A 222615-nucleotide genomic window follows, 5' to 3' on the forward strand; every position below is an offset into this window, starting at 1 on the left:
TTCGGCGAAGCCTTGTAGTCTAGCACGATTTTTTCAAATCAACCAAACTATTTTGGCTTTCACATCCACCAACTTCTTTCGCAACCCGCAACTCTCATCGCAAGCCACTGAAGCAGTTCGTTTCAGCGAAGCCTTCGATTATGCACCGTTTTTTAAGAACCGGTCAACTTTCGAAGACTTTTTCTTCACCACCACAACCAGAACCCCAAAGAGACCGGCCGCTTCAACAACCAAACGGCTGTCAGTAGCGAAGCCCACGAGTATATGACAGATTTTGAAGCGCTGGCAACTGGCTGAAGATTTTTTCACTGCACGCCCCCGCACACAAGGAAGGCAAGCAGGGCAGCCATGAAAAAAGCCGCCCTCAGGCGGCTTCCTCGTATCCAGTGCTTCGCTACTTAGTAATAGCGCGAGCTGTTCATGCGGCGCATCGCTTCGTACAGCGTGGGCATGCGCACTTCCTGCGAACGGGCGCTCATGCGGGCCAGTGCATCGATCTTTGCGGCTTCGGCTGCGGGCACGGTGCCTTCCGATTGCTGACGCCACATGGCAGCCTGCAGTTCTTGCATCACGCGCGGGTCGCTCTGTGCGGTAGCAAGGAAACGAGCATCCGCACGCGCTGCTGCGCGGCGTTCAGCAGCGGCGCGCCAAGCGGCGGCAAGGCCGCTCTGACGGACCGAGCCGGCGAACAGTGCGAACAAGGCAATGGCTGCAACGCAGAACACCGTCCAGGCTGCGAGCAAACCACCTTCGTTCCAGTTGGAAACGAGCGATTCGGTCACCACCAGCACTGCCGCGGCAATGGCGACGATCAGCAGGGCGATGAGCGGGCGGCTGCCATTGGCGCCGGCACGGGCGGCCTGGATCTGGCCGAACAGGACTTCGGCGCGACGCACGCCGGGGTGGACAGTAGGTTGGTCAACGTGAACGAAGCTGGTCATGATGCATCCCTCCTGGGACAGTGGTAATCAGTGGTGGCGAACAAGGCCGATGGGGTGATATTAGGGATTACCCCAGTGTTTATCCACTTTATCTTTCTGATGTTTATCATTCATAGAACTGATGGATGTCAACTTTCGCACGCTCGACCTCAACCTGCTCCGCGTCTTCGACGAGGTGATGGCCGAGCGCAACCTCACGCGGGCCGCCCGCAACCTGTCGATCACCCAGCCGGCGGTAAGCAACGCGCTACGTCGCCTGCGCGAGGTTCTAGGGGACGAGCTGGTGCGCCGTTCAGGCGCAGGCGTGGAACCCACCCCCCGAGCGCTCGCCTTGTGGCCAACCGTGCGCGACGCCCTGCGCCAGCTTCAGCACACGCTGGCCCCCGGCGAATTCGATGCAGGCACGGCCGACACCACCTTCCTGTTGGCGATGGCCGACGCCACCGCGGCCGAGCTCATCCCGGGCCTGGTGCAGATCGCGGAAAAGGAAGCGCCCGCCATTTCCCTGCGCGTGCTGCCGTTGACGACACGCGACCCGCGCCGCATGCTCGAACAGGAAGAAGTGGATATGGCCGTCGGCTACTTCCCGGCCGTGATCGCAAGCCTCGCGGCGCGCGGTCAATCGGGGGTGGGGGTGCCGTTCGAGACCCAGCGGCTCTATCTGGGCCAATATGTATGCGTGATGCGGCGCGGCCATCCGCTGGCGGATGCGCCGCTGACGCTCGACGACTATTGCGCGGCCCGGCACCTTCTGGTGAGTTTTTCAGGCCGGCCATACGGCTTCATCGACCAGACGCTGGGCGCCATGGGCCGCGAGCGGCGCATTGTGGTGACGGTGAACCAGTTCTTCACCGCGGGCCGGGTGGTCGCCAATTCGGATCTGCTGACGGTGCTGCCTCGTCACTTCGTGACCGTGACCGGCATCGACGACCAGCTGGTGCTGCGCGACCTGCCTTTCGACCAGCCGCCGGTGCACGTGGATGCGATCTGGCACCGGCGCGCCCAGCACGGGCACTCTCACGAATGGCTGCGGGATGCGCTGTTGCGCTCGGCAGCCGCGGCTTTCGCCGGGTCGGTCCTCGGACAGAAGGTGCCCGACTGACCTGTCTGCTAACTACTTACTAGCCAATCAGCGAACGACGCTGAGCCAGGCGCTGGCTGCGGCGCGCAGTTCCTGGGCGTGGTGGGCACCACGGCCGGCGCGCATGTCGGCGCTTTCCATCAGTGCGGCGGCGTGGCTGGCCGGAGCATTGGCGCTGGAAGAACGGAAGAATCGGGCCACTTGGGCGATGAGGCTGAACATGATGGTGCGCGGCTCGCGGCTGCGCTGGAGTGGTTGATGTTTCAAGAATAGGGGTTAACCCTAGAAAATCAAGCCAAACCTTATGCGTGTCATGCATGGGGCAATTCACCTAGACTGCCTCGACGATGAAGCTGCAACTGCTGTCCGACCTGCACCTAGAGTCCCATCCCAACTTCCGCGCCGAGCCCCTGCCCGGCGCCGACATGCTGATCCTGGCGGGCGACATCGGCTCCTACCAGCAGGGCTCCCGCCTGACCGACTCCGATTTCGGCCTGGGCCGCTTCTCCCCCCGCAATGGCTGGCCGGTGCCCGTGATCTACGTGCCGGGCAACCACGAGTACGACAACGTCGACTTCGATGAGACCCACCAGCGACTGCGCACCCTCTGCGACGAGCTCGACATCATCTGGCTGGAACGCGAAACCCGGGTGATCGAAGGCATCCGCTTTGTCGGCACCACGCTCTGGGCCGATTTCGACGCGCTCGCCGAGCCGACCGACAGCCTCGCCGATGCGCTCAAGAAGCGCGGCAAGGCCATGCGCTCCGCCGATTTCTATCTTGAAAAAGCGGCCACCATGCGTAACGGCGAACTCTTCCTCGCCCCGCAGCTGCGCGACCAGGCACTGGCCTGCCAGGACTGGCTCAAGCAGGCACTGGCCGAGCCCTTCGAAGGCACCACGGTAGCCATCACCCACTTCGCACCCAGCCTCGAGAGTGGCGATCCGCGCTACGGCCTGACACCCGGCACCGCAGGTTTCTGCAATGCCCTCGACGAGCTGCTGCCCCAGGCGAAGCTCTGGCTGCACGGCCACCTGCACTGCCCGTCCGACTACGTGAAGAACGGCTGCCGCGTGGTCGCCAATCCGCTGGGCTACGCGCGCAACGGCGAGCAGGAAGGCTACAAGCCCCAGTTGCTGATCGAGGTGCCCGGCGCCCGGTAACGGCCGGCAACGCCTTCGCCGCCACGGCTGTGTAGACTGGCCCGATTCCATCGGACCGATGGGGGAGCGCGCCATGACGCAGCAGCAGAAACAACAACGACGTCGCCACTTCCTGCAGCAGGCCGCCGGCGCAGCCGCGACCACCGGGCTGCTCTCCTTCTGGCCGCAAGCCTTCGCCCAGAAGCCGGCCGAGGCGACCGGCGGCAGGGCCATGGGCCAGCTCTCGATGGCGGAGATGTCGCGCCGCCTCGCCGCCGGCAGCCTCAGCAGCAGCCAGCTCGTGGAAGAAGCACTGGCCGCCATCCAGAACCCCGCGGGCGAAGGCGCGCGCACCTTCATCCGCGTGCATGCCGATTCAGCACGCGCCACCGCGGCCCGGCTCGACGCCGAACGCAAGAGCGGCCGCCCCGCCGCCTCGCCCATCGCCGGCATCCCGATCTCGCTGAAGGACCTGTTCGACGAGGCCGGCGTCACCACGCTCGGCGGCTCGATGGTGCTGGCCGGCCAGCCGCCGGCCGCGCGCGACGCCATCGTGGTCGAGCGGCTGCGGCGCGCGGGCGCGATCGTCATCGGGCGCTCCAACACGGTCGAGTTCGCCTACACCGGCCTGGGCATCAACCCGCACTACGGCACGCCGAAGAACGTCTACGACCGCGCGACCGGCCGCATCCCCGGCGGCTCGACCTCGGGCGGCGCGATCTCGCTGACCGACGGCATGGCGGCCGGCGCCATCGGCACCGACACCGGCGGCTCGCTGCGCATTCCGGCTGCCCTCAACGGGCTGGTGGGCTTCAAGCCGACGCAGCGGCGCATTCCGCTCGATGGCGTACTGCCGCTGTCGACCTCCTTCGACTCGGCCGGGCCGATGGCATGGACGGTGGAAGACTGCGCCCTGCTCGATTCCGTGCTCGCCGCCGAGCTGCCGCGCCCGCTGCGCGTGCTGCCGATGCGCGGCCTGCGCTTCGCGGTGCCCAGGACCTTCTTCCTGGACGAGCTCTCGCCGCCGGTGGCCGCGGCCTTCGCCTCGGCGCTGGCCAAGCTCTCCGCCGCGGGCGCGACGATCACCGAGCTGCCGATGGCCGAGTTCGCGAAGGCGCCGACCATCAACCCACGCGGCATGATCACCGCCGCCGAAGCCTTCACCTGGCACCGCGAGCTCATCAAGACGGGCGCCGCCAAGTACGACCCACGCGTGCTGGCGCGCATCAGGACCGGCGAGACCATCACCGCGCCCGACTACCTGCAGCTGCAGGCGCTGCGCCGCCAGTTCATCCGCTCGATCAACACCGCGGCCGCGAGCTACGACGCGATGCTGATGCCCACCACGCCCGACATCGCGCCGCCGATCGCCGAGGTGCTGAAGGACGACGACACCTATTACCGGATCAACGCCCGCATGCTGCGCAACCCCTCGGTGGTGAACCTGTTCGACGGCTGCGCGCTCTCGGTGCCCTGCCACGACGCGGGCACCGCGCCTGTGGGGCTGATGGTGGCGAGCATAGGCAACACCGATCACCGGCTGCTGGCGGTGGGCGCGGCGGTGGAAGCGGTGGTGACGCCGAGGCGCGCGCTCAGCAGCTGAGCGCCCCGGCTTACGCGCCGCCGCGGCCCTTCGCCACCAGCTTGATGCCGGGCATGAGCTCAGCCGCGAGTTCGGGCCGTTCCAGCGCGTAATCGAGGTTCATGCGCGCGATCTCGACGTGCTCCTCGCCCAGCGCCTGCGCCCGCGAGCCCTGGCCGCGCTCGATGGCCTGCACCATCGCATGGTGCGTGCGGTGCGCCTGGCGCATCCACTGCTGGCCCTCTTCCATCGACGACTGCATGGGCAGCATCGCGCTCGGGGCGGCGAAAGGCTGGCCGCCGAGCATGTCCATCACCCGCTTGAGCGCGAGGTTGCCGCAGCCTTCGATGATCAGCTTGTGGAAGCGGTCGTTCATCTCGACGTAGGCCGCGTAGTCGTCGATCTCCATGCTGGGCTTGTTCACGGCGCGGTCGCCGTCTTCCAGGCATTCCTTCAGGTCGCGCAGCAACTGGCGCGAGGCGCCGTCCTCGGCCAGCAGGCGCGCGGCGAAGCCTTCGATCACGCCGCGCACGCGGATGGCGTCGGCCACTTCCTGCGAGGTGAAGCGGCGCATCTGGTAGCCGCCGCTGGGCGACTGCTCGATCAGCCCTTCGTGCTCCAGGCTGGCCAGCGCCAGCCGCACCGGTGTGCGCGAGGCTTCGAGCTTCTCGGCCAGCGGGATCTCGGCCAGCCGCTCTCCGGGCCCGAATTCGCCCTTGAGGATCATGTCGCGCAGTTGCACGAGCACGCGGGATTGTTGGGAGTCCATCGCCGAATTCTAGGAGACACGCCCGCCATTGCACGCAGCATATTTATCCTGGCTCGGTTGTTGCATGCACTGCTTCACAACCAGTGTCAAAAACCGACGATACGCTCAGCGTTTACCCTGATTTTTGCCCTTCCAAGCCCCAGATTGGGGCGATTTGGCAGATGAAAGTTTGACCGCGATCGAGGATCACCAAGACAATGCATACAGTTGCATGCAATAGCTGCAAGCCTCTTTCCACAGTCCCCACGATGGAGCCCGCACGATGATCAGCGCCGAGCAAAACGATTTCATCACCCGCGTCGGACCCGGCGCGCCCGCCGGCAAGCTGCTGCGCCGCTACTGGCAGCCGGTGGCCCTGGCCGACGAACTGGCGGGCCCGCGCCCGGTCAAGCCGGTGAAGCTCATGGGGCAGGACTTCGTCCTCTTCCGCGACGAGAGCGGCCAGCTCGGCATGCTCGACCGCGACTGCCCGCACCGCGGCGCCGACCTCGCTTTCGGCCGGCTCGAGAACGGCGGCATCCGCTGCGCCTTCCACGGCTGGCTGTTCGACGCCAAGGGCAACTGCCTCGAGACCCCGGCCGAGCCCGCCACCAGCAAGCTGTGCAGCCGCATCAAGCAGTCGGCATATCCGGTCGTCGAGAAGGCCGGAACGATCTTCGCGTACATCGGCGAGGGCGAGCCGCCGGCCTTCCCCGAGTTCGACTGCTTCGTCGCGCCAGACAGCCACACCTTCGCCTTCAAGGGCCTGTTCGAGTGCAACTGGCTGCAGGCGCTCGAAGTGGGCATCGACCCCGCGCACGCCTCGTACCTGCACCGCTTCTTCGAGGACGAAGACACCTCCGGCAGCTACGGCAAGCAGTTCCGCGGGGCCTCGGCCGACTCCGACATGCCCATCACCAAGGTGCTGCGCGAATACGACCGTCCCGACATCAGCGTGGAGCCCACCGACTACGGCTTCCGCCTGAAGGCGCTGCGCAAGCTGAGTGAAGACACCACCCACGTGCGCGTGACCAACGTGGTGTTCCCGCAGGCCTTCGTGATCCCGATGAGCGCGGAGATGACCATCTCGCAATGGCATGTGCCGGTGGACGACACGCACTGCTACTGGTACGCCATCTTCACCAGCTTCACCGGCCCGGTCGACAAGCAGCAGATGCGCGACCAGCGCCTGAAGCTCTACGAGCTGCCCGACTACACCTCGCGCAAGAACAAGCGCAACAACTACGGCTACAGCATCGAGGAGCAGCTGACCGAAACCTACACCGGCATGGGCGACGACATCAACGTGCACGACCAGTGGGCGGTGGAATCGCAAGGCCCGATCCAGGACCGCACGCGCGAGCACCTGGGCAGCACCGACAAGGGGATCATTGCCTACCGCCGCGTGCTGGTGAAGGCCATCGAGGCCACGCTGGCCGGCGAAAGCGCGCCGATGCTCATCGACGCCGCGCAGGCCCGCGCCATGACCGGCCCGCCCTCCATCGACGGCATCGGCCGCAACGTCAGCGACGAAGCCGCCACCGAGGCCTACTGGCAGGACGCCGACCGCGCACGCCGCCTGAAGTCCGACTGGGCCTCCGCACGGCTCGCCGCCTGAGCAAGCACGCCATGAGCAGCAGCCACACATTCGTCGACCGCTTCGGTCTCTGGTCCGACGACCAGCACGCGCAGGCCAGGGAGCTGGTGCGCCGCATCGACAGCGGAGAAGTCGACCTCGTGCGCTTCGCCTGGCCCGACCAGCACGGCATCCTGCGCGGCAAGACGCTGGTTGCCAGCGAGGCGCGCTCGGCCCTGTTGGAAGGCGTGAACCTCACCTCAACCCTGCTGGCCAAGGACACATCCCACAAGACCGTGTTCCCGGTGTTCACGCAAGGCGGCGGCTTCGCCATCGAGGGCCTGCAGGGCGGCGCGGACTTCACCATCGTGGCCGACCCCGCCACCTTCAAGGTGCTGCCATGGTCGCCGCGCACCGGCTGGGTGATGTGCGACGCCTACATGGCCGACGGCAAGCCCTGCCCCTTCGCCACGCGGCAGATCCTGCAGCGCGCGGTGCGCCAGCTCGACGAGCTGGGTCTGGACTTCATCGCCGGCCTCGAAGTGGAGTTCCACGTCTTCAGGCTCGAAGACGCCCGCATGGGCCTGGCCGATTCGGGCCAGCCCGGCGAGCCGCCGCGCGTGTCGCTGCTGTCGCACGGCCACCAGTACCTCACCGAGTTGCGCTACGACCGCGTCGACGGACTGATGGAGTTGCTGCGCTCGAACCTCATCGCGCTCGGCCTGCCGCTGCGATCGCTCGAAATCGAATTCGGCCCGAGCCAGTTCGAGCTGACGTTCGGCCCCACCGCCGGCGTGATGCCCGCCGACACCATGGTGCTGCTGCGCAGCGCCATCAAGCAGATCTGCCAGCGCAACGGCCTGCACGCCACCTTCATGTGCCGCCCGAAGATTCCGAACGTGATGTCCAGCGGCTGGCACCTGCACCAGTCGCTGCGCCGCAAGAGCGACGGTGTCAACGCGTTCATGCCCGAGACCGAGGGCCAGACGCTCAGCGAGATCGGCATGCACTACCTGGGCGGCCTCAAGGCGCACGCCTGCGGCGCGGCCGCGCTGGCGAGCCCCACCATCAACGGCTACCGCCGCTACCGCCCCTTCTCGCTCGCGCCCGACCGCGCGATCTGGGCCAAGGACAACCGCGGCGCGATGCTGCGCGTGCTCGGCGGCATGGGCCAGAGCGCCTCGCGCATCGAGAACCGCGTGGGCGAGCCGACGGCCAACCCGTACCTGTACCTCGCGTCGCAGCTCTTCTCAGGACTGGATGGCATCCGCCACAAGACCGACCCCGGGCCCTCGGCCGACGCGCCCTACGAAACGCCGGCGGAACAACTGCCGCGTTCGCTGGGCGACGCCCTCGCCTGCCTGCGCCGCGACGAGATGCTCAACGCGCAGATGGGCAAGACCTTCGTCGACTACCTCTGCCACATCAAGGAAGCGGAAATCGCCCGCTTCAATCTCGAAGTCTCGGAGTGGGAACACCGCGAGTACTTCGACATGTTCTAAAGCATGACGCGCACCCCCAGGCTTGCCCACTCCGTGTGGCCTCCAACCCCCTTGCAGGGGGCAACACCGGCGGCCCGGCAAAGCCGGTTCCGCGGTGTTCACCATTGAAGAAAACCTCCATGCCCACGATCCACTACATCCTCAAGGACGGCACCACGCGCGACGTCGACGCCAAGGTCGGCGCCAGCGTGATGGAAACCGCCATCCGCGGCAACGTGCGCGGCATCGACGCCGAGTGCGGCGGCTGCTGCTCCTGCGCCACCTGCCACGTCTACGTGGACGACGCCTTCATCGACCTGCTGCCGCCGCCCGACGACATGGAAAGCGCGCTGCTCGATGCCGTGGCGTCCGAGCGCAGGCCCGGCTCGCGCCTGAGCTGCCAGCTCGGCATCACCGCGGCTTTCGATGGCCTCACGGTGCGCGTGCCCGATACCCAGGTCTGACGCTCCACTCGGGCATCATCGCCCGCTTCGCTTGCACCCGGTTACACGAAAGCCGCGCCCCATCGGGCGCATCCACTCCACCTGAAAGGCGTTTTCAAATGACGGCAATGACGATGACCAAGAGAACCATCCTCTCGACCCTGCTGCTGGCGAGCTTCGGCGTGCTGGGCACGACCGCCGCGCAGGCGGCCGACGAGCCCCTGCGCATCGGCCTGATCGCGACCTACTCCGGCCCCTACGCCGACTACGGCCGCCAGTTCGACGCCGGCATCGCGCTCTACCTGAAGGAGCATGGCGGCAAGGTCGGCGGCCGCACGGTCGAGATCATCAAGAAGGACACCGCCGGCCCCGCGCCCGACGCCGCCAAGCGCATCGCGCAGGAGCTCATCGTGCGCGACAAGGTGAGCGTGCTCACCGGCCTGGACTTCAGCCCCAACGCGTACGCCGTGGGCGCCATCGCCACGCAGGCGAAGATCCCGACCATCGTGATGAACGCGGCCTCCTCGGCCATCACCACCAGCTCGCCCTACGTGGCGCGCCTGTCGTTCACCGTGCAGCAGGTGACCGACCCGATGGCGCGCTACATGCTCAAGGAAGGCATCAAGGACGCCTACACCGTGGTCGCCGACTACGCCTCGGGCGTCGATGCGGAGACCGCCTTCAAGAAGACCTTCACCGCCGGCGGCGGCAAGGTGTCGGGCGAAGTGCGCACGCCGATGAACAACCCCGACTTCTCGGCCTACGTGCAGCGCATCAAGGATGCCAAGCCCCAGGCCGTGTTCTTCTTCTTTCCCTCGGGCGTGATGCCGCCTGCCTTCCTGAAGGTCTGGAAGGAACGCGGCATGGAGCAGGCCGGCATCAAGCTCTTCGCCACCGGCGAAGCCACCGACGACAGCTACCTCGACGCCACCGGCGACGTGGCGCTGGGCCTGGTCACCAGCCACCACTACTCGTTCGCACATCCCTCGCCGAAGAACCAGAAGTTCGTGAAAGACTTTGCCGCCGACAACGGCACCAAGCTGCGCCCGAGCTACTTCGCCGTGACCGCCTACGACGCGATGGCCGCCATCGACCTGGCACTCGCCAAGACCAAGGGCGACACCGGCGGCGACAAGTTCATGGACGCTCTGAAGGGCCTGAGCTTCGAAAGCCCGCGCGGCCCGATCGAGATCGACCCGGCCACCCGCGACATCGTGCAGACCGTCTACATCCGCAAGACCGAGCGGGTGAACGGCCAGCTGGTGAACGTGGAGTTCGACAAGTTCGACCGCGTGAAGGACCCGGCCAAGGAAGCCGCAGCCAAGTAAGCCAGCCAGTTCGTCAGCCAGCAGGAAATTCATGGGCATCGTGATCTTCGACGGAGTGGCCTACGGCATGCTCCTGTTCCTCATCGGCGTGGGCCTGTCCATCACGATGGGGCTCATGAATTTCGTCAACCTCGCGCACGGCAGCTTCGCGATGGTCGGCGGCTACGTGGCCGCCGTGCTGATGAACCACTTCGGGCTCGGCTTCGGCCTCTCGCTGGCTGCGGCCTTCGTGGCGGCGGCGCTGGTGGGCGCGGTGCTGGAGTTCGTGTTCTACCGCCGGCTGTACCGTGCGCATCCGCTCGACCAGGTGCTGCTGTCGATCGGCGTGGTGTTCGTGTCGATCGCCGCTTTCACCTATTTCTTCGGCCCGACGATGCAGCCCTTCACGCTGCCCGCGGCGCTCGACGGCCAGGTGTCGCTGCTGGGCCTGGAGGTGGGCCGCTACCGGCTGTTCCTGATCGCCTGCGGCGCGGCGGTGCTTGTGGCCCTGCTGCTGGGCCTGGGCAGGACCCGCTACGGCGCGATGGTGCGCGCGGCGGTGGACAACCAGCGCGTGGCCGGCGGCACCGGCATCCACGTGCAGCGCCTTTTCTTCCTGACCTTCTCGCTGGGCTGCGGCCTCGCCGGCCTGGGCGGCGCGCTGAGCCTGGGCATGCTGGGGCTGGAGCCCTCGTTCCCGCTCAAGTACCTCGTCTACTTCCTGATGGTGGTCTGCGTGGGCGGCGCGGGCACCGTCACCGGGCCCTTCATCGCGGCGCTGCTGGTCGGCATCGTCGACGTGGCGGGCAAGTACTACCTGCCCGAGGCGGGCGCATTTCTCATCTACGTCTTCATGATCGTCATGCTGCTGGTGCGGCCGAACGGCATCGTCGCGAAGAAGGGGCTCGCATGATGACGAAAGCCCTGCTGAACCTTTCCCCCGCGCAGCTGCGCATCGCCGAAGCCGCCTTCTGGCTGGCGCTGGCCTCCAGCTTCTTCCTGCTGCCCGACAAGCTCACGCTGATGAGCCAGGTGCTGATCTTCGGCCTGTTCGCCGTGTCGCTGGACATGGCGCTGGGCTACGCGGGCATCCTCACCGTGGGCCATGCGGCCTTCTTCGGCGCGGGCGCCTACGCGGCCGGGCTGCTGGCCAAGTACGGCTGGAGCGAGCCCTTCACCGGCCTCGCGTTCGCGCTGGTCGTCAGCGGCCTGCTGGGCTACGCACTGAGCTACCTCGTGGTGCGCGGCGCCGACCTCACGCGGCTGATGATCACCATCGGCGTATGCGTGCTGCTCTACGAGCTGGCCAACCGGCTCTCGGGCATCACCGGCGGCACCGACGGGCTGCAGGGCGTGGTCATCGCGCCGGTGCTCGGCCTGTTCGACTTCGACCTCTACGGCAAGACCGCCTTCTGCTACGCCTTCGGCGTGGTGCTGGCGATGTTCCTGCTGGTGCGGCTGGTGCTGCGCTCGCCCTTCGGCCTGGCGCTGCGCGGCATCCACGACAGCCGCAAGCGCATGACGGCCATCGGCTCGCCGGTGGAAGCGCGGCTGCGCATGGCCTACGCTTTCTCGGCGGCGGTGGCGGGCGTGGCCGGCGCGCTGCTGGCGCAGACCACGCAGTTCGTGGGCATCGAGTCCATCAGCTTCAACCGCTCGGCCGAGGTGCTCATCATCCTGGTGCTCGGCGGCACGGGGCGGCTGTACGGCGGGATGATCGGCGCCATCGTCTACATGCTGGTGCACGACTGGTTCGCCGACATGAACCCGCAGTACTGGATGTTCTGGCTCGGTATCTTCCTGATCGCCGCAGTCATGCTGGGACGCGGCGGGATCATGGGCGCGCTCTCGCGCTTCGTGCGCACGGGGAAGGCACGATGAGCAGCACGACGACGACAAACACCCTGCGCACGCGGGACCTCGGCGTGCGCTTCGGCGCCTTCCAGGCCGTGGCCGACGTGAACCTCTCGCTCGAACCGGGCGCTCGGCAGGCGCTGATCGGCCCCAACGGCGCGGGCAAGACCACGCTCATCAACCTGCTGACAGGCGTGCTCAAGCCCACCAGCGGCAGCATCCACATGGGCGGGGCCGACATCACGCGCCTGCCCGGCGACAGGCGCGCCCGAATGGGGCTGGCGCGCACTTTCCAGATCAACACGCTCTTCCCCAGCCTCACGCCGCTGCTGTCGGTGGTGCTGGCGATCAGCGAGCGCGAAGGGCTGGGCGCCACCTGGTGGCGGCCGCTGAAGGGCTGCACGGCCGTGTTCGACGAGGCGCATGCGCTGCTGGGCACGCTCAGGCTCGACAGCCTGGCCGACGTGCCCGTGGCCGAGCTGGCCTACGGCAAGCAGCGGCTGCTCGAGATCGCGCTCGCGCTCGCGGCCAGGCCCCGCATCCTGCTGCTGGACGAGCCCGCCGCCGGCGTGCCGGAGGACGAGAGCGGCGAGCTGTTCGAAGCCATCGCGGCGCTGCCTGCGGACATCAGCGTGCTCTTCATCGAGCACGACATGAAGCTGGTCTTCCGCTTCGCGCGCCGCATCTCGGTGCTCGTGGGCGGCCGCATCCTCACCGAGGGCACGCCCGCGGAAATCGGCGCCGACCCGCGCGTGCGCGAGGTCTACCTGGGCAGATCGCACCTCCACCACCACCCACACTCCCATGCCTGAAGCACTCGCCTTCGACAAAGTCACCGCCGGCTATGGCAACGCCGTGGTGCTCGACCGGCTCGATTTTTCGCTGCAACAGGGCGAGAGCCTCGCCATCCTCGGGCGCAACGGCGTGGGCAAGACCACGCTGCTCGAGACGCTGATGGGCAACACCCGCGTGATGCAGGGCGCGATCCGCTGGCAGGGCGCGGACATCGTGCGCTGGCCCTCGCACCAGCGCGTGCGCGCGGGGCTGGGCTGGGTGCCGCAGGAGCGCGAAGTGTTCCCCTCGCTCACCGTCGAGGAGAACCTCACCGTCATCTCGCGGCTGGGCGGCTGGAACCTCCAGCGCGTCTACGACTTCTTCCCGCGCCTGCGCGAGCGGCGCGGCAACTACGGCAACCAGCTCTCGGGCGGCGAGCAGCAGATGCTCGCCATCGGCCGCGCGCTCATGACCAACCCGAAGCTTCTGCTGCTCGACGAGCCCATGGAAGGCCTGGCGCCGATCATCGTGGAGGAGCTGGCATTGGCGATCCGCCGGCTTTGCGAATCGGAGGGGCTCGCGTCGATCGTGGTGGAACAGCACCCGGTGCTGGCGCTGGAGATGACGCACAAGGCCATCGTGCTGGAGCGCGGGACCGTGGTGCATGCCGGGCCCAGCGCGGAACTGGCAGCCGACCAGGAATTGCTGGAGGGCTTGCTGGGCGTCGGGGTCTGATTGCCAGGACACCGCGGAACCGGCTTTGCCGGGCCGCGGGTGTCGCCCCCCGGCAAGAGGGAAGGCGCGCGCCACGCGAAGTGCGCAAAGCCTGGGGGAGTGCCTAGCTCAGCATCTGGCCGCGGCTGCCGATCACGGCCACGTCCACGAAATGGCCGCCTTCGCGATTGGTGCGTCCGTAGTTGATCTTCACGCCGCCGAGGTCGAAGTTCTCGATGCTCGCGAGCCCCGACATCACCGATGCGCGCGTGAGCGAGCCGCCCGCGCGGCGCATGCCTTCGGCCAGCACTGCCGCATTGAGGTAGCCCTCCAGGCTGGTGAGCGAGAAGTCCTTGACGCCGTTGGCAACCATGTCGGCCTGGTAGCGGCGCACGATCTCGAACCTGGTCGAGTACGGCGAGGGCACCACGATCACAAAGCCCAGGCCCTTGGCCAGATCGCCCATGGCCGCCAGCGCGCTGGCGGTGATCGACAGGCCGTAGGCCGAGCTGCTGTTGCCCGCCTCGCGCAGCGCCTTCAGGAACACCGGCGCCGTGCCGGCCAGCCCGACCACCACCACCTGCGGCTTGGCCTTGGCGATGGCCGCGGCGGCGGGGCCCACTTCCATGCTGGTCGTGTTGGGCGTGGTCGCGATGACCGCGGGTTCCAGCTTGGCCTTGGCCAGCGCGCTCTTGAAGGCCGCCAGCACCGACTGCCCCAGCGGGTCTTCCGAATGCACGAGGCCGATGCGGCTCTGGCCCAGCACGGCGGCGGTGCTCACCAGCTTCTCGACCTCCTGGTCGTAGTTGGCGCGCACCCAGAAGGTGTTGGGGGCATTCTTCTTGCGCAGCGAAATCGTTCCGGTAATGGGCCCCACCACGGCCATGCCGGGCACCGCGTCCATCACCTCGGCCGTCTGGCGCGTGCCCAGCGGATGCACCAGCGCGAGCACGGAGCTGTCCTTCTCGAAGGCCAGCGCGTTGGCCTTGGCCACGTCGGGCTTGAAGGTGTCGTCGGCCATTACGAGTTCGACCTTGGTGCCGTTGATGCCGCCCGCCTTGTTCAGCGCCGCGAAGAAGGCGCTCGACCCCTGGTAGAGGCCCTGGCCGTTGGCCTTCTCGACGCTGCTATTGTCGAAGGTCGTTCCCACGCGCACCGGCCGGTTCTGCGCGAGCGCCGGAAAGCCAAGGCCGGCGGCTGCGGTGGCGGCGGCCAACCCGGTCAGCGCACGCCGACGGCTGGTGGAAAGCGGCGCAATCGACTCGCGCGGCATGGGAACGGTCATGGTCGAAGTCTCCGGAGATGAATGCGTTTGTGACAAAAGTTCACACTCTTGCGAGGAATGTAACGCACCTTCCCGTTCGGAAGATGACCTGGGCGACTACTTCTTGGCCGGCTTCGGCATCGCCGCCACATTCATACCGGTCGGAGTCGGCCGCCCGCCGCAGGCGAGCGCGCGGACGATAGGCCTGTAAGCCCGGCTACAGCAGCTCTTCGCCCACGATCGGCAGCAGCAGCCAGTTCTTGAAGCGCAGCCAGAGGAACTCGCCCGGCTCGTCCTCGTGGACGATGTCGCCGCCGGCATCGTCGTACTCCAGCCACTGCACGCGCCGGCCGTTGGGCGCGAGCCGCAGGCGGTAGCCGAGGTTGACGCGCTCGCCGCTCATGAGCCTGTCGTAGTCCTTCACCAGCTCGGGGCTGTCGATGACCAGCCCCATCTCGGTGTTGACCGCGGCCGAACGGTGATCGAGGTTCATCGAGCCGACGAAGAAGCGTTCGTCATCCACCACTGCCAGCTTGGCATGCAGCCGGCTGATCGATTTACCGAAGTCGCCGAAACGCCCCGATTTTCCGGTGAGCGTGGGCGCGATCTCGTAGATGGTGACGCCGATCTTCAGCATGTCGGCGCGGTAGCGCTCGTAGCCCGCGTAGGCCAGCGGCTCGTCGGTGGCGCCCAGCGAGTTCGTGACCACCGTGATGCGCCCTCCGCGCTCGATGGCCGCCTTCATCATCGCCATGCCGTGCGCGCCCGGAATGAAGTAGGGCGAGCCGATCTTCACCTCGCGCTTCGCCGAATTGATGACGCTTAGCGCGCCCTCGGTCACGCTGCCGGCGTAGGCGGCGTCGGGCTTGCGCGTGATCTTCTCGGGGTCGTCCACGAACAGCGTCGACGGCGCCCAGTAGCGCTCGACGTTGCCCGCGATGAGCTGCTGGCCCACGGGCGACTTGTCGAGCACGTCGCGCTGGTGCATGGCCACGTCGGGTACGGCCGTGCGCGCGATGGCGTCGAAGCGCTTCTGCGCCTCCTCCACCGGCATGCGCAGCGGCGCGATCTGCCCGATGGGGCGCACGTGCTCGCTGTTCCAGTAGCGGTCGAAGCCCTCGGACATCTGGCGCACCACCGGGCCGCTGGACAGCACGTCCATGTCGATGAAATTCGCCGCCGTGCTGCGCATGAAGTATTCGTTGGCGATGTTGCGCCCGCCCGAGACCGCGAAGCTGTTGTCGGCCACCAGGAGCTTGTTGTGCATGCGGTGGTTGATGCGGCCGAAATCGGTCAGCGAGAACAGCAGCCGCGTCGCCAGAGAATCGGCGCGCGAGGGCAGCGGGTTGAACAGCCGCACCTCGATGTTCGGGAACGCCGACAGCGTGCTGAACACCTCGTCCTCGCCCGCGGTGTACAGGTCGTCCACCAGCAGCCGCACGCGCACGCCGCGCGCCGCGGCCTCGCGCAGTTCCTTGAGGAACAGCAGGCCGACGTCGTCCTTCTGGATCAGGTAGTACTGCACGTCGAGCGATTTCTCGGCGTGCCGCGCGAGCGAGATGCGCGCGTCGAAGGCGAAGGCCGCCTCCGGCAGCAGCCGGAAGCCCGAAAGCGAGGTCGACCCGTCCGGCGTGCCCTTGGCCGCGAGCTGCCCGAGCTCGGTCTGCGACACGTCGGTGAAGGCCGTGACCACCGGGCGCGGCTGCGGCGGCGGCAGGCTCGCGCAGCCTGCCAGCCAGAGGGCGGCGGCGCCAAGGGCGAGAGCGGCGAATCGGCGGACGGTGGAGGCGCGCATGGGCCGAACTGTAGCTCGCGGCGAGCCCGGATGGCGGGCCTATCATCGAAGCGAAACAAAAGGAAAAGAAGCGTGCTTAACGGCTTGTGGCTGGGTTTCTTCGGGGTGGCGGCATTGGCGGCGCTGGTGCGCTGGCTGGTCGGGGGCGACCCGAGCGTGTTCGCGGCGCTGGTCGAAAGCCTGTTCGCGATGGCGCGGCTGGCGGTCGAGGTGATGGTGCTGCTCTTCGGCACGCTCACGCTGTGGCTGGGCTTCCTGCGCATCGCAGAGGCGGCGGGGCTGGTGGGCTGGCTCGCGCGGCTGCTGGGGCCGCTGTTCAGGCGCCTCATGCCGGGCGTGCCGGCAGGGCATCCGGCCCTCGGGCTCATCACCATGAACTTCGCGGCCAACGCGCTGGGGCTGGACAACGCCGCCACGCCCATCGGCCTGAAGGCCATGCGCGAGCTGCAGCGGCTGAACCCCGACCCGGTGACGGCCACCAACGCGCAGATCCTCTTCCTGGTGCTCAATGCCTCGTCGCTGACGCTGCTGCCCGTCACCATCTTCATGTACCGCGCGCAGCAGGGCGCGGGGGACCCGACGCTCGTGTTCCTGCCGATCCTGCTTGCCACCAGCGCCTCCACGCTGGTCGGGCTGTTGTCGGTGGCAGTGTCGCAGCGCCTGCGGCTGTGGGACCCGGTCGTGCTGGCCTACCTGGTGCCGGGCGCCCTGATGCTGGGCGGCTTCATGGCGCTCCTGGGCACGCTGTCGGCGGCGGCCATCGCTTCGCTGTCCTCACTGCTGGGCAACCTGACCCTGTTCGGTGTGATCGTCGTGTTCCTGCTGGCCGGCGCCATCCGCCGCATCAAGGTGTACGAATGCTTCATCGAGGGCGCGAAGGAAGGCTTCGACATCGCGAAGAACCTGCTGCCCTACCTGGTGGCGATGCTGTGCGCCATCGGCGTGCTGCGCGCGTCGGGTGCGCTCGACTTCGCGCTCGGCGGCCTGCGCTGGCTGGCGACGGCGGTGGGTTTCGACGCGCGCTTCGTCGACGCCATGCCCACCGCGCTGGTCAAGCCCTTCTCGGGCAGCGCGGCCCGCGCGATGCTGATCGAGACCATGAAGAGCCAGGGCGTCGACAGCTTCCCCGCGCTGGTGGCCGCCACCATCCAGGGCAGCACCGAGACCACCTTCTACGTGCTGGCCGTGTACTTCGGCGCGGTCGGCATCCAGCGCGCGCGGCACGCGGTGTCGTGCGCGCTGCTGGCCGAGCTGGCGGGCGTGGTGGCCGCCGTCGCGGTGTGCTACTGGTTCTTCGGCTGAGCCCTGGGCTCGACGACCGGGAACATCGGCTCGAAGGTGTCGAGCATCGACATCAGCTCCGCCAGCTTCGATCGGTCACCGTCGATCTTCACCTTGCCGGCGAGCACCGCCGCCGGGAAGCTGGTTTCCTTCAGCGTGATCGCGTCCAGCGTGGCGCGGCTCAGCGTCACGCTGGCGTCGGCGTCCGGCTGGCGCCCGGTGATGTGCGTGAGCGCCGAGTTTTCCAGCGTCAGCACGAACTGCTGGCTGGAATCGGTGAAGTTCCAGTTGATGGCCATCTTCTTTCCCTCGGCCTTGGCGGCGTTCAGCCGCACGCCGAGGAAGTCGAAAAACAGGTCGTTGCTCACGGCCTTGAGCGAATCCGCATTGGCGCTGTTGCCGGCCGCGATCTTCGGCACGCCGTTGCGCAGCTCCATCGCGCCCACGAGATACGCGCTGCGCCAGGTGCCGGCCTCCGACTGGTAGCCCATCTGCTCCAGCGCGTCGGCGCCCAGTTCGCGGGCCGCGCGGTTGGCCGGGTCGGCGTAGACCACCTGGCTCATCGCACTGGCCACCCAGCGGAACTCGCCCTTCCTGAAATCTTCGCGGGCGCGCGCGACCACCGCATCGGCGCCGCCCATGTACTCGACCGTCTTCTTCGCGTAGGCCACCGGCGGCAGCGGGTTCAGGTTGGCGGGGTTGGCGTCGTACCAGCCCAGGTACTTCTGGTACACGGCCTTGGCGTTGTGGCGCAGCGTGCCGTAGTAGCCGCGCGCGGACCACTCCTGCTCCAGGCTCGCGGGCATGCGCAGCGTCTCGGCGATGTCGGCCGCCGTGTAGCCCTGGTTGAGCAGGCGCAGCGACTGGTCGTTGATGAACTTGTACATGTCGCGCTGCTTCTTCAGCAGATCGACGATGCGCTCCTGCCCGAAGGTGGGCCAGTGGTGCTGCGCGATCAGCACCTCGGCCTTGCCGCCGAAGGCCACGCGCGCCTCGTCGATGTACTTCGACCACAGGTTGCCGTCGCGCACCTCCGCACCGCGGATGGTGTAGAGGTTGTGCATGTTGTGCGTCACGTCCTCCGCCATGTTCAGCACGCGGAACTGCGGCAGGTACATCAGCATTTCCGAAGGCGCCTCGGAGCCCGGCACGAGCCGGAAGACGAACTGCACGCCGTCGATGCTGCGTTCCTCCGTCGGCTTGTCGATGGTGGACGTGGGCGCGATCAGCGACATGGTGCCGCGCGCCAGCGCCTTGCCCAGGCCGGTGTCGACCTGCCCGCGCGGGCCCGGCGGCAGCAGCGTGCCGAACTGGTACTGCGAGCGCCGGCTCATCGCATTGCCCGCGAGGATGTTCTCGGCCACCGCCGTTTCCATGAAGCCCGAAGGCGCGAGCACCTGTACACGGCCCGCCTTCACGTCGGCCTCGTCGATCACGCCCTTCACGCCGCCGAAGTGGTCGGCATGGCCGTGCGTGTAGATCACCGTGCCCACCGGCTTGCGCGGGCGGTGCTGGTAGTAGAGCTCGAGCGCGGCGCGCGCGGTCTCGGCGGCCAGCAGCGGATCGATGACGATCAGCGAGCTGTCGCCTTCGACGATCGTCATGTTCGCGAGGTCGAAGCCGCGCACCTGGTAGACGCGCTCCGTCACCTTGAAGAGGCCGTGGATCGCGTTGAGCTGCGCCTGCCGCCACAGGCTCGGATTGACGGTATCGGCCGGCGCATCGGCCTTGAGGAAGTCGTAGGGCTTCATGTTCCACACCGGACGCGCGCCGGAGCCCGGCACCAGCGCGTCGGGCACGGTGCCGACGAAGCCGTGCATCGCGTCCTCGAAGTCCTGCCGGTTGGCGAAGGGCAGCGTCTTCGCCATCTCGGCGTTGGCCTGCAGTGTCGAGGGTTCGGGCGCCCTGGGCGCGATCTGCGCGAAGGAAGCCGACGGTGCGCCCAGCATGCACGCAAGGGCGACGAGCGCAACGTGGAAGGAGGAAGGAGCGGACGATGAAGATGTCATCCGGCGATTCTGCGAAGCGCCAGAACCATTGGCAAATGCAAAATATGCGCTTCCTTTTGAAGCAAAACGCAAAATGCAGCTTCGTCAGCTCCAGCATCTCGTCGCCCTCGCCGACCAGGGCAGCTTCGGCCGCGCGGCCCAGGCGGTGCATCTTTCGCAGCCCGCCCTCTCGCGCAGCATCGAGAACCTGGAAGAGAACCTGCAGGCGCGCCTGGTCGACCGCGCCTACGGCAGCGTGCGCTTCACCCAGGCCGGCGAACTGGTGCTGGCACGCGCCCGCGAGCTGCTGGCCGATGCGCAGCAGATCGCGCGCGACGTGCTCCAACTCGAAGGCCTGGCCATCGGCAGCCTCGCGGTCGGCTTCGGCCCCTTCGCGGCCGGCACGCTGGGCCGCGCGGCTCTGTCGCTCATGGTGCAGCGCCACCCGCAGCTGCAGATGCGCATGGAAGTGGCCGACACCGCCACGCTGTGCGAGCGCCTGCACCGCCGCGAGCTCGACCTGTTCGTGGCCGACACGCGCGACCTGACCAAGCAGCAGCCCGGCCTGAAGCTCGCGCGGCTGCCCAACCTGCCGGTGTCCTTCTTCGTGCGGACGAAGCATCCGCTGCTCAAGCTCAAGACCCGGCCCGTGCCACTCGAAAAGCTGATGGCCCATCCCGTCGCCGGCCCGCGTCTGCCGGCCGAGGTGGCGCTGCAGTTCGACCGGGTCGCGCCGCGCGGCGACCGCGGCGTGTTCAACGTGAGCTGCGACGACGCCGGCACGCTGCGCCACCTGGCGCTCACGGCCGACGCGGTGATCCTTGCGCCGGTCGCTCCCGTGGCGGGCCACGACACCGACACCCTCGTTCCCCTGCCGGTGGCGGGCCTGGAGCGCATGCAGACGCATTACAGCCTCGTCACGCTGGCCGCGCGCACGCCCTCTCCGGCGGCCGCCGCCTATACCCGGCTGGTGACCGAGTTGATGGACCCGCTCGGGCATGCCGGCGGGCGCTGAGCCAAAATGGCCCTCCGCCTTCAAGCCTTTGCTTCTTTTCAGTGACCACTCCCCGCCGGGCCCAGCCGCCCTCCTTTTCGTCCGACGAGTTCCGTGAAGCCCTCGGCATGTTCGCCACCGGCGTCACCGTCGTGACCGCGCGCGCGGCGGACGGCGCGCTGGTCGGCCTCACGGCCAACTCCTTCAATTCGGTGTCGCTGACGCCGCCGCTGGTGCTGTGGAGCCTGTCGCGCGCGGCCGGCTCGATGCCCGCGCTCAGCGCCGGCTCGCACTACACGGTGAACATCCTCGCAGCCAACCAGAAGGCACTGGCCGAGCGCTTCGCCACCAAGAACATCGACCGCTGGGCCGACGTGGCCTTCACCGAGGGCCTGGGCGGCGCGCCGGTGCTGGTGGGCGCCGCGGCCAGCTTCGAGTGCTTCAACCGCAGCCGCTATGACGAAGGCGATCACGTGATCTTCGTCGGCGAGGTGGAGCGCTGCTCGCACGATGCGGGCGCATCGCCGCTGCTCTTCCACGGCGGGCGCTTCTACACAGAGCATCCCTTGTGACCTGTCGCCCTGCGCTCCTGCTTGTCCTGCTGCTCGCCGCGCAGACCGGCACGGCGCAGGAAGCCGCAGCGCCGGTCAAGCAGAACTGGTTCGACGACCCGTTCTTCCAGCTTTCATCGGGCCTGCCGGCCTGCGCCGTACCCGAGGGTCCGTTCTATACGACCGAGGAACGCCGCCTGCAGACTCATTCGCGGCTGGAGCGCGGCACCACCTGCTGGCTGGCCGGCAAGTGCGCCGACAGCAACGCCTACCGCTACGACAAGCCGCTCGCGCCCAAGGTGCGCGCCGCGCTGCTGGCCGTGCCGGGGGTGAAGAAGGGCAGCGTCTGGGTCATCATCCAGCGCCGCTGGGTGTACCTGCAGGGCTGCGTGCCGGACGCGGCGCTCGCGAAGAAGCTGGAGCGCGCCGCGCGCGCGGTGGCCGACGTGGAAACCGTGGTGCCGGATCTGATGACGGGCACGCGGGGCAAACCCCCTTATCCGGTGGCCGCGACAAGGTAGAGAGCCCCGCCGTCGCGCAACGAACACGCGGGCGCGATACGATCATCGGATGAATCCGGCGACTCCTCGCCGCGAACGACGATCCGAATGATCCAGCGCAAGACCCACCTCGACAGCCTCGCCATCGGCCTGCTCATTGCCTGCTGCGCCTTCTGGGGCCTGCAGCAGATCCTCATCAAGACCACCGTGGCCGAGGTGCCGCCGATGTGGCAGGCCACGATCCGCATGGTCGGCGCGACGGCGCTGCTGTGGCTTTGGTGCGTGTGGCGGCGCGTGCCGCTGTTCGAGCGCGACGGCACGCTGTGGCCGGGCCTGCTGGCGGGCGTGCTGTTCTCGGGCGAGTTCGCCGGCATCTACCTGGGGCTGCAGCACACCAGCGCGTCGCGGCTCACCGTGTTCCTCTACACCGCGCCCTTCTGGGTCTCGCTGCTGCTGCCGCGCTGGGTGCCGGCCGAGCGGCTGCGCGGCTTCCAGTGGCTGGGGCTCTTCATCGCCTTCTCGGGCGTGGTGCTGGCCTTCAGCGAGGGCTTCGCCCACATGAGTTCGTCGCAGCTCATCGGCGACGGCATGGCGCTGGCGGCCGGCATGCTCTGGGGCCTGACCACGCTCACGCTGCGCACCACGCGCCTTGCCACGGCCAGCGCCGAGAAGACGCTGTTCTACCAGGTGGCGGTCACGGCGGCGATGTGCCCGGTGCTCTCGCTGGTGCTCGGCGAGCACTGGGGCTTCTCGTACTCGGCGTGGGCCTGGACTTCCATCGGCCTGCAGACCGCGGTGGGCGCCTTCGCCAGCTACCTCGCATGGATGTGGCTGCTGCGGCACTACCCGGCCACGCAGATGTCGTCCTTCACATTTCTCACGCCGCTGTTCGCGCTGGTGTTCGGCGTGGCGCTGCTGAAGGAGCCGCTCACGGCGCAGCTGATCGTGGCGCTGGTCGGCGTGGCGCTGGGCATCGTGCTGGTGAACCGGCGGCCTGCGGTACAACGCAGCGCATGAGCAGCAAGACCACCCGATTCCAGCCCGTCCTCGACGAGATCTTCGCCACCCTGCGCCCCCGGCTAGGCCAGGGCGGCACCGTCGCCAGCTACATACCGGCGCTCGCGCGCGTCGATGCGCGGCAGTTCGGCATCGCGCTGCGCACCTGCGAGGGCGAGGAGGCCGGCGCGGGCGACTTCGAGACGCCCTTCTCCATCCAGAGCGTGTCCAAGCTCTTCACGCTCACGCTTGCCATGCAGCGCATGGGCGACGCGCTGTGGGAGCGCATCGGCCGCGAGCCCTCGGGCAATCCGTTCAACTCGCTGGTGCAGCTGGAGAACGAACAGGGCAAGCCGCGCAACCCCTTCATCAATGCCGGCGCCATCGCGGTGGCCGACCGGCTGGTGAGCCAGGCCAGGGCCGGCGGCGGCAGCGCCAAGGCCGACATCCTCGCGCTCATGTCGAACCTGTGCGGCGAGCCCATCGCCTTCGACGACGAGGTGGCGAAGTCGGAGGCCGACACCGGCTTTCGCAACATCGCGCTGGCCAACTTCATGAAGAGCTTCGGCAAGATCGACAACGACGTCGAGACCGTGCTGGACACCTACTTCCACCAGTGCGCACTGCGCATGAGCTGTCGCCAGCTGGCGCGCGCCGCCGCCTTCCTGTGCCGCGACGGGGCGCATCCCATCGACGGCGAGCCCGAAGTCACGGGCGAGCGGCAGACGCGCCGCATCAACGCGCTGATGCTCACCTGCGGCACTTACGACGCGGCGGGTGACGTGGCCTTCTCCATCGGCCTGCCCTGCAAGAGTGGCGTGGGCGGCGGCATCGTCGCGGTGGTGCCCGACAGGCTCACGCTGTGCGTGTGGTCGCCCGCGCTCGACGCCACCGGCAATTCGCTGCTGGGCATGAAGGCGCTCGAAATGTTCGTGGCGCGCACGGGGCTCTCGGTTTTCTGAGCCGTCGCCCCAGGGCGATCAGGCGGCCGCGGCCACCGCCACGGTGGCCAGGCAGCCCATGCCGTCGAGCGCCGCCTCCACGGCCTCCTCCAGCGGCGTGTGCGGCTCGCGGCCGAGAAAGGCCACCAGCTTCGCGTTGTCCATGCCCACCGGCGTACGCCACAGGTAGCGCATCTCGCGCATTTCGCGGAAGGTGACGACGAAGGGCGAGGCCAGCGTCAGCAGCCACCACGGAAAGGCCGACACGCCGACCCTGGCGCCGGTGCGGCGCGCCACCACCTTGCGGATGGCGTCGCTCATGCGCGTGCCGTCGGCGTCCCAGTGGCCGGCCATGTGGAAGCGTGCGAAGGGCTCCAGCCTCTCGCGGCGCGCGAGCAGTTCGACCATGGTGCGCGCCACGTCGGGCAGGTACGACCACTGGTGGCCGACGCCGGGGCCGCCGGGATAGCTCACGGCCTTGACCGGCTGCCCCGCCTTCACCAGTCCTTGCGAGAACCAGTTGTTGCCGGCCCTCGGCCCGAAGAAATCGCCAGCGCGCACGATCAGCACGCGCGCGCCCTGGCGGCTGGCCTCTTCCAGGCGCCGTTCCATCTCGACGCGGATCGCGCCCTTGCGGGTGAGCGGGCGCTGCAGCGAGTCCTCGGCCAGCAGCGGGAAGGCATCGGGTCCGAAGTTGTAGACCGTGCCCGGCAGCACGATGGTCGCGCCTTCGGCCTTGGCGGCGGCGATGGTGTTGTCGAGCATCGGCAGCACCAGTTGCGACCAGCCGCGGTAGCCCGGCGGGTTGACCGCATGCACGATGACCGAGCAGCCCGTGGCGGCGCGGCGCACCGCCTGCCCGTCCATCGCGTCGCCGGCCAGCCAGGTGATGCCTTCGCGCTTTCCTTCCTGCGTATCGCGCTTCAGCGCGCGCACCTGCCAGCCCGCATCGCGCAGCTGGCGGGCCACTTCGCCGCCGATGCCGCCCGTTGCGCCGAGAACCAGGACCGTGTCCCCGCGTGCCGTGTCGTTTGCCATGGAATGCTCCAGAAGTTGTTGCCGATGGAAGAATTCTGGAACCGTGTCGGCTCTATTGGAATTGCCGAACATGAGCTATCAGCCATACATTTATGTATGACCTCGAACATCGGCTGGGAGCTCTACCGCACTTTCCTGAGCGTGCTGCGCGAGGGCTCGCTCTCGGGCGCGGCACGCGCCCTCGGCATCACCCAGCCCACGGTCGGGCGCCACGTGGCCGCGCTCGAGGAAGCACTGGGCACGGTGCTCTTCACGCGTTCGCAGACGGGGCTGCTGCCCACCGAGGTGGCGCTGGCGCTGCGCACGCACGCCGAGGCCATGGAAAGCACCGCCGCCTCGCTGGAGCGCGCCGCCAGCAGCCAGGGCGAAGGCGTGCGCGGCGTGGTGCGCGTGTCGGCCAGCGAGGTCGTCTGCGCGGAAGTGCTGCCGCCCATCGTCGGGAGGCTTCGCGAGACGCACCCGGCGCTGAAGGTCGAGCTGGTGTCGACCAACCGCGTGCAGGATCTGCTGCGGCGGGAGGCCGACATCGCCGTGCGCATGGTGCGCCCCAGGCAAGAGCAGCTGGTGGCGCGCCGCATCGGCAACATCGAGCTGGGCTTCCACGCGCATCGCGACTATCTCGAGCGCCACGGCACGCCGCGCAAATTGCACGAGCTGGCCGCCCACTCGCTGATCGGGTACGACCAGCCCACGGCCTTCGTGCGCAACGCGGGGAAGTCGCTCAAGGGCTTCACACGCGACACCTTCTCGCTGCGCACCGACAGCGACCTCACGCAGCTCGCGTTGATCCGCGCCGGTGCCGGCATCGGCATCTGCCAGGTGGCGCTGGCCGCCCGCAACCCCGCGCTGGTGCGGCTGATGCCGCGCGGCTTCTCGCTGAAGCTCGACACCTGGGTCACGATGCACGAAGACCTGCGCGGCAGCCCGCGCTGCCGCGTGGCTTTCGATGCGCTGGTCGAAGGGCTCGCGCAATACATCGGCAGCTCCGCAACGGAGGCGAAAATGCCTCGCGCCAGAACGACAGCAACCGAATGACCGAACCGACCACAGACTCCGACACCCTCCCCCTGCAGGAAGACCGCCTCTGGCGCGACGACCGCTGGACCGCACGCATCATCAAGAACGAGGAAGACGACGGCTGGGCCGTCGAGATGACCCGCCACGGCGACCCCGAGCCAGCCCTCGTCGGCCCCTGGACCATGGGCCGCGACAAGAAGAACCCCAAGCCGCTGGATGGCCCCGCCTTCTCCACGCTGGTGAAGACCGCCGCCGAAGTCATCCGCCGCCACGAGCAGCAGCTGCACGCCACGCTCAACAAGAGCGTGACCGTCACCGCGCGCAACGACCAGCGCGTGCGCGTGGCGCTGGCCATCGTGCCCGACGAGGACAACCCATCGGCCACGCTCACGGCGTACGACGATGCCGACGACTCCGAACTCGCCAGCGTGAGCGTGTCGCCCGCGTTCAGGCTCACGGCCAGCAGCGCGAGTGCGTGGATCGAGTCCGGCTACGCGCGCCCGCGCTGAGCGCGAATAACACAGGCGCCGCGTTTTCGCCAATTAGCGAAACAGCGTATGTTCATGCCGGGGTGAGTTGAGAAGAATCCGCCCCAACGAGCAATCGTTACCAGTCATACGACACCCGCTGCCAGTGCTGCCAGCGAGGCGTCGGGCAACAAAGCCCGAATCGGTCTAACCACCGGTTCGGGCTTTTTTGCTTTTTCGGCCGCAAGAGTGCTTTTTCGAAACGGATGCGCCGCATCCGGTGGCGGAGCCTTGCCCGGAGAAAACGCACTGGCAGCAGAACGCCCGTTTGCAGGGCCGCGTCGCGGGAGGAGACACCCAACGCGCGGTCCGAAGGTCGGATCTTCCTGATGACTCGCACAAACACAAAGGAATTTGACATGACGAACGCTTTCAACCGCCGCCAGATCGTGAAGACCGGCGGCTCGATGATCGTGCTGGGCGCCGCAGGCGGCGTGGCCGGCATCGCATCGGCGCAGGACGGCGGCACCGTGAAACTCGGCCTGCTGCATTCGCTCTCGGGCACCATCGCCATCGCCGAGGCCTCGCTGGTCGACGCCGAGAAGCTGGCCATCGAGGAGATCAACGCGGCGGGCGGCGTGATGGGCAAGAAGATCGAGGCCGTGGTGGAGGACGGCGCGAGCGAGAACCCGGTGTTCGCAGAGAAGGCGCGCAAGCTGCTGGAGCGCGACAAGGTCGCGGCCATCATCGGCTGCTACACATCGGCGTCGCGCAAGGCGCTGCTGCCGGTGCTCAACCAGGCCAAGGGGCTGCTGTTCTATCCGACCTATTACGAGGGCCAGGAGCAGGACAAGCGCGTGTTCTACCCCTCGCAGGAAGCCACGCAGTCGGTGATCGCGGCGGTCGAGTGGATGGCGCGTGAGAAGGGCAAGAGCTTCTTCCTGGTGGGCTCCGACTACATCTATCCGCGCACCTGCAACAAGATCGCCAAGCCCGCCATCGCCAAGGCCGGCGGCAAGGTGCTGGGCGAAGAGTACGCGCCGCTGGGCCACACCGAGTTCTCATCGATCATCAACAAGATCAAGGCCGCCAAGCCCGACTGCATCTACAGCACCGTGGTGGGCGGCTCCAACGTGGCCTTCTACAAGCAGCTGCGCGCTGCGGGCCTCGACGGCGCCAGGCAGGTGCTGCTGTCCACCGTGGTGTCGGAAAACGAGATCGACGGCATCGGCAAGGACAACGCCGCCGGCTACTACGCCTGCATGGGCTATTTCCAGAGCATCAAGTCGCCGGCCAACGAGAAGTTCGTGAAGGCCTTCAAGGCGAAGTACGGGCAGGACCGCGTGATCGGCGACCCGATGGAGGTGGCCTACAACAGCGTGTACCTGTGGAAGCTGGCGGTGGAGAAGGCCAAGTCCTTCGACGTCGACAAGGTCACGGCGGCGGCGGCGGGCGTGGAAATAGAAGCGCCCGAAGGCACGGTGCGCGTGCACGCCACCAACCACCATGTGTGGAAGAAGGTGCGCGTGGGCCGCGCCCGGCCCGACGGACAGTTCGACATCGTGTGGGAATCGCCCCAGCTCGTCGAGCCCAACCCCTTCCCGAAGGTTTGAACGCGATGAACTTCGACATCGCGGTGATGCAGGTGTTCAACGGCGTGAGCCTGTTCACCATCCTGCTGCTGATGGCGATCGGGCTGGCCATCGTGTTCGGCCTGATGGGCGTCATCAACATGGCGCACGGCGAACTCATGGCCCTCGGCGCCTACATGACCTATCTGGCCGCGCGCTTCTTCGAGCACTTCGCGCCGGGCCTCATGGACCTGTACCTGTTCGCCGCGATTCCGTTCGCGTTCGCCGTGACCTTCGCGTTCGGCTATGTGCTGGAGCGCGGCTTCATCCGCTTCTTCTACGACCGGCCGCTGGACACCCTGCTCGCTACCTGGGGCCTGAGCCTGATGCTGCAGCAGGCCTACCGCTCGATCTTCGGCGCGCAGGAGGTGAGCGTGCCGCTGGCCTCCTGGCTCGCGGGCGCGTGGGAGCCGACGGCGGGCATCCAGCTGCCGCTGAACCGCATCTTCATCGTGGGGCTCACCGCGCTGGTGGCGACCGGCGTGTATTTGCTGCTGTACCGCACGCCCTGGGGCCTCAAGGTGCGCGCGGTGACGCAGAACCGCGCCATCGCCGGCGCGGTGGGCATCGACACGCACCGAGTCGACGCCATGACCTTCGCGCTGGGCTCCGGGCTCGCGGGCATCGCGGGCTCGGTGTTCACCATGATCGGCTCGACCAACCCGGGTACGGGGCAGCTCTACATCGTGGACTCGTTCATCGTGGTGGTGTTCGGCGGCGTGCAGAGCCTGGTGGGCACCGCGCTGTCGGGCTTCTCGATCGCGCAGTCGCAGACCTGGCTCGAGTACCTGATGAGCGGCTCGATGGCCAAGGCGACGATCCTGCTGCTGGTGATCGTGGTGCTGTATTTCCGGCCCAACGGGCTGTTCGCGATCCGTTCGAGGAGCTGAGCATGCTGTCGAAGCTCTCTTCCCAACGCAGGAGCGACATCGGCTCGATGGCCGCCGTTCTCGTGCTGCTGGCGCTGGTGCTGCCGCTCGCGCTCGATGCGTTCCGCCTGAACCTCGTGGGCAAGTACCTGGCCTTCGCTTTCGTCGCCATTGGCGTGGTGCTCACCTGGGGCTACGGCGGCGTGCTGAGCCTGGGCCAGGGCATGTTCTTCGGCCTGGGCGGCTACATGATGGCCATGTTCCTCAAGCTCGAAGCCTCGGCGCCCGAGCTGCCGGACTTCATGGTGTGGAGCAGCGTGGAACAGCTGCCCGCGTGGTGGCAGCCCTTCCACTCGCTAGGCTGGACCGTGGCGGGCATTCTCGTGGTTCCGGCGGTGCTGGCCTACGTGTTCTCGTACGCGATCTTCAAGCGGCGCGTAAGCGGCGTGTACTTCGCAATCGTCACGCTGTCGCTCGCGCTCACGCTCACCGTGGTGGTGATCGGCCAGCAGGGCGACACCGGCGGCGCCAACGGCATCACCGACTTCCGCACGCTGCTGGGCCTGGACATCGCGAGCGACGAGGCAAAGCGCACGATCTACTTCGTGGAGGTGCTGGCCATCGCGCTGGTGATGGCGCTGTCGCTGCTCGTCGTGCGCAGCCGCTTCGGCAAGATCCTCATCGCCATCCGCGACCGGGAAGACCGCGTGCGCTTCAGCGGCTACAACACCGCACACATGAAGGCCTTCGTGTTCGCGGTGGCCGCAGTGCTGTCTTCCATCGGCGGGGCGTTCTACAGCCTGCAGGTGGGGCTGATCGCGCCGGGCGTGATCGGCGTGGTGGCCTCAGTGGAGATGGTGATCTACGCGGCGGTCGGAGGTCGGCTTTCGATTCCGGGTGCTGTTGTCGGCGCGCTGCTGATCGGTTTTCTCAAGTCGTACCTGTCGGAGACCTTCCCTGAAGGCTGGCTGTACTTCCTGGGTGCCGTGTTCATCCTCGTGGTGTGGGCCATGCCCGAGGGGCTCGCGGGCCTGGGCGCGAGGCTGCTGCGCCGGCGCGGCGCGGAGGCCGCGCCATGAACGCGACCATGACCATGCCCAACGGGGGCCTGCCGCGGGCCGCCTCGGCCGTGCCGCCCTCGAACGAGCAGATCCTGCGCGTCGAAGACCTCACCGTGTCCTTCGACGGCTTCAAGGCGGTGGACGGCCTGAGCCTTGCGGTCGAGCGCAACGAGCTGCGCGTGATCATCGGTCCGAACGGCGCGGGCAAGACCACGCTGCTGGACATGATCTGCGGCAAGACCCGTCCGAGCGCGGGCCGCGTGCTGTTCAACGGCCAGGACCTCGGCCGGCTGAACGAGTACGAGATCGTGCGTGCCGGCGTGGGCCGCAAGTTCCAGACGCCCTCGGTCTACGAAGACCTCACGGTGCTGGAGAACTTCGAGATCTCGCTGCCGCGCATGCACGGCCTGCTGCAGTCGCTGGCCTTTCGCCGCACCGCCGCGCTGCGCGAGCGCATCGATGCGATGGCGGCCGACGTGTTCCTGCTCGACCAGCTCGAGCGCCGCGCGGGCCAGCTCAGCCACGGCCAGAAGCAGTGGCTGGAGATCGGCATGCTGCTGATGCAGGAGCCCGAGCTTCTTCTGCTCGACGAGCCCGTGGCCGGCATGAGCCCGCGCGAGCGCGAGCAGACCGGCGACCTGCTGCGGCGCATCTCGGTGGGCAAGTCGGTGGTGGTGATCGAGCACGACATGGACTTCGTCAAGCGCATCGCCCACCGCGTGACCGTGCTGCACCAGGGCCGGCTGCTGAGCGAGGGAACGGCCGCCGAAGTGCAGTCCGACCCGCGCGTGATCGACGTGTACCTGGGCCATTGAGCACAAGGAGAAACACAGATGCTCGAAGTCTCCGAACTCGACGTCGCCTATGGCGAGTCGCACGTCATCCGCGATGTGTCCCTTCGCGTCGCACCCGGCGAGGCGGTGGCCGTCATGGGCCGCAACGGCATGGGCAAGACCACGCTGCTGAAGTCGCTCATCGGCCTGCTGCCCGCGCGCGGCGGCCACATCCGGCTGGGCGGCGCCGACATCACGAAGCTGCCGAGCCACCAGCGCGTGGCGCGGGGCCTGGCCTTCGTGCCGCAGGGGCGCATGGTGTTCCCGTTCCTCACGGTGGAGCAGAACATCCTCTCGGGCGCCGCGAAGTCCGGACACCGCACGGTGCCCGACTACCTCTACCGTTTCTTCCCGGTGCTCAAGGACATGAAGCAGCGCAAGGCCGGCAACCTCTCGGGCGGCCAGCAGCAGATGCTGGCGATTGCGCGCGCGCTCATCTCCGAGCCCAAGGTGCTGATCCTCGACGAGCCGACCGAGGGCATCCAGCCTTCGATCATCAAGGAGATCGCGCAGACGCTGAACGTGCTGCGCGCCGAGCGCGGCTTCGCCATCGTGGTGTCGGAGCAGGTGCTGAGCTTCGCGCTCGACCTGGCCGACCGCTTCCTCGTCATCGACCGCGGGCGCCTCGTGCACGACGAGGCGCGCGCCAGCCTCGATCAGGACAAGGTCAGGTCGTTCCTGACCGTGTGAGAGCCCCTCCCGTTTTCCTTCAACCCTTCTTTCAGGAGCAGCGTCATGAGACATGGTGATATTTCGAGCAGCAACGATTGCGTGGGCGTCGCGGTCGTCAACTACAAGATGCCTCGCCTGCACACCAAGGCCGAGGTGCTGGACAACGCGCGCAAGATCGGCGAGATGCTGGTCGGCATGAAGAAGGGCCTGCCGGGCATGGACCTGGTGGTGTTCCCCGAGTACTCCACGCACGGGATCATGTACGACGCCAAGGAGATGTACGACACGGCCGCCACCGTGCCCGGCGAGGAGACGGCCATCTTCGCCGACGCCTGCCGCCGCGCCAACGTGTGGGGCGTGTTCTCGCTCACCGGCGAGCGCCACGAGGAGCACCCGAACAAGGCGCCCTACAACACGCTGATCCTCATGAACAACAAGGGCGAGATCGTCCAGAAGTACCGCAAGATCATGCCGTGGGTGCCCATCGAGGGCTGGTATCCGGGCGACTGCACCTACGTCAGCGATGGCCCCAAGGGCATGAAGATCAGCCTGATCATCTGCGACGACGGCAACTACCCCGAGATCTGGCGCGACTGCGCGATGCGCGGCGCCGAACTCATCATCCGCTGCCAGGGCTACATGTACCCGGCCAAGGAGCAGCAGATCATGGTGTCGAAGGCCATGGCCTTCATGAACAACACCTACGTGGCGGTGGCCAACGCGGCGGGCTTCGACGGCGTCTACTCGTACTTCGGCCACTCCGCGCTCATCGGCTTCGACGGCCGCACGCTGGGCGAGTGCGGCGAGGAGGAGATGGGCATCAACTACGCCGAGCTCTCGATGGGCCTGATCCGCGACGCGCGCAAGAACGGCCAGTCGCAGAACCACCTTTTCAAGCTGGTGCACCGCGGCTACACCGGCACCATCAACTCCGGCGACGGCGACAAGGGCGTGGCGGCCTGCCCGTACAACTTCTACACGAAGTGGATCAACGACCCCGAGGGCACGCGCGAGATGGTGGAGTCGTTCACGCGCAGCACGGTCGGCACGCCCGAATGCCCGATCGAGGGCATTCCGAACGAGCCGGCCAAGCATCGCTGAGCCGCCGCGCCATGGACTACGAGATCTTCGAACTCGGCGACGTCGTGCTGCAGCGGGGCGCCACCCTGCGCGGCGCGAAGCTCGCCTACAAGACCTACGGCACGCTCAACGCCGACAAGAGCAACGCCATCGTCTACCCGACCTGGTACTCGGGGCAGCACTACGACAACGAGTGGCTCATCGGCCCGGGCATGGCGCTCGACCCGGCGAAGTACTTCATCATCGTGCCCAACATGCTGGGCAACGGGCTGTCGTCCTCGCCGAGCAATACGCCGGAGCCGTACAACCTGTCGCGCTTTCCGGAAGTCACTCTCTACGACAACGTGACGCTGCAGCATCGGCTGGTGGCGCAGAAGTTCGGCATCGAGCGCATCGAGCTGGTGGTGGGCTGGTCGATGGGCGCGCAGCAGACCAACCAGTGGGGCTGCCTGTACCCCGACATGGTGAAGCGCATCGCGCCCTTCTGCGGCTCGGCGAAGACGGCACCGCACAACATCGTGTTCCTCGAGGGCGTGAAGGCCGCGCTCGCAGCCGACGCGGCATGGAACGGCGGCTGGTACACGGCGCCGCCAACGAAGGGCCTGCGCGCGGTGGGCCGCGTGTACGCGGGCTGGGGCCTGTCGCAGCCCTTCTACATGCAGGAACTGTGGCGCGAGCTGGGCTTCAGCTCGCTCGAAGACTTCCTGGTCGGCTACTGGGAAGGCTTCTTCCTCAAGAAGGACGCGAACAACCTGCTCGCCATGCTGTGGTCGTGGCAGCACGGAGACATCAGCGACAACCCGGTGTTCGAGGGCGACTTCAAGAAGGCGCTGGGCGCCATCAGGGCCCGCGCCATCGTGATGCCCGCCGAGCGCGACCTGTACTTTCCCGTGGCCGACAACGAGTGGGAGGTGTCGCACATGCCGAACGCCGAGTGCCGCCCGATCCCGGGCGTGTGGGGCCACTTCGCGGGCGGCGGCAGCAGCCCCGCCGACACCCGCTTCATCGACGACGCCCTCAAGGAACTGCTCGCCACGCCATGAACGCACCTGTGCACGATCCGCTGGCCGCCTACCGCATCGAGGCCGAGCCTTTCTACCGCCCCGCGGGCAACGAGGTGGCGCTCTACCGGCAGGCTTACCGCCACCGCATGCCGCTGATCCTGAAGGGCCCGACCGGCTGCGGCAAGACGCGCTTCGTGGAGCACATGGCGTGGTCGCTCGGGCGGCCGCTGGTGACGCTGGCCTGCAACGAGGACATGACGGCCTCTGACCTCGTCGGGCGCTACCTGCTCGACGCCAACGGCACCGCCTGGCACGACGGGCCGCTGACGCTGGCGGTGCGGCACGGGGGCATCTGCTATCTCGACGAAGTGGTGGAGGCCCGGCAGGACACGACGGTGGTGATCCACCCGCTGACGGATGCGCGGCGCATATTGCCGCTCGACAAGAAGGGCGAGCTGGTGCATGCGCACCCGGACTTCCAACTCGTGGTGTCCTACAACCCCGGCTACCAGAGCAGCGCGAAGGACATGAAGCCGTCGACGCGCCAACGCTTCGCGGCGCTGGAGTTCGACTACCCCGGCAGCTCGCTGGAGGCGGAGATCGTCGCGCACGAGGCCGGCGTCGGGCTCGAGCTGGCCTCGAAGCTGGTGGCCATCGCGCACTGCTCGCGCGAGCTGAAGCATCGCGGGCTCGACGAGGGCGTGTCGACGCGCATGCTGATCTATGCGGGCGTGCTGATCCGCGACGGCGTGACGCCGCGCGAGAGCTGCGAGATGACGATGACGCGGGCGCTGACCGACGACCCCGACATGGCGAGCGCGCTGCAGGGCTTCGTCGAGGCGCAGTTCGGATGAGCGACGGGCTCGGGGCCCTGGCGCTGCTGGCGCGCGGGCTGGCCGGCATCGACGTGGAGGTACAGACGCTGCCGGGCGCACGCGCCGTGCTCACCGGCCGCAAGCTGCTGTTGCCGGAAAGCACCGGCGGGCCCGGGCTTCGCCGCGCCATGGTCGCGCATGCGATCGCGCACCTGCGCCACTCGCAGCCCGCGCGGCCGGCGCACATGCTCAGGCCCATGGGCATCGCCATCGTCTCGGCCATCGAGGATGCGCGCGTCGAGCGGCTGCTGTGCCGCGACTTTCCCGGCCTGCACGGCTGGTTCGCCGCGTCGCTGCCGCCGGCACCCGATCCGCTCGACCTGGGCTTCGCCGCGCTCGTCTCGCGCATGGACCGCCTGCTTCTGCTGCCCGCGTCGCAGGACGACAACCACTGGGTGAACAAGGCGCGCCGCCTGTTCGAGGAGACCGCCGCCAACGCAGGGCTGGAGGACTACGACACCTTCCGCGCCATCGCCTCGGTTCTTGCGAACGATCTCGGCCAGATGCGCGTGCGCTTCGAGCCCCGCGACTACACCGTGCCCGCGCCCTGGCGCGACGACAACAGCTACCTGTGGGATTTCGGCGAGGCCGACGTGCCGCCCGACGAGGCCATCGCGCTGCACCAGCCGGGCGCGCGCCCGCCACCTCCATCCGATGCGGGCGAGGCAACTCTCCTCGAAGCCGGGAGCGACATGGAACTCGGCCGCTACACCTACCCCGAGTGGGACCGCAAGCTGGAGCGCCTGCGCCCCGACTGGTGCACGGTGATCGAGAAGCTGCCGGCATGGCAGGGGCTCTCGCCTGCGCGCGAAGAGACCGCGCTCAACGGCGAACGCGTCCAGCCGCTCGCCCTGCCCCGCGCGCGCCACCTCGACCGGACGCACCGCCTTCGCCGCCAGTGGGAAGGCGACGACATCGACCTGAACGCCGCCATCGAAGTGCTGGTCGACCGGCGCCTGCGGTTGCGCCCCGACGCGCGGCTCTTCATGCGGGCGGGCAAGGGGCCTCGACCGTCGAGCGTGCTGGTGCTGCTCGACCTCTCGGCCTCGGCCAACGATCCTGGCGCGCATGCCGCCTCGCTGCTCGACATCGAGAAGCAGGCGGCGCTGCTGCTGGCCGCGTCGAACGCGCGCGGCATCGACCGGCTCGCGATCCACGGCTTTTCGTCGAACACGCGCGCCGAGGTGTACTACTACCGCCTGCTCGAATCGGGCCGGCCGCTGGACGCGCCCGCGCGCGCCATGATCGGCGCGGTGCGCGGGCGCTACTCGACCCGCATGGGCGCCGCGCTGCGCCATGCCGCCGCGCTGATGCGCGACGAGCCGCCGGGCCAGCGCGCGGTGCTGCTGGTGACCGACGGCGCGCCTTCGGACATCGACGTGCACGACCCGCGCTACCTGATCGAGGACGCCCGCCAGGCCGTGGCCGAAGCGCGCGAGGCCGGCGTGCGCGCGGCCTGCATCGCGGTGGACGGCGCGGCCGATGCCTACGTGCGGCGCATCTTCGGCTGGCGCAACTATTGCATCGCCGACGATGCGCGCAGCCTGCCCGCGCGGCTGGCGCGCATGAGCGCGCGGCTCGCCGCGGCGCACTGAGCCCACTGCAGAGCACCGAGCGAAGACTATGATGATCCGACACCCCAGGAGACTTCAGCGTGGCTGACAAGGACCCCATTCGCGTCGGCATCCTCTATTCGGAAACCGGCGTCACATCGACCATCGGACTCTCGCAGCTGCAGGGCGCGCTGCTCGGCATCGAGGAGATCAACGCGGCCGGCGGCGTGGACGGCCGCGAGATCGTGGCCGTGCGCTACGACCCGCAGTCCAACCCCGCGCGCTACGCCCAGCTGGCCGAGAAGCTGATCGTGCAGGACCGGGTGAACGTCATCTTCGGCTGCTACATGTCGAGCAGCCGCAAGGCCGTGATCCCGGTGATCGAGAAGTGGAACAAGCTGCTCTTCTACCCGACGCTCTACGAGGGCTTCGAGTACTCGGGCAACGTGATCTACACCGGCGCGGCGCCCAACCAGAACAGCGTGCAGCTGGCCGAGTTCATGACCACGAACTTCGGCGCGCGCGTGTACCTGATCGGCTCCGACTACATCTACCCCTACGAGTCGAACCGCATCATGGGCGAGCTGGTGATGCAGCGCCCCGGCAGCGAGAAGCTCGGCGAGCGCTACGTGGCGCTGGACGCGGACGAGCGCGACTACCGGGCCATCATGGACGACATCCGCGACAAGCGGCCCGACTTCATCTTCTCGACGGTGGTGGGCGATTCCACCGCGAGCCTGTACCGCGCCTACGCCGAGGCCGGCTTCGACCCGAAGACCATGCCCATCGCCAGCCTCACGACCTCGGAGGCCGAGATCTCGCAGATGGGCCATGGCGTGGCGACCGGGCACTTCACGGCGGCGCCGTATTTCCAGTCGATCGACTCGGCCGCCAACCGCCGCTGCCTGGCGATGCTGCGCGCGCGCTTCGGCGACGGCTGCGTGCCCAACCTGTGCTGGGAGGCGTCGTACTTCCAGATGCACATCTTCGCGAATGCCTACCGGCAGGCGGGCAGCGACGGCATCGCGGAGATCCTTCCACACATTTTGGGCAGCGAGTTCGATGCGCCGCAGGGGCTGGTGAAGATCGATCCGGCCAACCACCACACCTGCCTTTACCCGCGCATCGGGCGGGTCGATGCGCACGGGCAGTTCACCATCGTGCGGCAGGCCACGCGGGCGGTGTACCCGGATCCTTATCTCGTCACTCACTCGCTGGGCGACTGGACGGCCAAGCTGGATGGGCTGGAGATCTAGGATGAACTTCCGTTCTTCCATTTGTCGCTCCTGGAGGCATTCGGGGCACGATCACGTCGATGGGGTACCTTGCTCCGCGAATGTCCCCCGGCCTTCGGCCTCCTCCTTTATTTCGCTGCGCAAGGCACCCCATCGGCGTGATCGTTGGACAGAGCGCTGGTTGATCGGCTGCAGACCGGCAGCGCGTCTTGTGCACAGGGCGCCGGGTGCTCCCCGCAGCGAAATAAAGGAGGAGGGGCGCAGCCCCGGGGGACATTCGCGGAGGGGAGTACCCGGCGGCCTGTGCACACGCCCCGAACAACAGCGCCAAAAGCACAAGAAGGCCTGAAAGTGGAAGGCACAGCCCCCAAACGGCACACCCTGCGCGTCACGCCGCCGCAGCTGAAAGAGCTGCGCCTGCTGAAGATCGCGGTGATTCACCCCGACGACAGCGACGGCCGCCAGCTCACGCAGCAACTGCAACGCATCGGCTGCCAGGTGCAGGCCTTCTGGCCGCCCGTGCAAGTGCTGCCCGAGGGCATCGACGTGGCCTTCATGGCGGTGCAGCCCGACTTCATCAACCTGCGCTTCGAGTGGACCCGCAGCGAAGACGCGCCGGCCATCATCGCGGTCGTGACCTACGAGAACCCGACCATCATCGAAGCCGTGCTGGAAATCGGCGCGAAGGCGGTGCTGCCCTCGCCGGTGCGCTCGTTCGGGCTGTTCTCGGCGCTGGTGGTGGCGCGCGAGGCGCACAAGGAGGCGCGCTCGCTGGCCAGGCGGCTGCGCAAGGTCGAGGCGAAGCTGCTGGGCCAGCGCCGCATCGCCGAGGCGAAGGCGATATTGATGAAGACGCACGACGTGTCGGAGGGCCAGGCCTACGACCTGATCCGCGACCAGGCCATGAGCAAGCGCACCACCACCGAAGAGATCGCGACGGCCATCGTGAACGCCAACGAGATCCTCTCGCTGGGCATGCGCAAGCCCGACGCGGCCTGAGGCTGAACGGCGCGTTCTTTCAGGCCTGGCTGAAGGTCTTCAGCACCTCGAGCACGCTCAGCGTGGCGCCGTCGAGCAGCGCATGCTGGCGATGCGCGATGCCCACGCGGCGCGTGAGCTTCGGGCTCACCGGAAGTATCTGCATGCGGTCGTTGCCGGGCACGATGTCGGTGGACTGCTGCAGCGGCAGCAGCGCGGCGCCGTAGCCGGCGGCCACGAGGCTGCGCATGGCGGCGTCGTAGTTGAGTTCGATACGAGCGCGCGGCGCGAAGCCGGCGGCGGCGAACCATTCCATGGTGAGGCGGTACATGTGCGTGGTCGCCTCGTTGAAGATCAGCGGCTGCGCCGCCAGCCATGCCGGCGTGACGCGCTTCGGCGCCTTCCAGCGGCGCGGCACGAAGGCCATCATGGGCTGTTCGCACCAGGGCGTGACGACGATGCCGCGCAGCGGCGGCTGCGGAATGGCGACAAGGCCGATGTCGAGCGTGCCCGCGGCCAGCCGCTCCATCGCCTCGAAGGAGCCGCGGATGCTCACCTCCACGTCGATGCCCGAGTGCTCCGCGCCCAGCGCCTCCAGCACCTGCGGCAGCAGGTCGACCAGCACGCCGGTGGATGTGCCCAGCCTCACCCGCCCGACCCGACCCTCGGCCTGCCGCTTGACCGCCTCCACCGCGTCGTCGGTGTCGCGCAGCAGCTTGCGCCCGCGCTCGACCAGCGCCGCCCCGGCCGCCGTCGGCGTGATGCGCCGGTTGCCGCGCACCACCAGCGGCGCGCCCAGGCGCGATTCGAGTTCGCTGATGTGCAGGCTCACCGTGGGCTGGGCCAGGTGAAGCGCCTGGGCCGCGGCCGAGAAGGTGCCGAGGTCGACGATGGCGATGAGGGTGCGCAGTTGGTCGAGGTTGAGCTGTCGCATCGGAGGGTCCAGTATCAGGAAGCCTGATTGGCAGGCTCAGGATTCTCAACTTCCACAATATCACGCCCGGCGGGAAGATGAGCTCACCAACCAAGGAGCCCATCGTGACAGCGCACAAGCCGACGTCCTTTCATCAACGCCTGATCCAAGCCCTGCGCGGCTGGCGCCGCCGCGTGGTGAATCGCCGCCGCGCACACGCCGACTCGCGGCACCTCGCCGGCATGAGCGAACACGAGCTGCGCGACCTGGGCATCGGGCGCAGCGAAGTGCCCGGTCTGCTGGACGAGCACCGGTACTGAACGCGGGGCCGAGCCTTCTTCTCCGGCATCTTCTTCAGGTAGCGCCCCTGTTTTGAGGTTCAAATCGGGGGCGTGCCCAAGCCAGCCCCACACGCCAACCAGGTTTCCATCGAACTCACCTCGCCGCAGTCGGTGAATGGCCGGCGCGCGGCTTTCCAGTCGCTGTGGCTGCTGGTGCGCATGCAGCATGCCCACGAGGCCGGTACGGGCCTCGTACGGCTGGCCGACCTGCGCGGCGAAGTCTCCGACGCCAGCACCCTGCGCATGGTGGTGAGCCGCGCCTTCCGCGACTTCAAGACCTGGGGCATCGACGCCGGCTGGGGCGAGGACACGCAGCGCGAGCCCCGCTTCCTGAACGCCGAGCGGCGCAGCCAGGGCCCGTTCTGGCTACCGGCCGCCGAAGCGAAGCGCGTGCGCGTGCTGGTGGAAGGCCGCGCCGCCACCGCGGCCGAAGTGGCATCCTTCCTCGGCCTGCGCTCGCGCGCCTCGCGCCAGGCCGCCGGATCGCCGCCGCCCGACGCGGTGCATCTGCAGGACGCGGCGTTCTGGAAGCAGCTCGTCGCCTCGCAGCAGGCGGCGCGGCAGGGTCGGTTGATGGCGCCCGTCGCCGGCGAAAACGCAGGAGGCAATGCACTCGAATCGATCCGCCTCGCCGGCACGCTGGCCGCCACCGACTTCCAGCGCGCGCTGGTCACGCTCAACGAGGCCATGCTGTGGCGCCGGCTCGGCGACAACGAGCAGGCGCGGCGCCGGCTGCAGGCGCTGAAGAAGCAGCGGCTCGCGCACCACGTGGCGGGCAACGACTACCTGGGCGCGATGGAGTGCATCGTCTCCGCGTGGTGCGCCTACACGGCGCGCGACCTGCCGCTGGCGCAATCGCTGCTGAGCGGCATGGCCGAGGACGCGGTGCGCGCCCTGGTGCTGCGCCACCACCCCGACGTGCGCTTCGAGTGGTGCAACCTGTGGGCGCTGGCCTGCCGCTCGCGCGCGCTGGCGCTGTCGGCTGACGACAAGCCCGCCGCAGCCGCACTGGCCGAGGAGTCGCTGCAGCGCTTCGGCGAGGCGCTGGCGGCCGCCTTCGAGTCGCACTCCTTCGACGCAGCCCAGCACGTGGCCGCCAACATGGGCATGGCCGCGTGGCTGTTCGACCGCGTGGGCCTCACCGACCTGCCCGCGCTGGCGCACGACGGCAACAGCGACACCACCCGCCGCGCGGTGCAGTGGATCGCCTTCAGCGAATGGCTGTGCGGCCACACCGACGGCCAGGGCCGCTCGGCGTGGAACGCGATCTACCTGATGCGCATCGCGCGCGGCCACTGCCGGCCCGAGCGGCAGCCCACGCTCGCCCAGTTCCGCGCGCAGAAGCCGCTGGACCCGGCAGCCATCTCCAGGCTGGCCGGCCCGCTCGCCGACGCCTTCGACTCGACGAACTGGCCCGCGCGCTGGGTGCAGGTGGCGCAGGCGCGGCTGGCCGACCACCAGGCCGGGCGCCGCCGCTACCCGGGCCTGCAGCACTGCAGCCTGCTCTTCGAGCACGCGTGGTACGCGGCGCATGCCGGCGACCTGAAGGCGGCCGAGCAGTCGCTGGCGCTGCTGCGTGAGGCGCTGCCCCAGCTGGTGCCCAGCGACCGCGCCTACTTCACAGAATCGTGGAACGACACGCTGCCGGCCGAGCTGGTGCTCGAAGCGAAGCCGCCGCGCCGCCCCGCCGCGCGCAGGAAACCCGCGTCGCGCGCGGGTGTGGCACGCTAGGCTGCTTCGCAGTTCTCTACAGCGCATGTCCGACAAGCCCGACGACCCCATCGACCTGGCCGCGCACCGCGAGCGCCGCGCAAGGCTGCATCAGCAGCGCGAGAGGCAGAGGGCTGCCGGCTCGCCGCCGGAGCCCGATCCGGACGAAATCCCCTGCCCGCGCTGCAAGGAACTGATCTACGGCAAGGTGCGGCAGTGCCCCCATTGCGGCGTGCACTTCGTCGGCAGCGCGGCGGACTTCGCGCCCAGGCCGAAGATGTCGCTGCGCGCCAAGTGCATCGTCGCGCTGGTCGCGCTGGTGCTGCTCTACATGGGCCTGAGCGACGACATCGCCCGCTGGTGGTGGTAGCGGCTCAGCGCGTGGCGCCTGCCGGCGCGGCCGTCGACTGGCGCACCACCAGCTCGGGGCGCAGCACCACGGTCGATGCCGACATCGAGTGGCCGTCGATCTCCTCGAACAGCATCTCGGCCGCGCGCCAGCCCAGCTCGCGGTGCGGCAGGCGGATGGTGGTGAGCGGCGGGTCGACCATGTCGACCAAAGGCATGTCGTTGTGGCCGGTGACTGAAATGTCCCGCGGCACGCGCAGGCCCGCCTCGCGCAGCGCGTCGTAGGCGCCCAGCGCAACGAGGTCGTTGCAGCACACCACGGCCTGCGGCGCGGCGCCGGCATCGAGCATCTGCTTCATCGCGGCGGCACCGGCCTCGCGGCTGTAGCTCGCGCACTCGACCACGCGGAAGAGCTTCATGCGGTGGTCGCGCAGCGCCTGCTCCACGCCGAGACGGCGGCCCACGCCGGTGGGAATGGTCTGCGGGCCCGCCAGGTGCGCGATGCGCTTGTGGCCCAGGCTCACGAGGTGGTCGACCGCGAGCTTCATCGCGAGCCGGTCGTCGCTCACCACCGCCGGCAGGCGCCCGGTTTCGTCGGCGCGGTTGACCAGCACGGCCGTCATGCCGGCCTTGGTGACGAAGTCGACCAGCGGATCGTCGCGCGTGGCAGTGGCCATGACCACGCCATCGACGCGCTGCGCCAGCATGCGCTCCAGCACCGGCCGCGCCAGTGCCGGGTCGACCACGTTGGTGACGAACACGAAGTAGCCGCGTGCGGCCGCGCTGGCCTCTATGCCCTGCAGGATCGGCGGGAACACCGCGTTGGTGATGTCGGGCACCAGCACGCCGATGGTGTGGGTGCGCCCCGTGCGCAGCGCCGAGGCCGCGCGGTTGGGCCGGTAGCCCAGGCGCTGCGCCGCCTCCTCGACCACGCGCAGCACCTCGTCGCTGATGAGCGAGCGCTTCTCGGGGCTGAGCGCACGCGAGACGGTGGACACGTGCACGCCAGCGGCGCGGGCGACGTCGCGGATGGTCACGGTGGCTGATGTGGAAGGTTGATTGGCGCTCATTGGTGCAAACGATTGTCGCCGGGCTGCATGGCTTCGGGTGGCTTTCCATCATTCCCGAACCCCGGATTCCCTCCATTTTACTTTTCGGCGATTTGGACTAATATCATGCAAACGATTGCAGAGACCCCCCATGAACATCGCCACCTCCCCCCACTCGGTGCTGGGCCATGTGCTCGACGCCATGCGGCACACGCCCGACCCACGGCTGCGCACCGTGATGGAAGCGGTCACGCGCCACCTGCACGCCCTGGTGCAGGAAGTGAAGCTGACGGAGGAGGAGTTCGAGCAGGCGCTCGAATTCATCGTCGCCATCGGCCACGCCACCGGCGAGACCAAGAACGAGGTCGTGCTGGCTGCCGACATCCTGGGCGTGTCGACCGTGGTTGCGCTGCAGAACAACCAGGACCCGCAAGGCGAATCGCCCGCCGCCCTGCTCGGCCCCTTCTGGCGCGCGAACGCGCCGGCCTGCGCACAGGGCGAGAACATCGCGCGCTCGGGCACGCCGGGCACGCCGCTCGAGGTGACGGGCACGGTGCGCGACCACCAGGGCCGCCCGGTGGACGGCGCCACCGTCGACGTGTGGCAGGCCTCGCCCGTCGGCCTCTACGAGAACCAGGACCCGTCGCAGGAGAACATGAACCTGCGCGGGCGCTTTTCCACCGACGCCGAGGGCCGCTTCCATTTCCGCAGCGTGCGTCCCGCCGGCTACCCGGTGCCGACCGACGGCCCCTGCGGTGTGCTGCTGCGCGCGCAGCGGCGCCACCCGAACCGGCCCGCGCACCTGCACTTCATGGTGAGCAAGCCGGGCCACAAGGTGCTGATCACGCAGGTGTTCGCCGATGACGACGAGAACCTTGAAAGCGATCCGACCTTCGGTGTGACGCGCCGGCTCATCGGCCGCTTCGCGCTGGCGCCCGACGGAAAAAGCGCATCGCTGCATCACGACTTCGAGCTTGAACCCGGCGAGATGAAGTTTCCCCGCCCTCCCATTCCTTGACCACCCCCAGGCTTCGCGCACTTCGTGTCGCTGCGCCAACCCCCTTCGAGGGGGCAACACCAGCGGCCCGGCAGAGCCGGTTCCGCGGTGTTCCACGAAACGGCATCGCCCCCTTCAACCCACTCTTCTCAAATCCATGAGCTTCGACCCAGTCTCCAGACTCGACGGCAAGGTCGCCGTCATCACCGGCGGCCTCGGCGCCATCGGCTATGCCACGGCCAGACGCCTGGCCGCGCTGGGCGCCACCTGCGTGCTGCTGCACCGCAAGGGCGACGATGCGGCGGCGCGCGCCACCGCCCTGCCTTCGGCCAACGGCCAGCGCCATGCGGCGATCCGCGCCGACATCGTCGACACGCCCAGCCTCGTGGCCGCGGCCGCCGAGGTGAAGGCCACGCTCGGGCGCTGCGACATCCTCGTCAACAGCGCGGGCCACACCAGACCGGTGCCGGCCGGCGACCTCGACGCGCTGACCGACGAACTCATCGACGACATCGTGCGCGCCAATTTCCGCGGTGTGTTCGCCACCATCCGGGCCTTCGCGCCGCTGCTGAAGGCGAGCGGCGATGGCCTCGTGGTCAACATCTCGTCCATCGCGGGCTTCACGGGCGTGGGCAGCAACCTCGCCTACGTCGCGGCCAAGGCCGGACTCGACGTGGTGGGAGACGCGCTGGCCAAGGCGCTGGCACCTGCCGTGCGCGTGGTGTCGGTGTCGCCGGGCGCGGTGGAATCGGGCTTCGTGCCCGGGCGCGGCGCGGAGTTCGCCAGCAAGATGGCCAGCACCACGCCGCTGGGCCGCATCGGCCAGCCCGAGGACGTGGCGGCCACGGTCGAGGCGCTGGCCACCACCATGCGCTTCGTGACCGGCACGCGCATCGTGGTCGACGGAGGGCGCCACCTGTGAGCAGCAACGCCAAGACCCTCATCACCTGCGCCGTCACGGGCAATCTCGTGAAGCCGGAGCAGACGCCGCACCTGCCGATCACACCGGTGCAGATCGCCGACGAATGCCTGGCCGCGGCCGAGGCGGGCGCGAGCCAGGTGCACATCCACGTGCGCAACCCCGAGACCGGCAAGCCGTCGATGGAAGTCGAGCTGTACCGCGAGGTGGTGGACCGCATCCGCCGCGGCAACCGCGAGCTGATCGTGAACCTCACGACCGGCCCGGGCGGGCGCTTCATTCCCAGCGAGGACGACCCGAAGATCGCCGCGCCCGGCACCACGCTGCTGCCGCCCGAGAAGCGCGTGGAGCACATCGCGCTCATCAGGCCCGACGTGTGCTCGCTCGACCTGAACACCATGAACTCCGGCCCCGACGTGGTCATCAACACGCCGAGGAACGTGCGCCGCATGGCGAAGGTGATGCGCGAGGCGGGCGTGAAGCCCGAGCTGGAAATCTTCGATTCGGGCGACATCAACCTCGCGCTCGACCTGATCGCCGACGGCACGCTCGACGGGCCGGCCATGTGGACCTTCGTCCTCGGCGTGAAGTACGGCTTCGCGCCCACGCCCGAGACGCTGCTCTACGCACGCAACATGCTGCCGCGCGGCGCCTTCTGGAGCGCCTTCGGCATCGGCCGCATGGAGTTTCCGATCGTCGCTCAGGCCTGGCTGCTGGGCGGCCATGTGCGCGTGGGCATGGAGGACAACATCTACCTGGAGAAGGGCGTGCTCGCCGAGAGCAACGCCCAGCTCGTGGCGAAGGCGCGCGACATCCTGCAGAGCCTGGGTGGCGAGATCGCCAACCCGCGCGAGGCGCGCGCCATGCTGGGCCTGCCTGGTGCGAGGAGCGTGCGAGGAGCTGAACGATGAGCGTCGCAGCCATGCACACCGCCCACAGCTCCCGCGCGTTGCGCGTGAACGAGAAGGCCGCCGACCTCGATGCGCTGCGGCTCGAAGCCGCGCCGCAGCCGGAACCCTCGCCGCCGCCCGGCCACGCCGTGGTGCGCATCGCCGCCGCGGCCGTGAACCCCAGCGACGTGAAGGCCACGCTGGGCATCATGCCGCAGGCCGTGTGGCCTCGTACCCCGGGACGCGACTTCGCGGGCACCGTGGTGAGCGGCCCTTCGGAGTGGATCGGCCGCGAGGTCTATGGCTCCGGCGGCGACGTGGGCATCACCCGCGACGGCTCGCATGCGCGCTACCTGGTGCTGCCCGAGCAAGCGCTGCGCGCCAAGCCCCGGGGCATTTCGATGGACGAGGCCGGCGCCGTGGGCGTGCCCTTCGTCACCGCCTACGAGGGCTTTCGCCGCAGCGGCATGCCGCAGGCCGGCCAGACGGTTCTGGTGCTGGGCGCCAACGGCAAGGTCGGGCAGGCGGCGGTGCAGCTAGCCTCGCAAGCCGGCGCGCGCGTGATCGCCGTGCAGCGGCACGCGGGGCCCTTCCAGGGTTTCGCGAGCGGGCCGGTGGACACGATCGACGCGCGCCACCACGCGGACGTGGGCGCGCGGGTGCGCGAGCTGACCGACGGGCGCGGCGCGCACATCGTCTACAACACCGTGGGCAGCGCCTACTTCGAGGCCGCCAACAAGGCGATGGCCAAGGGCGCGACGCAGATCTTCATCGCCACGCACGACCGCGCGGTGCCCTTCGACATCTTCGCCTTCTACCGGGGCATGCACACCTACGTGGGCATCGACTCGCTGGCGATGGACTGCATCGCCAGCACCGCGCAGCTCGACGCGATGCGCGAAGGCTTCGAGCGCGGCACGCTCAAGCCCTTCCCGGTGGCGCGCCACTTCACGCTCGACGAGGCGCACGAGGCCTACCGGCTGGTGCTCTCGGGCAGCACCGACCGCGTCGTGCTGCGGCCCTGAACCATTTCCGGAGCACATACATGCACGTCACCCGCTTCGCCGAGGCGCCGCACTACGAGGCGCCCAACCATTTCGACATGCGCTGCCTGCGCCTGCAGGGCAAGGAGGCCGGCCCTTCGACGCAGATGTGGATGGGCATGAGCCAGATCCTGCCCGGCGGCCACACCGGCCTCGACGGCTCGCCGATGGAAAAGCTCTACCTCGTGCTCGAAGGACAGCTGCATGTGGTCGGCGAGATCGACGGCGCCCGCCAGGAAGAAGTGCTCGGCCCCTACGACAGCTGCCGCTTCGCGCCCGGCGAGAAGCGCCAGCTCGAGAACCGCAGCAACCGCCCTGTGCTGGTGGCGCTGGTGATGCCGAACGCGCCGCCGGCATAACGCTGCCCCTTCCCCTTTTTCGGTCATTCATCGCTCAACCAACTAGATCAACGGAGACAAGACGCATGAAGAAGACTTTCAACTGGAGCCGCCGGCAGACGCTGGCAGCCGCGACAGCCATCGCGGCCTGCGCGCTCACGGGTGCCCACGCGCAGGGCAACTGGCCCGGCACGCAGGCGGTGAGGCTGGTCGTGCCCTTCACGGCAGGCAGCGGCACCGACATCGTCGCGCGCCTGGTGGCCGAGAAGCTGGGGCCCGCGCTGGGCACCAGCGTGATCGTGGACAACAAGCCCGGCGCGGGCGGCACGCTGGGCGCGGCCATCGTGGCCAAGTCACCGGCCGACGGCTACACGCTGCTGGTGCACTCGGCCGGCCACCTGGTGAACCCGTGGATCTACAAGGGCCTGTCGTACGACACCATCAAGGACTTCACAGGCATCACGCCGATGGCCAGCCTGCCCAACGTGCTGGTAACCGCGCCTTCGCACTTCGCCGACGTGAAGGACCTGGTGGCCAAGGCGAAGGCCAAGCCCGGCGGCCTCAACTACGGCTCGGCCGGCAACGGATCGGCCACGCACATGAACGCCGAGGTGTTCCGCCTCGCGGCTGGCGTCGACGCGCAGCACGTGCCCTTCCGAGGTACGCCCGAGGCGATGACAGAGGTGATGGCCGGGCGCGTCGACTGGTTCTTCGCGCCGATGGTGTCTGCCCTGCCGCTGATCCAGAGCGGCAAGCTGCAGGCGCTCGCGGTGGGCACGGGCAAGCGCTCTTCCGCGCTGCCCGGCGCGCCCACCACGGTGGAAGCCGGCGTGCCGGGCTCCGAATACTTGTTCTGGGTGGGTCTGTTCGCGCCAGCGAAGACGCCGCAGCCGGTGGTCGACCGGCTGCAGGCCGAGGTCGCGAAGATCATGGTGTCGCCCGAGCTGAAGGAACGGCTGGAGAAGCTGGGTGCGGAGCCCTTCACCATGCCTTCGGCGCAGTTCAACAAGTTCATCGTCGAAGAAACGGCCAAGGCCCAGCAGGTCGTGAAAACCGCCAGCATCAAGGTCGACTGACATGGCACGCACACTCCTCATGGCGGCGGCCATTGCCGCCAGCTTTCTGCTGCCTGTTGCCGCACAGGCGCAACCGGCCGACCTCGTCGTCACCAACGCGAAGATCGCCACGCTCGATGCCGCCGGCACCATGGCGCAGGCGATCGCTGTGCGCGACGGTCGCATCGTGGCCGTGGGCAGCGCGGCGCAGATGGGCGCCTTCACGAGCCCCGCGACACGCATGGTCGATGCCGGCGGCCGCACCGTCATTCCCGGCCTCATCGACTCGCACATGCACGCGGTGCGCGCGGCGCTGAGCTATTCGACCGAGGTCAACTGGATCGGCGCCGGCACCATCGCCGAAGCGATGGCGCGCATCCGCACCGCAGCCGCCAATGCGCGCCCCGGCGGATGGCTGATCGTGGCCGGCGGCTGGACCGAGCAGCAGTTCGCCGAGCGCCGCCGCCCCACGCTGGCCGAGTTGCAGGAAGCGGCGCCGAACAACCCGGTGTACGTGCAGCTCTTCTACGAGGCCGTGGTGATGACGCCCAAGGCGCTGGAAGCGCTGGGCGTGGCGCCCGGCACGCTGCCCGCCGGCATGAAGCCCGTGGCCGACGGCGCGCCCGGCTGGATGAGCGGCGACATCGTCGGCATCTCGGCGCTCTTCGACAAGCTGCCCAAGCCGACCTACGACGACAACATCGCCGGCACGCGCGCCTTCTTCACCGAACTCAACCGCCTGGGCATCACCGGGCTGGTGGACCCGGGCGGCTTCAGCATCGCGCCCTCGCAATACGCCGCGCTCTTCGAGCTGTGGCGCGAGAAGGCGCTGACGCTGCGCGTGGCCTACAGCGTGTTCGCGCAAAAGCCAGGTGCCGAGCTGCAGGAGTTCCGCGATCTCACGCAGATGCTGCCGATGGGCTTCGGTGACGACATGCTGAAGTTCAACGGCCTTGGCGAGCGCGTGACGCTCGCCATGTACAACAACAACTTCCCCGACGAGGCCGCGAAGGCCAAGTTCTACGAGCTCATCAAATGGGCCGCCACGAAGAAGCTGGCCGTCACCATCCACTGGCAGGAGAACGGCTCGGTCGACCACCTGCTGGGGCTGTACGAGAAACTGAATGCTGAAGTGCCGATCAAGGACCTGCGCTGGTCCATCGCCCACCTCGACGACGCCTCGCCCGAGACGCTCGCGCGCATGAAGGCGCTGGGCATCGGCTGGACCATGCAGGACGCGATGTACTTCCAGGGCGACCGCGCGCTGGCCGTGCGCGGCGAGGCGGCGCGGCGCATGCCGCCCATCGGCACCGCGCTGCGCACCGGCGTGAACGTGGGCGCGGGCACCGACGCGCACCGCGTGGCCTCGTACAACCCCTTCGTCGCGCTGCAGTGGATGCTCGACGGCAAGACGGTGAGCGGCAAGACCATGCGCGGCCCCGACGAGACACCGACGCGCGAGCAGGCGCTGCGCCTCTACACGCAGGGCAGCGCCTGGTTCAGCTTCGACGAGGGCAGGCGCGGCACGCTCGAAGTGGGCAAGCTCGCCGACTTCGCCGTGCTCGACCAGGACTTCTTCAGCGTGCCGCTGGAGCGCATAGGCAAGACAACATCGCTGATGACGGTGGTGGGCGGGCGCATCGTGTATGCGGCGCGGCCCTTCAACGCCACGGGTGCTTCGGTCGCCTCGGCGCCCTGAAACCCACTCAGAGCCCGAGCGCGTGCCGCACGCGCTCGCGCAGCACCGGCAGCACGTCGCTCTCGAACCACGGGTGGTGCTTGAGCCAGCCCGTGTTGCGCGGCGACGGATGCGGCAGTGGAATGAAGCGCGGCGCGTAGCCGGCGAAGGCCTGCACGGTCTCGGTGACGCCGGCGTTCGCCTTCCTGCCGAGGAAGTGGCGCTGCGCGTACTGGCCGATGAGCAGCGTCAGCTCCACCTGCTTCATCTGCGCGAACAGCTTGTCGTGCCACAGCTCGGCACATTCCCTGCGCGGCGGCAGGTCGCCGCTTTTGCCGCGGCCGGGGTAGCAGTAGCCCATCGGCACGATCGCCACGCGCGCGGCGTCGTAGAACACCGCGCGGTCGATGCCTAGCCAGCGGCGAAGCTGGTCGCCGCTCCTGTCGTTCCACGGTACGCCCGTCTGGTGCACCGTGAGGCTGGGCGCCTGGCCGACGATCAGCAGCCTGGCGCTCGCGCTGGCCTGCACCACGGGCCGGGGGCCCAGCGGCAGGTGCACCGCGCACGCGCGGCAGGCGCGGACCTCGGCGAGCAGTGCCTCCACGGCCTCAGTCTGCGAACGGCTTGAAGAAGGCGTTGAGTTCGGCGCCCGGCGCGGCGTCGGCGAAACCGTCGAAGCGCCCGTCGGCCAGCGTGCGCGCGGCGCGGATGAAGCCGCCCCAGGCCGCGCGCGCCAGAGCGCCGCCCACGCTGACGCGGCGCACGCCGAGTTCGGCGATGTCCTTCATCGTGAGTTCGCTCGGGGCGCCCACCAGCAGGTTGACCGGCCTGCCGGCGGCAGCCGCGACCACGGCGGCGATCTGCTCGCGGGTCTTGATGCCGGGCGCGTAGAGGCAGTCGGCGCCCGCGTTCGCATACGCCTTGAGGCGCGCGACGGCATCGTCCAGGTCGGGACGGCCTGCAAAGAAGTTCTCGGCGCGGCCGACCAGCAGCACGTCGGCGCCCGATGCATCGATGGCCTTGCGCGCGGCGCGCATGCGCTCGACCGCCACGTCGACGGGAAAGAGCGGATCGGCGGCGTTGCCCGTCGAGTCCTCGATGGACAGGCCCGCCACGCCCATCTCGATGGCGAGGCTCACGCTCGCGGCCACACCCTGCGCATCGGCGGCGAAGCCGTTCTCGAAGTCGGCGTTCACCGGCAGGTCGGTCGCCTCCACGAGTTCGCGCAGGTGCGCGAGGATGTGCTCGCGCGACATCGCGCCGTCCGCCTGCCCCTGCGACCACGCGAAGCCGGAGCTGGTGGTGGCCAGCGCCTTGAAGCCCAGGCCTTCGAGAAAACGCGCGCTGCCCGTGTCCCACGGGTTCGGAATGACGAAGCAGCCTTGTTCATGCAGGGCACGGAAGTCGGCGCGTTTCTGGGCGATGGTGCGGGTCATGGGGCCTCGGCTTTGAGAGAGTTCAAGACGGTGGGCCGGCCATTCTGACGCAGCCCCGCATCTTCAGCACGCCCTCAGCACTCGACCACGTTCACCGCGAGACCGCCGAGAGAGGTTTCCTTGTAGGTGGCCTTCATGTCCTCGCCGGTCTGCTTCATGGTGCGGATCACGGCGTCGAGCGACACGTAGTGGCTGCCGTCGCCGCGCAGCGCCATGCGCGCCGCGTTGATGGCCTTCACGGCGCCCATCGCGTTGCGCTCCACGCAGGGAATCTGCACCATGCCGCCGACCGGGTCGCAGGTGAGGCCGAGGTTGTGCTCCATGCCGATCTCGGCCGCGTTCTCGACCTGCGCAGGCGTGGCGCCGAGCACCGCGGCAAGCGCGCCGGCGGCCATCGAGCAGGCCACGCCCACCTCGCCCTGGCAGCCGACCTCGGCGCCCGAGATGGAGGCGTTGGTCTTGTAGAGCATGCCGATGGCCGCGGCGGTGAGCAGGAAGTCGACGATGCCGTCATCGTTCGCCTGCGGCACGAAGCGCTGGTAGTAGTGCATCACGGCGGGCACCACGCCCGCCGCGCCGTTGGTGGGCGCGGTGACCACGCGACCGCCGGCGGCGTTTTCCTCGTTCACCGCCATCGCGAAGGCGTTGACCCAGTCCATGGCCGCGAGCGGATCGGCCGCGCCGGCCTGCGCGAGCAGCTCGCGGTGCAGTTCGGGCGCGCGGCGGCGCATGCGCAGCGGGCCGGGCAGCGCCTGAGCGGCCAGCGGGTTGTCGACGCCGAAGCCGCGCTGCACGCACTGCTGCATCACCTGCCACACGCGCAGCAGGCCGGCGCGCACCTCGGCCTCGGGCCGCCATGCGCATTCGTTGCGCATGACGAGCGCGGCGACCGAGATGCCGTGGTCCCGGCACTGCGCCATGAGCTCGTCGCCGGTGCTGAAGGGATGCGGCACGGCCGATGTCGCCGCGGCCGTCTGGGCCACGGCCTGCCCGCCCTCGACGACGAAGCCGCCGCCGACGGAGAAGTACGTGCCCTCGGCCAGCACGCCGCCATCGGCCGCGAAGGCGGTGAAGCGCATCGCGTTGGGATGCTCGGCCAGCGACTCCTCGCCCCTGAAGGCGATGTCGCGCACGCGGTCGAAGGCGATGGGCGTGGTGCCGAGCAGCTCGAGCCGGCCGGTGCGGCGCAGCGCCTCCAGCCGGGGCTGCACGGTCTCGGGCCGCACGGTGTCGGGCGCGTCGCCGAAGAGGCCGAGGATCACGCCCTGGTCGGTCGCGTGGCCGTGACCGGTGGCGCCCAGCGAGCCGAACAGGTCCACATGCAGCCGCGCGACCTGCGCGAGCACGCCACGCGCTTCGAGCGAGCGCGCGAACATGAGCGCGGCGCGCATCGGCCCCACGGTGTGCGAGCTGGAGGGCCCGATGCCGATCTTGAAGATGTCGAAGACGGAGAGCATCAGCGCATCATGCTCTCATCTCTCGATGCAGGAAGCTGCTGTTTGACCAGTGCCACCCAGTAGGCCGCGCCCAGCGGCAGGATGTTGTCGTTGAAGTCGTAGTACGGGTTGTGCACGTTGGGGTCGTTCGGGCCTTCGCCCGCGCCGATGCCGATGTAGGCGCCGGGACGCTTCTGCAGCATGAAGGCGAAGTCTTCCGAGCCCATGGCGGGCGGGATGTCGGTGTGCACCTGCGCGCGCTCGACCAGGCTGGCGGCGGCGGAAATGGCCGCATCGGTCTCGGCGGGCGTGTTGACCACGCCGGGGTAGCCGCGGCGGTAGTCCAGCGCCACCTTCGCGCCGTGAGTGGCTGCCACGCCGTCGCAGATCTGCTGCATGGCGGCCTGGGTCTGGTCCTGGATGCCGGGGTCCAGCGTGCGCACGGTGCCGCGCAGCACGACGGTCTCGGGAATCACGTTCCAGGTGTCGCCGCCGTGGATCTGCGTGACGCTGACCACCGCCGAGTCGGTGGCGCCGGTGCGGCGGCTCACGATGGTCTGCAGCGCGTTCACCAGTTGCGCCGAGACCACCACCGAGTCGATGCCGGTCTCGGGCATGGCGCCGTGGCTGCCCTTGCCGGTGACGACGATCTCGAAGGTGTCGAGAAAGGCCGTCATCGTGCCCTTGCGGATCGCGAACTGGCCGCGCGGCAGTGCCGGAAAGTTGTGCATTCCGTAGACGGCGTCGGCCGGAAATTGCTCGAACAGGCCCTCGTCGACCATCAGGCGGCCGCCGCCCTCGTTCTCTTCGGCGGGCTGGAACACGAAGTGCACCGTGCCCTTGAAGGGCCTGTGGCGCGAGAGGTGCTCGGCCGCGCCCAGCAGCATGGCCGTGTGGCCGTCATGGCCGCAGGCGTGCATCTTGCCGGCGCACTTCGAGGCGTGCGGCTGGGTGCCCAGTTCCTGCATGTTGAGGGCGTCGAGGTCGGCGCGCAGCGCGATGCTCGGGCCCTCGCCGTTCTTCAGCGTGCCCACCACGCCGGTGCCGGCCAGGCCGCGGTGCACCGGCAGGCCCATCAGCATCAGCGCGTTGGCGACGACGTTGGCGGTGCGGTGCTCCTCGAAGGCGGTCTCGGGGTTGGCGTGGATGTCGCGGCGCCAGGCCAGCATGCGGGCGCGGGTGTCTTCGGCGATTTCGGGGTCGCGGTACATGGGATCGATCTCGGTGGGTGGATGGGAACTGGACGGACTTTTCGGAGGAACACCGCGGAACCGGCTTTGCCGGGCCGCTGGTGTTGCCCCCCGGCAGGGGGTTGGCAAAGCGACACGAAGTGCGCGAAGCCTGGGGGCGAGACTTGTTCGTCAGTGGAAGAATTCGGCGATCACGGTGGCACCCAGGAAGGTGCCGGCAGTGGCGGTGAGCGACACCACCACGATGCGCCAGCCCAGCTGGCGGAACACGGGCATGTCCTTCGCGACCGAGAAGCCGGCCAGCGCGAGCACCGGCGTGGTGAAGGCCAGGAAGTTGAGCTTGGCGGTGATCGCGATCAGCGCGTCGGAGAACGGGAACAGCCCCGGGATGCCCGCCAGCGTGGCCACCACCGACAGCACCAGCACCATCGGCAGGCGCGGCACCAGGCGCTTGATGCCCTCGACGATCAGCGCGATGGCCACCACGGCGGCCAGGCCTTCGAGCGACACCAGCACCGGCACCTTGTAGGTCAGCGAATTGCCGATGAGCACGCCGCCGCCCACCACCGCCCAGGCGATGAGCGTGTCGCGCAGCGGCAGCGCGCCGCCATGCCCCACGCTGACTTGCGACACGGCACCCGTGCCCGCCGCGTCCTGCGCGCCGCGCTTCGAGAAGCGGCCCAGCACCGGCTCCAGCTTGCCGTAGAGCCACGAGCACAGCGGCAGCGACAGGAACAGCGTGAAGTAGAAGCCCACCACCGTCGTCAGCAGGTTCGACGCGGCGGCGATGGCGGTGAGCTGCGGCAGCATTTCCGCCGGCTGCTGCGCCGCGATAGCGCCCAGCGCCGCCGCCATCAGGCTGCCCGAGCCCACGCCGGCGCCCATGGCCAGCGAGCGCGGATCGAAGATGTGCAGGCTGGCGACGAAGCCCGCCAGCACCGCGATGAAGAGCGCGCCCAGCACCGTGCCGGTGATGTACTCGGCCAGCACGCCGCGGCCCTCGGGCGAGGCCATGCCGTACTTCTCTCCGATGATCACTAGGTTGCCCTCGCGCCCCACCGAGAAGGTGGCGCCCACCGCCTCGCGCTTGATGCCCAGCAGCAGCGCCAGCGGCAGGCCCAGCGCCAGGGTGCCCAGCGCGTGGCCGAACTCCTGGAACAAGAGCGCCCAGCCGGCCTGCTTCACCTGCGGCAGCGCGGCGCCCACCGTGAGGCCCAGCTTCACAACGAAGAGCAGCAGTCCCGCGTTGAGCAGGCCGCCGGCAAACGACTGCTCGGCCGTCGCCACGCGCACCACGCCCGGCAGGCGGCGATGCGCGATGCCCCATGCGGCCGCGATCAGCAGCGCCCACAGCATCGGCAGCAGCGCCACCTTGCCCGGGCCGACGCTGAACTGCACCGGACCGATCAGCTCGGCCACGGCCACGACGGCCAGGGTGACGAGCGCGAGCCGGAGCTTGCCGGAAGCCGAGGAAGAGGCGGTGGATGGGAGCGTGGAGGTGGTGGAGGCGGCGGATGTCATCGGGTGGGGCATCGTGTGGCGCAGCGGCGGCTGCGGGGTGCCGGGGAGTTTCGGATCGCCTGCCTCTTGCATCAATGACCGCGAATTGACATATTTGTTGCATTGAATGCAACACTCAGGAGACGGGGCCATGGACGACAGGCTCGACACGCGCCGCGTGCGCTACTTCATGCAGGTGCTGGACAGCGGCTCCGTGCGCGGCGCCGCCGAGGTGCTCGACATGGACCCCTCGGCCGTGAGCCGCGCCATCGGCATCCTCGAGCAGGAGTGCGGCCTGCCGCTGCTGGAGCGCCACGGACGCGGCGTGGTGCCCACCGACGCGGGCCAGATGCTGGCCGGCTACGTGCGGCGGCAGAACAGCCAGAAGCAGCACCTGATGGCGCAGCTCGACAGCATCCGCAAGATCGAGCGCGGCCACATCGACATCGTGGCCGGCGAGGGTTATGTGGACTGGCTCATGCGCCACAGCCTGCGCGACTTCATGACCTCGCATCCGAAGATCACCATCGACCTCGACGTGGCCAGCACCGACGAGATCGTGCAGCGGGTGGTGGAGGAGCGCGCCCACATCGGCATGCTGTTCCAGCCGCCCAAGGACGAGCGGCTGACCTCGCACCAGTCGCACTCGCAGCCGATCCAGGCGATGGTGCTGCGTTCGCACCCGCTCGCCCAGTTGAGCCGGCCGCTGACGCTCGGCGACCTGCAGCCCTACCCGGGCGCCACGCTGCACCGCAGCTTCGGCGTGCGCCAGCACATCGAGGCCGCCGAGATCAGCGAAGGCGTGCGCCTGCCATCGCTGCTGACCACCACATCCTTCAGCGCGCTCGGGCACTTCGTGTCGGCGGGGCTGGGCTATGCGCTGGGCACGCGCATCTCTCTCACGCCCAATGCCAGCAACCCGGAACTGGTCGAACTGCCGATGAAGAACCCGCTGCTGTCGCAGGGCCGCTCGCACATCGTGTCGCGCCACGGACGCATGCTCTCGCCGGCCGCGGCGGAGTTGCTTCGGCAGGTGGTGACGGACATGCGGCGCTTCGCGGAGACCAAGCCTTCCGAATGACGATGAAGGGCTTCGTTTGCGCGCCGTGGCCCTTCGGTGTTCTGATCGGGCCCAACATGCTCTACGTCACCGCCCTCTTCGTCCATCTGCTGTGCGCCGCCTTCTGGGTCGGCGGCATGGCGACCATGCACTTCGCCGTGCGCCCCTCGGCCGTCGCCACGCTCGAACAGCCGCCGCAGCGCCTGCGCATGATGGCCGCGACGCTGCGGCGCTTCTTCGTGGGGGTGGACGCATCGGTCACGCTGCTCTTCGTGACCGGCGTGGCGATGATCCTTGCCGGCGGCGGCTTCCGCGGCCTGCACTGGCGCATCGAGGCCATGATGAGCATCGCGATCGTGATGGCCGCCATCTACACCTACATCCGCGCCTCGGTGTTCAGGGCGATGCGCCGCGCGGTGGATGAAAGCGCCTGGCCGGTGGCTGCTGCGCGGCTGAACACGGTGCGCAAGCTGGTGACGGTGAACCTTGCGCTGGGCGTGATCGTGTTCGGCGTGGCGACCATCGGGCGCGCAAGCTGAACCGGCCCGGGGCCGTCAAGCAGCCGCGGGCCCGCATCATCGATCAGCTTCCGGTTCAGGGCCGGGATCAGACCAGGTTCAGCTCCACCTCGATGTTGCCGCGCGTGAGCTTCGAGTAGGGGCAGGTCTGGTGCGCGGTGTCGACCACGGCGCGTGCGGTCTCGCGGTCGAGGCCGGGCAGGCTCACGTTCAGGCGGGCCTGCAGGAAGTACTGGCCCTCTTCGAGCACGAGGTCGACTTCGGCGTCCACCGACAGGTCGGCCGGCAGCCTGACCTTCAGCGCGCCCGCGGCCTTGCCCATCGCGCCGATGAAGCAGGCCGACCAGCCGGCGGCGAACAGCTGCTCGGGGTTGGTGCCCGTACCGTTGCCGCCGGGAGGAGAGAGCTGGATGTCCAGGTGGCCGTCGCTGCTGCGCGATGCGCCGAGGCGGCCGCCGGTGGTGTGGGTCTTGCCGGTGTAGAGGACTTGCTTGTCGGTCATGGTGGTTCCTTGCATGGACAGTGATTCGGAATGAGGCCCGGCTGTCGAAGGCCTCGTCGCTTCGTGCGATGTGCGTCGGAAGCGATGCAGGAATTACATCGGCGGGCTGTATCCGCGATGTGTCGAACCACCGGCCGATTTGCATGCGCGTGTGTACGCTGCGCCATGCAGACACAGTGGCGTACAAATCTCCGGACGGAGGGAATCGGGAAAAAAGGAAGGCTCAGGCCGCCGGGCCCTTGAGCTCGATGGTGTTGCCGTCGGGGTCGGCGATGTAGATCGAGGGCCCGCTGCCCTCGGCGCCGAAGTTGTTCTGCACCTCGCCGTGCACCGCGACGCCATGATCGGCCATCAGCGTGCGGATGACGGCTTCGTCGAAGGGCTCGATGCGCAGGCAGACGTGATCGACGTTGCGGCCTTCCGCACCGGCGAGCGCCCCGCCCTGCCTGCCCAGCGGGCCATCGTGCGTGACGAGGTCGATCAGGCTGGTGCCCGCGCGCAGGTGCACGAGCCCCAGGTCGTCGCGACGCTTCTCGACGGCGCAGCCCAGCACGCCGCGATAGAAGGCGATGGAACGCTCGGCATCCTTCACGCGCAGCACGACGTGGTCGATGCGCAGCACCGAGAAAGCGGGCATGGGCATCGGGCTGACCATGGCCTCTTCCTTCTTTTTCTCTTTCGTCTTCAGACCACGCCGGCCGACCGCAAGGCCTCGAAGCGGGCCGCGTCGATGCCCATTTCCGCCAGCACCTCCTGCGTGTGCTGGCCCAGCGCCGGAGGCGCATGGCGCAGCACGGGCGGCGTGGCCGACAGGCGCAGCGGGCTCGCCACGCCGGTGATGCTGGCGATGCCGTCGCCCGCGTCGCGCGGCAGCGTGACCGCGAGGCCGCGCGCCTTGACCTGCGCGTCGTCGAAGGCCTGCGCGATGTCGTTGATCGGGCCGCAGGGCACGGCCTTGTCCTCGAGCAGCGTGACCCACGCGGCGGTGGTGCGGGTGCGGGTGAGCTCTTCCATCATCGGAATGAGCACGCCGCGGTGCTTCACGCGCAGGGTGTTGGTGGCGAAGCGCGCGTCGGTCGCCCACTCGGGGTGGCCACCGGCCTCGCAGAAGCGCGCGAACTGGCCGTTGTTGCCGATGGCCAGCAGCATCGCGCCGTCCTGCGTCGGAAAGTCCTGGTAGGGCGCGAGGCTGGGGTGCGTGTTGCCCTGGCGTCCGGGCGGCTTGCCGGTGTTGAGGAAGGCGCTGGCCTGGTTGGCGAGGATGGCCATGCCCACGTCGAGCAGCGCCATGTCGATGTGCTGGCCCTCGCCGGTGCGATCGCGCACCTGCAGCGCCGCGAGGATGGCGGTGCTGGCGTAGACGCCGGTGAACAGGTCGGTCAGCGCCACGCCCACGCGCAGCGGGCCGCCGCCGGGCACGTCGTCGGGACGGCCGGTGATGCTCATCATGCCGGTCATGGCCTGGATCATCAGGTCGTAGCCGGCGCGCTCGGCGTAGGGGCCGTCGTGGCCGAAGCCGGTCACGCTGCAGTAGATGAGGCGCGGGTTGGCCGCGCGCAGGCTCTCGTGGTCGAGGCCGTACTGCTTGAGGCCGCCGGTCTTGAAGTTCTCCACCACGATGTCGGCCTGCGCCGCCATCTGCCTGAGCAGCGCCTGCCCGTCGGGCGTGGCCATGTCGACCGTGACCGAGCGCTTGTTGCGGTTGCAGGCCGTGAAGTAGCTGGCCTGGTCGGTGTCGTTGCCGTCCGCATCCTTGATGAAGGGCGGGCCCCAGGTGCGCGTGTCGTCGCCGACGCCGGGGCGCTCGATCTTGACGACGTCGGCGCCCAGGTCCGCGAGGATCTGCGTGCACCACGGGCCCGCGAGCACGCGGGACAGATCGAGGACCTTGATGCCGTCGAGTGCTGCGGGCTTGGTCATGCGGCTCAGTTGGCGAAAGCTGCGATGCCGGTGATGGCGCGGCCCAGGATGAGCGCGTGGATGTCGTGCGTGCCTTCGTAGGTGTTGACCACTTCCAGGTTCACCAGGTGGCGCGCCACGCCGAACTCGTCGCTGATGCCGTTGCCGCCCATCATGTCGCGCGCCATGCGGGCGATGTCCAGCGACTTGCCGCAGTTGTTGCGCTTCATGATCGAGGTGATTTCGACCGCGGCGATGCCTTCGTCCTTCATGCGGCCCAGGCGCAGGCTGCCCTGCAGGCCGAGCGTGATCTCGGTCTGCATGTCGGCCAGCTTCTTCTGGATGAGCTGGTTGGCGGCCAGCGGGCGGCCGAACTGCTTGCGGTCCAGCGTGTACTGGCGGGCGCGGTGCCAGCAGTCTTCGGCGGCGCCGAGCGCGCCCCACGAGATGCCGTAGCGGGCGCTGTTGAGGCAGGTGAAGGGACCCTTGAGGCCCTGCACTTCGGGGAAGGCGTTCTCTTCGGGGCAGAACACGCCGTCCATCACGATCTCACCGGTGATGCTGGCGCGCAGGCCGACCTTGCCGTGGATGGCGGGGGCGGTGAGGCCCTTCATGCCCTTCTCGAGCACGAAGCCGCGGATCGGGCCGACGGCGCCGCTCTCGCTGACTTCCTTGGCCCACACCACGAATACATCGGCGATGGGCGAGTTGCTGATCCACATCTTGGAGCCGGTGAGCGAGTAGCCGCCGGGCACCTTCTTGGCGCGCGTGGCCATGCTGCCGGGGTCGGAGCCGTGGTCGGGCTCGGTCAGGCCAAAGCAGCCGATCCATTCACCGGTGGCGAGCTTGGGCAGGAATTTCTGCTTCTGGCCCTCGGAGCCGAATTCGAAGATCGGCACCATCACCAGCGAGCTCTGCACGCTGGCCATCGAGCGGTAGCCCGAGTCGACGCGCTCGACTTCGCGGGCGATCAGGCCGTAGGCCACGTAGTTGAGGCCCGGGCCGCCGTACTGCTCGGGGATGGTGGGGCCCAGCAGGCCGAGGGCGCCCATTTCACGAAAGATGGCGGGGTCGGTCTCGCCGGTGCGGAAGCCCTCGAGCACGCGAGGAGCCAGGCGCTCCTGGCAGTAGGCATTGGCCGCGTCGCGGATCATGCGTTCTTCGTCGGTCAGCTGCTGGTCGAGAAGAAGGGGGTCGTCCCAGTGGAATTGCGCTTTGGCGGCCATGTGGCTGTCTCCGGAAAAGGGGGAAAAGAGAAAAGAGAGAGAGAAAACAGGGGAATGGGGCGATGCTAGCCACGCGAGGGCCATGACGCAAACGAGGAATCCGCACCCAGATATGCGTTCGTAGAATTTCTTGCAAGATGTTCGAGCGTCTCCTTCATTGGTGAGCCTTCGATTCCATACATACACCCGAGGCATACATGCGCCGCAAGATCCCGCCCCTGCAGACCCTCGTGTGCTTCGACGCCGCCGCGCGCCACGAGAGCTACACGCGCGCCGCGCAGGAACTGGCCCTCACGCAGAGCGCCGTGTCGCGCCAGATCGGCACGCTCGAAGCCTTCCTGGGCGTGGCGCTGTTCCGCCGCACGCGGCACGGCGTGGCGCTCACGGCCAGCGGCGCGGCCTACGCGCGGCAGATCAGCAAACGGCTGGAAGCGATGGAGCGCGACACGCTCGACGCCATGGCGCACCAGGGCGAAGGCGGCTCGCTCTCGCTGGCGGCCGTGCCCACCTTCGCCACCCGCTGGCTGATGCCGCGCCTGAAGGGCTTCGCGGCGCTGCAGCCCGACGTGGTGGTGCACATCGAGACGCGCACCCGCCCCTTTCTATTCGCCGACGCGGAGTTCGACGCCGCCCTCTACGCCGGCACGCCCGCGCAGGTCGAGAACTGGGCCGGCACGCGCGCGCTGCTGCTGATGCACGAGGACGTGGTGCCGGTGTGCAGCCCCGCCCTGCTGCCGCGCGGCAAGGCCGTGACACCCGCCGCCATCGCCAAGATGCCGCTGCTGCAGCAGAGCACGCGCCCCGACGGCTGGCGCCAGTGGTTCGACGCGCAGCAGATCGACGCGCCCAACGCGCGCGGCGGACCGCGCTACGAACTGTTCTCCATCCTCGCCGCAGCCGCATCGCACGGCCTGGGCGTGGCGCTGATGCCGACGATGCTGGTGGCCGACGAGCTCGCGCGCGGCGAGCTGGTGGTGGCCTGCGCGCGGCCGCTCTCGGGCGAACGCAACTACTACCTCGTGACGCCCGAACGGGCCGACCAGCGGCCGCTGTTGAAATTCTTCAGCGACTGGCTGCTGGAGCAGGCGCGGCAGCCGGGGACCGCGCCTTCTTCGGCTGCGAGACGCGCTGCGGCCTGAACGGTCCCGCGACCTTCTCCAGCCACGGGTCGCAGACGGCGCGCAGTTCCGAATCCACGTCGAACCGCGGATCGCGCGCGTCGAACAGCACCGACTTCTTCGCCTGCGCGCGCACCAGCGAGAAGGCGTCTTTCTCCGAGCGGCTGTTGTCGAACATCAGCGTCATGTTCGCGATCTGCGCCGCGTGGCCGACCGCCGCCTGCGTGCGGGGAAAGCGCTCGATGAGCTTCCTGCGGTCCACGTCGTGGCCGCCCTGCTGCTTGCGCGTGCTCACGCGGAAGACGGACATGTCCACCGAGACCAGCCCCACGAAGAGCAGCACGACGAAGTAGCCGGCCTCCTGCATCGCGCGGATGTCGTCGGCCTTCGACTCGTGGCCGCCGCCGGGCAGCGGCTTCCAGTGCGAGAAGACGGTTTCGAAGGCGAAGGGCATGCGCTGGTCCATCACCAGGCTCTTGAAGGCGCGCACGCCTTTCTGCGAGAGCACCTGCCAGCGCTCGTCGTCGTCGCGCAGGCGCTGGGCCCACGGCGGGATGTGACCGGTGGCGGGGTCGGCGTCGGGCAGGATGGACATCATCATGCGGTCGGCGTTGACCAGCGGCAGGCGCAGCGAGGGCGCCAGGCGCGAATACCAGAGGGTGGACTTGCCGGAGCCGTTGTGGCCCGCCAGAACGAAGGCCACCGGACGCGGGCCCTTCGTCTGCTCCAGCAGTTTCTCGAGCTTCGGCGGGCGGCTGCTGCTCACGCCTTGCTCGCGCGGAACCTGCCGTCGACCATGCGGCCGATGACCTTGGTGCCGTCGGCCGCTTCCCGCACGATCCTGCTCGGATCGGGCGGATAGGCAGAGTAGGCGTACACCTTGGCCGCGTTGGGGCCGCGGAAGACCACCGACCTGTCGATGCCGGGCTTGCCCAGCGCGCGGGCCGCCTTCTTCATCAGCACCGTGGTGTTGTCCTCGGGCCGCACCTGCGGACGCGGCGCCTTGCCGACCTTCACCAGCGTCATGCCGCGCCCCAGCACGGCCACCGGGCGGCCCTGCACCAGTTGCTCCGGGGAGCTGTCGCGCGCAGCGGTTTTTTGTCTTGCCATGGGCGGATGATCGCTCAAAACCGCCACCTGCCGGCGTTCGGCCCTGCAAAGCCAGCGATGCGGGCCGATGCGGAAACCCGCGTCCGGAAACGGCGAGCCATGACGCGTGGACGCGACAACACTGCTGGCATGGCAGCAACTCCATCCTCCCTGGTCGAAGCGCTCGACTGGCCCCGCATCGAAGCCGACGTCGCCGCGCGCGGCTGCGCCACCACCGGCACCGCGCTCTTCACCCCGACGGAATGCGCCGCACTCATGGCCATGTACGACCGGCCCCGCCATTTCCGCAGCCGCGTCGTGATGCAGCGCCACGGCTTCGGCCAGGGCGAGTACCAGTACTTCGCCTATCCGCTGCCGCCCAAGCTGGCGGCATGGCGCGGCGCTCTTTATGAACGCCTCGCGCCGCTGGCCAACGCATGGGCGGCGGCGATGGGCCAGCCGGCCGACTATCCAGCGGAGCACGCCGCGTATCTCGCGCGCTGCCACGCRGCCGGCCAGGAACGCCCCACCCCGCTGCTGCTGCGCTACGACGAGGGTGATTACAACTGCCTGCATCAAGACCTGTACGGCGACCTGCAGTTTCCGCTGCAGCTCACGGTGCTGCTGAGCGAACCGGGCCGGGATTTCACCGGCGGCGAGTTCGTGCTGACCGAGCAGCGCCCGCGCATGCAGTCGCGCGCCGAGGTGGTGTCGCTCACGCAGGGCGAGGCGGTGATCTTCGCCGTCAACCAGCGGCCGGTGGCCGGCACGCGCGGCAGCTACCGCGTGACGATGCGCCACGGCGTGAGCCGCGTGCGTTCGGGGCGCCGGCATACGCTGGGAATCATCTTCCACGACGCGCGCTGACGGGTCTCTCTTCTGCGGTTTCCCGGGCTGGTCTAGACAGGTCGACGCCACGGCAGCGCCGTGCGCTGCCGCGCGGAGAGCAGAAGTCGAGCGAGAATCACGCCCGCTTGCGTGCAACCACGGACTCCGACGCCAATGATCGGGGCCGCGGGCTTGCCGGAAGCCGGCCCGCGGCTTCGGCCTTGCGGGCGCGTCGAGTGGTCGTCAGGGAGCTGTATGAACAAGAACTCGTCCGGAATTCCGGAAGTGGCTGGAAAGCCGTCGGTCAAATCTGCCGCAGGAGCGTCGCCCCCCACGGAAACGCCCGCCGCACCGCCCAGGCGCTCGCGCCGCTTCCGGGTGGACGTGGGCACCATCGTGAGCGCGGTGGCGCTGGCGCAATCGCTGCTGCTGGTGTCGCTGGGCTACTGGGGCTCGCAGAGGCTGGTGTCGCGCATCGGCGTGTCGGCGCACAAGTCGAACCACGACCGCACCGAGGACAAGGTGCTGGCCTTCCTGCACAAGGCGGAGTCGGTCATCAACGCAGTCGGCACCGCACCCAGCCTGCAGCCGGCGGGCGAGCACACCGAAAGAACGGCGGAGCTGCTGTGGACGCTGCTGCAGCAGTCGCCCGAGCTCGACAGCATCTACGTGAGCAACGAGAGGGGCCAGATGCTGATGGCCTTGCGCTACCCAATGCCGGCCATGCGCCACATCGAGCGCGGCGACGGCTTCACCACCGAAACCTGGCAGTACAAGCTGCCGCTGGACGCGGAGGCCGACGTGCAGCAACGCTACGCCACCCAGCGCCTGGGCGCATTCCGCAGCGACTACGACCCGACGAAGCGCGGCTGGTATGTGCAGGCCTGCAAGGCGGGCGGCCCGATCTGGACGCAGCCCTACGTATTCGCCGCGGCGCAGGAACTGGGGGTGACCTACGCGCTGCCCAGCCAGCGCAGCTACCCGGGCGGCTCGCAGCGGCTGGTGGTGGCGGGCGATGTATCGCTGGGCCGGCTTTCGGAATTCGTGCGCCAGTTCAACAACGGCGGCTACGGCGACAGCGCGCTCCTGAGCGCCGACTTCCGCGTGCTCGCGCGCAGCGACCTGCCCGGTGTGCTGCACAGGCTGGAGTTGCCCAGCGGCGTGCTCGGCGCACTGCACGCCCACATGCTGGCTACCGGCACGGCGGGCAGCGGCAGCGACACCGAGTTCTCCTTCACCTACGAAAACCGTCGCTACCTGGTACAGGCCTCGCTCATCCCGAGCACCGGCTGGCAGCTGGTGAGCTGTGTGCCCGAAGACGTGCTGCTGGGCGACCTGCGCCGCGCGGTGCTGTGGGGCCTGGCGCTTGCAGTGGCCTTCCTGGCGATCGCGCTGCTCATGTCGCTGAAGCTGTCGAAGCTGGTGACCGCGCCAGTGGAAAACCTCTCGCACATCGCGCGCCGCATCGGCCTGCTGGAACTCGACAACCTGCCGCGCGAGCCCAGCCGCGTGCTCGAGATACAGCACCTCGACCAGGCGCTGGACGACTCGGCGCGCAGCCTCAAGGCCTTCAGCAAGTTCGTGCCGGTGGACGTGATCAACCAGCTGATCGACGAAGGCCATGCGCTGGGCCCGTCCGGCTCGCCGCGCCGCGTGACGGTGATGTTCACCGACGTGGAGGGCTTCACCTCGATCTCGGAGTCGCTGGACACCGACGTGCTCGTGGGCATGCTCACCGAATACTTCAACCTCGCGACCGGCGTGTTCGCGCGGCATGGCGGCGTGATCGACAAGTTCATCGGCGACGGCATCATGGTGCTGTGGGGTGCGCCATCCGACCTCAAGGACGCGGAGTACAAGGCTTGCCTGGCCGCGCTGGAGCTGCACGTGGAGATGGACGAACTCAACCGCAAGTGGGCCGAACGGGGCCTGCCCGAGTTCCGCACCCGCGTGGGCATTCATACGGGCACGGTGATCGCGGGGGTGCTGGGTTCCAACGACCGGCTGTCGTACACCGCGTTCGGCGACGCAATCAACGTGGCGAGCCGCATCGAGGGCATCAACAAACAGCTGGGCACGCAGACGCTGATGTCGGAAACCACCTTCGCCGGGCTCGATGGCCGGCTGCAAACGCGGCGCATCGAGGAACAGGTGGAGCTGCGCGGCCGGCAGACGCGCATGGTGCTCTACGAGCTGGTGACTTCCTGATCGGCCTCAGCGCGGAGCCTGCGTGACGCGCACCAGCACCAGGTCGGCACTGGCCGCTCCGCCTTGCGTGAGCACCGGGTATTGGGTGTCGTTGATGAAGAGGAGCTGCTCCCCGCGCGTGATGCGCGCCGACACCGCGTAGCGCATGCGCGGGTCGATGCGCGCGGCATCCACCTTCAGCTCGTAGGCGAAGGGCACCTGCCTGCCGTTGGCCTTGATGCGCTGCTCGGCGAGCACCTTCGAGGGCGCGTCCATGAGCGACACGTCGAGCAGCTGCACCACGATGTCGGCTGCAGGGTCGAGCGCGATGCGCTCGCGGTAGGTGACCGTGCCGGTCACGCGCAGCTGCGCGGTGCCGCCAGCTGCCGGCGAAGAAGGCACCGCGCAGGCGCTCAGCAGCGAAGCACCCGCGATGACGGAGAACATGAGGAGGCTGGTACGTCTTTTCATCCGGCCGATTATGCGGAGGCACGCTGCGCGGCGAAGCTCACGTACCAGTCGAGGCTGCCGGGGTTCGCCATTGCTTCACGGTTCACGACCTTTTCGATGGGCTGGCCCAGCAGCAGCTTCTTGATCGGCAGCTCCTGTTTCTTGCCCGAGAGCGTGCGCGGTATCTCGGCCACCTGGAAGATATCGTTGGGCACGAAGCGCGGCGACAGCGATGTCTTGATGGCGTTGCCGATCTTCGCGCGCATCGCGTCGTCGAGCGCAACGCCGGGGCGCAGCACCACGAAGAGGGGCATGTAGCTGTCGCGGCCCAGGTATTCAAGGTCGACCACCATCGAGTCGAGCACCTCGGGCAGGCCTTCGACGGCGCTGTAGATCTCGCTGGTGCCCATGCGCAGGCCCTGGCGGTTGATGGTGGCGTCGCTGCGCCCGTAGATGATGCAGCCGCCGTCGGCGCCGATCCTGATCCAGTCGCCGTGGCGCCAGACGCCGGGGTAGGTGTCGAAGTAGCTCGACACGTAGCGCGCGTTGCCCTCGTCGCCCCAGAAGTACAGCGGCATCGACGGAATGGCCCTGGTGCACACCAGCTCGCCCACTTCGCCGATGACCGGCTGGCCCTGCTCGTTCCAGGCCTCGACCGCATGGCCCAGCTCGCGGCACTGCATCTGTCCGGGCACCTCGGGCAGGTCGCGGTTGCCGCCGACGAAGGCACCGCAGAAATCGGTGCCGCCGGAAATGTTGCACCACCACACTTCCTTCGAACCCGCATCGAGGATCTGCTTCGAGCCCCAGCGCTGCACCTCCTCGGGCAGCGGCGAGCCGGTGCTGCCCAGGGCACGCACGCGCGACAGGTCGCCGCATTCCTTCGCGACGAGCCCGGCCTTCATGCAGTTGGTGAAGTAGGCCGCGCCGGCGCCGAAGAAGGTGACCTTGTGGCGCGCCACGAAGCGCCACAGCACGCCCCAGTCAGGCTTCTCCTTGCTGCCCGCCGGGTTGCCGTCGTAGATGCAGATGGTGGCGCCGAAGGCCATGCCCGAGAGCTGCGAGTTCCACATGACCCAGCCGGTGGAGCTGTACCAGTGGTAGCGCTCGCCGAAGTTGTTGGCGCCGTAGCTCGCGCCCACGTCGTTGTGCAGGCCGCAGGCGTGCATGGTGAGGATGATGCCGCCCTGCCCGTGCACGATGGGCTTGGGCAGGCCGGTGGTGCCGCTCGAGTAGACGATCCAGATCGGGTGGTCGAAGGGCAGCCATTCGGGCTCGAAGTCGGCGATCTCGCCATCGTCGCGCGCGATGGCCTGCGTCCATTCGACATCGTGCGGCACCGCATCGGCCGCATAAGGCGAGTTCACCAGCAGCAGCTTCTGCACGCTGGGCAGCTGCCCGCGCAGTTCCCGAAGCACCGCGCTGCGGTCCAGCGGCTTGCCGCCGTAGTGCACGCCGTCGACGGCGATCAGCACCTTCGGCTCGATCTGGCGGAAGCGGTCGGCCACGGCGGCCGTGCCCATGTCGGGCGCGCACACGCTCCACACCGCGCCGATGCTGGAGCATGCGAGAAAGGCCACCATGGTCTCGGGCACGTTGGGCATGTAGGCCGCGACGCGGTCGCCGCGCTTCACGCCCAGCGACTTCAGCGTGAGCGCGACCGATGCCACCTGCCGGCGCATCTCGGGCCACGACATCTCGCGCACTTCGCCGAGTTCGTTGTCGCTCACGATGGCGGGCATGCCGGCGGCATGGGCCGCGTCGACATGGCGCAGCACCTCGCGCGCGTAGTTGACCTGTGCGCCGGGGAACCAGCGCGCGCCGGGCATGCGCGACTCGGCAAGCACCGCCGTGTGCGGCGTGGGCGACTCGATTCGGGCGTAGTCCCAGATGCTCTGCCAGAAGGCGTCGAGCTCGGTGACGGACCAGCGCCACAGGGCGTCGTAGCTGTCGAATGCGAGGCCGCGCGTCTTGCGCAGCCAATCCTGGTAGAGGCGGATCTGGGGAATGTTGGGAGCGGGCATCGCACGAGCGTAGCGCCGCGAACGACCGTGCTCAATGAGGGTTGACCTCAGGGTTTGTACGCGTGTTCAATGTTTTTGTACAAGCGTTCAATACGGCCCCGATGAGTACCCGCACACCCACCGCAAAGCGCCAGGTCTCGCGCGCCCCGGCACAGGCCATTGCCGCAGTCGCCATCGAGACTGCGAAGCCCGATCGCAAGCACGCGATCCTGCTGGCGGCCGAGAAGCTCTTTTCGCAGCACGGCTACCACGTGGTGACGATCCGCCAGATCGCCGAGGAGGCCGGCGTGCCGCTGGCGCTGGTGGGCTACTACTACGGCCAGAAGCACGAGCTCTTCCACGCGATCTTCGAGCACTGGGGCCACTCCATCGAGGCGCGGCTGGCGGGCCTGGCCGCGGTGGACATCGACCCCGACGACGCGCGCACGCTGCCGCGGATCATCGACGCCTTCACCGCGCCCGTGCTGGCGCTGCGCGCGAGCGCCGAGGGCGAGTACTACGCGCTGCTGGTGGCGCGCGAGCTCTACCACGCCACCGAGGAAGCCGACCGCGTGCTGCGCGCCTACTTCGATCCGCTGGCCGAGGCCTACATCGACGCACTGCACCTCGCGATGCCGCACGCCACGCGCAGCCAGGCCGCCTGGGGCTACCAGTTCGCGCTGGGCGCGCTGCTGCACCACCTGAACGACAGCCGCATCGAACGGCTGTCGCGCGGCGAGAACACGCGCGCCGACCCGGCCGTGGCGCCGATGCTGGTGAGCTTCATCGTCGGCGGCCTGCGTGCTGCCCTGCCCCGGCCCAAGACCCCACGCAAGAAAACCACCCCCAGGAGACAGAAGACATGATGAAACGACGCACCCTGCTGTCGGCGCTCGCCGCGGCTTCGGCTGCCGCGGCGCTGCCTTCGCGCGCACAGTCCACCACGAAGATCGTGTTCGGCTACACGGCCGTGACCGATTTCGCATCGGTGTTCGTGGCGGCCGAGGAGGGCTACTTCAAGAAGCGCGCGCTCGATGTGGAGCTCAAGTTCATCCCGCTGAACTCGACGATCCCGGCCGCGCTGCAGTCCGACTCGCTGCAGATCGGCGGCCCCACGCCTTCGGTGTTCCTGCAGGCGGTGGACGGCGGCCTCGACCTGGTGCTGGTGGCCGGCGGCGGCCTCACTTCGAAGACCATCACCGGCTTCGGCCTGGTCGCGCGAGCGGGCTCGGGCATCAAGAGCGCTCAGGACTGCGTGGGCAAGAAGATCGGCGTGCCGGGCCTGGGCGCCTTCCTGCACGTGACCTTCCGCGCATGGCTGAAGGACAGCGGCGTGGACTACCGCAAGGTCAACTTCGTCGAGGCCGCATTCCCGCAGCACGCCGACCTGTTGCGCGGCGGCTCGGTCGACGCGGTGGTGTCGGCCGATCCGTTCATGAGCCGCATCACTGAGAGCGGCGCAGGCTACGTGGCCTCCTACTACTCGACCTTCCTGCCCGAGAACAACCAGACCATCGTGCACGCGGCCAAGCGCGAGTGGGTGGCGAAGAACCCGGCGGCGGCGCGCGCGTTCCGCGAGGCGCTGGTCGAAGCCGCCGCCTTCATGCAGCAGCCGAAGAACGACGCCAAGGTGCGCGCATCGATCGGCAAGTACATCAAGCTGCCGCCCGACGTGCTGGCCAAGGTGCAGGTCTCGCCGCCCGGCCCGGTTGTCACCGACAAGCAGCTTTCATACTGGATCGGGCTGATGAAGGAGCAGGACATGCTCAAGACGAACATCGACGTGACGAAGCTGGTGGCGAAGTGATCGCGGCGCCCGCCCCGCTCGCCGCGCGCGCTGCATTGCAGCCGGGCGCCTTTCACGCGCAGGCCCATGCCGCGGCGCAGGCCGCGCCCTTCCTGCGCTTCGACGGCGTGGCCATCCGCCTCGGCGGTCGCGAAATCCTCTCGCCCACTTCGTTCGGCGTGGCGCGCGGCGAGTTCGTCTGCATCGTCGGCCCCAGCGGCTGCGGCAAGACCACGCTGCTGCGCGCGGCCAGCGGGCTCGTCACGGCCAGCGCGGGCGAGGTGCGGCGCAACGGCGTGAAGATGACCGAGCCCTCGCGCGAAGTGGCCTTCGTGTTCCAGGACTACGGACGCGCCCTGCTGCCCTGGCGCACGGTGGAAGGCAACGTGAGCCTCGCGCTCGAGGCGGCCGGCGTGCCCGCGTCCGAGCGCGCACCGCGCATCGCCGACGTGCTCGGCAAGGTCGGCCTCGCCAGGCATGCGCACAAGTTCCCGGTGCAGCTCTCGGGCGGCATGCAGCAGCGCGCGCAGATCGCCCGCTGCCTCGCGCAGAAGCCCGAGTTGATGATGATGGACGAGCCCTTCGGCGCGCTGGATGCGCTCACGCGCCAGAGCCTGCAGGACGAGCTCGCGCGGCTGGTGCGCGAGGACGGGCTCACTGTCCTCTTCGTCACGCACGATCTCGAAGAGGCCATCTACCTCGGCGACCGCGTGATCGCACTGCAGGCCAACCCGGGACCGGGCCGGCCCAGCCTCGCGCGGATGATCGACGTGAAGATCCCGCGCCCGCGCGACCAGCTCTCGACCAAGGAGCATCCGGAATACCTGCATCTGCGCCGCGAACTCTTCGCCTTCATCGAGCAGGGCCATGACTGACAGCCGCTTCTACCGCTGGCTGCGGCCTTGGGTGTTTCCGGTGGTGCTCGTCGGCGCCTTCGAGTGGTATGCGCGGCGCGCAGCGGCCCTTGGCAGCGACGCGCTCGCGCCGCCCAGCGCCGCGGCGAAAGCCTTCGTGGGTGCCGCCATGGACGGCTCGCTCTGGACGGCCACCGGCTTCACGCTGGGCACCGCCGCGCTCGGGCTGCTGCTTGGCGCGGTGCTCGGCATCGCATTCGGCGTGATGCTCGGGCTCTCGCGCCGCGCGGCGCAGCTGGGCTCCGTTTCCATCGAAGTGCTGCGGCCCGTTCCATCCGTCGCGCTGATTCCGCTTTCGATGCTGGGCTTCGGCTTCGGCGTGCGCATGGAGCTGGCCATCGTCGCCTTCGCCACCTTCTGGCCGCTGCTGGTGCTGGTGCAGGCGGCGGTGCAGCAGGTCGAGCCGCGGCTGCTCGAAGTCAGTCGCGTGCTGGGGCTGTCGGCGCGCGAGCGAGCCTTCAAGATCGTACTGCCGGCCATCGTGCCGCGCCTCTTCGTCGCGCTGCGCCTTGGCGTGGCAGTGGCGCTGGTGGTGGCGGTGACCGTGGAGATCGCGGCCAACCCCAACGGCATGGGCTACGCGATGATGATCGCGCAGCAGAGCTTCGACCCTGCGCTGATGCTCGCCTGGCTGGGCTGGATCGGCATCGTGGGCTTCGCGGTCAACGCGGGCATGCTGGTGCTGCAGCGCGCGGTGTCGCGGCGCATGGGGGTGCCGTCATGAACGACAACCGCATCGGCCTGTACAGGTTCGGCTCGCTGGGCGTGCTGCTGGCGCTCGTTGCGCTGTGGTGGATCGCGAGCAATGCCGGCTGGGTGAGCCGCGTGTTCCTTCCGACGCCGCAAGCCACCTTCGCAAGCCTGCTCGAAGGGCTCAATCTTTCGGGAAGCGGTGAAGGCAGCGGCGAGCTGCTCGGCTTCACGCGCGCCACGGTGGGCCGGATGATCGAAGGCTGGCTGCTCGCCTCGCTCTTCGGCGTGCTGCTTGGCGCGGCCATCGGCGTGTCGCCATCGGTGCGCGCATGGGTGCAGCCCACGCTCGAGTTCATCCGCCCCCTGCCCGCCTCCGCGCTGCTGCCATTGGCCATCTCCATCTTCGGGCTGAACCCCGGCATGGTGCTCTTCGTGGTGGCCTTCGGCGCGATGTGGCCGGTGCTGCTGGCCACGGTGCACGGTTTCGCCGCCGTGGAGCCGCGCCTCGCGGAAGTGGCGCGCTGCCTGCAGATGTCGCGCGCGGCGTACATCTGGAAGATGGGCCTGCCCAATGCGATGCCCGACATCCTGGCCGGCATGCGGCTGGCGCTGACCATCGCGCTGATCGTCGCGGTGGTGGGCGAAATGATCGCCTCGCAAAGCGGCCTGGGCCAGGCCATCCTGCTGGCCGCGCGCGCATTCCGTGCGAGCGACCTGTTCGCCGGCATCGTGCTGCTCGGGCTCATCGGCTTCGTGAGCAATGCGCTGCTGGCCTTCGCGGAACAACGCCTGCTGCGCTGGCAGCGCCCCTGATTCCTTCGTCTTCTTCCAACACATACACCCCACAAGGAGCCACCATGCCACGCAAATTCGTCGACCTTTCCATCTTTCTCGAGAACGACGTGCTCTCCGACCCGCCGGCCTTCGCGCCGAAGATCCAGTACTTCACGCACGAGCAGACCTACGAGCAGATCGAGCCTTTCTTTCCGGGTCTCAGGAAGGAAGACCTGCCCGACGGCGAAGGCTGGGCGGTGGAGCTGGTGCAGCTGTCGACGCACAACGGCACGCACCTCGATGCGCCCTATCACTTCCACTCGACCATGGACAAGGCGCTGGGCGAGAAGAAACCCGCCATCGCCATCCATGACGTGCCGCTCGAATGGTGCTTCCAGCCCGGCGTGAAGCTCGACTTCCGCCACTTCGCCGACGGCTACGTGGTGACCGCCGCGGACGTCGAGGCCGAGCTCAAGCGCATCGGCCACACGCTGAGCCCGCTGGAGATCGTGGTGGTCAACACCCGTGCGGGCTCGCGCTACGGCCACCCCGACTACGTGTCGGCCGGCGCGGGCATGGGCTATGAGGCGACGATGTACCTGCTGGAGCGCGGCGTGCGCCTCACGGGCACCGATGCATGGAGCTGGGACGCGCCCTTCGTGCACACCGCGAAGAAGTACGGAGAGACGCACGACGCCTCGCTGATCTGGGAAGGCCACAAGGCCGGCCGCGACATCGGCTACTGCCACATCGAGAAGCTGCACAACCTGGAGGCCCTGCCGCCCACGGGCTTCTACATCAGCTGCTTTCCGCACAAGATCCGCGGCGCTTCGGCCGGGTGGACGCGCGCGGTCGCGATCTTCGACGACGCGCTGATGGCCTCGGCGGCATGAGGGCGGCTTCATGAGCATCGCACTCAACCACACGCACGACGTTCACGCGCGCAGCTGGGTCGAATCGGCCAATGCGCCGGGGAGCGACTTTCCGATCCAGAACCTGCCGCATGCGGTGTTCCGCCGCGCCGGCAGCGCGGAGGCATTTCGCGGCGGCGTCGCGATCGGCGACCAGGTGCTGGACCTGGCCGCGCTCGTCACGAAGCAGCAGCTCGATGGCCTCGCGCTCGACGCGGCGAAGGCAGCCGCGCTGCCCGCGCTCAACGACTTCTTCGCGCTCGGCAACGCTGCGTGGACGGCGTTGCGCCACGCGCTCTTCGATCTGCTGAAGAACGACTCGCCCATCGCCGCGGTGCAGGCGGTGCGCGAGTGCCTCGTGCCGCAGGCCGAAGCCGAATACACCGTGCCCGCGCGCATCGGCGACTACACCGACTTCTACACTTCCATCGATCACGCGCTGAACATCAGCCGCCTGATGAACCCCGATGGCGACGTGACGCCCAACTTCCGCTGGATCCCCACGGCGTACCACGGGCGGGTGTCGACCATCGGCGTGAGCGGCCAGCGCTTCCACCGGCCGATGGGCCAGGCGATGGCACCCGGCGCGAAGGCGCCCACCTACCACGCCTGCGCACGGCTCGACTATGAGCTGGAACTGGGAGTCTGGATCGGCAAGGGCAACGCGCAGGGCGATGCGATTCCGATCGAACGCGCCGACGAACACATCTTCGGCATCTGCCTGCTCAACGACTGGTCGGCGCGCGACATCCAGTTCTGGGAAATGGCGCCGCTCGGGCCCTTCTTGGCGAAGAACTTCGCCACGACGATCTCGCCGTGGATCGTGACGATGGAGGCGCTCGCGCCCTACCGGCAGGCATGGACCCGTCCGTCGAACGAGCCCCAGCCGCTGGCCTACCTGGAGCATGCGGCGAACCGCGAGAGCGGCGCGCTCGACATCCGGCTGGAGGTATGGCTCGAGAGCGAGAAGGCGCGCCGGGAGAAGACCGGGCCATCGCGCCTTTCCTCCACCAGCTTCAGGCATCAGTACTGGACCGTCGCGCAGATGGTGGCGCACCACACCATGGGCGGCTGCAGCCTGAACCCGGGCGACCTCTTCGGCAGCGGCACGATCTCGGGCCCCGGCGAAGGCGAAGCGGGCGCGATCATCGAGCTGACACGCGCGGCGCAAAGCCCCGTGACGCTCGCCAATGGCGAACAGCGCGGCTTTCTCGAAGACGGCGACGCGGTGCTGCTGCGCGGGTGGTGCGAGAAGCCGGGGCATGCGCGCATCGGGTTCGGGGAGAGCCGGGGGACCGTGTTGGCGGCGAAAGGCTGACGAGCTGAAGCGCCAAAGAAAAAGGCCACCTGATGAGGTGGCCTTTTTGCAATTTGGAGCGGGAAAAGAGTCTCGAACTCTCGACCTCAACCTTGGCAAGGTTGCGCTCTACCAACTGAGCTATTCCCGCGTGAGCCTCAGATTATATAGCGATCTTTGGCGGATTCTTCCGGATCCCGGAAAAAAGTTCTTTTTCCCCTTGCGGGGGTGATTTCAGGCATCAAACACCATCGAGCGGTGCATCGACACGCCTGCCGTCAGCCCGTCCGCCGATGCCAACGTGGCGTTGGAGAACATCATCGCGAGATCGCCCGCGCCGTAGACGCCGGGCACGGTCGTCATCTTCATCGCATCGACGCGCAGCACCTTGCCGAGCGGACCATCGTCGAAGGCGCAGCCCAGCCGCTCGGCCAGCGGGCTCGCGGGCCGCGTGCGCGGCGCCACATAGAGCGCGTCGATCGGCACCAGCCTGCCGTCGTCGATGCGCAAGCCGGCCAATTCTTTCGCCTTGCCTTCCAGGCCGGCGATGCGCCCGGGTTCGATGACCACGCCGCGCGCCTGCAGTTTCGCGCGCGCCTCGGCATCCGGCCCTTCGCCGCCATTCAGGAAGAGCGTGGTCGGGCCCCACTCGGCGATCAGCAGCGCATGGTCCGGCGGCTGCGCGCCGTGGTGATAGAGCAGGCCCAGCCGGCGCCCGCTGAACTCGTAGCCATGGCAATAGGGACAGTGCAGCACGCTCGAGCCCCAGCGCTCGCCGATACCAGGAATCTCCGGCAGGCCGTCCTGCACGCCGTAGGCCAGAAGCAGCTTGCCGGCCGAACGGCGTTCGCCGTTGCTCAGCGACACGGTGAATCCGCCCGCCTCGCCGGCGGCCGCATTCACCACAGCGGCCTCGACGAACTCGACGCTCGGATACGCAAGCAGCTTCTCGCGCGCATCCGCGATCATCTTCAAGGGCGGCACGCCGTCCTGCCCGAAGAAGCCGTGAGATGCGGCGGCGAAGCGGTTGCGCGGCGCGCCGTTGTCGACGACGCAGACCTTGCGTCGTGCCCGTGCAAGCTGCATGGCAGCGGAAAGGCCGGCAAAGCTGCCGCCCACGATCAGAGCGTCATGACGCATGTTCGATGTCCTTCAATGTGAAGCCGCCGCCTGTCATGCGGCGATGGAAGTCCCTGGAAAGATCGGCCAGCGTGATGCTGTTGAAGCGCCGCAGCAGCAGCGCCTCGGCCTCGTCGCAGACGCCGTCGAGCGCCGCGTTCACCGCCTGCTCGACGATGCAGCCCGGGCTCTCGGTGCGGTTGCCCATGGCCAGCAGCGCGGGCGCGCCCACGGCGTTGTGGATGTCGCCCAGCGTCACGGCCGACAAGGTGCACGACAGCACCCACCCGCCGCCATGCCCCTTGGCCGAACTCACGAACCCCGACTGCCGCAGGCCGGCCATGAGGCGGCGCACGACCACCGGATTGGTCTGCATCGCCGCCGCGAGCGACTCGGAGGTGACGGGTGTCTTCATCTCGGCCATGTGCAGCAGCACGTGGAGGACGGCTGAAAGCCTGCTGTCTCTTTTCATGCAACATTATGAGTTGCATATGTTTTCCACGGCGGGCCGAAGGGTCTTGTGCGCCCGGCGAGCGAGAATCGGCCCGGCCGTACCGATGCCCCGCCATGACACCCGCCCCGATCACCCTGCTCGACGCCGCCCTGCGCGGCGTGCTGCTGGCGCTGCTGCTCGTGCTCACGCTGATCCTCGGCCGCGACCGCCCTCGCCTGCCGGCGGCGCGCGCGGGTGTGTTGCTCGCGCTGGGGCTGTGCATCCAGGTCATCGGCTCCACGCCGATGTTCGAAGAGGCGGTGCCGCGCGCGTGGCAGTCGCCCTTCGTCGCCGTCTCGGTCGGCAACGCGGTGCTGTTCTGGGTATTCGTGCAGGCGCTGTTCGACGACGACTTCGCCCTGCGGCCGGTGCACGTCGCTTCATGGATCGCCGTGGCCGCGCTGGCGGCGCTCAACTGCGCCGTGGTCGCGGGCAGCGCATCAGTGCTCGCGCCGGTCACGACGGCCATCCAGCGCGCCGTGCCGCTGGTGTTCGCCGTGCTTGCCGTGATGGCGGCCGCTTCCCGATGGCGTTCGGACCTGGTGGAGGGCCGGCGCCGGCTGCGCGTGTTCATCGTGGTGACGGGCGCCGGCTACAGCCTCGGCATGCTGGCCGTGCGGCTGGCCTCGCCGCGCGGTCAGCTATCCGGCCCCTCCGCCACGGCCGACGCGGTGATGCTGCTGCTGATCGTGGCGGTAGTGGTGTGGCGAATGGTTCGGCTGGCGGGGTCCGAGCTCTTTCCGGCGGCCCAGGCACCGGCCGCGATCCCGCTGGCAATGCCGGACCTGCCGCCCGCCGTTGCGGAGCCATCGTCACCAGCGCCGGCGCCGCAACCTCCCATGGAAGCGCCCGCCGATCCCCCGGCCCCGGAGCCTGACCCGACTCCCGAGCCAGCTTGCGACCCCGCAGAAGAACGCCTTGCCGACTCCCTGCATCACGCCATGGCGGTCGAGCACGCCTACCGCAGCGAAGACCTGAGCATCGCCACCCTCGCCGCCCGGCTCTCGGTGCCCGAGTACCGCCTGCGCCGCCTCATCAACCAGCGGCTGGGCCATCGCAACTTCAACGCCTACGTCAACGGCTTCCGGCTGGCCGAGGCGATGGCGGCGCTGGCCGATTCCTCGAAACGCGAACTGCCGGTGCTGACCATCGCGCTGACCGCGGGCTTCCAGTCCATCGGCCCGTTCAACCGCGCCTTCAAGGCCGCCACGGGCCTCACGCCCACCGAATTCCGCAGGAAGAAGCTGGCCGAATCCTGAAATCTCTGGCCGAAAACGGCGTTTGCGGCTTTCGGCAAGACGCGGCTGCGACGCCCCGGCATCGTGCGGGCCTTCCAAGGCAAGGAACCACCCCATGCGACGTCTTTCTGCTTCTTCTTCTCCTTTCTTCTTCCTGCTCCTCATGCTGTGCTGCGGCTGGGCGCGGGCCTCGATGGGCTTGGCGGAGCTTCCCGCCGCGCCCGGCGACGGCCCGGTCACGGTGTTCTATCCGTCCGCCGATGCGGCCCGGTTGATCAAACGGGCCCGCTTCACGCTCGACGTGGCGGCGCAAGGCGCGCCGGCCCCCGGCAACGGCCGGCTGGTGGTCGTCTCGCACGGCTCGGGCGGCGCGCCGTGGGTGCATGCGGACATCGCGCGCAGCCTGGTCGAGGCCGGCTTCGTGGTCGCCATGCCGGAGCACAAGGCCGACAACTACAAGGACGACAGCAACCCCGGCCCCGACAGCTGGACCATACGCCCGGCCGAGGTGTCGCGCGCCATCGACGCGGTGGCGCAAGACCCGCGCTTCGCGTCGCTGCTGAAGCTCGACAAGGTGGGCATGTACGGCATGTCGGCGGGCGGGCACACCGCCCTGAGCCTCGCGGGCGGGCGCTGGTCGCCCGCCGCGTTCACCCGCCACTGCGAGGCCAACCTTGTGGACGATTTCCAGTCCTGCGTCGGCCTCATCACCCGGCTGACCGGCGGACCTCTCGATGGCATCAAGAAATGGGCGGCCCTGCTCGTCATCCGCCACCGCTTCGGCGACGACGCCACGCCGCGCGAGCACACCGATCCACGCATTGCGGCCATCGTGGCCGGCGTGCCTTCGTCGGCCGACTTCGACATGGCCTCGCTGGCCAATCCGCGCGTGCCGCTCGGCCTCATCACCGCCGGGCAGGACCGCTGGCTGGTCCCGAGATTCCACAGCGACCGCGTACTCGCGGCCTGCCTGCCGCGCTGCGAGCTGATCGCCGACATGCCCACCGGCGGTCATGGCGCGCTGCTGTCGCCGCCACCGCCAGGGCTGTCGGGCCTGATCGGCGACATGCTCAATGACACGCCGGGTTTCGACCGCCCGAATGTGCTGCAGGATGTGAATGCAAAGACAACGGCCTTCTTCCGTACTCATCTGCTGCCTTGATGGCTCGAACGTCGATTTGGGGGCCCAACGCGCCAGCCACCGATTCCGCCGACGGCCGATTCCCACGCGAGCGGGCGAACGTGGCGCACATGGCGACAGATCGCGGCACGGCCATGGTTGCACCCGGATCGATCGAACCCGTTCGGTCCGTGAACCGTGACCATGCAACGAAAGGAACAGTCACCCATGAAGCAACAGCATCAACACAAGCGCATCGTCCTCGGCACCCTGCTCGCAGGCCTGCTGGCCATCGGCGGCGTCGCCCACGCGCAGGGCGTCGGGGTCGGCGTCGGGGTCAATGCCGACGTGAATGCCTCGGGCTCCACCGCAGGCACACGCGGCGGTGCGGGTGCGGCAACCGGCGCCAACGCCGGGGCCGGCGCGAACACCAATGCCGGCGGCGCGGTGAGCGGCGCCAAGGGCGCGGCCGGCAATGCAGTTGGCGGCGTGCTGGGCGGCGCCACGAACGCGGTCGGAGGAGCGGCGAACGCAGTGGGCGGCGTGACCAACACCGTGGGCAGSACGCTCGAAGGCGCCACCGGTGCGGTCGGCTCGGCCGGCGGTGCGGTGAAGGCGCCTGCCGTCGGCGCGAAGGCTCACGGCAAGGCCCAGGGTTCGGGCGCTGTCGACATCAAGAAGTAACGACGACAGCAGTCCGATGACAAAGGCCCGCGGTGCCGGAGCGCCGCGGGCCTTTTCACGTTCTGTCGCCTAGTCGGCCGGCTTGAGCTTGAACAGGCTCGTGACCTCCGCATCGAGCACCATCAGCTCGCGCTGGTTGAAGAGCCGCCAGCGCCAGCGCAGGATGCCGAGCGTCGGGCGCTTTTCGGAGCGGCGCACCTCGATCACGTCGGCCACCAGCCGCAGCGCATCGCCCGGGCGCACCGGGTTGGGCCAGCGCACATGCTCCAGCCCCGGCGATGCGAAAGATTCGGAACCAGCCAGCGCCGCCTCCACCACCAGCCGCATCGCGATGGAGCAGGTATGCCAGCCGCTTGCGATGAGCCCGCCGAAGGGGCTGTCGGCCGCCGCTTGCGCATCGGTGTGGAACCACTGCGGGTCGTAGGCCCGCGCGAACTGCAGAAGCTCGGCCTCTGTGAGCACATAGGGCCCGGCCTCGATGACCTGGCCCGCATGGAAGTCGGCGAACTTCATCCGCCGCGGCTCAGTAGGTTTCGAGGTGCAGGCGGCCTTCGCGCTTCAGCGCCGCGCCCACCGTGTCCCAGTCGAGTCCGGCTTCCTTCGCCACGTCGCGCAGCGCGAGCACGACGCCCTCTTCCATGCTTTTCAGGCCGCACACGTAGAAGTGGCTGGCCCCGTCCTTCAGCAGCGCGGCCAGGTCGGCGGCGCGCTCGCGCATCAGGTCCTGCACGTAGCGCTTGGGTTGCCCGGGCGTGCGCGAGAACGCGAGGTTGATGTCGATGAAGTCCTTGGGCAGCGACTGCAGCGGACCGAAGTACGGCAGTTCCTGCTGCGTGCGCGCGCCGAAGAACAGCATCAGCTTGCCGCCCTCGAACTTGCCGCTCTTGCGCAGCCGGCGGCGCCATTCGGTCATGGCGCGCATGGGCGCGCTGCCGGTGCCGGTGCAGATCATCACGATGTGCGAGCGCGGGTGGTTCGGCATCAGGAAGGACGAGCCGAAGGGCCCGACCACCTGCACCGTGTCGCCCACCTTGAGGTCGCACACATAGTTGGAGCACACGCCGCGCACCGGTTCGCCTTCGTGGTCCTCGGTCACGCGCTTCACGGTGAGCGAGACGTTGTTGTAGCCGGGCCGCTCGCCGTTGCGAGGACTGGCCACCGAGTACTGGCGCGCATGGTGGCGCTTGCCCATGGCGTCGGTGCCGGGCGGCACGATGCCGATCGACTGGCCTTCGAGCACCGGGAACGGCACCACGCCGAAGTCGAGCACGATGTGGTGCGTCTCGCTGTCGAAGCCGGCCTCGGTGCAGTTGAAGTTGCCGACCACGGTGGCGGTGGTCGGCGTCTTCGGCGGAAAGAGGTTGGTGTAGGCGTGCGCGGCCGACCAGGGCGGCACGGTGGCGCCGTACTGCGCGGAATTGAAGGCGGGCTCCAGCGACTCGACCGCCGCCTGGGCTTGCGCCTGGGTCTGCGCGGGCGCCGCAGCCTCGGCGCCGCCGGCGGCCTCGGCCGACACGCCGGCCGCTTCCAGCTCTTCGGGCGAGAGCTCGGCGGGCAGCGATTCCCAGGTGAGCTGCTCCTCGATGGAATACGCGCGCACCAGCGGCATGGTGCGCCAGTTGTCGATCGAGCCCGTCGGGCACGGCGAGATGCAGGCCATGCAGCCGTTGCAGACGTCGGCACGCACGACGTAGTTGTTGTCGTCGTGCGTGATCGCGTTGACCGGGCAGGTGGCCTCGCAGGTGTTGCAGCGGATGCAGATCTCGGGGTCGATCAGGTGCTGCTTGATGACTCCGGCTTCAACGGCCATGTCCATGTCTTTTTCTCCTGGAGCCCTCCCCCTCTGGGGGAGGGTTGGGTGGAGGCAGGCGGCGCTTGTCGTGGTCGCGCCGCTTGCCCCCATCCCAGCCTTCCCCCAGAGGGGGAAGGAGCAATACCCAAATACCAATCAACCGAAACGCACGTACTCGAAATCGACCGGCTGGCGGTTGATGCCCATCACCGGCGGCGAGATCCAGCCGGCGAACTTGCCCGGCTCCACCACGCGGCCCATCAACGATGCCACGAAAGCGAAGTCTTCGGCACTGGGCAACCACTCGTCGCGCTTGGCGGCCCATTCCACGTCGTTCACCACGCGGCCGTCCGGCGACATCTTGATGCCGGCGAGCGCGCCGATCTGGCGGTTGAAGGCCTTGTGCGGCACGCTCAGGCGGGTCGGGATGCCGGCCTTCTCGAGCACCTTGTTCCAGCGGTTCACGCCGGCCACCGAGTCCTTGATGAAGTCGTCGCGCAGCACTTCGTTCAGCGCGTTGAGCATCGGCACGTCCTTCTCGACGAGCTGGCCGTCCTTCACTTCCAGCACCTTGTAGGTCTGGCCCTTGAGCACGTGGTCGTCGGTGCGCTTGCCCTCCTCGTAGCGGCCCTTCAGGCCCGAGCTGTAGAAGATGGCGGCGTTGCTCGACTGGTCGGCGCCGAACAGGTCGATGGTCACGCTGTAGTGGAAGTTCAGGTAGCGCTGGATGGTGCCCAGGTCGATGGCGCCGGCCGCGCGCACCTTCTGCGCGTCGTCGGTCTTCAGCTCGTTCATGACCTGCGCGGTGCGCGCGATGACGCGCGACACGCCGCTCTCGCCCACGAACATGTGGTGCGCCTCTTCGGTCAGCATGAACTTCGTGGTGCGCGCCAGCGGGTCGAACGCGCTCTCGGCCAGCGCGGCCAGCTGGAACTTGCCGTCGCGGTCGGTGAAGTAGGTGAACATGAAGAACGCGAGCCAGTCGGGCGTCTTCTCGTTGAAGGCGCCCAGGATGCGCGGGTTGTTCTCGTCGCCCGAGGTGCGCTGCAGCAGCGCCTCGGCTTCCTCGCGGCCGTCGCGGCCGAAGTGCTTGTGCAGCAGGTAGACCATGGCCCACAGGTGGCGGCCCTCTTCCACGTTGATCTGGAACAGGTTGCGCAGGTCGTACATGCTGGGCGCGGTCAGGCCCAGGTGGCGCTGCTGCTCCACCGACGCGGGCTCGGTGTCGCCCTGCGTCACGATGATGCGGCGCAGGTTGGCGCGGTGCTCGCCGGGCACGTCCTGCCAGGCCTTCTCGCCCTTGTGGTCGCCGAAGTGGATCTCGCGGTTGGCGTCGCCCGGGTTCAGGAAGATGCCCCAGCGGTAGTCGCGCATCTTCACGTGGCCGAACTGGGCCCAGCCCTGCGGGTCGACGCTCACGGCCGTGCGCAGGTACACCTCGTGGTTGGTCGAGCCCTCGGGGCCAACGTCGTCCCACCAGTTGATGAAGTTGGGCTGCCAGCCTTCGAGCGCGCGCTGCAGCGTGCGGTCTTCGCCGAGGTTGACGTTGTTGGGGATCTTCTCGCTGTAGTTGATCGTGCTCATGGCGAAACCTTTATCGAGTGGTTGCTGGAGAGATGTCTGTTCAAGAAACGCCGCGGAACCGGCTTTGCCGGGCCGCTGGCGTTGCCCCCTGGAAGGGGGTTGGCGAAGCGACACGAAGTGCGCGAAGCCTGGGGGTCATACCCGATTCATGTCGAAGCCGGCTTTCTGGCCGGTGCCGTAGACCTTGAGCGCACCCTTCTCGCCGACGGCGTTGGGGCGGTTGAAGATCCAGTTCTGCCAGGCGGTGAGCCGGCCGAAGATGCGGGTGGCCATGTTCTCCTTGCTCGCGAAGCGCAGGTTGGCCTCGAGGCCGGTGAGCGCGTCGGGCGACATGGCGGCGCGCTCCTCGATGGCGATGCGGATCTCGTCATCCCAGTCGATGTCGTCGGGTGCGGCGGTGACCAGGCCGAGCTTCAGTGCTTCGTCGGCGTCGAGCGGCTTGCCGGCGGCGGCGCGGGCGGCTTCGAGCGGTGCGGCCTCCTCATAGAAGCGGCGCTGCAGGCGGCTCTGGTCGTTCACCATCGGGAAGAAGCCGAAGTTGAATTCGCCCAGCGTGAGCTTCGGCGCGCGGTCGGCGTCGTCGGGCAGCGCGAGCATGTAGGTGCGGTCGGCGGCGAAGGCCAGCTCGGCCAGCGTGCCGGCGAAGCAGGAGCCGGCTTCGACCAGCGCGAACAGGCTGCGCGAGGAAACATCGAGGCGCGCCAGCGTGCGGCGCAGCGCGCCGATGGTCTCGCGCACCAGCCAGTGGTCCTTGTTGGCGAACATCACCGTGTCCGACGCGAGCACGGCGGCGGCGTCGCCCTCGGTCTTGAGCAGCCAGGTGCCGACGTCGAGCTCGTTGGTGCGCAGGTTGAGGATGGCGTCGTCGAGTTCGCGGCACATCGCCAGCGGCCACCATGCGGCGCCCGCCGCTTCGATGGCTGCCACGTCGGCCGGCTGCGCGCCGGTGGGCGCCTTGACGGTGATGGTGGCGGTGCGCTTGCTGCGGTCGATCTGCACGTCGACGTGCGAATAGGCAATGCCGTCGGCGCTGTCGGTGCGCTCGAGGCGGGTCAGGGCCACGCCCTTGCCGCCGGCGGGGCGGTCGCTGCCCGCGGCGAGTTGCGAAGCACGGTCCTGCACGGCAGCGGCGAACTGCGCGGGCTTGGCCACGGCATCGACCAGGCGCCAGTCGACCGCACGCTGGCCGCGCACGCCTTCGACGCTGGTGCAGAAGATGTCGGCGAGGTCATGGCGCACATGGCGCTTGTCGGTCACGCGGGTCAGGCCGCCGGTGCCGGGCAGCACGCCGAGCAGCGGCACTTCGGGCAGCGAGACGGCGGAGGAGCGGTCGTCCACCAGCAGGATCTCGTCGCAGGCCAGCGCCAGTTCGTAGCCGCCGCCGGCGCAAGCGCCGTTGACGGCAGCGAGGAACTTCAGGCCCGAGTGCTTCGAGGAGTCTTCGATGCCGTTGCGCGTCTCGTTGGTGAACTTGCAGAAGTTCACCTTCCAGGCGTGGCTGGAGACGCCCAGCATGAAGATGTTGGCGCCGGAGCAGAAGATGCGGTCCTTGCCGCTGGTGACGATCACGCTGCGCACTTCGGGGTGCTCGAAGCGCACGCGGTTGAGCGCGTCGTTCAACTCGATGTCCACGCCCAGGTCGTAGCTGTTGAGCTTGAGCTTGTAGCCGGGGCGGATGCCTGCGTCTTCCGCGATGTCGAGCACGAGGCGCGCGATGGCGCCGTCGAAGCTCAGGGACCAGTGGCGGTATTGGCCGGGCTCGGTGCGGTAGTCGACGCGCGTGGGCGCCTGGAGCGTGGTGGTGTCTGTCATGCGGAAGTCTCCTGTGGGGCAATGTTCGGAAACCGTGAACAGGAAAGATAATGCACTTTACTGCTCCGATGACATGCATCATGCTGCATGCATGCAGGCAAGTCAATGCCTGCTGCACTTTTTTTCAGATTTCAGGCTGGCTGGGGTTCGGGGCATGTGCACAGGTCACCGGGTACTCCCCTCCGCGAATGTCCTCCGGCCTGCGGCCTCCCCCTTTATTTCGCTGCGGGGAGCACCCGGTGCCCTGCGCACTGGGCACGCTGCTGGTTTGCCGCCGATCAACAAATGCTCTGAACGCTCGCGACGGCGGGGTGCCTTGCGCAGCGAAATAAAGGAGGAGGGCGAAGCCCGGGGGACATTCGCGGAGCAAGGTACCCCGCCGTCGTGAGCGAGCCCTGAACAGTCAGCTCAGGCGCCCAGCCCCATCGACTGGCGAGCCACAGCCCGCAACGCCTGGAAGCTCTGCGACAAGGTCCTGCCGCTGGTATCCACCGACAGGTCGGCCTTCGAATAGAAGGCGGCGCGCCCGTTCAGGATGCGGCGCAGGTCTTCCATCGCTTCCTTGCTCGCGGCCATCGGGCGGGTGTCGCCCTGCGCGGCCACGCGGCCCATGTGCTCCTCGGGCGCTGCCTGCAGCCATACCGTGGTGCAGTGCGCGAGCAGTTCGTTGAAAGTGGCCGGGTCGGAGACGATGCCGCCGGGCGTGGCGATCACCACCTCGCTGTAGATCTGCACCGCTTCTTCCAGCGCGCGGCGCTCGTAGCGGCGGTAGGCGTTGGTGCCGTACAGGTCGTGAATCTCGCGCACGCTGCAGCCGGCAAGCTTCTCGATCTCGCGGCTCAGCTCGATGAAGGGAATCTCCAGGTCTTCGGCCAGCATCTGGCCCAGCGTCGACTTTCCCGCTCCGCGCAAGCCCACGAGCGCGATGCGCCGGTGCCGTGCCGGATCGACCGAGGCGGTGCCCAGCAGCTCGCCGATGGCCACGCGCACGCGGCGCAGATCGGCTTCGCTGCGGTGCTCCAGCAGTTCGCGAATGAGCAGCCACTCGGGCGAGCTGGTGGTGACGTCGCCCACCAGTTCGGCCAGCGAGCAGTGCAGCGCGCCGGCCACCTGCTGCAGCACCAGGATGGATGCATTGCCGATGCCGTATTCGAGATTGGCCAGGTGGCGCTCCGACACGTCGGCCGCGACGGCCACCGCCTTGCGCGTGAGGCCGCGCTGCGCGCGCAGGTTGCGCACGCGATCACCCAGCGCCGCCAGCAGCGGATTCTTCGCCTCCCCGGCAGGCGCGGCGCCGTTACCGCCATTGCCGCTTTCCAGCGCGGCGGCCAGCGCCGCGTCTACATGCTCGTTCATGCAATTCCTCGTTCTTCGCCGGGATTGTGCGCGCTCAGGGTAAACACCATAGATGCACTATATTGCTTGACACTCATTGTCTCGATGCTTATTGTTCGGCCACACGCAAGATACTGCACGCGCAGTGATCCTGCAAGGTAGTCCATAAGTTCGAGGCCCACGATGTCCGACCGCAGCACCACCACCACCACCGGCAAGGAAGCATTTCACCAGCTGATTGCCGGCCTGACCGCCGAGATCGCCGGCAAACCGCTGGACGGCGCGCTCGACCATTGGCTCAACGCCCACCACGGCGCCGGCAGCACCAGCTTCGAGCAGCTGCGCCAGGCCTGCATCGGCGGCGTCGCCGAAGGCTGGCTCTGCGAGCGCGAGGGCGGCGGCATCAGGTACGGCCGCGTCTTCAAGGCCGAAGACGCACTGCACCGTTTCTCGGTCGACGTGGTCGACATGCAGGACATCGCCGGCCCGCACCACACGCATCCCAACGGCGAGATCGACCTGATCATGCCGCTCGACGGCGCGGCCGCCACCTTCGACGGCCGGCCCGCGGGCTGGTGCGTCTACGGCCCCGGCACCGCGCATCGCCCGACCGTGGCCCAGGGCCGCGCGCTCGTCCTGTATCTCTTGCCCGAAGGGCAGATCAAGTTCACCGTATGAGGCACTCCCCCAGGCCTGCCCACTTCGTGTGGCCGCCAACCCCCTCGCCGGGGGCAACACCAACGGCCCGGCAAAGCCGGTTCCGCGGTGTTTCCCGAATCTGCCCGCATCGAGACCCCATCCAATGACCGAGCTTCTTCCCAACTACGTCTCCGGCCGCTGGCAAAGCGGCTCGGGCGCCGGCACGCCGCTGTTCGACCCGGTGCTGGGCACCGAGCTCGCGCGCGTCGACGCCACCGGCCTGGACCTGCCGGCCGCCTTCGCCTTCGCCCGCGAACAGGGCGGCAATGCGCTGCGCGCCCTCTCCTACCGCCAGCGCGCGGGGCTGCTCGCGGCCATCGTGAAGGTGCTGCAGGCCAATCGTGACGCCTATTACGAGATCGCCGCCGCCAACTCCGGCACGGTGAAGAACGACTCGGCCGTGGACATCGACGGCGCGATCTTCACGATCGGCCAGTACGCGAAATGGGGCGACGGCCTCGGCGACGTGCGCGCGCTGCGCGATGGCGACGCGGTGAAGCTCGGCAAGGAGCCGGTGTTCCAGTCGCAGCACCTGCAGGTGCCGACGCAGGGCGTGGCGCTCTTCATCAACGCATTCAACTTCCCTTCCTGGGGCTTGTGGGAGAAGGCCGCGCCCGCGCTGCTGTCCGGCGTGCCGGTGATCGTGAAGCCCGCCACGGCCACCGCCTGGCTCACGCAGCGCATGGTGCGCGACGTGGTCGACGCGGGCGTGCTGCCCGCCGGCGCGCTTTCCATCGTGTGCGGCAGCTCGGCCGGCCTGATGGATGCGCTGCAGCCCTTCGACGTAGCCTCCTTCACCGGCTCGGCCGAGACGGCGGCGGTGATCCGATCGCACCCGGCCGTGGCGCAGCGCTCGGTGCGCGTGAACATCGAGGCCGACAGCCTCAACAGCGCCCTGCTGCTGCCCGGCGCCACGCCCGGCAGCGAAGCCTTCAACCTGCTCGTGCGCGAAGTGGTGCGCGAGATGACGGTGAAGTCGGGCCAGAAGTGCACCGCCATCCGCCGCATCCTGGTGCCGGCGGAGCTCTATGACGCGGCGGCCGAAGCCATCGGCGCCAAGCTCGCGGGCATCACCGTCGGCAATCCGCGCAACGAGAGCGTGCGCATGGGTTCGCTGGTGAGCCGTGCGCAACTCGGTTCGGTGCGAGAAGGCCTGGCCGCGCTGTCCGCCCAGACCACCGTGCTGCACGACGGCCGGAACAAGCCGCTGGTCGATGCCGACCCGGCCCTCGCTGCCTGCATCGGCCCCGTGCTGCTGGGCGCGCGCGACGCCGATGCCGCGCAGCAGGTGCATGACGTGGAAGTGTTTGGTCCCGTCGCCACGCTGCTGCCGTACCGCGATCTCGCGCACGGCATCGCGCTGGCGCATCGCGGCCAGGGCTCGCTCGTCACCTCCATATATGGAAGCGACGACGCTGCGCTGGCGCAGGCCGCGCTGGCGGTGGCCCCGAGCCACGGCCGCGTGCACGTCATCAGCCCCGAGGTGGCGCAGGCCCAAACCGGCCACGGCAACGTGATGCCGATGTCGCTGCACGGCGGCCCCGGCCGCGCGGGCGGCGGCGCCGAGCTGGGCGGACTGCGCGCGCTCGACTTCTATCACCGCCGCGCCGCGGTGCAGGCGAGCCCCGGCGTCATCGCCGCGCTCGGCCTCTAGAGAAAAGAACACGGCCGAAGGAGACAGACACCATGACCCCGCCCCCACGATTCAACTTCGCCGGACACCTGTTCGACCTCAACCGCGAACGCGCCGCCCGCACCGCCTACATCGACGACCGCGGCACGCTGAGCTACGGCCAGCTCGAGGAGCGCTCGCGCCGCCTGGCCGCCGCGCTGCGGGCCGCCGGCATCCGCCGCGAGGAGCGCGTGCTGCTGCTGATGCTGGACGGCAACGACTGGCCCGTGAGCTTCCTCGGCAGCCTCTACGCCGGCGCGGTGCCGGTGGCAGTGAACACGCTGCTCACGCCCGACGACTACGCCTACATGCTCGACCACAGCCGCGCGCAGGCGGTGCTGGTCTCGGGCGCGCTGCTGCCCACACTGCAGGAGGCGATGTCGCGCGGCGGGCACGAGGTGCGGGCGCTCTTCGTGTCGCAGCCCACCGGCGCGCTGCCCGAGGGCGCGCAGGAATTCGACGCCGCGCTCGCCGCCGTCGAACCGCTGGCCGCGCCGGTGACCACCGCATCGGACGACCCGGGCTTCTGGCTGTATTCCTCCGGCTCCACCGGCAAACCCAAGGGCACGGTCCACACGCACGCCAACCTGTGGTGGACGGCCGAGCTCTACGGCAAGCCGGTGCTCGGCCTGACCGAGGACGACGTCTGCTTCTCGGCCGCCAAGATGTACTTCGCCTACGGCCTGGGCAACGCGCTGACCTTCCCGCTCTCGGTGGGCGCCACCGTGGTGCTGATGGCAGAGCGCCCCACGCCCGATGCCACCTTCCGCCGCTGGACCGGAGATACGGGCCCCCAAGGCGCTTCGCGCCTCCCCCCCGAGGGGGCTGCATCGGCTTGGGGCGGCCCGGCGCCGATGCGGCCGACCGTGTTCTTCGGCGCGCCCACCGGCTTCGCGGGCATGCTCGCCTCGCCCAGGCTGCCCGCGCGCGAGGCGGTGGCGCTGCGCATGTGCTCCTCGGCCGGCGAGGCATTGCCGGGCGAGATCGCGCAGCGCTTCAAGCAGCACTTCGGCTGCGAGATCATCGACGGCATCGGCTCCACGGAGATGCTGCACATCTTCATTTCCAACCGCCCCGGCGACGTGCGCTACGGCACCACCGGCCGGCCGGTGGAAGGCTACGAGGTCGAGCTGCGCGGCGAGGACGGCCGCCCCGTGCCCGACGGCGAGGTGGGCGACCTCTACATCCGCGGCCCGAGTTCGGCGCTGATGTACTGGGCCAACCGCGAGAAGTCGCGCGAGACATTCCAGGGCGGCTGGACCAAGAGCGGCGACAAGTACACCCGCGACGCCGACGGCTACTTCACCTACGCCGGGCGCAGCGACGACATGCTCAAGGTCAGCGGCATCTACGTCTCGCCCTTCGAGGTCGAGGCCACGCTGATGCAACACCCCGCGGTGCTCGAGGCGGCGGTGATCGGCAAGGAAGACGCCGACGGCCTGACCAAGACCAAGGCCTTCGTGGTGCTGAAGGACGGGGGCGCGGCCACCGAGGACGAGCTCAAGGCCTTCGTCAAGGAGCGGCTGGCGCCCTACAAGTACCCGCGTTTCCTGGAGTTCGTGGCCGAGCTGCCGAAGACTGCGACGGGGAAGATTCAGCGGTTCAGGTTGCGCGAGAAGGAAAAGCAGGCGTGATGCACGCGCCGTCTTCTTCTTTCTCCCTCCCCCGCTGGGGGAGGGCCGGGGTGGGGGCATCGGCCTCCATGCAGGCACAGCCTTTGCAAGCGCCGCTTGCCCCCATCCCGACCTTCCCCCAAAGGGGGAAGGAGCAGCAACCATGAGCACCGACTTCGCCACCATCACCTGGCGCGACCGCGAGGTGCGCATCGAATGCCAGTGGATCGCCCCCGAGCGCACCACCGCCCCGCTCGTCGTGTTCCTGCACGAAGGCCTCGGCTCGGTCGCGATGTGGAAAGACTTCCCCGCTCGGCTGTGCGAAGCCGCCGGCGTGCGCGGCCTCGTTTTCTCGCGCCCCGGCTACGGCCGCTCCACGCCGCGCGCGGAAGACGAGATCTGGGACGTCGACTTCATGCACCGCCAGGCGCACGAGGTGCTGCCCGCCCTCTTCGCCGCGCTCGGCCTGAACGACCAGAAACCCTGGCTCTTCGGCCACAGCGACGGCGGCTCGATCTCGCTGCTGTACGCCTCGCGCTTTCCAGACAAGGTGGCGGGCCTCGTCGTGCTGGCGCCGCACATCTTCGTGGAGGACGTGACGGTGGCGAACATCGAGAACGCGCGCACCGCCTACCTCGGCACCGACCTGCCGCAGAAGCTGGGCCGCTACCACGACAGCGCCGACTCCGCCTTCTGGGGCTGGAACCGGATCTGGCTGCACCCGCCATTTCGCGACTGGAACATCGAGAGCGAACTCGACACCATCCGCTGCCCCGTGCTCGCCGTGCAGGGCATCGACGACGAGTACGGCACCCTCGCGCAGATCCGCGGCATCGCCGCGCGCGTCGATGGATGCGAGCTGCTGGAAATCCCTCAATGCGGGCATTCCCCGCATCGCGATCAGCCGGATCGTGTCATCGTCGCGGCCACTTCCTTCATCACCAGAAATCGGAGAGAGACACCATGACCATTCGCAGCACCGCCCGCCTCGCCCTCACGGCCATCGCCTTCGCCTCGCTGGCGACTGCCGCCGGCGCCCAGGGCACGGGCAAGCTCAAGGTCGGCCTGATGCTGCCCTACAGCGGCACCTACACCGCCCTGGGCGTGGCCATCGAGAACGGCTTCAAGCTCTACGTCGACGAGCAGGGCGGCAAGCTCGCCGGCCGCGAGATCGAGTACTTCAAGGTCGACGACGAATCCGACCCTGCCAAGGCCACCGACAACGTCAACAAGCTCATCAAGCGCGACAACGTGGACGTGATCGTCGGCACCGTGCACTCCGGCGTGGCGATGGCCATGGCCAAGGCCGCCAAGGAAAGCGGCACCGTGCTGATCGTGCCCAATGCCGGCGCCGACGCGGTGACGGGCCCGATGTGCGCGCCCAACATCTTCCGCAGTTCGTTCAGCAACTGGCAGCCGGCCTACGCCATGGGCGAAGTGGCAGCCAAGCAGCAGGGCAAGAAGAAGGCGATGACCATCACCTGGAAGTACGCCGCGGGCGACGAGTCGGTCGCCGGCTTCAAGGAAGGCTTCGAGAAGAACGGCGGCAAGGTCGACAAGCAGCTCACCCTGCCTTTCCCCAACGTGGAGTTCCAGGCGCTGCTGACCGAGATCGCGGCGGCCAAGCCCGACGCCGTGTACGCCTTCTTCGCGGGCGGCGGCGCGGTGAAGTTCGTCAAGGACTACCAGGCCGCCGGCCTGAACAAGACCATCCCGCTGTACGGCCCCGGCTTCCTCACCGACGGCACGCTCGACGCGCAGGGCGATTCGGCCCAGGGCATGCTCACCACGCTGCACTACGCCGACGGCCTGAACACGCCGCGCGACAACGCCTTCCGCACCGCCTACGCCAAGTCGTTCAAGCTGCAGCCCGACGTGTACGCGGTGCAGGGCTACGACGCAGCCCAGATGCTGGGCGTGGGCCTGAACGCCACCAAGGGCGACATCTCGAAGAAGGCCGAGTTCGCAGCCGCCATCGAGAAGGCGAAGATCGACAGCCCGCGCGGCGCGTTCACCGTGAGCAAGTCGCACAACCCGGTGCAGGACATCTACCTGCGCAAGGTGGAGGGCAAGGAGAACAAGCTGGTGAGCACGGCCATCAAGGGCCTCGCTGACCCCGCTCGCGGTTGCCGGATGTAAATAGGTACACCCCCAGGCTTCGCGCACTTCGTGTGCTGCGCCAACCCCCTTGCAGGGGGCGACACCTGCGGCCCGGCGAAGCCGGTTCCGCGGTGTCCCGCGAACTGCATCCCTCCTCAACGATCCCGCCCTGAGAGAACCTCCTCGTGGATTTCGGAACCTTTCTTGTCCAGTGCCTGAACTCGGTTCAGTACGGACTGCTTCTCTTCCTCGTGGCCTCGGGGCTGACGCTGATCTTCGGGATCATGGGCGTCATCAACCTCGCCCACGGCAGCTTCTACATGATCGGCGCGTACATGGCGTTCTCGCTCGCGCCCGTCTTCGGCGATCAGTTTTTGCTGATGCTGGTGGCCGGCGTGGTGCTGGCGGCCGTCTTCGGCTACCTGCTCGAATGGGCCTTCTTCAGCTACCTCTACCAGCGTGACCACCTGCAGCAGGTGCTCATGACCTACGGCCTGATCCTGGTGTTCGAGGAGCTGCGCTCCATCCTCGTGGGCAACGACGTGCACGGCGTGAAGGTGCCCGCGTGGCTCGACGGCAGCTTCGCGCTGGGCAGCGTCATGAGCTACCCGTGGTACCGGCTCTTCGCGTCGGCCGCCTGCATCGTGCTGGCCGTGGGCCTGTACTGGGTGGTGAACCGCACGCGCCTGGGCATGATGATCCGCGCCGGCGCGAGCAACCGCGACATGGTGCGCGGCCTGGGCATCGACGTGAAGCGGCTCTACCGCATCGTGTTCGCCGCGGGCGTGGCGCTCGCGGCGCTGGCCGGCATGATCGCCGCGCCGATGTCCTCGGTGTATCCGAACATGGGCGCGAGCGTGCTCATCATCTGCTTCGTGCTGGTGGTGATCGGCGGCATCGGCTCCATCACCGGGGCGCTGGTGGCTTCGCTGCTGGTGGGCTTCGTCGACACCTTCGGCAAGGTGTTCTTCGCGGACCTGAGCGGCATCGGCATCTACCTGCTGATGGCCATCGTGCTGATCTGGAAGCCCGAGGGGCTGATGGGGAAGCGGGCATGACGGCCATGAAGAAGAGTTCATTCCTGCTGCCCGTGGCCTGCGCGGTCGCCGTCGGCATCGCCGGCCCGCTCATGGGCAACTACGCATCGGACTTCATCGTGAAGGTGATGATCCTCTCGATCTTCGCGCTGAGCCTGGAGCTGCTCGTTGGCATGACCGGTCTCGTGAGCCTGGGCCACGCGGCGTTCTACGGCATCGGCGCCTACGTGACGGTGCTGGCCTCGGGCAACGAGGGCGGCAACTTCGCGCTGCTGCTGCCGCTGTCCATGGGCGCGGCGGCGCTCTACGCGCTCTTCGTCGGCGCTTTAAGCCTGCGCACGCGCGGCGTGTACTTCATCATGGTGACGCTGGCCTTCGCGCAGATGGCCTTCTTCGTGTTCCACGACACCAAGGTCGGCGGCGGCAGCGACGGCATCTACATGTACGTGCGGCCCGCCATCGGCGCGCTCGACATGGAGAACCGCACGGTGCTGTTCTACGTGGTGCTGGCTTCGCTGGTGTTCACCTACGCCCTGCTGGCGCTCATCCGGCGCTCGCGCTTCGGCGCTGCGCTGGCGGGCATTCGCGTGAACGAGCAGCGCATGCGCGCCGCCGGCTTCGCGGTGTACGGCTACAAGCTCGCGGCCTTCGTGCTGGCCGGTGCGCTGGCCGGGCTCGCGGGCTTCCTGCTGGCCTCGCGAGACGGCGTGGTCAACCCCGAGCTGATGGCCTGGCACAACTCGGGCGAGGTGCTGCTGATGGTGATCCTCGGCGGCCTGGGCCACCTGCGCGGCGCGGTGATCGGTGCGGTGGCATTCACCCTGCTGAAGGAAATCTTCTCCACGCACGCGGTGATGGGCCCGCTGGCCGACCACTGGCAGCTGACGCTGGGGCTCACGATCATCGTGTTCGTGGCGCTGCTGCCCAAGGGGCTGATCGGCCTCGTGCAGCGCTTGTCGCCGAAGGACACCGCATGACCTGCACCCTGACTTCCTCCCTCCCCCGCTGGGGGAGGGCCGGGGTGGGGGCAAGCAGCCTCGACGCACGCACAGCGCCCGCCCACGCCGCAAGCCCCCATCCCAACCTTCCCCCGAAGGGGGAGGGAGCAAGACCATGAATGCCCTGCTCTCCGTCGAAAAACTCACGCGCCGCTTCGGCGGCCTCACCGCCGTCAACGCCGTCACGCTCGACCTGCACGTGGGCGAGGTGCACGCCGTGATCGGCACCAACGGCGCCGGCAAGTCCACGCTCATCAACATGCTCTCGGGCGAGATCGAGGCCAGCGAGGGCCGCATCACGCTCAACGGCACGGACATCACCGGCCGCGCGCAGTGGAAGCGCGCGCGCGACGGCGTGGGCCGCAGCTACCAGCGCACCACCATCTTCCCGGAGTTCAGCGTGCACGAGAACTGCCGGCTCGCCGCACAGGCCGCCATGCCGAAGCCCTGGGCGATCTGGCAGTCTTCGCGCGGCTGCGCCACCAGCAGTGCCTCGGCCGACGCGGCGCTGGAGGCGGCCGGCCTCGCGCACGAGGCACAGCGCATCGCCGGCACCATGAGCCACGGCGCGCAGCGCCAGCTCGAGGTGGCGATGTGCCTGGCCACCAACCCGCGCGTGCTGCTGCTGGACGAACCACTCGCCGGCATGGGCGCGGAGGAAACCGACCGCATGCTCACGCTGCTCGCGCGGCTGAAGGCCACGCACGCGATCCTGCTGGTGGAGCACGACATGGACGCCGTGTTCCGCATCGCCGACCGCATCACAGTGATGGTGAACGGCGCGGTCATCGCCACGGGCAACCCGGCCGAGATCCGCGAGAACCCGGAAGTGCGCACCGCCTATCTTGGGGAAGACCACTGATGCTGCTCGTACGCGACCTCAACACCTACTACGGCAACAGCCACATCCTGCGCGGCGTGCATGCCGCCGTTCCCACGGCCACCTCGGTCGGCCTGCTCGGGCGCAACGGCATGGGCAAGACCACGCTGATCCGCACCATGATGGGCTACGTGCGCCCCGCGTCGGGCGAAGTGCAGGTCGACGGCCGCACCGTCACCGGCCTGCCGCCCGAGAAGATGGCGCGACTGGGCATCGGCTACGTGCCCGAGGGGCGCGGCATCTTCCCGAACCTGTCAGTGCGCGAGAACCTCGTGATGAGCGAGCGCGCCGGCATCGACGGCCGCCGCGAATGGACCTTCGACCGCGTGATGGCCACCTTCCCGCGCCTGTCCGAGCGCCTCTCGAACGGCGGCCAGCAGCTCTCTGGCGGCGAGCAGCAGATGCTCTCCATCGGCCGCGCGCTCATGACCAACCCGCGCCTCCTGATCCTCGACGAGGCCACCGAAGGCCTCGCGCCGCTCATCGTGGCCGAGATCTGGCGCGTGATCGGCGAGATCCGCGCAACAGGCATCGCCACGCTGATCGTCGACCGCGACTACCGCAAGGTGCTGGCGCATACCGACCTGGCGGTGGTGATGGAGAAGGGGCAGATCGTGCGGCACGGGGCATCGGCGGATCTCCTGGGGGAGCCGCATGTGCTGGAGGAGCTGCTCGGCGTCTGAAAATCGATACCGGGATGCTCGGAATTCAGGGGTCGTCTCTTTTCGAAAGCCTTCGAATCTCGCCTTCCGCAATTTCGCGGTGATGTGTTGACTCTTCGAGCGACAGGTACTCCTCGTACTTTTCGATGGCACGACCGAACTCCCCTGCATCTTCGAGCTGGCACGCCTCGAACATGAAGCGCGTGAGCAGCTTGTTGGACTCCGGGTATGGCGAGAGCGCGTTCAGATAGGCTGGCTTCAGTTCGGGCCGGAGCAGGTATATCTGCTGCTCGATCTCGAATATCCCGGCAAGGATCTCGCCGGTCCGCCCGATGTTTCCGCGAACGGGTTCGAGCCTGGCGTCCCGTATCTCCGACGCTGCACGGTCGAGCAATCTGGCCGCCACGGTGAGAAGCTGGTGGATGGATTCGGGTGACGCCATGCCAACTACCGGTTCAATGGCCCGCTTGCGACACCGCGTCGACCGGCACTCGCAACCAATAGCACTCCCCCGTTTCCGGAATGCTGCGAACGACGAAGCCGCGTTTTTCCAGAACACGCCGAAGCTTGAGGTTGGGATCCGCGCAATGCACCGCATGAACCCGCCACTCGACGAAGGCCAGGCCTTCACGCCTGGCATAGCGATTGGCCAGCGACGCCACGCTCGGCAACGCGCCCTCGCCGCCACCATCGATGTGCGCAAGCTCCATGACCAGCGCGTCGCCATCCACCTTGAACCGGCCGAGCATGTTGGCGCTGCCCGCGTTGAAAACAAGTGGCTCGTCTTTCAGAACGATCGCCTGGAGTTCTTCATTCGGCAACTGAAGAACTTCGTCTACGGTGTAGCCCTCCAGCAGGACCTGTGACATGCGCAAACCTCCTCGACTGCGAAAAGGCAATCGTCAGGAAGCGTAACCGAAGGGGTTCTCCACCGGGTTTCACCTCTGTCCTGCGACAGCGCGACAGCCGAATGATGGACGGCTGCACGGCCCCGGCATGGCCGCGCGCTCCCATTCCCCTCCACTCGCGAGGCCGCGCATGACGTCCCTGCAATCGCGCCACATCGACAACGTCTACTCCATCGCCACCGGTACGGCGCTGGTGGCCGATCCGGCGCAGAGCCTGGTCCACAAGTCGTGGGCGCGCTGCGTGCGCGACCACGGGCTCGATCCGTCGAAGCCGACGCCCGCACGCATTCTTCCGGCGCAGGAGGTGCGCGCGCACCAGCAGCAGCTCGAGCACTTCCTTCGCGCCGCGCGCGCGGGCATGGAGGACATCTACCGCCGCGTGGCCGACCTCGGCTACATGGTGCTGCTGACCGACGCCGAAGGCATCACCGTCGACTACATCGGCAACCCCGCATGGGACGACCAGCTGCGCAAGGCCGGCCTCTACCTGGGCGCCGACTGGAACGAGGCGCACGCGGGCACGTGCGGCGTGGGCACCTGCCTGGTCGAGCGCCAGCCGATGACCTGCCACCAGACCGAGCACTTCGACGCCACGCACATCGCGCTCACCTGCACCACCGCACCGCTGTTCGATCACAGCGGCAAGCTCACGGCCATCCTCGACGTGTCGGCGCTGCGCTCGCCCGAAGCCAGGGAGAGCCAGCATCTCGTGCGGCACCTGGTGGCCATCTACGCACGGATGATCGAGGACGCCGACTTCCTGCGCAGCTTCCGCGGCCACTGGATCCTGCGGCTGGGCAGCGCCTTCGGGCTCGTCGACGTGGCGGGCGAGGTGATGCTGGCCTTCGACGAAGGCGGCACCGTGGTGGGCGCGAACGGCGGCGCGCGGCAGGCCTTCGCGGGGCGAGCGCTGGGCGGCGCGATATCCGAATGGCTGCACATGCCGATGGATGCGATCTGGCGCATCGGCAACGGCGGCGCGTCGGCTATGCCCTTCGCCCACACGGTCCTGCTGCCCGGTGGCGGCGAGTACCACGCGTCGCTGCTGGCGCCACGCATGCGCAGGCCTTCGGTCGCCGCCCCCGCGTCGCCCGCCGCACGCCCGAACGACCGCCTGCCGCCGCTGGAGCGCATCGCGGGCGACGATCCGGCGATGCAGAAGCTGCTCGCGCAGGCGCGCCGCCTCGTGGACCGGGGCATCCACGTGCTGGTCGAGGGCGAGACCGGCAGCGGCAAGGAAGTGCTGGCCCGCGCGCTGCACGGCGCGAGCAACCGCGCGGCGATGCCCTTCGTGGCGGTGAACTGCGCGGCCATTCCCGATTCGCTGATCGAGAGCGAGCTGTTCGGCTACACGCCCGGCAGCTTCACGGGCGGCCGCGCCAAGGGCATGAAGGGCCTGATCGCGCAGGCCGACCGGGGCACACTGTTCCTCGACGAGATCGGCGACATGCCGATGGCGCTGCAGACGCGACTGCTGCGCGTGCTCTCCGAAGGCGAGGTGCTGCCGCTGGGCGCCGAGTCACCTCAGTGCGTGGACATCGCCGTGGTGGCCGCGACGCATCGGCACCTGTCCGGGCTGGTGGCCTCGGGGCACTTCCGCGAGGATCTCTATTACCGGCTGTGCGGCGCGGTGCTGAAGCTGCCGGCGCTGCGCGAGCGCGGCGACATGCGCTATCTGATCGAGGGCATGTTCAACGAGGAGGCTGCGGCGATGGCTTCGCCGGCACGGCTGTCGGAAGATGCGATGCGACGGCTGCTGGCGCACGTCTGGCCCGGCAATCTGCGGGAGCTGCGCAATGTGCTGAGGCTGGCGCTGGCGCTGTGCAGCGATGGACGGGTCAGCGCAGAAGACATCCAGCTCCAGTTGCCCGCACGATCAGGCAACGTCGCCCCGGCCATCGTGGCCCGTGTCGCCGCCCCTTCGTCCGACGACGCAGACGGCATCGCCGCCACCGAGCTGATCGAACTGCTCAGGCGCCACCGATGGCACGTGGCACGCGCGGCCGACGAACTTGGCCTGAGCCGTGCCACGGTGTACCGGCACATGAAGCGCCACGGCATTGCGCCGCCGCGCAGGATGTCATCATGAGCGCCCCAATGCAGGCCGCACCCACATGATCGATGCTTCCCGGATGATCCCGCTGCTGGTGGAGGCCAGCCCCGCCTTCGCCGGCACGTGGGAGGAGTTCCAGGCCGAATACGCGGACGATCCTCCGCTTCCGTACTACATCGTTCTTGGCAGCTTCGCGCGGCACCTCTGCGATCTCCTGGCGACGGGCGACCACGCCACACTGCGCCGCGTGTTCTTGGTCGTTGAAAGGCTGCACCTAGAAGGAGACTCCTTCGTGCAGGAGGCAGCCACGGTCGGCCTGCTCGAAGATCTCCAGAACACGAACATGCACGGCCCCGACACGTCGCCGGACCGGTTCGAGCCATTCCTGCCGCCGGAGAGCGCAAGGTGGTGGAAGAAGCTTCGCGGCTTCTGGCGCGAAGGCCGGCCGTTGGCGGACGCCTGAGACGCGCTGCGACAGTTGTCTCGCCTTCGTCGCATGCGGCGTGCGACAAACGCTTCCGCTGCGACAAAACCCCGCGCAAGTCATTGATCCATCGTCGCCCCTCGCACGGCACGAAAGCTGCGCAATGCATGCCGCGCCGTCCCCAAGGCGCCGCGCATCCATCAACAACGCAACGGAGACATGCAATGACAGACCCCACCACCGGCCCCACGCGGGCCGCGGCCCAATGGCTCACCGACTTCGCCGCCGCGCTCGCGGGCGGCGACATCGAAAAGGCCGTCTCGCTGTTCGAGCCCGACGGCTTCTGGCGCGACCTCGTCGCCTTCACCTGGAACATCCGCACGCAGGAAGGCCCCGAGGCGATCCGCGCGATGCTGCAGGCGCGGCTGGCCGACACGCAGCCCACGGCCTTCGCGGTCGAGGGCGAGGCGACCGAGGCCGATGGGGTGGTCGATGCGTGGTTCACTTTCGAGACACGCGTGGCGCGCGGGCGCGGCCATCTGCGGCTGCGCAACGGCAAGGCATGGACGCTGCTCACCACCATGACGGAGCTGAAGGGCTTCGAGGAGAAGACGGGCGACAACCGCGTCAAGGGCGCGGAGCATGGCGTGCACAAGGGCCGCAAGAACTGGCTCGAGAAGCGCCGCGACGAAGAGGCGGCGCTCGGCTATACCGAGCAGCCCGAGGTGGTGGTCATCGGCGGCGGCCAGGGCGGCATCGCGCTGGGCGCGCGGCTGCGGCGGCTGGGCGTGCCGACGATCATCGTGGAGCGCAACGCGAAGGCCGGCGACTCCTGGCGCAAGCGCTACAAGTCGCTGTGCCTGCACGACCCGGTCTGGTACGACCACCTGCCCTACATGCCCTTCCCCGACGACTGGCCGGTGTTCGCGCCCAAGGACAAGATCGGCGACTGGCTGGAGATGTACACGAAGATCATGGAGCTCAACTACTGGAGCTCCACCACCGCGAAGAAGGCGCGCTTCGACGAGGCCACGCAGCGCTGGGAGGTGACGGTGGAGCGCGAGGGCAAGCCGGTGGTGCTGCGGCCGAGGCAGCTGGTGTTCGCGCTGGGCGTGTCGGGCTACCCGAACGTGCCGAAGGTTGCGGGCGCGGAGAACTTCAAGGGCGACCAGCACCACTCCAGCCAGCACCCGGGGCCCGAGGCCTATGCCGGCAGGAAGTGCGTGGTGCTGGGTTCGAACAATTCGGCGCACGACATCTGCGCGGCGCTGTGGGAGCACGGCGCGGACGTGACGATGATCCAGCGCTCGTCGACGCACATCGCGCCCTCGCAGTCGCTGATGGAGCTGGCGTTGGGCGGGCTCTATTCGGAGCAGGCGGTGAAGAACGGCATCGACCACCACAAGGCCGACCTGATCTTCGCGTCGGTGCCCTACAGGATCATGCACACCTTCCACATCCCGGTGTATGAGGAGATGAAGAAGCGCGACGCCGACCTGTACGCGCGGCTCGAGAAGGCGGGCTTCCTGCTGGACTTCGGCGTCGACGGCTCGGGCCTCTTCATGAAGTACCTGCGGCGCGGCTCGGGCTACTACATCGACGTGGGTGCCTCGGAGCTGGTGGCCAATGGCAGCATCCACCTGAAGAGCGGCGTGAACATCGAGCGGGTGAACGAGCGCTCGGTCACGCTGACCGACGGCACCGAGCTGCCGGCCGACCTGCTGGTGTACGCCACCGGCTACGGCTCGATGAACGGCTGGCTGGCCGACCTGATCTCGCCGGAGATCGCCGACAAGGTCGGCAAGTGCTGGGGCCTGGGCTCAGATACGCCGAAAGATCCGGGCCCGTGGGAAGGCGAGCTGCGCAACATGTGGAAGCCCACGCAGGTCGACAACCTGTGGTTCCACGGCGGCAACCTGCACCAGTCGCGGCACTACTCGCAGTTCCTGGCGTTGCAGTTGAAGGCGCGAATGGAAGGGATCGACACGCCGGTTTACGAACGGGCACCGTCGCACCATACGCGCTGAGCCTGTGTTCGCTTCCCTCTCCCCGAGGGGAGAGGGAGCGAGCCCTCATTCGCTGATGAACCGCCGCAGCCCTTCGAGGTCGATCACAGTGATGCCGCCATATTCGATGCGGAGGAACCCCGCTTCCTTCAGCCGGTTCAGCGCCGCATTGCAGCGCTGGCGCGAAACGCCCGAGAGGTTCGCGATCTCTTCCTGCGAGGTCTGCAGGTGCGGCTCGCTGCCCGGGTGCAACCAGGGGTGGAACAGCCCCGCCAGCGCGCGCGCCACCTGGCTGTCGGCGTCGAGCAGGCGGTGCGCCGCGTAGTTGCCCATGAACCAGTGCAGCCGCTCGTTGATCTGCTGCAGCAAAAAGTGATCGAAGCCGCGCTGCGTGCGGTGCAGCCACTCGAAGGTTTCCAGCGGCAGCGCCGCCACCCGGCTGGGCCGCAGCGCGATGATGTCGGCCGAGCGCGGCAGTGCGCGCAGCAGCGTGCCCTCACCGAACCAGCTGCCCACCGAGAGCCCGCCGAAGGTCACGGAGCGCCCGTCGCTGGAGGTGATCGACCACTTGAGCAACCCCTCGAGCGTGCCGTACCAGTGCATCGGCGTGTCGCCGCGCCGGCACAGCGCGGCACCGGCCGCCACCTCGACCTCGCGCATCTCGTCGAGCACGCGCTCGCCCGCGCTCACGTCGAGCAGCGGGAACCAGGCCGAGCCTTGCAGCAATTGCGGGATGGTCAGCGATGCCGCCCTGGGGGCCGGCTTCGTCGTGGGCATGGAATGAAAGCTCCTGAAGGCGCGGGTGCGTAAACCCTGAGCCCAAATGTCGTCGCGATGACTGAGTGTGCCTGCGCACCCAAAAATAATAGCGCGGCCCCCATGAAAGACACCAGGAGCCCGAGCATGTCGAAGCGCAAAGTGATCGTGACCATCGCCCCCACCGGCGGCATGGCGCACAAGTCGCAGAACCCCCACCTCCCCACCCAGCCCGCCGAGATCGCGGCCGACGTGCTGCGCTGCTGGAATGCCGGCGCCAGCGTGGTCGCCATCCACGCGCGCCGCCCGGACGACGGCGCCACCTGCGACGCCAACGTGTACCGCGACATCAACAGCCGCATCCGCGCCGGCGGCTGCGACATCGTCATCAACAACTCCACCGGCGGCGGCGTGCATGGCGACATGGTGAAGCCGCTGGCGGGCGATCGCTGGGAGATCGCCTGGGAAGAGCGCATCAAGGGCATGGACGCCGGCGCCGAGATGTGCACGCTGGACGCCACCACGCTCAACCTGAGCTTCGAGGGCAAGCAGATCCTGATGGACACGCCCATCACCCGCGGCCGCGAACTGGCCGCCGGCATGAAGGCGCGCGGCATCAAGCCCGAATGGGAAGTCTTCAGCCCCACGCACATCCTGCAGGACACGACCACGCTGATCGGCGAGGGCCACGACGACGAGCCCTACTTCATCAATCTCGTGATGAACGTGCACCGCAACTTCCAGAACGCGATGCCGTATTCGCCGCGCTTCCTGCAGATGATGGTCGACACCCTGCCCAAGGGCAGCATCTTCGGTGTGAGCGGCATCGGCATGTCGCAGCTCGAGGCCAACGTGGCGGCGCTGCTGCTGGGCGGCCATGCGCGCGTGGGGCTGGAAGACAACCTCTACTTCCGCCAGGGCGAGCTGGCCACCAACGTGCAGCTCACCGAGCGCATCGTGCGCGTGATCCGCGAGCTCGACATGGAAGTGGCTACGCCCGCCGAGGCGCGGCAGATGATGGGCCTGCCGCGGGTAGGCACGCCGAGGCCCGAGTTCGCATTGGGCTGAACCGGCACGCAAAAGAACAACGAACGGAGACAGATCGAATGAACATTTCCCGCACCGCACTGGTCCTGGCGCTCGGCACGGCATTCGCCGCAGGCGCCTCGGCCCAGGTGTCGGACGACGTGATCCGCATCGGCTTCATCAGCGACATGTCGGGCATCTACCGCGACTACGACGGCCCGGCCGGCGCCGAGGCCATCCGCATGGCGATCGCCGACATGGGCGGCGCCATCGGCGGCAAGAAGATCGAGCTGGTCACGGCCGACCACCAGAACAAGCCCGACATCGCCGCCGCCAAGGCGCGCGAGTGGTTCGACGTGCAGAAGGTCGACATGCTGGTCGGCGGCGTCAACTCGGGTGCGGCCATTGCCATGGCCGGCGTGGCGGCGGACAAGAGGAAGCCGTACTTCGTGGTGGGCTCGGGTGCGTCGAGCCTCACCAACGAGTACTGCTCGCCCTACACGGTGCACTACGCCTACGACACGGTGGCCATGGCCCGCGGCACCGCGAGCGCGGTGGTCAAGGCCGGCGGCAAGAGCTGGTACTTCGTGACGGCCGACTATGCCTTCGGCACGGCGCTGCAGAACGACGCCACCAGGACCGTGCTGGCCAGCGGCGGCACGGTGGCGGGCTCGGTCAAGCATCCGCTGGGCGCGAGCGATTTCTCGTCCTTCATGCTTCAGGCGCAGAACTCGAAGGCGCAGGTGCTGGCGCTGGCCAATGCGGGCGGCGACACGGTGAACGCCATCAAGTCGGCGGCGGAGTTCGGCCTCGGAAAAAACATGAAGCTGGCCGGCATGATCATCACCATCAACGACGTGCATGCGCTGGGCCTGAAGGCATCGCAGGGCATGTACCTCACCGACAGCTGGTACTGGAACCAGAGCCCCGAGTCGCGCGAATGGGCGCGTCGCTTCTTCGACAAGCACAAGCGCATGCCCTCCTCCTTCCACGCCGGCGACTACTCGGCCGCACTGCAGTACCTGCAGGCGGTGAAGGCCGCGGGCAGCGACGAGGCCAACAAGGTGATGGCGCAACTGCGCAAGACGAAATTCAACGACATGTTCGTCAAGGGCGGCTGGCTGCGTGACGACGGGCTGATGGTGCACGACATGCACCTGATGCAGGTGAAGACACCGGCCGAATCGAAGGAGCCATGGGACTATTACAAGGTGGTCGAGCCGATCCGCGGCGAGGCCGCATGGACGACCAAGGCGGAGAGCCGCTGCACGCGGTGGAAATCGACATGAGCACATCCCTGGACGTGAAGCGCGTGGCGGTGGTCGGCACCGGCGTGATCGGTGCGAGCTGGGCCGCGTACTTTCTGGCGCGCGGGCTCGACGTGAACGCGACCGATCCTTCGCCCGGCGCCGAAGAGCGGCTGCGCGCGGCGGTGGCGCAGCACTGGCCCACGCTGGAGCGCTTCGGCCTGGCGCCGGGTGCTTCGGTCGACCGGCTGCGCTTTCACGACAGCCTGGAAGACGCCGTGTCGGTGGCCGACTTCGTGCAGGAGAACGGCCCCGAGCGCATGGATTTCAAGATCGACCTGTTCCGCCGCATGGACGCAGCGGCGCCTCCGGAGACCATCCTCGCATCGAGTTCGTCGGGCCTGGCGATCAGCGGCGTGCAGTCGGGCTGCGCGCATCCGCAGCGCGTGGTGCTGGGGCATCCGTTCAACCCGCCGCACCTGATTCCGCTGGTGGAGGTGATCGGCGGCGAGCAGACTTCGGCCGAGGCCATCGAACGCGCGATGGCCTTCTATGCGGCCATCGGCAAGCGGCCGATCCACGTGAAGCGCGAGGTCAAGGGCCACATCGCGAACCGGCTGCAGGCTGCGCTGTGGCGCGAAGCTTTTCACCTGGTCGATGAGGGTGTGGCGAGCGTGGCCGACATCGACACGGCCATTGCGCACGGGCCCGGCTTGCGCTGGGCGGTGATGGGTCCGTTCATGAATCTGCACCTGTCGGGTGGCGCGGGCGGCATCGAGCATGTGCTGGCGCATCTGGGCGGACCGATCGAGGACTGGTGGAAGGACCTGGGCGCGCCGTCGATGACTGCCGCGCTGAAGCAGAAGGTGAAGGAAGGCGTCGACGAGGAGCTGGGCCAGCGCCGCATGGCGGACCTCGAAGCGGCACGCGACACCCTGCTGTTAGACCTGATTCGCGCGAAGGCTGATAGCGGCAAGCTCGACTGAACGAGGCCTTGTTTTTAGAAGCGTTGCGCTGTGCGTTCGGGATGCGCTCACGCCGACGGGGTACCTTGCTCCGCGAATGTCCCCCGGGGCTGCGCCCCTCCTCCTTTATTTCGCTGCGCAAGGCACCCCGCCGGCGTGATCGTTCAGAGCACTGGTTGATCGAGCGGAACAACGGCGGCGCTCGTTGTGCACAGGCCACCGGGTGCTCCCCGCAGCGAAATAAAGGAGGAGGCCGCAGGCCGGGGGACATTCGCGGAGGGGAGTACCCGGTGGCCTGTGCACGCGCCCCGAACAAAACCCGGAAAACACAAATGACCGACTTCCTCAACGACGAAAACCTGATCGCCCCACCCCGCACGGTACGGATCGACTTCGACGACGGCTCCTTCGCGCTGCGCTCGCCGGTGGCACTGAAGCCCTATGCGCGCTGCATCGGTGAATGGATAGAACGCTGGGCGCGCGAGACACCCGACGCACTGGCGCTCGCCGAGCGCGACGAGACCGGCGAAGGCTGGCGCAAGCTCGACTACCGCGCGTTGCGACAAGCGGTCGGCGCCGTCGCGCAGGCGTTGCTCGACATGAAGCTGCCGCCGAACCAGCCGGTCGTGATCCTCTCGGACAACGCCGTCGACCACGCGGTGCTGATGCTCGCGGCCATGCACATCGGCCGCACCGCCTGCTCGCTCTCCAGCGCCTACTCGCGCATGGCCAAAGACCCGTCGCGGCTGCACGGCATGCTGCAGGCGCTGAAGCCGGCACTCATCTATGCATCGGACGCCAGGGTCTACGGCGGCTCGCTCGCGGGCTGCGGCGTGGAGGCGGCCACGGTGTTCAGCCGCAATGCCGATGCGCATCCGGGCGCAATCGCGTTCGAGCAGTTGCTCGCGGTACAGGAAACGCCCGCCGTGATGCAGGCCTTTGCCAACGTGCTGCCAGACACGCATGCCAAGTACCTGCTGACCTCCGGCTCCACCGGCAAGCCCAAGGTGGTCATCAACACGCACCGCATGCTGTGCGCCAACCAGCAGATGATGGCGCAGACCTGGCGCTTCCTTGCGCAAGAGGCGCCGGTGCTGGTCGACTGGCTGCCCTGGAGCCACACCTTCGGTGCCAACCACAACCTGCACATGGTGCTGTGCCACGGCGGCGCGCTCTACATCGACGAGGGCCGGCCCGCGCCGGGGCTGATCGAGAAGACGGTGCGCAATCTGCGCGAGATGAAGCCCACGCTGCTGTTCAACGTGCCGCGCGGCTTCGACATGCTGCTGCCTTTTCTCGAAGCCGACGACGCGCTGGCCACCGAGGTGTTCTCGCGCCTGCGCCTTGCCTTCTATGCGGCGGCGGCGCTCGCGCCCTCCACCTGGCAGAGGCTCGAGGCGGTGGCGGCGCGCGTGCGGCCGACACGGCCGCTGTGGCTCACCACCTCGTGGGGCGCAACGGAGACTTCGCCCGCCATCACCTCCGCGCACTGGAAGCTCGACGGCGCCGGCTGCATCGGTGCGCCGCTGCCTGGGCTGGAGCTGAAGTTCGTGCCCAACGGCGAGAAGCTGGAGATGCGCGTCAAGGGCGTCTCGGTGTTCCCCGGCTATCGCGACGCGCCGCTGGAGACGGCGCAGGCTTTCGACGAAGAAGGCTACTACCGCATCGGCGACGCAGGCTTTCTTGCCGACCCTGGGCGGCCCGCGCAGGGCGTGATCTTCAACGGCCGCGTGGCGGAGGACTTCAAGCTCTCCACCGGCACCTGGGTGTCGGTGGGCACGCTGCGCGTGAAGCTGGTTTCGCTGCTTGCGCCGCACGTGCAGGACATCGTGCTCACCGGCCACGACCGCGACGAGATCGGCATGCTGGTGTTCGCGAGCCCCCAGGGCGCCGCTCTTGCGCCGCATGCCATGAGCGAGCGCATCGCCGCCGTGCTGCGCTCGCTGCGCGACGAGGGCGCGGGCTCGTCGCAATGCCCCGCCTGCGCGCTGGTGCTGACGGAGCCGCCCAGCCTCGACGCGGGCGAGATCACCGACAAGGGCTACATCAACCAGCGCGCGGTGCTGACGCGGCGCGCGGCCGATGTTCAGCGGCTGCATGCACGCACGTGGAGTGACGCGGAGGTGGTGCGGCTGGAAATCTGAAGCCGCTCGCGGCTACGGCTGCGCCAGCCACTTGCGCCACAGCACCAGCGCCTTGTCCTGGTAGCGCCGGGTGGCAGCGAGCAGCGCGGTGCGCGGCGCGGCCGACATGAGCTCGGCCGGCAGCAGCGGATCGCGGATGATGTGCGCGATCACGGCGCGGCCCAGCAGCAGCGACTCGCGCGTCGCGGTCTCGAGCTTCTGGGTGGCGAGCCGCTTCTCGCTGCGCTCCACGCCCGTCTGCAGGCGACGATAGTCGGCCTCCATGGCGCGCACGTTCCACAGCTTGCGCGCGGCCGCCTGCGCCGCTTCGTCGAGGTCGGCGATGCGGAACACCAGCGCCTCGGAAGACAGCCCCAGTGCCGCCAGATGCTTGCGCTCGGCCGAGAGGCCACCCGAGAGGTTGTCGGGCCGGATGTGCAGGCCCGGGTGCAGCGCGGCAAAGCCGCGCAGCGACAGCGCGAGCACGTGGCGGCGCCAGGCGGTCTTGTCGGCGCGCGGCACGCCCGCGTCGTGCACCGCCAGCCAGTCGCCGCGCCATGCGACGGTCTGCGCCTGCCGGTTGCGCCAGGCATCGACGGTGCGCGACAGCGCCGCGCCCTTGCGGTCGAGCATGTAGGTGCCACGCTCGCCGCGGGCGATCTTGCCGTCGGCCGCGAGCCGCGTCAGGCCCACGCGCAGGGTGGATTCGCCAATGCCCATGAGCGCCCCGGCGCGGCACAGGGCCTGGGCGCTCAGCGTGCCGCCGTCGGCCACCAGCAGGTCGAGGATCAGGTCGGGCGCACTGGGAACCGCGACCGGCACATTACATACTTTGTCCATGTTTGCAGGGGAGAGAAATATTTCCTACGATCATCGTGAGTGATCGAGCATGTAATTTTGCCCGGAAGGATGCGCGCATGGCCATGCAATACGTGAGCTGCGACACAGATGACGCCGTCTGCACCATCACCCTGAATCGGCTCGGCAAGCGCAACGCGGTCGACGGCCGGGTGGCGGCCGAACTGCGCGAGGCCTTCGACCGCTTCGAGGCCGAAGATGCGCTGCGCGTCGCGGTGCTGACCGGCGCGGGCGGCAACTTCTGCGCGGGCGCCGACCTCTCCGCCGTGGGCGACCCCGCCCGCCGCAACGAGCTCGACCCCGAAGGCGGCGGCAGCGGCCCGATGGGGCCGACGCGCATGGCGCTGTCGAAGCCGCTGATCGCGGCGGTGAACGGCTTCGCGGTGGCCGGCGGTCTCGAGCTCGCGCTGCTGGCCGACCTGCGCGTGGCCGACGAGGACGCCGTCTTCGGCGTGTTCTGCCGCCGCTGGGGCGTGCCGCTGATCGACGGCGGCACGGTGCGGCTGCCGCGCATCGTGGGCATGGGACGCGCGCTCGACATGATCCTCACGGGCCGTGCGGTCGGCGCACCCGAGGCGCTGGCGATGGGCCTGGTCAACCGTGTGACGCCGCCCGGCGGCGCGCTGGCAGCCGCGCGGCAGCTGGCGCGCGAACTCGCCGCCTTCCCGCAGCGGTGCATGCTGGCCGACCGCCGCTCCGCCTACGAACAATGGGATATGCCGCTGGCCGAGGCCCTGCGCCGCGAGGGCGCCCTTGGCGTGCCGGTGGTCTTCGCCGAGGGGCAGGCCGGCGCCGCGCGCTTTGCCGGCGGCGCGGGACGCCACGGCGAGTTCGGCAAGCCTTGAGAAGGAGTTGCCGTCGTCAATGCCGCGGTGCGAGCTGCTTCGGCCTGGTGGCGGGCCTTGCGGGCTTCGCCTTCGGCTTGTCGGTACCGAACAGCTTTTCCACCCGCTGACCCACACGCGCGCCGATGGCCGTGCCCACGCCCGGCAGCACCGCGCTGCCGATGGCCGCGCCGGTGAGCGCCGCGCCTGTCAACGAGAGTTCTGGGTCGCTCATGGTGCCGCCCAGCTTCAGCGGCACGCCGACCACGCCATCGACGAGGTCGACCGCGATCTCGCCGTCGAGCTTGCGGTTGAAGAGCTTCAGGCTGCCGCTGGCCGTGAGCACGCCCGAGCGGGCCTTGAGGTTGCTGTACAGCATCACCACGCCGTCCTCGGTACCCTGGGTGTCGAGGGTGCCGGTGAGCTCGTCGAGTTTGGTGGTGCCGCCGCGGCTGATGCCGGCAGTGGTGACGGCCTTGGCCACGTCCAGCTTCGTCAGCGTGGCCGGCTGCACCGAGAAGGTGGTGCGGGTGTGCAGGTTTCGGATGAGCGCGCCCAGCTCCTCGGCGCTCGCCGCCTCCGCCACGAGCGTGGTGGTGCCCGAGAACCTGCCGGCCACCGAGGTGCGGCGGCCGAAGGCCTGCACCAGGCTTTCGATGTCGATCTGGCGCGGCTCCAGGTCGGCGGAGAGCTGAAGCTTGCCGTCGGGCTGCGTCTCCATGCGGGAGACGCCGTTCCAGGTGCCGCCGCCCACGTCGATGCGGGTGCGCCAGCGGTCCTGCCCGGCTTGGCGGTCGAGGCGCAGCCGCACCGGCGACGGGGTGCCGGCGCGCTCGATGCGCGCCTGGCGGGGACGCCAGCCGGGGTCGAAGCGGATGTCGCCGTCATAGGCCAGCGAGATGTCGCGCCGGTCGATCCAGCTCACGTCTTTCCAGCGCAGCTGTTCCACGGGAATGGGGGCGAGCGTCCAAGGCGCCGGCAGTGCAATGACGCCGCCGCCTTCCTGCGGCTTGGGCCCCTTGCCCCTGAAGGCCCGCACCGAGGCGCGCGGCAGCACCAGGCCCTCGACCTCGACGTCGTCCGCCGCGATGACGCGCCGCAGCAGCGGCGCGAGCTGCAGCTGCACGCTGACCCGGCGCAGGGTGATGGGGCGCGGCTGATCGGTGGCGATGTCCGACAGCACGAGCATCGGCATCGGCACCAGGGTCCAATGGGCGCCGCCCACCTTCAGGGCCACGCCGAAGCGCTTCTCGAAAGCATCGGCGATCTTCTCCGCCACCTCGTCGTCGGTCGGCAGGCGAGCGCTCACAACCCACACCAGCGCACCCGCGCCCAGCAGCAACGCAACGGCGATGCCCAGGAGCCAGCGGCGCAGGGGGAGCTTCATCGACGCAAGGTAGCACGCAAAGGCGACTCGGTTTGTCAGCCGCCATCGCTATAGTTTTGGCCACTGTTACAGGCAAGAAGAAAGAAGCACCGAATGCGTATCTGGAAAAAAGAGATCTCCGTCGAGGCGCTGACGAGCAACCATGTGGGCACCGCCGTCTCCACGCTGGGCATCGAGTTCCTGGAGGTGGGCGACGACTTCATCCGCGCCCGCTGCCCGGTGGACGAGCGCACCCGCCAGCCCTACGGCATCCTGCACGGCGGCGTGTCGGTGGTGCTGGCCGAGACGCTGGGTTCGTGCGGCGCCCACTACTCCGCCCCCGAGGGCGACCGCGCCGTGGGCCTGGACATCAATGCCAACCACATCCGCTCCGTCACCAGCGGCTGGGTGATCGGCACGGCGCGGCCGGTGCACCGGGGGCGCACCACGCAGGTCTGGCAGATCGACCTGACCAACGAGGCGGGCGAGCTGACCTGCGTGTCGCGCATCACGATGGCGGTGCTGCAGCCGCGCTGAGCGACACCCTGTCCCTGTCTTTTCTTTCTCCGGGCACAGGGTGCGTGCCGGTGTTCAGCCTGGGGTTCATCGCCCACAATCACGCCCCGGGCAAGCCGGAGCGTTCCGGGCACCCCCCGCGCACAACACCCCAACAAGAGGAGAAAGAAAAAGATGTTCAACTGGACTGAACGGCCCGCGTCCGCGCTGGCCAACGGCGCGGTCATCGCGCCGGACGAGCGGCTGCCCTGGCTGCAGACCGGCGCCATGGGCGTGCAGCACGTCATCGCGATGTTCGGCGCCACGGTGCTGGCGCCGATCCTGATGGGCTTCAACCCCAACATCGCCATCCTGATGAGCGGCATCGGCACGCTCATCTTCTACTTCGTCACAGGCGGCAAGGTGCCCAGCTACCTGGGCTCGAGCTTCGCCTTCATCGGCGTGGTGATCGCGGCCAGCGGCTACGCGGGCAAGGGGCCCAACGCCAACATCGCGGTGGCGCTGGGCGGCATCGTGGCCTGCGGGGTGGTGTACATCCTCATCGGGGCGATCGTGCAGGCCGTCGGCACGGGCTGGATCGAGCGCTTCATGCCGCCGGTGGTCACCGGCGMGGTGGTGGCGGTGATCGGGCTCAACCTGGCGAGCGTGCCGGTCAAGAACATGGCTGCCGGCAACTTCGACGCCTGGATGCAGGCCGTGACCTTCCTCTGCGTGGGCCTGGTGGCTGTGTTCACGCGCGGCATGCTGCAGCGCCTGCTGATCCTGGTGGGGCTGATTCTGGCGACGCTGGTCTACGCGGCGCTGACCAACGGACTGGGCATGGGCAAGCCGGTGGACCTGAGCGGCATCGCCAACGCGGCCTGGTTCGGCCTGCCGACCTTCACCGCGCCGGTGTTCACGGCCAACGCGATGCTGCTGATCGCACCGGTGGCGATCATCCTGGTGGCGGAGAACCTCGGCCACCTGAAGGCGGTGACGGCCATGACCGGCCGCAACCTCGACCCGTACATGGGCCGCGCCTTCATCGGCGACGGCATCGCCACCGTGGTGAGCGGCGCCGCGGGCGGCACGGGCGTGACCACCTACGCCGAGAACATCGGCGTGATGGCGGCCACGCGCATCTACTCCACCGCAGTGTTCGTTGTGGCTGCCGTCATCGCGCTGGTGCTGGGCTTCAGCCCCAAGTTCGGCGCGCTGATCCAGGCCATTCCGCTGCCGGTGATGGGCGGCGTGAGCATCGTGGTGTTCGGCCTGATCGCCATCGCGGGCGCCAAGATCTGGGTCGACAACAAGGTCGACTTCTCGCAGAACAGGAACCTGATCGTCGCGGCCATCACGCTGATCGTCGGCACGGGCGACTTCACGCTGAAGTTCGGCGACTTCGCCCTCGGCGGCATCGGCTGCGCGACCTTCGGCGCCATCATTCTTTACGCGCTGCTGGGCCGCTCCAGGAACTGAACTGCGAGCGAGCCCTTGCAGAGATACCGTGGAACCGGCTTTGCCGGGCCACCGGTATCGCCCCCCGCAAGGGGGTTGGCGAAGCGACACGAAGTGCCGCGAAGCCTGGGGGGGTAGCTTGGTAACCTCATGAAAGAAGTGTTTGCCGGAGGGCCTGAGGCGGGGGGGCCTTCACCGGCGTTTGGCCCGCGCCCGTTAGACTCCAACGCTTTTCGCACCGACGTTTTCCCAATGGCCGATGTCTCCGCCGCGCGCACCAAGGCGGTTTTCGAATTCAAGAGCGCCACGCTGCCGCTGATCGCAGTGATCCTCAAGACGTCCGACCTGGACGTGCTGGCCGAGGCACTCGACGCCCAGCTGGCGGATTCGCCCGACTTCTTCGAGCAGGAGCCGGTGGTGATCGACCTCTCCCTGCTGCAGGAGGCGCAGGACGACGGCGACATCGACTTCGCCGCCCTGCGCGGCCTGCTGGCGCGCCACCAGACCCAGCCCATCGCTGTGCGCGGCGGCAACGACGCCCAGCACGCCGCCGCGCGCGCGGCCGGCCTTTCGGTGGCGGCCATGCCCTCGGCTCCCGCCCCCCGCCCTCCGGCCCCGCCGGCCGAGCCCCCCGCTTCGGAAGCCCCCCAGATCGTGCGCGAGGTGCCGGTGCCGGCCAGCGGCACGCTCCTGATCGACAAGCCGCTGCGCTCGGGCCAGCAGGTGTACGCCCGTGGCGGCGACGTGGTGGTGACGGCCGTGGTGAGTTTCGGCGCCGAAGTCATCGCCGATGGCAACGTGCACGTGTACGCGCCGCTGCGCGGCAAGGCCATTGCCGGGGCGCGCGGCAACACCGAGGCCCGGATCTTCTCGACCTGCATGGAAGCGCAGCTGGTGGCCGTGGCCGGCATCTACCGGACCAACGAGGTGCCGCTGCCCGACACGGTGCTGGGCAAGCCGGCCCAGGTGCGCCTGGACGGCAAGAAAATCTCGATCGATCCCATTCCCTGACCGGACGAACCCGATCACGGAATGCGGCGACCCCGACAAGCAACAACTGAATCGAAACAAGAAGGAATGGCCATGGCCAAAATTGTGGTGGTGACTTCGGGCAAGGGCGGCGTCGGCAAGACGACGACGAGCGCCAGCTTCGCGTCGGGCCTCGCGCTCGCGGGCAAGAAGACGGCTGTGATCGACTTCGACGTGGGCCTGCGCAACCTCGACCTGATCATGGGCTGCGAACGCCGCGTGGTGTACGACCTGATCAACGTCATCCAGGGCGAGGCCAACCTGAGCCAGGCGCTCATCAAGGACAAGCAGTGCGACAACCTGTTCGTGCTGGCAGCCTCGCAGACGCGCGACAAGGAAGCGCTCACGCAGGAGGGCGTGGAGAAGGTGCTCGCCGATCTCGCCGCGATGGACTTCGAATACATCGTCTGCGACTCGCCCGCGGGCATCGAGACCGGCGCCATGATGGCCATGCACTTCGCCGACGAGGCGCTGGTGGTGACCAACCCCGAGGTGTCCTCGGTGCGCGACTCGGACCGCATCCTGGGCATGCTCAGCAGCAAGACCAAGCGCGCCAAGGAAGGCGGCGAGCCCATCAAGGAGCACCTGCTCATCACCCGCTACAACCCCAACCGGGTGGCGGGCGGCCAGATGCTGTCGCTGGAGGACATCCAGGACATCCTGCGCATCAAGCTGATCGGCGTGATCCCCGAGTCGGAAAGCGTGCTGCACGCCTCCAACCAGGGCGTGCCGGCGATCCACGACAAGGAAACCGACGTGGCGCAGGCCTACACCGACGTGGTGGCGCGCTTTCTCGGCGAGGAACGGCCGATGCGCTTCGTCGAGGCGGAGAAGCCGGGCTTCTTCAAGCGAATCTTCGGGAGCAAGTAGCCCATGTCCTTCCTCTCGTTCCTGCTGGGCGAAAAGAAGAAGACTGCCAGCGTCGCGAAGGAGCGGCTGCAGATCATCCTCGCCCACGAGCGCTCGAGCCTCAGCGGCAAGAAGCGGCCCGACTACCTGCCCGAACTCCAGCGCGAGCTGGTGGCGGTGATTTCCAAGTACGTGTCCATCAACGCGGACGACATCAAGGTCAACCTGGAGACGCAGGACAACCTCGAAGTGCTCGACATCAAGATCGAGCTGCCGGATCCGGCCCCGACGCCCGCGCGTTGAGCGCAATACCGGGCATGCGCTCAGCGCCGTGCCAGGAAGCGCGCCACCTGCCGCAACACCTCGGCTTCCTTGAGGATGCGGCGGTGGCCCCAGCCCTGCGTTGCGACGAGTTGCGCGTCAGGGATGGCATCTCGATACGCCTGCGCGTCGGCGAAACGGTTCACGCGGTCCTCGCGGTCATGCACGATCAGCGTGGGCTGCGCGATGCGCGGGCCCACCGCCGCCGGTTCGAGTTGAGGCATCAGCACCCCCTCGCGTGATTCGAAGAGCCGCTGCATCGCGAGACGCGTGGCCTCGCTGAGCCCGAAGGTGTGAGCGAAGTAGCGCGTGTATTCGCGCGGAGAAGCCGGCGGCGCGAGCAGCACGACGCGCTCGGCCGGCAGCCCGCGAGCCGCCGCCAGCGCCAGCGCGTTGGCGCCCAGCGAATGCGCGACGGCAGCGCGCAGCACATGCCCATCGGCCTCGAACCTGGCCGCGGCATAGCTGATGGCACGCGCGAACTGCGGCGAGTTGCTCGTCGTGCCGCTACTGCGGCCGTGGGCCGGTAGTTCGAGCAGCACGGGCCTCAGCCCCTGTGCGGCCAGAGCCTGCGCGAGCGGCAGCATCTGGCCCGCGTGCCCGCCCCAGCCATGTACCAAGAGCACCACCGGCGCAGACTCGGCACCCGAATCCTGCGCCGCAAGGTGGTAAATGCCCACGCTCGCGTTCTCGAAGGCCCAGCTTTCACGTCGCCACTCGGCACCGGGCCCCTGGCCGCGATAGAGCCACTTGGGCGGCAGCGGGGTACCGAACACGCGATAGGCGGCGCGCACGGCCAGCGCGGGCCAGAAACGCTGCGAGGCGGTGAGGCCGAAGCGCAGCGCACGCATCGTGCGACTGGGCCGGTAGTAGTTCGACTGCGCCGCGTGGCCGGCGGCCGAAGGGGGAGTGCTCGTCATGGATCGGCGTTCCTTGCGGGCTTCAGTACCAGACCCAGTCGCGGTTGCTGCGGGGCAGGCTGCGCAGGGTGTCGCGAAGTTCCCTGACGCCGAGGATGGCCGCGTAGGCGACAAGAAACAGGGCAATGATCAGCATGGGTGCTTCTCCTATTTATCGCACGCATGTGCGAAATTTTGGCAAGTGGCAATGCGAAAAAATCCGTCTGCCTCGTGAAAGAGCTCGCTCAGGCGAGATAGCTTGAAAGAAGCCGCTGCCAGGTCTGCGTGGCGCGATCGGCGGCCTGCGGGTCGCGCAGGAAGCGTGCATCGTGCAGCTGGGTCATGGTCAAGCCATTGATCTCGCTCACGAGTTGGGCGGGATCGGTGTCGGCCTTCAGCTCGCCGGTTTCGATGGCCTGCAGCACGGTGCGGCGCAGCGCGGCACGCCAGCGCGTGATTTCTCCGAGCAGCATCTCGCGCAGTTCGCCTTCCCGGTCGTCGAACTCGAAGGCGCCGGCGGTATAGAGGCAGCCGGTGTACATCTCGACGTCGCGCATGCGGGCGATCCAGCGTGCCACGATCTCATTGAGCCGGGGCAGCCCCTTGGGCTTCTGCATGGCGGGCACGAAAACTTCGGCCAGGAAGCCCCGGCCGTATTCCTCTATGACGGCCTTCTGCAGCGCCTCGCGCGAACCCACGCGCGAGAACACGCCGCTCTTGGACAGGCCCAGCTTGCTGGCCACGGCCTGCAGCGTGATCGCTTCCAGGCCCTCGGCGAGCGCGAGGTTCATTGCCGCGCCGACGATGGCGGCGCGGGTGAGTTCGCTTTTCTGGGTCTTGGCGTCCATGCGACGGACTTTAGCACAGTCGTGCGAAATTACAAGAATAAGGTACTGCGCCCTCGCCGGAGCGGCTCAAAGATGTTTTGCTCATGTGAAACCAACAAACGCATCGTTCCCCGAACAAGCACTCCTGCCGAGAATCGCCGGTCGGCCCCACCCGGGGCTTCGATGACTCCTCCGCGCCAGATGAACTTCCAACAACTGCGCTCGGTACGCGAGGCCGTTCGTTGCGGCTTCAACCTGACCGAGGTCGCCCATACCCTTCACACCTCCCAGCCCGGCGTGAGCCGGCAGATCCGCGAGCTCGAGGAAGAGCTCGGCATCGAACTCTTCGTGCGCGCGGGCAAGCGGCTCACCGGGCTCACCGAGCCCGGCGGGCATGTCCTGCCGATCATCGAGCGCATGCTGATGGAGAGCAGCAACCTCAAGCACGCAGGCCAGGAGTTCGTCGCGCAGCAAAGCGGTCTGCTCTCGGTGGCGGCCACGCACTCACAGGCGCGCTATGCGATGCCGGTGGCGGTGCAGGAATTCCGCGCACAGTTTCCGAACGTGAAACTGCACCTGCACCAGGGCTCGCCCAAGCAGATCGCGCAGATGCTGCTCGACGGCGAAGCCGACGTGGGCATCGCCACCGAGGCGCTGGGCGACTATCCGCAGCTGGTCGCCCTGCCCTGCTACCGCTGGACGCACTCGGTGATCGTGCCGCCGGGGCACCCGCTGCTCGACGCGCCGCTCACGCTGGAGGCGCTCACGCGCTACCCGCTCATCACTTACGACACCGGCTTCACCGGCCGCTCGCGCATCGACGAGGCCTTCGAGCAGCGCGGGCTGCGGCCCAACATCGTGCTGGCCGCGATGGATGCCGACGTGATCAAGACCTACGTGCAGCTGGGCCTGGGCGTGGGCATCGTGGCCGGCGTGGCCTACGAGGCCGAGCGCGACACGCAGCTTCGTGCGCTCGATGCGGGAAGGCTCTTCGGCATCAACCTCACGAAGCTGGCCGTGAGGCGCGGCACCTACTTGCGCAAATACGTCTACGCCTTCATCGAATCTTTCGCACCCACGTTGACGCGCGCCGTCGTCGAAGGAGCTCTGGGAGACGAAGAAAAGGCCTCCCACTACGAAATCTAGGCTTTGTCCAGAAGCTGTGGGCAGGTGTGTACTGCGGACGACAGAATGGTTAAAAAAGAAGAATGCAGCTTCACACAGGCGGCGTACATTCGGGTTAATTCCCTGGCTTCCTGGAAATGGATCAGCAATGGCATCGTCGACCTCGCAGCAGCAACAGCAAACAAGGGCCTCCCAGAAGGCGGCCGATGCAGCGGAGCGCAGGGAACGGCTGAGACGGACATTGCCCGCCACGGTCGAATTGCTGCAGAGCCGCCAGGCCGACCGCATCGACGACGCCGACATCGACGCGTATGTGAGCCTCAACTGGCTCGAGTGGCATGGCGGCGGTCTTCGCCTGACCATCACGGGGCGCAACATCTGCGCCCAGTCGGTACCCACGGCGCTGGTCTGAAGACCGGCTCCGGCGTTCGCTCCTCTTTCAATCCCTCAAAAGAAAAACCGCCACGGTTGCCCGTGGCGGTTTTGTGTTGCCCGGTCGGCTTGCGGTACGCGCTTACTGGCCGGCGATGATGTTCGCGATCACACCGGTGGCAATGGCCGCGAGGACGAAGTCGCCGCCCACGCCCACCCACTGATAGCCACGGGGCGGCTGCTGGAGCCTGTAGGCGCGCCAGTCCTGCACCACGTAGTTGCGGCCACGGTACTCCTGCGGCACGCGGCCACCGCGGCGCCATTCCGTATGCGGCTGCGGGAAGCCACGGCGGTCGAACTGGCGGCCATCGCGGAAGTCCTGGTTGCCGCGGTAGTGGTCGCCATGCGGGCCACGGCGATCGAAATTGCGGTCGCGGTGCTCGTAGCGGCCATCGCCGGGGCGGCCGTTGTTGTTGTCGAAGCGGCGATCCTGCGCAAAGGCACTCCCTGCGGCCATGCACATCGCGAGTGCCGCGGCGCCCACGGCCATGATCTTCGAGTTGGTTTTCATCCGGAACTCCTTCATGCGTTGATGACGAGTCCATTGTGTGCCGCGCATGTGTCCGATTCGGCCGCTTCAGGTCGCGGTCAGGTGAAATCAGGTAAGCACCGGTATCCGCGCGGCGCCTTGTCCTGCATCAGGCCGGCACGTAGCGGTTGACCACCATCCCGCTCTCGTAGGCCGTCGAGCGCAGCAGCCGCAGCTTGTGGCCGTTGCGCTGGTCGTGGAACACCGAGCGCCCCGCGCCCACGGCCGTCGGGTTCACGAAGAACTGGAACTCGTCGACCAGCCCCGCCGTAACCAGCGCCGACGCGAAACCCACGCCGCCAATCGTGATGATGTCCTTGCCAGGCTCGCGCTTGAGCGCATTCACCTCTTCGGCCATGTCGCCGCGCGCGATGACGGTGCGCTCCCATCGCGAGGAAGCAAGCTTGTCGGTGAGCACGACCTTGCGCGCATCGACGATCTTCCGCGCGAAGGCGTAGTGCGGGTTCGCGGGAAAGTTCTTCGCAGCACGGCCCCAATGATCGAGGTAGCCCTCTTCCACGATGAGCCGGCTCAGCAGGATGGTGTCGATGCCTTCGAAGACTGCGTTGAAGTCGCGCTTCAAATCTTCGTCCCAGCCCCAACGATCGCCCCAGCCCCAGAGCTGCCAGTCGAGGCTGCCATCGGCCGCCGACACGTAGCCATCGACCGACATCTGCATTTGCAGGATGAGCTTTCTGGTCATGCGCATTCCTCTCGAATCGTTGCCGGCAAGCTGCAGCAGCAGCCGGCAAGAGTTGAAGAACTGCTTGCTAAATGCAATCGGTTGCAGTGTTGATCAACCGATATCAAAATGCAAGCAGTTTTTGAAAAAGATCGGAAAGACCATGGCCTCCAGCGAAAAGTCGGCATGCCCGATCAACCTCGCGCTCGAAGTCTTCGGCGACCGGTGGAGCCTGCTGATCGTTCGCGACATGATGTTCGCGGGCAAGCGCCACTTCCGCGAGTTCCTGCAGTCGGAGGAAGGCATTTCCTCCAACATCCTCACGGAGCGTTTGAACAAGCTGGTCGAGTACGGCGTGCTCTCGAGGGCGGACGACCCCAGCCACAAGCAAAAGGCCATCTACAGCCTCACGCCGATGGGTATCGACCTGCTGCCGGTGGTCACGCAGATCGGCATCTGGGGCCGCAGGCATCGCCCGGTGACCAAGGAGAGCGGCGCGCCCGCCGCCACGCTGGAAAAGGGCGGCGCCGCGCTGCAGAAGAAGATGCGTGCCGGACTGCGCAAGGCGCATCTGGGTTTGCACTAGAAGGGCAACGCTCGTGCCGGCGGCTGGATTCGAGAACGCGCCGCTCGATGGCAAGGTCGAATCGCAACGCTGCCTCCTGTTCATTGAACCGGACTCGGTCGGCGAGGCCCATGCGCTTTGCAAGCGAAGGGACAAGCCCTCGCGCGTCGTCTGGCTGCGTTTAAGCTGCGCGCCACATGAAGCGACGACACCTCCTCCATCTGCTGGCGGGCATACCCGCGGCGACCCTCCTGGCGGCCTGCGGCAAACGCAAGGCATCGGCCACGGCGTTGAAGTCCGGTGCCCACGTGCTGGCCCTGGGCGACAGCCTGACCTTCGGCTACGGCGCATCGCCCGAGGCCTCATGGCCGGTGAAGCTGGGCGAGATCACGGGCTGGCAGGTGGAGAACGCGGGTGTCAACGGCGACACCTCGGAAGGCGCGCTGCAGCGCCTGCCGGGGCTGCTGAACGGCGCGAGCTACGACGCGATCCTGATCGGCATCGGCGGCAACGACATGCTGCGCGGCGTGTCGGCCGCGGCCACGCGGGACAACCTCGTGGAACTGATCACCCAGGCGCGTGCGCACACGCCCTATGTCGCCGTGCTGGCGACGCCCTCGCCCGACGCGATGCGCGCGGTGGTGGGTTCGCTCAGCGATGCGCCGTTCTACGAAGAGGTGGCGAAGGCGCAGCAGGCACTGCTGGTGGCAAACGTGTATTCGAGCGTGCTGTCGGATTCCTCGCTGCGCTCCGACCGCATCCATGCAAATGCGCGAGGCTACGAGAAGGTCGCGCAGCTCCTCGCGGAGCAGTTCAAGTCCGCTGGCTGGCGTTGATCAGGTCGACGTAGGCGCCCTGCACCAGCTGGTCCGCACCCACGCCCAGTCGCGCCATGAGCGCATGCGCCTCGGCGATGCCGGCGTCGGCGGACTCGCCCTCCTCCAGCACCACTTCGAGTTCGAGGAACTCGCCCAGTCCTTCCACGCGATCGAGGTGGATGCGCGTGCGGCCCGCGAGGAACAGCCGGCGCTGCTTGCGCACGCGGCCCGCCTGGCCCCATGCGAGCGTGAGCGATTCGCGCAGCACGTCGGGCGTGGTGCTGGGCGTGATCAGGTAGAACGATTCCTTCGGACCGCTGCTGTTGGCGCGGCGATAGAAGATCAGCTCCGCGCGGTCGGGCGCGAAGGTGCGCAGCTTGAGGCGGTCGGCGCCGTCGGTGCAGCGGAAGAAGGTGTCGTCCTGGGCGATTTCGATGGGGCCCTTGTCGGCCAGGGCTGCAGCGATGCCTGCCAAGCGGTCCACGCTGTCTATGCGGGCCTTGATCTCGATGTTTCTTGCCATTCAGGTTCTCCCCCAGGCTTCGCGCACTTCGTGTCGCTTCGCCAACCCCCTTCCGGGGGCAACACCGGTGGTCCGGCACAGCCGGTTCCACGGTGTTCCTGGATTGACGGTCAAGGCGCGTTGCCCTGCGGCCCAACGGACGGCGGCGCCGCGCGACCGCTCGAGCCCGGCGAGAGCTTGCGACCGAAGGCCTCGCCCACCCTGCGCACAGGCCGGCTGGCCTTCTCGGACACGTTGTTGACGCCGCGCCGCGTGGCGGCATCCGCGCGGTCGATACCGCGGCCGGCGGCATTGGTGCCGCGCTGCACGCTGCCCACCACCTTGCCGCCGCGCGAGGGCGACTTGAGCGTGTGGGCGCGCTGCGCCTTCGGCGGGTTGTCGGCGCTCTGGGCCTGCGCGGCACCAGCCGGCAGCCAGAGGGCCACCACCATCGCCGTGGCGAATGCCGAGTGAAGGATGGTGTTCTTCGACGGTTTCATGGGGCCTCCTTGTTGTCTGCCTCGGCCGCGGCTGCACGCGCCATGCGCTCGCTCTTCCAGTAGACGTCGTCGCCGCCGTTCATGCGGTTGAGCACGCGCGCGAGCACGAAGAGCAGGTCGCTGAGCCGGTTGAGGTATTGCCGCAGCGCGTCGTTGAGCTGTTCGATGGCACCCAGCGCCACCACCGCACGCTCGGCCCTGCGCGCCACGGTGCGGCACACATGCGCGAGCGAGGCCGCGCGCGTGCCCGCGGGCAGGATGAATTCGGCCAGGCGCGGCAACGCGGCGTTGTGCTCGGCCAGTGCGTTGTCCAGCTGCAGCAGCGCCTCGGCCTTCAGCAGCGTGAAACCGGGCATCGACAGCTCTCCGCCGAGGTTGAAGAGCTGGTGCTGCACGTCGACCAGCAACTCGCGCACGGGCTCGGGCATGGGCTCGCACAGCAGCACGCCGATGTGCGAGTTGAGTTCGTCCACGTCGCCCATCGCGTGCACGCGCAGGTTGTCCTTCGACACGCGCGTGTTGTCGCCGAGGCCGGTGGTGCCGTCGTCGCCGGTGCGGGTGGCGATCTGGGAAAGCCGGTTGCCCATGGAGGCTCCTTCCGTTCTTTTCAGTGCCGCTCGACGACGGTGGCCGCGTCGATCTTGCCGGCCAGCCATTGCAGGCCCGCGAGATGCTGCTGGTCGTGGCTGCAGAGGTAGTGGATGAGGCTGCGCATGGTGAGCGGACCGTAGCCCTCGAACACGGCCGTGCGCGCGAGCTGCGCGTCGCTCAGGCTGGAGATGATCTCCATCGTCTGAATGCGCGCCATGCGGAAATCGGCCAGCACCTGTGCCGCGTCGGCCGCGCCGTAGTTGCGCTCGATGGCCAGCGGTTCGCTGTCGATGGATGCGAGCGTCGGATGCGATTCGGCCAGCGTGCGTCGGAAGCGCACGTGGTAGCCCTCGATCTCGATGTCGCGCACATGGCAGAGCTGCTCGATGGCGGTGAAGGCCTCGCTGGGCACGCCCTCCCACGAGGGCGGCGCCCAGTGCCTGAAGGCGAAGGGAATGGCCGCGTAGTGGGCCTCCAGCTGCGAAGGAAAGGCCGCAAGGGCGCTGAGTGTGGTGGGGTTCATGTTTTTCCGAAGCGCATTATGGTGCTCGCTCCGTAGAATGACCGATCCCCCTCACCCGCCAGGAGACGCCCGATGAATGCCCCGACCCAAACCTCGCACCTGCTGCCGGAGCTTCATCTGCGCGAAGTACCCGACAGCCTGATCGAGGCGCTGAAGGCACGTTTCGGCGCCAACTGTTCCACGGCGATGGCGGTGCGCACGCAACATGGCCGCGACGAGTCTTCCTTCGACGCCCCGCCCCCCTCCGCCGTGCTGTTCGCCGAAAGCACACAGGATGTTGCAGACGCGGTGAGGCTCGCGAGCGAACACAGCGTGCCGGTCATTCCCTTCGGCGTGGGCTCCTCGCTCGAAGGCCACCTGCTTGCGGTGCAGGGCGGCATCAGCATCGACGTGTCGCGCATGAACAAGGTGCTGTCGGTCAATGCCGACGACCTCACGGTGACGGTGCAGCCCGGGGTCACGCGCAAGCAGCTCAACGAAGAGATCAAGAGCACCGGCCTGTTCTTCCCTATCGACCCCGGCGCCGATGCCTCCATCGGCGGCATGACGGCCACGCGCGCCAGCGGCACGAACGCGGTGCGCTACGGCACGATGCGCGAGAACGTGCTGGCGCTCGAAGTGGTGACGGCCGCGGGCAACGTCATCCGCACCGGCACGCGCGCGAAGAAGTCGTCGGCCGGCTATGACCTCACGCGCCTCATGGTGGGCAGCGAAGGCACGCTGGGCGTGGTCACCGAGATCACGCTGCGGATCTATCCGCTGCCCGAGGCTGTGTCTGCGGCGATCTGCTCCTTCCCGAGCATCGAGGCCGCCGTGCGCACCACCATCGAGACCATCCAGCTCGGCGTGCCGATCGCGCGCGTGGAGCTGATCGACGTGAACACGGTGCGCATGGTGAACGCCTACGCCAAGCTGAACCTGCGCGAAGAGCCGATGCTGCTGATGGAGTTCCACGGCTCGCCCGCCGGCGTGAAGGAACAGGCCGAGACGGTGCAGGAACTCGCGAGCGGCCATGGCGGCAACGCCTTCGAGTGGGCCAGCACGCCGGAAGAACGCACGCGCCTGTGGACGGCGCGGCACAACAGCTACTTCGCGGCGGTGCAGTCGCGGCCCGGCTGTCGTGTCATCTCGACCGACACCTGTGTGCCGATTTCGCGCCTGGCCGACTGCCTGCTCGACTCGGTGGCCGAAGCCGATGCCAGCGGCATCCCCTACTTCCTCGTCGGCCACGTGGGCGACGGCAACTTCCACTTCGGCTACCTGCTCGACCCGAACATTCCCGAGGAACGCGTGAAGGCCGAGGAGCTGAACCATTCGCTGGTCAGCCGCGCGCTGGCGCTTGAAGGCACCTGCACCGGCGAGCACGGCGTGGGGCTGCACAAGATGGAGTTCCTGGTCAACGAGGCGGGCGTGGGCGCGATCGACATGATGCGCACGATCAAGCGCGCGCTCGATCCGAAGAACATCATGAATCCGGGGAAGATCTTCAGCCTCTGATCACTTCCGGCGCTCGATGAAGAAAAGCCCGGCGGCTCTCAAGAGCCCCGGGCTTTTTGCCGTGCGGTGATCGCCGATCGATCGATCGATCAGTTCCTGCGGCGGCGCGCCGGAGCCTTCTCGGCCGGCACGTAGGTCTGCGACGGTGCCGCGCCGCCATCCACGCCCAGTCGGCCGCCGCCGCCAAGCCCTTGGCCTCGCACCGTCTGCGCCTTGTAGTTGCGCAGCGAACGGACCATCTGGTTGAAGGCGTCCATGAAGGCCGCGGCAATCACCTTGCCCTGGGCCGTGTTGGTGTAGCCGCCGAGGCCGCCGCCCGCGCTGCGGCCGGCGAGCGCACCGAAGGCGCCGAAGTCGGTCTTGGAGGCGCTGCCTTCGGAGGCGGCGACCTGCACGCCAGAACGGTTGTCGATCAGCGTCAGCAGCGCGCTGGCTTCCTTGGTCTGCATGCTGCCGCCGATGGCCGCGAGTGCACGGCCACGGCCGCCACCCACCAGGCCGCCGAGCGCACCGCCGATGCCGCCGGCATCGCTGTTGCTGAACACGATCTCGGGCGAGAGACCGTAGTCGGAGGCCACCATCTGGCCGCGTCCGAAGTTGCTGCCGCCGCGCATTTCGCCCGACTGCTGCAGTGCGCGCTCGCGCGTCATGGCGTTCATGCCGGCCGCGCCGCGTTCGACGACGATGAAGCAGTTCGATTGCTGCACCAGCAGGCGCAGCAGGTTGGCCGTGGGAGGCAGGCGGTATTCGCCGGTGAGGATGGTGTACCAGCCTGCGCTCTGGTTCTCGATGAGCGAGACGGTGCCCAGAGGCGATTCGCAGCGCTCGAGCTGGCTGCTGGCGTTGTCGGTAGCTCCGCCCGCGGCGCTGCCGGTGGCCATGGTCTTGGCCGACTGGCTGCCCATCTGCATGTCGGTCGCGGCGCAACCGGTGAGAAGAAGTGCGCCGGCGGCGATGGCCGCTAGCGGAAACCTGGTGAGCTGCATGGTGGACTACTCCCTCTGTTTGTTCAGAGAACTGGGGTTGAAAAAACCAGCGGTCGAGGATACGCGCAAAGGATTGCAGGAATCAATCAAACGAATGCCGGAGCCTCGATTCGCAACACTAGGCCGTTCGGCGGATGCGCTCGATCAATCCGTTGAGTGCTTCGATGGAGCCGAAGTGGATCGCGAGCTCGCCGCTCTCCTCCACGCGGCCACCGCGCTTGCTGCGCTTCTTGATGCGCACCTCGACTTCGGCGGTGAGCAAGTCGGCCAGTTCTTCTTCCACTCGCTGCAGGTCGCGCGACTTCTCGCCGTCGTTGCTGCGACGCGAGGGCGTGAGCGTGAACTCGGCCGCAAGCTTCTTCACCAGCGACTCGGCCTCGCGCACCGACATCTTCCTGGCGGCGATCTGGTTGGCCGCCGTGATCTGCGTGCCGCGGTCCAGCGACAGCAGCGCGCGGGCGTGGCCCATGTCGATATCGCCGGCCATCAGCATCTGCTGCGCGGGCTCGGCCAGGTTCAGCAGGCGCAGCAGGTTGCTCGCAGCGCTGCGCGAACGGCCGACGGACTGGGCCGCCTGCTCGTGAGTGAGCCCAAACTCGGTCACCAGGCGTTGCAGGCCTTGGGCTTCTTCGAGCGGGTTGAGATCCTCGCGCTGGATGTTCTCGATGAGCGACATCGCCGCGGCGGCTTCATTGGGCACATCGCGCACCAGCACCGGAACGCTGTCGAGGCCGGCGAGCTTCGCGGCACGGAAGCGCCGTTCGCCCGCGATGATTTCGTATTCGGCGTTCTTGGCCGCAGCCGATTCGGGATCGAGCCGCCGCACCAGGATCGGCTGCATGATGCCCTGCACCTTGATGCTCTCGGCCAGTTCGTAGAGAGCTCCCTCGTCCATGCGCGTGCGCGGCTGGTAGACGCCGGCGACCATCTGGTCGAGCATCAGCGTGCTCGGGTTCCTCGGGGCGCCGCCCTCTTCCGCATCCGCCGCGCTGCCGCTGCCGCTGTTGTCGGCGGAAGGAGCAGCCGTCGGGCCCAGCAGCGCTTCGAGGCCGCGGCCCAGTCCCTTGGGTTTCTTGGTCGCCATCAGTTCTTTTCTTTCGAGATTTCGTTCAGAAGTTTCCGGCCGTCGGGCCAGTCGCCCAGGCCCGATTCGGCGTTCAGGTGACCGCGCGCGCCGGCATCGACGAAGCGCGCGCCCCAGTCGGCGGCAAGCTGCCGCGAGCGCGAGGATTCGCAATAAGGATCGTCATTGGCGGCGATCAGCACCGCCGGGAACGGAAGCGGCTTGCGCACGATGGGCGACCAGCCCGGGATCAGGTGGCGCAGGCTGTCGCTCTCCACGTCTCCGGGTGCAACCAGCAGCGCGCCGCGTACCTTGTGCGTGTTGCGCGAATGCGCGGCCCAGGCGGCGACGAGGATGCAGCCGAGGCTGTGCGCCGCGAAGACCACCTGGCCAGGCGAGGCCAGCACTTCTTCTTCCAGCCGCGCGGACCAGTCGCCGCGCAGCGGGCGCATCCACTCATGCTGCTCGACGCGGTGATCGCCATGGACGGATTCCCAGCGGGTCTGCCAATGGCCGGGGCCGCTGTTCTGCCAACCGGGCAGCAGCAGGATGCGAGGCTCTGTCATTTGCTACTGATTTGATAGCGACTTGCAAAATGCAAGAAGCCCTCAGGCGTTGTTTTCACTGGTCGAGTCTGTGGCCGGCGCGGCGGCAGGCGCCATGACGTCATCGGGAATGGGCAGGTCGGGCGTGATGCGCGCGACCGGCGCAATCGGAGGAGCCACCGCGCCCGACGCAAAGGCGCTCGCGGGCGGCATCTTGTCGACCAGCTCCTGGGCGAAGGCGATGAAGGCCTGGCTGCCACGCGCAGCCGGGTCGAACACCACGCCGGGCAGCCCGTAGCTCGGCGCCTCGGCCAGCCGCACATTGCGCGGGATGACGGTGTCGAACACCTTGTCGCCGAAGTGGGACTTGAGCTGCTCGCTCACCTGCTGCTGCAGCGTGATGCGCGGGTCGAACATCACGCGCAGCAGGCCGATGATCTGCAGGTTCTTGTTGAGGTTGGCGTGCACCTGCTTGATGGTGTTGACCAGGTCGGTCAGCCCTTCGAGCGCGAAGTACTCGCACTGCATCGGCACGATCACGCCATGGGCGGCGCACAGGCCGTTCAGCGTCAGCAGGCTCAGGCTGGGCGGGCAGTCGATCAGCACGAAGTCGTACTCGGCGCCGACGGCTGCCAGCGCGGTACGCAGGCGCTTTTCGCGGCGGTCGAGCGCGACCATTTCCACTTCGGCGCCCGCGAGCTCGCGGTTGGCACCCAGCACGTCGTAGCCGCAACCGCCTTCCACCAGTTTGTCGGCCTTGACCCGCGCTTCGGCCACCGAGGCCGATTCGAGCAGCACGTCATACACAGTGAGTTCCAGCTCGCGCTTGTCGATGCCCGAACCCATGGTGGCATTGCCCTGCGGATCGAGGTCGATCATCAGCACGCGCTGGCCGACCTTCGCCAGACCGGCGGCGAGATTGACGGTGGTGGTGGTCTTGCCGACGCCGCCCTTCTGATTGGCAATGCAGAAAATCTTGGCCATGTGAGTACCGGGGTCGATCGATCAGCGCGAGATTGCGAGCTTGACGCCGAAGGCGATCAGGAAGCTGCCGGCAAGCTTTTCGAGCGTGGTGGAAATGCGGGGATTCGCGCGAATGCGCTCGGCCAGGAAGTGCGTGAGCAGCGTCGAGGTCAGGCCGTACAAGAAGGTCAGCGCGGCGATGGTCACAGCCATCGCGCCGAAAGTGATCAGGCCCTGATGCCGGGCCGGGTCCACGAACAGCGGGAAGAAGGCCATGTAGAACACGATCGCCTTCGGGTTCAGCAGCGTGATGGTGAAGGCCTGGCGCATGAAGTGGCCGGGCTTGATGTTGAGGATGGGGGCCGAGCCGGGCTTCGCCATCAGCATCTTGATGCCCATCCAGCCGAGGTAAGCGGCGCCCAGCCACTGCACCGCCTTGAAGGCAGCCGGGTAGGCGGCCATGACAGCAGACACGCCGGCCACCGCAGCCCAGAGGAGGAACTGATCGCCGACGATCACGCCGGCCGTCGCGGCAAGACCGCCACGGATGCCGCCCTTGCTGGTCGAGGTGATCAGCGCCAGATTGCCCGGACCGGGAATCAGAAGGAACAGGATGATGGCGGCGACGAATGCGCCGTAGTCAGCGATGCCGAACATGGGTTTGCCTCGAAAAAGCGAGCCGGGAAAGAGACCCGAGGGAGGCATCGAGTCTAAGCGAGCACACTGCCGCGAAGATCGTTCGGACACCGGCTTTTACCGGTGTCGCGCCCTCTTTTTTGCGAATCAGGCGCCGGTTTCCGCGGCAGCCTTGCGAGCCCAGACGATGCAGCGCTCAGCGTCCAGGCCCGGGACCGTCAGTTGTTCCACGTGAAACACAGACACGCCCTTGGGCACGACGGCCAGTTCGTCAGCCGGAACCTTGCCCTTCATGGCCAGCCAGACGCCGCCCGGTGCGAGCAGACTCATCGAGCCGTTGAAGAAATCCGGCAGCGAAGCGAAGGCACGGGAGCTGATGACCTCATAGCTGCCGGCCAAGGACTCGACCCGGGCATGGAGTCCGCGAAGATTCGGCAATTCCAGTTCAGCTGCAACCTGTTGGACGAACGCCGCCTTCTTGGCCACTGCATCAAGGCAGCTCACCTCGAGATCGGGTCGCATGATGGCGATCACCACACCGGGTAAACCGCCGCCGGAACCCACGTCCAGCAGCTTGCCCTTCCCTGCCCACTCGCGTTGAAGCGGAGCGATTGCCGCCAGGCTGTCGAGCAGGTGATGCGTCAACACGCTGGCCGGATCGCGCAGTGCCGTGAGGTTGTAGACCTTGTTCCACTTGAGCATCAGCGTGCCGTAGGCCAGCAGCCGCTCGGCCTGCGAATCGGACAGCGCCACACCCATGGCGGCCGCGCCTGCGCGCAGCGTATCGATCGGCGCCTTCATTCGGCAGCGGCTTCCGTGGCAGCATCGCGGGCGAAAGCCTTGTGGCCGCCCTTTCGCAGATGGATCATCAGCAGGGAAATGGCGGCCGGCGTCACGCCGGAGATACGCGAAGCCAGGCCCAGTGTTTCGGGCCGATGCTTGCTCAGCTTCTGACGAACTTCGAAGCTCAGCGCCTTGACCTGGCTGTAGTCGAAATCGGCGGGCAGCTTCAGGTTCTCGAAGTGCGCGGCGCGTTCCACTTCGTCGTGCTGACGCTCGATATAGCCGGAATATTTGGCCGAGATCTCGATCTGTTCGATCTCGGTTTCGCTCAGCGGAGCCTGGGCGCTGTACTTGCCGCCGTCCAGCGTCATCAGCGTCTCATAGCTCACGTCGGGCCGGCGCAGCAGATCGGCGAGGTTGTACTCGTGGTCGATAGCCTTGCCCAGTACCCGCTCCGACTCCGAAGCCGGCAGGTTGCGCGGGTTCACCCAGATCGACTTGAGCCGCTCTGTTTCACGTGAAACAGCATCGCGCTTTCGGCTGAAAGCATCCCAGCGCTCGTCATCAACGAGGCCCAGCTTCCGACCGGTTTCGGTCAGGCGCATGTCGGCGTTGTCCTCGCGCAGCTGCAGCCGGAACTCGGCGCGGCTGGTGAACATGCGGTACGGCTCGGTCACGCCCTTGGTGATCAGGTCGTCGACCAGCACGCCCAGATAGGCTTCGTCGCGGCGCGGCAGCCAGGCATCTTCGCCACGGCATTGCAGCGCGGCGTTGATGCCGGCGAACAGCCCTTGGGCCGCGGCTTCTTCGTAGCCAGTGGTGCCATTGATCTGCCCGGCGAAGAACAGCCCCTTGACCGAACGCGTCTCGAAGCTGCTCTTGAGCTCGCGCGGATCGAAGTAGTCGTACTCGATGGCATAGCCCGGCCGCAGGATGTGCGCGTTCTCCAGCCCAGGCATCGAGCGAACCAGCTGGTACTGGATGTCGAACGGCAGGCTCGTCGAGATCCCGTTCGGGTAGTACTCGTTGGTCGTCAGGCCTTCGGGCTCCAGGAAGATCTGGTGGCTTTCCTTGTCGGCAAAGCGGTTGATCTTGTCTTCCACGCTCGGGCAGTAGCGTGGCCCGACGCCGTCGATCTTGCCGGTGAACATCGGGCTGCGGTCGAAGCCCGAGCGGATGATCTCGTGCGTGCGCGCATTCGTATGGGTGATCCAGCAAGGCATCTGCTGCGGATGCATGTCCGCGCGGCCCATGAAGCTGAACACCGGCATCGGCCCTGCCCCGCCGGGCATGCCGTCGCCCGGCTGCTCGGTGCACTTCGAGAAATCGATGCTGCGCCCGTCGAGTCGCGGCGGCGTACCGGTCTTGAGCCGGCCTTGCGGCAGCTTCAGCTCCTTGAGCCGCGCAGACAGGCTGACGGCCGGCGGATCGCCCGCGCGCCCGGCCTGGTAGTTGTCGAGCCCGACGTGGATGCGCCCGTCGAGAAAAGTCCCTGCAGTCAGCACCACGGTCCGCGCACGGAAAGCAATGCCCACCTGCGTGACGGCGCCGACCACGCGATCGCCCTCCACCATCAGGTCGTCGACCGCTTGCTGGAACAGGCTCAGGTTCGGCTGGTTCTCCAGCCGATGACGGATGGCCGCCTTGTACAGAACCCGGTCCGCCTGTGCACGCGTGGCGCGCACGGCCGGACCCTTGCTCGAATTGAGAATGCGGAACTGGATGCCGGCCTCGTCCGTCGCGATCGCCATCGCACCGCCAAGCGCATCGACCTCTTTCACCAGATGGCCCTTGCCGATGCCGCCGATCGACGGGTTGCAGCTCATCTGGCCCAGCGTCTCGATGTTGTGGGAGAGCAGCAGCGTCTTGGCGCCCATGCGCGCGGCGGCGAGCGCGGCTTCGGTGCCGGCATGGCCACCGCCGACGACGATCACGTCGAATTCTTCGGGGTACAGCATTTGGAGTGGGAGCGCACAACTGACGCGTGCGCGGCGCAAAAGGGGCACCGATTTTAATCGGCGACACCCTGTTGCGTCCCCTGTGTGGATAAGCCTGGAGAGCGACGCCTAAGGGCTTTCTCCAAGACGATCACTCGATAGTTTGCTATCTTTTTAATAGCAAACAAGCCTGTTAGGCCGCGGCTTCGTCCACCTGTCCCAAGGGCACGGGCTTCTCGATACCCATTACCTCACCCGAGGGCGAAGGCGGCATCGACGGCTGCAGGCTCTCGTCCTGCAGTTCCTGCACGACAAGTTTCTTGCCCGTCATGCGGACATTGCCAAAGATGGTGCAGAAGGCCACGTCCTTCGCGTCGCGCCCCGTGCCTACCCGCACGAGCCTGTCGACCGGAGCCATGCGGGTCGGGTCGAACAGCACCCAGCGTCCACCGATCCACGCCTCGAACACGGCATGGAAATCCTGCGGAGGCTCGTCGAACCAAACGTAGCCGACGACCAGCCGCGCCGGAATGTTGAGCGCACGGCAGAAGGTGATGCCCAGGTGGGCGAAGTCGCGGCACACGCCCGCGCGTTCGACGAACACCTCGCGCGCGGTCGTGGTCGAGTCGCTGCTGCCCGGCTCGTAGGTGATGCTGTCGTGGATCCAGTCGACGATGGCCTGCACCCGGCCGATGCCGGGCGGCAGGTCGCCGAAGAGCTGCTGGGCGCAGCGCGACATCAGGTCCGACTCGCAATAGCGCGTCGGCGTCATGTAGTGCAGCACCTCGTCGGGCACCTCGGTCACCGGCATCTCGGCCAGGTCGTCAGGCACCACCACATGGGCACGCCGAACGCTGGCCTTGTAGGCGATCTTCAGCGGCCCCGGCTTCGCATCGAAACGGAAGAAGCGGTTGCCGCTTCCCTCGTCGCAGAAGAGCCGCAAAGGCGTCGGCGGCTCCACGATCAGTTCCTCCCCGACCACGCTCTGCATGTCCGAGCGCGCCGCCTCGATGTTCAGCAGCATGTGCGCGGGGGCGGCAACTTCGTAGTCGAGCTGCGCCTCGATGTGAGAGATGTGCATCAGTCGATCGCTTTTTTCACGGCGCCCACGCCCAGCACGGCCAGCACCACGAACAGCAGCGCCAGTACCAGGAACAGGCCGAACAGGAGCTTGGCGATGCCGGCGGCACCCGCCGCAATGCCGCCGAAGCCGAGCAGCGCGGCCACGAGCGAGATGACTGCAAAAATGATGGCGTACTTCAACATTCGTTTCTCCTTGCAGCAGGCCCTGCCCGCCGTGCAACGGAGCTTAGGAAGCGCGGTCTTCCAGCCTGATAGTCGCCCCGCGCGAGAGGCCGTAGGACAAAAACGCGACGCCCTCAAACCCGCTAGCATCCGCTGCGGTTTACCCAAAAATCCAACCAATCTCGACATTCACTGGAGTTCTCGAATGAAGCTGTACTACTCGCCCGGCGCCTGCTCGCTCTCCCCCCACATCGCGCTGCATGAAGCGGGCATCGCCGCCGAACCCGTGCTGGCCAGCACCAAGAGCCACAAGCTGCAAGACGGCACCGACTACTACGGCATCAACCCCCTGGGCTACGTGCCGATGCTCGAGCTCGACGACGGTACCCGCCTGCGCGAAGGTCCCGCCATCCTGCAGTACATCGCCGACCTTGCCCCCACCAAGAACCTCGCGCCGGCTGCCGGCACCATCCAGCGCTACCGCCTGCAGGAATGGCTCACCTTCATCGGCACCGAAGTGCACAAGGGCTTCAGCCCGCTGTTCAACCCGAACATGCCCGAAGAAGCCAAGGCCATCTTCAAGGACAAGCTCAAGTCGCGCTTCCAGTGGCTCGACAATGAACTGGCCAGCAAGGAATACCTGATGGGCGAGCACTTCAGCGTGGCCGACGGGTACCTGTTCACCGTGACCAACTGGACCAAACCGACCAACGTCAACATCTCCGGCTTCCCCAACCTGCTGGCCTGGCACGCACGCGTCGGCGCCCGTCCCGCCGTCCAGGAAGCAATGAAGGCCGAAGGTCTTCTGAAGTAAGCCGAAGCACGCTAAAGCGTGCAGAAGCAGCGAGCGGGTCAGGCCTACCCTTCAGGGAAAACCCGAACCGCTTCAGCCACAAGCCGCACGATGCGGCTTTTTTTTCGGGCCACGCTACGGGCAGGAGAGAACAAGTCTCCCGACACCGAAGCACAAGGACCCGCGCCATGCCCGAAACACCCCCGTCCACCGAATTGCGCGAAGAGATGCGCGGGCCCGTGATGTGGCTCACCATCGACCGCGAAGAGCGCCGCAATGCAATCAGCCCCGCAGTGCTCGCGGGCCTGGGCGACGCCCTCGCCCGCGCCAATAGCGACACCGCCGTGCGCGCCGTGGTCCTCACCGGCACCGGCACGCGCGCCTTCTGCGCCGGCGCCGACCTGCAAAGCGGCACCTCCTTCAAGTTCGACTACGCCGCGCCCTACCAGGGCTTCGCCAACCTCTTCCGGCAGGCCCGGCAATCGACCGTGCCGCTGATCGCGCGCGTCAACGGCGCCTGCATGGCGGGCGGCATGGGCCTCATGGCGATGTGCGACATGGCCGTGGCGAGCAGCCAGGCCGTGTTCGGCCTGCCCGAGGTGAAGGTCGGTCTCTTTCCCGCCCAGGTGCTCAGCGTGCTCGGCGGCCTGTTGCCGCGCCGCGTGCTGGCCGAGATGTGCATCACCGGCGAGCCCATCGGCGCCGCGCAGGCGCTGGAACTGAATCTCGTCAACCGCGTGAGCGACGACGTCGACGAAAGCGTCGACTGGCTGCTTGGGCGCATGCTCGACAAGTCGCCCGCCGCCATCCGCCGCGGCCTCTACACCATGAAGAAGATCGAGGCCATGGCCTTCGAGGAATCGATGGCCTTCACCGAAAGCCAGATCGGCCTGTTCGCGCTCACCGAGGACGCGGCCGAAGGGCAGCTCGCCTTCCGCGAGAAGCGCAAGCCGCAGTGGAGCGGCCGATGAGCAGCAGCAACAACAACAACGACGAACGCATCGTCCGCATCGGCGGCGCCTCAGGCTTCTGGGGCGACAGCAGCGTGGGCGCGCCGCAGCTCGTGACCAGCGGCCGGATCGACTACCTTGTGTTCGATTACCTCGCCGAACTCACCATGTCGATCCTCGCGGGCGCGCGGCTCAAGAAGCCAGAGCTGGGCTACGCCACCGACTTCGTTTCGGTGGCCATGAGGTCCGTGCTGAAGGACGTCGTGAGACAAGGCATCCGCGTGGTGAGCAATGCCGGCGGCGTCAATCCGCAAGGCTGCGCCGACGCGCTCGCGGCACTGGCCGCCGAGCAGGGCATCGCACTGAAGATCGCCGTGGTGAGTGGCGACGATGTGTCGCCGCTGCTGCCGCAACTTCGCCAGGAGCAACCACCGGTGCGCGAACTGCAGAGCGGCGCCGCGCTGCCCGAACGCGTGCTCACCGCCAATGCATATCTCGGCGCGCAGCCCATACGGGCCGCGCTCGACGCGGGCGCGCAGATCGTCATCACCGGCCGCTGCGTCGACTCCGCCGTCACGCTCGGCGTGCTCATGCACGAGTTCGAGTGGCAGCCGGGCGACCTCGACCTGCTCGCCGCGGGCAGCCTCGCGGGCCACATCATCGAATGCGGCTGCCAGGCCACCGGCGGCCTGCACACCGACTGGGACACCGTGCCCGACTGGCCCAACATCGGCTACCCCATCATCGAATGCAGCGCCGACGGCAGCTTCATCGTCACCAAGCCCGCAGGCACCGGCGGCAAGGTCACGCCCGCGGTGGTGGGCGAGCAGATGCTCTACGAGATCGGCGACCCCGCCGCCTACCTGCTGCCCGACGTGGTGGCCGACTTCACGCAGGTACGCGTCGAGCAGGCCGGCGAGCACCGCGTGCGCGTGCACGGCGCGCGTGGCCATGTGCCCACCGCGAGCTACAAGGTCAGCGCCACCTACGTCGACGGCTTCAAGACGGCGGCGCAGCTCACCATCGTGGGCTTCGACGCGGTGGCCAAGGCCAAGCGAACGGGCGAGGCCATCCTTGCGCGCACGGGTGCGCTGTTCTCGCAATACGGCTTCGGCCCCTACAGCGGCACGCAGCTCGAAGTACTGGGCGCGGAGTCGTGCTACGGCCCGCATGCACAGGCATTGCAGACACGCGAAGCGGTGCTGCGGCTCGCCGTGACGCATCCGCGCAAGGAAGCGCTGGAGCTGTTCGCGCGAGAGGTCGCACCTGCCGGCACGTCGTGGGCACCGGGCACCACTGGCGCGGGCGGCGGACGGGCTTCGGTGTCGCCGTCGATCCGGCAATATGCCTTCCTGCTCGACAAGTCGCTGGTCGAGACATCGGTGGCCATCGATGGAAAGCGCATCGACATCCCGCGCACCCCAACCTCATCCGCAGCCGAGACGGCCAAGCCCATCTCTTCGCCTGCCGGAGCCACCAGGACGGAGGCCACACCTTCTTCCTCTTCTTCCTCTTCTTCCTCTTCTTCCTCTTCTTCCGATGCGGACAGCATCGAAGTACCCCTGCTGCGCCTGGCCTGGGCGCGCAGCGGCGACAAGGGCGACACATCGAACATCGGCGTCATCGCACGCCACCCCGCCCTGCTGCCGCTGTTGCGCGAGCAGCTCACCGAAGCGCGCGTGACCGAGTGGCTCGCGCACCTCGTCAAGGGCCGCGTCACGCGCCACGAGGTGCCCGGCATCGACGCCTTCAACTTCGTCTGCGAGCAGGCGCTGGGCGGCGGCGGCATGGCCTCGCTGCGCAACGATCCGCTCGGCAAGGGCATGGGGCAGATCCTGCTGGCGATGCCGCTGCGCGTGAGTCCGGCGCTGCTGGCCTTGCTCTCCTAGCACCAATCCAGACAACCGTGCGACAGCAGGGTTGAGGCCGGGGCCTTAGCCTTGCGCCCGTATCAACTCTGCTTTCGATCGCACGATGTCCACCCTCTTCGACCCCGTACAGGCCGGCGACCTGAAGCTCGCCAACCGCATCGTCATGGCGCCGCTCACGCGCAACCGCTCACCGAACGCCATCCCGCCCGACATCGCCGCCACCTACTACGCCCAGCGCGCCAGCGCCGGCCTGCTCATCACCGAAGCCACCGCCATCAGCCACCAGGGCCAGGGCTATTCCGACGTGCCCGGCCTCTACGGCACCGAGCAGCTCGACAGCTGGAAGCGCGTGACCGAAGCCGTGCACGCCAAGGGCGGCAAGATCGTCGTGCAGCTGTGGCATGTGGGCCGCGTCTCGCACAACGAACTGCAACCCGGTGGCGGAAAGCCCGTCGCCCCTTCGGCCATCACCGCCAAGACCAAGACCGTGCTCATCAAGGACGGCGTGCCCACCTTCGTCGACACCTCCGAGCCGCGCGCGCTCGACGCCGGCGAACTGCCGGGCATCGTGCATGCCTACGCGGTGGCCGCACGCAGCGCGGTGGAAACCGCTGGCTTCGACGGCGTGGAGATCCACGGCGCCAACGGCTACCTGCTCGACCAGTTCCTCAAGGACGGCAGCAACAAGCGCAACGACGACTACGGCGGCAGCATCGAAAACCGCGCCCGCCTGCTGCTCGAAGTCACGCGCGCCGTGGTCGACGCCGTGGGCGGCGGCAAGACCGGCATCCGCCTGTCGCCCGTCACGCCAGCCAACGACGCGTACGACAGCGACCCGCAGCCCCTCTTCACCTACGTGGTGAAGCAGCTCGCCACGCTCAACCTGGCCTACATCCACATCATCGAAGGCGCCACCGGCGGCCCGCGCGAGATCGAGGACCGCCCCTTCGACTACGAAGCCCTCAAGGCCGCATACCGCGAGGCCGGCGGCAAGGCCGCATGGATGGTCAACAACGGCTACGACCGCCCGCTCGCCGAAGAAGCGCTGAAGGAAGGCGACGACCTCGTGGCCTTCGGCAAGCCCTTCATCTCCAACCCCGACCTCGTGCGCCGACTGCGCGAGAACGCGCCGCTGAACCCGCTCGACAAGGCCACCATGTACGGCGGCGGCGCCAAGGGCTACACGGACTATCCGGCGCTGGCCTGAGGCCGCGCGCGGCCATGGCAAGATGCGGCGGACCCGTTCGTTCGCCGCCAGCAAGGAAGGAAACGCCATGGCCCGCATCGCGCAACGACTGGCCGATTCCGGCCTCGTATTGCCACCCGCAGTGACGCCGCCTCCCGGCGTCGCGTTGCCCTTCCAGTTCGTGCGCATCGTCGGCCGACGCGCGTTGATCTCGGGCCACGGCCCGCTCAATGCCGACGGCACCATCGCCGCGCCGCTGGGCAAGCTGGGCCGCGAATTGAACGTGGAACAGGGCTACACCGCCGCGCGCCTCACCGCGCTCGCGATGCTCGGCAGCCTGCAGCGCGCCCTCGGCGACCTGGACCGCATCACCGCATGGACGCGCGTGTTCGGCATGGTCGCCTGCGCACCGGGCTTCGACAGGCAACCGGCCGTCATCAACGGCTTTTCCGATCTCATCCTCGAAATCTTCGGCCCCGACATCGGCGCGCATTCGCGCAGTGCCGTTGGCATGGCGGAGTTGCCGTTCAACATCCCTGTGGAGATCGAAGGCGAGGTGGAGTTCGACGCATGAGCGCCACGCCCTGGACGCTGCGGCGCGCCGATGCTGCCGATGCCGCAGCCATCGCCGAATGCGCTGTGGAAGCCTTTCGCCACTACATTCCGCGCTTGGGCCTCGAGCCGATTCCCATGACCAAGGACTATGGCGCGTCCATCGCGAATGCGCAGGTCTGGGTCGCGCAGCGGCAGGAGCAGGTCGTCGCAGCACTGGTGCTCGACATCACCGACGAAGGCTTCCTGATCGATGTGATCGCGGTGCGCCCCGCACAGCAAGGCACAGGCGTGGGCCGCGCATTGCTCGAGCTTGCGGAGCGCGAGGCACGGCGGCAAGGCCATGACTCGATCTACCTCTTCACCAACGAAAAAATGACCGAGAACCGCGCGCTCTACGAGCGCATCGGCTACGTCGAATACAAGCGCCTCGTGCTCGCGCAGCGCACGCGCGTTTTCATGCGCAAGCCCTTGAAGTGAGGCCTCCTGCGATGCAGCTCGAACGCATTCATCACGTCGCCGTCATCTGCTCCGACTACGCGGTGTCGAAGCGCTTCTACACCGAGGTGCTGGGCCTGCGCGTGGTGGCCGAGAACTACCGCGCCCCGCGCGATTCGTACAAGCTTGATCTCGCTTTGCCCGACGGCTCGCAGATCGAGCTCTTCTCGTTTCCCGGTGCACCCGCGCGGCCGACGCGGCCCGAAGCGCAGGGACTGCGGCACCTGTCCTTCGAAGTGCACGACGTGCAGGCGGCGGCCGACGAACTCTCGGCACAGGGCATTGCCGTGGAACCGCTTCGCATCGACGAATACACCGGCCGACGCTTCACCTTCTTCGCCGACCCCGATGGGCTGCCGCTCGAACTCTACGAGGCCGCGCCAGGCAGGGATCTCGAAGCGCTGCTGCTGGAGCTGGAAGGCGCGCTGCATCTGCGCGAGGTGCGCGCGAGCGCCGCACGGCTGCAGGAACTGCTCGACGACGACTTCCACGAACTCGGCGTTTCGGGCACGGTATGGACACGCGCCGCCATCATCGATGCGCTGCGCGACGAAGTCTTTTCGAAACGAACGATCTCGGACTTTCGCGTTCTGCGCATGGCCCCCGACGTGGCACTGGCCACCTATCGCGCACACCGCGAAGCCATTCCCCAACGTCTGGCAGCGGACTCCCTGCGCAGCTCGCTATGGAAGCTGCGCGCAGGCCGCTGGCGCATGGCATTCCACCAGGGCACGCCGCTCGCCTGAACGCACAGGCGATTCAGGCCACCTCGCCGAAAGCCACGCTCACCCGCAGGCCAGTGGGCTCGGCGGCTTCGAGCCGCAGTTCCGCTCCCAGCAGCTCTGCATAGCGCGAGACGATCGACAGGCCCAGCCCCGAGCCCTGCCCCAGCTTCTCTCCAGCCGGACCTTGCGCCCATCGCTGCATCAGGGCTCGCTGCGCCTCCAGCGGAATGCCCGGCCCATCGTCGATCACGCTCAGCGTGCGGCCCGCGAGTTCGACGGTGATGGTGCGCCCGCCGTAGCGCAGCGCGTTGTCGATCAGGTTGTCGAGGATGCCTTCCACCAGCGCCTCGTTGGCCTGCACGACCACACCGTCGTCGAGGCCGCGCGCGCCCAGGTCGACGCCGCGCGCATCGGCTCTCGCCAGATGCCGCAGCACCGTCTGCTCGGCGAGCACGTCGAGCCGCACGGGCACGCGTTTGAGCTCGGTGCGAGCCTCCTCGGCCAATGCGAGCGCCAGCAACTGGTCTATGAGGTGGCTGGCGCGCGCCTGGCGCTCCGACACGCGCTCGAGCTGCTCGCGCCATACCTTGGTGTCGTGCTGGGCCAGGCCGTATTCGGCCAGTGCGCGGATGCCCGCCAGCGGCGTGCGCAGTTCGTGCGCCACGTTGCCCACGAACTCGCGTTGCGCCTGCACGCTGTTGCCCAGCCGCTCGAACAGCGAGTTGACCGCATTGCCCAACCGCTGGATCTCGCGCGAGGTCTGCGCCACGGCTACCGGAGAAAGGTCGCGCACGTCGCGCCGGTCGAGCGCGCGCTGCAGGTCGCCCAGCGGCCGCAGATCGCTGCGGATGCCGTACCAGAGCCAGATCGCGAGCAGTATCAGCAGCACGATCTGCGGCGCGAGCGCATAGCCCAGCAGTTGCCGCACCAGCGCAGCGCGGCTCAGCGTGGTCTGCGCGATGATCACCCGATAGGGCATGCTGATGTCGGGCTCGGCGTCATGCTCCAGCACCACCGCGCGCAGCGTGCTGCCTTCATAGTTCACGTCGGAGAAACGGTAGCGCGCACCGTCCACAGGCAGCGGCGCCTGCAGGCCCGCCTGGCCCGAGATCAGCGAGCCGTCGAGCCGCTGCACCGCGAAGTACACCTTGTCGATCTGGTCGAAGAGCACGGTCGCCACCTCGCGCGGAGAGAGCATCAGCTCGATGCCGCGCTCGCCCGCCTGCACGTTGGCCGACAGCGCATAGGCGTCATCGAGCATGCCGCGGTCGAAGGCCTGTTCGGAGAAGTAGTTGGCGATGACCAGCGCGATGACCGCGCCGACCATCCACGTGAGTGCCAGCGGCACCAGCACGTTGCGCAGCACGCGCTGCGTGAGCGACGGCGCACGCACCGCAGCCGGCTGCGATCCGGCGCTGGTCTGTTGCTGCTGCCCGTTCACTCGCGCACCGGCGTCGATCACACCTCGGCTTCGAGCAGGTAGCCGATGCCGCGCAGCGTGCGGATGCTCGCGCCCGTGCCCTGCAGCTTTTTGCGCAGGCGCGAGATGAAGGCCTCGAGCGCGTTGTCGCCCAGCGATTCGTCGAAGCTGGAGAGCTTGTCGGACAGCGCACGCTTGCTCACCGTGCGGCCCGGCGGGCTCATGAGCTCCCACAGCACCTCGAACTCGCGAGCGGGCAGGTCGAGCGGCCCGCTCGCCGTGGAGAAGCGGCGCGCCTTGCGGTCGAGCTTGAGCTGACCGAGCAGCACGATGTCTTCCGTGCCCTTGGCGCGGCGCACGAGTGCTCGCAGGCGTGCTTCGACCTCCGCCAGGTCGAAGGGCTTGCCGAGGTAGTCGTCGGCGCCCGCGTCGAGACCGGCGATGCGTTCCTCGGTGCGCCCGCGCGCGGTAAGCACCAGCACCGGCGTGCGGTCGCCGCGTGCGCGTGCCTGCCGCAATGCGGTGAGGCCGCTTGCGAGGCCGCTGGTCGGGCTCGCGGTGGCGGGCAGGTTGAGGTCGAGCAGCACGGCATCGAAGGGCTGCACGCGCCACAGGTGGTCGGCATCTTCGACGTTGGTGGAAACATCGACGCGATGGCCTGCATCAGCGAGGCTGCGTACCATCACATCGCGCAAAACGGTGTCGTCTTCGACAAGCAGAATTCGCATGGTCTTTGAATGGTTGGGGGTAATCTGCCTTGCGAACGACGGGTCAGCAGCCGGTCAGTCGCTCCAAGCGATAAACGCCACATGAGCATACGACAGCACGATGAATCACGGGCCATTTTCATGGCCCGCGCAACACGATGAGCGCACGCGAACCCTCCGATCTGCTGAGCCTGGTTTCCCCGGAAGTACAAGGCACCGCCGTGGTCCTGCTGCATGGTTTATGCAGCACGCCTGACGAGTTGCTGACCGTGCAGTCGGCGCTGCGCAGCCGTGGCTATCCGGTTCATCCGCTGTCCATCGAGGGTTACTCGTTCGACGCCGACGCACCGATGCAGCGCGCGGCGCCGTACGAACGCTGGCTCGACGCGATCCAGATCCAGGTGAAGGCACTGCGCCAGCGTCACGACCGCGTGATGCTCATCGGCATCTCCGCGGGCTCCTCGCTGGCGCTGGGCGCGGCCATCCGCTGCGGCGGCGACGTCGATGCGCTGGTGCTCATGTCGACCACGCTGCGCTTCGACGGCTGGGCCATCCCGCGCACGCAGTTCCTGCTGCCGCTGGCCTTCTACACGCCGCTGGGCCGGCTCTGGCAATACCGCGAGCGCCCGCCCTATGGCGTGAAGAACGAACGCGTGCGCGCCTGGATCGAACGCGAGCTGCGCCACCGCAAGATCTCGCGCGCCGGCAGTTCTGTCCTCGGCGTGGGTCACCTTCGCGAGCACGACCGTCTCATCCGCCACGTGCGCCGCAACCTGCACGGCGTGCAGTGCGGCAACGTGCTGGCCCTGCATGCCCAGCAGGACGAGGTGGCCAGCGTGGCCAACCTGGGCATCCTCGCGCGCGGCCTTCGCTGCCGCGCATTCCGTGCCGTGGTGGTCGCCAACAGCTACCACATGATCACGATCGACAACGATCGTCAACAGGTCGTGAGCGAAACGGTGTCATTCGCCGATGCTGTGGCGCATGGCACGATGCCCGAGCATCCGCTGTACGCCTGACAACCTCGATCACGTCCGAAAGGAAAGCATCCCCATGTCTTCTTCCGATCTCTCCTCGCCCACCTTCAACACCATCGCCGCGATCCTGCGGGACGACTTCCGCGTCGACTCCGCGGCCATCTCGCCGGCCACCGCGCTGACCGACCTCGGCCTCGACTCGCTCGCGCTGATGGAGTTCGTCTTCGCCGTCGAAGACGCATTCCACCTGCGCATTCCCGAGGACCGCCTCGACCCGCGCGAAGCCGGCATCACGCTGCAGCGCCTGTGCGAAGTGATCGACACCGAGAGCGCCGGTGCAACCGCGGGCCTGCCCGCCGAAGCGACGGCATGAGCAGCGGCGCCGCTCACTCCGTGCTCGCCGCCTCCGCCGCGCGTGTCGCATCGGCGCCCGTGCGCGTCAGCGGCATCGGCTTCGTCACGCCCATCGGCCGCACCGTGGAGGCCTTCGACGAAGCCCTGTTCGCTGGCCGATCGGCAGTTCGCGCGCAGACGCTGGAGATCAAGGGCATGGACCCGATGGCGCTCGCCGTCGCCGCCTGCGACTTCGATTCGAACGGCGTGCGCAGCACCTCCCGCCTGCCGCTGGACCGTGGCACCGCCATGGCGCTGGCCGCCGCGCAGGACGCCGCCGGCGAAGCGAGGATCGACCTCGACACCATCGACCGCGACCGTCTCGGCATCTTCTGGGGCAGCGGCCTCGCGGGCGCCGGCACCTTCGACAACACCACCAGCACGCTCTACGGCGAACAGCGCCGCATGCGCCCGACCACCGTGCTCACAGTGATGCCCAACGCCGCGGTGGCGGAGCTCGCCCTGCACTTCGGCGCGCGCGGCTCTGCCATTGCATACGCCTGTGCCTGCGCATCCTCGGCCGTGGCCATCGGCGAGGCGATGCGCGCCATTCGCGGCGGCTGGATCGACGTCGCCATCGTCGGCGGCCACGACGCCATGCTCACGCCCGGCGTGATGGCCAGCTGGCACGCCATGCGCGTGATGGCGCCGCCGCCGGCCGATGCGCCATCGACCGCATGCCGGCCCTTCTCGGGTGACCGCGCGGGCTTTGCCATCGGCGAAGGCGCGGCCGCGCTGGTGCTCGAATCCGAAGCGCACGCGGCTGCGCGCGGCGCTGAAGCCGCGCCCTTCGTGCTCGCGGGCTACGCCACCAACTGCGACGGCACGCACATCACCAACCCCGACACCGCGGGCCAGGTGCGCGTGATGCGCGCCGCGCTGCGCGACGCGGGCATCGAGGCTTCCGAGATCGGCCACATCAATGCGCACGGCACGGCCACCTCGGCCGGCGATGCGGCCGAAGCCGCATCGATCCGCGAAGTGTTCGGCAACACCGTTCCGGTGAGCGCGACCAAGGCCATCCACGGCCACGTGCTTGGCGGCGGCGGTGCGATCGAGCTCGTCGCCACGCTGCGCGCGCTGGCACGCGAGACGCTGCCGCCCATCGCCAACCTGCAGACGCCCGACGCCGCTTTCGATCTCGACTTCGTGCAGGGCGAGGCCCGCGAGGCCAAGGGCATGCGCTACGCGCTGTCCAATTCCTTCGCTTTTGGCGGCACCAACGCCGTCATCGTGGCCGGCCGCGCGTCCGATCGCTGAAGATTCACTGAACGCTTCCTGAAAAATCGCGCGGTGCATCGGCTGGTTGTTTTCGTGGTGCCGGTGTTCGCGCTGCTCATGGCGTGCGAGTTCGCCTGGGGCTGGCTCAAGCGGCGCAACACCTACCGCTTCAGCGACACCATCGGCAGCCTCAGCCAGGGGCTACTGAGCCAGGCGCTCTCGGTGTGCACGCAGCTCTTCCAGATCGGCCTGTACGCACTGGTCTATCCGCTGGTCGCGATCTGGACGCGGCCCGCCTTCTGGGACAGCGCCATGGGCTGGATCGCCGCGGTGCTGCTGTTCGACTTCTTCGACTACTGGCTGCATCGCGCCGGGCACGAGTCGGCCGTGTTCTGGGCCGCCCACTCGGTACACCACCAGAGCCAGCACTTCAACTTCTCCACCGCACTGCGGCAGGAAAGCACGGTGGCATTTCTCGGCTGGGCCTTCTACCTGCCGATGGCGGTGATCGGAGTGCCGCCGGAGCAGTTCGGGCTCGCGGGGCTGATCGTGCTGGTCTACCAGTTCTGGATCCACACCGAGCACATCGGCAAGCTGGGCTGGTTCGACCGCGTGTTCTCCTCGCCTTCGAACCACCGCGTGCATCACGCGGTGAACGACCGGTACATCGACCGCAACTACGGCGGCATGCTCGTGGTGTGGGACCGCATGTTCGGCACCTTCGCCGAGGAAACCGAACGCTGCGTCTACGGCACGCGCAAGGCGCTCGCCAGCTTCGACCCGATGCGCGCGATCCTCGGCCCCTACATGCCGCTGCTGCGCGACGCCTGGCACACGAAGCGCTGGCAGGACAAGATCGCCGTGTGGCTCAAGCCGCCGGGCTGGCGGCCGGCCGACGTGGCGGCGCGCTTTCCGGAACCCGCGTTCTCGCTGGAAGAAGCCATGCGCATCCACGCCCCCGTGCTCACGCGAGCGCAGGTCGCCTCGGCCACCCTTCACTTCGCATGCTGGGTCGGCGTGACGCTGGCCTTTCTCTGGCGCGCGGACGATCTCGCTTTCCGCACAGGGCTGTCGCTTCTCGCACTCTCGGTCGGCGGATTCTGGTCGACAGGCGCGGTACTCGATTCGCGCCTGCGTCTGCGATGGGCGTGGTGCGCACAAGCGGCACTTCTCGCCATCTCGGCGGTACTGCTCTTCGGCTGAACGCCGGGCATCCGCCGCCCGCTATGCTCGGCGCCTTCACCGTTGCAGGGCACCCATCATGCGCAGGCTGGCCACTCCCGAAGACATCGACACCGTCTTCGCCCTCTACATGCACGAGAAGGTCGTGCCCTACCTGGGCTACGACCCGATGCCGCTGGAAGACTTCAAGCAGATCTACCGGCAGCTGCTGGATGGCCGCGACTTCTTCGTCTACGAACGCGACGGCCGCATCGCCGGCTTCTACCGAGCCTCGCGCTACCCGGGCCGCGTGCGGCATGTGGCCGGCCTGGGCACGCTGGCCGTCGACCCTACGCTGCATGGCCAAGGCATCGCGCTGGCGATGGTCGCGGATGCGATCGAACGGCTGAAGGCGGACGGCGTCAAGCGCATCGAGCTCATCGTGGAAAGCGACAACGCACCAGCGCTGCGCTTCTACGAGAAGCTCGGCTTCGAAAGGGAAGGCACGCTGCGCAGGTTCTACAAGCGCGCCTCCGACAAGCAGGCCATCGACGACCACATCATGGCGCTGCTGTTCGACTGAACTTGCGAAGGAGCCTCAGGGCTTCCACCGCCGCAGCAGCAGCGCATTGGCCATCACGCTCACGCTCGACAGCGCCATCGCCGCGCCGGCCACCACCGGGCTCAGCAGGCCGAAGGCCGCGAGCGGAATGCCGGCCACGTTGTAGGCGAAGGCCCAGAACAGGTTCTGCCGGATCTTCGCCACCGTGCGGCCCGAAAGCTCCAAGGCCTGCGCGACCAGCGCAAGGTCGCCACGCATCAGCGTGATGCCGGCGGCTTCCATCGCCACGTCGGTGCCGCCGCCCGAAGGCGCCATTGCAATGCCGACGTCGGCCGCAGCCAGCGCGGGTGCATCGTTGGCACCGTCACCGATCATCGCGACGACATGCCCGTCGCTTCGCAGCGCCGCGACCTGCGCAGCCTTGTCGGCAGGCAGCACATCGGCGCGCACATCCTCGGCCGCGATGCCCAGCCGTGCTGCCATGGCCTGCGCCGCGCGCAGGTTGTCGCCCGAGATCATCACAACGCGCAGTCCACGTGCACGCAGCGTGCGGATGGCTTCGGCGGCCTGCGGCTTGGGCTCGTCGGCGAAGGCGAGCAGGGCCTGCACATGCGCGGCGCCGGCTTCGTCGAAGCGCAGCAGCGCGGAGACCGTCGCGCCCTGCGATTGAAGATGCTCCACTTCCTCCGCGTCGGGTACCGCGTCGAGTTCGCGGCACCAGCGCAGGCTGGCGATGGCCCACTGACCGCCCTCTACTTCCCCGCGAACGCCACGGCCCGGCGAGGCCTGCATCGCACCCAGCACGGGTACATGCAGATTGCGCTGCGCGGCGGCCGACGTCACCGCCTTGGCCAGCGGATGCTCGCTGCCGCCTTGCAGGCTGGCGGCGGTGGCGAGCAGCTGGTCCTGGGAGACCGAAGCGCCGGCCACGGGCACCAGCGCGGTGAGCACGGGGCGGCCGACGGTCAGCGTGCCAGTCTTGTCGAACGCGGCTGTGTCGACCCGGTGCGCTATTTCCAGTGCCCGGGCGTCCTTGATGAGCACGCCATGCCGCGCCGCCACGCCAGTACCAGCCATCACCGCCACGGGCGTCGCAAGGCCGAGTGCACACGGACAGGCGATGACGAGCACCGCCACCGCATGGATCAGCGCGGTCTCGATGCCGGCACCCGCCACCATCCATCCCGCGAAGGTGACCAGCGCGATCAGCAGCACCACCGGCACGAACACGGCGGCGACCTTGTCCACCAGACGCTGGATCGGCGCCTTGGCGGCCTGCGCGTCCTCGACCAGGCGGATGATGCGCGCCAGCACACTCTCGGCGCCGACAGCGCTCACCTCGACGACCATGCGGCCGTCGCCGTTCACCGCGCCGCCGGTCAGCGCATCACCCGGTCCCTTGGTCACCGGCAGCGGTTCGCCGGTGAGCATGGATTCGTCGACTTCGGAATGCCCTTCCAGCACCTTCGCATCGGCCGGCACGCGCTCGCCGGGCCGCACCGCGAGACGGTCGCCAACCATCACCTCGGCGAGCGGCACGTCGCTTTCCTTTCCGCGTGCGTCGAGCACGTGCGCCACTTCGGGCCGCAGCTGCTGCAGCGCGCGGATCGCCGAGGTGGCCTGCCGCTTGGCGCGTGCCTCCAGCCATTTGCCGAGCAGCACCAGCGTGATCACCACCGCCGAGGCCTCGAAGTACAGGTGCGGCACCATGCCATGGCCCGCATGCTCGCCGGTGGCGGCGCGCCACCAGAGCCAGAGCGAAAGCCCGAAAGCCGCGCTGGTGCCGAGCGCCACCAGCAGGTCCATGTTGCCGGTGCGCGCCTTCACCGCATGCCAGCCCGCGCGATAGAAACGCGCGCCCAGCCAGAACTGCACCGGCGTCGCGAGCAGCAGCTGCGCCCATGGCGGCAGCATCCAGTCGAGCCCGAAGAAGCCGCCCAGCATCGGCGCCATCAGCGGGATCGACAGCGCAAGCCCGATCGCGACCGGGGCGAAGCCGGCCCATGGCGAGAGCCTGGCTTCGTCTGCCGCGCTGCTGGCGGCACGAGGTTCATAGCCGGCGGCGCGCACGGCGCGGCGCAGGCGGACATCGATGTCATCCTCGCCAGAGGCAACCACGCGGGCCGATTCGGTCGCGAGATTCACGCTCACGTCCTGCACGCCAGGCACGTTCTTCAGGGCACGCTCCACACGCATGACGCAGGAGGCGCAAGTCATGCCGCCGATGGACAGATCGAGCGTGGCGGTGGCGGGTATTTGCCGGAGCTGAGGTTTTTCCATGCACCAAGGCTAAAGCCTCACACCATGTCAAGGTCAAGCGGAACAATCCAGAACCCCTGTGCTGGACGTTGACATCGTGAGAGGGTTCAAACTGCGGTTTCCCGGGTCGGTTGGCCGACCACTTCCCTTTCCCACCCATCATTTATCTACTTTCAAGGAGTATCACGATGAGCCAGAAATTCCAGGTCACGGGCATGAGCTGCGGCCATTGCGTGAACGCAGTACAGAACGCGGTGCAAACGGTGGATCCCGAAGCGCAGGTCACGGTCGACCTGGAAACGGGCCATGTCGACGTGCTGAGCGAACAGCCGCGCAAGGACATCGTGGCCGCCATCGAGAACGCGGGGTACGCGGTTCAATGACGACGGGCCCGGTCAGCATCGGCGAGGCGGCGCAAAGATCGGGCGTGTCGGCCCGCATGGTCCGCCACTACGAGGGCCTGGGCCTGTTGCCCGCGGTGGCGCGCACCGAGAGCGGCTACCGCCAGTACGGCGAAGCCGACATCCACACGCTGCGCTTCATCAAGCGCTCACGCGACCTCGGCTTCTCGATGGAAGAGATCGCCGAACTGGTCGGGCTATGGAACAACCGGCGCCGCGCCAGCTCGAGCGTGAAGCGCATCGCCGAGAAGCATCTCGGTGAACTGGAACAGCGCATCGCCGACATGCAGTCCATGCGCAGCACGCTGGCGCACCTGGTGCATTGCTGCCACGGCGACGCGCGCCCCGAGTGCCCGATCCTCGACGACCTCGCGAAATAGGTACTCCCCCAGGCTTCGCGCACTTCGTGTCGCTGCGCCAACCCCTTCGCCGGGGCCAATACCTGTGGCCCGGCGAAGCCGGTTCCACGGTGTTCCCGGAATAAGTCCTTCAAGCGCCGCGCACCAAGGACAAGACCTTGCCCGCATCCAGCGCGCGGGCCTTTTCCTGGATGGCGGGCAGATACTGCGTCTGCAGACTCTGCCCTTCCTTCACCACGCCCGAGAACGCGTCCTTCAGCATCTGCGTCGAGAGCGTGCGCCCACCCGCGTAGTAGCGTTTGGCGACGTGGCCCAGCGCGTAGGTCGACGCGAAACTCATCCCCGAACTCACCGCCTGGTTGCCCAGGCCGCGCAGCAGCCCGCCGCCGACTTTGCCGAGCAAGCCACCGAGCAGCTTGCGTCCTGCCTGCTCCAGGTACTGCGAGGTCAGGCCCACGCCGACGGTCGCCAGGAAATCCTTGATGTGGCCGCTGTCGAGCTGGTAGCCATAGGCCTGGCCGATGCGGTAGACCAGCTTCATCTGCAGCGGAATGATCGCCATGGTCGAGAGCGTCTCGGGCAGCAGCTCGAGCGCGCCGTTCAGGATGGAGGCGTTGAGGATCGACTTGTCCAGCTCCGTCGTGTCGGGGCTCTTCGGCGCTGCGGGCATGGATGCCGGCACCGACGACGCTGCCACAGTGGCAGCCACCGGCACCGCGGCGATCTCTTCCGCCTTCCGCGAGAAAGCGGCCGCCGAAGCGTCCAGGCCCAGCGAGGTGCGCACGTCCGCCAGGAACATCCGCTCCGCCTCCGACTGCGCGCCGTCGGCATCGCAGACGCACACAGCCATCTCATAGGCGAGCTGCCTCGATTCCATGCTCTTGAGCTCGCCCGCCACCGAGGCCAGCGAAACCCGCTTCATCAGCACGTCCTGGTAGAGCGTCGGCAGGTTCAGCCCGTCGGCCTGCCACAGGCCCTCCGCGATGCGCTTGATCTCGGCGCGCTCGCGCTCGTGCTTCTCGCCATCGACGAAGGCGGCCAGCAGGCTCAGGGTAACGATCGACTTTGTTTCAGAAGGTGTCATGTTCGATATTTCCGCAATTTCAATGAGTTGGCGGAGTCGCAGCCGCGGTCCGGAGATTCCGTCAGGCGTTCTCCCCACAAACCTTGGGCAACTCTGTGGATAACGTTGGCACTTCCATGTAGGGGTTCTGCAAGTTGTTGATTTACAAATGAAATCCATGGATTGCCCAAAATTTCAGCAATGAATTTCTACCGGCAAAAACCGCCTTCGCAGATTTCTGAAGAGCCGTCAAAGGACAAGTCTGGGGACATTTTTTGAACAAACCATGGTTTATCCACAGGCCCGAAGGGTTACCCAATGTTGTCCATGTCGCGGGTACAAACCGGAAGCACGGCTGCACACAGTGACGGCGGCATGACAAGTGCTTGTCGCATAACGAAAAAAACGTCATGTCCACAGAGGGATGCGACCCTTATCTACTACTACTAATTTGAATAATAAAAACAAGAGATAGGGAACAGGAAAAGCTGCGCCCGAAAAAAAAGGCCGCGAACGGCCGCGCCGGTCCCGGATGCCTCGGACGAAACCGGTCCTCCCAGCCTTCCTCCCCCTCGCTAACATTCGCGGATGAGCTTCAAACCCCGGATCCTGATCGCCGAAGACGAGTCGGGCATCGCCGACACGCTGCAATACGTCCTGAAAAGCGACGGATTCATCCCCGTCTGGTGCGCAACGGCCGAGGAAGCCATCGCCCAGTTCGCGCAGGAGCCGCCGGCGCTGGCCATCCTGGACATCGGGCTGCCCGATCTCAACGGTTTCGAGCTCTTCAAACGCCTGCAGGCGCTCAATCAGTCCATGGGCGGCCCGGAGGTGCCCATGGTGTTCCTGACGGCCCGCAGCGACGAAATAGACCGCGTGGTGGGCCTCGAACTGGGCGCCGACGACTACATTGCCAAGCCCTTTTCTCCACGAGAGCTCGTCGCCCGGGTACGAACGATCCTGCGGCGCAGCGCCAGAAACGGCTCAGGAGCCCAGCCAGCGGCCGCTGGCGCGAATCACGTGGGGGGGCATCAAATATCCGCGAACGGCGCTCCTGCGGGCTATCAGCCCCCCGCATCGCCCTTCGCGCTGGACACCGAGCGCATGCAGATCCGTTACTACGGACGGCTGCTCGAGCTATCGCGCTACGAATACGGCTTGCTGAGATTGCTGGTGCAGCGCCCCGGCCGTGTCTTCACACGCGACGAACTGCTCGAACACGTCTGGGACGACTCCAGCGACAGCTTCGACCGCACCGTCGACGCGCACATCAAGACCTTGCGCGCCAAGCTCAAGGCGATCGCGCCGGACGTGGAGCCGATCCGCACGCTGCGCGGCACCGGCTACGCACTGAACGAAGAACTGCCATCAAAGGCATGACACCGGCCTTGGCCTGTCTTTTCGCGGAATACCGCGGAACCGGCTTTGCCGGGCCGCTGGTACTGCCCCCGGCGAGGGGGTTGGCGGCCACACGAAGTGGGCAGGCCTGCGGGAGAGCCAGGCTTTGACGAGGCGCACCCGGATCTTCATCGGCATCCTGCTGATCTACACGGCGGGCATCGCCTTCCTGCTCTACCGCGTCGTCTCCGACATCGATCCGCGCTACCGCGAATCCGCCGAGGAATCGCTGGTCGAGACCTCGCAGCTCGTGGCCAGCCTGGTCGAGCAGGACGTGATCGCCGGCGCCATCAACACCGCGCGGCTCGAGCCGCTGTTCCGCACGGTCTACGCGCGCGAGTTCTCGGCGCAGATATACAACCTGCACAAGAGCCGCGTCGAGCTGCGCGTGTACGTCACCGACCGCAACGGCCGCGTGATGTTCGATTCGCTCGGCAGGCACCTCGGCGCCGACTATTCGAAGTGGAGCGACGTGAGCCGCACGCTTGCCGGCCTGTACGGCGCGCGCACCTCGCGCGACGTCGACGGCGATCCGCGCACTTCGGTCATGTACGTGGGCGCCCCGATCCGCTGGAACAACGAGATCGTCGGCATGGTCAGTGTCGGCAAGCCTGTGCAGAGCTTCGGGCAGTTCGTGGAGGACGCGCGTGGGCGAACCATCTGGGTCGGCGTGGGCTCGGCGCTGGCGCTGCTGCTGCTCACCTTGATCGTCTCGGTCTGGCTGGTACGGCCCTTCGGCCTGATCCGCGACTACTGGACCTGGGTGCGCGCCCAGCGCAGCCTGAGCCTTTCACGCATGGCAAGGCGCGCGGTCGACGGCGTGCGCACCGGCTTCAGCGAAATGCGCGACGCGCTCACCGGGCGCAACTACGTGGCCGACTACGTCCAGACCTTCACGCATGAAGTGAAAAGCCCGCTCTCCGCCATCCGCGGCGCGGCCGAGCTGCTGCAGGAACCGTCGATGCCGCATCCCGAGCGCGAACGCTTCCTGAAGAACATCGAGCGCGAGACCCAGCGCATCCAGGAAATCGTCGACCGCATGATGGAGCTCACCGCGCTCGAAACGCGGCGCGCGCTCGATCGCACCGAACCGGTGGCATTGGCCGCGCTGATCGACGACATCGCCACCAGCGCACAGACAGCGGCAGCCAAGCGCAACATCAGGCTGCTGGTGAACATTCGCAACGAAGCACGCACCGAAGGCGACCCTTTCCTGCTGCGCCGCGCGATCAGCAACCTGCTCGACAACGCCATCGATTTTTCGCCGCGTGACAGCGAAGTTCTGCTCACGCTGGAAACGACCTCGAAGCTGGCCCGCGTGAGCGTGCGCGACCACGGCCCCGGCATTCCGGAGTACGCGCAGGAAAAAGTTTTTGAAAAGTTCTATTCACTCGCCAGGCCGCACAGCCAGAAGAAGAGCACCGGCCTGGGGCTGGCCTTCGTGAAGGAGATCGCGGCCCTGCACCACGGCCGCATCGACCTGGGTAACGCGTCGCGTGGCGGGGCGGTGGCGACGCTCACGTTGCCGCTGCTGTCTTCTTCACATCACTGAACGGATTTCGACAAGCTCGGGACGTGGCGGCAGCGATTCCGGCAGACGCAGATCCCAGGCCAGGCCGCAGCGCTCGAACAGCCTGAGCATCCACCAGCCCGGGTCCCATTCGCCAGGCGCGAGTCCCAGCCGGGCCGAGCCCGGATAGGCATGGTGGTTGTTGTGCCAGCTCTCGCCCATGGTCAGCAGCGAAGTCCACGGAATATTGCGTCCCTGCACGGCGGCACCGCGCACTTCGTAGTTCATCTTGCCCTGGTTGTGCGCGAACCAGCCGATCAGCCAATGGCCCAGAACGCCGGCGGTGACGCGTGCGCACACGCCCCAGAAAACGAATGCCCATCCACCCCAGAGATGGAAGAGCAAGGCGATGGGCAATTGCTGGAGCATCCAGGTTCTTTCGAGCCAATGCAGGAAGCGATCGTTCGTGACAAGAGGTTCGATCCGGATGCCGGGTGGATTCGCAAGATGGAGTTCGCAGTGAAGCTGCCACCAGGCATCGGTCCAGAAACCGCGGCCGTGCCGCAGGTAGTCGTGGCAGACCGGCAGGCGTTGTGCATAGTCGCGCAACTCATGCTGGCGAAGAATGCCCAGCGGACCGGCCAGGCCGACGAGCACGCCGCAATAGATCAAGGTGCAGCGCAGCCATCGGGGGTATTGGAAGCTGTGATGAATCAGCTGGCGATGGCTGCCCAGCGAGTGGCCGAACAAGAGCACGAACGCGGTGCTCGCGACGAAGAGCGCGAGTGCATCCCACCGGAAAAAGAAAAGGCCGCCGACCAGCGCGGCGGCGGCCATGCCAGAGAACCAGAACGACTTGACTGGTGAATACAGAACTTCGCCTTCGCAGACGAAATCGGCTTGCCCCGCGTGAACCCGATGGTGATCGAGACCGGTGGACTGCATTGCAGGAAGCTCAGCGCCCGATCAGCGCGCAATAGGCTTCGCGCGTCTGCGGGCTCACCGCACGCAGTGCCTGCAGGTACTGAGTCTGGTGCTGCCCGATCATGCGGGCCGAGGCCACCGTCTTCGAGCGGCAATACCAGTGGCAGGTGTGCTGCAGCAGGAACAGCTCGGCCGACATCATGTAGGCCTTGGACTTGGGCGTGCGGCCCGCTTCGTTGCGCATCACGCCGGCGATGCCGCGTGCGTGGATGAGCAGTGCCTGGCGCATGTCGAAGGTCGCCGACGGAAAGAACTGGGTGAATAGCGGAATGGCCACCGGCAGCTTGCTCACGCGGGTGACGGGCTCGGGCATGCGCGAGAACTCGGCTGCGAAGCCGTCGACCTGGGCGGATAGTTTTTCCTCGGTGGTGTCCAGCAGTTGCCAGATCTGGCGGCGGCGCTCGGCGTCGTCTTCGCCAAGGCAGCGCATGTAGCCGGAGGTGAGGCTTTCCATCAGCTTCTCGATCTGGTAGCGGCCGAGGTGGCTGGCCAGCAGCGCTATGCGCAGGCGCTGTTCTCTGGACTTGAGAATGTAGAAGCCGGCGGCGACGAGTGCTACCAGGGTGAGGATTTCCATGGATGCGGGAAGAAGGAGAAAAAGAGAAGGCGGGGAGCAGCGCCAAGTGTAGGCACCGCGACCCGCCTTCTCTTTTCAGCTCCGTGAAGAGCGTCGAAAAGCGTCCGGCTACCGGAAGAAATCGAGGATCCGGTTGCGCTCCTCCGGCGGGGGCGGCGCACCCACGGGCGCGCCGGTGAGTTGCTCGACCGGCGGAGGCGGCGTGTCGCTGTTCTCCAGGCCCAGGCTCGCCACGTTGTGGCCCGGCGTGAAGTCGTCGAAGTACCACTCGCCGTCGATGCTCACCACGCCCTCGGGCTGGGCCGGATGCGTCACCGGCACGCCCTGCAGCGCGGTCTGCATGTAGCCGGTCCAGATCGGCAGGCTCAGGCTGCCGCCGGTCTCGCCGCGTACGCCGAGCTGGCGCGGCGTGTCGTAGCCGACCCATGCGATGCCCACCATGGTCGGCTGGAAGCCGGCGAACCATGTGTCGAAGGAATCGTTGGTGGTGCCGGTCTTGCCGTAGAGGTCGTCGCGCTTGAGTGCCTGGTAGGCCTTGAAGCCGGTGCCGTTTCGCACCACGCTCTGCAGCAGCGAATCCATGATGAAGGCGTTGCGCTGCGGAATGGCGCGGCGCGTTTCGTCGAGCACGGGCGGCTCGGTTTCCATGATGACCTTGTCGCGCAGGTCGGTGACGCGGGTGACCAGGTAGGGATTGACGCGGTAGCCGCCGTTGGCGAATACCGAATAACCCACCGCCATCTGCATCGGCGTGACCGAGCCGGCGCCCAGGCCCATCGGCAGGTTCGCGGGCTGCTTGTCCTTGTCGAAGCCGAACTTCGTGACCCAGTCCTGCGCGTAGGGAGCGCCGATCGACTGCAGAACGCGCAGCGTTACCAGGTTCTTCGACTTCATCAGCGCGGTGCGCAGCGGCATCGGGCCCTCATAGGTTCCTTCGAAGTTCTTCGGCTCCCAAGGCTGGCCGCCATTGGCGCTGGCGTCGAAGTAAAGCGGTGCGTCGTTCACCACGGTGGCGGGCGTGAAGCCTTTTTCAAGCGCGGCCGAATAGATGAAGGGCTTGAAGCTCGAACCCGGCTGGCGCCAGGCCTGCGTGACGTGGTTGAACTTGTTCTTGCCGTAGTCGAAGCCGCCCACCAGCGCCTTGATGGCGCCGCTGCGCGGATCCATGCCGATGAAGGCGCCTTCGACCTCGGGCAGCTGCGTGATCTCCCAGGTGTTCTTCGGCGTCTTCGCCACGCGGATGACGGCGCCGCGGCGGATCTTGATGTTGGGTGGCGCCTTCGCGGCAAGGCCCGACTGCGCGGGCTTCAGGCCCTCGCCGGTGATCTGGATGGTCTCGCCGTTCGCGCGCACCGCGCTGATTTCCTTCGCGCTCGCGTCGAGCACCACGGCGGCGATCACGTCGCCGTTGTCGGGATGTTCGGCCAGCGCGTCGTCCACCGCTTCGTCGATCTCCTTCTGCTCGGCCGGCAGGTCGATGACCTTCTCGGGACCGCGGTAGGGCTGGCGGCGCTCGTAGTCCATGATGCCCTTGCGCAGCGATCTGTAGGCAGCCGCTTGGTCGGCCGCCACGATGGAGGTGTAGACCTTCATGCCGCTGGTGTAGATGCTGTCGCCGTATTGCGCGTACATCATCTGGCGCACCGTCTCGGCCACGTACTCCGCGTGCAGACGGTTCGGATCGGCGGCGTCACGCAGGTGCAGCTCTTCCTTCTTCGCGGCGGCCGCCTGCTCAGCGGTGATGAAGCCGGTTTCCTGCATGCGGTCGATCACATAGAGCTGGCGTGCGCGTGCGCGGCGCGGGTTGGCCACCGGGTTGTTTGCACCAGGGGCCTTCGGCAGGCCCGCCAGCATCGCGGCCTCGGCGATGGTGATGTTCTGCAGCGGCTTGCCGAAATAGGTTTCGGCCGCGGCGGCGAAACCGTAGGCGCGGTTTCCGAGGTAGATCTGGTTCAGGTAGATCTCGAGGATCTGGTCTTTCGTGAGCTGCTGCTCCAGCCGCATCGCCAGCAGGATCTCGTAGGTCTTGCGGCTCAGCGTCCGCTCTGAGCTCAGGTACACGTTGCGCGCCACCTGCATCGTGATGGTCGACGCGCCCTGCTGGCGACCGCCCTTCAGGCTGGCGACGGCTGCGCGCACGAAGCCCTTGTAGTCGACGCCGCCGTGGTCGTAGAAGCGCGCGTCCTCCACGGCCAGCACCGCATCCTTCATCACCTTCGGGATGTTGGCGAAGGGCGTGAGGTTGCGGCGCTCTTCACCGAATTCGCCGATCAGCTGGCCTTCGGTCGAATACACGCGAAGCGGCAGCTTGGGGCGGTAGTCGGAAAGCTCCGAGACATCGGGCAGCTTCGGATAGATGGTCACGACCGCGACGATGGCGGCGACCAGCACAACCAGCGCGCCGGAGCCGACACCGATGGCGCCCCAGCCGGCGACGCGCTTCCAGTTGAAGCGTGGTGGCGCCGCGCCGTCGTCGCCGGGGGCCTTGGAGTTTGAGCGTTTGAACATGGGAAATGCCTGTTTGGCTAGCGAAAGGATTGGAGCCGCCGCGCGCTGCCGCGTTCCGGCGTCCGGAGTTCGAGCGTGCCTTGCAGCGCAGCGCGCTGCGCGCAATGCATCGCGTCGAAGTACTTGTCGTGGTCGAAGGCGATAAGCAGAAGATCCACTCCGGCGTCGAGCGCACGGACGGTGGCGTCGCAGAGACCGCGGTTGTAGGCCGCGCCCATCGTGAGATCGTCGGTGACGAGCAGGCCCTGGTAGCCCCATTCGCCTCGAATCACCCGCTGCACGATTTTGCGCGAGAAAGAGACCGGATAAGCGGCGTCAAGTTCCGCAAGGATGACATGGCCCAGCATGATCGCCGCATCCGAATGTTTCGATACGTCTTGAAACGGCTTCCAGTCGTGCTCCGCGAGCCGGGCGACGGGTGTGTGCAGTTCGGCGGCGAAATGGTGGGTGTCCCCGGTCACGCCGGCCAGGCCGGGAAAGTGCTTGAGCGTGCCTCGTACGCCAGCGGATTCGAGGCCCAGCTCGTAAGCGAGCGCCACCTGCGCGGTGACCGCCGGGTCGGCCGATATGGCGCGTTCGTCGATGCGGGTGTGGAAGTCCCAGCGATCCGGCGCGCGCCCGGTGCGCAGGTCGACCACCGGGCTGAAGTTGAGCGTGATGCCGAGTGCGGCGAGCGCCCTGCCCTGCTGCGCGCCGTAGGCATGGGCGCGCTGGGTGAGTTCGTCGTCGGGCAGGTCGGCATCGTCGAGAAGCGAGGCGAGCACGGGCTGGCGTTCGACCAATGGGGACAGGCGGGAGACAGCGCCGCCTTCCTGGTCGGTCGCGACGATCAGCGGCGGCAGGCCGGCCGAACGGCGCAGCGCCTGCAGCCCTGAGATCTCGTCGCGCAGCTCTTCCGCCGTGCGACCCCTGACATTGCGGCCGGTGACGAAGATGCCGCCGATCAGCCCCTTGCGTGCCAGTTCGCGCAGCTCCTTCGCGTCGTCATAGCCGACGATGAAATGTGCGCCCACCGCCTGCGCGAGCGGGCCTTCCATCGCATTCACTTCGGCGCGGTGCTGGCGCGACATCGCTTCGTTGCACAGCGCCGTGAGCACGGCCGCGATTGCCAGTCCCAGCGCCACGGGCCGCAGCCTGCCTTGTGCAAAGCGCCAAGCGATCGCGATGCTCGCAAGAAGCAAGGCCAGCAGCAGCGGCAGTTCCCACGCACGCATGAAGCGCAGGTGCGGGTCCTTCAGGTGCCAGGCCCAGAACCACAGCACGGCCAGCGCCAGCCAGCCCGATGTACCGGCGATGACCCGCAGCAGCTTCATGCGGCCGTCGGCGCTTCAAGTGCCGCTACGGGCGCGGCTTCGTTGCGGCGCGAGAGCGCGTACCAGTCGACCTTGCGCGTCACGAGCATCAATGTGGCCAGCATGCCGAAGATCAGCAGCGCACCCAGCAGCAGCGCATTGCTTTCCGACGCCAGCAGGCCGTAGAGCGCACCGTACAGCAGTGCGACGAATGCGCCGAACGACATGCCGCGGCGCCAGCCGCCCAGCACCGCGCTGAAGTACACGGCCAGCAGCGCGACGCTCGCCGAGGCGGCGCCCGCGTAGGCCATCCAGAAGGCGAACTTCTCGGACAGCGCCAGCAGCAGCAGGAAGAAGAGCGCGATCGACAGGCCCACCAGCCCGTACTGGATCGGATGCAGGCGCAGCTTGCGGAACAGCTCGAACATGAAGGCGGCCATCAGCACCAGGCCGATGAAGAGCACGCCGTACTTGCCCGCGCGCGTGCTCATCGAATAGACGTTGATGGGCTGAGCGAGCGACACGTCGAAGGTCTGCAGCGGGCCCAGGTTCCGGCGCGCCGGAACTACGGCGGCAGCTGTCGCTGCCACATCGGCGCTGCTGGCCACATCCACTGCGCCGCCCCGGCCCGAGAGGCCTGCGCGTACCTGCTCGCGCGACGAGGTCACGAGCGAGGACACGCGCCAGTGCGCGTCGAAGCCCTGTGGCGTCACGCTGCGCTCGGCCGCGAGAAAGCGGCCGCCGAAGCTGGGGTGTGCCCAGGGCGAGCTCAGGTGTGCGGTCGTCTCTTCGGCGATGGGCGTGATGGCGAGCGTGTCCTGTCCAACCAGCCCCAGCTTCATCTCGAAAGGAATCGGTGTGCCGGCCTGCCAGGCGGCGAGCGCGGCGCCGGTGACCGGTGCATGGATGCCGTTGGCGAACCAGGCATCGTCGTCAAGGCCCGGCACGCGTTGCCTGAAGCGCAGGGTTTCGCCGCCCATGCTCATGGTGGGCGAGCCGTCGAGGCCGCGCAGGTCGCTCACGTTGAAGGCGATGAGCGGCGCCTTGAACTCGATCTTCGAATCGGTCTCGCTGTGCGGCACGGCCTTGGGGTCGAAGGCGGTGAAGCCGCCGGAGAGCACCGCATCGAGCGTGTAGAAGGGAATCTTGAAGATGCCGCGATAGCGTTCCTGTGGCGCCATCGTGCCCTCGATGTGCAGCTTGTCGGGGAACACCACGTGGGCCATTTCCTTGCTGCGCGGCTCCTGGCCGATCACCTTGCCCTGCGCGTTGCGCAGCGGCTCCATCCAGCGTTCCACGTAAGGCACCAGAAGCAGCGGGCCGACCATGGTCTGGCGGCCCGCGTAGGTGGAGGCGAGTTCGTCGGCAGCCTCGCGCTGGCTCTCGCCGCGGGCACGGTTGATCGAATCGATCTCCCCCAGCGGAATGCAAAGGAGCAGCAGCAGGAAAAGCAGGCCGGCGACCTTGGCCAGCATGGAACTCATCACGGCCCTGAGCAGCTGAAGCATGTTTTTCTCTCCTCGTCTGTAGCGATGGCCGCGATGCTCGCCGCGCGAGCCGAAGGCCGTGTGAAGGGCACGGGCCGCCTCGCTTCACACAGACTTCACACAGCGGATGCGGGCGGTCGACGACTTCAAGACGCCTTCCAACTGGCTTCTCGCGCGCTGGAGAAAGTTGCGGCCGTGCAAGTTCGCACGGACAAGGACCCCCGCCATGGATGCCCAAACCACCCCACGTCCCGGCCGCTGGCTCTGGCTCGCCACCGTGAGCCTGGCGACCGCGGGCTTCATCGCCATGGGCGTGCGCCCGGTGCACGCGCAGGAAGCGCCAGCCGGCCCGCGCCAGAAGACCGAGAGCCCCTATTTCTTCGTGAAGAGCGACGATCCCTCGGTCGACCGCCTGCCGCTGAAGGGCACCGAGGTCTCGGTGAAGATCTCGGGCGTGATCGCCGACGTGACGGTCACGCAGACCTACCGCAATGAAGGACAGCGCGCCATCGAGGCGAAGTACGTGTTCCCCGGCTCGGCCAAGGCCGCGGTGAGCGGCCTCAACGTGCGGCTGGCCGACCGGCTCATCACCGCGCAGATCCGCGAGAAGCAGCAGGCGCAGATCGAGTACGACACCGCCAAGAAGGAAGGCAAGACCGCCGCGCTGCTGGAGCAGCACCTGCCCAACGTGTTCCAGATGAACGTCGCCAACATCCTGCCGGGCGACGACGTGAAGGTGGAGCTGCGCTACACCGAGCTGCTGGTGCCGCAGTCGGGCAACTACCAGTTCGTGTTTCCGACGGTGGTGGGGCCGCGCTACAACTCGCCGCAGTCGGAGAACGCACAGGCCAAGTGGGTCGCGCAGCCCACGCTGCCCGCGGGCACTGCCGCCGGCACCAGCTTCAGGCTCAAGGCCACCATCGACACGCCGATGGGCATCAAGGAGATCCGCTCCGCCACGCACGCCATCGACGTGAAGAAGAGCGACGAGGACCAGCACGCCGACGTCGTGCTCGCCGCCGATGGCCGTCCCGCCGACAACCGCGACTTCGTGCTCGACTACCGCCTCTCAGGCGAGAAGATCGAATCGGGCCTGATGCTCTACAAGGGCCAGGGCAACAACGCCGAGAACTTCTTCCTCGCCATGGTCGAGCCGCCCAAGGCCGTGGCCGCCAGCGCGATCTCGCCGCGCGACTACATCTTCGTGGTCGACATTTCGGGCTCGATGCATGGCTTTCCGCTCGACACCGCGAAGACGGTGCTCGAACGCCTGATCGGCGGCCTGCGCCCCAGCGACACCTTCAACGTGCTGCTCTTTTCGGGCAGCAACAAGATGCTCTCGCCCAAGTCGGTGCCGGCCACGCGCGCCAACATCGAGCAGGCGCTGTCCACCATCAAGAACTACAGCGGCAGCGGCAGCACCGAACTCATTCCGGCGCTCAAGCGCGTGTACGCCGAACCCAAGGAAAAGAACGTATCGCGCACCGTGGTGGTGGTGACCGACGGCTACGTGACGGTGGAGCGCGAGGCCTTCGAGCTGGTGCGCAACAACCTGTCGAAAGCCAACGTGTTCGCCTTCGGCATCGGCTCCTCGGTGAACCGCAGCCTGATGGAAGGCATCGCGCGTGCCGGCATGGGCGAGCCCTTCATCATCACCGACCCGATCCAGGCGCCCGAGCAGGCCGCGCGCTTTCGCCGCATGGTCGAGTCGCCGGTGCTCACGAACGTGAAGGCCACCTTCGGCGGTCTCGACGTGTACGACGTGGAGCCGCAGGCGCTGCCCGACGTGCTCGGCGAGCGCCCTGTGATCGTGTTCGGCAAGTGGCGCGGTGAAGCAAAAGGCCGCGTGATCATCGAAGGCCAGAGCGCCAGCGGCCCCTATCGCCAGGAAGTGCGCATCGACGGCAACACCCGCCAGGACACGGCCTCGCTGCGCACGCTGTGGGCCCGCCACCGCATCCAGAGCCTGAGCGACCAGGAAACGCTGGAAGGCGGCACGGCCCTGAAGGACCGCATCACCGAGCTCGGCTTGAAGTACAGCCTGCTCACCCGGTACACGAGCTTCATCGCCGTCGACAAGGTGGTGCGCAACATCGCGCCGCAGAACAGCGTGGACGTGAACCAGCCGCTGCCCCTGCCGCAAGGCGTGAGCGAGCTGGCGCTCGGCGCCGAGGTGCCGAGCACGCCCGAGCCCGAATCGCTGGGTGCCATCGCCGTAGTGCTGTCGATGCTAGCCATGCTGCGCCGCCGCGCGCGCCGCAACGACGCACGCCGCTTCACCGCCTGATCCATCCGGAAAAAGAAAGAAAAGAATGTCCTTGGCAATGCTTGCCCACCGCCATCCGCGCATCGTGGACTGGGGCATCCACATCGACCGCACGCCGGCCGCCGGCTGGATCGGCCTGCAGTTCCTTGCGCTGATGCCCACCTGGGTGTGGATGGCCCAGCGCATGCGCGACGGCTCCGACGATCCGCTGGGACTGCTGGCACTGGTCGCGCTCGCCGCGCTGGCCTGGAGCCGCAGGCGCGAACTGCGCGCTTCGCCCCGGCTGGGCTGGCTCGCGCTGGCCGGTGCAGGCACCGTGCTCGCTACGCTGCTGCGCACGGGGCTCGGCTTCATGCCCGCGCTGCCGCCGCTCGCGGCCGGACTGATCGCTGTGCTGGCCCTGGCCTGCGGGCTGCTGGCTTTCCTGCCGCGCAAGGTGGCGGCGCTCCCGGTGGCCGGCCTCGCGGTGCTCGCGCTGCCGCTGCTTTCTTCGTTGCAGTTCTATGCTGGCTACCCGCTGCGCATGGTCACGGCCGAGGTCAGCCGCTGGCTGCTGTCGCCGGGCTTCGAGGTGGCGCGCGAAGGCGCGAGCCTGGCGGTCGATGGCCGGCTGGTGATCGTCGATGCGCCCTGCTCCGGCGTGCAGATGGTGTGGCTGGGCTACTTCACGGCCTGCGCGGTCGCGCTGTGGGCATCGCGCAGCGGCCGGGACTTCATGGCGCGGCTGCCGATGGTCGGGCTTCTGGTGCTCGCCGGGAACATCGTGCGCAACAGCGTGCTGATCGCCTTCGAGGGGGCCGGCCATCCGCTCGCGCCGTGGGCGCACAACGCGCTGGGCCTCTTGGTGCTGGCCGTGGTGTGCGGCGCCATCGCCCGGCTGATGGTGCCGGCGCGTCCCGCGCCCGAACCCGCCGAACTGCCCATTCCGGGCCTGATCACCACCCAGGGAGGCCGCCATGTCGACACCGTTCTTTGAGCGCTGGTTCGCGAACCATTTCATCAACCGCATCGGCCACAAGACCGCTTTCGCGTTCGCGATGCTGCTGTGCATGCTGTGGTCGGCCACGGCGGCGCTGCGCACGCCGGCGGAACCGATGGCGCCTGCCGTCGCTTCGCACGAATGGCCCAGCGAGTGGGACGGCGCCGCGCTGCGCCCGCTGGCCCTGAGCGACATCGAGCAGCGTTTTGCCGACCGCTTCCCCGGCGCGATCGGCCGCATGACCGACGGCACGCAGACGCTGGTGATGCGCGAGGTCAGCCAGCCCACGCGCATGCTGCATCCGGCCACCGACTGCTATCGCGCGCTGGGCTACCGCATCGAGCAGGCGCGCCTGGAACGCGACGCTCGCGAGCGCATGTGGCGCTGTTTTGTTGCGCAACGGCACGGAGCGCAAAAAATCCGCGTCTGCGAGCGCATCGTCGACGCCCGGGGCACGGCTTTCACGGACACTTCGAGCTGGTACTGGGCAGCAGCCAGCGGCCAGTCGCATGGGCCGTGGCAAGCTGTCACCGTAGCGAGACCGATCTGAGAAACCTGCCTGTGAAGAAGACCCTGCGATTCATGCTCTATGGCCTGATGGCCCTGGTCATTACGGCCTGTGTAGCTATCTTTTTGATAGTCAAGCTGGCGCTCGCGCCGGCTGCCGGCGAATGGAGCACCTCGGTGAAGGCGGGGCCGCTGAATTTCGAGATCGGCGTGCCGACGGCGGTGCGCGTGGCCACCTCGACATGGTTCGCGCCGCACCTCGATGGCCGTTCCTTCGACACCCGCTTCGGCACCGTGCGCTTCGCCTGGAAGCCAGCCGGCGAACTGCTGGAAATGCAGTGCGCGCCCTGCAGCGCCGACGTGCCGGCGCTGGGCACTCAGCCGATCCGCGTCGATCGCCTGATCGCCACGGTGAAGCGCGACGGCAACACACTCGCCGGAACCTTCGAGGCCACGCCGCAGAGCAACGACGCGAGCCAGCTTCACGGCCATTGGGACGGCAGGCTTACGCCGAAGAACATCCACCTCGATGCCAGCGTGCAGGACGCGCCCATCGCCCGCTGGTACGCGGTGCTGGTGCCCGCCCTGCCCGAGCTGCAGCGCGCGCGCATCGGCGGCACGCTGGCGCTGCGCGGCCAGCTCGTGCTGCCCGAGGCCACCTTCGCGGTGCAGCCGGCCATCAGCCAGTTCACCGTGGAAGGGCTGGGCACCGAGGCCATGCTGGGCGCGCGCACCAGCTGCGGCCCGTCGGCGAAGCTGGCGAACGACAGCTGGCTGGCGCGCGCCGTCATCGCGGCCGAAGACCAGCGCTTCTTCACCCACGGCGGCTACGACCTCACGGAAATCCTCGCCTCCATCGACAACAACCAGAAGCCCGGCCAGACGCGGCGCGGCGGCAGCACGCTCACGCAGCAGCTCGCCAAGCTGCTGGTGACGGGCAGCGACCGCACGGCCGAGCGCAAGCTGCGCGAGCTGCTCTACGCGGTCGAGATGGAGCAGACGCTGGGCAAGGCCCGCATCCTGCAGCTGTACCTGGACAACGCCCCTTGGGGCGGCAATCTCTGCGGCGCCGAGGCCGCGGCGCGGCGCTACTTCAAGCGCAGCGCGCGCACGCTCGAACCGGCGCAGGCCGTGTGGCTCGCCGCCATGCTGCACAAGCCCCAGGCCGTGCTCGAACAATGGCGGCGCGACGGCCAGGTCGATCCCGATCGCATCAAGTGGATCGCCGAAGGCATCCGCGGAATCAGCCGCAACCAGCGCGAGGCCCTGCTCAAGAGCGTGGCCGCGGCGAAGTTCAGGGCGCCGGAGGCTGCCACGCAATGAGCACCTTCCACCTGTCGGCTACCGAGATCGAGGCCATCGAGCGAGCCACCATCGCGGCGGTGTCGCCCGACGTGACGGAAGAAATCGACGGCTGGCTTCTGCCCTTCGCGAGCGGTACCGTCAAGCGCGCGAAGTCGGCCGTGCCGCTGCATCGCGACGCGGTCGAAGCCGCCACGCTCGACCGCATCGAGGACCGCTACGACAGTCGCCAGGCGGCGCCCGCGCTGCGGCTGGCCGACGCGCCGTGCTTCGACAGCCTTCGTGCCGAGCTGGAGCGCAGGCACTACATGGCCGACAGCCCCACCTGCGTGCAGATCGGCTCGGCACAGCACATGCGGCAGGTGGCCGCGCCGGGCGGCGCATTGGCGGATGTCGACCCGGCGCCCGACAACGCCTGGGCGGCCCTGTTCCTGGGCGAGGGCTTCGACCCTGTGGATGGCGCCCATCGCGTGCGAATGCTCTCCCGCGCCAAGGGCACGCTCTACGCGAGCGTGCGCGAAGGCGGCCTCACTGTGGCAGCGGGGGCCATGGCCTTCGGCCACGGCTGGGCCAGCGTGCACGGCATGCGCACCGACCAGGCGCAGCGCGGCCGGGGCCTCGCGGGACGCGTGCTGGCCGGGCTGGCGCAGGCCGCTTCGGAGCGCGGCTTCGAGCGGGTGTTTCTGCAGGTCGATGCGGGCAACGACGCGGCGCTGTCGCTGTACCGACGCGCCGGCTTCGAGACGCAGTGGAAATACAGCTACTGGCAGCGCCAGCAGTGGCCTTGAAGCCGCAGGCCCTGCGAGCCGTTGTCTGACAGCGCACGGGTGGCGCTGCGCGGGCGTTAGTGCCACCATGGAAGCATGACGAACGCCAACCACCACGCCAACCACCCCACCGATCCCGTCGCCACGCCGCGCGGCATCGACCACATCGTGGCCGGTGTTTCCACCAGCGATGGCGACGGCGTGAAACTCACCCGCGTGCTGCAGCAGCCGCTGCAGAAGCGGCTCGATCCCTACCTCATGCTCGATGCCTTCGGCAGCGACAACCCGGGCGACTACATCGGCGGCTTTCCGAGCCATCCGCACCGCGGCTTCGAGACCGTCACCTACATGATCGCGGGCCGCATGCGGCACCGCGACAGCGCGGGTCACGAAGGGCTGCTCGAGAACGGCGGCGTGCAGTGGATGACCGCCGGCCGCGGCCTCGTGCACAGCGAATTGCCCGAGCAGGAAGAAGGGCTGATGGAAGGCTTCCAGCTCTGGCTCAACCTGCCGGCGAAAGACAAGATGCGCGAGCCCTGGTATCGCGACATCCAGAGTGCCGAGATTCCCGAATTCACCACCGCCGGCGGTGCGCGGGTGCGCGTGATCGCGGGCGCGAGCCACGGCATCGAGGGCGCCGTGCGGCGCGAGCATACCGAGCCGCTGTACCTCGACATCGAGCTGCCCCCGGGCGTCGAATTCGCGCAGCCGCTGCCCCATGACCACAACGCGCTGGTCTACGTGTTCCGCGAGTCGCTGTGGATCGCGGGCAGCGAGATCCCGACGCGGCGCATGGCCATCCTCGCCAACGACGCGGGCAGCGACGGCTTGGTATTGCGCGCCGGCGCGACCAACCACAGCCCGGCGCGCGCGTTGCTCATTGCCGGCAAGCCGCTGAACGAACCGATCGCACAGTACGGCCCGTTCGTGATGAACACGCCCGAGCAGGTCAGGCAGGCGGTGCACGACTTCCAGAATGGAAAGCTGGGCTGAGGCTGCTGCACTCGCCCGCCTTCCAGGCCCCGGCCTTTCGCGCCGCGACAGATTCGCCGCGGCGCATCGAACTCACATCTCTGCGACTGGCTCGACTGGATGGGGCTGATCGACACCGGCACGCAGGCGCGGGTGGACCGCTGCATCGGCTACTACGAGCCCTCCGCCACCAGCCACGACGCTCTCGATGCCGACGCCGCCGTGCAGGAGGAAATCCGCCCGGTGGCCCGCGCCGTCGCCAAGGCGGTCGGTGATCTTCGCGCGGGGGCAGGCTGCAGCCGCGCGATAGCGGGTTGAAGCGGCCCCGGCCCAAGTGATTCCGAGCCGGCAAGGGCAACAAGTCGCGCCGCAGGCTGCTTGCGCAGGGCCTGTTCATCATTCTTTACCCAAGCTCACGCAGGGCTAACGCATGCGATACAGAGCGCTTCCACACTCCGTCTCACCTGCTGCCCATCGGCGGCGGGCTTCTTCGAAAGGAAGCACTTCTCATGATCTCTCTTCGCCAACGCATCGTCTGGGCCAGCCTGCTCGGTTCGGCCGCCCTCGCCTCTTCGGGTGCCTTCGCTCAAGCGCCGGCAGCCGCTCTGTCCGCAGCCGCGCCCACCGCCGCGGTGGCCCAGGCCGACAACGCCGCCGCGCCCAAGGCGCAGCACAAGCGCATGGACCCGGCCCAGCGCATGGAGCGCATGAAGGAACACCGCGCCAAGCGCCTCGCGGCCCTGAAGGAAAAGCTCAAGCTCACCTCGGCACAGGAAGGCGCCTGGAGCACCTTCACCAGCGCGACGCAGCCGCCCGCCGGTCCGCGTCCGCACATGGACCGAGCCGAGTTCGCCAAGCTGACCACGCCCGAGCGCCTGGAACGCATGCAGGCCCGTCAGGCCGAGCGCAGCGCGATGTTCGCCAAGCGCGCCGAAGCCACGAAGACCTTCTATGCCGCGCTGACGCCCGAGCAGCAGAAAGCCTTCGATGCCGAGACCGCGCACTTCGGCCATCGCGGCCACCGCGGCCATGACGGCGCCAAGCACGGTGCGCCCGCCGCCCCCGCCAAGAGCTGATCGATAGCCGTCCGGCGGCAACCGCAAGAAGCCCGCAATGCGAAAGCGCTGCGGGCTTTTTCACTGGCTGTCGTTCTTTACTTCGGCGTGCCGGTCTTGTCGGTCGGGTTCGTCACCACGTCCGGGCGCTCACCCTTCTGGCCGAAGCGCGGCGTCACCTTGCGGCCGGTCTGGCTGACTTCCGCACGGGACATCTCGCCGGTCGGCTGCGGCATGGCGTTGGGCTGATGGTTGACCGTGGTGGTCACCTCGCCCTTGGGCACCGGGTTGTTGGCGTTGTTGCGGTTGTGGGCGCGGGCCTCGGCCTTCACCGCATCCCGCGATGCCGGCATCGTGTTGTCCGGGCGCTGCGGTGGATTCGCCACGCCTGCCGGGGTCATCGTGCTGGCCTGGCCGCCGACCGATGGATCGGGCTGAGCCGGAATGGAGGTTGCCTGCGCCATGGCCAGCCCCGCGGCGCCGAGCAGCGCAGCGAGAACGGTGGCGCGGATGGAAGCCTGATGTCTCATGGGTGATCTCCTTGTGGCTTGATCCATTTGTTCATTTCCGCAGGGCGGAGCGGGGTTTCCGTTCCTTCTTTCCTTGCGAAACGTGGAATCACCGTAGGAGCCTCGGAAAATCGCCCGTGTGAGGGTGCGGCAGGCATGCCTGTAGGAGCCGGCCGTCCGGGCGCGAAGGCGGCGGCAGGATGGCGGCGGGAAGAAGTTGGCGCGTTCCTACAGTCGGCAAGGACGCGGCCACGTACAACGTGGATGACGATGTCTTCCTCACCCATCATTCCCGACGCCAGCGCGCCCGATGCCCGGACGGCCAGGCCTGCCGAGGCCGCGATGCAGGTCGCGCCGACCTCGCTCAAGGTCATGACGGTGAACACCCACAAGGGCTTCACCGCGCTGAACCGCAGGTTCATCCTGCCCGAACTGCGGGATGCGGTGCGCACCGTGGGCGCCGACGTGGTGTTCCTGCAGGAGGTGCTGGGCACCCATTCGCGCCATCCACGCAGGGTGAGCAACTGGCCCGAAGCGCCGCACTACGAATTCCTGGCCGACACCATGTGGCCGCAGTTCGCCTACGGCCGCAACGCGGTGTATCCCAAGGGGCATCACGGCAACGCGGTACTCTCGAAGTTCCCGATCGTGCATTTCCGCAACCACGACGTGTCCGTCAGCGGTCCCGAGAAGCGCGGCCTGCTGCATTGCGTGCTGCGGCTGCCGGGCCGCGCGGTCGACGTGCACGTGATCTGTACCCATCTGGGGTTGGCCGAGGCGCACCGGCAGCAGCAGCTGGAGTTGCTGTGCCACATCGTGCGCGACGAGGTGCCCGCCGAGGCACCGCTGATCGTGGCGGGCGACTTCAACGACTGGCGCGGCCGCGCGCACGACGTCCTGGAAAGGGGCGCGTCGCTGCGCGAGGTTTTCGTGCACGCCACCGGCCGCGCGGCCCGGACCTTTCCGGCGCGCTTTCCGGTGCTCTCGCTGGACCGCATCTACGTGCGCAACGCCGGCGCCCATGCCCCTGTGGTGCTGCCGCGCAGGCCGTGGTCGCATCTGTCGGACCACGCGCCGCTGGTGGCGGACATCGACCTGTGAGCAAGCCAGCCGTGAACAACAACAGCAACGACAACCACTGGATCGCCGGCAACCGCATCGGCCTGCTGGAGAACGGCGAGGAGTTCTTTCCGCGCGTGTTCAAGGCCATCCGCCGGGCGCGGCGCGAGGCGATCGTCGAGACCTTCATCCTGTTCGAGGACAAGGTCGGCCTGCAGCTGCATGCCGCCATGCTCGAGGCGGCGCTGCGCGGCGTGAAGGTCGACCTGATGATCGACGGCTTCGGCTCGCCCGACCTCTCGCGCGAATTCATCGAGGGCCTGACCTCGGCCGGCGTGAAGGTGCGGGTGTTCGATCCGGGCCGCCGCTTCATGGGCCAGCGGCTCAACGTGTTCCGCCGCATGCACCGCAAGATCGTGGTGATCGACGGCGAGCGCGCCTTCGTCGGCGGTATCAACTATTCGGCCGACCATCTGCTCGACTATGGCCCGATGGCCAAGCAGGACTACGCGGTGGAGCTCGAAGGGCCCATCGTGGGCGAGATCCACCAGTTCGTGCTGCGAGCCATCGCCCTGGGCGGCAAGGGGGCGGGCTGGTTCCGCCGCAGGCTGCGCCAGTTGCCCGACGCGAGGCATGCGCAGTCCGCCGGCACGGCCGACGCGATGTTCGTCACGCGCGACAACCGGCGCCACACCAACGACATAGAGCGGCAATACCGCGCCGCGATTCGCGCGGCGCGCGAGCGCATCGTGATCGCCAACGCGTATTTCTTTCCGGGCTACCGGCTCATCAAGGAACTGCGGCGCGCGGCGCGGCGCGGCGTGGACGTGCGGCTCATCCTGCAGGGCGAGCCCGACATGCCGATCGTGAAGACTGCCGCGAGCATGCTCTACCACCACCTGCTGCACGCGGGCGTGCGCATCTACGAGTACTGCGAACGCCCGCTGCACGGCAAGGTCGCGCTGATGGACGGCAAGTGGAGCACCGTGGGCTCGAGCAACCTCGATCCGCTGAGCCTCTCGCTCAACCTCGAGGCCAACGTGGTCGTGCGCGACGAAGCCTTCAACACGGTGCTGGCCGAGCGCCTTGAAAAGCTGATGCAGTACAGCTGCAAGCAGGTGGAGGCGGCCGACCTCGCCAGCGAATGGAGCGGCTGGAGGCTGGTGCGCAGCTTCTTCGTCTTCCACATCCTGCGCTGGTATCCGGCCCTGCTGGGCCGGCTGCCGCGCCACGTGCCGCGCCTGACGCCGGCCGAGGCCACCGACCTCGCGAGCCGGCGCGATACCGGGCGCAGCGATCCCACGGGCGGCGCCACGCAGACGGAAGCGGCCTGAGCCGCGACGGAAGCCGTGCTTCGATGAGCACCATCGCCCTCTCGCGCCACAACTGGCGGCCCTGGGCCCGCCGCGCGGCGGTGTGGGGCTTCTTCGCACTGATCGCATGGCTGCTCGTGCGGCAGGCGCTCGCGATCGACTGGGAGGACGTGTTCGACGCGATCCGCGCGCTGCCAGCCACTTCCCTGCTCGCGGCCGCCGCGCTGGCGGCCTGCAGCTTCGCCCTCTACAGCACCTACGACCTGCTGGGCCGTCGCCTCACGCGGCACAGGCTGGGCACGCCCACGGTGATGGGCGTGACCTTCATCAGCTACGCCTTCAATCTCAACCTGGGCTCTCTGGTGGGCGGCGTGGCGTTCCGCTACCGGCTCTATTCGCGGCTGGGGCTTTCCAACGACACCATCACGCGCGTGCTTGGCTTCAGCATGCTGACGAACTGGCTGGGTTACCTGGTGGTGGCTGGCACGGTCTTCTGCTTCTGGCCGATGACGCTGCCGCCCGAATGGAAGATCGGCAGCGAGGGCCTGCGCATCCTCGGCGCGGTGCTGCTCGTGGTCGCGCTGGCCTATCTGGTGCTGTGCGCCGTGGCGCGCGGGCATGTGTGGCGCGTACGCGGATTCGGGCTCAAGGTGCCGGGGTTCGCGATGGCGGTGCTGCAGCTCGCGATGTCGTGCGCCAACTGGTCGCTGATCGGCGGCGTGATCTGGTTCCTGCTGCAGGGGCAGGTCGCCTATGCGCAGGTGCTCGCGGTGCTGCTGGCGGCGGCGGTGGCCGGCGTTCTCACGCACGTGCCGGCGGGGCTCGGCGTCCTGGAGGCAGTGTTCGTGGCGCTGCTCTCGCACGAGGTGCCGCAGGCACAACTGCTCGGCGCGCTGCTGGCGTACAGGGGGCTTTACTACCTGCTGCCGCTGGCGGTGGCCGCGCTGGCCTATCTGTTCACCGAGGCGCGGGCCAGGCGGCTGGGTGTGCACACACCTCGGAAGGGCCGCGAGCGTGGGAAGTGACGGGCCCGGCAGCCGAAGAGGCTTTCGGCCGGCACGTAATTTCCACATCGGAAAGCGGAACTTGATCAACAAAAATGCAGATCTGTTTGGCTTGTGCACCAACTCCTGTCGCCGGCCACCACCTATAGTGGCCCGACCCCCTTTCACGCGTTCAGTCGCGGCCTCCTACATGTCGTCCTCCAGTTCAGTCGCCCGTCTCCCGGGCCCGCTCATGCAGCAGTGGTTCGACCTGGCGCTCAAGACCCACGAAATGCTGCTGTCGTCCGGCCTCGTGATCGGCATGCGCACCGAGCGCATGGCCCGCGCGGGGCTCGCGCCCAGCGCGGACGACCTTGCCGAGTTCCAGCTCATGGGACAGGAAAAGCTCGATGCCGCGAGCGAATCGGGCATCGCGATGGCCAGGCAATGGCACAGCAGCCATTTCTCCCTCGCCAACCGGGTGCTGCAGCAATGGCTGCAGAGCACGACGGCCTTCTTCTCGCTGGCGGGCAGCGTCACACCCGCGCAGGCGGCCGCGCATGGCGATGCCTTTGTTCAATCGGCCGCGGATACGGTCGATGCGGCGAGCGAGCTGCCGGGGATCGCGGCACGCATCGCGCGCCAGGGCCTGACGCCGATCCATGCCGCCGCCACTTCCAACGCGCGCCGGCTCTCGGGGCTCGAGGAATCCTGAGCCTCAGGCCTTCGCCGGCACCAGCGTCAGCAGCGTGATCTCGGAAGGTGCGCCGAAGCGCTTGGGCGGGCCCCAGTAGCCGGTGCCCCGGCTCACGTAGACCCACATGTCTTGCAGCCGGTGCAGGCCGGCCGTGAAGGGCTGCTGCATCGGCACGAACAGGTTCCAAGGAAAGAACTGGCCACCGTGCGTATGGCCCGACAGCTGCAGCTGGTAGCCGGCCGCGGCCGCCAGGGGCGCGCTGCGCGGCTGGTGCGCGAGCAGCACGCGCGTGTGCACCAGCGGCGGCGCGTCGTGCAGCGCCAGGTGCGGGTCGCTGGCGTGCGCCGCGTCGAAGTGCCCGGCGGTGAAGTCGGTCACGCCGGCCAGAACCAGCGCGCTTTCGAAAAGCTCCTCGTCGGTCTGCGCGCCGCGCACGTTGCGCGTCTGCAGCACCACGTGCTCGTTGAGCAGCACCTTCAGGCCCAGTCGGCGCAGCTCGTCGATCCAGGCATGCGCGCCCGCGTAGTACTCGTGGTTGCCCGTGACCACGAAGGTGCCGTGCCGCGCGCGCAGCCCGGCCAGCGGCGCGATGTGCTCGCGCAGCTCGGGCACGCTGCCGTCGACCAGGTCGCCGGTGATCGCGATGGCGTCCGCGCCCAGGCGGTTCACCGCGTCGACGATGCGCTGGATGTAGCTGTTGCGGATCGTCGGCCCCACGTGGATGTCGCTGAGCTGCGCGATGGTGAAGCCTTCGAGCGCCTGCGGCAGGCCGCGGATCGGCACTTCCACCCGCTTCACGCCGGCCGTGCGGCGCGCGTTCAGGAAGCCGACGACCGAGGTGGCCGTGGCCATCGCCAGCACCGCCAGCGCGCTCCATGGCAGCAGGGTGCTCCACTGCACCTGGACGCCGCCGACGGCCCCCGCGAGCCAGGCCAGCAGCAGGCCGGCGTCGCGCACCAGCGTGAGCACGAACATCGAGGAGAACCAGCCCATGCTGATCAGGCCGGTCCACTTGAGCACGGTGCCGTTTCCAGCGCCCTCGCGAGTACCGCGGCGCGACACGAAGGGCAGCGGGATGGTCGCCGCAGACACCACCAGCGCGGCGAGCGCCAACGGCCACGCGGGCGTGAGCACGGCCAGCGCGGGCAGCAGGCGCAGCGCGATATAGACGTGCAACAGCGCGGTCAGGGCGCTCAGGGGACGGATCGGCATCGGGGCAATGGGGTCGGGCACTGCCCGGGACAGGCCATCTGCAAGGCGCATGCCGTGCATTCAAGATACCGCGAGGCGCCTGGGTCGCTATTTTTTCTATAGCGTACAGCGCCCGGATAGCAAGCCTTGAGGCATGGCCCAATCCTCGGATTGTGCGCCGGCCGGATGCGCGCCGGTGCTCACTTGCGCGGCGCTACTGCACCGTGCGCGTGCCGGCTGAAGCCATGTCGGTGCCGGCGGGCCAGACGAAGGTCGCCTTGGCCGGCGCACCCTGGAGCACGTGCAGGTCCTGCTTGAGCACCTGGCTGCCGATGCGCGCCTCGACCACGTAGTTGCCCGGGTCCAGCCGCGCCACCATGAAGGGGCCGCCCGACACCACGTTGTCCAGCAGCGCGGTGCCGCTGCCGTCGCGCACCGTCACGCGGACGTTGGCGGCGAAATCGGCGCCCTTGTGGTCCTTGATCGCGAATTCGAAGGTGGCGGGCCAGCGCGGGGACACGGTCTCCATCAGCTTGGCCTCGTCGCTGCCGATGCCGCCGCTCATGTATTCGACGCCGTGCGACATGTAGATCGGCGGGTTCACCGCGGCCTGTGCCGGCGTGAACGCACCGAACAGGACGGCGCCGCAGAACATCGCAGCCGCCAGCGGCCGCATCACGCGCAGCGAGGATGGGAAACGGGAGTTCATGCTCAGGTCCTTTCTTTGCTTTTTCGTCGTGGCAAGAGGCCACGAAGCCACTGTGCGGCGCACGGCTTAGGAAAGTCTGACCTGATGCCCGCCGCGGCGGGCCGGGCTCAGCGGACGCTGGCGGAGGACTGCGCGAGCGTCTGCGCCTGCGGCGGCATCACCGAGGCCATGTCGAAGTTCGACGGCCACGCGAAGGAGGCGCGCGCCGGCACGCCCGCGATCACGACCATCGTCTGCGTCAGCGTGAGGCCTCCGAGCGTCACGTTCACGTCGTAGGCGCCCGGATTCAGGCGCGCGAGCATGTAGGGGCTCTTCGATTCCACGCTCATCACCGGCTGGCCGGTGTATTTCTGGCGGATTTCCACCGAGGCCTTGGCCGGAAAGCCCGGCTGCAGCGCCCCCTTGCCATCGCTGATGCCCAGCTCGATGGTGGCTGCCCAGCGCGGCGAGACCATTTCCATGAACGCGGCCTCGTCCCTGGCGGCGCCGCCGCACATGTATTCGATGCCCTGCGCCATCTGGATGGGCGGGTTGGTGAACGCGTGGGCCGTGCCCATGGCCCCGAGGAATGCTGCTGTGCCGCCCAATACCAGCGCGGCCAATGGCCGGCGGAGACGCTTAGGGTTCATTGCTGTGTGGTCCTCGATCTTGCGTGACGTGAAATCCGTCGGGGATTTTGCTTAGCAAGAGTCGGGCTAGATATAGCGTTTACGAGGAACGATCCGCGGATCGGAACTGAATGCTATTGTTTTCATAGCTGATGACGGCCATGTGACATGGCCGTCACCCGGTTTCGGCGGCTCGGCTCAGGAAAACCCTGATCGGCGGCTTCACGGCGCCTTCGGCGACGGTCGCACGGCGAACGCCTACAACGGTGCACGCCGGCGCGCTGATCGGGCGCGCGGCGAGCGGCACCGGCGGGATCGCCCGGCTGACGCGGCAGATGCAGCGCGTGCTGGAAAGGCAGTTCAGCCCCGGCTGCGCCCGTACCGGCAACCGTGCGGGCAACGGCACCGACGCGACGTGATCCGACCTGAGGTGGCCTCGCCTGTCGATGGCGCTGCCGTGCGCAGCGCTTCGACGAGCGTGAGCGTGTTCCGCACCCGTGGGGCGTGTCGCCGCGCGGCGGCAGGGATGTTCGCGGCGCCATATGCTCGGCGCTCCAGAACAACAAGCCCCGTCCCGGCCGCCGCCGCGCGACGACCCACCGATGCAACCGACCGGAACCCTGCGCGGCATCGCCGCGATGCTGTTGGCCTGCGCCTTCTTCGCCTGCATGGACGCCATGCTCAAGACCCTGGCCGGCCACTACCCGCCGCTGCAGGTGACGGCGCTGCGCGGCCTGACCGCCCTGCCTCTGGTGTGCCTGTACATCGCCTGGCGGCGCGAGGCGGGCGGCGTCTTCAACCGCCGGCTGCGCTGGCGGCTGCACCTGCTGCGCGCCACGCTCAACATGGCGATGCTCGTGCTCTTCGTGCACGGCCTGAAGACGCTGGGGCTGGCCGAAGCCTACACGCTCACCTTCATCGCGCCGCTGCTGATGGTGCTCATCGCGGTGCCGATGCTGGGCGAATCGATCCTGCCGCGGCACTGGGTCGCCATCGGGCTGGGCTTCGCGGGCGTCGTGATCGCGCTGCGGCCCGAGCAGGACGCCTTTCTCGCGCCGGGCGCGCTCGCGATCCTGGTGGCGGCGGTCTGCTATGCGCTGTCGAACATGCTGGGCCGGCTCATCAGCCGCACCGAGCCGAGCGCCGCGCTGGTCTTCTGGACCACCGCCGGCATGGCGTTGGGCGGCAGCCTGCTGTCGGCGCCGCAATGGGTGCCGATCCAGCCGCAGCACACCTGGGTGCTCGCGGGCCTGGCCCTGAGCGGCTTCCTGGGCCAGCTCGCCATTGCAGAGGCGTTCCGCCATGGGCAGGCCGCCGCCATCGCTCCATTCGAATACAGCGCCCTGGCCTGGGGGCTCCTGATCGACTGGCTGTTCTGGAACGCCGCGCCCGATGCATGGACGCTGGGCGGCGGCGCGCTGATCATCGCGAGCGGGCTGTGGCTGGCGCGAAGCGAGGCGCCGAGATCAGGAACACAGGAGCGGCGCGCGGCCTGAGCCGCCCGCCTGCCGATCACTCGATCAGCGCGCGCTTCACGTCTTCCTGCAGGCTGCGCAGGTGATCGCGCATGGCCACGCGCGCGCGTTCGGCGTCTCGTGCGCGCAGCGCGCGGATGATCTCGCCGTGCTCGTCGTGGTTCTCCGAATGCCTGTGCAGCGGGCTGTGCAGGCGGAAGAGCCGTGCGTTGACGCGAAGCTCCTCCACCAGCCGCGGGAACACGACGTTGCCGCTGGCCCTGGCGATCAGCAGGTGGAAGCGGTCGTCGAAGTGCCAGTGCTCGGTCTCGCTGTGCTCGCCGCCGCCCAGCGTCGCGATGTCGGCCTCCAGCGCGTCGATCTCCGCGTCGGTGATCTTGCCCACCGCCAGTGCGATGGCCTCGCACTCGATGACCTCGCGCGCGCGCATGCAGTCGAAGTATTCCTTGGTGCCTAGCGCGCGCACGGCGTAGGAGCGCGCATCGCGCCGCACCAGCAGCCCCTCGCCCGCCAGCCGCACCAGCGCTTCGCGCATGGGCGTGCGCGAGATGCGCAGGTCTTCCGCCAGCCGTGCCTCCTGCAGCGGGCTGCCGGCCGATATCTGGCGATCGAGGATGAGGGTGCGCAGCCGGTCGTAGGCCTGTTCGGCCAGGCTGGCGGAGCGCACCTCCAGGGGGGCGATCGTGATGGTGGCGGGCTGCGTGGGGCTGGGAAGGCTGGGCATGCGGGGATGGGCGAAAGCCGCGAGGGCGGGTGAGCTTAGCAGGGCCGGCCGGGCGCGCTCAGGGCCATTCTTTCAGAGCCATTTGTCCAGCGGATTGCCGTCGTTGGGCGCGCGCGGCCGCAGGCACGGAAGGAACTGGCCGGAGCCGGGCTCGGCCTGGAACACGCCGTCCTGCCACACGACGCGCCCGCGCGAGACGGTCAGGCCGGGCCAGGCGCGCAGCCGCATGCCCTCGTAGGGGGTGTAGTCGGCGTCGTGGTGGAGCATGTCGTTGGACAGCAGCTTCCCCTGGCCCTCGGGGAACATGTCCCACACCACGAAGTCGGCGTCGCTGCCCACGGCGATGGTGCCCTTGCGCGGGTACAGGCCGTACAGGCGCGCCGGGTTCGTGGCGGTGAGCTCGACGAAGCGGTGGATGTCGATGCGCCCCTTGAGCACGCCTTCGCTCATGAGCAGCGGCAGGCGCGTTTCCACGCCTGGGATGCCGTTGGGGATGCGGTCGAAGGAGGCGTTGTCGCCGGCCACGCGCTTGCCGTCGCTGCCGTTCATGTTGAAGGGCGCATGGTCGGAAGAGACGATGGTGAAGAGCCCGCTCGACAGCCCGTTCCAGATGAACTGCTGGTTCGCCTTGTCGCGCGGCGGCGGGCTGCAGATGCAGCGCGCGCCGTGCATCGGGTCGTCGGGGTCGATGCCCAGGTCCTCGGCGCTCAGGAACAGGTATTGCGGGCAGGTCTCGGCGTGGATGGGCAGCCCGCGTCCGCGCGCCCAGTGGATCTGCTCGACGGCCTCGCGGCCCGAGACGTGGACGATCAGGATGGGCGTGTCGACCAGTTCCGCCAGCGCGATGGCGCGGTGCGTGGCCTCGCGCTCCACCGCCATCGGCCGCGAGCTGGAGTGGTAGCGCGGCGCGGTGAGGCCTGCGTCGAGCAGCTGCTCGGTGAGCCAGGCGATGCAGTCGCTGTTCTCGGCGTGGATCATCGTCATCGCGCCGTGTCGGCGGGCGGTGGCCAGCACCTCGATGATCTGGCGGTCGTCCAGCTTCAGGTCGTCGTAGGTCATGTAGATCTTGAAGGAGGTGTAGCCCTTCTCGATCAAGGCGGGCAGCTCGCGCTGCGTCACGTCGCGCGTGGCGTCGGCCACGATCAGGTGGAAGGCGTAGTCGATCACCGCCTTGCCCTCGGCGCGGCGGTGGTAGTCGTCGACGGCCTCCTGCACGCTGCGGCCCTTCTGCTGCGCGGCGAAGGGCAGCACGGTGGTGGTGCCGCCGCATGCGGCCGAGCGGGTGCCTGAGAGGAAGTCGTCGGCGAAGCGCGAGCCGTCGCTGGTGGGCTGGTCGAAGTGGCAGTGGCCGTCGACGCCGCCGGGCGTGACCAGCCGGCCGCGCGCGTCGATCTCGCGCGCGGCGCCGGCGTCGAGCCCCTGCGCGATGGCGCAGATGCGCCCGTCGCGCACGCCGATGTCGGCGGTGTAGCGGTCGCCGGCGGTGGCGATGTCTGCGTTGCGCAGGATCAGGTCGTAGGTGCTCATTGGGCTTTCGTCCTCTTTAGCGCTGCTCGAGCGCGGGCTCCGCAGGCACCACCGGCGCCGCAGCGGCATTGCCGTAGGCGCGGCCGTAGTGGCGCTCGATGCGGCGCTGGATGAAGTCCCAGGCGGTGGTCATGAGCAGGTAGTAGATGGCGGCGACGATGAAGAGCTCGAGCACCATGAACTTCTCCTGGATCAGCACCTGGGTGCGGCGCAGCAGCTCCTCCATCGAGATCACCGAGGTGATCGATGTGGTCTTGAGCAGGCCGTTGATGCTGTTGCCCAGCGTCGGCACGATCAGGCGCATGGCCTGCGGCAGCACGATGTAGCGCATGGTCTGCGCGCTGCTGAAGCCCACGGCGCGCGCGGCGTTGGTCTGCCCGGCGGAGATCGACTGGATGCCGCCGCGCACGATCTCGGCGAGGTAGGCCGCCTCGTTGAGGATCAGGCCCAGCAGCGCCGACTCGATCACCGAGAGCTTCAGCCCCAGCTGCGGCAGCCCCGTGAAGATGATGATGAGCTGCACCAGCAGCGGCGTGCCGCGGAACACCCAGATGTAGAAGTGCGCCGGCGCCGACAGCCAGCGGTGGCTGGACAGGCGGGCCAGGGCCAGCGCGCAGCCCACCACCAGCCCGCCCGCGATCGCCGCGAGCGTGAGCCACAGCGTGGTCACCGCGCCGCTGAGGATGTACGGATTGAACAGGTAGTCGAAGAAGCCCGACCAGCTCCAGCCTTGTCCCATGGAAGTTTCCTTCGCTTGCTTGCTCTATGGTGATGCGGACGGCGGCACGCCCTCAGCTCGCCGGGCCCTTGACCGTCACGGCGCCGTCGGCGGCCTTCACGCCGTACTGGTCGAACAGCTTCTGGAAGCTGCCATCGGCCTTCATGTCGTTCATGACCTTGGCCATCGCGGCGGCCAGGTCCTTGTTGCGCGCGGCCAGTGCGACCGGCGTGGGGAACAGACCGTGCAGCACGCGCTCGAAGTCGCCGCGCTTCTGGTATTCGGCGCCGGTCGAGTCGATGGACAGCGCCACTTCCACCTGGCCTGCGCGCAGCGCCTGGAAGGCCATCGCGAAGTTCTCGAAGGTGCGGATGGTCATGCCCTTCATGCCCTTGTCGGTGAGCTGCTTGTCGAGCTCGCGCGCCTTGCGCTCCTCGAAGCCGCCGAGCTCCACGCCGATGCTCTTGCCCGAGAGGTCCTCGGGCTTCGTGATCTTCAGCGGGTTGCCCTTGGCGGCGCTGATGCTGATGGCCTGGTCTTCGTAGACCAGCATCTGCATGAGCTTGGCGCGCTCGTCGGTGAAGAAGATGCCGGTGTTGATGACGTCCCAGCGGCCGGCCTGCAGGCCGGGGATCATGGCCGAGAACTCGATGCGCACGTACTCGGGCGTGAGGCACAGGCGCTTGGCGATCTGCTCGCCCAGCTCCACGCGCATGCCCTTGAGCGCGCCGGTCTGGTCGACGAACTGCATCGGCGGCAGCGTCGGGTTCACCGACATGGTCAGCGTGCCCTTCTTGACGAGGGCCGAGTCGGGCACGGGCGACTTGCAGGCCTGCTGCGCGTTCGCGGCGCCAGCGCAGGAGATGAAGAGTGCCGTTGCCGACGCGAGAGCGGGGAGCAGTTTCATGGTGTGGTCCTTGAGGAAGGGATCGAGGCGACGAGGTGGGGAAAAGGAGAACGAGGTGCCGGCGGCCGCTTCAGGCGCGGATCGAGTCCAGCAGTTCGAGGCGCGCGAGCTCGCGGCGCAGGTCGGCGGCGTCGGCATCGGGCAGCGGCAGGCGCGGGGCGCGGGGCTTGCCGACGGGCAGGCCCATCATCGACAGGCCGTCCTTGGAGGCCGCGACATAGCGGTGGCCGCCGACCCAGCGCACGATCGGCAGCATCTTCCTGTAGAGCGCGAGCGCGGCGGGCATGTCGCGCTCGTCGGCCACCAGCTCGAACAGGCGCGCCGACATCTTCGGAATGAGGTTGGAGCACACGGCCACCCAGCCTTGCGCGCCGAGCCAGAACGACTCGTAGCCCAGGATGCCGGCGAACACGGTCATGCGGTCGCCGCACAGCTCGATGATGTCGCGCACGCGGGTGACCTCGAGCGTCGACTCCTTGATGTACTTGCAGTTGTCGATGCGCGAGAGGCGCGCCACCAGTTCGGGCTTGAGGTCGACGTTGGCGGTGGCCGGGTTGTTGTAGACCATGATCGGAATGCCGATCGCCTCGCCCACCTTGCGGTAGTGCTCGAACAGCTCGTCGTCGGTGGGCGTGCTGTAGAAGGGCGGAATGATCATGACGCCGTCGGCGCCCATGTTCTCGGCCTCGCGGCTCAGCCGCACGCACTCGTCGGTCCACTCCGCGCCGGTGCCGATCAAGACCGGCACGCGTTTTGCAGCGGTGCTCACGCAGGTTTCGATCACCAGCTGGCGCTCGTCGGGCGTCAGCGAGAGGAACTCACCGGTGCTCCCCAGGGGGATCAGCCCGTGGATGCCTTCCTCGATTTGCCAGTTGACCAGCTTCTTGAGCGCAGGCACGTCCACGTGCTTGCCGTCGGCGGTCATGGGGGTGATGAGCACCGTATAGGTGCCGCGGAACGCTGTCATGGGCAGTCCTTGGGAAAAATTCGGGCGATTCGGTATATGTATACGTTGAGTATACGTATACAATCTGGCGCGTCAACCGTAAGTTGACGTTCTTCCTTCGCACTGACCATGAGCGCCAGACTGACCCACCCTTCCATTACCCCGGCCGGGCGCCCCGTGCGCTTCTGGTACGACGGTCAGCCCGTCGAGGGCCTGGAGGGTGAAACCATCGCGGCGGCGCTGGCGGCTGGCGGCATCAAGGCGATGCGCCACACCCGCGGCGGCGAGCGCCGGGGTCTTTATTGCGGCATGGGCGCATGCTTCGACTGCCTGGTCACCGTCGACGGGCAATCCAGCCAGCGTGCCTGCCTCACGAAGGTGGCCGATGGCCAGCAGGTGCGTTCGGCACAACCCGCCGGCACGCCCGACGACCCGCTGCAGCCGCTCACCCCCCAGGCCGGCGCCGAACCCGAGCGCCGGCAGGTCGACGTGCTCGTCGTCGGCGCGGGCCCGGCCGGCCTTTCGGCCGCGCTCGCCGCACGCCGCGCCGGTGCGGGCGTGCTGGTGCTCGACGAGCGCCCGCAGTCCGGCGGCCAGTTCTACAAGCCGCTCGCGCCTTCGCACTCGGCGCCCTCCCCGGCCGACCGCCAGTTCGCTCAAGGCCTCGCGCTCGAGCACGAAGTCCGCGCCGCCGGTGTCGCCATTGCCCAGGGCGCACAGGTCTGGGCAGCCTTCTCTCCACGCGAAGTCGCCGCGCTCATCGACGGACGAGCTTGTGCCATCAACTGCCGGCAACTCGTCATCGCCCCTGGCGCCTACGAGCGCCCCGTGCCCTTCCCCGGCTGGACCCTCCCCGGCGTGATGACCACCGGCGCCGGCCAGACGCTCGCACGCGCATACCGCGTGGCGCCCGGCCGCCGTGTGGTGATCGCCGGCAACGGACCGCTCAACCTGCAGCTCGCTGCCGAGTTCCTTGCCGGCGGCGCCGAAGTCGTCGCGGTATTGGAATCGGCCCCGCGCCCTTCGCCGAAGCAATGGCGCCATCTGCTGGCCGCGGCGCGCACGGCCCCCGACTTGCTGCTCGACGGCTGGCGCTACCTGCGAAAACTGCGCGCCCACAAGGTGCCTGTGCTGTGGGAACACGCCGTCGTTTCCGCCGAAGGCTCCACCGGATTGCACGCGGTGCAAGTAGCGCAGATCGACGCCCGGGGCCAGGCCATGCCCACGACGGCACGCCGCCTCGAAGCCGACACGCTCTGCCTCGGCTACGGCTTCATCCCCTCCACCGAACTCGCGCGCATGCTCGGCTGCGAGCACCGCCTCGCGCCCCGCCATCTGGGCTACCTCGCAACCGTCACGCAGGAAGACGGCGCCACCAGCCTGCCCGGCGTGTACGTGGTGGGCGATGGTGCCGACCTCGGCGGCTCCCGCGTCGCGCTCGCGCGCGGCACGCTGGCCGGCACCGCCGTGGCGCGCAACCTCGGCCTGCAGGCTCCCGAGCCCGGCGAGGCGACGGAAAAACTGCACCGTGCCGAATGCTTCCAGCAGGCGCTGTGGTCGATCTATGCACCGCCGCCCGTCAACCTCTCGGTGGTGCCCGACGAAACACTGCTGTGCCGCTGCGAGGAAATCACCTTCGGCTCCGTGCGCGAGCAGATCCGCGCCGGCAGCGACACGCTGGCCGCGCTCAAGCGCAACACCCGCCTCGGCATGGGCCGCTGCCAGGCGCGCTACTGCGCCGTCACCGCCGGCCGGCTGCTGACCGAGATGACCGGCCGGCAGCCGCAGGTCGAGCAGTACTTCGCCCCGCGCCCGCCCGCCAAGCCGGTGCCGGCCGGCGCGCTCGGCTTCGAGAAACCCGAGTGGGGCGGCCACAAGCCCGCCATCACGCCCAATCTCGCGCGGCCGGTGGAACAGGCGCCGTTCGAGACCACGCTGCGCACCGACGTGCTGGTGATCGGCGCCGGCGTGCTCGGCTCCTGCCTCGGCTACTACCTGTCGAAGGCCGGCCAGGACGTGACGGTGGCCGACCGCGACGACATCAACCTGCAGGCCTCGGGCGCCAACGCCGGCAGCCTGCACGTGCAGCTTCTCTCATTCGACTTCGGCGCCAAGGCGCAGGAAGGCGGCGGTCCGGCCGCGGCCACGCTGCCGCTCGGGCCGATGTCGGTGCGCCTGTGGCAGGAGATCGAGGCCGACTGCGGCGAAGACCTCGAAATCAAGATCACCGGCGGCCTCATGGTGGCCGACAGCGAAGCCGGCATGCGTTTTCTAGAAGCCAAGGCCGCGCTGGAGCGCAGCCACGGCATCGATGCGCAGGTGATCGACGGCGCCGAGCTGCGGCGCCTTTCGCCCGCGCTGTCCGGGCAGCTGCTGGGCGCCGAGCTCTGCCCCATGGAAGGCAAGATCAATCCGCTGCGCGCCACCTACGCGGTCGCGCGGCGTGCCCAGCAGCAAGGCGCGCGCATGCTGCGCGGCTGCGACGTGCAGTCCATCGAAGCGCTGCCGGGCGAAGGCGGCGGCTTCGTCGTGCGCACATCGCGCGGCAGCATCCACGCAGGGCGCGTCGTGAATGCGAGCGGCGCGTGGTCGAGTGCGGTCGGCCGCATGCTGGGCGTGAACATCCCCGTCAAGGGCGCGCCGCTGCAGATGATCGTGACGGAGCCTGCGCCGCCGCTGGTCAACCACCTCGTCGCGCATGCCGATCGGCACCTGAGCCTCAAGCAGGCCGCCAGCGGCGGCCTCATCGTCGGCGGCGGCTGGACGGCCGCCTTCAACGAAGGCATGCGCCTCAACCGCGCCGAGCGCGAGAGCATCGAAGGCAATCTCTGGGTGGCCGGCCATGTGCTGCCGGCCGTGCGCGGGCTGCACATGGTGCGCTGCTGGGCCGGCATGAACGTGAACATCGACGGCGCGCCCATCCTCGGCGAAGTGCCGGGCCGCCCCGGCTTCTACAACGCCGTCACTTCCAACGGCTACACGCTCGCTCCCATCACCGCGCGGCTGGTCACCGACCTCATCGTGCGCGGCCGCACCGACATCGACATCAGCCCCTTCCTCATCGACCGCTTTCTCTGATCGCCATGACCGATACCACCTCCCCGCGCGACACGCTGCGCGATTTCATCGACGCGCACTTCGACGAACAGGTCCGCACCCTCGCCGAGCTGGTGCGATGCCCTTCCGACAACCCGCCCGGCGATTGCGCCCCGCACGCCGAGCTCACCGCCCGCCTGCTCGAGGCGATGGGCTTCACGGTGGAGCGCCACGAAGTACCCGCCGAATTCGCGGCCGCGCACGGCATGCGCAGCGTGACCAACCTGATCGTGCGCGAACGCTTCGGCGACGGCCCGGTGGTGGCGCTGAACGCGCACGGCGACGTGGTCCCGCCCGGCGCGGGCTGGAGCGTCGATCCCTACGGCGGCGAGGTGCGCGACGGCTGGCTCTATGGGCGCGGCGCCGCCGTGTCGAAGTCGGACTTCACCACCTACGCCTTCGCGATGCGCGCACTCAAGCAGCTCGCGGCCTCGGGCACGCCGCTGGCCGGCAGCGTCGAGCTGCACCTGACCTACGACGAGGAAACCGGCGGCATGACGGGGCCCGAATGGATCCTCTCCAAGGGCCTGAGCCGGCCCGACTTCGTGCTCTCCGCCGCCTTCTCGCACCATGTCGTCGTGGCGCACAACGGCTGCCTGCACCTCGAAGTCGTCGTGCGCGGCACCTCGGCGCATGCCGCGCGGCCCGACACCGGCCACGACGCGATCGAGGCCGCGGCCACCCTGCTGCCCGCGCTCTACCGCTACCGCGACAGCCTCGCCGGCCGCCCCTCGCGCACGCCGGGCATCACCCATCCCACGATGGTGGTGGGCCTGATCGACGGCGGCATCAACACCAACGTGGTGTCCGACGTGCTGAGCCTGCGCATCGACCGGCGCATCGTGCCCGAGGAATCGCCCGAAGCCGTCGAGGCCGAACTGCGCGAGGTGATCGAGTCGGCCTGCCGCCCGCTGCCCGGCATCTCGGTGGAAATCCGCCAGATCCTGCTGGCCCGCCCTTTCGCGCCAGCGCCTGGCGCCGACGAGTTCGCCGCGCTGGTGTGCCGCGAGGCCAGCGAAGTCATGGGCAAGCCGGTCACGCCGATCGGCGTGCCGCTGTACACCGATGCGCGCCTCTACAGCGAGGCCGGCATTCCCACCGTGATGTACGGCGCCGGCCCCGAATCGCTGCTCGAAGCCAACGGGCACCGCGCCGACGAGCGCGTGCCGCTGGACGAACTGCGCAAGGCCACGCGCGTTGTCGCCAACACCCTGCACCGGCTGCTGACACGCTGAACCGGACTGCACCGGAGAAGAAAAGAGGAAGACGCAACATGATCGAAATCAGCCACGTCGACAAGAGTTATGGCGCCTTCCAGGTGCTGACCGACTGCACCACCCAGGTCCGCAAGGGCGAGGTCGTGGTGGTCTGCGGGCCTTCGGGCTCGGGCAAGTCCACCCTCATCAAGTGCGTCAACGCGCTGGAGCCCTTCCAGCGCGGCAGCATCAGCGTCGACGGCGTGTCGGTGGGCGACCCGAAGACCGATCTCAACAAGCTGCGCGCCCGCGTGGGCATGGTGTTCCAGCACTTCGAGCTGTTTCCGCACCTCTCGATCGAGGACAACCTGTCGATCGCGCAGGTCAAGGTGCTCAAGCGCTCCGCCTCCGAGGCCCGCACCGCGTCGATGGCGCTGCTGCAGCGCGTGGGCATGCGCGCCCATGCGCACAAGTTTCCCAGTCAGCTCTCCGGCGGCCAGCAGCAGCGCGTGGCCATCGCCCGCGCGCTCGCGATGAACCCCGTCGCCATGCTGTTCGACGAGCCCACCTCCGCGCTCGACCCCGAGATGGTCAACGAGGTGCTCGACGTGATGGTCGAGCTTGCGCGCGAAGGCATGACGATGATGTGCGTCACCCACGAGATGGGCTTCGCCCGCAAGGTGGCGAATCGCGTGATCTTCATGGACCGCGGCCACATCGTCGAAGACTGCGCGAAGGAGGAGTTCTTCGGCAACCCCGCGGGGCGGTCCGACCGCGCGCGGCAGTTTCTTTCGAAGATCCTGCAGCACTGAGGCTGGGTGCTCCGGTGGAGCGCGGTAGTTCTCGGATCCCCATAGCTTCATCCCGATGTGAGTGGTGCCGGGCAGACACTTCTTGTTTCACAAGGGTGATTGACTGTTACATTGCGTCGGCCGAATCGGCCTCGGCGGCCTTCGGCGTGAAGCAAGTTCAATTACTCAATCGGAGGGATCTTGAGAAAAATCGCAGTTATTGCCTTGATGTCTGTCCTGTTCACGGGTTGTGCTTCCGTGAAGATGGAAAGTGCGGAGGCCTCGGCGCAGGCCAAGAAATTCTCGCCACCGTCGGCGGGTAATTCCGGTCTCTATGTCTATCGAGACAGCTTTGTCGGAAAGGCGCTCAAGAAGGACATCTGGGTCGACGGAAAGTGCCTCGGCGAGTCGGCGCCCGATGTGTTCTTCCGCACGGAGGTCGCAGGCGGCAAGGAGCACGAGATCGCGACGGAATCCGAGTTCTCGCCCAATACGCTCAAGCTGATGTTCGAGACGGGCAAGAACTACTTCGTGCGCCAATACATCAAGATGGGCGCTTTCGTGGGCGGCGCCAACCTTGAAGTGATGCCCGAGGCCGAGGGCAAGAAGGCGGTGGCGGCTTTGGGTCTCGCTACGCCGGGAACCTGCAGCAAGTAGTCCGTCCGAACCCGCTCTCACGCGAGAGAGCGGGTTCAATGCGCGCTGCTGGCGACTTGGCCGCTGCAGCGTGCTTACACAACAGAATCAAACGTCGATATTCGCCGCCCGCAGCGCGTTCTGCTCGATGAACTCCCGGCGCGGCTCCACTTCGTCGCCCATCAGCATCGTGAACACGCGGTCGGCCTCGATCGCATCGTCGATCTGCACCCTGAGCAGGCGGCGCACGTTCGGGTCCATGGTGGTTTCCCAAAGCTGTTCGGGGTTCATCTCGCCCAGGCCCTTGTAGCGCTGGCGCGAGGTGGCGCGTTCGGCTTCGCCGATGAGCCACTTCATGGCCTGGCGGAAGTCGTCGACCTTTTCTTCCTTGGCGCGCTCGCCCTCGCCGCGCTTCACCAGCGCGCCTTCGGGGCTCAGCAGGCCGCGGAAGGTGTTGGCGGCTTCGGCGAGCGCGGCGTAGTCGGCCCCGTGCACGAAATCTTGTGTGAGCACGCTGCTCTTGACGTTGCCGTGGTGGCGGCGGCTGATGCGCAGCAGGGGCTTGTCGGTGCGGGCGTCGAACTCGCTGCTCACCTCGGCCGGCACGCCGGTCGTGTTGAGCTCGCGCAGCTTGGCCTGCAGCGCCACGGCCGAGGCCTCGGCGGCGGGCGTGGTGTCGAGGTCGAGCGCCACGCCGTCGGCGATGGCGCGCAGCGCCTCGGCGTCCATGAAGTTGCGCAGGCGCGCGATGACGGCCTCGGCCACCTGGTGCTTGCGCGCCAGTTCGGCCAGGGTGTCGCCGCTGAGCGTGGTCGAGCTGGCGCCGCCGGTCTCGATGCGCGCGTCCTTCAGCGCCACCTTGAGCAGGAAGGCGTCGAGCGCGGGGCCGTCCTTCAGGTACTGCTCTTCCTTGCCGACCTTGACCTTGTACAGCGGCGGCTGCGCGATGTAGATGTGGCCGCGCTCGACCAGCTCCGGCATCTGCCGGTAGAAGAAGGTCAGCAGCAGCGTGCGGATGTGGGCGCCGTCGACGTCGGCGTCGGTCATGATGATGATGCGGTGGTAGCGCAGCTTGGCGACGTTGAAGTCGTCCGCGCCGCCGCCCGCGGTGGTCGCGCCGGCACGGCCGATGCCGGTGCCCAGCGCGGTGATCATGGTGAGAATTTCGTTGCTGGTGAGCAGCTTCTCGTAGCGGGCCTTCTCGACGTTCAGGATCTTGCCGCGCAGCGGCAGGATGGCCTGGAACTTCCGGTCGCGGCCCTGCTTGGCGGAGCCGCCGGCGGAGTCGCCCTCCACCAGGTAGACCTCGCAAAGCGCCGGATCTTTCTCCTGGCAGTCGGCCAGCTTGCCGGGTAGGCCCATGCCGTCGAGCACGCCCTTGCGGCGCGTCATTTCGCGGGCCTTGCGGGCGGCTTCGCGGGCACGGGCGGCCTCGACGATCTTGCCGCAGATGATCTTGGCGTCGTTCGGGCGTTCCTGCAGGTAATCGGTCAGCAGCTTGCCGACGATGTCTTCCACCGGCGCGCGCACTTCGCTGGACACCAGCTTGTCCTTGGTCTGGCTCGAGAACTTGGGCTCGGGCACCTTCACGCTCAGCACGCAGCACAGGCCTTCGCGCATGTCGTCGCCGGTGACTTCGACCTTCGCCTTCTTGGCGAACTCGTTCTCTTCGATGTACTTGTTGATGACGCGGGTCATCGCGGCGCGCAGGCCGGTCAGGTGGGTGCCGCCGTCGCGCTGCGGGATGTTGTTGGTGAAGCAGAGAACCTGCTCGTTGTAGCCGCTGTTCCACTGCATCGCCACTTCGACGCCGATGTGCGTGCCGGGAATGCCGCCGTAGGTGTCGGCCGGGCGCTCGCCTTCGGCGTAGAACGAGTTCGGGTGCAGGACGGTCTTGCCCTTGTTGATGAACTCGACGAAGCCGCGCACGCCGCCGGCGCCGGAGAAGTCGTCCTCCTTGCCGGTGCGCTCGTCCTTCAGGCGGATGCGCACGCCGTTGTTCAGGAAGCTCAGTTCGCGCAGGCGCTTGCTGAGGATCTCGTAGTGGAAGTCCGAGTTCTCCTTGAAGATCTCGGTGTCGGGCAGGAAGTGCACCTCGGTGCCGCGCTTGTCGGTGTCGCCGATGATCTTCATGGGCGAGACTTCGACGCCGCCCACCGTCTCGAGCAGGCGGTTCTGCACGAAGCCGCGGCTGAACTCGAGCTCATGGATCTTGCCTTCGCGGCGCACCACCAGTCGCAGCATCACGCTCAGCGCGTTCACGCAGCTCACGCCCACGCCGTGCAGGCCGCCCGACACCTTGTAGCTGTTCTGGTTGAACTTGCCGCCGGCGTGCAGTTCGGTCAGCGCGATTTCGGCGGCCGAGCGCTTGGGCTCGTGCTTGTCGTCCATCTTCACGCCGGTGGGAATGCCACGGCCGTTGTCGGTGACGCTGATCGAGTTGTCGGTGTGGATGGTCACGACGATGTCGTCGCAGTGGCCGGCCAGCGCTTCGTCGATGGAGTTGTCGACCACTTCGAACACCAGATGGTGCAGGCCGGTGCCGTCGGAGGTATCGCCGATGTACATGCCGGGGCGCTTGCGCACGGCCTCGAGCCCTTCGAGGATCGTGATGGAGCCTTCACCGTAGCTGGTGTCCGCGGGGATGTCCTCCGGCGGCACGACCTGGACTTCGGGGGTGTAGACGGGCTCGGTGTGCGGCACTTCGGGCTTGTTTTCTTCAGCACTCATTCGGATATTCCTCTGTCTCTCACGGCATTCACGTGATTTTTCGGGCTCTCAAAAGCTCAATTCGCCGCCTCTTGAAAGCGCAAACCCGCGGAGGGCCGCGGGCTGTGTGCGCAAGGCGCTTCGGGGTCTGTCTGCTAGATACGCATCGGCATCACGACGTACTTGAAGGATGCGTTCTCGGGGATGGTTAACAAGGCCGAACTGTTGGAGTCGGCCAGATCCAGCTTGACCATGTCCTGGTCCATGTTCGACAGCGCGTCGATCAGGTAGGTCACGTTGAAGCCGATTTCGATCGTGTCGCCACCGTAGTCGATGTCGAGTTCGTCCTGGGCTTCTTCCTGCTCGGCGTTGTTCGATGCGATGCGCAGCGTGCCCGGCTCGATGTTCAGGCGCACGCCCTTGAACTTCTCGCTGGTCAGGATTGCGGTGCGCTGCAGACTGGCCAAGAGCGGCGCGCGGCCCAGGGTGACGGTGTTCTTGTGGTTCTTGGGAATCACGCGGTTGTAGTCGGGGAACTTGCCTTCGACCAGCTTGGTGACGAACTCCATGCCGCCGAAGCTGAACTTGGCCTGGTTGTTCGCGAACTGCATCTCGATGGCGCCTTCGGCGTCGGACAAGAGGCGCTGCATTTCGAGCACGGTCTTGCGCGGCAGGATCACTTCCTGGCGCGGCACCTCGACGTCGAGCGTGGCCGACGAGAAGGCCAGGCGGTGGCCGTCGGTGGCCACCAGGCTCAGCTGCTTGCCTTCGGCAACGAACAGGATGCCGTTCAGGTAGTAGCGGATGTCGTGCACGGCCATCGCGAACGAGACCTGCGAGAGCAGGTCCTTCAGCGTCTTCTGCGGCACGCTGAACACGGGGCCGAAGTTGGCGGCTTCCTGCACCAGCGGGAAGTCTTCGGCGGGCAGCGACTGCAGCGTGAAGCGGCTCTTGCCGCCCTTGAGTACCAGCTTGCTGGCGCTGGATTCGAGGCTCACGGTCTGGTCGGCCGGCATGGTGCGCAGGATGTCGATCAGCTTGCGCGCGCCGATGGTGGTGGTGAAGCTGCCTTCGTCGCCACCGAGCTCGGCGGTGGTGCGGATCTGGATCTCGAGGTCGCTGGTGGTCAGCTGCAACTGGCCGCCGGTCTTGCGGATCAGCACGTTCGCCAGGATCGGCAAGGTGTGACGCCGCTCCACGATGCCCGCCACCGACTGTAGCGCGGCGAGGACCTTGTCCTGTGTTGCCTTCAAAACGATCATGTCTTCTTCCTCTTCCTATCTCTTTGAATCAGCATGTAAGGTGCCATTCTCCGCTGTCGCGGGGGGCATCCCCGATGACATCCGGCTTCTTCCCGACTGATCAGCCCTTGAGCGTCTGCTCGAGCACGTGGAGCTGCTGGTTGAGTTCGGTGAGCTGCTGGCGCTCGCCCGAGATCTTGCGCACCGCGTGCAGCACCGTCGTGTGATCGCGCCCGCCGAACAGCTCGCCGATTTCCGGCAGGCTCTTCTGCGTGAGCTCCTTGGCCAGGTACATCGCGATCTGCCGAGGCCGCGCGATGCTGGCCGGGCGTTTCTTGCTGTACATGTCGGCGACCTTGATCTTGTAGTAGTCGGCCACCGTCTTCTGGATATTCTCGACGGAGATCTGCCGGTTCTGGATCGACAGCAAGTCACGCAGCGCCTCGCGCGCCAGGGCGATCGAGATCTCCTTCTGGTTGAAGCGCGAGTAGGCGAGGATCTTGCGCAGTGCGCCTTCGAGCTCGCGCACGTTGGAGCGCACGTTCTTGGCGACGAAGAAGGCCACCTCTTCCGGCATTTCGGCCGATTCGGCGCGCGCCTTGTTGATCAGGATGGCCACGCGCATCTCGAGCTCGGGCGGCTCGATGGCGACCGTGAGGCCCGAGTCGAAGCGAGAAACTAGGCGCTCGTGGATGTCGGCCAGGCCCTTCGGATAGGTGTCGCTGGTCATCACGATGTGCGACTTCTTGGCCAGCAGGGCCTCGAACGCGTTGAAGAATTCTTCCTGCGTCCGGTCCTTGTTGGCGAAGAACTGCACGTCGTCGATCAGCAGCAAATCGAGAGAGTGGTAGCGCTCCTTGAACTCATCGAAAGTCTTGCGCTGATAGGCTTTGACCACATCCGAGACGAACTGCTCGGCGTGGATGTAGAGAACTTTGGAATCCGGCTTGTCGGCCAGCAGCCGGTTGCCCACGGCATGCATCAGGTGGGTCTTGCCCAGGCCGACGCCGCCGTAGATGAAAAGCGGGTTGTACAGATGGCCCGGCATGCCGGCCACGTGCATCGCCGCGGCGCGCGCCATGCGGTTGGCCGTGCCTTCGACCAGGGTGTCGAAGGTGAGGCCGGAATTCAGGCGGTTCTTGAAGCCGGCGGCCGCCGGCTCCTCGCCCGGACCGGCCACATCCCGCGGCACGTCCGTCTCGGCCATGACGGCCATGGGTGCAGCGCGCACGGGGATTTCGCGAGGAGCAAGCGCTAACTCGATGGCGACCGGCTGGCCGTACATCTTCTCCGCCATGGCGGCGATCTTGCCGGCGTACTGAGCACGGATCCAGTCGAGCTTGAACCGGTTGGCCACGAACACCGTCATGCGCGACAGGTCGTCGGCGACCTGCGCCGTCAGGGGTTTGATCCAGGTGTTGAACTGCTGCTCGGACAGCTCCTGCGCGAGTTGGTCGACGCAGGCTTGCCAGAGGCTCTCGCCGATGCCGTCAGTCGACATGGGCGTATGGAAAAGTGAAGGGACCCTCGGGCATTTTTTGGTATAGGTATTGTGGATATTCTCTGCTGGAAGGCGCCCGGCATTCTAACTTGTCAAAACCTTATCCACACGCCGGCAAGTGTGTCGAAAGGCCCGCAAATCTGCTCGAAGATTGTTCCGGGGGCCAATGTTTGCGATAATTGCGGGTTTCCCTGAAAACCTCTTTGCGTCTTTCGGGGGCCATCCGAAACACGCCCGCCCCGGCGCCTCGCAGGTACTTCAGGCTTTCAAATGTGAAAGCGCGAAGGGCCAGCGCGAACAGGGAATTAGGAAATCACCATGAAACGCACCTACCAAGCATCCAAAGTCCGCCGCGCCCGTACCCACGGCTTCCTGGTCCGCATGAAGACCCGCGGCGGCCGCGCCGTCATCAACGCACGCCGCGCCAAGGGCCGCAAGCGCCTGGCCGTCTGACGGCAGCTCACCTGCCGTTGCCAGCAGCCGACCCGTCAGCGCCAGCTCCATCCGCCGGGGCTTCCGGCCCGGGCAGGCATGACACAAGCGGCCCGGCTTCCATGCAGCGGCTCAAGTCCCGCGCGCAATTCCAGGCCGTCCTCGCAGGTGCCACCGTGGCGCGCACTGCTCATTTCGCATTGCACCGCTGTGCGCTCGATCTCGCATCGAGCGCACAGCCGTTGTTCGCGTCCGACGACGTCTGGCTGGGTGCCATGGTGCCCAAGCGCTGGGCGCGTCGCGCCGTCACGCGCAATGCCATCAAGCGCCAGATCTATTCCGTGAGCGCGCAGTCGGGCGCCGCCCTGCCCCGTGCCGCGCACGTAGTGCGGCTGCGCGCGGGCTTCGATCGCAAGGAATTCGTGAGCGCCTCTTCGGACAAGCTCAAGGCAGCCGTGCGCGCCGAACTCCAGCAGCTGCTGGCACGTGCCGCGCGCGCTCCCGCGGCCCCTCCTGCCCCTCCTCCTCCTTTTTCGTCATGAAACGCCTGCTGATCGGCTTCGTGAAGGCCTACCGCCTGCTGCTGAGCCCTTGGCTCGGCCAGTCGTGCCGCTTCACGCCGACCTGCTCCGTGTATTCGATCGAGGCGCTGGAGGTGCATGGCGCGCTCAAGGGCAGCTATCTCACCCTGCACCGCATCGCGCGCTGCCAGCCCTGGTGCCAGGGCGGCCACGATCCGGTCCCGCCGAAATCGCAGCGTCGCACTGACCGGTCAGGATCGCTGTTTTCGTCTCTTCTCTCTTCCGACAAGAAGTCTTCGTCATGAACGATATCCGCCGCACGATACTGTGGGTGATTTTTGGTTTCTCGCTGGTGCTGCTGTGGGACCAATGGCAGGTCTTCAACGGCAACAAGCCGACCTTCCTGCCGTCGACCAAGCCGGCCGCCACGGCCGCCGCTCCCGCAACCACCGCTTCCGCAGCCAACAGCAACGGCGTGCCTGCCGCATCCGGTAGCGGCAACGCGGGCGCGGTGCCCACGCAGGCCGTCGCGGCCGCGCCGCGCGAGCAGGTCAACGTGACCACCGACCTGTTCAAGGCGAGCATCGACAGCGAAGGCGCCACGGTCAACCACCTCGAGCTGCGCAAGTACGACGAAGCCGACCGCACCAAGCACGTAGTGCTGTTCGAAAACGGCTCGCCCGCCACTCGCTACGTCGCGCAGACCGGCCTGCTGAACCAGGTCGACACCGGCGAGCGCTTCCCGAACCACCTGACGCAGATGACGCCCCGGACCGGCCCGCGCGAGATGGCCGATGGCCAGAACACGCTGGAAGTGAGCTTCGAAAGCGCTCCCGTCGGCGGCCTGAAGTACGTCAAGACCTATGTGTTCCACCGCGGCGAGTACACCATCGGCGTGCGCCACGAAGTGGTCAACACCAGCGACCAGCCCCGCGATGCGCAGCTCTACCTGCAGCTGCAGCGCCACGGCACCGTGGCCGCCGGCACCATGTTCGGCACCAACACCTTCACCGGCCCGGCCGCGTACACCAACGAGAAGAAGTTCCACAAGCTCGACTTCAAGGACATCGCCAAGGGCAAGGTCGAGCCGCCTCCTGCGGCCAACGACGGCTGGATCGCGATGGTGCAGCACTACTTCGTGTCGKCCTGGCTGCTCAAGGGCGACCCGGCGAGCGAGCAGCTGCGCCGCGAATTCCGCGTGAAGGACCTGGGCGACAACCAGTTCTCCATCGCCATGGTGGCCACGCTGCCGAAGATCGCTCCCGGTGCCACGCAGGTCGTGAACAGCGTACTGTTCGCCGGCCCCGAGGAAGAAAAGAAGCTCGAAGCCATCGCCCCCGGCCTCGAACTGGTGAAGGACTACGGCATCTTCGCGATCATCTCCAAGCCGCTGTACTGGCTGCTGAACCAGTTGCACGGCCTGATCGGCAACTGGGGCTGGTCGATCGTCGCGCTGGTGGTGCTGCTGAAGGCGGCCTTCTACTGGCTCAACGCCAAGGCCTACGCCAGCATGGCCAAGATGAAGGCCATCAACCCGAAGATCATGGAAATGCGCGAGCGGCTGAAGGACAAGCCGCAGGAGATGCAGCAGGAGATGATGCGGATCTACAAGACCGAGAAGGTCAATCCGATGGGCGGCTGCTTCCCCATCGTGATCCAGATCCCGGTGTTCATCGCGCTGTACTGGGTGCTGCTTTCGTCGGTCGAGATGCGCCACGCGCCCTGGATCGGCTGGATCACCGACCTGTCGGCACCCGACCCCTGGTACATCCTGCCGATCGTGATGACGGCCACGTCGCTGTTCCAGACCTGGCTCAACCCGACGCCGCCCGATCCGATGCAGGCCAAGCTGATGTGGATCATGCCGCTCGCGTTCAGCGTGATGTTCATCTTCTTCCCGGCCGGCCTGGTGCTGTACTGGATCACGAACAACGTGCTGTCGATCGCGCAGCAGTGGTTTATCAACAAGCGCCTGGGCGTGCTCGGCACCAAATAACGGCAGTTGCCGCACGGCACTCCAGCCATCCCACGAAGGGCCGCGTCAGCGGCCCTTTTTGCTGAAAGAATCCGCATCACCATGCTCGCCCGCACCTCCGATCCCATCGTCGCCATCGCCACCGCCTCGGGGCGCGGCGCGGTCGGCATCGTGCGCGTGTCGGGCGCCAGGCTGGCGCCGCTGGTCGACGCGATCTGCGGCCGTGCGCTCAAGCCGCGCGAGGCCACCTACCTGCCGTTCCGCGACGCGGACGGCGAACCCGTCGACCACGGCCTGGCCATCCACTTTCCCTCGCCGAACTCCTTCACTGGCGAGGACGTGCTCGAGCTGCAGGCCCATGGCGGCTCGGTCGTGCTGCAACTGCTGCTGGCGCGCTGCCTCGAGGCGGCGGCCGAGCCCGACCCGATCTCCGGCCGCCCCCGCCTGCCCGGCCTGCGCGTGGCCGAGCCCGGCGAGTTCAGCCAACGAGCCTTCCTCAACGGCAAGATCGACCTGGCGCAGGCCGAGGCCATTGCCGACCTGATCGACGCCAGCACCGAGGCGGCCGCGCGCAGCGCCGGGCGCTCGCTGTCGGGCGCCTTCTCGCGCGAGATCCATACGCTGCGCGACGCGCTGATCCACCTGCGCATGCTGGTGGAGGCCACGCTGGACTTTCCCGAGGAGGAAATCGACTTCCTGCAGAAGGCCGATGCCTCGGGGCAGCTGGCGAAGTTGCAGTCGCAGCTCGCCGCCGTGCAGCAGCGCGCGCGCCAGGGCGCTTTGCTGCGCGAGGGCATCAAGGTCGTGATCGCGGGGCAGCCCAACGCGGGCAAGAGTTCGCTGCTCAACGCGCTGGCCGGCGCGGAACTGGCCATCGTGAGCGCCGTGGCGGGCACCACGCGCGACGTGGTCTCGCAGACCATCCAGATCCACGGCGTGCCGCTGCACGTGGCCGACACCGCCGGCCTGCGCGAGAGCAGCGACGAGGTCGAGCAGATCGGCGTGGCGCGCGCCTGGGGCCAGATCGAGAGTGCCGACGCGGTGCTGTTCCTGCACGACCTGACGCGCGCGAGCCAGTCCGACTACGCCGCCGCCGACGCCGAAATCCTGGCCGGCCTGCGGCAGAAGCTGCCCGCGAGCGTGCCGGTGCTCGACGTCTGGAACAAGCGGGACGCGGCGCCCGCGGCCCACCCCGAACAGGGCATTGCCCTTTCCGCCAAGACCGGCCTGGGCATCGAGGCCCTGCGCGAGCAGCTGCTGGCCATGGCCGGCTGGCAGGCCGTGCCTGAGGGCGTCTACCTCGCGCGTGCGCGCCACGTGCAGGCGCTGGCCCGGGTCGAAACGCACCTGGCGCTGGCGGCGGGCCACCTGGAGGCACGGGCCCAACTGCTCGACCTGCTGGCCGAGGAGCTGCGCCTCGCGCAGAACGCCCTGAACGAGATCACGGGCGAGTTCGGCGCGGACGATCTGCTGGGTGTCATCTTTTCGCGCTTCTGCATTGGTAAATAGCCACAGACGGCGGCAGGCGCCCGCGAAAAACGTAAACACTTGTAGCCGAAGTTCACGGCCATCGCGGATACTTCGGCTCACATGCGGGGGCCGAGAAACACATGTCAATCCAGAACCTGAGCCGCGCCATCGCGGAGAACATCAACACCGATGCATTCGCGTTGACGTTCAACGTCCAGCAGTGGGAAACGCTGGCGGGGTACCTGCAGCCGATCGAGACCGGCGTGGGCGACGTGCTGATCGAGCAGGGCACGCCCGACCGCTCGGTATTCTTCGTCGAGAGCGGCGCCATCAGCGTGCACCGCGTCAGCAGCAAGGAACAGATGAAGCTGGCCGTGCTCACCGCGGGTTCGGTGGTCGGCGAAGGCTCGTTCTTCTCGCGGCAGCCGCACTCGGCCAACGTGGTGGTCACCGGCGCGGGCCGGGTGTGGCGGCTCACCGCGATCCGCTTCGCCGAGATGTCCAACCGCCAGCCCAACATGGCGCTGGAGATCGCGATGGCGCTGGGCGGCGTGATCGCCAAGCGCATGGCGCACCGATCCAAGCGCGTCGCGGTGACCTGAGCAGGAAGCCTCCTCGACCGCCCGCCGCCGGAACGCTCCGTCGAATGCAGGCCAGCCACCTCCGTTCAGGACCCCCCGAAAAACAAGAAGTAGTCAGCAAGCAATCCATGGCCTCGATCTGTCCGGTCTGCAGCACGGAGAACCGTGACGGCGCGAATTTCTGCAGGAGCTGCGGCATCAAGCTGTCCGCCGCGGGAGACCGGATCCCGCCGCCGCCGACTCCCGAACGCGAATGGGCCACCACGGCACCGGCCCAGCTTCGCGCGCCGACCATTCCTGCGCCGCTGGAAGAAATCCCTCCGGCGCCGATGCCGGCCCGCCAGTCGTTCTTCAGCAGGTCGCCAGCTTCCGCGCCGCGGCATGACGACGAGGAGCAGACCGTTCTCATGCTGCACGACGACGGCTCGCCGCGCGTGCCGGCGCCGCCCGCCGCACCGCAGGGGCTGGAATCGAACTGGGCGCCGTCGCGCGAAAGATCGAGGAAGCCCCCCCGGGTCAGGATCCGCAAGCCAGCTGCCGTCGAACGGGCGCCGCGCTGGCGGGCGATCCTGCTGTGGGTCGGCCTGTTGGTGATGGCCGTGGCGATGATCGTGGCGGGCTGGTCCGGCTACGGGACGCGCAAGACGGCCCCCACCGCCGAGGAAATCGCGCCGCCGGCTGCCGAGGTGCCAGCGCCCGTCGCCGCGCCGCTCGCGGCCGAGCCGCCGCCGTCGGCGCCCGCCGAGCCCGCAGCAATGGATGCGCAGCCTGCCGACCAGGCAGCGCCGGCGGCTCCTGCGGAAGCCGCGCCGGCGGCATCTCCGCCGCCCAAGCCCCCCGCCAAGCAGGCGCGCAAGCAGCCGGCCGCTGCAGCCGCGCCCCAGCCCGCCGCGGAGGCACCGCCTCCTGTCGCAGTTCCTGCCCCGCCGCCCGCACCGGCGGCGCCGGCCGAGCCGGCGGCCATGTGCGGCGACCGCAACTTCATCGCCAGGGCCCAGTGCATGGCGGCGCAGTGCCTGAAGCCCGAGTACAAGGCCCACGCGCAATGCGAGGCGGTGCGCCGCCAGCAGCGCATCGAGGAAGAGAAGCGCAACCCGACGCTCATCAACTGAGCGCGTCGGCGCGCTGCCGCTCAGCCCTTCTGCAGCCGCTCGATGGCCATCGCCAGCGCGGCCGGCTTGCCGGAGAGCACGAGGGTGTCGCCGTCCGACAGCACCGTGTCGTCGGCCAGCGTGCGCGGCTGGCCGTCGTGCCGGCGCAGGCTCGCGATGCGCACGCCCAGCGCGTGCAGCCCGAGCCCCGACAGCGTCTGTCCGACGGCGCGCGCGCTGGCATCGAGCGTGAAGCTGTTGAGCCGCTCGTGGTCGATCTCGTCGGCGTTGTCGTCGTCGGCGCCGTGGAAGTAGCCGCGCAGCAGGTTGTAGCGGGCGTCGCGCTGGTCCTGCACGACGCGGATCACGCGCCGCATCGGCACGCCGACCAGCGCCAGCGCATGGCTGGCGAGCATCAGCGAGCCCTCGATGGCCTCGGGCACCACCTCGGTGGCGCCGGCAGCCTGCAGCTTCTCGAGGTCATGGTCGTCCTGCGTGCGCACGATCACCGGCACGTGCGGCGCGTGGGCGCGCGTGTTGGCCAGCACCTTCATCGCGCCGGGCACGTCGAGGTAGGTCACCACCACCGCGCTGGCGCGCGCCAGGCCTGCGGCCATCAGCGCCTGCAGCCGCGCCGCGTCGCCGAACACCACCGAGTCGCCGGCGGCGGCGGCCTGCCGCACGCGGTCGGGGTCCAGGTCGAGCGCCATGTACGGGATGCCCTCGCGCTCCAGGATGCGCGCCAGGTTCTGGCCGCAGCGCCCGTAGCCGCAGATGATCACGTGCTGCGCGGTGTTGATGGTCTTGCGCGCGATGGTCGTCATCTGCAGCGACTGCTGCAGCCAGTCGCTGGCCACCAGCTTTCGCACGATGGCGTTGCTGTACATGATGATGAAGGGCGTCGCGAGCATCGACAGCACCATCGACGCCAGCACCGGGTTGGCCAGCCATTGCGGCAGCAGGCTGCGCTCCTGGGCTAGCGTCAGCAGCACGAAACCGAACTCGCCGGCTTGCGCGAGGTAGAGGCCGGTGCGCAGCGACACGCCCGAGGTGGCGCCCAGCACCCGCGCCAGCACCGTCACCAGCCCCAGTTTGAAGGCCAGCGGCACCAGCAGCAGCACGGCCACCAGCAGCCAGCGTTCGACCACGATGTGCCAGTCGAGCGACATGCCCACGGTGATGAAGAACAGCCCCAGCAGCACGTCGTGGAAGGGGCGGATGTCGGTCTCGACCTGGTGCTTGTATTCGGTCTCCGACACCAGCATGCCCGCGATGAAGGCGCCCAGCGCCAGGCTCAGGCCGGCCAGTTCGGTGAGCCAGGCCAGCCCGAGCGTGATCAGCAGCACGTTCAGGATGAAGAGCTCCTCGCTGCGCCGCCGCGCCACCAGCGTGAGCCACCAGCGCATCACGCGCGGGCCGCCGTAGAGCAGCACACCGATCAGGAAGCTCGCCTTCAGGAGCGCCAGGCCCAGCGCCTTGGCCAGTGCCTCGGGCGGCGCGCCCAGCGCCGGGATCAGCACCAGCAGCGGCACCACCGCCAGATCCTGGAAGAGCAGCACGCCCATCACCCGCTTGCCGTGCTCGCTCTCGAGTTCGAGCCGCTCGGCCATCAGCTTGACCACGATGGCCGTGCTGCTCATGGTGAGCGCGCCCGACAGCGCCAGCGCGGTCTGCCAGCCCAGCTGCCACGCAGGCGGCAGCAGCCGCGCCATCAGCAATGCGCCGGCGGTGGCCAGGGCCATCGTCAGCAGCACCTGCAGCATGCCCAGGCCGAACACGTGCTTTCGCATCGCGCGCAGCTTGGGCAGGCTGAACTCCAGCCCGATCACGAACATGAGGAACACCACGCCGAACTCGCCGAGGTGCTGGATGCCTTCGGTGTTCTGGGCCAGCGCGAAGGCGTGCGGCCCGATCAGCACGCCGGCCGACAGATAGCCCAGCATCGGCGGCAGCTTGAGGGAGCGGCACGCCACCACGCCGATCACCGCGGCCAGCAGGTACAACAGCGTGAGATCGAACGAAGACATAGGCGCCGATGCTAGAGCAAGAGCCGTGCGCGGCGCCTCGGGGAGGACACCGGCGCCGGCTCAGGGATGGGCCCGGGGCACGAGGGGGCCGGGCGCGGGGGCAAGCCGCTGGCCCGTAAAATCCGGCGATGAGCTCCCGTCCCGCCCCGGCCCCCGTGGTCGACCCCGAAGCCATCCTGGCCCGGGCACGCCTCACCTTCGACATCGAAGCCGAAGCCGTCGCCGGCCTGAAGAACCGCGTCGGCCCCAGCTTCGTCGAGGCCGTGCGCAAGATTCTCGAAGTGCGCGGCCGCGTGGTCGTGATGGGCATGGGCAAGAGCGGCCACGTCGGCCGCAAGATCGCCGCCACCCTCGCCTCCACCGGCACGCCCGCGATGTTCGTACACCCGGCCGAGGCCAGCCACGGCGACCTCGGCATGATCAAGGCGGTCGACCTGGTGCTCGCCATCTCCAACAGCGGCGAGGTCGACGAGCTCACCGTCATCCTGCCGGTCGTCAAGCGCCAGGGCGTGCCCCTGATCGCCATGACCGGGCGCCCCGAATCCACCCTCGCCCGCCATGCCGACATCGTGATCGACGCGGGCGTGTCCAAGGAGGCCTGCCCGCTCAACCTCGCCCCCACCGCCAGCACCACCGCCCAGATGGCGATGGGCGACGCGCTGGCCGTGGCGCTGCTCGACGCGCGCGGCTTCGGCTCGGAAGACTTCGCGCGCTCGCACCCGGGCGGCGCGCTCGGGCGCAAGCTGCTCACCCACGTGAGCGACGTCATGCGCTCGGGCGACGACGTTCCGCGCGTGGCACCCGACGCCAATATCAGCGAGTTGATGCGCGCCATGAGCAACAAGGGCTTCGGCGCCGCGGCGGTGGTGGAGCCTGACGGCCGAGCCTCGGGCATCTTCACCGACGGCGACCTGCGCCGGCTGATCGAGGCCGGCGCCGACCTGCGCAGCCCCAGGGCGGTCGACGTCATGCACCGCAACCCGCGCACCATCCGCGTCGACGCGCTGGCGGTGGAAGCTGCCGAGCTCATGGAGCAGTGCGGCATCACCCGCCTGTTCGTGATCGACGGCGCCGGCGTGGTCGTGGGTGCGATCAACACCAACGACCTGATGCGCGCGAAGGTCATCTGATGCCCCTCGAGTTCCAGGCCGAGACATTGCTTGCCGCGCAGGACGTGCGCATCGTCTTCTTCGACATCGACGGCGTCCTGACCGACGGCGGCGTGTACTTCACCGAGCACGGCGAGACGCTCAAGCGCTTCAGCATCCTCGACGGCTACGGCCTGAAGCTGCTGCGCAAGGCGGGCATCGTGCCGGCCGTGATCACCGGGCGCGACTCCAAGCCGCTGCGCGTGCGCCTGGAAGCGCTGGGCATCGAGCACGTGCGCTACGGCACCGAGGACAAGCTGCCGGCTGCGCAGGCCATGCTCGACCAGCTCGGCTTCGGCTGGGCGCAGGCCGCTGCCATCGGCGACGACTGGCCCGACCTGCCGGTGCTCGCGCGCGTGGGCTTTGCGGCGGCGCCGGCGAATGCCCATGCGGAAGTGCGCGGCATCGCGCGATACGTCACCAAGGCTCGCGGCGGCGAGGGCGCGGCGCGCGAGTTCTGCGACCTGCTGCTCACGGCCTGCGGCCAGTACCGCGTCCTGCTCGACGCTGCCCGGGGGCCCAACGCATGAGCAACGTGAAACGCGCATGGGACATGGTGCGCGACGTTCTGGACCGCGCCACGATCTATCTGCCGATCATCCTGACGGCGGCAGTCGCGCTTGGCACCTACTGGCTGGTGCGCAATGCGCCCAAGCTTCTGGAGCCCACGGCCAAGGTCGCGCCCACGCACCAGCCCGACTATTTCATGCGCGATTTCGTCATCAAGAACTTCCTGCCCAACGGCGATCTGCGCAGCGAACTGCACGGCACCGAAGGCCGGCACTATCCCGACACCGACACCATCGAGGTCGACAAGGTGCGCATGCGCTCGGTGTCGCCCGAAGGGTTGGTGACGCGCGCGACGGCCGATCGCGGCCTGTCGAATTCCGACGGCAGCGAGCTTCAGCTGTTCGGCAACGCCATCGTCATCCGCGATCCGTCGGTGGGGCCGAACGGCAAGCCCACGCCGCGGCTGGAGTTCCGCGGCGACTTCCTGCATGCCTACGTCGACACCGAGCGCGTCACGTCGAACAAGCCGGTCACTCTCATCCGCGGTACCGACCAGTTCACCGGCGACACGCTCGACTACGACAACGTGACCGGCGTGGCCAACCTCAACGGCCGGGTGCGCGGCGTACTGATTCCGTCGGCGGCAGCAGCGGCTGCTCCTGCGCCTGCAAAAAAGCGCTGAGGAAGATTCGTAGCATGGCCAACGGCTCCCCGCTCGTCTTCATCACCGGCGCTTCCAGCGGCATCGGCCAGGCGCTGGCCGCGAGCTTCTACGACGCGGGCTACCGGCTGGCGCTGGTCGCGCGGCGCACGGGAGAAATCGAAGCGTGGGCGAGCGCCCGCCAGCTGAGCGCGGACCGCTACCGGGTCTACGGCGCCGACGTGGCGCAGACCGACAGCATCATCGCCGCCGGCAACGCCTGCATCGAGCGGCAGGGGCTGCCCGACGTGGTGATCGCCAATGCCGGCATCAGCGTGGGCATCGATACGGCGGAGCGCGAAGACATCGACGTGATGGCGCGCACCTTCGCGACCAACAACGTGGGCCTGATGGCCACTTTCCATCCCTTCGTGCAGGCGATGGTCGAGCGCGGCAGCGGGAGGCTGGTGGGCATCGGCAGCGTGGCGTCCATCCGCGGACTGCCGGGGCACGGCGCGTACTGCGCGAGCAAGGCCGGCGTGGTGGCGTACTGCGAGAGCCTGCGCGGCGAACTGCACAAGAGCGGCGTCAAGGTCGTCACCCTGTGCCCGGGCTACATCGACACCCCGCTCACGCAGGGCAACCGCTACGGCATGCCCTTCCTCATGAGCGCGGAAGATTTTGCCGCCCAGGCGCTGCGCGCCATCGAAGCCGGCACCAGCTACCGCGTGATTCCCTGGCAGATGGGCGTGGTCGCCAAGATCATGCGCATGCTGCCGAACGCGATGCTCGACCGGGCGGTGCAGGGGCGCGAGCGGAAGAAGCGAAGCGGCGAGGCCTGATCGGCCCGGCCCTCCAACCGATCGCCTAAAGAAAAAGGCTCCCGAGGGAGCCTTTTGTCTGTCTGAGTGTGCTTCGGAGTGTCGCAGGGATCAGTAGCCGCTGTTGCCGCCGCCGTAACCACCGCCGCCACCGCCCGAGCGGCCACCGCCGCCGCCACGGGGACCAGCGCCGTAGGGGCTGCGGAAACCGCCATCGCCACCACCGCCGCCGCCACCACTGCGGCCACCGCCGCCGTAGCCGCCGCCACCACCGCCGGAGCGGCCGCCACCACCGTAGCCGCCACCACCGCCGCCGTAGCCACCGCCACCACCGCCGCCATAACCACCACCGCCGCCGCCGTAGCCGCCGCTGCGCGGGGGACGAGCTTCCATCGGACGTGCTTCGTTGACGACGACGCTGCGGCCGCCCAGGGGCTGGCCGTTCATGCCATTGATTGCGGCCTGTGCTTCCGCGTCACTGCCCATCTCGACGAAGCCGAAGCCCTTCGAGCGGCCGGTGTCACGTTCCATCATGACCTTGGCGCTGGTCACTGCGCCGAACTGCCCGAAGGCTTGTTCGAGATCTCCGTCGCGCACCGAGTAGGGCAGGTTGCCGACGTACAGTTTGTTGCCCATCAAGGGACTCCTATAAACACATCAAGAAAAGCGATGGAGTCCCGAAAGCATCACTCAAACGAGAGCGTCGAGTCGCGCGAAACTGACCGATCACCGAACTGTCTCCCGACCAAAATGAAGAGGGAGGCTCGTGCATTATGGGTGAAATATCCGAATTGCAAGCGGGAAATTGCTTCTTGAGGTAGCACCTGTCAAAACTATTCAAAGGCTAGTGCTTACTCTCATGATCTGGCGAGGCCCTTCGCCCTACATCCGCGCACGGATGTAGAATTCCGCCCGTCATTGGGGAGTAGCCGCCTTCCGATCTGCGAGAAGGGCCCGCGTCAACAGACTTGTCCTGTCCCACCAGGATATGGCGCGTGCAGTGAACACACCTGGCGAGACCTTTGACCGTGCAACTTCGGGAATATGGCCGAAGGTGTTGCACGGTCAATTGCGTCCTTCGGCCCAAGGAACCCCACATCATCATGGAAGCTTTTCTCGTAGCAACGGGCGTCGTCGCGCTCGCGGAAATGGGCGACAAGACCCAGCTCCTGGCCCTTCTCCTGGCCGCCCGCTTCAGGAAACCCTGGCCCATCGTCCTCGGCATCTTCGCCGCCACCGTCATCAACCACGCGCTTGCGGGCGCGGTCGGCAACTACATCACGCGCTGGCTCGGGCCCGAGGTGCTGCGCTGGATATTGGGCGGCTCCTTCATCGCGATGGCCGTCTGGATGCTGATCCCCGACAAGCTCGACGACGACGATGCCCCCGGTACCTCCAAGTTCGGCGTCTTCGGCACCACCGTGATCGCGTTCTTCCTCGCCGAGATGGGCGACAAGACCCAGATCGCCACCGTCATGCTCGCCGCCCGCTTCACGCACGACTACCTCTGGGTGGTCGTGGGCACCACGCTGGGCATGATGCTGGCCAACGCCCCCGTGGTGTGGCTTGGCGAGAGGATCGTGCGGCGCGTGCCGATCAAGCTTGTGCACGGGATCTCGGCTGCGATCTTCCTGGTGCTGGGCGTGATCATGATCATCGGCTGGTAAGAAAGTGGCCTAACCCTTCGCAGAAACACCGCGGAACCGGCTCCGCCGGGCCGCAGGTGCTGTCCCCCTTCCCGAGGGGGTTGGCGAAGCGACACGCAGCGCGCGAAGCCTGGGGGATATACTTCCGCTGCGCCGATTTGCTTCAGCTTGCGGGCGCTTAATAAATTCAGCTAAAGACAGTCAGTTGGCGAACAACCCGGCTCGTTTTTGGCGAGGCCGGGTTTTTTCATTCATGTCGTCGTCACCACCTCTGGTCGTCACATCGCAATCGATGCAGTTCGCGGGTCCGCTGGCCCTGCGCAGCGGCGCATCGATCAGCGACTACACGCTCGCCTACGAAACCTACGGCACCCTCAACGCCGAGCGCAGCAATGCCGTGCTCGTGTGCCATGCGCTCAATGCCTCGCACCACGTCGCGGGCGTCTACCAGGGGCAGGCTCGCTCCGAGGGCTGGTGGGACAACATGGTGGGCCCAGGCAAGCCGCTCGATACCGACCGCTTCTTCGTGATCGGCGTGAACAATCTCGGTTCCTGCTTCGGCTCGACCGGCCCGATGCACGTCAACCCCGCCACCGGCCGCGTCTACGGCGCCGACTTCCCGGTGGTCACGGTGGAAGACTGGGTCGACGCCCAGGCCGCCCTGCTCGACGCGCTCGGCATCGAGACACTCGCCGCCGTCATGGGCGGCAGCCTCGGCGGCATGCAGGCGCTGTCGTGGACCTTGCAGTACCCCGATCGCGTGCGCCACGCCGTGGTCGTGGCCAGCGCGCCCAACCTCACGGCCGAGAACATCGCCTTCAACGAGGTGGCGCGCCGCGCCATCGTCACCGACCCCGATTTCCACGGCGGTCACTTCTACGAGCACGGCGTGGTGCCCAAGCGCGGCCTGCGCATCGCGCGGATGATCGGCCACATCACCTACCTCAGCGACGACGTGATGAACGCCAAGTTCGGCCGCATCCTGCGCAGTGCCGTGGAGGGCGAGGTGGCGGGCGCCGACTACCGCTACTCCACGCAGGACGTCGAGTTCCAGATCGAGAGCTACCTGCGCTACCAGGGCGACAAGTTCAGCGAATACTTCGACGCCAACACCTACCTGCTGATCACCCGCGCGCTCGACTATTTCGACCCCGCGCGCAGCCACGGCGGCAAGCTCAGCGCCGCGCTGGCCCAGGCGCGCGCCAAGTTCCTGCTGGTGAGCTTCAAGACCGACTGGCGTTTCTCGCCCGCGCGCAGCCGCGAGATCGTCAAGGCGCTGCTCGACAACAGCCGCAACGTGAGCTATGCCGAGATCGACGCGCCGCACGGCCACGACGCCTTCCTGCTCGACGACGTGCGCTACATGGGCGTGGTGCGTTCCTACTTCGAGCGCGTCGCCCGGGAGTTCCAGCAATGAGCGACCTCGAACATCAACGACTCATTGCCGAGTTGGTGCCGCAAGGCTCGCGCGTGCTCGACCTCGGTTGCGGCGACGGCGCCCTGCTCGACCTGCTGCAGCGCGAGCGCGGCTGCACCGGCTACGGCGTGGAGATCGCCGACGACAACGTGCTGCAGTGCATCCGTCGCGGCGTCGACGTGATCCAGCTCAACCTCGACGAAGGCCTCGCGATGTTCGACGACGCCTCCTTCGACGTGGTGCTGCAGATCGACACGCTGCAGCACCTGCGCAATGCCGAGGTCATGCTGCGCGAGACCGCGCGCGTGGGCCGCATCGGCATCGTCGCCTTCCCCAATTTCGCGCACTGGCCCAATCGCCTGAGCGTGGCGCGCGGGCGCATGCCGGTGACGCGCCGCCTGCCCTACCAGTGGTACGACACGCCCAACATCCGCGTCGGCACTTTCAAGGACTTCGAGGTGCTCGCCGGCAAGAACAACCTGCGCGTGCTCGACGCCTTCGGGCTGCAGAACGGCCGCGCCGTGCGCTGGCTGCCCAACGCGCGTGCCAGCACGGCGGTCTTCAAGTTCGAGCGCGGCGGCGGCTGACCGCTTCAGAAGAGCGCATCGCCGGATGAGCTTCACGCTCGCACAGCCCGTCCACAGCGAGCTGATCATCAAGAAGAGCCGCTTCATCGGCTGCGTGCAGCCGGTGGTCGATCGCGCCGCCGCGCTGGCCGTGGTCGCCTCGCTGCGCGCCCAGCATCCCGCGGCCGCGCACGTGTGCTGGGCGCTCATGGCGGGCGGCCAGTCGGCCGCCAATGACGACGGCGAGCCCGGCGGCACCGCGGGGCGTCCGATGCTGGAGGTGCTGCGCCACCAGCAGGTAGAAGGCGCGCTCGCGACCGTGGTGCGCTACTTCGGCGGCGTGAAGCTGGGCGCGGGCGGCCTCGTGCGGGCCTACACCGACGCGGTCGCCCAGGCCCTGCTCGGCGCCACGCTGGTGCCGCTGCTGCGCCAGCGCAGCCTGCGCTGCACCGTGCCCTATGCGCTCGAAGGACTGGTGCGGCGCGAGCTTGCGGCGGCGGGCGCGGTGCTCGAAGGCGTGCAGCATGGCGACGACGTGGCCTTCGCCTTCTCGCTGCCGGAGCCCGATGCCGACGCCTTCATCGCGCGCCTCGGCGATGCTGGGCAAGGGCGCGTCGCCTGGCCGCAGGAGTGAGCCTCTTCGCCGGTGCAGCGGGTGACGGTTCGACCATCGCGAGAACGCCGCGCGGCGCCAACGGGACCGCTGCCGATTCGTCGCCGCTGCCGTGCCGCGCCATCTCGGCGGTCACGATGCCGGTCGGCACCGCGAGCACGCCCCAGCCCACCAGCATCATCACCGAGGCGATGGCGCGGCCCAGGTCGGTCTTGGGCACGAGGTCGCCGAAGCCCACGGTGGCCATCGTCGAGATCGCCCAGTAGATCGCCACCGGAATGCTGGTGAAGCCGTGCTGCGGCCCCTCGACCACGTACATCAGCGTGCCCATCACCAGTACCACCAGCATCACGAAGCCCACGAACACGGTGATCTTTCGCCGGCTCGCCGCCACCGCCGACACCAGCGCGCGGTACTCCGCCGAGTAACGCGACAGTTTGAAGATGCGGAACACGCGCAGCAGGCGCAGGATGCGCACGTCGATGAGGTAGCCCAGCCCCATCTCCGGCGCGAAGACCACGAGAAAGGTCGGCAGCAGCGCCAGCAGGTCGATCACGCCGTAGAAGCTCGTCGCGTAGCGCAGCGGCTTGTTCACGCAGCTCAGCCGCGCGATGTACTCCAGCGTGAAGAGAATGGTGAAGATCCATTCGAGCACGTTGAACACCGAGCGCCACTGCTCGCGTATGGACTGCACGCTGTCGAGGATCACCACCAGCACGCTGGCCACGATCACCGCGATCAGCGCGAGGTCGAACCACAGCCCCGCGCGCGTGTCTGCCTCGAAGATCACCGTGAAAAGAGTGCGCCGCCAGCCGTGCGCGGGCTTGTCGAAGCGCGAGTCGGTGGTGGACGACATCGCGCGCGATGCGGCGTTCCATTGGGCGTTTGAAGAGCTCATGGCGCCACATTGTCATGCGCGCGATCGACTTATTCGGTTACGCTTCTTGCGCAATGAAGTGCCGCAGGCCGTGAGTGCGTTCTTACGATAGTCCCTTTCATGAGGAGCTCCCCTTTGGCTACACAGTCCCCCTTCTTCGGCAAGCGCGATCGTGACACCGATTCGTTGACATCCCGCCCCGCGCCGCTCGTCGGTTCGGGCACCAACCTCTCCGGAACCCCCGTCAATCCCTCTTCGCTCACCGCGCAGCAAGGCGGCCTGAATGCCGCAGCGGCGCCCGCCGTCAAGGAAGGTGGCAGCAAGCTCACCGTCGGCCCCAACATCAAGCTCAAGGGCGTGGAGATCACCGACTGCGACACGCTCGTGGTCGAAGGCCTCGTCGAAGCCACCATGGACTCGCGCCTGATGCAGATCGCCGAACAGGGCGCCTTCAAGGGCTCGGCCGAAATCGACATCGCCGAGATCCGCGGCGTATTCGACGGCAGCCTCACCGTGCGCGAGAAGCTCGTCATCCATTCGACCGGCAAGGTCACCGGCAAGATCCGCTACGGCAAGATCGTGATCGAGGAAGGCGGCCAGATCTCCGGCGAGATCAGCTTCGGCGCCGCCAAGCCCTCGCTGCAGGCCGCGGCCTGAAGTCGGCCCCCCGGCTCTTCACTCCGCTTCGCTGCGTGTAGCTCCACCCCCGAGGGGGTGGCGCGGGCCGCCTTGGGAACGGCCCGGCGGCGCCCGCAGGCTTCTTTCACTCGGTAGGTGCGGTCCATCCAAGACGCTCCAGCAAGGCACCGGCAGCCGCCGGTGCCTTTTCCTTGGCGCCGTTGATGAAGTAGACGAACACGTCGCGCTTCTTCGGCGAGGCGCCCCAGCCTCGCGCGCGCTCGGCCCATGTGTCGAGGGCCTTCGGCGCGTAGCCCGTCTTCAGCATGGCGTCGGCCATCATCAGCCGCGCGTAGGCGATGTCGCCCTCGGGCTCCTCGAAGGACGGGAATTTCTCGGCGTCGGTGAACACCGTCGACACCTTGTACTTCTTCGCGAGCGCCTTGTAGGCGGGCACGATGAAGCTCTCGTGCCGCACGTCCATCACGTGCCGCAGCACGCGGCTGCCCTCCTTCTTCGGCAGCAGCGCCAGGAAGGCCTCGAAGTCCTCCGCGTCGAACTGCTTGGTCGGCATGAACTGCCACACGATGGGCCCGAGCTTGTCGCCCAGCTCGGCCACGCCACTGTCGATGAAGCGCTTGATGGAATCGCCCGCGCCCGACAGCAGCTTGCGGTTGGTCGCGAAGCGCGAGGCCTTCATCGAGAAGACGAAGTCGTCGGGCGTGTCGTCATGCCACTTGCGGAAGGTCTCGGGCTTGAAGGTGCTGTAGTAGGTGCCGTTGATCTCGATGGCGCTGACCTTGCGGCTCGCGTAGTTCAGCTCCTTCGCGTGCGCCAGTCCCTTGGGGTAGAAGTTGTCGCGCCAGGGCTCGTAGGTCCAGCCGCCGATGCCCACCTTGATGTTCGCCTTGCTCACGTGGCCCTCCGGGTTGAGATCGCCCGCACTCTACGCGCGGACGCTCCCGGGCGCAAAATGCGTGCTTTCTTTCGTCACCCGCGGAGAACCCACCGATGAACGCCCCCCTGCACCGCGAAATGCCCGCCGGCACGCTCGACGCCGAGCGCGCCCTGTCCGACGTCACCGCCCAATGGGACGGCGACATCCTCAAGCAACTCACCGACTACATCGGCATCCCGGCCAAGTCGCCCGGCTTCGACAAGGACTGGTCGGCCAACGGCTACCTCGAGACCGTGCTGCGCAACGCCGCCGCCTGGGTCGAGGCGCAGAAGGTCGAGGGGCTGAAGCTGGAGATCGTGCGCCTGGAGGGCCGCACCCCGGTGCTGTTCTTCGAAGTGCCGGCCACCGGCACCGAAATGGGCGAGACCGTGCTGATGTACGGCCACCTCGACAAGCAGCCCGAGTTCACCGGCTGGCGCAACGACCTCGGCCCCTGGACGCCCAAGTACGAGAACGGCCTGCTCTACGGCCGCGGCGGCGCCGACGACGGCTACGCGGTGTACGCCAGCATCGCCGCGCTGCAGGCGCTCAAGAGCCAGGGCGCGGCGCATCCGCGCATCGTCGGCCTGATCGAGACGTGCGAGGAAAGCGGCTCCTACGACCTGCTGCCGTATGTCGACGCGCTGCGTCCGCGCCTGGGCAACGTCGAGCTCGTGATCTGCCTCGACTCCGGCGCCGGCAACTACGACCAGCTGTGGCTCACCACCTCGCTGCGTGGCATGGCCAGCGGCACGCTCAAGGTCGAGGTGCTGACCGAGGGCATTCACTCCGGCGACGCCTCGGGCCTGGTGCCCTCCAGCTTCCGCATCATGCGGCAGGTGCTCGACCGCCTCGAAGACAGCGCCACCGGCCGCCTGCTGCCCGCGAGCTTCCACTGCGAAGTGCCGGCCGACCGCCTCGCGCAGGCCAGGGCCACCGCCGCGATCCTCGGCGAGGAGGTCTACAAGCGCTTCCCGTGGGCGCACTACGACTGCGGCGGCTCGACCATGTTCGCGCTGCCCACCACCACCGATCCGGTCGAGGCCCTGCTCAATCGCACCTGGAAGCCCACGCTGTCGGTGACCGGCGCCGAAGGCTTTCCGGCGCTGAAGGACGCGGGCAACGTGCTGCGCCCCTACACCGCGTTCAAGCTGTCGCTGCGCCTGCCCCCGCTGGTCGACGCGGCCGAGGCGGTGCAGAACCTCAAGACGCTGCTCGAGGACAACGCGCCCTACCAGGCCCGCGTGACCTTCGAAAGCAACGGCGGCGCCACCGGCTGGAACGCACCCACCATCACGCCGTGGTTTGAAGACGCGCTCAACAAGGCCTCGCAGGCGCACTTCGGCGCCTCCTGCGGCTACATCGGCCAGGGTGGCACGATCCCGCTGATGAACATGCTCAGCGCCGGTTTCCCGAAGGCGCAGATGATGGTCTGCGGCGTGCTCGGCCCCAAGAGCAACGCGCACGGCCCCAATGAGTTCCTGCACGTGCCCTACGCCAAGAAGCTCACCGCGGCCGTGGCTGAAGTGATCGCCGCATTGCCGGTTGCGCATCGCGCGGCCACATCGGAGCCGGTGGCCGCTTGAGCGAGGCGCTGCCTTTGCCGCAGCGCGTTTCGCTGTCGACCCCGGACGGCGAGACGCTCGCCCTGCGCCGGCTGCCGGCGCCCGGCCCGGCCCGCGCGGTGATCGTGGTGGTCCATGGGCTCGGCGAGCATGCGGGCCGCTATCACGCGCTCGCCGAATGCCTGCACGAATGGAACTTCGCCGTGTGGGCGCACGACCACTTCGGGCACGGTGAATCGACCGGTGCGCGCGGCGGCCTGCCGGGCGAACTGCGGCTGGTGGACGACCTTGCCCTCCTGATCGACGACGCGCGCCGCGAGAACCCCGGCCTGCCGCTGGTGCTGCTGGGCCACAGCCTGGGCGGGCTGGTCGCCGCGAGCCTGGTGGCGCGCGGCGTGCGGCAGGTCGATGGGCTGGTGCTTTCCTCGCCGGGGCTCGACCCGGGCCTCAGCGGCTTCCAGAAGATGCTGCTCGCGGTGCTGCCGCGCCTGGCGCCCAACCTGCGCGTGGGCAACGGGCTGGACGACAACTACCTCTCGCACGACCCGGCCGTGGTGCAGGCCTACCGCGACGATCCGCTCACGCACGACCGCATCGGCGGGCGCCTCGCGCGCTTCCTGGCCTACGAAGGAGGAACCGTGCAGCAGCGCGCTGCGAACTGGCCGGTGCCGACACTGCTGCTCTACGCGGGCGACGACCGTCTCGTGCGGCCCGCCGCGAGCCGCGCCTTCGCATCGGCGGCGGCGTCCGGCGGCAAGGTCGAGGCGCACTGCTTCGACACGCTGTACCACGAGATCTTCAACGAGCTCGAGGCCGAACCGGTCTTCGAAGCCCTGCAGCGCTGGCTCAACCGGCGTTTTCCGCCGCGGGCCTGACGGCGCGCTTGCGGCGCGCCAGCCAGAGCAGCGCCGCACCCGTCAGCGCCACCGGCACCAGCGAGCCGAAGTTCAGCAGCCGCCAGCCCTGCGTGGTCACCAGCACGCCAGAGGCGAAGGATGTCAGCGCCAGCGTGGCGAACACGCAGAAGTTGAGCGCGCCCTGCGCGCGGTCGCGTTCCTCGGGCGCGTAGGCCGTGAGCGAAAGCGTGGTGCTGCCGGTGAAGAGGAAATTCCAGCCCACGCCCAGCAGGAACAGCGACACGATGAAGTGCTGCAGCTCCACGCCCGAGAGCGCAATGGCGATGCAGCCGAGGTTCAGCAGCAGCCCCGCGCCCATCACCGGCAGCGCGCCGAAGCGGCGGATCAGGTGGCCGGTGAAGAAGCCCGGCGCGAACATGCCGATCACGTGCCATTCGAGCACCAGCGCGGCGTCGGAGAACGGCAGGCTGCAGATCTGCATCGCGATCGGCGTCGCTGCCATCAGCAGGTTCATCACGCCGTAGCCCAGCGCGCCTGCCGCGGCCGCCACGATGAACACGGGCTGCCGCGCGATCTCCGCCAGCGAGCGCCCGCCGCTTGATTCCTTGCGCGTGGGCGCGGGCGGGAATTCGATGAAGTGCATCACCGCCATCGACAGCAGCGCCACCGCGGCCAACGCGATGTAGGCACCGGCGAAGGGCACGGCGAAAGCCTCGCGCGTGGCCTTGGCGAGGTTGGGCCCGGCCACGGCGCCGATCAGCCCGCCGGCCATCACCATCGACACCGCCTTCTCACGCCACTCCGGCGCCGCCAGCTCGGCCGCCGCGAAGCGGTAGAGCCCGGCGTTGGCGTTGTAGTAGCCGGCAATGACCGTGGCGAAGCACAGCAGCCAGAAGTTCCTCGTGACCGCCGCGAAGCAGCACAGCAGGGCCGACACCAGCGCCACCGCCAGCCCGGTCTGGAACGAGCCGCGCCGGCCGAAGCGCTGCTGCGTGCGCGCCACCAGGCCGGTGGAGAGCGCGCCGCCGATCACGTAGCTCATCACCGGCAGCGTCGCCATCCAGCCGCGCGGCGCGATGGCCAGCCCCACCAGCCCGTTGATGGCGATGAAGGTCACGTTGTTCGTCAGCAGCAGTCCCTGGCAGATGGCCAGCAGCCACAGGTTGCGGTTCATGCCGTTGTCTCCCTCACCGCGCGCTGCAGGTCGCGCTCGATCTCGCTGAAGGCGATGGCGGGCAGGTCGCCCAGCGTGCGCTCGGTGCCGGTGAGCGCCACGCCGTGCACCGTCTGCAGCACCTTGCCGTCGGGGCTGTCCTGCACGAACCAGCCCTCTTCCAGCCGCAGGCAGACCTGGCCCTCGCCGGGCACGCCCTTGTTGAAGCTGTTGACCATGCCGCCGTCGCCCACCTCGCGCACCCAGCCGCGCGTTTCCAGGCCCATGAGCGCGGCGTTCGACACCGCGCGGCCGGCCCACTGCGGCAGCTCGCGGCCGGCGCGCAGCGCATCGTCGAGCACGAAGGACTGGCGCGCCAGCTGCTCGAAGGGCTGCAGCAGCTCATAGTCGGCCAGCACCTGGCCCCATGCGCCCGCGAGCGACGCATCGAGCGCCGCAAAGTCCAGCGGATGCGGCAGGCCGATGCGCGCGTTCTCCGGCAGCTTCACCGGATCGTCGTGCAGGTCGGCCAGCTCGCCTTCGGCGGTGACGCGGAAGGTGCCTTCGAGCCTGTCGGATGCATCGAACAGGCCCCACACCAGCGGCCTGCTGAACACCCGCAGCACCGGATGGTTGGCGAAGAAGGGCATGAACTCGTCGGGGCCCCATCGCCGCTGCGCGCACATCGCTGCCTCCAGCCGCCTGATCTGCGTGGCGGCGACGGTCTTCGCGAGCTTGCGCAGGTCCTTGAGCTGCGTGGCCGCGGCGGCGGCCTTGCCGGGGTCGTCGTTCGCGCCGGCCTTGGGCAGCGTCTTGAGCGCCTTGCCGCGCGCGTCGTGCACCACGGGCTGGAAGCTGTCGTCCATGCGCACCTCGAAGCTGCGCGGGCCGAAGTCCAAGGTGAGGCGCGCGCGGGCGTCCAGGCCGAGGTCGGGCACGGTGCGGTCGGCCAGCTGGTCGAGGCTCAGGCCGCGCTGCTCGGCCACCTCGCCGAGCATGCGGTCGGCGCGGGTGCGCAGGTCGTCGTAGCGGGTCTGGCGCGCGAGCTCGGCCAGGTGCATCAGCGCGGCGTCGCTGCCGATCTCGCCGAGCATGGCCATGGCGTCGTAGGCGCGCACGCGGTCGAGCGCGGCGCGCCACTGGCGCAGCAGGCCGTAGAGCTGGCGCGCGGTTTCGCCGTCGCCGAGGCGGCCCTGCAGCGCGAACATCCAGCGCTCCTTGCTCGGGCGGCCGTTGCCGATCCACCAGGCCAGCAGCGCGCGGCCGAAGCGCGCGAGGGAGTCGGGTGCGAGCGCGTCCAGCAGCGGGGCGAGCCCCGGGTATGGCGCGTCGGGCTTGCCGAGCATCATCGCCATCAGCACATCGGGCACCACGGCCTGCGGCAGCGCGAGGCCGCTTTTGGCGAGGATCAGCCGGGGCAGCGTCTGCAGCGGCAGCGTCTTGGGCACCACGGGCAGGCTGTCGGGCAGAACGTCTTCGGGCGCGATGGACAGCAGCTGCGCCACCGCGTCGGCCGCTTCGGCGCCGTAGGCCAGCGCCTGCGTGCGCACGGCCTCGGCATGGCCCGTGTCGTGCAGCCAGCGCAGCGCGGCCTGTGCCGATTCGTGCGCGGGGCCGGGCTCGCCCAGCGCGATGGGAACGAGGCCGCGGGCGGCGGTGTCGGGGTAGTGCTCCAGCCATGCGGCCGCTTCGCGCCGCACCCAGCGGTTGGTGTGGAAGCCCTTGGCGATCCAGCCGGCGAGCGGGTCCCATTCGATGACCGAGGCCAGCTCGAACATCGCGCGCGAGCCCTGCTTGAGGAAGCGCGGCAGCCCCGGCAGCGCGTCCGCGCCGAGGGCATGGAGGATGGGCCGCACGCGCGCCACGTCGCCCATGAAGTGATCTACGGCCGGCCCGTGCGTGAACGCCGCCACGGCCAGCGGCGCGGGCAGCTGCCAGATGTATTCGGCAACGCCCCAGCGCGTGCCGGGCAGCATGCCGAAGTCCTCGGGGCCGGCGATCTCGTGGCGGCCGGCGACGGTGTCGTCGATGAGCTCGGGGCGCAGTCCCAGCATCCACAGCGCCTTGTGCAGGTTGCCGCCCTCGCGGATGGCGTCCGGCGCATCGGGCTGGTGGCGCGGGAACTCGGTCATCCACTGATTGGAGCGATCACGCGAAACGCGCACCTCGCGTGCCAGCCAGTCGGACAGGTCGCCCGTGGCCTGCAGGTACTGCGGCGGCTGCAGGTCGGCCCAGTGCAGCCGAGCCGTTGGCGGCAGGGGCTGCAGCGCCAGCACCGGAATGACCGGCAGCGCCTGCCGGTTCTTCCACGGCGGACGGCGCAGCAGCGCGGGCCAGTCGGCGGCGGGCGCGTCGGCCACGCCGGCGGAGCCGTCTTCCTGCAGGCGCGCGAGCGTCTTGCGCTGGGCCTCGTCGCAGGAGGCTTCGAGCGGCTCCTGCCACTCGGGATTCGCCGCGAGCAGCTCCAGGATGAGCGCCGCGCCGGCCTGGTGCCGCGCAGGGCTCGCCGACAGCAGCTCGCGCAGCACGAAGAGCGGCCAGCGCGCCGCCTGCTTCACGAGCGCGTTCTTGCAGTCGATCTGCTTGACCTGCGCGACGAAGAAACGTACCACCTCCGCGTCATGGATGGCCAGCAGGTCGGCGACGGCTTCCTTGTGCGGCGAGGGCTCGAAGAGCAGCTCTGCCGCCGCCGCGCCGTGCATCTCGAGCATGCGCAGCCGCGCGGCGCGCGGCGGATAAAAGCTGGAGCGGTGGCGGCGGAAGAAGTCGAGGCTGTCGGGCAGGCTGCGCTCGTCGGAGAGAGAGCCGCCGCACTGACCGCAGGGCCGGTCGTTGAACCGCGCAAGTGCCTCACGCATGCTCTTGGACCAACGCACCTTGCCGTCCGGCCGCGCGTCGAGGCCGCCCTCCTTCTTCTCTTGCTCTCCCTTCGACTTGCGACTGCCCGCCATGCCATTGCTCTCCGTTGATGCCACGGGGATTGTCGGCCAACACGCCCGGGGCAAAAAAAAGCGCCCTTGCGGGCGCCCTAACTCTGGAGAAGGCAGTCCGGTTCAGGACTGCTTGCCTTGCAGCAGACCGCTGAGCGAGCCCAGCAGGTCGTCATGGTTGCCCAGCCCCTGCTCGGGGACCTTGCCGTGCGGCGTGAGCTGGTCGATGAGCGCCGGCAGCATGGTGGCCAGCATCGGCAGCAGCGTCTGCGCATTGATGCCGAGCTTGGCCGCGATGCTCGCGATGGTGTCGCTGCCCAGCGCGTTCTGCAGCTGGTCGCCCGAGACGGGCTGGTTTTCTCCCTTGCCGATCCACGAGCCGATGACGTCGCCCATGCCGGCCTGCTCGAACTTCGTGACCAGACCGCCCAGGCCGCCCACGCTGCCGTTGTTGGCGAGCAGGCCGCCCAGCGCGCCGGCCAGGCCTCCCAGATCGCCCAGTCCGCCAAGGCCTCCACCTTGCGGTTGCTGCTGTTGCGCAGCGCCTCCGAGCACTTGACCGAGTACCGAATCGAGCAATCCCATGACTGTTTCCTTGGTGTGTGACAGAACCGCCGACATTGTTGAATGCCGCGGACCTTAAGCCGAAAGTGGCATATCCACTTTCGAATTGGCAACGTGACAAATTACTTGATACGTGCCGCCCGTTTGGGGAGCAGCGCGGGAGCGACCCCCTGAACGCCCACCAGCCCGAGCACGGTGACGAGCGAATTCTGCGCGCCTTTCCATGCATCTGTCATGTCAATGGACTCGCTCAAGGAATGGAATCCCGAGGCCTTGCCGCCGCCGCCCACGATGATGGCCGGGATGCCCATCGAGATCGGCACGTTGGCGTCGGTGCTGCCGCCGCGCAGCAGTGTCCTGTTGCCGAAGGCGGCGTTCGAGCGGATCGCGGCCTCCACGATCACCGAGTCGGGCGGCGTGCGGCCGCCGGGGCGGTCGCCGATGAGCTTCGTGCTCACGCTCAGCGTGCTCACGTTCCAGCGCCTGTTCTCCTCGGCCACGGCTTCGTCGATGGCGGCCAGGATCTTCTTCTCGGTTTCCAGCAGCGAGGCCATGTCGTCCGATCGGATGTCGATGGCCATGCGCGCGTCGGGCGCGATGGTGTTCACCGAGGTGCCGCCGCCGACGGTGCCGACTGTGAAGGTCGTCTTCGGGAAGCTCGGCGTGCGGATGTCGGCGATCTTCGCGATCGCGCGGCCCATGCCGTGGATGGCGCTGGGCACCAGGCCGAAGGCGCCGAAGCTGTGCCCGCCGGGTCCCTGGAACGTGACCTCGTAGCGATGGCTCGCGGTGCCGAGTACCAGCACCGAACCCGGCGCAGAGGGCTCGAGTCCCACCATGCCGTCGATGTCGAGGTGGTCGCGGAAGATCGCCTTCATGCCGCGCAGGTTGCCGAGTTCTTCCTCGCCCACGTTGGCGACGAACATCAGGTCGCCCACCGTCTGCACCTTGTTGTCGTTCAGCACCTTCAGCCACGACAGCAGCACCGCGAGTCCGCGCGTGTCGTCCGCGATGCCAGGCGCGTGCAGGCGGCCGTCGCGCTCCTTGACCTTCACGTCGGTGCCGGCGGGGAACACGGTGTCCAGATGCGCCGAGACCAGCAGCGTGGGGCCGTGGCCCGTGCCCTTGCGCAGGCCGACGACGTTGCCTTCGGCGTCGATCTTCGCGTGCGTCAGCCCGAGGGCCTTCATGCGCGCGAGAAAGGCCTCGGCGCGCTTCTGCTCCTTGAAGGGAGGGGCTTCGATCTCGGTGAGCGCCTTCAGGTCTTCCACCGAACGCTCGTGGTCTGCCTTGACCGCGTCCAGCAGCTTCTGGATGGCGGGCGATGCCATCAGCTGGGTGAATGCCCGGTCGACCTCGGGGCTGACCTGCGCGGGTGTCGGTGCGACGGCCTGGGGCTGGGCAAGCGCGCCCTGGGTGGCGCAAAGCAGCGTCGCGAGGACCAGTGGGACGAGGCGCGGCGGACCGGAAAGCTTGGGCATGGGCGCAAAAGTCCTTCTTTTGTCTTAAATAAGTAAGGATTGTTTCTCAGGCTTTCAGCGCGTGCTTCGCGGAAAACACCACCCCGGGCGCTGCCGGCGCCTGGGCCGGAGGCCCATCTCTGTATCTAGAGGCCGGCCAGAGACACCAGCGCGGCGAGCGCCGCCGTTTCGGCACGCAGCACGCGCGAGCCCAGGGTGACGGGAGCGAAGCCCCGGGCGATGGCCTGCTGCTCCTCGCTGCCGCTCAGGCCGCCTTCGGGGCCGCTCAGCACGGTCGCACCATGTTCGCCCGGCGCCATGACGGCGAGGCTGCGCGTGCCCTCGGCGAGGCTCAGTACCAGGCGCCTCGCCGGCTCATCTTGGGTTTCGAGCCAGCCGGCGAAAGGCTGCACGGGATGGATCACCGGCACCCGGTTGCGCCCGCACTGCTCGCAGGCCGCGACCGCGATGGCCTCCCAATGCGCCCGCTTCTTCTCGGCGCGCTCGCCCGCCAGGCGCAGCACGCCGTGGGCGGTGGCCAGCGGCTGGATGCTCGCCACGCCGAGTTCGGTGGCCTTCTCGACCAGCCAGTCCATTCGCTCGTTGGCCGGCATGCCGACCGCGAGATGCACCGCGCGGGGCGCCTCGCGCTCCACCGGAAGATGCGCGCCGACCGCCACCGAAACGTCGCTGCGACCCATGCGCTCGACCGTGGCCGCGTACTCGCCGCCCGCGCCGTCGAACAGCGTGAGCACGTCGCCGGGCTGCATCCGCAGCACCTGCACATGGCGCGCGGCGCCGGCCGGCAGCGCCAGGCTGGCGCCGGCGCTCAGGGGCACGGAACAATAGAAACGCGGCATGCTACGGAATTGATAGCTGTGAACGGCCGTTGCGCGGGCGTCACAGGGTGGTGCTCTTTCAGTTTCTCTTCAGACACGGCCGTAGGCGAAGCCCGTGATGGCCGAACTGCCCTCGATCTCGTCAATCACGCGCGACAGTGGCGTCAGCTCCGAGTAGCGGCTCGCGGTGGCGCGGATGTAGGCGATGAAGCGCGGCGTGTCGGCCAGATATCGGGGCTTGCCGTCGCGCAGCGTGAGGCGCGCGAAGATGCCCGCCACCTTCAGGTGGCGCTGCAGGCCCATCCACTCCACTGCGCGGTAGAACGCGCCGAAATCCTCGTCGACCGGCAGCCCGGCCTTGCGTGCCGCCTGCCAGTAGCGGATGGTGACGTCGAGCACGAACTCCTCGTCCCAGCTCAGGAATGCGTCGCGCATCAGGCTGGCGATGTCGTAGGTGACGGGACCGTATACCGCGTCCTGGAAGTCGAGCACGCCGAGCGCCCTCCCGGGAGCCAGCGAGGACACGCCAGTGCCGAGCGCGGGGGGCACATTCACCATCAGGTTGCGGGGCATGAAGTCGCGGTGCACATACACGTTGGGCGATGCGAGGTTGCTCTCGACGATCAGCCTGAAGCTGCGCTCGAGCCGCTCCTTCAGCTTGCCCTCGACGGCGATGCCGCGGTGACGGCCGATGTACCACTCGGGGAAGAGGGCCAGTTCGCGTTCCAGCAGTGCCCTGTCGTAGGGCGGGAGCACGCCGGGCCTGGAAGAAAGCTGCCAGCGGACCAGCGCGTCGATGGCCTGGTCGTAGAGCGGGCGGGCGGCCTCGGGGCTGGCCGGGTCGATCACGTCCAGCATGGTCTGGCGGCCCAGGTCGTCCAGCAGCAGGAAGCCGTTGGCCTTGTCCCATTCGAGCACCGTGGGGGCCAGCACGCCGGCGGTGGCCATCAGCCCGGCCACCTGCACGAAGGGGGCGCTGTTTTCCTTGTCGGGCGGGGCGTCCATGACGATGCGCGTGGGGGCGGCCGCGTCGGTGGTGTCGAGCCGGAAATAGCGGCGGAAGCTCGCGTCGGCCGAGGCCAGCCGTACCGTGTCGGGCAGCAGCCGGTGGGCGGGCGCGACGGCGGCAAGCCAGGTCCGGAACGCTTCGGCCCGCTGTGGATCCGTCCAGGCAATGGTTTCGGCGGGGCGGCTTGGGGCCAATGCGGCCGGGGGCGGGGGTGCTGTCATGGATAATCGATTCTACAAATCCGCCTGGCGCGGCAATCCCCCTTGGCCGGCCTCCGGCCGATGCGGATCGCCACCGGCCCCTGCAACCCGCCGGCCTGCCGCGCCGTCCCCGACGACATTTCGTTCCGAACCGATGCCTACGACCCAAAGCCCTCACGCTTGGCACCTTGTGCGCTCGCTGCTCTCCAGGGGGGAGTCGCCGGCTTTCCTCGGAACGGCCCGGCGGGAGGCCTGATGAGCCGACGTCGTGTCGCCGCCCCGCGTCCGCGGCGCCCGGGCGTGCCGCCCCTGCCGCTGGCCCTGCTGTCGCTGGCGCTGATCCATGCGCACGGCGCTTCGGCCCAGACGGCTGGCAATCTCGCCGATGCTCCGCTCACGCTGAAGCGTACGCCGCAGCTCACCGAGATCCTGACGCCCGCCGACCGCAGCCAGATGCCCAGCCTGGTGACCGGCGACCGCATCTCCGGCCGCCCCGACCTCGAGACCGTGGTCGAGGGCAACGCCACGCTGCGCCGCGGCGCGGTGTCCATCACCGCCGACCGGCTCGAGTACTACCAGCCCGACGACCGCGCCAAGGCCACCGGCAACGTGCGGGTCAACCAGGCCGGCAACGTGTACGAAGGCCCCGAGCTGCAGCTCAAGCTCGAGACCTTCGAGGGCTTCTTCAACAACGTGCGCTACAAGTTCCTCGCGAACGAGGCGCACGGCGAGGCCAAGCGCATCGACTTCGTCGATTCCAACGTGTCGATCGCCCGCGAGGCCACCTACACCACCTGCCGCCGCGAGGACTTTCCCGGCTGGATGCCCGCCTGGCTGCTGACCGCGACCTCGATCACCACCGACACCGAGGAAAACGAGGGCGTTGCAAAGAACGCGCGCCTGAGCTTCATGGGCATCAGCACGCCGCCCATCCCGAGCGTGAGCTTCCCGCTGTCGAACGACCGCAAGAGCGGCCTGCTGCCGCCGACCATCGGCCTGGACAACACCAACGGCCTGGAGATCGCACAGCCGTACTACTGGAACATCGCGCCCAACCGCGACGCCACGTTCACGCCGACGATCATGAGCAAGCGCGGCGTCAACTTCAGCAACGAGTTCCGCTACCTCGAGAAGCAATACAAGGGCGAGATCCGCCTCGACCTGATGGGCAGCGACCGGCTCGTGGGCGACCGCTACAACGAGCTGCGCACCAGCCAGCTCCAGCAGCTGGCGAACGGGCAGATCACGGCCAGCAGCCTGACCAACCCGCCGAAGAACACCCGTCGCTGGGGCCTGTGGCTCACGCACCACCAGGACTTCGACGCGAAGGCGCTCGGCCTCGATTCGCTGTCGGCCAACGTCACCATCAACCGGGTGAGCGACGACGATTACTGGCGCGACTTCACGCGCACGCCGTCGCTTGCGCAGCGCCAGCTGCCGAACGAAGCTTCGCTGAACTGGAGCAAGGGCGACTGGAGCGGCATGGTCCGCACGCTCAAGTACCAGAACCTGCAGTACAACCTGGCGCCGATCACGCCGTCGTACGACCGGATGCCGCAGATCACGGCCAACTACAACAAGTACGACTGGCATGGCTTCGACGTCGCGTTGAACCTCGACTACACGCGTTTCCGCGTGAACAGGCTCTCGTCGACACAGCTGGGCTACGACGTCAACCAGCAGTCGCAGCCCGACGGCGACCGCGCCATGGCGGTAGCGACGATCAGCCGGCCTTTCATCACGCCGAGCACGTACGTCATCCCGAAGCTGATCCTGAACGCGGCCTCGTACAACTACTACCTGCCGCAGTCGGACATCCCGAAGCTCACGCTCAATGGCGTGCAGTACGTCAACGGGCAGGTCTACAACCCCAGCTCACTGTATTTCTTCCCGACGTCCAGCAACCGGGTGGTGCCGACCTTCAGCCTCGACAGCGGCCTGACCTTCGAGCGCGACACCAGCTATTTCGGCCGCGCCTTCCGCCAGACGCTGGAGCCGCGCGCGTACTACGTCTACACGCCGTATCGCAACCAGAGCATGCTGCCGAACTACGACTCGGCGGCCAACGACTTCAGCTTCGCGACCATCTACACCGAGAACGCGTTCTCGGGCGGCGACCGCATCTCCGACACCAATGCGCTCACGCTGGGCGTGACCTCCCGCCTGATCGATCCGGACACCGGCGCCGAGGCCGCGCGCTTCGGCATCGCGCAGCGCCTGCGCTTCAGCGACCAGAAGGTCACGCTGCCGGGCGGCACGCCGGTGACCGACCGCGCGAGCGACCTGCTGCTGGGCGCCACGATCAACTGGACGCCCAAGTGGAGCCTGGACACGCTGGTCCAGTACAACCCCGACACCCGCCGGTCGGAGCGCTCGGCCATCAGCGCGCGCTACAACCCCGAGCCGTACCACAACCTGAGCGCGGCCTTCCGCTACCAGGCGCCCAGCACCCCGACCGCGACCGACGGCAACAAGTCGATCGACGTGGGCTGGCAGTGGCCGCTCAATGACCTGTGGGGCGACAAGGGCAAGAACCTCGGCCCCGGCAAGGGCCAGGGCGGCGGACGCTGGTATGCGGTCGGCCGGCTCAACTACAGCCTGCAGGACAAGAAGCTCACCGACGGCGTGCTCGGCTTCGAGTACGACGGCTGCTGCTGGATCGGGCGCGTGGTGATGCAGCGCATCACCACCGGCCAGGTGACGGCGAACACCCGCATCATGTTCCAGCTCGAATTCGTCGGGTTCTCCAGCATCGGCTCGAGCCCCATGCAGACGCTGCGGCAGAACATCCAGCGCTACGAACCCCTGCGCCAACCGGGCGAAGCGCCGAGCCGCTTCACCAATTACGACTGAGACGACTGACTGAGCGACGCCATGAAATACATCCGTTCCATCATCACCATGAGCTGCCTCGCGGCCATCGCCGCCACGGCGGGTGCTCAGGGCTATCGTCCCGGTACCGGCATCACGGACATCATGCGCGCCGGCCCGCGCCTGGGCCCTCCGGCGGCCCGTGCGCCCGCCGCGCCCTCCGCAGCGCCGGTGCAGCGCTCGGCCGAATACATCGTCGCGCTGGTCAACTCCGAGCCGATCACCAACACCGACGTGCAGTCGCGCGTGACGCGGCTCATCAAGGAGAACCCCGACGCCGAGCGCGTGCCCCGCGGCGAGCTTACGCGGCTCGTGCTGGAGCGGTTGATCACCGAGCGCGCGCAGCTGCAGCTCGCGAAGGAAAACGGCATCAAGGTCGACGAGGTGGCGATCGACCAGGCCGAGCAGACCGTGGCGCGGCAGAACGAGATCAGCCTCGTCGAGCTGCGCCGCCGCGTGGCCGCCGAAGGCATCGCGCAGC

Annotated in this window: 218 protein-coding genes, 1 tRNA gene, 1 pseudogene and 1 riboswitch (1 of these 221 only partly in view); of the genes and pseudogenes, 137 read left to right on the plus strand and 83 right to left on the minus strand. The window is 68.1% G+C overall.

All coding sequences use genetic code 11. The features are described 5' to 3' along the window. The coding region (locus QMO14_RS03265; protein ID WP_301504398.1) for a hypothetical protein at positions 1-268 on the plus strand (268 nt) is incomplete at its 5' end. Positions 269-398: 130 nt separating this feature from the next. On the opposite strand, the gene QMO14_RS03270 is transcribed toward QMO14_RS03265, so the two are convergent. Further along, positions 399-941, minus strand: a complete 543-nt coding sequence (locus QMO14_RS03270) for a hypothetical protein (protein ID WP_301504400.1) — start codon at positions 939-941, stop codon at positions 399-401. Positions 942-1062: 121 nt separating this feature from the next. On the opposite strand from QMO14_RS03270, the gene QMO14_RS03275 reads away from it, so the two are divergent. Further along, positions 1063-2043 carry a LysR family transcriptional regulator gene (locus tag QMO14_RS03275; protein WP_301504402.1) on the plus strand — a complete coding sequence of 327 codons (981 nt, stop codon included), beginning with the start codon at positions 1063-1065 and terminating at the stop codon, positions 2041-2043. A gap of 27 nt (positions 2044-2070) precedes the next feature. On the opposite strand, the gene QMO14_RS03280 is transcribed toward QMO14_RS03275, so the two are convergent. Further along, positions 2071-2289 carry a hypothetical protein gene (locus tag QMO14_RS03280; protein ID WP_301504404.1) on the minus strand — a complete coding sequence of 73 codons (219 nt, stop codon included), beginning with the start codon at positions 2287-2289 and terminating at the stop codon, positions 2071-2073. A gap of 80 nt (positions 2290-2369) precedes the next feature. Between QMO14_RS03280 and QMO14_RS03285 the strand changes: the two genes are divergently transcribed. Beyond that, positions 2370-3185, plus strand: a complete 816-nt coding sequence (locus tag QMO14_RS03285) for a metallophosphoesterase (protein ID WP_301504406.1) — start codon at positions 2370-2372, stop codon at positions 3183-3185. Between the two features lie 73 nt (positions 3186-3258). Then, positions 3259-4767: an amidase gene (locus QMO14_RS03290; RefSeq protein WP_301504408.1), complete on the plus strand. Its 1509-nt coding sequence runs from the start codon at positions 3259-3261 to the stop codon at positions 4765-4767. 10 nt (positions 4768-4777) lie between these two features. Here the strand turns inward: QMO14_RS03290 and QMO14_RS03295 are convergent, their stop codons facing one another. Further along, positions 4778-5515, minus strand: coding sequence for a GntR family transcriptional regulator (locus QMO14_RS03295; protein WP_126020480.1), 738 nt, complete (start codon positions 5513-5515; stop codon positions 4778-4780). Positions 5516-5777: 262 nt separating this feature from the next. Here QMO14_RS03295 and QMO14_RS03300 point away from each other — a divergent pair, with 262 nt between their 5' ends. The 8 genes from QMO14_RS03300 (at position 5778) to QMO14_RS03335 (ending at position 13664) form a co-directional block, all read left to right on the plus strand. Then, on the plus strand, positions 5778-7112 hold the full coding sequence (locus QMO14_RS03300) for an aromatic ring-hydroxylating dioxygenase subunit alpha (protein ID WP_301504413.1): 1335 nt from the start codon (positions 5778-5780) through the stop codon (positions 7110-7112). 11 nt (positions 7113-7123) lie between these two features. Next, positions 7124-8572: a glutamine synthetase family protein gene (locus QMO14_RS03305; RefSeq protein ID WP_301504415.1), complete on the plus strand. Its 1449-nt coding sequence runs from the start codon at positions 7124-7126 to the stop codon at positions 8570-8572. 119 nt (positions 8573-8691) lie between these two features. Next, on the plus strand, positions 8692-9015 hold the full coding sequence (locus QMO14_RS03310) for a 2Fe-2S iron-sulfur cluster-binding protein (protein WP_301504416.1): 324 nt from the start codon (positions 8692-8694) through the stop codon (positions 9013-9015). A 107-nt stretch (positions 9016-9122) separates the two neighbouring features. Next, entirely contained in the window at positions 9123-10322 is a 1200-nt protein-coding gene (locus tag QMO14_RS03315; protein ID WP_301504418.1) for an ABC transporter substrate-binding protein, read from the plus strand. 31 nt (positions 10323-10353) lie between these two features. Continuing rightward, entirely contained in the window at positions 10354-11214 is an 861-nt protein-coding gene (locus QMO14_RS03320) for a branched-chain amino acid ABC transporter permease (protein WP_285414999.1), read from the plus strand. After that, entirely contained in the window at positions 11211-12182 is a 972-nt protein-coding gene (locus QMO14_RS03325) for a branched-chain amino acid ABC transporter permease (protein ID WP_301504421.1), read from the plus strand. Before QMO14_RS03320 ends, QMO14_RS03325 begins: the two co-directional genes overlap by 4 nt. After that, positions 12179-12967 carry an ABC transporter ATP-binding protein gene (locus QMO14_RS03330; RefSeq protein ID WP_301504423.1) on the plus strand — a complete coding sequence of 263 codons (789 nt, stop codon included), beginning with the start codon at positions 12179-12181 and terminating at the stop codon, positions 12965-12967. Before QMO14_RS03325 ends, QMO14_RS03330 begins: the two co-directional genes overlap by 4 nt. Continuing rightward, positions 12960-13664, plus strand: coding sequence for an ABC transporter ATP-binding protein (locus tag QMO14_RS03335; protein WP_301504425.1), 705 nt, complete (start codon positions 12960-12962; stop codon positions 13662-13664). The genes QMO14_RS03330 and QMO14_RS03335 overlap by 8 nt, the downstream gene beginning before the upstream one ends. A 103-nt stretch (positions 13665-13767) precedes the next feature. Here the strand turns inward: QMO14_RS03335 and QMO14_RS03340 are convergent, their stop codons facing one another. Both QMO14_RS03340 and QMO14_RS03345 read right to left on the minus strand, forming a co-directional pair. Beyond that, positions 13768-14928, minus strand: coding sequence for an ABC transporter substrate-binding protein (locus QMO14_RS03340; RefSeq protein ID WP_301504428.1), 1161 nt, complete (start codon positions 14926-14928; stop codon positions 13768-13770). 196 nt (positions 14929-15124) lie between these two features. After that, on the minus strand, positions 15125-16702 hold the full coding sequence (locus tag QMO14_RS03345) for a phospholipase D family protein (RefSeq protein WP_301504430.1): 1578 nt from the start codon (positions 16700-16702) through the stop codon (positions 15125-15127). Between the two features lie 72 nt (positions 16703-16774). On the opposite strand from QMO14_RS03345, the gene QMO14_RS03350 reads away from it, so the two are divergent. Then, a complete protein-coding gene (locus QMO14_RS03350) occupies positions 16775-18004 on the plus strand; it encodes a nucleoside recognition domain-containing protein (protein WP_301504432.1) in 1230 nt (409 codons plus the stop codon). On the opposite strand, the gene QMO14_RS03355 is transcribed toward QMO14_RS03350, so the two are convergent. Next, entirely contained in the window at positions 17986-19992 is a 2007-nt protein-coding gene (locus QMO14_RS03355; RefSeq protein ID WP_301504433.1) for an alkyl/aryl-sulfatase, read from the minus strand. The genes QMO14_RS03350 and QMO14_RS03355 overlap by 19 nt on opposite strands. Positions 19993-20065: 73 nt before the next feature. Between QMO14_RS03355 and QMO14_RS03360 the strand changes: the two genes are divergently transcribed. From QMO14_RS03360 to QMO14_RS03380, 5 genes are all read left to right on the plus strand, one after another. Then, a complete protein-coding gene (locus tag QMO14_RS03360; protein ID WP_301504435.1) occupies positions 20066-20986 on the plus strand; it encodes a LysR family transcriptional regulator in 921 nt (306 codons plus the stop codon). A 41-nt stretch (positions 20987-21027) separates the two neighbouring features. Then, positions 21028-21537 carry a flavin reductase family protein gene (locus QMO14_RS03365; RefSeq protein ID WP_301504437.1) on the plus strand — a complete coding sequence of 170 codons (510 nt, stop codon included), beginning with the start codon at positions 21028-21030 and terminating at the stop codon, positions 21535-21537. Continuing rightward, positions 21534-22037 carry a BON domain-containing protein gene (locus tag QMO14_RS03370; RefSeq protein WP_301504439.1) on the plus strand — a complete coding sequence of 168 codons (504 nt, stop codon included), beginning with the start codon at positions 21534-21536 and terminating at the stop codon, positions 22035-22037. Before QMO14_RS03365 ends, QMO14_RS03370 begins: the two co-directional genes overlap by 4 nt. Positions 22038-22124: 87 nt before the next feature. Further along, a complete protein-coding gene (locus QMO14_RS03375; RefSeq protein ID WP_301504441.1) occupies positions 22125-23033 on the plus strand; it encodes a DMT family transporter in 909 nt (302 codons plus the stop codon). Further along, on the plus strand, positions 23030-23974 hold the full coding sequence (locus tag QMO14_RS03380) for a glutaminase (RefSeq protein WP_301504443.1): 945 nt from the start codon (positions 23030-23032) through the stop codon (positions 23972-23974). The genes QMO14_RS03375 and QMO14_RS03380 overlap by 4 nt, the downstream gene beginning before the upstream one ends. An 18-nt stretch (positions 23975-23992) precedes the next feature. On the opposite strand, the gene QMO14_RS03385 is transcribed toward QMO14_RS03380, so the two are convergent. Further along, entirely contained in the window at positions 23993-24991 is a 999-nt protein-coding gene (locus tag QMO14_RS03385) for an NAD(P)H-binding protein (protein WP_301504444.1), read from the minus strand. 96 nt (positions 24992-25087) lie between these two features. Here QMO14_RS03385 and QMO14_RS03390 point away from each other — a divergent pair, with 96 nt between their 5' ends. The 13 genes from QMO14_RS03390 (at position 25088) to QMO14_RS03450 (ending at position 38287) form a co-directional block, all read left to right on the plus strand. After that, positions 25088-26026: a LysR family transcriptional regulator gene (locus QMO14_RS03390; protein ID WP_301504447.1), complete on the plus strand. Its 939-nt coding sequence runs from the start codon at positions 25088-25090 to the stop codon at positions 26024-26026. Beyond that, complete coding sequence (locus QMO14_RS03395) at positions 26023-26517, plus strand: hypothetical protein (protein WP_301504449.1); 495 nt, start codon at positions 26023-26025, stop codon at positions 26515-26517. The genes QMO14_RS03390 and QMO14_RS03395 overlap by 4 nt, the downstream gene beginning before the upstream one ends. 377 nt (positions 26518-26894) lie before the next feature. Continuing rightward, positions 26895-28088: an urea ABC transporter substrate-binding protein gene (urtA, locus tag QMO14_RS03400; RefSeq protein ID WP_301504451.1), complete on the plus strand. Its 1194-nt coding sequence runs from the start codon at positions 26895-26897 to the stop codon at positions 28086-28088. Between the two features lie 5 nt (positions 28089-28093). Next, a complete protein-coding gene (gene urtB, locus QMO14_RS03405) occupies positions 28094-28996 on the plus strand; it encodes an urea ABC transporter permease subunit UrtB (protein ID WP_301504453.1) in 903 nt (300 codons plus the stop codon). 2 nt (positions 28997-28998) lie between these two features. Then, complete coding sequence (gene urtC, locus QMO14_RS03410; RefSeq protein ID WP_301504455.1) at positions 28999-30054, plus strand: urea ABC transporter permease subunit UrtC; 1056 nt, start codon at positions 28999-29001, stop codon at positions 30052-30054. A gap of 14 nt (positions 30055-30068) precedes the next feature. After that, complete coding sequence (urtD, locus tag QMO14_RS03415; protein ID WP_301505015.1) at positions 30069-30851, plus strand: urea ABC transporter ATP-binding protein UrtD; 783 nt, start codon at positions 30069-30071, stop codon at positions 30849-30851. 18 nt (positions 30852-30869) lie between these two features. Continuing rightward, positions 30870-31559 (plus strand): urea ABC transporter ATP-binding subunit UrtE, encoded by a 690-nt coding sequence (gene urtE, locus QMO14_RS03420; protein WP_301504456.1) that lies wholly within the window; start codon positions 30870-30872, stop codon positions 31557-31559. Between the two features lie 45 nt (positions 31560-31604). After that, positions 31605-32642: an aliphatic amidase gene (locus QMO14_RS03425; protein ID WP_301504458.1), complete on the plus strand. Its 1038-nt coding sequence runs from the start codon at positions 31605-31607 to the stop codon at positions 32640-32642. An 11-nt stretch (positions 32643-32653) separates the two neighbouring features. Beyond that, the gene (locus tag QMO14_RS03430; protein WP_301504460.1) at positions 32654-33664 is read left to right on the plus strand and encodes an alpha/beta fold hydrolase; all 1011 of its coding nucleotides are present in this window, start codon (positions 32654-32656) and stop codon (positions 33662-33664) included. Next, on the plus strand, positions 33661-34479 hold the full coding sequence (locus tag QMO14_RS03435; protein WP_301504462.1) for a CbbQ/NirQ/NorQ/GpvN family protein: 819 nt from the start codon (positions 33661-33663) through the stop codon (positions 34477-34479). Before QMO14_RS03430 ends, QMO14_RS03435 begins: the two co-directional genes overlap by 4 nt. Continuing rightward, a complete protein-coding gene (locus tag QMO14_RS03440; protein WP_301504464.1) occupies positions 34476-36095 on the plus strand; it encodes a nitric oxide reductase activation protein NorD in 1620 nt (539 codons plus the stop codon). The genes QMO14_RS03435 and QMO14_RS03440 overlap by 4 nt, the downstream gene beginning before the upstream one ends. Positions 36096-36154: 59 nt before the next feature. Further along, positions 36155-37309 (plus strand): transporter substrate-binding domain-containing protein, encoded by a 1155-nt coding sequence (locus QMO14_RS03445; protein ID WP_301504466.1) that lies wholly within the window; start codon positions 36155-36157, stop codon positions 37307-37309. 330 nt (positions 37310-37639) lie between these two features. Then, complete coding sequence (locus QMO14_RS03450; RefSeq protein WP_301504468.1) at positions 37640-38287, plus strand: ANTAR domain-containing response regulator; 648 nt, start codon at positions 37640-37642, stop codon at positions 38285-38287. Positions 38288-38306: 19 nt separating this feature from the next. Here the strand turns inward: QMO14_RS03450 and QMO14_RS03455 are convergent, their stop codons facing one another. Next, positions 38307-39200: a LysR family transcriptional regulator gene (locus QMO14_RS03455; RefSeq protein WP_301504470.1), complete on the minus strand. Its 894-nt coding sequence runs from the start codon at positions 39198-39200 to the stop codon at positions 38307-38309. Positions 39201-39304: 104 nt separating this feature from the next. On the opposite strand from QMO14_RS03455, the gene QMO14_RS03460 reads away from it, so the two are divergent. The 3 genes from QMO14_RS03460 (at position 39305) to QMO14_RS03470 (ending at position 41600) form a co-directional block, all read left to right on the plus strand. Further along, the gene (locus QMO14_RS03460) at positions 39305-39499 is read left to right on the plus strand and encodes a DUF1127 domain-containing protein (protein WP_301504472.1); all 195 of its coding nucleotides are present in this window, start codon (positions 39305-39307) and stop codon (positions 39497-39499) included. A 72-nt stretch (positions 39500-39571) separates the two neighbouring features. After that, complete coding sequence (locus tag QMO14_RS03465) at positions 39572-41251, plus strand: hypothetical protein (RefSeq protein ID WP_301504474.1); 1680 nt, start codon at positions 39572-39574, stop codon at positions 41249-41251. Positions 41252-41276: 25 nt separating this feature from the next. Further along, on the plus strand, positions 41277-41600 hold the full coding sequence (locus tag QMO14_RS03470) for a hypothetical protein (RefSeq protein ID WP_301504475.1): 324 nt from the start codon (positions 41277-41279) through the stop codon (positions 41598-41600). A gap of 4 nt (positions 41601-41604) precedes the next feature. Here QMO14_RS03470 and QMO14_RS03475 read toward each other — a convergent pair whose 3' ends face one another. Continuing rightward, entirely contained in the window at positions 41605-42648 is a 1044-nt protein-coding gene (locus QMO14_RS03475) for a LacI family DNA-binding transcriptional regulator (RefSeq protein WP_301504477.1), read from the minus strand. 130 nt (positions 42649-42778) lie between these two features. Here QMO14_RS03475 and QMO14_RS03480 point away from each other — a divergent pair, with 130 nt between their 5' ends. The 7 genes from QMO14_RS03480 (at position 42779) to QMO14_RS03510 (ending at position 49568) form a co-directional block, all read left to right on the plus strand. After that, positions 42779-43645, plus strand: coding sequence for a dioxygenase (locus QMO14_RS03480; protein WP_301504479.1), 867 nt, complete (start codon positions 42779-42781; stop codon positions 43643-43645). 136 nt (positions 43646-43781) lie between these two features. Continuing rightward, the gene (locus tag QMO14_RS03485; protein WP_301504480.1) at positions 43782-44546 is read left to right on the plus strand and encodes an SDR family NAD(P)-dependent oxidoreductase; all 765 of its coding nucleotides are present in this window, start codon (positions 43782-43784) and stop codon (positions 44544-44546) included. Beyond that, on the plus strand, positions 44543-45454 hold the full coding sequence (locus QMO14_RS03490) for a 3-keto-5-aminohexanoate cleavage protein (RefSeq protein ID WP_301504482.1): 912 nt from the start codon (positions 44543-44545) through the stop codon (positions 45452-45454). The genes QMO14_RS03485 and QMO14_RS03490 overlap by 4 nt, the downstream gene beginning before the upstream one ends. Beyond that, positions 45451-46458 (plus strand): zinc-binding alcohol dehydrogenase family protein, encoded by a 1008-nt coding sequence (locus QMO14_RS03495; protein ID WP_301504483.1) that lies wholly within the window; start codon positions 45451-45453, stop codon positions 46456-46458. The genes QMO14_RS03490 and QMO14_RS03495 overlap by 4 nt, the downstream gene beginning before the upstream one ends. A 20-nt stretch (positions 46459-46478) precedes the next feature. Next, complete coding sequence (locus QMO14_RS03500; RefSeq protein ID WP_301504485.1) at positions 46479-46835, plus strand: cupin domain-containing protein; 357 nt, start codon at positions 46479-46481, stop codon at positions 46833-46835. Positions 46836-46900: 65 nt separating this feature from the next. Beyond that, a complete protein-coding gene (locus QMO14_RS03505; RefSeq protein ID WP_301504487.1) occupies positions 46901-47890 on the plus strand; it encodes a tripartite tricarboxylate transporter substrate binding protein in 990 nt (329 codons plus the stop codon). A gap of 1 nt (position 47891) precedes the next feature. Beyond that, complete coding sequence (locus tag QMO14_RS03510; protein WP_301504489.1) at positions 47892-49568, plus strand: amidohydrolase; 1677 nt, start codon at positions 47892-47894, stop codon at positions 49566-49568. Between the two features lie 7 nt (positions 49569-49575). On the opposite strand, the gene QMO14_RS03515 is transcribed toward QMO14_RS03510, so the two are convergent. The 5 genes from QMO14_RS03515 to QMO14_RS03535 all read right to left on the minus strand — a co-directional run bounded on the left by QMO14_RS03515 (position 49576) and on the right by QMO14_RS03535 (position 55130). Beyond that, positions 49576-50151 (minus strand): uracil-DNA glycosylase family protein, encoded by a 576-nt coding sequence (locus QMO14_RS03515; RefSeq protein WP_301504491.1) that lies wholly within the window; start codon positions 50149-50151, stop codon positions 49576-49578. A 4-nt stretch (positions 50152-50155) separates the two neighbouring features. Continuing rightward, entirely contained in the window at positions 50156-50983 is an 828-nt protein-coding gene (locus tag QMO14_RS03520; protein WP_301504492.1) for an oxaloacetate decarboxylase, read from the minus strand. A 74-nt stretch (positions 50984-51057) separates the two neighbouring features. Next, a complete protein-coding gene (locus QMO14_RS03525; RefSeq protein ID WP_301505017.1) occupies positions 51058-52443 on the minus strand; it encodes an L-serine ammonia-lyase in 1386 nt (461 codons plus the stop codon). Further along, positions 52440-53630: a M20 aminoacylase family protein gene (locus tag QMO14_RS03530; RefSeq protein ID WP_301504494.1), complete on the minus strand. Its 1191-nt coding sequence runs from the start codon at positions 53628-53630 to the stop codon at positions 52440-52442. The genes QMO14_RS03525 and QMO14_RS03530 overlap by 4 nt, the downstream gene beginning before the upstream one ends. 150 nt (positions 53631-53780) lie before the next feature. Beyond that, positions 53781-55130 carry a DUF3100 domain-containing protein gene (locus QMO14_RS03535; RefSeq protein WP_301504495.1) on the minus strand — a complete coding sequence of 450 codons (1350 nt, stop codon included), beginning with the start codon at positions 55128-55130 and terminating at the stop codon, positions 53781-53783. Positions 55131-55260: 130 nt separating this feature from the next. Between QMO14_RS03535 and QMO14_RS03540 the strand changes: the two genes are divergently transcribed. Both QMO14_RS03540 and QMO14_RS03545 read left to right on the plus strand, forming a co-directional pair. Further along, positions 55261-56190: a LysR family transcriptional regulator gene (locus QMO14_RS03540; protein ID WP_301504497.1), complete on the plus strand. Its 930-nt coding sequence runs from the start codon at positions 55261-55263 to the stop codon at positions 56188-56190. A gap of 2 nt (positions 56191-56192) precedes the next feature. Continuing rightward, positions 56193-56708, plus strand: a complete 516-nt coding sequence (locus tag QMO14_RS03545; protein ID WP_301504499.1) for a CopD family protein — start codon at positions 56193-56195, stop codon at positions 56706-56708. Positions 56709-56775: 67 nt separating this feature from the next. Here the strand turns inward: QMO14_RS03545 and QMO14_RS03550 are convergent, their stop codons facing one another. The 4 genes from QMO14_RS03550 to QMO14_RS03565 form a co-directional block, all read right to left on the minus strand. Then, the gene (locus QMO14_RS03550) at positions 56776-57189 is read right to left on the minus strand and encodes an organic hydroperoxide resistance protein (protein ID WP_301504500.1); all 414 of its coding nucleotides are present in this window, start codon (positions 57187-57189) and stop codon (positions 56776-56778) included. A 223-nt stretch (positions 57190-57412) separates the two neighbouring features. After that, positions 57413-57844: a VOC family protein gene (locus tag QMO14_RS03555; protein ID WP_301504502.1), complete on the minus strand. Its 432-nt coding sequence runs from the start codon at positions 57842-57844 to the stop codon at positions 57413-57415. A 29-nt stretch (positions 57845-57873) separates the two neighbouring features. Continuing rightward, on the minus strand, positions 57874-59109 hold the full coding sequence (locus QMO14_RS03560; protein WP_301504503.1) for a CaiB/BaiF CoA-transferase family protein: 1236 nt from the start codon (positions 59107-59109) through the stop codon (positions 57874-57876). A gap of 5 nt (positions 59110-59114) precedes the next feature. Further along, positions 59115-60314 (minus strand): acyl-CoA dehydrogenase, encoded by a 1200-nt coding sequence (locus tag QMO14_RS03565; protein ID WP_301504506.1) that lies wholly within the window; start codon positions 60312-60314, stop codon positions 59115-59117. 197 nt (positions 60315-60511) lie between these two features. On the opposite strand from QMO14_RS03565, the gene QMO14_RS03570 reads away from it, so the two are divergent. Next, positions 60512-61453 (plus strand): LysR substrate-binding domain-containing protein, encoded by a 942-nt coding sequence (locus QMO14_RS03570; RefSeq protein ID WP_301504507.1) that lies wholly within the window; start codon positions 60512-60514, stop codon positions 61451-61453. On the opposite strand, the gene QMO14_RS03575 is transcribed toward QMO14_RS03570, so the two are convergent. Both QMO14_RS03575 and QMO14_RS03580 read right to left on the minus strand, forming a co-directional pair. Continuing rightward, a complete protein-coding gene (locus tag QMO14_RS03575; protein WP_301504510.1) occupies positions 61377-62198 on the minus strand; it encodes a zeta toxin family protein in 822 nt (273 codons plus the stop codon). The two genes, QMO14_RS03570 and QMO14_RS03575, sit on opposite strands and share 77 nt — an antisense overlap. Further along, positions 62195-62542, minus strand: coding sequence for a hypothetical protein (locus QMO14_RS03580; RefSeq protein ID WP_301504511.1), 348 nt, complete (start codon positions 62540-62542; stop codon positions 62195-62197). The genes QMO14_RS03575 and QMO14_RS03580 overlap by 4 nt, the downstream gene beginning before the upstream one ends. Before the next feature lie 129 nt (positions 62543-62671). Here QMO14_RS03580 and QMO14_RS03585 point away from each other — a divergent pair, with 129 nt between their 5' ends. Together QMO14_RS03585 and QMO14_RS03590 are read left to right on the plus strand one after the other, a co-directional pair. Then, positions 62672-63388 (plus strand): 2OG-Fe(II) oxygenase, encoded by a 717-nt coding sequence (locus tag QMO14_RS03585; protein WP_301504513.1) that lies wholly within the window; start codon positions 62672-62674, stop codon positions 63386-63388. Positions 63389-63604: 216 nt separating this feature from the next. Further along, positions 63605-65557 carry an adenylate/guanylate cyclase domain-containing protein gene (locus QMO14_RS03590; protein ID WP_301504515.1) on the plus strand — a complete coding sequence of 651 codons (1953 nt, stop codon included), beginning with the start codon at positions 63605-63607 and terminating at the stop codon, positions 65555-65557. 6 nt (positions 65558-65563) lie between these two features. On the opposite strand, the gene QMO14_RS03595 is transcribed toward QMO14_RS03590, so the two are convergent. Both QMO14_RS03595 and QMO14_RS03600 read right to left on the minus strand, forming a co-directional pair. Next, the gene (locus QMO14_RS03595) at positions 65564-66007 is read right to left on the minus strand and encodes a YbaY family lipoprotein (protein WP_301504517.1); all 444 of its coding nucleotides are present in this window, start codon (positions 66005-66007) and stop codon (positions 65564-65566) included. 8 nt (positions 66008-66015) lie between these two features. Further along, positions 66016-68010, minus strand: coding sequence for an acetoacetate--CoA ligase (locus QMO14_RS03600; RefSeq protein WP_301504519.1), 1995 nt, complete (start codon positions 68008-68010; stop codon positions 66016-66018). A 101-nt stretch (positions 68011-68111) separates the two neighbouring features. Here QMO14_RS03600 and QMO14_RS03605 point away from each other — a divergent pair, with 101 nt between their 5' ends. The 7 genes from QMO14_RS03605 to fahA are packed head-to-tail and all read left to right on the plus strand — an operon-like array spanning position 68112 to position 74385. Continuing rightward, positions 68112-68855: a TetR/AcrR family transcriptional regulator gene (locus QMO14_RS03605; protein WP_301504521.1), complete on the plus strand. Its 744-nt coding sequence runs from the start codon at positions 68112-68114 to the stop codon at positions 68853-68855. Beyond that, entirely contained in the window at positions 68852-69796 is a 945-nt protein-coding gene (locus tag QMO14_RS03610; RefSeq protein WP_301504523.1) for an ABC transporter substrate-binding protein, read from the plus strand. The genes QMO14_RS03605 and QMO14_RS03610 overlap by 4 nt, the downstream gene beginning before the upstream one ends. Continuing rightward, positions 69793-70650: an ABC transporter ATP-binding protein gene (locus tag QMO14_RS03615; protein WP_301504525.1), complete on the plus strand. Its 858-nt coding sequence runs from the start codon at positions 69793-69795 to the stop codon at positions 70648-70650. Before QMO14_RS03610 ends, QMO14_RS03615 begins: the two co-directional genes overlap by 4 nt. Then, complete coding sequence (locus QMO14_RS03620) at positions 70643-71413, plus strand: ABC transporter permease (RefSeq protein ID WP_301504527.1); 771 nt, start codon at positions 70643-70645, stop codon at positions 71411-71413. The genes QMO14_RS03615 and QMO14_RS03620 overlap by 8 nt, the downstream gene beginning before the upstream one ends. Further along, a complete protein-coding gene (locus QMO14_RS03625; RefSeq protein WP_301504529.1) occupies positions 71410-72195 on the plus strand; it encodes an ABC transporter permease in 786 nt (261 codons plus the stop codon). Before QMO14_RS03620 ends, QMO14_RS03625 begins: the two co-directional genes overlap by 4 nt. A 44-nt stretch (positions 72196-72239) precedes the next feature. Next, positions 72240-73049 (plus strand): cyclase family protein, encoded by an 810-nt coding sequence (locus QMO14_RS03630; RefSeq protein ID WP_301504530.1) that lies wholly within the window; start codon positions 72240-72242, stop codon positions 73047-73049. A 10-nt stretch (positions 73050-73059) separates the two neighbouring features. After that, positions 73060-74385 carry a fumarylacetoacetase gene (fahA, locus tag QMO14_RS03635; protein WP_301504531.1) on the plus strand — a complete coding sequence of 442 codons (1326 nt, stop codon included), beginning with the start codon at positions 73060-73062 and terminating at the stop codon, positions 74383-74385. A 54-nt stretch (positions 74386-74439) separates the two neighbouring features. Here the strand turns inward: fahA and QMO14_RS03640 are convergent. The 3 genes from QMO14_RS03640 to QMO14_RS03650 form a co-directional block, all read right to left on the minus strand. Beyond that, a tRNA-Gly gene (locus QMO14_RS03640) sits at positions 74440-74515 on the minus strand. 83 nt (positions 74516-74598) lie between these two features. Further along, positions 74599-75504: an NAD(P)/FAD-dependent oxidoreductase gene (locus tag QMO14_RS03645; protein ID WP_301504533.1), complete on the minus strand. Its 906-nt coding sequence runs from the start codon at positions 75502-75504 to the stop codon at positions 74599-74601. After that, on the minus strand, positions 75494-75955 hold the full coding sequence (locus QMO14_RS03650) for an Rrf2 family transcriptional regulator (protein WP_301504534.1): 462 nt from the start codon (positions 75953-75955) through the stop codon (positions 75494-75496). The genes QMO14_RS03645 and QMO14_RS03650 overlap by 11 nt, the downstream gene beginning before the upstream one ends. A gap of 95 nt (positions 75956-76050) precedes the next feature. Between QMO14_RS03650 and QMO14_RS03655 the strand changes: the two genes are divergently transcribed. From QMO14_RS03655 to QMO14_RS03665, 3 genes are all read left to right on the plus strand, one after another. Continuing rightward, on the plus strand, positions 76051-77235 hold the full coding sequence (locus QMO14_RS03655; protein WP_301504536.1) for a helix-turn-helix domain-containing protein: 1185 nt from the start codon (positions 76051-76053) through the stop codon (positions 77233-77235). Positions 77236-77329: 94 nt separating this feature from the next. Next, positions 77330-78376, plus strand: a complete 1047-nt coding sequence (locus QMO14_RS03660) for a dienelactone hydrolase (RefSeq protein ID WP_301504538.1) — start codon at positions 77330-77332, stop codon at positions 78374-78376. 186 nt (positions 78377-78562) lie between these two features. Beyond that, positions 78563-79018: an adhesin gene (locus tag QMO14_RS03665; RefSeq protein WP_301504539.1), complete on the plus strand. Its 456-nt coding sequence runs from the start codon at positions 78563-78565 to the stop codon at positions 79016-79018. A 69-nt stretch (positions 79019-79087) separates the two neighbouring features. On the opposite strand, the gene QMO14_RS03670 is transcribed toward QMO14_RS03665, so the two are convergent. The 5 genes from QMO14_RS03670 to QMO14_RS03690 form a co-directional block, all read right to left on the minus strand. Continuing rightward, positions 79088-79531, minus strand: a complete 444-nt coding sequence (locus tag QMO14_RS03670) for a MaoC family dehydratase (protein ID WP_301504541.1) — start codon at positions 79529-79531, stop codon at positions 79088-79090. Between the two features lie 10 nt (positions 79532-79541). Then, entirely contained in the window at positions 79542-80834 is a 1293-nt protein-coding gene (gene boxA, locus QMO14_RS03675) for a benzoyl-CoA 2,3-epoxidase subunit BoxA (protein ID WP_301504542.1), read from the minus strand. 132 nt (positions 80835-80966) lie between these two features. After that, positions 80967-82394, minus strand: a complete 1428-nt coding sequence (gene boxB, locus QMO14_RS03680) for a benzoyl-CoA 2,3-epoxidase subunit BoxB (RefSeq protein WP_301504544.1) — start codon at positions 82392-82394, stop codon at positions 80967-80969. A gap of 135 nt (positions 82395-82529) precedes the next feature. Beyond that, positions 82530-84206: a 2,3-epoxybenzoyl-CoA dihydrolase gene (boxC, locus tag QMO14_RS03685; protein ID WP_301504546.1), complete on the minus strand. Its 1677-nt coding sequence runs from the start codon at positions 84204-84206 to the stop codon at positions 82530-82532. A gap of 408 nt (positions 84207-84614) precedes the next feature. Then, on the minus strand, positions 84615-85562 hold the full coding sequence (locus QMO14_RS03690; protein ID WP_301504548.1) for a helix-turn-helix transcriptional regulator: 948 nt from the start codon (positions 85560-85562) through the stop codon (positions 84615-84617). Positions 85563-85724: 162 nt separating this feature from the next. Here QMO14_RS03690 and QMO14_RS03695 point away from each other — a divergent pair, with 162 nt between their 5' ends. The 9 genes from QMO14_RS03695 to QMO14_RS03735 all read left to right on the plus strand — a co-directional run bounded on the left by QMO14_RS03695 (position 85725) and on the right by QMO14_RS03735 (position 95223). Next, complete coding sequence (locus QMO14_RS03695; protein WP_301504550.1) at positions 85725-86219, plus strand: DUF4863 family protein; 495 nt, start codon at positions 85725-85727, stop codon at positions 86217-86219. A 124-nt stretch (positions 86220-86343) separates the two neighbouring features. Further along, positions 86344-87894, plus strand: coding sequence for a 3,4-dehydroadipyl-CoA semialdehyde dehydrogenase (locus QMO14_RS03700; RefSeq protein ID WP_301504552.1), 1551 nt, complete (start codon positions 86344-86346; stop codon positions 87892-87894). Between the two features lie 32 nt (positions 87895-87926). Next, positions 87927-89546 carry a benzoate-CoA ligase family protein gene (locus QMO14_RS03705; protein ID WP_301504554.1) on the plus strand — a complete coding sequence of 540 codons (1620 nt, stop codon included), beginning with the start codon at positions 87927-87929 and terminating at the stop codon, positions 89544-89546. Between the two features lie 142 nt (positions 89547-89688). Beyond that, positions 89689-90492, plus strand: a complete 804-nt coding sequence (locus QMO14_RS03710; protein ID WP_301504556.1) for an alpha/beta fold hydrolase — start codon at positions 89689-89691, stop codon at positions 90490-90492. Continuing rightward, positions 90489-91664, plus strand: a complete 1176-nt coding sequence (locus QMO14_RS03715; protein ID WP_301504557.1) for an ABC transporter substrate-binding protein — start codon at positions 90489-90491, stop codon at positions 91662-91664. The genes QMO14_RS03710 and QMO14_RS03715 overlap by 4 nt, the downstream gene beginning before the upstream one ends. Positions 91665-91810: 146 nt before the next feature. After that, a complete protein-coding gene (locus QMO14_RS03720) occupies positions 91811-92683 on the plus strand; it encodes a branched-chain amino acid ABC transporter permease (RefSeq protein WP_301504558.1) in 873 nt (290 codons plus the stop codon). Beyond that, positions 92680-93639: a branched-chain amino acid ABC transporter permease gene (locus tag QMO14_RS03725; RefSeq protein WP_301504559.1), complete on the plus strand. Its 960-nt coding sequence runs from the start codon at positions 92680-92682 to the stop codon at positions 93637-93639. The genes QMO14_RS03720 and QMO14_RS03725 overlap by 4 nt, the downstream gene beginning before the upstream one ends. Positions 93640-93775: 136 nt before the next feature. Further along, a complete protein-coding gene (locus QMO14_RS03730; RefSeq protein ID WP_301504561.1) occupies positions 93776-94522 on the plus strand; it encodes an ABC transporter ATP-binding protein in 747 nt (248 codons plus the stop codon). Then, positions 94522-95223, plus strand: coding sequence for an ABC transporter ATP-binding protein (locus tag QMO14_RS03735; protein WP_301504563.1), 702 nt, complete (start codon positions 94522-94524; stop codon positions 95221-95223). Before QMO14_RS03730 ends, QMO14_RS03735 begins: the two co-directional genes overlap by 1 nt. Positions 95224-95248: 25 nt before the next feature. On the opposite strand, the gene QMO14_RS03740 is transcribed toward QMO14_RS03735, so the two are convergent. Both QMO14_RS03740 and QMO14_RS03745 read right to left on the minus strand, forming a co-directional pair. Then, positions 95249-95644, minus strand: coding sequence for a hypothetical protein (locus QMO14_RS03740; RefSeq protein WP_301504565.1), 396 nt, complete (start codon positions 95642-95644; stop codon positions 95249-95251). 13 nt (positions 95645-95657) lie between these two features. Continuing rightward, a complete protein-coding gene (locus QMO14_RS03745) occupies positions 95658-96071 on the minus strand; it encodes a hypothetical protein (protein WP_301504567.1) in 414 nt (137 codons plus the stop codon). A gap of 169 nt (positions 96072-96240) precedes the next feature. Here QMO14_RS03745 and QMO14_RS03750 point away from each other — a divergent pair, with 169 nt between their 5' ends. From QMO14_RS03750 to QMO14_RS03760, 3 genes are all read left to right on the plus strand, one after another. Beyond that, complete coding sequence (locus QMO14_RS03750) at positions 96241-98199, plus strand: sigma-54-dependent Fis family transcriptional regulator (RefSeq protein ID WP_301504569.1); 1959 nt, start codon at positions 96241-96243, stop codon at positions 98197-98199. Positions 98200-98224: 25 nt separating this feature from the next. Then, positions 98225-98626, plus strand: a complete 402-nt coding sequence (locus tag QMO14_RS03755) for a hypothetical protein (protein ID WP_301504570.1) — start codon at positions 98225-98227, stop codon at positions 98624-98626. Between the two features lie 185 nt (positions 98627-98811). Then, on the plus strand, positions 98812-100614 hold the full coding sequence (locus QMO14_RS03760) for an NAD(P)/FAD-dependent oxidoreductase (RefSeq protein ID WP_301504572.1): 1803 nt from the start codon (positions 98812-98814) through the stop codon (positions 100612-100614). Positions 100615-100659: 45 nt separating this feature from the next. On the opposite strand, the gene QMO14_RS03765 is transcribed toward QMO14_RS03760, so the two are convergent. Then, the gene (locus QMO14_RS03765) at positions 100660-101370 is read right to left on the minus strand and encodes a Crp/Fnr family transcriptional regulator (protein ID WP_184638991.1); all 711 of its coding nucleotides are present in this window, start codon (positions 101368-101370) and stop codon (positions 100660-100662) included. 126 nt (positions 101371-101496) lie between these two features. Between QMO14_RS03765 and QMO14_RS03770 the strand changes: the two genes are divergently transcribed. The 4 genes from QMO14_RS03770 to QMO14_RS03785 all read left to right on the plus strand — a co-directional run bounded on the left by QMO14_RS03770 (position 101497) and on the right by QMO14_RS03785 (position 106731). Then, the gene (locus tag QMO14_RS03770; protein WP_301504576.1) at positions 101497-102417 is read left to right on the plus strand and encodes a 3-keto-5-aminohexanoate cleavage protein; all 921 of its coding nucleotides are present in this window, start codon (positions 101497-101499) and stop codon (positions 102415-102417) included. 38 nt (positions 102418-102455) lie between these two features. Beyond that, a complete protein-coding gene (locus QMO14_RS03775) occupies positions 102456-103664 on the plus strand; it encodes an ABC transporter substrate-binding protein (RefSeq protein ID WP_301504577.1) in 1209 nt (402 codons plus the stop codon). Continuing rightward, a complete protein-coding gene (locus QMO14_RS03780) occupies positions 103661-104608 on the plus strand; it encodes a 3-hydroxyacyl-CoA dehydrogenase NAD-binding domain-containing protein (RefSeq protein WP_301504579.1) in 948 nt (315 codons plus the stop codon). The genes QMO14_RS03775 and QMO14_RS03780 overlap by 4 nt, the downstream gene beginning before the upstream one ends. A gap of 311 nt (positions 104609-104919) precedes the next feature. Then, positions 104920-106731 (plus strand): feruloyl-CoA synthase, encoded by a 1812-nt coding sequence (locus tag QMO14_RS03785; RefSeq protein WP_301504581.1) that lies wholly within the window; start codon positions 104920-104922, stop codon positions 106729-106731. A 12-nt stretch (positions 106732-106743) separates the two neighbouring features. Here the strand turns inward: QMO14_RS03785 and QMO14_RS03790 are convergent, their stop codons facing one another. Beyond that, positions 106744-107550, minus strand: a complete 807-nt coding sequence (locus QMO14_RS03790) for a PaaX family transcriptional regulator (protein WP_301504583.1) — start codon at positions 107548-107550, stop codon at positions 106744-106746. A 77-nt stretch (positions 107551-107627) separates the two neighbouring features. Here QMO14_RS03790 and QMO14_RS03795 point away from each other — a divergent pair, with 77 nt between their 5' ends. Next, positions 107628-108413, plus strand: a complete 786-nt coding sequence (locus QMO14_RS03795) for a crotonase/enoyl-CoA hydratase family protein (protein ID WP_301504585.1) — start codon at positions 107628-107630, stop codon at positions 108411-108413. 16 nt (positions 108414-108429) lie between these two features. On the opposite strand, the gene QMO14_RS03800 is transcribed toward QMO14_RS03795, so the two are convergent. Beyond that, positions 108430-109779: a hypothetical protein gene (locus tag QMO14_RS03800; RefSeq protein WP_301504587.1), complete on the minus strand. Its 1350-nt coding sequence runs from the start codon at positions 109777-109779 to the stop codon at positions 108430-108432. Positions 109780-109872: 93 nt separating this feature from the next. Between QMO14_RS03800 and QMO14_RS03805 the strand changes: the two genes are divergently transcribed. The 5 genes from QMO14_RS03805 (at position 109873) to minE (ending at position 113892) form a co-directional block, all read left to right on the plus strand. Next, a complete protein-coding gene (locus tag QMO14_RS03805; protein ID WP_301504589.1) occupies positions 109873-110295 on the plus strand; it encodes a hotdog fold thioesterase in 423 nt (140 codons plus the stop codon). Between the two features lie 153 nt (positions 110296-110448). Continuing rightward, complete coding sequence (locus QMO14_RS03810; RefSeq protein WP_301504591.1) at positions 110449-111732, plus strand: solute carrier family 23 protein; 1284 nt, start codon at positions 110449-110451, stop codon at positions 111730-111732. A gap of 231 nt (positions 111733-111963) precedes the next feature. Further along, positions 111964-112722 (plus strand): septum site-determining protein MinC, encoded by a 759-nt coding sequence (minC, locus tag QMO14_RS03815; protein WP_301504593.1) that lies wholly within the window; start codon positions 111964-111966, stop codon positions 112720-112722. A gap of 72 nt (positions 112723-112794) precedes the next feature. After that, positions 112795-113610, plus strand: a complete 816-nt coding sequence (minD, locus tag QMO14_RS03820; protein ID WP_020723003.1) for a septum site-determining protein MinD — start codon at positions 112795-112797, stop codon at positions 113608-113610. A 3-nt stretch (positions 113611-113613) separates the two neighbouring features. Further along, positions 113614-113892, plus strand: coding sequence for a cell division topological specificity factor MinE (minE, locus tag QMO14_RS03825; protein WP_019653579.1), 279 nt, complete (start codon positions 113614-113616; stop codon positions 113890-113892). Between the two features lie 20 nt (positions 113893-113912). Here the strand turns inward: minE and QMO14_RS03830 are convergent, their stop codons facing one another. Further along, a complete protein-coding gene (locus QMO14_RS03830; protein WP_301504600.1) occupies positions 113913-114830 on the minus strand; it encodes an alpha/beta fold hydrolase in 918 nt (305 codons plus the stop codon). Positions 114831-115054: 224 nt separating this feature from the next. Next, positions 115055-115657 carry a TetR/AcrR family transcriptional regulator gene (locus QMO14_RS03835; RefSeq protein WP_301504602.1) on the minus strand — a complete coding sequence of 201 codons (603 nt, stop codon included), beginning with the start codon at positions 115655-115657 and terminating at the stop codon, positions 115055-115057. Positions 115658-115837: 180 nt separating this feature from the next. Here QMO14_RS03835 and QMO14_RS03840 point away from each other — a divergent pair, with 180 nt between their 5' ends. Together QMO14_RS03840 and QMO14_RS03845 are read left to right on the plus strand one after the other, a co-directional pair. Then, a complete protein-coding gene (locus QMO14_RS03840) occupies positions 115838-116782 on the plus strand; it encodes a CysB family HTH-type transcriptional regulator (protein ID WP_301504604.1) in 945 nt (314 codons plus the stop codon). 127 nt (positions 116783-116909) lie between these two features. Continuing rightward, on the plus strand, positions 116910-117173 hold the full coding sequence (locus tag QMO14_RS03845) for a hypothetical protein (RefSeq protein ID WP_301504607.1): 264 nt from the start codon (positions 116910-116912) through the stop codon (positions 117171-117173). Between the two features lie 102 nt (positions 117174-117275). On the opposite strand, the gene QMO14_RS03850 is transcribed toward QMO14_RS03845, so the two are convergent. Both QMO14_RS03850 and QMO14_RS03855 read right to left on the minus strand, forming a co-directional pair. Further along, entirely contained in the window at positions 117276-117704 is a 429-nt protein-coding gene (locus QMO14_RS03850; RefSeq protein WP_301504609.1) for an RcnB family protein, read from the minus strand. A gap of 127 nt (positions 117705-117831) precedes the next feature. Beyond that, positions 117832-118425, minus strand: coding sequence for a dihydrofolate reductase family protein (locus QMO14_RS03855; protein WP_301504611.1), 594 nt, complete (start codon positions 118423-118425; stop codon positions 117832-117834). Positions 118426-118567: 142 nt separating this feature from the next. On the opposite strand from QMO14_RS03855, the gene QMO14_RS03860 reads away from it, so the two are divergent. Together QMO14_RS03860 and QMO14_RS03865 are read left to right on the plus strand one after the other, a co-directional pair. Beyond that, complete coding sequence (locus QMO14_RS03860; protein ID WP_301504613.1) at positions 118568-118990, plus strand: helix-turn-helix domain-containing protein; 423 nt, start codon at positions 118568-118570, stop codon at positions 118988-118990. A 176-nt stretch (positions 118991-119166) separates the two neighbouring features. Then, positions 119167-119805 carry a GDSL-type esterase/lipase family protein gene (locus QMO14_RS03865; RefSeq protein WP_301504615.1) on the plus strand — a complete coding sequence of 213 codons (639 nt, stop codon included), beginning with the start codon at positions 119167-119169 and terminating at the stop codon, positions 119803-119805. Here QMO14_RS03865 and QMO14_RS03870 read toward each other — a convergent pair. The 4 genes from QMO14_RS03870 to QMO14_RS03885 form a co-directional block, all read right to left on the minus strand. Next, the gene (locus QMO14_RS03870; protein WP_301504617.1) at positions 119783-120310 is read right to left on the minus strand and encodes a class IV adenylate cyclase; all 528 of its coding nucleotides are present in this window, start codon (positions 120308-120310) and stop codon (positions 119783-119785) included. The genes QMO14_RS03865 and QMO14_RS03870 overlap by 23 nt on opposite strands. 110 nt (positions 120311-120420) lie before the next feature. Next, positions 120421-120789: a hypothetical protein gene (locus tag QMO14_RS03875; protein WP_301504619.1), complete on the minus strand. Its 369-nt coding sequence runs from the start codon at positions 120787-120789 to the stop codon at positions 120421-120423. Further along, complete coding sequence (locus QMO14_RS03880) at positions 120786-121376, minus strand: cob(I)yrinic acid a,c-diamide adenosyltransferase (protein ID WP_301504620.1); 591 nt, start codon at positions 121374-121376, stop codon at positions 120786-120788. The genes QMO14_RS03875 and QMO14_RS03880 overlap by 4 nt, the downstream gene beginning before the upstream one ends. A 20-nt stretch (positions 121377-121396) precedes the next feature. Beyond that, positions 121397-121903, minus strand: a complete 507-nt coding sequence (locus QMO14_RS03885) for a DinB family protein (RefSeq protein WP_301504622.1) — start codon at positions 121901-121903, stop codon at positions 121397-121399. A gap of 72 nt (positions 121904-121975) precedes the next feature. Between QMO14_RS03885 and QMO14_RS03890 the strand changes: the two genes are divergently transcribed. Continuing rightward, positions 121976-123400, plus strand: a complete 1425-nt coding sequence (locus tag QMO14_RS03890; protein WP_301504624.1) for an FAD-binding oxidoreductase — start codon at positions 121976-121978, stop codon at positions 123398-123400. An 89-nt stretch (positions 123401-123489) separates the two neighbouring features. Here QMO14_RS03890 and QMO14_RS03895 read toward each other — a convergent pair whose 3' ends face one another. The 9 genes from QMO14_RS03895 to QMO14_RS03935 all read right to left on the minus strand — a co-directional run bounded on the left by QMO14_RS03895 (position 123490) and on the right by QMO14_RS03935 (position 131579). Further along, positions 123490-124386: a CsgG/HfaB family protein gene (locus QMO14_RS03895; RefSeq protein ID WP_301504626.1), complete on the minus strand. Its 897-nt coding sequence runs from the start codon at positions 124384-124386 to the stop codon at positions 123490-123492. Between the two features lie 118 nt (positions 124387-124504). Further along, a complete protein-coding gene (locus tag QMO14_RS03900; RefSeq protein ID WP_301504628.1) occupies positions 124505-125470 on the minus strand; it encodes a ParB/RepB/Spo0J family partition protein in 966 nt (321 codons plus the stop codon). Continuing rightward, positions 125470-126015, minus strand: a complete 546-nt coding sequence (locus QMO14_RS03905) for an alpha/beta hydrolase (protein WP_301504630.1) — start codon at positions 126013-126015, stop codon at positions 125470-125472. Before QMO14_RS03905 ends, QMO14_RS03900 begins: the two co-directional genes overlap by 1 nt. Before the next feature lie 42 nt (positions 126016-126057). After that, positions 126058-126978, minus strand: a complete 921-nt coding sequence (locus tag QMO14_RS03910; protein ID WP_126020717.1) for a ParA family protein — start codon at positions 126976-126978, stop codon at positions 126058-126060. 21 nt (positions 126979-126999) lie between these two features. After that, positions 127000-127614: a LysE family transporter gene (locus tag QMO14_RS03915; protein WP_301504633.1), complete on the minus strand. Its 615-nt coding sequence runs from the start codon at positions 127612-127614 to the stop codon at positions 127000-127002. Between the two features lie 126 nt (positions 127615-127740). Next, positions 127741-128394, minus strand: coding sequence for a 16S rRNA (guanine(527)-N(7))-methyltransferase RsmG (rsmG, locus tag QMO14_RS03920; RefSeq protein WP_301504634.1), 654 nt, complete (start codon positions 128392-128394; stop codon positions 127741-127743). After that, on the minus strand, positions 128391-130334 hold the full coding sequence (mnmG, locus tag QMO14_RS03925) for a tRNA uridine-5-carboxymethylaminomethyl(34) synthesis enzyme MnmG (RefSeq protein ID WP_301504636.1): 1944 nt from the start codon (positions 130332-130334) through the stop codon (positions 128391-128393). Before mnmG ends, rsmG begins: the two co-directional genes overlap by 4 nt. A gap of 172 nt (positions 130335-130506) precedes the next feature. Then, positions 130507-131394 (minus strand): transglutaminase family protein, encoded by an 888-nt coding sequence (locus QMO14_RS03930; protein ID WP_301504639.1) that lies wholly within the window; start codon positions 131392-131394, stop codon positions 130507-130509. Continuing rightward, positions 131394-131579, minus strand: coding sequence for a DUF1328 family protein (locus QMO14_RS03935; RefSeq protein ID WP_019653611.1), 186 nt, complete (start codon positions 131577-131579; stop codon positions 131394-131396). Before QMO14_RS03935 ends, QMO14_RS03930 begins: the two co-directional genes overlap by 1 nt. Before the next feature lie 184 nt (positions 131580-131763). On the opposite strand from QMO14_RS03935, the gene gstA reads away from it, so the two are divergent. The 7 genes from gstA (at position 131764) to QMO14_RS03970 (ending at position 138154) form a co-directional block, all read left to right on the plus strand. Further along, a complete protein-coding gene (gene gstA, locus QMO14_RS03940; protein ID WP_301504642.1) occupies positions 131764-132372 on the plus strand; it encodes a glutathione transferase GstA in 609 nt (202 codons plus the stop codon). 167 nt (positions 132373-132539) lie between these two features. Continuing rightward, positions 132540-133322, plus strand: a complete 783-nt coding sequence (locus tag QMO14_RS03945) for an enoyl-CoA hydratase/isomerase family protein (protein ID WP_301504644.1) — start codon at positions 132540-132542, stop codon at positions 133320-133322. Next, positions 133319-135190 carry an acyclic terpene utilization AtuA family protein gene (locus tag QMO14_RS03950; protein WP_301504645.1) on the plus strand — a complete coding sequence of 624 codons (1872 nt, stop codon included), beginning with the start codon at positions 133319-133321 and terminating at the stop codon, positions 135188-135190. Before QMO14_RS03945 ends, QMO14_RS03950 begins: the two co-directional genes overlap by 4 nt. 85 nt (positions 135191-135275) lie before the next feature. Then, complete coding sequence (locus QMO14_RS03955) at positions 135276-136379, plus strand: alkene reductase (RefSeq protein ID WP_301504646.1); 1104 nt, start codon at positions 135276-135278, stop codon at positions 136377-136379. Positions 136380-136446: 67 nt separating this feature from the next. Further along, the gene (locus QMO14_RS03960; protein ID WP_301504648.1) at positions 136447-136932 is read left to right on the plus strand and encodes a RidA family protein; all 486 of its coding nucleotides are present in this window, start codon (positions 136447-136449) and stop codon (positions 136930-136932) included. Continuing rightward, positions 136929-137390, plus strand: coding sequence for a GNAT family N-acetyltransferase (locus tag QMO14_RS03965; RefSeq protein WP_301504649.1), 462 nt, complete (start codon positions 136929-136931; stop codon positions 137388-137390). The genes QMO14_RS03960 and QMO14_RS03965 overlap by 4 nt, the downstream gene beginning before the upstream one ends. 11 nt (positions 137391-137401) lie before the next feature. Beyond that, positions 137402-138154 carry a VOC family protein gene (locus QMO14_RS03970; RefSeq protein WP_301504650.1) on the plus strand — a complete coding sequence of 251 codons (753 nt, stop codon included), beginning with the start codon at positions 137402-137404 and terminating at the stop codon, positions 138152-138154. Between the two features lie 13 nt (positions 138155-138167). On the opposite strand, the gene QMO14_RS03975 is transcribed toward QMO14_RS03970, so the two are convergent. Further along, a complete protein-coding gene (locus QMO14_RS03975; RefSeq protein WP_301504651.1) occupies positions 138168-139595 on the minus strand; it encodes a sensor histidine kinase in 1428 nt (475 codons plus the stop codon). After that, on the minus strand, positions 139592-140281 hold the full coding sequence (locus tag QMO14_RS03980; RefSeq protein WP_126020743.1) for a response regulator transcription factor: 690 nt from the start codon (positions 140279-140281) through the stop codon (positions 139592-139594). Before QMO14_RS03980 ends, QMO14_RS03975 begins: the two co-directional genes overlap by 4 nt. Positions 140282-140418: 137 nt before the next feature. Here QMO14_RS03980 and QMO14_RS03985 point away from each other — a divergent pair, with 137 nt between their 5' ends. The 5 genes from QMO14_RS03985 to QMO14_RS04005 are packed head-to-tail and all read left to right on the plus strand — an operon-like array spanning position 140419 to position 144595. Continuing rightward, a complete protein-coding gene (locus QMO14_RS03985; RefSeq protein WP_301504652.1) occupies positions 140419-141279 on the plus strand; it encodes a carboxylesterase in 861 nt (286 codons plus the stop codon). 34 nt (positions 141280-141313) lie between these two features. Beyond that, the gene (locus QMO14_RS03990) at positions 141314-141610 is read left to right on the plus strand and encodes a phosphopantetheine-binding protein (RefSeq protein ID WP_301504653.1); all 297 of its coding nucleotides are present in this window, start codon (positions 141314-141316) and stop codon (positions 141608-141610) included. Beyond that, entirely contained in the window at positions 141607-142890 is a 1284-nt protein-coding gene (locus QMO14_RS03995) for a beta-ketoacyl synthase (protein WP_301504654.1), read from the plus strand. The genes QMO14_RS03990 and QMO14_RS03995 overlap by 4 nt, the downstream gene beginning before the upstream one ends. Positions 142891-142923: 33 nt before the next feature. Continuing rightward, entirely contained in the window at positions 142924-144054 is a 1131-nt protein-coding gene (locus tag QMO14_RS04000) for a sterol desaturase family protein (RefSeq protein ID WP_301504655.1), read from the plus strand. A gap of 58 nt (positions 144055-144112) precedes the next feature. Further along, complete coding sequence (locus QMO14_RS04005) at positions 144113-144595, plus strand: GNAT family N-acetyltransferase (protein WP_301504656.1); 483 nt, start codon at positions 144113-144115, stop codon at positions 144593-144595. A 15-nt stretch (positions 144596-144610) separates the two neighbouring features. Here the strand turns inward: QMO14_RS04005 and QMO14_RS04010 are convergent, their stop codons facing one another. Beyond that, positions 144611-146854: a cation-translocating P-type ATPase gene (locus QMO14_RS04010; RefSeq protein ID WP_301504658.1), complete on the minus strand. Its 2244-nt coding sequence runs from the start codon at positions 146852-146854 to the stop codon at positions 144611-144613. A gap of 167 nt (positions 146855-147021) precedes the next feature. Between QMO14_RS04010 and QMO14_RS04015 the strand changes: the two genes are divergently transcribed. Continuing rightward, positions 147022-147216, plus strand: a complete 195-nt coding sequence (locus tag QMO14_RS04015; protein ID WP_019653627.1) for a heavy-metal-associated domain-containing protein — start codon at positions 147022-147024, stop codon at positions 147214-147216. Then, positions 147213-147614: a Cu(I)-responsive transcriptional regulator gene (gene cueR / locus QMO14_RS04020; RefSeq protein WP_301504667.1), complete on the plus strand. Its 402-nt coding sequence runs from the start codon at positions 147213-147215 to the stop codon at positions 147612-147614. Before QMO14_RS04015 ends, cueR begins: the two co-directional genes overlap by 4 nt. Positions 147615-147723: 109 nt before the next feature. On the opposite strand, the gene QMO14_RS04025 is transcribed toward cueR, so the two are convergent. After that, positions 147724-148677, minus strand: coding sequence for a YcjF family protein (locus tag QMO14_RS04025; RefSeq protein WP_301504669.1), 954 nt, complete (start codon positions 148675-148677; stop codon positions 147724-147726). A 567-nt stretch (positions 148678-149244) separates the two neighbouring features. On the opposite strand from QMO14_RS04025, the gene creB reads away from it, so the two are divergent. Both creB and creC read left to right on the plus strand, forming a co-directional pair. Then, positions 149245-150036 carry a two-component system response regulator CreB gene (gene creB / locus QMO14_RS04030; RefSeq protein ID WP_301504670.1) on the plus strand — a complete coding sequence of 264 codons (792 nt, stop codon included), beginning with the start codon at positions 149245-149247 and terminating at the stop codon, positions 150034-150036. A 124-nt stretch (positions 150037-150160) separates the two neighbouring features. Further along, complete coding sequence (creC, locus tag QMO14_RS04035; RefSeq protein ID WP_301504672.1) at positions 150161-151606, plus strand: two-component system sensor histidine kinase CreC; 1446 nt, start codon at positions 150161-150163, stop codon at positions 151604-151606. Here the strand turns inward: creC and QMO14_RS04040 are convergent. From QMO14_RS04040 to creD, 5 genes are all read right to left on the minus strand, one after another. Beyond that, positions 151595-152401, minus strand: a complete 807-nt coding sequence (locus tag QMO14_RS04040; protein ID WP_301504674.1) for an acyl-CoA desaturase — start codon at positions 152399-152401, stop codon at positions 151595-151597. The two genes, creC and QMO14_RS04040, sit on opposite strands and share 12 nt — an antisense overlap. A 118-nt stretch (positions 152402-152519) precedes the next feature. Then, on the minus strand, positions 152520-153125 hold the full coding sequence (locus QMO14_RS04045; RefSeq protein WP_301504676.1) for a hypothetical protein: 606 nt from the start codon (positions 153123-153125) through the stop codon (positions 152520-152522). 108 nt (positions 153126-153233) lie between these two features. Further along, on the minus strand, positions 153234-155633 hold the full coding sequence (locus QMO14_RS04050; protein ID WP_301504678.1) for a penicillin-binding protein 1A: 2400 nt from the start codon (positions 155631-155633) through the stop codon (positions 153234-153236). A 17-nt stretch (positions 155634-155650) separates the two neighbouring features. Then, a complete protein-coding gene (locus QMO14_RS04055) occupies positions 155651-156946 on the minus strand; it encodes a glycoside hydrolase family 3 N-terminal domain-containing protein (protein ID WP_301504679.1) in 1296 nt (431 codons plus the stop codon). After that, positions 156943-158433: a cell envelope integrity protein CreD gene (gene creD / locus QMO14_RS04060; RefSeq protein WP_301504681.1), complete on the minus strand. Its 1491-nt coding sequence runs from the start codon at positions 158431-158433 to the stop codon at positions 156943-156945. The genes QMO14_RS04055 and creD overlap by 4 nt, the downstream gene beginning before the upstream one ends. Positions 158434-158638: 205 nt before the next feature. On the opposite strand from creD, the gene QMO14_RS04065 reads away from it, so the two are divergent. The 8 genes and pseudogenes from QMO14_RS04065 (at position 158639) to QMO14_RS04100 (ending at position 166281) form a co-directional block, all read left to right on the plus strand. Next, on the plus strand, positions 158639-160699 hold the full coding sequence (locus tag QMO14_RS04065) for a VIT domain-containing protein (protein ID WP_301504684.1): 2061 nt from the start codon (positions 158639-158641) through the stop codon (positions 160697-160699). 25 nt (positions 160700-160724) lie between these two features. Beyond that, positions 160725-161654, plus strand: coding sequence for an exosortase Q (gene xrtQ, locus QMO14_RS04070; RefSeq protein WP_301504686.1), 930 nt, complete (start codon positions 160725-160727; stop codon positions 161652-161654). Continuing rightward, on the plus strand, positions 161635-162207 hold the full coding sequence (locus QMO14_RS04075; protein ID WP_301504688.1) for a hypothetical protein: 573 nt from the start codon (positions 161635-161637) through the stop codon (positions 162205-162207). Before xrtQ ends, QMO14_RS04075 begins: the two co-directional genes overlap by 20 nt. A gap of 11 nt (positions 162208-162218) precedes the next feature. Further along, positions 162219-163487 (plus strand): biosynthetic peptidoglycan transglycosylase, encoded by a 1269-nt coding sequence (locus QMO14_RS04080; protein ID WP_301504690.1) that lies wholly within the window; start codon positions 162219-162221, stop codon positions 163485-163487. Beyond that, on the plus strand, positions 163484-164254 hold the full coding sequence (locus tag QMO14_RS04085; RefSeq protein WP_301504692.1) for a GNAT family N-acetyltransferase: 771 nt from the start codon (positions 163484-163486) through the stop codon (positions 164252-164254). The genes QMO14_RS04080 and QMO14_RS04085 overlap by 4 nt, the downstream gene beginning before the upstream one ends. 75 nt (positions 164255-164329) lie before the next feature. Continuing rightward, positions 164330-165226 carry a pirin family protein gene (locus tag QMO14_RS04090; protein WP_301504694.1) on the plus strand — a complete coding sequence of 299 codons (897 nt, stop codon included), beginning with the start codon at positions 164330-164332 and terminating at the stop codon, positions 165224-165226. 75 nt (positions 165227-165301) lie between these two features. Then, positions 165302-165543: pseudogene (locus tag QMO14_RS04095) on the plus strand (NADPH-dependent FMN reductase); the annotation flags it as partial. A 171-nt stretch (positions 165544-165714) separates the two neighbouring features. Then, a complete protein-coding gene (locus QMO14_RS04100; RefSeq protein WP_301504696.1) occupies positions 165715-166281 on the plus strand; it encodes a Spy/CpxP family protein refolding chaperone in 567 nt (188 codons plus the stop codon). Between the two features lie 77 nt (positions 166282-166358). Here the strand turns inward: QMO14_RS04100 and QMO14_RS04105 are convergent, their stop codons facing one another. After that, the gene (locus QMO14_RS04105) at positions 166359-166790 is read right to left on the minus strand and encodes a serine/threonine protein kinase (protein WP_301504698.1); all 432 of its coding nucleotides are present in this window, start codon (positions 166788-166790) and stop codon (positions 166359-166361) included. 249 nt (positions 166791-167039) lie between these two features. Between QMO14_RS04105 and QMO14_RS04110 the strand changes: the two genes are divergently transcribed. From QMO14_RS04110 to QMO14_RS04125, 4 genes are all read left to right on the plus strand, one after another. Continuing rightward, positions 167040-167870 (plus strand): endonuclease/exonuclease/phosphatase family protein, encoded by an 831-nt coding sequence (locus QMO14_RS04110; RefSeq protein WP_301504700.1) that lies wholly within the window; start codon positions 167040-167042, stop codon positions 167868-167870. Then, on the plus strand, positions 167867-169162 hold the full coding sequence (gene clsB / locus QMO14_RS04115) for a cardiolipin synthase ClsB (RefSeq protein WP_301504702.1): 1296 nt from the start codon (positions 167867-167869) through the stop codon (positions 169160-169162). Before QMO14_RS04110 ends, clsB begins: the two co-directional genes overlap by 4 nt. Positions 169163-169185: 23 nt before the next feature. Next, entirely contained in the window at positions 169186-170166 is a 981-nt protein-coding gene (locus QMO14_RS04120) for a lysylphosphatidylglycerol synthase domain-containing protein (RefSeq protein ID WP_301504704.1), read from the plus strand. Positions 170167-170377: 211 nt separating this feature from the next. Beyond that, positions 170378-170839, plus strand: coding sequence for a polyhydroxyalkanoate granule-associated phasin (locus QMO14_RS04125; RefSeq protein WP_301504706.1), 462 nt, complete (start codon positions 170378-170380; stop codon positions 170837-170839). A gap of 3 nt (positions 170840-170842) precedes the next feature. Here QMO14_RS04125 and QMO14_RS04130 read toward each other — a convergent pair whose 3' ends face one another. The 3 genes from QMO14_RS04130 to QMO14_RS04140 form a co-directional block, all read right to left on the minus strand. Beyond that, entirely contained in the window at positions 170843-172093 is a 1251-nt protein-coding gene (locus tag QMO14_RS04130) for a metallophosphoesterase (protein WP_301504707.1), read from the minus strand. A 133-nt stretch (positions 172094-172226) separates the two neighbouring features. Continuing rightward, positions 172227-172721: a hypothetical protein gene (locus QMO14_RS04135; protein WP_301504708.1), complete on the minus strand. Its 495-nt coding sequence runs from the start codon at positions 172719-172721 to the stop codon at positions 172227-172229. Positions 172722-172828: 107 nt separating this feature from the next. After that, a complete protein-coding gene (locus QMO14_RS04140) occupies positions 172829-173350 on the minus strand; it encodes a hypothetical protein (protein ID WP_301504710.1) in 522 nt (173 codons plus the stop codon). 245 nt (positions 173351-173595) lie between these two features. On the opposite strand from QMO14_RS04140, the gene QMO14_RS04145 reads away from it, so the two are divergent. Continuing rightward, the gene (locus QMO14_RS04145; protein ID WP_301504712.1) at positions 173596-173748 is read left to right on the plus strand and encodes a hypothetical protein; all 153 of its coding nucleotides are present in this window, start codon (positions 173596-173598) and stop codon (positions 173746-173748) included. 183 nt (positions 173749-173931) lie between these two features. Continuing rightward, positions 173932-174825 (plus strand): DMT family transporter, encoded by an 894-nt coding sequence (locus QMO14_RS04150; RefSeq protein ID WP_301504714.1) that lies wholly within the window; start codon positions 173932-173934, stop codon positions 174823-174825. Positions 174826-174841: 16 nt separating this feature from the next. On the opposite strand, the gene QMO14_RS04155 is transcribed toward QMO14_RS04150, so the two are convergent. From QMO14_RS04155 to QMO14_RS04175, 5 genes are all read right to left on the minus strand, one after another. Next, complete coding sequence (locus QMO14_RS04155) at positions 174842-175528, minus strand: GntR family transcriptional regulator (protein ID WP_301504716.1); 687 nt, start codon at positions 175526-175528, stop codon at positions 174842-174844. A 72-nt stretch (positions 175529-175600) separates the two neighbouring features. Beyond that, positions 175601-177055, minus strand: a complete 1455-nt coding sequence (gene hydA, locus QMO14_RS04160) for a dihydropyrimidinase (RefSeq protein WP_301504718.1) — start codon at positions 177053-177055, stop codon at positions 175601-175603. A gap of 16 nt (positions 177056-177071) precedes the next feature. Beyond that, positions 177072-177794 carry an amino acid ABC transporter permease gene (locus QMO14_RS04165; protein WP_301504721.1) on the minus strand — a complete coding sequence of 241 codons (723 nt, stop codon included), beginning with the start codon at positions 177792-177794 and terminating at the stop codon, positions 177072-177074. 52 nt (positions 177795-177846) lie between these two features. After that, positions 177847-178680 (minus strand): ABC transporter substrate-binding protein, encoded by an 834-nt coding sequence (locus tag QMO14_RS04170; protein WP_301504723.1) that lies wholly within the window; start codon positions 178678-178680, stop codon positions 177847-177849. Between the two features lie 70 nt (positions 178681-178750). Continuing rightward, positions 178751-179647 carry a dihydrodipicolinate synthase family protein gene (locus QMO14_RS04175; protein WP_301504725.1) on the minus strand — a complete coding sequence of 299 codons (897 nt, stop codon included), beginning with the start codon at positions 179645-179647 and terminating at the stop codon, positions 178751-178753. 108 nt (positions 179648-179755) lie between these two features. Between QMO14_RS04175 and QMO14_RS04180 the strand changes: the two genes are divergently transcribed. From QMO14_RS04180 to QMO14_RS04195, 4 genes are all read left to right on the plus strand, one after another. Beyond that, positions 179756-182704, plus strand: a complete 2949-nt coding sequence (locus QMO14_RS04180) for an FAD-dependent oxidoreductase (RefSeq protein ID WP_301504727.1) — start codon at positions 179756-179758, stop codon at positions 182702-182704. 5 nt (positions 182705-182709) lie between these two features. Beyond that, positions 182710-183957, plus strand: coding sequence for a M20/M25/M40 family metallo-hydrolase (locus tag QMO14_RS04185; RefSeq protein ID WP_301504729.1), 1248 nt, complete (start codon positions 182710-182712; stop codon positions 183955-183957). Positions 183958-183995: 38 nt separating this feature from the next. Next, the gene (locus tag QMO14_RS04190; RefSeq protein WP_301504731.1) at positions 183996-184730 is read left to right on the plus strand and encodes an amino acid ABC transporter ATP-binding protein; all 735 of its coding nucleotides are present in this window, start codon (positions 183996-183998) and stop codon (positions 184728-184730) included. Positions 184731-184910: 180 nt separating this feature from the next. Continuing rightward, positions 184911-185366 (plus strand): DUF2846 domain-containing protein, encoded by a 456-nt coding sequence (locus tag QMO14_RS04195; protein WP_301504733.1) that lies wholly within the window; start codon positions 184911-184913, stop codon positions 185364-185366. Positions 185367-185453: 87 nt separating this feature from the next. Here QMO14_RS04195 and gyrB read toward each other — a convergent pair whose 3' ends face one another. From gyrB to dnaA, 3 genes are all read right to left on the minus strand, one after another. Continuing rightward, positions 185454-188075, minus strand: a complete 2622-nt coding sequence (gyrB, locus tag QMO14_RS04200) for a DNA topoisomerase (ATP-hydrolyzing) subunit B (protein ID WP_301504734.1) — start codon at positions 188073-188075, stop codon at positions 185454-185456. Between the two features lie 134 nt (positions 188076-188209). After that, complete coding sequence (dnaN, locus tag QMO14_RS04205; RefSeq protein WP_301504736.1) at positions 188210-189316, minus strand: DNA polymerase III subunit beta; 1107 nt, start codon at positions 189314-189316, stop codon at positions 188210-188212. A 100-nt stretch (positions 189317-189416) separates the two neighbouring features. Further along, positions 189417-190796, minus strand: a complete 1380-nt coding sequence (dnaA, locus tag QMO14_RS04210) for a chromosomal replication initiator protein DnaA (RefSeq protein WP_301504738.1) — start codon at positions 190794-190796, stop codon at positions 189417-189419. A gap of 318 nt (positions 190797-191114) precedes the next feature. Here dnaA and rpmH point away from each other — a divergent pair, with 318 nt between their 5' ends. The 7 genes from rpmH (at position 191115) to QMO14_RS04245 (ending at position 196887) form a co-directional block, all read left to right on the plus strand. After that, on the plus strand, positions 191115-191249 hold the full coding sequence (gene rpmH, locus QMO14_RS04215) for a 50S ribosomal protein L34 (RefSeq protein ID WP_007834827.1): 135 nt from the start codon (positions 191115-191117) through the stop codon (positions 191247-191249). Positions 191250-191350: 101 nt separating this feature from the next. Further along, complete coding sequence (locus QMO14_RS04220; RefSeq protein ID WP_301504786.1) at positions 191351-191770, plus strand: ribonuclease P protein component; 420 nt, start codon at positions 191351-191353, stop codon at positions 191768-191770. Then, a complete protein-coding gene (gene yidD / locus QMO14_RS04225; RefSeq protein WP_301504789.1) occupies positions 191767-192054 on the plus strand; it encodes a membrane protein insertion efficiency factor YidD in 288 nt (95 codons plus the stop codon). The genes QMO14_RS04220 and yidD overlap by 4 nt, the downstream gene beginning before the upstream one ends. Continuing rightward, complete coding sequence (yidC, locus tag QMO14_RS04230; protein ID WP_301504790.1) at positions 192051-193745, plus strand: membrane protein insertase YidC; 1695 nt, start codon at positions 192051-192053, stop codon at positions 193743-193745. Before yidD ends, yidC begins: the two co-directional genes overlap by 4 nt. 81 nt (positions 193746-193826) lie before the next feature. Then, entirely contained in the window at positions 193827-195233 is a 1407-nt protein-coding gene (mnmE, locus tag QMO14_RS04235; RefSeq protein ID WP_301504792.1) for a tRNA uridine-5-carboxymethylaminomethyl(34) synthesis GTPase MnmE, read from the plus strand. Positions 195234-195334: 101 nt separating this feature from the next. Continuing rightward, positions 195335-195796, plus strand: a complete 462-nt coding sequence (locus tag QMO14_RS04240) for a Crp/Fnr family transcriptional regulator (RefSeq protein WP_301504794.1) — start codon at positions 195335-195337, stop codon at positions 195794-195796. 107 nt (positions 195797-195903) lie between these two features. Beyond that, entirely contained in the window at positions 195904-196887 is a 984-nt protein-coding gene (locus QMO14_RS04245) for a zinc ribbon domain-containing protein (RefSeq protein WP_301504796.1), read from the plus strand. Between the two features lie 20 nt (positions 196888-196907). On the opposite strand, the gene QMO14_RS04250 is transcribed toward QMO14_RS04245, so the two are convergent. Next, positions 196908-198893, minus strand: coding sequence for a monovalent cation:proton antiporter family protein (locus tag QMO14_RS04250; RefSeq protein WP_301504798.1), 1986 nt, complete (start codon positions 198891-198893; stop codon positions 196908-196910). Positions 198894-199021: 128 nt separating this feature from the next. On the opposite strand from QMO14_RS04250, the gene QMO14_RS04255 reads away from it, so the two are divergent. From QMO14_RS04255 to QMO14_RS04270, 4 genes are read left to right on the plus strand one after another with little or no spacing between them, the layout of a single operon-like run. Further along, positions 199022-200023: an SIS domain-containing protein gene (locus QMO14_RS04255; protein ID WP_301504800.1), complete on the plus strand. Its 1002-nt coding sequence runs from the start codon at positions 199022-199024 to the stop codon at positions 200021-200023. Then, positions 200023-200571: an HAD family hydrolase gene (locus QMO14_RS04260; RefSeq protein WP_301504801.1), complete on the plus strand. Its 549-nt coding sequence runs from the start codon at positions 200023-200025 to the stop codon at positions 200569-200571. The genes QMO14_RS04255 and QMO14_RS04260 overlap by 1 nt, the downstream gene beginning before the upstream one ends. Further along, positions 200568-201233, plus strand: a complete 666-nt coding sequence (gene lptC, locus QMO14_RS04265; protein ID WP_301504803.1) for an LPS export ABC transporter periplasmic protein LptC — start codon at positions 200568-200570, stop codon at positions 201231-201233. Before QMO14_RS04260 ends, lptC begins: the two co-directional genes overlap by 4 nt. A gap of 14 nt (positions 201234-201247) precedes the next feature. Then, on the plus strand, positions 201248-202033 hold the full coding sequence (locus QMO14_RS04270) for an SDR family oxidoreductase (RefSeq protein WP_301504805.1): 786 nt from the start codon (positions 201248-201250) through the stop codon (positions 202031-202033). A gap of 90 nt (positions 202034-202123) precedes the next feature. Here QMO14_RS04270 and QMO14_RS04275 read toward each other — a convergent pair whose 3' ends face one another. Then, positions 202124-202648, minus strand: coding sequence for an RNA-binding protein (locus QMO14_RS04275; RefSeq protein WP_301504807.1), 525 nt, complete (start codon positions 202646-202648; stop codon positions 202124-202126). Positions 202649-202920: 272 nt separating this feature from the next. Further along, positions 202921-203098: riboswitch (yybP-ykoY riboswitch) on the plus strand. Positions 203099-203115: 17 nt separating this feature from the next. On the opposite strand from QMO14_RS04275, the gene QMO14_RS04280 reads away from it, so the two are divergent. The 4 genes from QMO14_RS04280 to QMO14_RS04295 all read left to right on the plus strand — a co-directional run bounded on the left by QMO14_RS04280 (position 203116) and on the right by QMO14_RS04295 (position 206275). After that, positions 203116-203679 (plus strand): TMEM165/GDT1 family protein, encoded by a 564-nt coding sequence (locus QMO14_RS04280; RefSeq protein WP_301504808.1) that lies wholly within the window; start codon positions 203116-203118, stop codon positions 203677-203679. A gap of 232 nt (positions 203680-203911) precedes the next feature. After that, positions 203912-205075 (plus strand): homoserine O-acetyltransferase, encoded by a 1164-nt coding sequence (locus QMO14_RS04285; protein ID WP_301504810.1) that lies wholly within the window; start codon positions 203912-203914, stop codon positions 205073-205075. Further along, positions 205072-205662 (plus strand): methionine biosynthesis protein MetW, encoded by a 591-nt coding sequence (metW, locus tag QMO14_RS04290; protein WP_301504812.1) that lies wholly within the window; start codon positions 205072-205074, stop codon positions 205660-205662. Before QMO14_RS04285 ends, metW begins: the two co-directional genes overlap by 4 nt. 25 nt (positions 205663-205687) lie before the next feature. Continuing rightward, a complete protein-coding gene (locus QMO14_RS04295; protein WP_301504814.1) occupies positions 205688-206275 on the plus strand; it encodes a YigZ family protein in 588 nt (195 codons plus the stop codon). Here the strand turns inward: QMO14_RS04295 and QMO14_RS04300 are convergent. Then, positions 206220-207152: an ion transporter gene (locus tag QMO14_RS04300; RefSeq protein ID WP_301504816.1), complete on the minus strand. Its 933-nt coding sequence runs from the start codon at positions 207150-207152 to the stop codon at positions 206220-206222. The genes QMO14_RS04295 and QMO14_RS04300 overlap by 56 nt on opposite strands. A 114-nt stretch (positions 207153-207266) precedes the next feature. Here QMO14_RS04300 and QMO14_RS04305 point away from each other — a divergent pair, with 114 nt between their 5' ends. Continuing rightward, entirely contained in the window at positions 207267-207788 is a 522-nt protein-coding gene (locus tag QMO14_RS04305; protein WP_301504818.1) for a polymer-forming cytoskeletal protein, read from the plus strand. A 106-nt stretch (positions 207789-207894) separates the two neighbouring features. Here the strand turns inward: QMO14_RS04305 and QMO14_RS04310 are convergent, their stop codons facing one another. Further along, positions 207895-208665, minus strand: a complete 771-nt coding sequence (locus tag QMO14_RS04310; RefSeq protein ID WP_301504820.1) for a DUF72 domain-containing protein — start codon at positions 208663-208665, stop codon at positions 207895-207897. A gap of 95 nt (positions 208666-208760) precedes the next feature. Here QMO14_RS04310 and QMO14_RS04315 point away from each other — a divergent pair, with 95 nt between their 5' ends. Together QMO14_RS04315 and QMO14_RS04320 are read left to right on the plus strand one after the other, a co-directional pair. Beyond that, positions 208761-210272 carry a M20 family metallopeptidase gene (locus QMO14_RS04315; protein ID WP_301504822.1) on the plus strand — a complete coding sequence of 504 codons (1512 nt, stop codon included), beginning with the start codon at positions 208761-208763 and terminating at the stop codon, positions 210270-210272. Then, positions 210269-211126 carry an alpha/beta hydrolase gene (locus tag QMO14_RS04320; protein ID WP_301504824.1) on the plus strand — a complete coding sequence of 286 codons (858 nt, stop codon included), beginning with the start codon at positions 210269-210271 and terminating at the stop codon, positions 211124-211126. The genes QMO14_RS04315 and QMO14_RS04320 overlap by 4 nt, the downstream gene beginning before the upstream one ends. Here the strand turns inward: QMO14_RS04320 and QMO14_RS04325 are convergent. From QMO14_RS04325 to QMO14_RS04350, 6 genes are all read right to left on the minus strand, one after another. Continuing rightward, positions 211098-212282 (minus strand): MFS transporter, encoded by a 1185-nt coding sequence (locus QMO14_RS04325; protein WP_301504826.1) that lies wholly within the window; start codon positions 212280-212282, stop codon positions 211098-211100. The genes QMO14_RS04320 and QMO14_RS04325 overlap by 29 nt on opposite strands. Then, positions 212279-215212, minus strand: coding sequence for a DUF4132 domain-containing protein (locus tag QMO14_RS04330; protein ID WP_301504828.1), 2934 nt, complete (start codon positions 215210-215212; stop codon positions 212279-212281). Before QMO14_RS04330 ends, QMO14_RS04325 begins: the two co-directional genes overlap by 4 nt. Positions 215213-215314: 102 nt before the next feature. Next, entirely contained in the window at positions 215315-215776 is a 462-nt protein-coding gene (locus QMO14_RS04335) for a YidB family protein (protein WP_301504829.1), read from the minus strand. A gap of 101 nt (positions 215777-215877) precedes the next feature. Then, on the minus strand, positions 215878-217236 hold the full coding sequence (locus tag QMO14_RS04340; RefSeq protein ID WP_301504831.1) for a M20/M25/M40 family metallo-hydrolase: 1359 nt from the start codon (positions 217234-217236) through the stop codon (positions 215878-215880). A gap of 125 nt (positions 217237-217361) precedes the next feature. Beyond that, on the minus strand, positions 217362-218075 hold the full coding sequence (locus QMO14_RS04345) for a 16S rRNA (uracil(1498)-N(3))-methyltransferase (RefSeq protein WP_301504833.1): 714 nt from the start codon (positions 218073-218075) through the stop codon (positions 217362-217364). Positions 218076-218144: 69 nt separating this feature from the next. Then, a complete protein-coding gene (locus tag QMO14_RS04350) occupies positions 218145-219284 on the minus strand; it encodes an aminoglycoside phosphotransferase family protein (RefSeq protein ID WP_301504835.1) in 1140 nt (379 codons plus the stop codon). 234 nt (positions 219285-219518) lie between these two features. Here QMO14_RS04350 and QMO14_RS04355 point away from each other — a divergent pair, with 234 nt between their 5' ends. Together QMO14_RS04355 and QMO14_RS04360 are read left to right on the plus strand one after the other, a co-directional pair. Beyond that, entirely contained in the window at positions 219519-222116 is a 2598-nt protein-coding gene (locus QMO14_RS04355; protein ID WP_301504836.1) for an LPS-assembly protein LptD, read from the plus strand. Between the two features lie 21 nt (positions 222117-222137). After that, positions 222138-222615, plus strand: the 5' portion of a protein-coding gene (locus QMO14_RS04360) for a peptidylprolyl isomerase (RefSeq protein WP_301504838.1). The gene runs 929 nt beyond the window's last position; the window shows 478 of its 1407 coding nt (coding positions 1-478); it begins with the start codon at positions 222138-222140; its stop codon lies beyond the right edge, outside the window.

It is taken from the genome of Variovorax sp. CAN15, from assembly GCF_030462475.1.
Taxonomy (GTDB): Bacteria; Pseudomonadota; Gammaproteobacteria; order Burkholderiales; family Burkholderiaceae_C; genus Variovorax.

Excerpts from the sequence above, each read along its gene's own strand:
- QMO14_RS03270 (WP_301504400.1), bottom strand. The coding sequence starts at position 941 with ATGACCAGCTTCGTTCACGTTGACCAACCTACTGTCCACCCCGGCGTG.
- QMO14_RS03275 (WP_301504402.1), top strand. The coding sequence starts at position 1,063 with ATGGATGTCAACTTTCGCACGCTCGACCTCAACCTGCTCCGCGTCTTC.
- QMO14_RS03285 (WP_301504406.1), top strand. The coding sequence starts at position 2,370 with ATGAAGCTGCAACTGCTGTCCGACCTGCACCTAGAGTCCCATCCCAAC.
- QMO14_RS03290 (WP_301504408.1), top strand. The coding sequence starts at position 3,259 with ATGACGCAGCAGCAGAAACAACAACGACGTCGCCACTTCCTGCAGCAG.
- QMO14_RS03295 (WP_126020480.1), bottom strand. The coding sequence starts at position 5,515 with ATGGACTCCCAACAATCCCGCGTGCTCGTGCAACTGCGCGACATGATC.
- QMO14_RS03300 (WP_301504413.1), top strand. The coding sequence starts at position 5,778 with ATGATCAGCGCCGAGCAAAACGATTTCATCACCCGCGTCGGACCCGGC.
- QMO14_RS03305 (WP_301504415.1), top strand. The coding sequence starts at position 7,124 with ATGAGCAGCAGCCACACATTCGTCGACCGCTTCGGTCTCTGGTCCGAC.
- QMO14_RS03310 (WP_301504416.1), top strand. The coding sequence starts at position 8,692 with ATGCCCACGATCCACTACATCCTCAAGGACGGCACCACGCGCGACGTC.
- QMO14_RS03315 (WP_301504418.1), top strand. The coding sequence starts at position 9,123 with ATGACGATGACCAAGAGAACCATCCTCTCGACCCTGCTGCTGGCGAGC.
- QMO14_RS03320 (WP_285414999.1), top strand. The coding sequence starts at position 10,354 with ATGGGCATCGTGATCTTCGACGGAGTGGCCTACGGCATGCTCCTGTTC.
- QMO14_RS03325 (WP_301504421.1), top strand. The coding sequence starts at position 11,211 with ATGATGACGAAAGCCCTGCTGAACCTTTCCCCCGCGCAGCTGCGCATC.
- QMO14_RS03330 (WP_301504423.1), top strand. The coding sequence starts at position 12,179 with ATGAGCAGCACGACGACGACAAACACCCTGCGCACGCGGGACCTCGGC.
- QMO14_RS03335 (WP_301504425.1), top strand. The coding sequence starts at position 12,960 with ATGCCTGAAGCACTCGCCTTCGACAAAGTCACCGCCGGCTATGGCAAC.
- QMO14_RS03340 (WP_301504428.1), bottom strand. The coding sequence starts at position 14,928 with ATGACCGTTCCCATGCCGCGCGAGTCGATTGCGCCGCTTTCCACCAGC.
- QMO14_RS03345 (WP_301504430.1), bottom strand. The coding sequence starts at position 16,702 with ATGCGCGCCTCCACCGTCCGCCGATTCGCCGCTCTCGCCCTTGGCGCC.
- QMO14_RS03355 (WP_301504433.1), bottom strand. The coding sequence starts at position 19,992 with ATGACATCTTCATCGTCCGCTCCTTCCTCCTTCCACGTTGCGCTCGTC.
- QMO14_RS03360 (WP_301504435.1), top strand. The coding sequence starts at position 20,066 with ATGCAGCTTCGTCAGCTCCAGCATCTCGTCGCCCTCGCCGACCAGGGC.
- QMO14_RS03375 (WP_301504441.1), top strand. The coding sequence starts at position 22,125 with ATGATCCAGCGCAAGACCCACCTCGACAGCCTCGCCATCGGCCTGCTC.
- QMO14_RS03380 (WP_301504443.1), top strand. The coding sequence starts at position 23,030 with ATGAGCAGCAAGACCACCCGATTCCAGCCCGTCCTCGACGAGATCTTC.
- QMO14_RS03385 (WP_301504444.1), bottom strand. The coding sequence starts at position 24,991 with ATGGCAAACGACACGGCACGCGGGGACACGGTCCTGGTTCTCGGCGCA.
- QMO14_RS03390 (WP_301504447.1), top strand. The coding sequence starts at position 25,088 with ATGACCTCGAACATCGGCTGGGAGCTCTACCGCACTTTCCTGAGCGTG.
- QMO14_RS03395 (WP_301504449.1), top strand. The coding sequence starts at position 26,023 with ATGACCGAACCGACCACAGACTCCGACACCCTCCCCCTGCAGGAAGAC.
- urtA (WP_301504451.1), top strand. The coding sequence starts at position 26,895 with ATGACGAACGCTTTCAACCGCCGCCAGATCGTGAAGACCGGCGGCTCG.
- urtB (WP_301504453.1), top strand. The coding sequence starts at position 28,094 with ATGAACTTCGACATCGCGGTGATGCAGGTGTTCAACGGCGTGAGCCTG.
- urtC (WP_301504455.1), top strand. The coding sequence starts at position 28,999 with ATGCTGTCGAAGCTCTCTTCCCAACGCAGGAGCGACATCGGCTCGATG.
- urtD (WP_301505015.1), top strand. The coding sequence starts at position 30,069 with ATGCCCAACGGGGGCCTGCCGCGGGCCGCCTCGGCCGTGCCGCCCTCG.
- urtE (WP_301504456.1), top strand. The coding sequence starts at position 30,870 with ATGCTCGAAGTCTCCGAACTCGACGTCGCCTATGGCGAGTCGCACGTC.
- QMO14_RS03425 (WP_301504458.1), top strand. The coding sequence starts at position 31,605 with ATGAGACATGGTGATATTTCGAGCAGCAACGATTGCGTGGGCGTCGCG.
- QMO14_RS03430 (WP_301504460.1), top strand. The coding sequence starts at position 32,654 with ATGGACTACGAGATCTTCGAACTCGGCGACGTCGTGCTGCAGCGGGGC.
- QMO14_RS03435 (WP_301504462.1), top strand. The coding sequence starts at position 33,661 with ATGAACGCACCTGTGCACGATCCGCTGGCCGCCTACCGCATCGAGGCC.
- QMO14_RS03440 (WP_301504464.1), top strand. The coding sequence starts at position 34,476 with ATGAGCGACGGGCTCGGGGCCCTGGCGCTGCTGGCGCGCGGGCTGGCC.
- QMO14_RS03455 (WP_301504470.1), bottom strand. The coding sequence starts at position 39,200 with ATGCGACAGCTCAACCTCGACCAACTGCGCACCCTCATCGCCATCGTC.
- QMO14_RS03470 (WP_301504475.1), top strand. The coding sequence starts at position 41,277 with ATGTCCGACAAGCCCGACGACCCCATCGACCTGGCCGCGCACCGCGAG.
- QMO14_RS03475 (WP_301504477.1), bottom strand. The coding sequence starts at position 42,648 with ATGAGCGCCAATCAACCTTCCACATCAGCCACCGTGACCATCCGCGAC.
- QMO14_RS03480 (WP_301504479.1), top strand. The coding sequence starts at position 42,779 with ATGAACATCGCCACCTCCCCCCACTCGGTGCTGGGCCATGTGCTCGAC.
- QMO14_RS03485 (WP_301504480.1), top strand. The coding sequence starts at position 43,782 with ATGAGCTTCGACCCAGTCTCCAGACTCGACGGCAAGGTCGCCGTCATC.
- QMO14_RS03495 (WP_301504483.1), top strand. The coding sequence starts at position 45,451 with ATGAGCGTCGCAGCCATGCACACCGCCCACAGCTCCCGCGCGTTGCGC.
- QMO14_RS03500 (WP_301504485.1), top strand. The coding sequence starts at position 46,479 with ATGCACGTCACCCGCTTCGCCGAGGCGCCGCACTACGAGGCGCCCAAC.
- QMO14_RS03505 (WP_301504487.1), top strand. The coding sequence starts at position 46,901 with ATGAAGAAGACTTTCAACTGGAGCCGCCGGCAGACGCTGGCAGCCGCG.
- QMO14_RS03510 (WP_301504489.1), top strand. The coding sequence starts at position 47,892 with ATGGCACGCACACTCCTCATGGCGGCGGCCATTGCCGCCAGCTTTCTG.
- QMO14_RS03520 (WP_301504492.1), bottom strand. The coding sequence starts at position 50,983 with ATGACCCGCACCATCGCCCAGAAACGCGCCGACTTCCGTGCCCTGCAT.
- QMO14_RS03530 (WP_301504494.1), bottom strand. The coding sequence starts at position 53,630 with ATGTACCGCGACCCCGAAATCGCCGAAGACACCCGCGCCCGCATGCTG.
- QMO14_RS03535 (WP_301504495.1), bottom strand. The coding sequence starts at position 55,130 with ATGACATCCGCCGCCTCCACCACCTCCACGCTCCCATCCACCGCCTCT.
- QMO14_RS03540 (WP_301504497.1), top strand. The coding sequence starts at position 55,261 with ATGGACGACAGGCTCGACACGCGCCGCGTGCGCTACTTCATGCAGGTG.
- QMO14_RS03545 (WP_301504499.1), top strand. The coding sequence starts at position 56,193 with ATGAAGGGCTTCGTTTGCGCGCCGTGGCCCTTCGGTGTTCTGATCGGG.
- QMO14_RS03550 (WP_301504500.1), bottom strand. The coding sequence starts at position 57,189 with ATGACCGACAAGCAAGTCCTCTACACCGGCAAGACCCACACCACCGGC.
- QMO14_RS03555 (WP_301504502.1), bottom strand. The coding sequence starts at position 57,844 with ATGGTCAGCCCGATGCCCATGCCCGCTTTCTCGGTGCTGCGCATCGAC.
- QMO14_RS03560 (WP_301504503.1), bottom strand. The coding sequence starts at position 59,109 with ATGACCAAGCCCGCAGCACTCGACGGCATCAAGGTCCTCGATCTGTCC.
- QMO14_RS03565 (WP_301504506.1), bottom strand. The coding sequence starts at position 60,314 with ATGGCCGCCAAAGCGCAATTCCACTGGGACGACCCCCTTCTTCTCGAC.
- QMO14_RS03570 (WP_301504507.1), top strand. The coding sequence starts at position 60,512 with ATGCGCCGCAAGATCCCGCCCCTGCAGACCCTCGTGTGCTTCGACGCC.
- QMO14_RS03580 (WP_301504511.1), bottom strand. The coding sequence starts at position 62,542 with ATGGCAAGACAAAAAACCGCTGCGCGCGACAGCTCCCCGGAGCAACTG.
- QMO14_RS03590 (WP_301504515.1), top strand. The coding sequence starts at position 63,605 with ATGAACAAGAACTCGTCCGGAATTCCGGAAGTGGCTGGAAAGCCGTCG.
- QMO14_RS03595 (WP_301504517.1), bottom strand. The coding sequence starts at position 66,007 with ATGAAAAGACGTACCAGCCTCCTCATGTTCTCCGTCATCGCGGGTGCT.
- QMO14_RS03600 (WP_301504519.1), bottom strand. The coding sequence starts at position 68,010 with ATGCCCGCTCCCAACATTCCCCAGATCCGCCTCTACCAGGATTGGCTG.
- QMO14_RS03605 (WP_301504521.1), top strand. The coding sequence starts at position 68,112 with ATGAGTACCCGCACACCCACCGCAAAGCGCCAGGTCTCGCGCGCCCCG.
- QMO14_RS03610 (WP_301504523.1), top strand. The coding sequence starts at position 68,852 with ATGATGAAACGACGCACCCTGCTGTCGGCGCTCGCCGCGGCTTCGGCT.
- QMO14_RS03620 (WP_301504527.1), top strand. The coding sequence starts at position 70,643 with ATGACTGACAGCCGCTTCTACCGCTGGCTGCGGCCTTGGGTGTTTCCG.
- QMO14_RS03625 (WP_301504529.1), top strand. The coding sequence starts at position 71,410 with ATGAACGACAACCGCATCGGCCTGTACAGGTTCGGCTCGCTGGGCGTG.
- QMO14_RS03630 (WP_301504530.1), top strand. The coding sequence starts at position 72,240 with ATGCCACGCAAATTCGTCGACCTTTCCATCTTTCTCGAGAACGACGTG.
- fahA (WP_301504531.1), top strand. The coding sequence starts at position 73,060 with ATGAGCATCGCACTCAACCACACGCACGACGTTCACGCGCGCAGCTGG.
- QMO14_RS03645 (WP_301504533.1), bottom strand. The coding sequence starts at position 75,504 with ATGCGTCATGACGCTCTGATCGTGGGCGGCAGCTTTGCCGGCCTTTCC.
- QMO14_RS03650 (WP_301504534.1), bottom strand. The coding sequence starts at position 75,955 with ATGAAAAGAGACAGCAGGCTTTCAGCCGTCCTCCACGTGCTGCTGCAC.
- QMO14_RS03655 (WP_301504536.1), top strand. The coding sequence starts at position 76,051 with ATGACACCCGCCCCGATCACCCTGCTCGACGCCGCCCTGCGCGGCGTG.
- QMO14_RS03660 (WP_301504538.1), top strand. The coding sequence starts at position 77,330 with ATGCGACGTCTTTCTGCTTCTTCTTCTCCTTTCTTCTTCCTGCTCCTC.
- QMO14_RS03670 (WP_301504541.1), bottom strand. The coding sequence starts at position 79,531 with ATGAAGTTCGCCGACTTCCATGCGGGCCAGGTCATCGAGGCCGGGCCC.
- boxA (WP_301504542.1), bottom strand. The coding sequence starts at position 80,834 with ATGGACATGGCCGTTGAAGCCGGAGTCATCAAGCAGCACCTGATCGAC.
- boxB (WP_301504544.1), bottom strand. The coding sequence starts at position 82,394 with ATGAGCACGATCAACTACAGCGAGAAGATCCCCAACAACGTCAACCTC.
- boxC (WP_301504546.1), bottom strand. The coding sequence starts at position 84,206 with ATGACAGACACCACCACGCTCCAGGCGCCCACGCGCGTCGACTACCGC.
- QMO14_RS03690 (WP_301504548.1), bottom strand. The coding sequence starts at position 85,562 with ATGAACGAGCATGTAGACGCGGCGCTGGCCGCCGCGCTGGAAAGCGGC.
- QMO14_RS03695 (WP_301504550.1), top strand. The coding sequence starts at position 85,725 with ATGTCCGACCGCAGCACCACCACCACCACCGGCAAGGAAGCATTTCAC.
- QMO14_RS03700 (WP_301504552.1), top strand. The coding sequence starts at position 86,344 with ATGACCGAGCTTCTTCCCAACTACGTCTCCGGCCGCTGGCAAAGCGGC.
- QMO14_RS03705 (WP_301504554.1), top strand. The coding sequence starts at position 87,927 with ATGACCCCGCCCCCACGATTCAACTTCGCCGGACACCTGTTCGACCTC.
- QMO14_RS03710 (WP_301504556.1), top strand. The coding sequence starts at position 89,689 with ATGAGCACCGACTTCGCCACCATCACCTGGCGCGACCGCGAGGTGCGC.
- QMO14_RS03715 (WP_301504557.1), top strand. The coding sequence starts at position 90,489 with ATGACCATTCGCAGCACCGCCCGCCTCGCCCTCACGGCCATCGCCTTC.
- QMO14_RS03725 (WP_301504559.1), top strand. The coding sequence starts at position 92,680 with ATGACGGCCATGAAGAAGAGTTCATTCCTGCTGCCCGTGGCCTGCGCG.
- QMO14_RS03730 (WP_301504561.1), top strand. The coding sequence starts at position 93,776 with ATGAATGCCCTGCTCTCCGTCGAAAAACTCACGCGCCGCTTCGGCGGC.
- QMO14_RS03735 (WP_301504563.1), top strand. The coding sequence starts at position 94,522 with ATGCTGCTCGTACGCGACCTCAACACCTACTACGGCAACAGCCACATC.
- QMO14_RS03740 (WP_301504565.1), bottom strand. The coding sequence starts at position 95,644 with ATGGCGTCACCCGAATCCATCCACCAGCTTCTCACCGTGGCGGCCAGA.
- QMO14_RS03745 (WP_301504567.1), bottom strand. The coding sequence starts at position 96,071 with ATGTCACAGGTCCTGCTGGAGGGCTACACCGTAGACGAAGTTCTTCAG.
- QMO14_RS03750 (WP_301504569.1), top strand. The coding sequence starts at position 96,241 with ATGACGTCCCTGCAATCGCGCCACATCGACAACGTCTACTCCATCGCC.
- QMO14_RS03755 (WP_301504570.1), top strand. The coding sequence starts at position 98,225 with ATGATCGATGCTTCCCGGATGATCCCGCTGCTGGTGGAGGCCAGCCCC.
- QMO14_RS03760 (WP_301504572.1), top strand. The coding sequence starts at position 98,812 with ATGACAGACCCCACCACCGGCCCCACGCGGGCCGCGGCCCAATGGCTC.
- QMO14_RS03765 (WP_184638991.1), bottom strand. The coding sequence starts at position 101,370 with ATGCCCACGACGAAGCCGGCCCCCAGGGCGGCATCGCTGACCATCCCG.
- QMO14_RS03770 (WP_301504576.1), top strand. The coding sequence starts at position 101,497 with ATGTCGAAGCGCAAAGTGATCGTGACCATCGCCCCCACCGGCGGCATG.
- QMO14_RS03775 (WP_301504577.1), top strand. The coding sequence starts at position 102,456 with ATGAACATTTCCCGCACCGCACTGGTCCTGGCGCTCGGCACGGCATTC.
- QMO14_RS03780 (WP_301504579.1), top strand. The coding sequence starts at position 103,661 with ATGAGCACATCCCTGGACGTGAAGCGCGTGGCGGTGGTCGGCACCGGC.
- QMO14_RS03785 (WP_301504581.1), top strand. The coding sequence starts at position 104,920 with ATGACCGACTTCCTCAACGACGAAAACCTGATCGCCCCACCCCGCACG.
- QMO14_RS03790 (WP_301504583.1), bottom strand. The coding sequence starts at position 107,550 with ATGGACAAAGTATGTAATGTGCCGGTCGCGGTTCCCAGTGCGCCCGAC.
- QMO14_RS03795 (WP_301504585.1), top strand. The coding sequence starts at position 107,628 with ATGGCCATGCAATACGTGAGCTGCGACACAGATGACGCCGTCTGCACC.
- QMO14_RS03800 (WP_301504587.1), bottom strand. The coding sequence starts at position 109,779 with ATGAAGCTCCCCCTGCGCCGCTGGCTCCTGGGCATCGCCGTTGCGTTG.
- QMO14_RS03805 (WP_301504589.1), top strand. The coding sequence starts at position 109,873 with ATGCGTATCTGGAAAAAAGAGATCTCCGTCGAGGCGCTGACGAGCAAC.
- minC (WP_301504593.1), top strand. The coding sequence starts at position 111,964 with ATGGCCGATGTCTCCGCCGCGCGCACCAAGGCGGTTTTCGAATTCAAG.
- minD (WP_020723003.1), top strand. The coding sequence starts at position 112,795 with ATGGCCAAAATTGTGGTGGTGACTTCGGGCAAGGGCGGCGTCGGCAAG.
- minE (WP_019653579.1), top strand. The coding sequence starts at position 113,614 with ATGTCCTTCCTCTCGTTCCTGCTGGGCGAAAAGAAGAAGACTGCCAGC.
- QMO14_RS03830 (WP_301504600.1), bottom strand. The coding sequence starts at position 114,830 with ATGACGAGCACTCCCCCTTCGGCCGCCGGCCACGCGGCGCAGTCGAAC.
- QMO14_RS03835 (WP_301504602.1), bottom strand. The coding sequence starts at position 115,657 with ATGGACGCCAAGACCCAGAAAAGCGAACTCACCCGCGCCGCCATCGTC.
- QMO14_RS03840 (WP_301504604.1), top strand. The coding sequence starts at position 115,838 with ATGAACTTCCAACAACTGCGCTCGGTACGCGAGGCCGTTCGTTGCGGC.
- QMO14_RS03845 (WP_301504607.1), top strand. The coding sequence starts at position 116,910 with ATGGCATCGTCGACCTCGCAGCAGCAACAGCAAACAAGGGCCTCCCAG.
- QMO14_RS03850 (WP_301504609.1), bottom strand. The coding sequence starts at position 117,704 with ATGAAAACCAACTCGAAGATCATGGCCGTGGGCGCCGCGGCACTCGCG.
- QMO14_RS03855 (WP_301504611.1), bottom strand. The coding sequence starts at position 118,425 with ATGACCAGAAAGCTCATCCTGCAAATGCAGATGTCGGTCGATGGCTAC.
- QMO14_RS03860 (WP_301504613.1), top strand. The coding sequence starts at position 118,568 with ATGGCCTCCAGCGAAAAGTCGGCATGCCCGATCAACCTCGCGCTCGAA.
- QMO14_RS03865 (WP_301504615.1), top strand. The coding sequence starts at position 119,167 with ATGAAGCGACGACACCTCCTCCATCTGCTGGCGGGCATACCCGCGGCG.
- QMO14_RS03870 (WP_301504617.1), bottom strand. The coding sequence starts at position 120,310 with ATGGCAAGAAACATCGAGATCAAGGCCCGCATAGACAGCGTGGACCGC.
- QMO14_RS03875 (WP_301504619.1), bottom strand. The coding sequence starts at position 120,789 with ATGAAACCGTCGAAGAACACCATCCTTCACTCGGCATTCGCCACGGCG.
- QMO14_RS03880 (WP_301504620.1), bottom strand. The coding sequence starts at position 121,376 with ATGGGCAACCGGCTTTCCCAGATCGCCACCCGCACCGGCGACGACGGC.
- QMO14_RS03885 (WP_301504622.1), bottom strand. The coding sequence starts at position 121,903 with ATGAACCCCACCACACTCAGCGCCCTTGCGGCCTTTCCTTCGCAGCTG.
- QMO14_RS03890 (WP_301504624.1), top strand. The coding sequence starts at position 121,976 with ATGAATGCCCCGACCCAAACCTCGCACCTGCTGCCGGAGCTTCATCTG.
- QMO14_RS03895 (WP_301504626.1), bottom strand. The coding sequence starts at position 124,386 with ATGCAGCTCACCAGGTTTCCGCTAGCGGCCATCGCCGCCGGCGCACTT.
- QMO14_RS03900 (WP_301504628.1), bottom strand. The coding sequence starts at position 125,470 with ATGGCGACCAAGAAACCCAAGGGACTGGGCCGCGGCCTCGAAGCGCTG.
- QMO14_RS03905 (WP_301504630.1), bottom strand. The coding sequence starts at position 126,015 with ATGACAGAGCCTCGCATCCTGCTGCTGCCCGGTTGGCAGAACAGCGGC.
- QMO14_RS03910 (WP_126020717.1), bottom strand. The coding sequence starts at position 126,978 with ATGGCCAAGATTTTCTGCATTGCCAATCAGAAGGGCGGCGTCGGCAAG.
- QMO14_RS03915 (WP_301504633.1), bottom strand. The coding sequence starts at position 127,614 with ATGTTCGGCATCGCTGACTACGGCGCATTCGTCGCCGCCATCATCCTG.
- rsmG (WP_301504634.1), bottom strand. The coding sequence starts at position 128,394 with ATGAAGGCGCCGATCGATACGCTGCGCGCAGGCGCGGCCGCCATGGGT.
- mnmG (WP_301504636.1), bottom strand. The coding sequence starts at position 130,334 with ATGCTGTACCCCGAAGAATTCGACGTGATCGTCGTCGGCGGTGGCCAT.
- QMO14_RS03930 (WP_301504639.1), bottom strand. The coding sequence starts at position 131,394 with ATGCACATCTCTCACATCGAGGCGCAGCTCGACTACGAAGTTGCCGCC.
- QMO14_RS03935 (WP_019653611.1), bottom strand. The coding sequence starts at position 131,579 with ATGTTGAAGTACGCCATCATTTTTGCAGTCATCTCGCTCGTGGCCGCG.
- gstA (WP_301504642.1), top strand. The coding sequence starts at position 131,764 with ATGAAGCTGTACTACTCGCCCGGCGCCTGCTCGCTCTCCCCCCACATC.
- QMO14_RS03945 (WP_301504644.1), top strand. The coding sequence starts at position 132,540 with ATGCCCGAAACACCCCCGTCCACCGAATTGCGCGAAGAGATGCGCGGG.
- QMO14_RS03950 (WP_301504645.1), top strand. The coding sequence starts at position 133,319 with ATGAGCAGCAGCAACAACAACAACGACGAACGCATCGTCCGCATCGGC.
- QMO14_RS03955 (WP_301504646.1), top strand. The coding sequence starts at position 135,276 with ATGTCCACCCTCTTCGACCCCGTACAGGCCGGCGACCTGAAGCTCGCC.
- QMO14_RS03960 (WP_301504648.1), top strand. The coding sequence starts at position 136,447 with ATGGCCCGCATCGCGCAACGACTGGCCGATTCCGGCCTCGTATTGCCA.
- QMO14_RS03965 (WP_301504649.1), top strand. The coding sequence starts at position 136,929 with ATGAGCGCCACGCCCTGGACGCTGCGGCGCGCCGATGCTGCCGATGCC.
- QMO14_RS03970 (WP_301504650.1), top strand. The coding sequence starts at position 137,402 with ATGCAGCTCGAACGCATTCATCACGTCGCCGTCATCTGCTCCGACTAC.
- QMO14_RS03980 (WP_126020743.1), bottom strand. The coding sequence starts at position 140,281 with ATGCGAATTCTGCTTGTCGAAGACGACACCGTTTTGCGCGATGTGATG.
- QMO14_RS03985 (WP_301504652.1), top strand. The coding sequence starts at position 140,419 with ATGAGCGCACGCGAACCCTCCGATCTGCTGAGCCTGGTTTCCCCGGAA.
- QMO14_RS03990 (WP_301504653.1), top strand. The coding sequence starts at position 141,314 with ATGTCTTCTTCCGATCTCTCCTCGCCCACCTTCAACACCATCGCCGCG.
- QMO14_RS03995 (WP_301504654.1), top strand. The coding sequence starts at position 141,607 with ATGAGCAGCGGCGCCGCTCACTCCGTGCTCGCCGCCTCCGCCGCGCGT.
- QMO14_RS04005 (WP_301504656.1), top strand. The coding sequence starts at position 144,113 with ATGCGCAGGCTGGCCACTCCCGAAGACATCGACACCGTCTTCGCCCTC.
- QMO14_RS04010 (WP_301504658.1), bottom strand. The coding sequence starts at position 146,854 with ATGGAAAAACCTCAGCTCCGGCAAATACCCGCCACCGCCACGCTCGAT.
- QMO14_RS04015 (WP_019653627.1), top strand. The coding sequence starts at position 147,022 with ATGAGCCAGAAATTCCAGGTCACGGGCATGAGCTGCGGCCATTGCGTG.
- cueR (WP_301504667.1), top strand. The coding sequence starts at position 147,213 with ATGACGACGGGCCCGGTCAGCATCGGCGAGGCGGCGCAAAGATCGGGC.
- QMO14_RS04025 (WP_301504669.1), bottom strand. The coding sequence starts at position 148,677 with ATGACACCTTCTGAAACAAAGTCGATCGTTACCCTGAGCCTGCTGGCC.
- creB (WP_301504670.1), top strand. The coding sequence starts at position 149,245 with ATGAGCTTCAAACCCCGGATCCTGATCGCCGAAGACGAGTCGGGCATC.
- QMO14_RS04040 (WP_301504674.1), bottom strand. The coding sequence starts at position 152,401 with ATGGCCGCCGCCGCGCTGGTCGGCGGCCTTTTCTTTTTCCGGTGGGAT.
- QMO14_RS04045 (WP_301504676.1), bottom strand. The coding sequence starts at position 153,125 with ATGGAAATCCTCACCCTGGTAGCACTCGTCGCCGCCGGCTTCTACATT.
- QMO14_RS04050 (WP_301504678.1), bottom strand. The coding sequence starts at position 155,633 with ATGTTCAAACGCTCAAACTCCAAGGCCCCCGGCGACGACGGCGCGGCG.
- QMO14_RS04055 (WP_301504679.1), bottom strand. The coding sequence starts at position 156,946 with ATGAAGCTGCTGCGGGTCATCGCCGGTACATCGGGCTGGCTGGCGCTG.
- creD (WP_301504681.1), bottom strand. The coding sequence starts at position 158,433 with ATGCTTCAGCTGCTCAGGGCCGTGATGAGTTCCATGCTGGCCAAGGTC.
- QMO14_RS04065 (WP_301504684.1), top strand. The coding sequence starts at position 158,639 with ATGGATGCCCAAACCACCCCACGTCCCGGCCGCTGGCTCTGGCTCGCC.
- xrtQ (WP_301504686.1), top strand. The coding sequence starts at position 160,725 with ATGTCCTTGGCAATGCTTGCCCACCGCCATCCGCGCATCGTGGACTGG.
- QMO14_RS04075 (WP_301504688.1), top strand. The coding sequence starts at position 161,635 with ATGTCGACACCGTTCTTTGAGCGCTGGTTCGCGAACCATTTCATCAAC.
- QMO14_RS04085 (WP_301504692.1), top strand. The coding sequence starts at position 163,484 with ATGAGCACCTTCCACCTGTCGGCTACCGAGATCGAGGCCATCGAGCGA.
- QMO14_RS04090 (WP_301504694.1), top strand. The coding sequence starts at position 164,330 with ATGACGAACGCCAACCACCACGCCAACCACCCCACCGATCCCGTCGCC.
- QMO14_RS04100 (WP_301504696.1), top strand. The coding sequence starts at position 165,715 with ATGATCTCTCTTCGCCAACGCATCGTCTGGGCCAGCCTGCTCGGTTCG.
- QMO14_RS04105 (WP_301504698.1), bottom strand. The coding sequence starts at position 166,790 with ATGAGACATCAGGCTTCCATCCGCGCCACCGTTCTCGCTGCGCTGCTC.
- QMO14_RS04110 (WP_301504700.1), top strand. The coding sequence starts at position 167,040 with ATGTCTTCCTCACCCATCATTCCCGACGCCAGCGCGCCCGATGCCCGG.
- QMO14_RS04120 (WP_301504704.1), top strand. The coding sequence starts at position 169,186 with ATGAGCACCATCGCCCTCTCGCGCCACAACTGGCGGCCCTGGGCCCGC.
- QMO14_RS04125 (WP_301504706.1), top strand. The coding sequence starts at position 170,378 with ATGCAGCAGTGGTTCGACCTGGCGCTCAAGACCCACGAAATGCTGCTG.
- QMO14_RS04130 (WP_301504707.1), bottom strand. The coding sequence starts at position 172,093 with ATGCACGGCATGCGCCTTGCAGATGGCCTGTCCCGGGCAGTGCCCGAC.
- QMO14_RS04135 (WP_301504708.1), bottom strand. The coding sequence starts at position 172,721 with ATGAACTCCCGTTTCCCATCCTCGCTGCGCGTGATGCGGCCGCTGGCG.
- QMO14_RS04140 (WP_301504710.1), bottom strand. The coding sequence starts at position 173,350 with ATGAACCCTAAGCGTCTCCGCCGGCCATTGGCCGCGCTGGTATTGGGC.
- QMO14_RS04150 (WP_301504714.1), top strand. The coding sequence starts at position 173,932 with ATGCAACCGACCGGAACCCTGCGCGGCATCGCCGCGATGCTGTTGGCC.
- QMO14_RS04155 (WP_301504716.1), bottom strand. The coding sequence starts at position 175,528 with ATGCCCAGCCTTCCCAGCCCCACGCAGCCCGCCACCATCACGATCGCC.
- hydA (WP_301504718.1), bottom strand. The coding sequence starts at position 177,055 with ATGAGCACCTACGACCTGATCCTGCGCAACGCAGACATCGCCACCGCC.
- QMO14_RS04165 (WP_301504721.1), bottom strand. The coding sequence starts at position 177,794 with ATGGGACAAGGCTGGAGCTGGTCGGGCTTCTTCGACTACCTGTTCAAT.
- QMO14_RS04170 (WP_301504723.1), bottom strand. The coding sequence starts at position 178,680 with ATGAAACTGCTCCCCGCTCTCGCGTCGGCAACGGCACTCTTCATCTCC.
- QMO14_RS04175 (WP_301504725.1), bottom strand. The coding sequence starts at position 179,647 with ATGACAGCGTTCCGCGGCACCTATACGGTGCTCATCACCCCCATGACC.
- QMO14_RS04180 (WP_301504727.1), top strand. The coding sequence starts at position 179,756 with ATGAGCGCCAGACTGACCCACCCTTCCATTACCCCGGCCGGGCGCCCC.
- QMO14_RS04185 (WP_301504729.1), top strand. The coding sequence starts at position 182,710 with ATGACCGATACCACCTCCCCGCGCGACACGCTGCGCGATTTCATCGAC.
- QMO14_RS04190 (WP_301504731.1), top strand. The coding sequence starts at position 183,996 with ATGATCGAAATCAGCCACGTCGACAAGAGTTATGGCGCCTTCCAGGTG.
- gyrB (WP_301504734.1), bottom strand. The coding sequence starts at position 188,075 with ATGAGTGCTGAAGAAAACAAGCCCGAAGTGCCGCACACCGAGCCCGTC.
- dnaN (WP_301504736.1), bottom strand. The coding sequence starts at position 189,316 with ATGATCGTTTTGAAGGCAACACAGGACAAGGTCCTCGCCGCGCTACAG.
- dnaA (WP_301504738.1), bottom strand. The coding sequence starts at position 190,796 with ATGTCGACTGACGGCATCGGCGAGAGCCTCTGGCAAGCCTGCGTCGAC.
- rpmH (WP_007834827.1), top strand. The coding sequence starts at position 191,115 with ATGAAACGCACCTACCAAGCATCCAAAGTCCGCCGCGCCCGTACCCAC.
- QMO14_RS04220 (WP_301504786.1), top strand. The coding sequence starts at position 191,351 with ATGCAGCGGCTCAAGTCCCGCGCGCAATTCCAGGCCGTCCTCGCAGGT.
- yidD (WP_301504789.1), top strand. The coding sequence starts at position 191,767 with ATGAAACGCCTGCTGATCGGCTTCGTGAAGGCCTACCGCCTGCTGCTG.
- mnmE (WP_301504792.1), top strand. The coding sequence starts at position 193,827 with ATGCTCGCCCGCACCTCCGATCCCATCGTCGCCATCGCCACCGCCTCG.
- QMO14_RS04240 (WP_301504794.1), top strand. The coding sequence starts at position 195,335 with ATGTCAATCCAGAACCTGAGCCGCGCCATCGCGGAGAACATCAACACC.
- QMO14_RS04245 (WP_301504796.1), top strand. The coding sequence starts at position 195,904 with ATGGCCTCGATCTGTCCGGTCTGCAGCACGGAGAACCGTGACGGCGCG.
- QMO14_RS04250 (WP_301504798.1), bottom strand. The coding sequence starts at position 198,893 with ATGTCTTCGTTCGATCTCACGCTGTTGTACCTGCTGGCCGCGGTGATC.
- QMO14_RS04255 (WP_301504800.1), top strand. The coding sequence starts at position 199,022 with ATGAGCTCCCGTCCCGCCCCGGCCCCCGTGGTCGACCCCGAAGCCATC.
- QMO14_RS04260 (WP_301504801.1), top strand. The coding sequence starts at position 200,023 with ATGCCCCTCGAGTTCCAGGCCGAGACATTGCTTGCCGCGCAGGACGTG.
- lptC (WP_301504803.1), top strand. The coding sequence starts at position 200,568 with ATGAGCAACGTGAAACGCGCATGGGACATGGTGCGCGACGTTCTGGAC.
- QMO14_RS04270 (WP_301504805.1), top strand. The coding sequence starts at position 201,248 with ATGGCCAACGGCTCCCCGCTCGTCTTCATCACCGGCGCTTCCAGCGGC.
- QMO14_RS04275 (WP_301504807.1), bottom strand. The coding sequence starts at position 202,648 with ATGGGCAACAAACTGTACGTCGGCAACCTGCCCTACTCGGTGCGCGAC.
- QMO14_RS04280 (WP_301504808.1), top strand. The coding sequence starts at position 203,116 with ATGGAAGCTTTTCTCGTAGCAACGGGCGTCGTCGCGCTCGCGGAAATG.
- QMO14_RS04285 (WP_301504810.1), top strand. The coding sequence starts at position 203,912 with ATGTCGTCGTCACCACCTCTGGTCGTCACATCGCAATCGATGCAGTTC.
- metW (WP_301504812.1), top strand. The coding sequence starts at position 205,072 with ATGAGCGACCTCGAACATCAACGACTCATTGCCGAGTTGGTGCCGCAA.
- QMO14_RS04295 (WP_301504814.1), top strand. The coding sequence starts at position 205,688 with ATGAGCTTCACGCTCGCACAGCCCGTCCACAGCGAGCTGATCATCAAG.
- QMO14_RS04300 (WP_301504816.1), bottom strand. The coding sequence starts at position 207,152 with ATGAGCTCTTCAAACGCCCAATGGAACGCCGCATCGCGCGCGATGTCG.
- QMO14_RS04315 (WP_301504822.1), top strand. The coding sequence starts at position 208,761 with ATGAACGCCCCCCTGCACCGCGAAATGCCCGCCGGCACGCTCGACGCC.
- QMO14_RS04325 (WP_301504826.1), bottom strand. The coding sequence starts at position 212,282 with ATGAACCGCAACCTGTGGCTGCTGGCCATCTGCCAGGGACTGCTGCTG.
- QMO14_RS04330 (WP_301504828.1), bottom strand. The coding sequence starts at position 215,212 with ATGGCGGGCAGTCGCAAGTCGAAGGGAGAGCAAGAGAAGAAGGAGGGC.
- QMO14_RS04335 (WP_301504829.1), bottom strand. The coding sequence starts at position 215,776 with ATGGGATTGCTCGATTCGGTACTCGGTCAAGTGCTCGGAGGCGCTGCG.
- QMO14_RS04340 (WP_301504831.1), bottom strand. The coding sequence starts at position 217,236 with ATGCCCAAGCTTTCCGGTCCGCCGCGCCTCGTCCCACTGGTCCTCGCG.
- QMO14_RS04345 (WP_301504833.1), bottom strand. The coding sequence starts at position 218,075 with ATGCCGCGTTTCTATTGTTCCGTGCCCCTGAGCGCCGGCGCCAGCCTG.
- QMO14_RS04350 (WP_301504835.1), bottom strand. The coding sequence starts at position 219,284 with ATGACAGCACCCCCGCCCCCGGCCGCATTGGCCCCAAGCCGCCCCGCC.
- QMO14_RS04355 (WP_301504836.1), top strand. The coding sequence starts at position 219,519 with ATGAGCCGACGTCGTGTCGCCGCCCCGCGTCCGCGGCGCCCGGGCGTG.